The 230686-nt window shown below is 49.4% G+C and carries 217 protein-coding genes, 6 tRNA genes, 3 rRNA genes and 1 other RNA gene (2 of these 227 only partly in view); 147 read left to right on the top strand and 80 right to left on the bottom strand.

Translation table 11 applies throughout. The features are described from left to right. Positions 1–627: the 3' portion of a phosphoserine phosphatase gene (gene serB / locus ACXAD4_RS15555; RefSeq protein WP_475242547.1), read on the top strand. It extends 339 nt beyond the left edge of the window; the window shows 627 of its 966 coding nt (coding positions 340–966); its start codon lies beyond the left edge, outside the window; its stop codon occupies positions 625–627. A 94-nt stretch (positions 628–721) separates the two neighbouring features. On the opposite strand, the gene ACXAD4_RS15550 is transcribed toward serB, so the two are convergent. After that, positions 722–3079 carry a PilZ domain-containing protein gene (locus ACXAD4_RS15550; protein WP_475242545.1) on the bottom strand — a complete coding sequence of 786 codons (2358 nt, stop codon included), beginning with the start codon at positions 3077–3079 and terminating at the stop codon, positions 722–724. A gap of 137 nt (positions 3080–3216) precedes the next feature. Here ACXAD4_RS15550 and radA point away from each other — a divergent pair, with 137 nt between their 5' ends. Continuing rightward, positions 3217–4605 carry a DNA repair protein RadA gene (radA, locus tag ACXAD4_RS15545; RefSeq protein WP_317525105.1) on the top strand — a complete coding sequence of 463 codons (1389 nt, stop codon included), beginning with the start codon at positions 3217–3219 and terminating at the stop codon, positions 4603–4605. Between the two features lie 106 nt (positions 4606–4711). On the opposite strand, the gene ettA is transcribed toward radA, so the two are convergent. After that, positions 4712–6379, bottom strand: coding sequence for an energy-dependent translational throttle protein EttA (ettA, locus tag ACXAD4_RS15540; RefSeq protein WP_475242544.1), 1668 nt, complete (start codon positions 6377–6379; stop codon positions 4712–4714). 342 nt (positions 6380–6721) lie between these two features. Between ettA and sltY the strand changes: the two genes are divergently transcribed. Then, a complete protein-coding gene (gene sltY / locus ACXAD4_RS15535; RefSeq protein WP_475242543.1) occupies positions 6722–8677 on the top strand; it encodes a murein transglycosylase in 1956 nt (651 codons plus the stop codon). Between the two features lie 83 nt (positions 8678–8760). Further along, positions 8761–9078: a trp operon repressor gene (trpR, locus tag ACXAD4_RS15530; protein WP_107301296.1), complete on the top strand. Its 318-nt coding sequence runs from the start codon at positions 8761–8763 to the stop codon at positions 9076–9078. A gap of 118 nt (positions 9079–9196) precedes the next feature. On the opposite strand, the gene yjjX is transcribed toward trpR, so the two are convergent. The 4 genes from yjjX to ACXAD4_RS15510 all read right to left on the bottom strand — a co-directional run bounded on the left by yjjX (position 9197) and on the right by ACXAD4_RS15510 (position 12609). Continuing rightward, a complete protein-coding gene (yjjX, locus tag ACXAD4_RS15525; protein WP_475242542.1) occupies positions 9197–9718 on the bottom strand; it encodes an inosine/xanthosine triphosphatase in 522 nt (173 codons plus the stop codon). 111 nt (positions 9719–9829) lie between these two features. Further along, positions 9830–10468, bottom strand: coding sequence for a helix-turn-helix domain-containing protein (locus ACXAD4_RS15520; RefSeq protein ID WP_475242541.1), 639 nt, complete (start codon positions 10466–10468; stop codon positions 9830–9832). A gap of 525 nt (positions 10469–10993) precedes the next feature. Beyond that, complete coding sequence (locus ACXAD4_RS15515) at positions 10994–12100, bottom strand: M20/M25/M40 family metallo-hydrolase (RefSeq protein WP_475242539.1); 1107 nt, start codon at positions 12098–12100, stop codon at positions 10994–10996. Between the two features lie 227 nt (positions 12101–12327). Continuing rightward, positions 12328–12609, bottom strand: coding sequence for a hypothetical protein (locus tag ACXAD4_RS15510; protein ID WP_475242537.1), 282 nt, complete (start codon positions 12607–12609; stop codon positions 12328–12330). Between the two features lie 442 nt (positions 12610–13051). Between ACXAD4_RS15510 and ACXAD4_RS15505 the strand changes: the two genes are divergently transcribed. After that, positions 13052–14215, top strand: coding sequence for a threonine/serine exporter family protein (locus tag ACXAD4_RS15505; protein WP_475242536.1), 1164 nt, complete (start codon positions 13052–13054; stop codon positions 14213–14215). Between the two features lie 76 nt (positions 14216–14291). On the opposite strand, the gene ACXAD4_RS15500 is transcribed toward ACXAD4_RS15505, so the two are convergent. The 4 genes from ACXAD4_RS15500 to smpB form a co-directional block, all read right to left on the bottom strand. Continuing rightward, complete coding sequence (locus ACXAD4_RS15500) at positions 14292–16256, bottom strand: DUF2075 domain-containing protein (RefSeq protein WP_475242535.1); 1965 nt, start codon at positions 16254–16256, stop codon at positions 14292–14294. Beyond that, positions 16249–16476 (bottom strand): helix-turn-helix domain-containing protein, encoded by a 228-nt coding sequence (locus ACXAD4_RS15495; protein ID WP_475242534.1) that lies wholly within the window; start codon positions 16474–16476, stop codon positions 16249–16251. The genes ACXAD4_RS15500 and ACXAD4_RS15495 overlap by 8 nt, the downstream gene beginning before the upstream one ends. Positions 16477–16653: 177 nt before the next feature. Continuing rightward, positions 16654–17023: a transfer-messenger RNA gene (gene ssrA, locus ACXAD4_RS15490) on the bottom strand. A 106-nt stretch (positions 17024–17129) separates the two neighbouring features. Beyond that, a complete protein-coding gene (smpB, locus tag ACXAD4_RS15485) occupies positions 17130–17609 on the bottom strand; it encodes an SsrA-binding protein SmpB (RefSeq protein WP_475242532.1) in 480 nt (159 codons plus the stop codon). A 213-nt stretch (positions 17610–17822) separates the two neighbouring features. On the opposite strand from smpB, the gene ACXAD4_RS15480 reads away from it, so the two are divergent. After that, positions 17823–18257, top strand: coding sequence for an SRPBCC family protein (locus ACXAD4_RS15480; RefSeq protein WP_317525120.1), 435 nt, complete (start codon positions 17823–17825; stop codon positions 18255–18257). Beyond that, positions 18247–18573: an RnfH family protein gene (locus ACXAD4_RS15475; protein ID WP_475242808.1), complete on the top strand. Its 327-nt coding sequence runs from the start codon at positions 18247–18249 to the stop codon at positions 18571–18573. The genes ACXAD4_RS15480 and ACXAD4_RS15475 overlap by 11 nt, the downstream gene beginning before the upstream one ends. Before the next feature lie 113 nt (positions 18574–18686). Here the strand turns inward: ACXAD4_RS15475 and bamE are convergent, their stop codons facing one another. The 3 genes from bamE to nadK all read right to left on the bottom strand — a co-directional run bounded on the left by bamE (position 18687) and on the right by nadK (position 21924). Beyond that, entirely contained in the window at positions 18687–19043 is a 357-nt protein-coding gene (bamE, locus tag ACXAD4_RS15470) for an outer membrane protein assembly factor BamE (RefSeq protein ID WP_222552896.1), read from the bottom strand. A 139-nt stretch (positions 19044–19182) separates the two neighbouring features. Next, entirely contained in the window at positions 19183–20850 is a 1668-nt protein-coding gene (gene recN / locus ACXAD4_RS15465; protein ID WP_475242529.1) for a DNA repair protein RecN, read from the bottom strand. Positions 20851–21033: 183 nt separating this feature from the next. Beyond that, positions 21034–21924, bottom strand: a complete 891-nt coding sequence (gene nadK / locus ACXAD4_RS15460; RefSeq protein WP_475242807.1) for an NAD(+) kinase — start codon at positions 21922–21924, stop codon at positions 21034–21036. 181 nt (positions 21925–22105) lie between these two features. Here nadK and grpE point away from each other — a divergent pair, with 181 nt between their 5' ends. The 3 genes from grpE (at position 22106) to dnaJ (ending at position 26091) form a co-directional block, all read left to right on the top strand. Next, on the top strand, positions 22106–22729 hold the full coding sequence (gene grpE / locus ACXAD4_RS15455; protein WP_475242528.1) for a nucleotide exchange factor GrpE: 624 nt from the start codon (positions 22106–22108) through the stop codon (positions 22727–22729). Positions 22730–22938: 209 nt separating this feature from the next. Next, positions 22939–24861 carry a molecular chaperone DnaK gene (gene dnaK, locus ACXAD4_RS15450; RefSeq protein WP_475242806.1) on the top strand — a complete coding sequence of 641 codons (1923 nt, stop codon included), beginning with the start codon at positions 22939–22941 and terminating at the stop codon, positions 24859–24861. Positions 24862–24948: 87 nt separating this feature from the next. Beyond that, a complete protein-coding gene (gene dnaJ / locus ACXAD4_RS15445) occupies positions 24949–26091 on the top strand; it encodes a molecular chaperone DnaJ (protein ID WP_039469484.1) in 1143 nt (380 codons plus the stop codon). Between the two features lie 77 nt (positions 26092–26168). Here dnaJ and ACXAD4_RS15440 read toward each other — a convergent pair whose 3' ends face one another. Next, entirely contained in the window at positions 26169–26585 is a 417-nt protein-coding gene (locus ACXAD4_RS15440; RefSeq protein ID WP_475242527.1) for a type IV pilin protein, read from the bottom strand. Between the two features lie 149 nt (positions 26586–26734). Here ACXAD4_RS15440 and ACXAD4_RS15435 point away from each other — a divergent pair, with 149 nt between their 5' ends. The 13 genes from ACXAD4_RS15435 to mepA all read left to right on the top strand — a co-directional run bounded on the left by ACXAD4_RS15435 (position 26735) and on the right by mepA (position 37825). Beyond that, positions 26735–27280, top strand: coding sequence for a GspH/FimT family pseudopilin (locus tag ACXAD4_RS15435; protein WP_475242526.1), 546 nt, complete (start codon positions 26735–26737; stop codon positions 27278–27280). Next, a complete protein-coding gene (locus ACXAD4_RS15430) occupies positions 27258–27857 on the top strand; it encodes a PilW family protein (protein WP_475242525.1) in 600 nt (199 codons plus the stop codon). Before ACXAD4_RS15435 ends, ACXAD4_RS15430 begins: the two co-directional genes overlap by 23 nt. Next, on the top strand, positions 27857–29182 hold the full coding sequence (locus ACXAD4_RS15425; RefSeq protein ID WP_475242524.1) for a hypothetical protein: 1326 nt from the start codon (positions 27857–27859) through the stop codon (positions 29180–29182). The genes ACXAD4_RS15430 and ACXAD4_RS15425 overlap by 1 nt, the downstream gene beginning before the upstream one ends. Beyond that, the gene (locus ACXAD4_RS15420) at positions 29172–29582 is read left to right on the top strand and encodes a type IV pilus modification PilV family protein (protein ID WP_475242523.1); all 411 of its coding nucleotides are present in this window, start codon (positions 29172–29174) and stop codon (positions 29580–29582) included. Before ACXAD4_RS15425 ends, ACXAD4_RS15420 begins: the two co-directional genes overlap by 11 nt. A 369-nt stretch (positions 29583–29951) precedes the next feature. Beyond that, positions 29952–31504, top strand: a 16S ribosomal RNA gene (locus tag ACXAD4_RS15415). Positions 31505–31620: 116 nt separating this feature from the next. Continuing rightward, a tRNA-Glu gene (locus tag ACXAD4_RS15410) sits at positions 31621–31696 on the top strand. A gap of 1 nt (position 31697) precedes the next feature. Next, a tRNA-Lys gene (locus ACXAD4_RS15405) sits at positions 31698–31773 on the top strand. A gap of 31 nt (positions 31774–31804) precedes the next feature. Beyond that, positions 31805–31880, top strand: a tRNA-Val gene (locus tag ACXAD4_RS15400). Between the two features lie 327 nt (positions 31881–32207). Beyond that, positions 32208–35095, top strand: a 23S ribosomal RNA gene (locus ACXAD4_RS15395). Between the two features lie 85 nt (positions 35096–35180). Next, a 5S ribosomal RNA gene (gene rrf / locus ACXAD4_RS15390) occupies positions 35181–35296 on the top strand. The 16S, 23S and 5S rRNA genes sit together here with 4 tRNA genes alongside, the layout of an rRNA operon. Before the next feature lie 42 nt (positions 35297–35338). Further along, positions 35339–35415, top strand: a tRNA-Asp gene (locus tag ACXAD4_RS15385). A 473-nt stretch (positions 35416–35888) separates the two neighbouring features. Then, on the top strand, positions 35889–36869 hold the full coding sequence (locus tag ACXAD4_RS15380) for a sugar-binding transcriptional regulator (protein WP_317524192.1): 981 nt from the start codon (positions 35889–35891) through the stop codon (positions 36867–36869). A 116-nt stretch (positions 36870–36985) separates the two neighbouring features. Next, entirely contained in the window at positions 36986–37825 is an 840-nt protein-coding gene (gene mepA / locus ACXAD4_RS15375; protein ID WP_475242522.1) for a penicillin-insensitive murein endopeptidase, read from the top strand. A gap of 57 nt (positions 37826–37882) precedes the next feature. Here the strand turns inward: mepA and ACXAD4_RS15370 are convergent, their stop codons facing one another. From ACXAD4_RS15370 to rdgC, 3 genes are all read right to left on the bottom strand, one after another. Then, on the bottom strand, positions 37883–38137 hold the full coding sequence (locus tag ACXAD4_RS15370) for a YfhL family 4Fe-4S dicluster ferredoxin (RefSeq protein WP_475242520.1): 255 nt from the start codon (positions 38135–38137) through the stop codon (positions 37883–37885). Between the two features lie 5 nt (positions 38138–38142). Further along, on the bottom strand, positions 38143–39540 hold the full coding sequence (gene trhP / locus ACXAD4_RS15365; RefSeq protein ID WP_475242519.1) for a prephenate-dependent tRNA uridine(34) hydroxylase TrhP: 1398 nt from the start codon (positions 39538–39540) through the stop codon (positions 38143–38145). 265 nt (positions 39541–39805) lie between these two features. Next, complete coding sequence (rdgC, locus tag ACXAD4_RS15360) at positions 39806–40717, bottom strand: recombination-associated protein RdgC (protein ID WP_187461530.1); 912 nt, start codon at positions 40715–40717, stop codon at positions 39806–39808. Between the two features lie 153 nt (positions 40718–40870). Between rdgC and ACXAD4_RS15355 the strand changes: the two genes are divergently transcribed. The 5 genes from ACXAD4_RS15355 to ACXAD4_RS15335 all read left to right on the top strand — a co-directional run bounded on the left by ACXAD4_RS15355 (position 40871) and on the right by ACXAD4_RS15335 (position 49279). Further along, a complete protein-coding gene (locus tag ACXAD4_RS15355; RefSeq protein WP_475242518.1) occupies positions 40871–42115 on the top strand; it encodes an exonuclease SbcCD subunit D C-terminal domain-containing protein in 1245 nt (414 codons plus the stop codon). Between the two features lie 24 nt (positions 42116–42139). Then, entirely contained in the window at positions 42140–45925 is a 3786-nt protein-coding gene (locus ACXAD4_RS15350) for an AAA family ATPase (protein ID WP_475242517.1), read from the top strand. Positions 45926–46124: 199 nt separating this feature from the next. After that, positions 46125–46814 (top strand): phosphate regulon transcriptional regulator PhoB, encoded by a 690-nt coding sequence (gene phoB, locus ACXAD4_RS15345; RefSeq protein WP_317524199.1) that lies wholly within the window; start codon positions 46125–46127, stop codon positions 46812–46814. A gap of 51 nt (positions 46815–46865) precedes the next feature. Beyond that, positions 46866–48170, top strand: a complete 1305-nt coding sequence (gene phoR, locus ACXAD4_RS15340; RefSeq protein WP_475242516.1) for a phosphate regulon sensor histidine kinase PhoR — start codon at positions 46866–46868, stop codon at positions 48168–48170. A 134-nt stretch (positions 48171–48304) separates the two neighbouring features. Continuing rightward, a complete protein-coding gene (locus ACXAD4_RS15335; RefSeq protein ID WP_475242804.1) occupies positions 48305–49279 on the top strand; it encodes a PstS family phosphate ABC transporter substrate-binding protein in 975 nt (324 codons plus the stop codon). A gap of 54 nt (positions 49280–49333) precedes the next feature. Here the strand turns inward: ACXAD4_RS15335 and ppx are convergent, their stop codons facing one another. Genes ppx through ACXAD4_RS15320 form a run of 3 tightly spaced genes read right to left on the bottom strand, consistent with a single transcriptional unit; the run spans position 49334 to position 53467 of the window. Continuing rightward, the gene (gene ppx, locus ACXAD4_RS15330; protein ID WP_475242514.1) at positions 49334–50842 is read right to left on the bottom strand and encodes an exopolyphosphatase; all 1509 of its coding nucleotides are present in this window, start codon (positions 50840–50842) and stop codon (positions 49334–49336) included. Then, positions 50839–52929 (bottom strand): polyphosphate kinase 1, encoded by a 2091-nt coding sequence (ppk1, locus tag ACXAD4_RS15325; RefSeq protein WP_475242513.1) that lies wholly within the window; start codon positions 52927–52929, stop codon positions 50839–50841. Before ppk1 ends, ppx begins: the two co-directional genes overlap by 4 nt. A gap of 34 nt (positions 52930–52963) precedes the next feature. After that, positions 52964–53467: a glycine cleavage system transcriptional repressor gene (locus tag ACXAD4_RS15320; RefSeq protein ID WP_475242511.1), complete on the bottom strand. Its 504-nt coding sequence runs from the start codon at positions 53465–53467 to the stop codon at positions 52964–52966. Positions 53468–53777: 310 nt separating this feature from the next. Between ACXAD4_RS15320 and ACXAD4_RS15315 the strand changes: the two genes are divergently transcribed. The 4 genes from ACXAD4_RS15315 to phoU all read left to right on the top strand — a co-directional run bounded on the left by ACXAD4_RS15315 (position 53778) and on the right by phoU (position 59251). Next, positions 53778–55997: an ABC transporter permease subunit gene (locus tag ACXAD4_RS15315; protein ID WP_475242510.1), complete on the top strand. Its 2220-nt coding sequence runs from the start codon at positions 53778–53780 to the stop codon at positions 55995–55997. Between the two features lie 82 nt (positions 55998–56079). Further along, positions 56080–57693: a phosphate ABC transporter permease PstA gene (gene pstA / locus ACXAD4_RS15310; protein WP_475242508.1), complete on the top strand. Its 1614-nt coding sequence runs from the start codon at positions 56080–56082 to the stop codon at positions 57691–57693. An 18-nt stretch (positions 57694–57711) separates the two neighbouring features. Then, positions 57712–58530: a phosphate ABC transporter ATP-binding protein PstB gene (gene pstB / locus ACXAD4_RS15305; RefSeq protein WP_475242507.1), complete on the top strand. Its 819-nt coding sequence runs from the start codon at positions 57712–57714 to the stop codon at positions 58528–58530. Between the two features lie 10 nt (positions 58531–58540). Beyond that, the gene (gene phoU, locus ACXAD4_RS15300; protein ID WP_039469132.1) at positions 58541–59251 is read left to right on the top strand and encodes a phosphate signaling complex protein PhoU; all 711 of its coding nucleotides are present in this window, start codon (positions 58541–58543) and stop codon (positions 59249–59251) included. A 62-nt stretch (positions 59252–59313) separates the two neighbouring features. Here the strand turns inward: phoU and ACXAD4_RS15295 are convergent, their stop codons facing one another. The 10 genes from ACXAD4_RS15295 to ACXAD4_RS15250 form a co-directional block, all read right to left on the bottom strand. Continuing rightward, positions 59314–59874, bottom strand: a complete 561-nt coding sequence (locus ACXAD4_RS15295) for an outer membrane beta-barrel protein (protein ID WP_475242506.1) — start codon at positions 59872–59874, stop codon at positions 59314–59316. 90 nt (positions 59875–59964) lie between these two features. After that, positions 59965–60504 (bottom strand): outer membrane protein, encoded by a 540-nt coding sequence (locus tag ACXAD4_RS15290; protein WP_475242505.1) that lies wholly within the window; start codon positions 60502–60504, stop codon positions 59965–59967. A 175-nt stretch (positions 60505–60679) separates the two neighbouring features. Next, positions 60680–61240, bottom strand: coding sequence for an outer membrane protein (locus tag ACXAD4_RS15285; RefSeq protein WP_475242504.1), 561 nt, complete (start codon positions 61238–61240; stop codon positions 60680–60682). Between the two features lie 141 nt (positions 61241–61381). Beyond that, complete coding sequence (locus ACXAD4_RS15280) at positions 61382–62305, bottom strand: LysR family transcriptional regulator (protein WP_475242503.1); 924 nt, start codon at positions 62303–62305, stop codon at positions 61382–61384. Positions 62306–62455: 150 nt separating this feature from the next. Next, a complete protein-coding gene (locus ACXAD4_RS15275; RefSeq protein WP_475242502.1) occupies positions 62456–63127 on the bottom strand; it encodes a hypothetical protein in 672 nt (223 codons plus the stop codon). Between the two features lie 64 nt (positions 63128–63191). Beyond that, positions 63192–64028 (bottom strand): hypothetical protein, encoded by an 837-nt coding sequence (locus tag ACXAD4_RS15270; protein ID WP_475242501.1) that lies wholly within the window; start codon positions 64026–64028, stop codon positions 63192–63194. Between the two features lie 319 nt (positions 64029–64347). Further along, the gene (locus ACXAD4_RS15265; RefSeq protein WP_475242500.1) at positions 64348–65277 is read right to left on the bottom strand and encodes a LysR family transcriptional regulator; all 930 of its coding nucleotides are present in this window, start codon (positions 65275–65277) and stop codon (positions 64348–64350) included. A gap of 52 nt (positions 65278–65329) precedes the next feature. Beyond that, positions 65330–66133, bottom strand: a complete 804-nt coding sequence (gene ppk2, locus ACXAD4_RS15260; RefSeq protein WP_475242498.1) for a polyphosphate kinase 2 — start codon at positions 66131–66133, stop codon at positions 65330–65332. 131 nt (positions 66134–66264) lie between these two features. After that, complete coding sequence (locus ACXAD4_RS15255; RefSeq protein WP_475242496.1) at positions 66265–67011, bottom strand: copper homeostasis protein CutC; 747 nt, start codon at positions 67009–67011, stop codon at positions 66265–66267. A 225-nt stretch (positions 67012–67236) separates the two neighbouring features. Next, positions 67237–67845 (bottom strand): peroxiredoxin C, encoded by a 609-nt coding sequence (locus ACXAD4_RS15250; RefSeq protein ID WP_036817749.1) that lies wholly within the window; start codon positions 67843–67845, stop codon positions 67237–67239. 131 nt (positions 67846–67976) lie between these two features. Between ACXAD4_RS15250 and ACXAD4_RS15245 the strand changes: the two genes are divergently transcribed. The 3 genes from ACXAD4_RS15245 (at position 67977) to aceA (ending at position 72617) form a co-directional block, all read left to right on the top strand. Continuing rightward, a complete protein-coding gene (locus tag ACXAD4_RS15245) occupies positions 67977–68873 on the top strand; it encodes a hydrogen peroxide-inducible genes activator (RefSeq protein ID WP_475242495.1) in 897 nt (298 codons plus the stop codon). 679 nt (positions 68874–69552) lie between these two features. Further along, the gene (gene aceB / locus ACXAD4_RS15240; protein ID WP_475242494.1) at positions 69553–71151 is read left to right on the top strand and encodes a malate synthase A; all 1599 of its coding nucleotides are present in this window, start codon (positions 69553–69555) and stop codon (positions 71149–71151) included. 158 nt (positions 71152–71309) lie between these two features. Continuing rightward, complete coding sequence (gene aceA / locus ACXAD4_RS15235; RefSeq protein ID WP_475242493.1) at positions 71310–72617, top strand: isocitrate lyase; 1308 nt, start codon at positions 71310–71312, stop codon at positions 72615–72617. A 56-nt stretch (positions 72618–72673) separates the two neighbouring features. Here aceA and ACXAD4_RS15230 read toward each other — a convergent pair whose 3' ends face one another. Next, on the bottom strand, positions 72674–73270 hold the full coding sequence (locus ACXAD4_RS15230) for an acyl carrier protein phosphodiesterase (RefSeq protein WP_475242492.1): 597 nt from the start codon (positions 73268–73270) through the stop codon (positions 72674–72676). A 48-nt stretch (positions 73271–73318) separates the two neighbouring features. Beyond that, entirely contained in the window at positions 73319–73777 is a 459-nt protein-coding gene (locus ACXAD4_RS15225; RefSeq protein ID WP_475242490.1) for a CBS domain-containing protein, read from the bottom strand. A gap of 229 nt (positions 73778–74006) precedes the next feature. Here ACXAD4_RS15225 and ACXAD4_RS15220 point away from each other — a divergent pair, with 229 nt between their 5' ends. The 6 genes from ACXAD4_RS15220 (at position 74007) to secF (ending at position 80798) form a co-directional block, all read left to right on the top strand. Beyond that, positions 74007–75095, top strand: coding sequence for a S1 family peptidase (locus ACXAD4_RS15220; protein ID WP_475242489.1), 1089 nt, complete (start codon positions 74007–74009; stop codon positions 75093–75095). A 72-nt stretch (positions 75096–75167) separates the two neighbouring features. Next, positions 75168–76220 carry a tRNA preQ1(34) S-adenosylmethionine ribosyltransferase-isomerase QueA gene (gene queA, locus ACXAD4_RS15215; RefSeq protein ID WP_317524263.1) on the top strand — a complete coding sequence of 351 codons (1053 nt, stop codon included), beginning with the start codon at positions 75168–75170 and terminating at the stop codon, positions 76218–76220. A 267-nt stretch (positions 76221–76487) separates the two neighbouring features. Further along, entirely contained in the window at positions 76488–77618 is a 1131-nt protein-coding gene (tgt, locus tag ACXAD4_RS15210) for a tRNA guanosine(34) transglycosylase Tgt (RefSeq protein ID WP_039469158.1), read from the top strand. Positions 77619–77634: 16 nt separating this feature from the next. Next, positions 77635–77967, top strand: a complete 333-nt coding sequence (gene yajC / locus ACXAD4_RS15205; protein WP_039469161.1) for a preprotein translocase subunit YajC — start codon at positions 77635–77637, stop codon at positions 77965–77967. A 23-nt stretch (positions 77968–77990) separates the two neighbouring features. Continuing rightward, positions 77991–79838, top strand: a complete 1848-nt coding sequence (gene secD / locus ACXAD4_RS15200) for a protein translocase subunit SecD (RefSeq protein WP_475242488.1) — start codon at positions 77991–77993, stop codon at positions 79836–79838. 12 nt (positions 79839–79850) lie between these two features. Continuing rightward, on the top strand, positions 79851–80798 hold the full coding sequence (gene secF, locus ACXAD4_RS15195; protein ID WP_317524223.1) for a protein translocase subunit SecF: 948 nt from the start codon (positions 79851–79853) through the stop codon (positions 80796–80798). Between the two features lie 73 nt (positions 80799–80871). Here the strand turns inward: secF and ACXAD4_RS15190 are convergent, their stop codons facing one another. Beyond that, a complete protein-coding gene (locus ACXAD4_RS15190) occupies positions 80872–81156 on the bottom strand; it encodes a hypothetical protein (RefSeq protein WP_475242487.1) in 285 nt (94 codons plus the stop codon). Positions 81157–81273: 117 nt separating this feature from the next. After that, positions 81274–82074: an inositol-1-monophosphatase gene (suhB, locus tag ACXAD4_RS15185; RefSeq protein WP_475242486.1), complete on the bottom strand. Its 801-nt coding sequence runs from the start codon at positions 82072–82074 to the stop codon at positions 81274–81276. A gap of 241 nt (positions 82075–82315) precedes the next feature. Between suhB and trmJ the strand changes: the two genes are divergently transcribed. The 22 genes from trmJ (at position 82316) to ACXAD4_RS15075 (ending at position 103053) form a co-directional block, all read left to right on the top strand. Continuing rightward, the gene (gene trmJ, locus ACXAD4_RS15180; RefSeq protein ID WP_475242485.1) at positions 82316–83047 is read left to right on the top strand and encodes a tRNA (cytosine(32)/uridine(32)-2'-O)-methyltransferase TrmJ; all 732 of its coding nucleotides are present in this window, start codon (positions 82316–82318) and stop codon (positions 83045–83047) included. Between the two features lie 112 nt (positions 83048–83159). After that, positions 83160–83666: a Fe-S cluster assembly transcriptional regulator IscR gene (gene iscR / locus ACXAD4_RS15175; protein WP_281025556.1), complete on the top strand. Its 507-nt coding sequence runs from the start codon at positions 83160–83162 to the stop codon at positions 83664–83666. Between the two features lie 31 nt (positions 83667–83697). Continuing rightward, complete coding sequence (locus tag ACXAD4_RS15170) at positions 83698–84912, top strand: IscS subfamily cysteine desulfurase (protein WP_475242484.1); 1215 nt, start codon at positions 83698–83700, stop codon at positions 84910–84912. Between the two features lie 33 nt (positions 84913–84945). After that, on the top strand, positions 84946–85329 hold the full coding sequence (gene iscU / locus ACXAD4_RS15165) for a Fe-S cluster assembly scaffold IscU (protein WP_107301179.1): 384 nt from the start codon (positions 84946–84948) through the stop codon (positions 85327–85329). 18 nt (positions 85330–85347) lie between these two features. Beyond that, positions 85348–85671, top strand: a complete 324-nt coding sequence (gene iscA, locus ACXAD4_RS15160; protein WP_107301180.1) for an iron-sulfur cluster assembly protein IscA — start codon at positions 85348–85350, stop codon at positions 85669–85671. 94 nt (positions 85672–85765) lie between these two features. Then, positions 85766–86281, top strand: a complete 516-nt coding sequence (gene hscB, locus ACXAD4_RS15155; protein ID WP_475242482.1) for a co-chaperone HscB — start codon at positions 85766–85768, stop codon at positions 86279–86281. A gap of 38 nt (positions 86282–86319) precedes the next feature. Then, positions 86320–88170 (top strand): Fe-S protein assembly chaperone HscA, encoded by a 1851-nt coding sequence (gene hscA, locus ACXAD4_RS15150; protein WP_475242481.1) that lies wholly within the window; start codon positions 86320–86322, stop codon positions 88168–88170. A 2-nt stretch (positions 88171–88172) separates the two neighbouring features. Beyond that, a complete protein-coding gene (gene fdx / locus ACXAD4_RS15145) occupies positions 88173–88511 on the top strand; it encodes an ISC system 2Fe-2S type ferredoxin (RefSeq protein WP_036816639.1) in 339 nt (112 codons plus the stop codon). 115 nt (positions 88512–88626) lie between these two features. Then, the gene (gene iscX, locus ACXAD4_RS15140; protein WP_475242480.1) at positions 88627–88827 is read left to right on the top strand and encodes a Fe-S cluster assembly protein IscX; all 201 of its coding nucleotides are present in this window, start codon (positions 88627–88629) and stop codon (positions 88825–88827) included. A 378-nt stretch (positions 88828–89205) separates the two neighbouring features. Beyond that, positions 89206–90501, top strand: a complete 1296-nt coding sequence (gene pepB / locus ACXAD4_RS15135; protein ID WP_475242479.1) for an aminopeptidase PepB — start codon at positions 89206–89208, stop codon at positions 90499–90501. A gap of 57 nt (positions 90502–90558) precedes the next feature. After that, positions 90559–91836, top strand: a complete 1278-nt coding sequence (pepB, locus tag ACXAD4_RS15130; RefSeq protein WP_475242477.1) for an aminopeptidase PepB — start codon at positions 90559–90561, stop codon at positions 91834–91836. A 29-nt stretch (positions 91837–91865) separates the two neighbouring features. After that, positions 91866–92294 (top strand): nucleoside-diphosphate kinase, encoded by a 429-nt coding sequence (gene ndk, locus ACXAD4_RS15125; RefSeq protein WP_475242476.1) that lies wholly within the window; start codon positions 91866–91868, stop codon positions 92292–92294. A 269-nt stretch (positions 92295–92563) separates the two neighbouring features. Next, positions 92564–93685: a dual-specificity RNA methyltransferase RlmN gene (gene rlmN / locus ACXAD4_RS15120; RefSeq protein ID WP_317524236.1), complete on the top strand. Its 1122-nt coding sequence runs from the start codon at positions 92564–92566 to the stop codon at positions 93683–93685. 77 nt (positions 93686–93762) lie between these two features. After that, positions 93763–94521, top strand: a complete 759-nt coding sequence (gene pilW, locus ACXAD4_RS15115; protein ID WP_475242475.1) for a type IV pilus biogenesis/stability protein PilW — start codon at positions 93763–93765, stop codon at positions 94519–94521. Then, entirely contained in the window at positions 94511–95485 is a 975-nt protein-coding gene (gene rodZ / locus ACXAD4_RS15110; protein ID WP_475242474.1) for a cytoskeleton protein RodZ, read from the top strand. The genes pilW and rodZ overlap by 11 nt, the downstream gene beginning before the upstream one ends. A 12-nt stretch (positions 95486–95497) precedes the next feature. Continuing rightward, positions 95498–96613 (top strand): flavodoxin-dependent (E)-4-hydroxy-3-methylbut-2-enyl-diphosphate synthase, encoded by a 1116-nt coding sequence (ispG, locus tag ACXAD4_RS15105; RefSeq protein WP_222552289.1) that lies wholly within the window; start codon positions 95498–95500, stop codon positions 96611–96613. A gap of 102 nt (positions 96614–96715) precedes the next feature. After that, a complete protein-coding gene (gene hisS, locus ACXAD4_RS15100; RefSeq protein ID WP_475242472.1) occupies positions 96716–97984 on the top strand; it encodes a histidine--tRNA ligase in 1269 nt (422 codons plus the stop codon). Positions 97985–97997: 13 nt separating this feature from the next. Next, positions 97998–98609, top strand: a complete 612-nt coding sequence (locus ACXAD4_RS15095) for a YfgM family protein (protein ID WP_317524241.1) — start codon at positions 97998–98000, stop codon at positions 98607–98609. Between the two features lie 10 nt (positions 98610–98619). Continuing rightward, on the top strand, positions 98620–99777 hold the full coding sequence (gene bamB, locus ACXAD4_RS15090) for an outer membrane protein assembly factor BamB (RefSeq protein ID WP_475242471.1): 1158 nt from the start codon (positions 98620–98622) through the stop codon (positions 99775–99777). A gap of 180 nt (positions 99778–99957) precedes the next feature. Next, positions 99958–101460 carry a ribosome biogenesis GTPase Der gene (gene der / locus ACXAD4_RS15085; protein ID WP_222552288.1) on the top strand — a complete coding sequence of 501 codons (1503 nt, stop codon included), beginning with the start codon at positions 99958–99960 and terminating at the stop codon, positions 101458–101460. A 90-nt stretch (positions 101461–101550) separates the two neighbouring features. After that, complete coding sequence (locus tag ACXAD4_RS15080; RefSeq protein WP_475242470.1) at positions 101551–102423, top strand: alanyl-tRNA editing protein; 873 nt, start codon at positions 101551–101553, stop codon at positions 102421–102423. A 405-nt stretch (positions 102424–102828) separates the two neighbouring features. After that, positions 102829–103053, top strand: coding sequence for a zinc ribbon domain-containing protein (locus tag ACXAD4_RS15075; protein WP_475242469.1), 225 nt, complete (start codon positions 102829–102831; stop codon positions 103051–103053). A gap of 138 nt (positions 103054–103191) precedes the next feature. On the opposite strand, the gene xseA is transcribed toward ACXAD4_RS15075, so the two are convergent. Then, complete coding sequence (gene xseA / locus ACXAD4_RS15070) at positions 103192–104583, bottom strand: exodeoxyribonuclease VII large subunit (protein ID WP_475242467.1); 1392 nt, start codon at positions 104581–104583, stop codon at positions 103192–103194. Between the two features lie 269 nt (positions 104584–104852). Here xseA and guaB point away from each other — a divergent pair, with 269 nt between their 5' ends. The 5 genes from guaB (at position 104853) to ACXAD4_RS15045 (ending at position 112040) form a co-directional block, all read left to right on the top strand. Continuing rightward, positions 104853–106316, top strand: coding sequence for an IMP dehydrogenase (gene guaB / locus ACXAD4_RS15065; RefSeq protein WP_317524246.1), 1464 nt, complete (start codon positions 104853–104855; stop codon positions 106314–106316). 114 nt (positions 106317–106430) lie between these two features. Beyond that, positions 106431–108014, top strand: a complete 1584-nt coding sequence (guaA, locus tag ACXAD4_RS15060) for a glutamine-hydrolyzing GMP synthase (RefSeq protein WP_222552286.1) — start codon at positions 106431–106433, stop codon at positions 108012–108014. Positions 108015–108162: 148 nt separating this feature from the next. Next, the gene (locus ACXAD4_RS15055) at positions 108163–108480 is read left to right on the top strand and encodes a hypothetical protein (protein ID WP_475242465.1); all 318 of its coding nucleotides are present in this window, start codon (positions 108163–108165) and stop codon (positions 108478–108480) included. 41 nt (positions 108481–108521) lie between these two features. Continuing rightward, the gene (locus ACXAD4_RS15050; protein ID WP_475242464.1) at positions 108522–110081 is read left to right on the top strand and encodes an AbgT family transporter; all 1560 of its coding nucleotides are present in this window, start codon (positions 108522–108524) and stop codon (positions 110079–110081) included. A gap of 402 nt (positions 110082–110483) precedes the next feature. Beyond that, entirely contained in the window at positions 110484–112040 is a 1557-nt protein-coding gene (locus ACXAD4_RS15045) for an AbgT family transporter (protein ID WP_475242463.1), read from the top strand. A gap of 129 nt (positions 112041–112169) precedes the next feature. Here ACXAD4_RS15045 and fghA read toward each other — a convergent pair whose 3' ends face one another. Together fghA and ACXAD4_RS15035 are read right to left on the bottom strand one after the other, a co-directional pair. Further along, positions 112170–113012, bottom strand: coding sequence for an S-formylglutathione hydrolase (gene fghA / locus ACXAD4_RS15040; protein WP_475242462.1), 843 nt, complete (start codon positions 113010–113012; stop codon positions 112170–112172). A 57-nt stretch (positions 113013–113069) separates the two neighbouring features. After that, complete coding sequence (locus tag ACXAD4_RS15035; RefSeq protein ID WP_107301202.1) at positions 113070–114200, bottom strand: S-(hydroxymethyl)glutathione dehydrogenase/class III alcohol dehydrogenase; 1131 nt, start codon at positions 114198–114200, stop codon at positions 113070–113072. Between the two features lie 202 nt (positions 114201–114402). On the opposite strand from ACXAD4_RS15035, the gene ACXAD4_RS15030 reads away from it, so the two are divergent. Together ACXAD4_RS15030 and tadA are read left to right on the top strand one after the other, a co-directional pair. Continuing rightward, the gene (locus ACXAD4_RS15030) at positions 114403–115272 is read left to right on the top strand and encodes a LysR substrate-binding domain-containing protein (protein ID WP_475242460.1); all 870 of its coding nucleotides are present in this window, start codon (positions 114403–114405) and stop codon (positions 115270–115272) included. 65 nt (positions 115273–115337) lie between these two features. Next, a complete protein-coding gene (tadA, locus tag ACXAD4_RS15025; RefSeq protein ID WP_475242458.1) occupies positions 115338–115874 on the top strand; it encodes a tRNA adenosine(34) deaminase TadA in 537 nt (178 codons plus the stop codon). Between the two features lie 29 nt (positions 115875–115903). On the opposite strand, the gene ACXAD4_RS15020 is transcribed toward tadA, so the two are convergent. Further along, complete coding sequence (locus ACXAD4_RS15020) at positions 115904–116053, bottom strand: hypothetical protein (RefSeq protein WP_187461657.1); 150 nt, start codon at positions 116051–116053, stop codon at positions 115904–115906. A 172-nt stretch (positions 116054–116225) separates the two neighbouring features. Then, positions 116226–117755: a membrane-bound lytic murein transglycosylase MltF gene (mltF, locus tag ACXAD4_RS15015; RefSeq protein WP_475242802.1), complete on the bottom strand. Its 1530-nt coding sequence runs from the start codon at positions 117753–117755 to the stop codon at positions 116226–116228. A gap of 387 nt (positions 117756–118142) precedes the next feature. Between mltF and purL the strand changes: the two genes are divergently transcribed. From purL to glnB, 4 genes are all read left to right on the top strand, one after another. Next, on the top strand, positions 118143–122039 hold the full coding sequence (purL, locus tag ACXAD4_RS15010) for a phosphoribosylformylglycinamidine synthase (protein ID WP_475242456.1): 3897 nt from the start codon (positions 118143–118145) through the stop codon (positions 122037–122039). 140 nt (positions 122040–122179) lie between these two features. Then, the gene (locus ACXAD4_RS15005; RefSeq protein ID WP_475242455.1) at positions 122180–122893 is read left to right on the top strand and encodes an HAD family hydrolase; all 714 of its coding nucleotides are present in this window, start codon (positions 122180–122182) and stop codon (positions 122891–122893) included. A gap of 161 nt (positions 122894–123054) precedes the next feature. Then, entirely contained in the window at positions 123055–123459 is a 405-nt protein-coding gene (locus ACXAD4_RS15000) for a hypothetical protein (RefSeq protein WP_475242454.1), read from the top strand. A 117-nt stretch (positions 123460–123576) separates the two neighbouring features. Further along, on the top strand, positions 123577–123915 hold the full coding sequence (gene glnB, locus ACXAD4_RS14995) for a nitrogen regulatory protein P-II (protein WP_107301208.1): 339 nt from the start codon (positions 123577–123579) through the stop codon (positions 123913–123915). 251 nt (positions 123916–124166) lie between these two features. Here the strand turns inward: glnB and ACXAD4_RS14990 are convergent, their stop codons facing one another. Beyond that, positions 124167–124304: a hypothetical protein gene (locus ACXAD4_RS14990; protein WP_475242452.1), complete on the bottom strand. Its 138-nt coding sequence runs from the start codon at positions 124302–124304 to the stop codon at positions 124167–124169. 125 nt (positions 124305–124429) lie between these two features. Between ACXAD4_RS14990 and ACXAD4_RS14985 the strand changes: the two genes are divergently transcribed. Then, entirely contained in the window at positions 124430–124903 is a 474-nt protein-coding gene (locus tag ACXAD4_RS14985) for a Dps family protein (RefSeq protein WP_475242450.1), read from the top strand. A gap of 108 nt (positions 124904–125011) precedes the next feature. Here ACXAD4_RS14985 and ACXAD4_RS14980 read toward each other — a convergent pair whose 3' ends face one another. Then, positions 125012–125659 (bottom strand): YitT family protein, encoded by a 648-nt coding sequence (locus ACXAD4_RS14980; RefSeq protein WP_475242448.1) that lies wholly within the window; start codon positions 125657–125659, stop codon positions 125012–125014. A 414-nt stretch (positions 125660–126073) separates the two neighbouring features. Between ACXAD4_RS14980 and glyA the strand changes: the two genes are divergently transcribed. From glyA to ACXAD4_RS14930, 10 genes are all read left to right on the top strand, one after another. Then, positions 126074–127324, top strand: a complete 1251-nt coding sequence (gene glyA / locus ACXAD4_RS14975) for a serine hydroxymethyltransferase (protein WP_475242446.1) — start codon at positions 126074–126076, stop codon at positions 127322–127324. Positions 127325–127489: 165 nt separating this feature from the next. Further along, positions 127490–127939, top strand: a complete 450-nt coding sequence (nrdR, locus tag ACXAD4_RS14970) for a transcriptional regulator NrdR (protein WP_039460556.1) — start codon at positions 127490–127492, stop codon at positions 127937–127939. 48 nt (positions 127940–127987) lie between these two features. After that, positions 127988–129136: a bifunctional diaminohydroxyphosphoribosylaminopyrimidine deaminase/5-amino-6-(5-phosphoribosylamino)uracil reductase RibD gene (ribD, locus tag ACXAD4_RS14965; RefSeq protein ID WP_475242444.1), complete on the top strand. Its 1149-nt coding sequence runs from the start codon at positions 127988–127990 to the stop codon at positions 129134–129136. Between the two features lie 8 nt (positions 129137–129144). Then, positions 129145–129801, top strand: a complete 657-nt coding sequence (locus ACXAD4_RS14960) for a riboflavin synthase (protein WP_107301462.1) — start codon at positions 129145–129147, stop codon at positions 129799–129801. Between the two features lie 35 nt (positions 129802–129836). After that, complete coding sequence (ribBA, locus tag ACXAD4_RS14955) at positions 129837–130940, top strand: bifunctional 3,4-dihydroxy-2-butanone-4-phosphate synthase/GTP cyclohydrolase II (protein ID WP_475242442.1); 1104 nt, start codon at positions 129837–129839, stop codon at positions 130938–130940. A gap of 174 nt (positions 130941–131114) precedes the next feature. Next, entirely contained in the window at positions 131115–131585 is a 471-nt protein-coding gene (gene ribH / locus ACXAD4_RS14950; RefSeq protein ID WP_107301464.1) for a 6,7-dimethyl-8-ribityllumazine synthase, read from the top strand. After that, on the top strand, positions 131585–132052 hold the full coding sequence (gene nusB / locus ACXAD4_RS14945; RefSeq protein ID WP_107301465.1) for a transcription antitermination factor NusB: 468 nt from the start codon (positions 131585–131587) through the stop codon (positions 132050–132052). The genes ribH and nusB overlap by 1 nt, the downstream gene beginning before the upstream one ends. Before the next feature lie 62 nt (positions 132053–132114). Next, positions 132115–133086: a thiamine-phosphate kinase gene (thiL, locus tag ACXAD4_RS14940; RefSeq protein ID WP_475242439.1), complete on the top strand. Its 972-nt coding sequence runs from the start codon at positions 132115–132117 to the stop codon at positions 133084–133086. Between the two features lie 3 nt (positions 133087–133089). Further along, positions 133090–133575, top strand: coding sequence for a phosphatidylglycerophosphatase A (gene pgpA / locus ACXAD4_RS14935; protein ID WP_475242437.1), 486 nt, complete (start codon positions 133090–133092; stop codon positions 133573–133575). Positions 133576–133697: 122 nt separating this feature from the next. Then, a complete protein-coding gene (locus ACXAD4_RS14930; protein WP_475242436.1) occupies positions 133698–135794 on the top strand; it encodes a hypothetical protein in 2097 nt (698 codons plus the stop codon). 81 nt (positions 135795–135875) lie between these two features. On the opposite strand, the gene dxs is transcribed toward ACXAD4_RS14930, so the two are convergent. The 3 genes from dxs to xseB are packed head-to-tail and all read right to left on the bottom strand — an operon-like array spanning position 135876 to position 138897. Then, positions 135876–137735 carry a 1-deoxy-D-xylulose-5-phosphate synthase gene (dxs, locus tag ACXAD4_RS14925; protein WP_475242434.1) on the bottom strand — a complete coding sequence of 620 codons (1860 nt, stop codon included), beginning with the start codon at positions 137733–137735 and terminating at the stop codon, positions 135876–135878. A 24-nt stretch (positions 137736–137759) separates the two neighbouring features. Beyond that, complete coding sequence (gene ispA / locus ACXAD4_RS14920; RefSeq protein ID WP_475242433.1) at positions 137760–138662, bottom strand: (2E,6E)-farnesyl diphosphate synthase; 903 nt, start codon at positions 138660–138662, stop codon at positions 137760–137762. Beyond that, complete coding sequence (gene xseB, locus ACXAD4_RS14915; RefSeq protein ID WP_039460575.1) at positions 138655–138897, bottom strand: exodeoxyribonuclease VII small subunit; 243 nt, start codon at positions 138895–138897, stop codon at positions 138655–138657. Before xseB ends, ispA begins: the two co-directional genes overlap by 8 nt. A 318-nt stretch (positions 138898–139215) precedes the next feature. Here xseB and pomA point away from each other — a divergent pair, with 318 nt between their 5' ends. The 3 genes from pomA (at position 139216) to thiI (ending at position 142572) form a co-directional block, all read left to right on the top strand. Next, a complete protein-coding gene (gene pomA, locus ACXAD4_RS14910) occupies positions 139216–139977 on the top strand; it encodes a flagellar motor protein PomA (RefSeq protein WP_107301471.1) in 762 nt (253 codons plus the stop codon). A 9-nt stretch (positions 139978–139986) separates the two neighbouring features. Next, the gene (locus ACXAD4_RS14905; RefSeq protein WP_475242432.1) at positions 139987–140907 is read left to right on the top strand and encodes a flagellar motor protein MotB; all 921 of its coding nucleotides are present in this window, start codon (positions 139987–139989) and stop codon (positions 140905–140907) included. A 216-nt stretch (positions 140908–141123) separates the two neighbouring features. Further along, a complete protein-coding gene (gene thiI, locus ACXAD4_RS14900) occupies positions 141124–142572 on the top strand; it encodes a tRNA uracil 4-sulfurtransferase ThiI (protein WP_475242430.1) in 1449 nt (482 codons plus the stop codon). A gap of 150 nt (positions 142573–142722) precedes the next feature. On the opposite strand, the gene yajL is transcribed toward thiI, so the two are convergent. The 3 genes from yajL to ACXAD4_RS14885 form a co-directional block, all read right to left on the bottom strand. Next, positions 142723–143346 (bottom strand): protein deglycase YajL, encoded by a 624-nt coding sequence (gene yajL / locus ACXAD4_RS14895; protein ID WP_475242429.1) that lies wholly within the window; start codon positions 143344–143346, stop codon positions 142723–142725. Continuing rightward, positions 143336–144280 (bottom strand): ketopantoate reductase family protein, encoded by a 945-nt coding sequence (locus ACXAD4_RS14890; RefSeq protein WP_475242428.1) that lies wholly within the window; start codon positions 144278–144280, stop codon positions 143336–143338. Before ACXAD4_RS14890 ends, yajL begins: the two co-directional genes overlap by 11 nt. A 102-nt stretch (positions 144281–144382) precedes the next feature. Continuing rightward, positions 144383–145222 (bottom strand): nucleoside-specific channel-forming Tsx family protein, encoded by an 840-nt coding sequence (locus tag ACXAD4_RS14885; RefSeq protein WP_475242427.1) that lies wholly within the window; start codon positions 145220–145222, stop codon positions 144383–144385. Between the two features lie 142 nt (positions 145223–145364). Here ACXAD4_RS14885 and ACXAD4_RS14880 point away from each other — a divergent pair, with 142 nt between their 5' ends. Then, the gene (locus ACXAD4_RS14880; RefSeq protein ID WP_475242426.1) at positions 145365–145526 is read left to right on the top strand and encodes a hypothetical protein; all 162 of its coding nucleotides are present in this window, start codon (positions 145365–145367) and stop codon (positions 145524–145526) included. 1 nt (position 145527) lies between these two features. On the opposite strand, the gene ACXAD4_RS14875 is transcribed toward ACXAD4_RS14880, so the two are convergent. The 6 genes from ACXAD4_RS14875 to ACXAD4_RS14850 form a co-directional block, all read right to left on the bottom strand. Then, positions 145528–146337, bottom strand: a complete 810-nt coding sequence (locus ACXAD4_RS14875; RefSeq protein ID WP_475242425.1) for a nucleoside-specific channel-forming Tsx family protein — start codon at positions 146335–146337, stop codon at positions 145528–145530. Positions 146338–146696: 359 nt separating this feature from the next. Continuing rightward, positions 146697–148070, bottom strand: a complete 1374-nt coding sequence (locus tag ACXAD4_RS14870) for an AmpG family muropeptide MFS transporter (protein WP_475242424.1) — start codon at positions 148068–148070, stop codon at positions 146697–146699. A 187-nt stretch (positions 148071–148257) separates the two neighbouring features. Beyond that, positions 148258–148620, bottom strand: a complete 363-nt coding sequence (locus ACXAD4_RS14865) for a hypothetical protein (RefSeq protein ID WP_317524031.1) — start codon at positions 148618–148620, stop codon at positions 148258–148260. A 48-nt stretch (positions 148621–148668) separates the two neighbouring features. Next, positions 148669–149223: a peptidylprolyl isomerase gene (locus ACXAD4_RS14860; protein ID WP_475242423.1), complete on the bottom strand. Its 555-nt coding sequence runs from the start codon at positions 149221–149223 to the stop codon at positions 148669–148671. Next, positions 149223–149792 (bottom strand): YajG family lipoprotein, encoded by a 570-nt coding sequence (locus ACXAD4_RS14855; RefSeq protein WP_475242422.1) that lies wholly within the window; start codon positions 149790–149792, stop codon positions 149223–149225. The genes ACXAD4_RS14860 and ACXAD4_RS14855 overlap by 1 nt, the downstream gene beginning before the upstream one ends. Before the next feature lie 65 nt (positions 149793–149857). Next, complete coding sequence (locus tag ACXAD4_RS14850; RefSeq protein WP_475242421.1) at positions 149858–150988, bottom strand: methyltransferase; 1131 nt, start codon at positions 150986–150988, stop codon at positions 149858–149860. A 160-nt stretch (positions 150989–151148) separates the two neighbouring features. Between ACXAD4_RS14850 and bolA the strand changes: the two genes are divergently transcribed. From bolA to dinB, 10 genes are all read left to right on the top strand, one after another. After that, on the top strand, positions 151149–151463 hold the full coding sequence (gene bolA / locus ACXAD4_RS14845) for a transcriptional regulator BolA (RefSeq protein WP_475242420.1): 315 nt from the start codon (positions 151149–151151) through the stop codon (positions 151461–151463). 796 nt (positions 151464–152259) lie between these two features. Then, on the top strand, positions 152260–153600 hold the full coding sequence (locus tag ACXAD4_RS14840) for a Na(+)-translocating NADH-quinone reductase subunit A (RefSeq protein WP_475242419.1): 1341 nt from the start codon (positions 152260–152262) through the stop codon (positions 153598–153600). 3 nt (positions 153601–153603) lie between these two features. Then, positions 153604–154848, top strand: coding sequence for an NADH:ubiquinone reductase (Na(+)-transporting) subunit B (locus ACXAD4_RS14835; protein ID WP_475242418.1), 1245 nt, complete (start codon positions 153604–153606; stop codon positions 154846–154848). Then, positions 154838–155632 carry a Na(+)-translocating NADH-quinone reductase subunit C gene (locus ACXAD4_RS14830; RefSeq protein WP_317524026.1) on the top strand — a complete coding sequence of 265 codons (795 nt, stop codon included), beginning with the start codon at positions 154838–154840 and terminating at the stop codon, positions 155630–155632. Before ACXAD4_RS14835 ends, ACXAD4_RS14830 begins: the two co-directional genes overlap by 11 nt. Further along, positions 155625–156257 (top strand): NADH:ubiquinone reductase (Na(+)-transporting) subunit D, encoded by a 633-nt coding sequence (locus ACXAD4_RS14825; RefSeq protein WP_187462226.1) that lies wholly within the window; start codon positions 155625–155627, stop codon positions 156255–156257. Before ACXAD4_RS14830 ends, ACXAD4_RS14825 begins: the two co-directional genes overlap by 8 nt. A 7-nt stretch (positions 156258–156264) precedes the next feature. Then, complete coding sequence (gene nqrE, locus ACXAD4_RS14820; RefSeq protein ID WP_039460611.1) at positions 156265–156861, top strand: NADH:ubiquinone reductase (Na(+)-transporting) subunit E; 597 nt, start codon at positions 156265–156267, stop codon at positions 156859–156861. Between the two features lie 21 nt (positions 156862–156882). Next, complete coding sequence (gene nqrF / locus ACXAD4_RS14815; RefSeq protein ID WP_107299248.1) at positions 156883–158106, top strand: NADH:ubiquinone reductase (Na(+)-transporting) subunit F; 1224 nt, start codon at positions 156883–156885, stop codon at positions 158104–158106. A gap of 166 nt (positions 158107–158272) precedes the next feature. Next, entirely contained in the window at positions 158273–159283 is a 1011-nt protein-coding gene (locus ACXAD4_RS14810; protein ID WP_475242801.1) for an FAD:protein FMN transferase, read from the top strand. A gap of 10 nt (positions 159284–159293) precedes the next feature. Then, positions 159294–159515: a (Na+)-NQR maturation NqrM gene (gene nqrM / locus ACXAD4_RS14805; RefSeq protein WP_107299250.1), complete on the top strand. Its 222-nt coding sequence runs from the start codon at positions 159294–159296 to the stop codon at positions 159513–159515. A 133-nt stretch (positions 159516–159648) separates the two neighbouring features. Further along, positions 159649–160734, top strand: coding sequence for a DNA polymerase IV (dinB, locus tag ACXAD4_RS14800; protein WP_475242416.1), 1086 nt, complete (start codon positions 159649–159651; stop codon positions 160732–160734). Positions 160735–160959: 225 nt separating this feature from the next. On the opposite strand, the gene ACXAD4_RS14795 is transcribed toward dinB, so the two are convergent. Together ACXAD4_RS14795 and ACXAD4_RS14790 are read right to left on the bottom strand one after the other, a co-directional pair. Beyond that, entirely contained in the window at positions 160960–162420 is a 1461-nt protein-coding gene (locus tag ACXAD4_RS14795) for an aminoacyl-histidine dipeptidase (protein WP_475242415.1), read from the bottom strand. A gap of 132 nt (positions 162421–162552) precedes the next feature. Continuing rightward, entirely contained in the window at positions 162553–164196 is a 1644-nt protein-coding gene (locus tag ACXAD4_RS14790) for a methyl-accepting chemotaxis protein (protein ID WP_475242414.1), read from the bottom strand. 1076 nt (positions 164197–165272) lie between these two features. Between ACXAD4_RS14790 and ACXAD4_RS14785 the strand changes: the two genes are divergently transcribed. Together ACXAD4_RS14785 and gpt are read left to right on the top strand one after the other, a co-directional pair. Further along, the gene (locus ACXAD4_RS14785; RefSeq protein ID WP_317524021.1) at positions 165273–166562 is read left to right on the top strand and encodes an NCS2 family permease; all 1290 of its coding nucleotides are present in this window, start codon (positions 165273–165275) and stop codon (positions 166560–166562) included. Positions 166563–166615: 53 nt separating this feature from the next. Next, positions 166616–167074 (top strand): xanthine phosphoribosyltransferase, encoded by a 459-nt coding sequence (gene gpt, locus ACXAD4_RS14780; protein WP_107299254.1) that lies wholly within the window; start codon positions 166616–166618, stop codon positions 167072–167074. A 65-nt stretch (positions 167075–167139) separates the two neighbouring features. Here gpt and ACXAD4_RS14775 read toward each other — a convergent pair whose 3' ends face one another. Beyond that, the gene (locus ACXAD4_RS14775) at positions 167140–167436 is read right to left on the bottom strand and encodes a hypothetical protein (RefSeq protein ID WP_475242413.1); all 297 of its coding nucleotides are present in this window, start codon (positions 167434–167436) and stop codon (positions 167140–167142) included. A gap of 253 nt (positions 167437–167689) precedes the next feature. Between ACXAD4_RS14775 and frsA the strand changes: the two genes are divergently transcribed. The 4 genes from frsA to ACXAD4_RS14755 all read left to right on the top strand — a co-directional run bounded on the left by frsA (position 167690) and on the right by ACXAD4_RS14755 (position 172046). Beyond that, a complete protein-coding gene (frsA, locus tag ACXAD4_RS14770) occupies positions 167690–168952 on the top strand; it encodes an esterase FrsA (protein ID WP_475242412.1) in 1263 nt (420 codons plus the stop codon). 101 nt (positions 168953–169053) lie between these two features. Continuing rightward, positions 169054–169458: a sigma factor-binding protein Crl gene (crl, locus tag ACXAD4_RS14765; RefSeq protein ID WP_475242411.1), complete on the top strand. Its 405-nt coding sequence runs from the start codon at positions 169054–169056 to the stop codon at positions 169456–169458. A 112-nt stretch (positions 169459–169570) separates the two neighbouring features. Continuing rightward, a complete protein-coding gene (proB, locus tag ACXAD4_RS14760) occupies positions 169571–170761 on the top strand; it encodes a glutamate 5-kinase (RefSeq protein WP_475242410.1) in 1191 nt (396 codons plus the stop codon). Between the two features lie 28 nt (positions 170762–170789). Then, positions 170790–172046 (top strand): glutamate-5-semialdehyde dehydrogenase, encoded by a 1257-nt coding sequence (locus tag ACXAD4_RS14755; RefSeq protein WP_475242409.1) that lies wholly within the window; start codon positions 170790–170792, stop codon positions 172044–172046. Between the two features lie 145 nt (positions 172047–172191). Here the strand turns inward: ACXAD4_RS14755 and ACXAD4_RS14750 are convergent, their stop codons facing one another. The 5 genes from ACXAD4_RS14750 to ACXAD4_RS14730 form a co-directional block, all read right to left on the bottom strand. Further along, positions 172192–172419 carry a DUF2897 family protein gene (locus ACXAD4_RS14750; RefSeq protein WP_475242408.1) on the bottom strand — a complete coding sequence of 76 codons (228 nt, stop codon included), beginning with the start codon at positions 172417–172419 and terminating at the stop codon, positions 172192–172194. Then, positions 172420–173130: a M15 family metallopeptidase gene (locus ACXAD4_RS14745; RefSeq protein ID WP_475242407.1), complete on the bottom strand. Its 711-nt coding sequence runs from the start codon at positions 173128–173130 to the stop codon at positions 172420–172422. After that, positions 173130–174260, bottom strand: coding sequence for a succinyl-diaminopimelate desuccinylase (dapE, locus tag ACXAD4_RS14740; RefSeq protein ID WP_475242405.1), 1131 nt, complete (start codon positions 174258–174260; stop codon positions 173130–173132). The genes ACXAD4_RS14745 and dapE overlap by 1 nt, the downstream gene beginning before the upstream one ends. 14 nt (positions 174261–174274) lie before the next feature. Beyond that, the gene (locus tag ACXAD4_RS14735; protein ID WP_039460641.1) at positions 174275–174628 is read right to left on the bottom strand and encodes an ArsC family reductase; all 354 of its coding nucleotides are present in this window, start codon (positions 174626–174628) and stop codon (positions 174275–174277) included. 73 nt (positions 174629–174701) lie between these two features. After that, the gene (locus ACXAD4_RS14730; protein WP_107299262.1) at positions 174702–175100 is read right to left on the bottom strand and encodes an MAPEG family protein; all 399 of its coding nucleotides are present in this window, start codon (positions 175098–175100) and stop codon (positions 174702–174704) included. Between the two features lie 387 nt (positions 175101–175487). Here ACXAD4_RS14730 and ompW point away from each other — a divergent pair, with 387 nt between their 5' ends. Together ompW and ACXAD4_RS14720 are read left to right on the top strand one after the other, a co-directional pair. Next, positions 175488–176126 (top strand): outer membrane protein OmpW, encoded by a 639-nt coding sequence (gene ompW / locus ACXAD4_RS14725; protein WP_475242404.1) that lies wholly within the window; start codon positions 175488–175490, stop codon positions 176124–176126. 255 nt (positions 176127–176381) lie between these two features. After that, positions 176382–176663: a winged helix-turn-helix domain-containing protein gene (locus ACXAD4_RS14720; RefSeq protein WP_475242402.1), complete on the top strand. Its 282-nt coding sequence runs from the start codon at positions 176382–176384 to the stop codon at positions 176661–176663. Between the two features lie 38 nt (positions 176664–176701). On the opposite strand, the gene ACXAD4_RS14715 is transcribed toward ACXAD4_RS14720, so the two are convergent. The 3 genes from ACXAD4_RS14715 to narQ are packed head-to-tail and all read right to left on the bottom strand — an operon-like array spanning position 176702 to position 179362. Then, positions 176702–177034, bottom strand: a complete 333-nt coding sequence (locus ACXAD4_RS14715) for a DUF4156 domain-containing protein (protein ID WP_475242401.1) — start codon at positions 177032–177034, stop codon at positions 176702–176704. Continuing rightward, positions 177034–177660 (bottom strand): response regulator, encoded by a 627-nt coding sequence (locus ACXAD4_RS14710; RefSeq protein WP_475242400.1) that lies wholly within the window; start codon positions 177658–177660, stop codon positions 177034–177036. Before ACXAD4_RS14710 ends, ACXAD4_RS14715 begins: the two co-directional genes overlap by 1 nt. 4 nt (positions 177661–177664) lie before the next feature. Further along, the gene (narQ, locus tag ACXAD4_RS14705; protein ID WP_475242399.1) at positions 177665–179362 is read right to left on the bottom strand and encodes a nitrate/nitrite two-component system sensor histidine kinase NarQ; all 1698 of its coding nucleotides are present in this window, start codon (positions 179360–179362) and stop codon (positions 177665–177667) included. A 384-nt stretch (positions 179363–179746) separates the two neighbouring features. Here narQ and napF point away from each other — a divergent pair, with 384 nt between their 5' ends. From napF to ACXAD4_RS14675, 6 genes are all read left to right on the top strand, one after another. Beyond that, complete coding sequence (gene napF / locus ACXAD4_RS14700) at positions 179747–180238, top strand: ferredoxin-type protein NapF (protein WP_475242398.1); 492 nt, start codon at positions 179747–179749, stop codon at positions 180236–180238. Positions 180239–180240: 2 nt separating this feature from the next. Beyond that, complete coding sequence (locus tag ACXAD4_RS14695; RefSeq protein WP_317524005.1) at positions 180241–180513, top strand: chaperone NapD; 273 nt, start codon at positions 180241–180243, stop codon at positions 180511–180513. Next, positions 180510–182996 carry a periplasmic nitrate reductase subunit alpha gene (napA, locus tag ACXAD4_RS14690; RefSeq protein ID WP_475242397.1) on the top strand — a complete coding sequence of 829 codons (2487 nt, stop codon included), beginning with the start codon at positions 180510–180512 and terminating at the stop codon, positions 182994–182996. The genes ACXAD4_RS14695 and napA overlap by 4 nt, the downstream gene beginning before the upstream one ends. Before the next feature lie 112 nt (positions 182997–183108). After that, positions 183109–183552: a nitrate reductase cytochrome c-type subunit gene (locus ACXAD4_RS14685; protein WP_475242800.1), complete on the top strand. Its 444-nt coding sequence runs from the start codon at positions 183109–183111 to the stop codon at positions 183550–183552. A 31-nt stretch (positions 183553–183583) separates the two neighbouring features. Continuing rightward, positions 183584–184159 (top strand): NapC/NirT family cytochrome c, encoded by a 576-nt coding sequence (locus ACXAD4_RS14680; RefSeq protein WP_475242396.1) that lies wholly within the window; start codon positions 183584–183586, stop codon positions 184157–184159. A gap of 20 nt (positions 184160–184179) precedes the next feature. Further along, the gene (locus ACXAD4_RS14675) at positions 184180–184314 is read left to right on the top strand and encodes a TIGR02808 family protein (RefSeq protein WP_107299272.1); all 135 of its coding nucleotides are present in this window, start codon (positions 184180–184182) and stop codon (positions 184312–184314) included. A 71-nt stretch (positions 184315–184385) separates the two neighbouring features. Here ACXAD4_RS14675 and ACXAD4_RS14670 read toward each other — a convergent pair whose 3' ends face one another. The 3 genes from ACXAD4_RS14670 to ACXAD4_RS14660 all read right to left on the bottom strand — a co-directional run bounded on the left by ACXAD4_RS14670 (position 184386) and on the right by ACXAD4_RS14660 (position 185476). Beyond that, positions 184386–184568, bottom strand: a complete 183-nt coding sequence (locus ACXAD4_RS14670) for a hypothetical protein (RefSeq protein ID WP_475242395.1) — start codon at positions 184566–184568, stop codon at positions 184386–184388. An 82-nt stretch (positions 184569–184650) separates the two neighbouring features. After that, positions 184651–185109 carry a DUF1499 domain-containing protein gene (locus ACXAD4_RS14665; RefSeq protein ID WP_475242394.1) on the bottom strand — a complete coding sequence of 153 codons (459 nt, stop codon included), beginning with the start codon at positions 185107–185109 and terminating at the stop codon, positions 184651–184653. Between the two features lie 19 nt (positions 185110–185128). After that, positions 185129–185476, bottom strand: a complete 348-nt coding sequence (locus tag ACXAD4_RS14660; RefSeq protein ID WP_475242393.1) for a DUF2956 domain-containing protein — start codon at positions 185474–185476, stop codon at positions 185129–185131. Between the two features lie 498 nt (positions 185477–185974). On the opposite strand from ACXAD4_RS14660, the gene ACXAD4_RS14655 reads away from it, so the two are divergent. Both ACXAD4_RS14655 and ACXAD4_RS14650 read left to right on the top strand, forming a co-directional pair. Beyond that, positions 185975–186436 (top strand): DUF2919 domain-containing protein, encoded by a 462-nt coding sequence (locus ACXAD4_RS14655; RefSeq protein WP_475242392.1) that lies wholly within the window; start codon positions 185975–185977, stop codon positions 186434–186436. Positions 186437–186441: 5 nt separating this feature from the next. Then, positions 186442–186852 (top strand): hypothetical protein, encoded by a 411-nt coding sequence (locus ACXAD4_RS14650; protein ID WP_317523996.1) that lies wholly within the window; start codon positions 186442–186444, stop codon positions 186850–186852. Between the two features lie 76 nt (positions 186853–186928). On the opposite strand, the gene ACXAD4_RS14645 is transcribed toward ACXAD4_RS14650, so the two are convergent. Continuing rightward, positions 186929–187240 carry a hypothetical protein gene (locus tag ACXAD4_RS14645; RefSeq protein WP_475242390.1) on the bottom strand — a complete coding sequence of 104 codons (312 nt, stop codon included), beginning with the start codon at positions 187238–187240 and terminating at the stop codon, positions 186929–186931. Positions 187241–187556: 316 nt separating this feature from the next. Between ACXAD4_RS14645 and ACXAD4_RS14640 the strand changes: the two genes are divergently transcribed. Further along, positions 187557–188453, top strand: a complete 897-nt coding sequence (locus ACXAD4_RS14640; protein WP_475242389.1) for a Dyp-type peroxidase — start codon at positions 187557–187559, stop codon at positions 188451–188453. 404 nt (positions 188454–188857) lie between these two features. Here ACXAD4_RS14640 and crr read toward each other — a convergent pair whose 3' ends face one another. The 5 genes from crr to cysZ all read right to left on the bottom strand — a co-directional run bounded on the left by crr (position 188858) and on the right by cysZ (position 193965). Next, the gene (gene crr, locus ACXAD4_RS14635) at positions 188858–189367 is read right to left on the bottom strand and encodes a PTS glucose transporter subunit IIA (protein ID WP_039460662.1); all 510 of its coding nucleotides are present in this window, start codon (positions 189365–189367) and stop codon (positions 188858–188860) included. 40 nt (positions 189368–189407) lie between these two features. Continuing rightward, on the bottom strand, positions 189408–191135 hold the full coding sequence (gene ptsI, locus ACXAD4_RS14630) for a phosphoenolpyruvate-protein phosphotransferase PtsI (RefSeq protein ID WP_475242388.1): 1728 nt from the start codon (positions 191133–191135) through the stop codon (positions 189408–189410). Positions 191136–191188: 53 nt separating this feature from the next. Then, entirely contained in the window at positions 191189–191446 is a 258-nt protein-coding gene (gene ptsH / locus ACXAD4_RS14625; protein WP_007466533.1) for a phosphocarrier protein Hpr, read from the bottom strand. A gap of 314 nt (positions 191447–191760) precedes the next feature. Further along, positions 191761–192729 carry a cysteine synthase A gene (gene cysK, locus ACXAD4_RS14620; protein ID WP_475242387.1) on the bottom strand — a complete coding sequence of 323 codons (969 nt, stop codon included), beginning with the start codon at positions 192727–192729 and terminating at the stop codon, positions 191761–191763. Positions 192730–193191: 462 nt separating this feature from the next. After that, positions 193192–193965: a sulfate transporter CysZ gene (cysZ, locus tag ACXAD4_RS14615; RefSeq protein WP_475242386.1), complete on the bottom strand. Its 774-nt coding sequence runs from the start codon at positions 193963–193965 to the stop codon at positions 193192–193194. Positions 193966–194392: 427 nt separating this feature from the next. Between cysZ and zipA the strand changes: the two genes are divergently transcribed. The 7 genes from zipA (at position 194393) to gltX (ending at position 204365) form a co-directional block, all read left to right on the top strand. Then, entirely contained in the window at positions 194393–195622 is a 1230-nt protein-coding gene (zipA, locus tag ACXAD4_RS14610) for a cell division protein ZipA (protein ID WP_475242385.1), read from the top strand. Between the two features lie 126 nt (positions 195623–195748). Next, complete coding sequence (gene ligA, locus ACXAD4_RS14605) at positions 195749–197764, top strand: NAD-dependent DNA ligase LigA (protein WP_475242384.1); 2016 nt, start codon at positions 195749–195751, stop codon at positions 197762–197764. Positions 197765–198318: 554 nt separating this feature from the next. Continuing rightward, positions 198319–199743, top strand: a complete 1425-nt coding sequence (locus tag ACXAD4_RS14600; RefSeq protein ID WP_475242383.1) for an OprD family porin — start codon at positions 198319–198321, stop codon at positions 199741–199743. 172 nt (positions 199744–199915) lie between these two features. Next, positions 199916–200128, top strand: a complete 213-nt coding sequence (locus ACXAD4_RS14595) for a hypothetical protein (RefSeq protein WP_475242382.1) — start codon at positions 199916–199918, stop codon at positions 200126–200128. Positions 200129–200942: 814 nt separating this feature from the next. Continuing rightward, positions 200943–202007 (top strand): porin, encoded by a 1065-nt coding sequence (locus ACXAD4_RS14590; protein WP_475242799.1) that lies wholly within the window; start codon positions 200943–200945, stop codon positions 202005–202007. An 85-nt stretch (positions 202008–202092) separates the two neighbouring features. Next, positions 202093–202767 (top strand): YccT family protein, encoded by a 675-nt coding sequence (locus ACXAD4_RS14585; protein ID WP_475242381.1) that lies wholly within the window; start codon positions 202093–202095, stop codon positions 202765–202767. A gap of 173 nt (positions 202768–202940) precedes the next feature. Further along, positions 202941–204365, top strand: a complete 1425-nt coding sequence (gene gltX, locus ACXAD4_RS14580; RefSeq protein ID WP_475242380.1) for a glutamate--tRNA ligase — start codon at positions 202941–202943, stop codon at positions 204363–204365. 56 nt (positions 204366–204421) lie between these two features. Here gltX and ACXAD4_RS14575 read toward each other — a convergent pair whose 3' ends face one another. Further along, a complete protein-coding gene (locus ACXAD4_RS14575) occupies positions 204422–204598 on the bottom strand; it encodes a hypothetical protein (RefSeq protein ID WP_475242379.1) in 177 nt (58 codons plus the stop codon). A 261-nt stretch (positions 204599–204859) separates the two neighbouring features. On the opposite strand from ACXAD4_RS14575, the gene ACXAD4_RS14570 reads away from it, so the two are divergent. Both ACXAD4_RS14570 and ACXAD4_RS14565 read left to right on the top strand, forming a co-directional pair. Continuing rightward, positions 204860–204935 (top strand) — tRNA-Ala (locus ACXAD4_RS14570). A gap of 180 nt (positions 204936–205115) precedes the next feature. Next, positions 205116–205619, top strand: coding sequence for a hypothetical protein (locus ACXAD4_RS14565; RefSeq protein ID WP_475242377.1), 504 nt, complete (start codon positions 205116–205118; stop codon positions 205617–205619). Positions 205620–205676: 57 nt separating this feature from the next. On the opposite strand, the gene ACXAD4_RS14560 is transcribed toward ACXAD4_RS14565, so the two are convergent. Together ACXAD4_RS14560 and ACXAD4_RS14555 are read right to left on the bottom strand one after the other, a co-directional pair. Beyond that, a tRNA-Arg gene (locus ACXAD4_RS14560) sits at positions 205677–205753 on the bottom strand. A gap of 61 nt (positions 205754–205814) precedes the next feature. Next, a complete protein-coding gene (locus ACXAD4_RS14555; RefSeq protein ID WP_475242375.1) occupies positions 205815–206951 on the bottom strand; it encodes a flagellar assembly protein FlgT in 1137 nt (378 codons plus the stop codon). Between the two features lie 228 nt (positions 206952–207179). Between ACXAD4_RS14555 and ACXAD4_RS14550 the strand changes: the two genes are divergently transcribed. Next, a complete protein-coding gene (locus tag ACXAD4_RS14550) occupies positions 207180–207815 on the top strand; it encodes a FlgO family outer membrane protein (protein ID WP_475242374.1) in 636 nt (211 codons plus the stop codon). Positions 207816–207823: 8 nt separating this feature from the next. After that, positions 207824–208249: an LPP20 family lipoprotein gene (locus tag ACXAD4_RS14545; RefSeq protein WP_475242373.1), complete on the top strand. Its 426-nt coding sequence runs from the start codon at positions 207824–207826 to the stop codon at positions 208247–208249. Between the two features lie 27 nt (positions 208250–208276). On the opposite strand, the gene ACXAD4_RS14540 is transcribed toward ACXAD4_RS14545, so the two are convergent. From ACXAD4_RS14540 to flgA, 3 genes are all read right to left on the bottom strand, one after another. Then, the gene (locus ACXAD4_RS14540; RefSeq protein WP_475242372.1) at positions 208277–208705 is read right to left on the bottom strand and encodes a flagella synthesis protein FlgN; all 429 of its coding nucleotides are present in this window, start codon (positions 208703–208705) and stop codon (positions 208277–208279) included. Positions 208706–208722: 17 nt separating this feature from the next. Next, a complete protein-coding gene (gene flgM, locus ACXAD4_RS14535) occupies positions 208723–209034 on the bottom strand; it encodes a flagellar biosynthesis anti-sigma factor FlgM (protein ID WP_475242371.1) in 312 nt (103 codons plus the stop codon). 102 nt (positions 209035–209136) lie between these two features. Next, entirely contained in the window at positions 209137–209883 is a 747-nt protein-coding gene (gene flgA / locus ACXAD4_RS14530; protein ID WP_475242369.1) for a flagellar basal body P-ring formation chaperone FlgA, read from the bottom strand. Positions 209884–210046: 163 nt separating this feature from the next. On the opposite strand from flgA, the gene ACXAD4_RS14525 reads away from it, so the two are divergent. The 11 genes from ACXAD4_RS14525 to flgJ all read left to right on the top strand — a co-directional run bounded on the left by ACXAD4_RS14525 (position 210047) and on the right by flgJ (position 219716). Then, entirely contained in the window at positions 210047–210964 is a 918-nt protein-coding gene (locus ACXAD4_RS14525; protein ID WP_475242368.1) for a chemotaxis protein CheV, read from the top strand. Positions 210965–211031: 67 nt separating this feature from the next. Beyond that, positions 211032–211862: a CheR family methyltransferase gene (locus ACXAD4_RS14520; RefSeq protein ID WP_317523972.1), complete on the top strand. Its 831-nt coding sequence runs from the start codon at positions 211032–211034 to the stop codon at positions 211860–211862. Positions 211863–212027: 165 nt separating this feature from the next. Next, positions 212028–212423 carry a flagellar basal body rod protein FlgB gene (gene flgB / locus ACXAD4_RS14515; RefSeq protein WP_317523971.1) on the top strand — a complete coding sequence of 132 codons (396 nt, stop codon included), beginning with the start codon at positions 212028–212030 and terminating at the stop codon, positions 212421–212423. A gap of 3 nt (positions 212424–212426) precedes the next feature. Then, on the top strand, positions 212427–212843 hold the full coding sequence (gene flgC, locus ACXAD4_RS14510; RefSeq protein ID WP_317523970.1) for a flagellar basal body rod protein FlgC: 417 nt from the start codon (positions 212427–212429) through the stop codon (positions 212841–212843). Positions 212844–212860: 17 nt separating this feature from the next. After that, positions 212861–213586, top strand: a complete 726-nt coding sequence (locus tag ACXAD4_RS14505) for a flagellar hook assembly protein FlgD (protein ID WP_475242366.1) — start codon at positions 212861–212863, stop codon at positions 213584–213586. A gap of 6 nt (positions 213587–213592) precedes the next feature. Beyond that, positions 213593–214903 carry a flagellar hook protein FlgE gene (flgE, locus tag ACXAD4_RS14500; protein WP_475242365.1) on the top strand — a complete coding sequence of 437 codons (1311 nt, stop codon included), beginning with the start codon at positions 213593–213595 and terminating at the stop codon, positions 214901–214903. 268 nt (positions 214904–215171) lie between these two features. After that, on the top strand, positions 215172–215924 hold the full coding sequence (gene flgF / locus ACXAD4_RS14495) for a flagellar basal-body rod protein FlgF (protein ID WP_475242364.1): 753 nt from the start codon (positions 215172–215174) through the stop codon (positions 215922–215924). 17 nt (positions 215925–215941) lie between these two features. Next, positions 215942–216730 carry a flagellar basal-body rod protein FlgG gene (gene flgG / locus ACXAD4_RS14490; protein ID WP_044624008.1) on the top strand — a complete coding sequence of 263 codons (789 nt, stop codon included), beginning with the start codon at positions 215942–215944 and terminating at the stop codon, positions 216728–216730. 13 nt (positions 216731–216743) lie between these two features. Then, a complete protein-coding gene (locus tag ACXAD4_RS14485; RefSeq protein ID WP_475242362.1) occupies positions 216744–217523 on the top strand; it encodes a flagellar basal body L-ring protein FlgH in 780 nt (259 codons plus the stop codon). A gap of 42 nt (positions 217524–217565) precedes the next feature. After that, positions 217566–218645 carry a flagellar basal body P-ring protein FlgI gene (locus ACXAD4_RS14480; protein ID WP_475242798.1) on the top strand — a complete coding sequence of 360 codons (1080 nt, stop codon included), beginning with the start codon at positions 217566–217568 and terminating at the stop codon, positions 218643–218645. A gap of 12 nt (positions 218646–218657) precedes the next feature. Beyond that, positions 218658–219716 carry a flagellar assembly peptidoglycan hydrolase FlgJ gene (flgJ, locus tag ACXAD4_RS14475; RefSeq protein ID WP_475242361.1) on the top strand — a complete coding sequence of 353 codons (1059 nt, stop codon included), beginning with the start codon at positions 218658–218660 and terminating at the stop codon, positions 219714–219716. A gap of 24 nt (positions 219717–219740) precedes the next feature. Here the strand turns inward: flgJ and ACXAD4_RS14470 are convergent, their stop codons facing one another. Further along, positions 219741–219923, bottom strand: a complete 183-nt coding sequence (locus tag ACXAD4_RS14470; protein ID WP_107299305.1) for a hypothetical protein — start codon at positions 219921–219923, stop codon at positions 219741–219743. Positions 219924–220576: 653 nt separating this feature from the next. Here ACXAD4_RS14470 and flgK point away from each other — a divergent pair. The 9 genes from flgK to ACXAD4_RS14425 all read left to right on the top strand — a co-directional run. After that, positions 220577–222553, top strand: a complete 1977-nt coding sequence (flgK, locus tag ACXAD4_RS14465) for a flagellar hook-associated protein FlgK (RefSeq protein ID WP_475242358.1) — start codon at positions 220577–220579, stop codon at positions 222551–222553. A 14-nt stretch (positions 222554–222567) separates the two neighbouring features. Next, positions 222568–223788, top strand: coding sequence for a flagellar hook-associated protein FlgL (flgL, locus tag ACXAD4_RS14460; protein ID WP_475242357.1), 1221 nt, complete (start codon positions 222568–222570; stop codon positions 223786–223788). Positions 223789–224252: 464 nt separating this feature from the next. Then, positions 224253–225665, top strand: coding sequence for a flagellin (locus ACXAD4_RS14455; protein ID WP_475242355.1), 1413 nt, complete (start codon positions 224253–224255; stop codon positions 225663–225665). Positions 225666–225744: 79 nt separating this feature from the next. Continuing rightward, a complete protein-coding gene (locus ACXAD4_RS14450) occupies positions 225745–226164 on the top strand; it encodes a flagellar protein FlaG (RefSeq protein ID WP_475242354.1) in 420 nt (139 codons plus the stop codon). Positions 226165–226242: 78 nt separating this feature from the next. Continuing rightward, on the top strand, positions 226243–227649 hold the full coding sequence (gene fliD, locus ACXAD4_RS14445) for a flagellar filament capping protein FliD (protein ID WP_475242353.1): 1407 nt from the start codon (positions 226243–226245) through the stop codon (positions 227647–227649). 9 nt (positions 227650–227658) lie between these two features. Beyond that, a complete protein-coding gene (locus ACXAD4_RS14440; protein ID WP_475242351.1) occupies positions 227659–227952 on the top strand; it encodes a flagellar biosynthesis protein FliS in 294 nt (97 codons plus the stop codon). A gap of 13 nt (positions 227953–227965) precedes the next feature. Further along, complete coding sequence (fliS, locus tag ACXAD4_RS14435) at positions 227966–228367, top strand: flagellar export chaperone FliS (RefSeq protein ID WP_475242350.1); 402 nt, start codon at positions 227966–227968, stop codon at positions 228365–228367. A gap of 268 nt (positions 228368–228635) precedes the next feature. Next, the gene (locus ACXAD4_RS14430) at positions 228636–230075 is read left to right on the top strand and encodes a sigma-54 dependent transcriptional regulator (RefSeq protein WP_475242349.1); all 1440 of its coding nucleotides are present in this window, start codon (positions 228636–228638) and stop codon (positions 230073–230075) included. 197 nt (positions 230076–230272) lie between these two features. Further along, a protein-coding gene (locus tag ACXAD4_RS14425; protein WP_475242347.1) for a sensor histidine kinase crosses the window boundary here: on the top strand, positions 230273–230686 show its start. Its footprint extends 750 nt past the window's final position; the window shows 414 of its 1164 coding nt (coding positions 1–414); it begins with the start codon at positions 230273–230275; its stop codon lies off the right edge, out of view.

Below are 230686 nucleotides of genomic sequence, written 5' to 3'. Positions count from 1 at the left end.
TCGACGGCGATTGAGATCGAGTGTATCGATGAGATTGCAGTCTTGGCCGGTGTCGGCGAGCAGGTCGCTGAAGTGACCGAGCGGGCGATGCAGGGCGAACTCGACTTCGAGCAAAGCCTGCGCCAGCGTGTTGCGACTTTGGCGGGCAGTGATGAGGCTATCCTTGAGCAGGTTAAAAGCCAGCTGCCGTTTATGCCTGAGCTCCGAGAGCTAGTGGCGACCTTGCATCACTATGGCTGGAAGGCAGCGATTGCCTCTGGCGGATTTACCTACTTTTCAGATCACCTTAAGAAGGAGTTGGATCTTGCTCATGCCCAGTCGAACACACTGGAGATTGTCGAGGGTAAATTAACCGGTAAGGTATTGGGTGATGTGGTGGACGCGCAAGCGAAAGCGTCGATACTGCGTAGTTTGGCCGAACAGTATGATATTGCTCCGCATAATACCGTAGCTATCGGTGACGGTGCCAACGATCTGGTGATGATCAATGCTGCAGGCCTTGGGGTTGCCTACCATGCCAAGCCGAAAGTGGAAGACGAGGCGCCTGTCGCTATTCGCTATGCCGACCTTGGTGGGTTGATCTGTGTCCTCTCGGTGTCTTTGGTGCCGCAGCAACTCGGCTGGTAGTGGTTCTAGGTTGGTAGCTGTCCGAGGTTAGTAGCTTTCAAAGGTAAAATAGCTCTGGGCTGTCAGTTCAGAGCTATTTTTATGGGTTAGCCGATCACTTGATCTCCAGTCTGATCAGAACCTCATCGGTGATATCTTGGATTTCACCGCTGCCAATCACTGAGTTGAGCTCCTGCTCCAAGGCTCTTGCCCGGTGTAATACCAGACGGGCAAGATCCCCTAATTCTTTACCTATCAGTGCCGTCATCGGGCTCAGCACCGGTGCCGCTGTCAATCTCAGAGCCATAAAGCTGCCCGTAGATTTCGCCTGCTTGATATAGGCGATTCGCTCTTCGATAGTCCTGAACTCATCCAGAAGTTTGGCTTCTACTTTGGGTGTTTGGCCACTTGTTTGCGCTATCGCGAGATAGAGTTCATGGATATAGGGCTGGTTGATCTCGACCGGGCGCATGGTTTCGGCCAGCATCCGTTTGATCCGGTTACGGAACAGCGGCTCGAGAGAACAGTTATAGCCATCGGCAAGCTGGCTGAATAATTTGACGTGAGGTGGCGGCGGAAAATTACAGCCAACTGCTTTCAACCTGATCTTATGGTCGACCTTCTCGGCAAAGTAAGGAACCGTTTTGAGCCTTGTCAGCAGCATCTGGTGCATGGCCAGCAACAACTCACCTTGTGGCAGTTTCTCCTCGGCCATCACTAACTTATTTTCATTGTGCAGGATAAGCTTGCGCAGGAAGTGCTCACTTTGCGCGGCAAGGCTCCCCGAGCCTGTGGTTAGCTGGATATTACAGTAGTCAGGGCTGATCCGGACGACGCTATAAGGTACCTGGTTCAAAGGCGCATTCTTATTGCTTTTCTGCAGCCCAGGGAATGATACCAGCACCTGATCGCCTCGACACAGAGCTACTGGCGCTGAAAGTTTGATATTCAGGCCACGGGTTGAGAAGTCGATACTTTGCCCGGTAACAGGTGCACTTTTATCGGTGTTGAGGACAATTGAAGTATCAAACAGGTATCTGTCTTCTTTTCGTTGCGGCCTTGGGTCAAAGTATACCGCTTTGGCCGTTGCCACCGGGTTACGGGGATGACGGAAAGCCTGCAGGGTTTTGCTGGGTAGCTGTGGTTTGACACTGAGGCGGTAGTCCTGTTGCGCTTCTGTGTTGGTCAGATCCTGCAATACGCCGACATGGGTCAGCGAGCTAAGTTTGTCGACCATATCCGGCGCGATGCTTTTCAAGCTTTCGATATCTTCCTGATCGATAGGCTGCAGGCTCAGGCGCATGACCCGCCAGCTGTCACGCTGTGCCCCGATATGCCAGAATAGCCGGCGCTGCTCGGCATTCATTTCCGGAAGGGCTGCGGAGTAGAAGAAGGTTTTGCCGTCGTGTTCATGGCAGAAGCTATAGAGCAGGGTGCTGGATTGTTTAAGCCCTGCCTTGCCCAAGCTGGCCAGACGATCGGCTGAGATCAAATGATTAAGTACCGGCTGGTTTCTTTCGTCGTGCCAGTGCGACCAGATATGGCGGTTGTATTGGGTTAGCAGGCAATAGGTCAGCTCGGTGCCTGACAGGAAGATCGGCAGGCTGGTGCTGTGCTTGAGGAAACAGTGCTCGTAACCACGGGTTCTGATCTGGATGATCTTGTCCTCATGATTATGCCTCGTGCGGTTCTGTGACTGGCTGAGGCCATAGTCGATCACCGACTTGATGAGGGCATTATCGCTCAGCAGCTTTAAGCGTAGCCACTTGTAGCTGTCGTTATCCGGATTCTCATCAATACCCAAGATACGGTAGCTCATTCCTTTGACCAAGCGGGGATCACCCAACTGATCAGCCAGCTTGGGAAAACGGACAACAATCGTCATGCCGAGCTTGTAGTTGAATGCGGCAGGCACTTTGAACTTGGCGCCGGAGTATGATAAATCGGCACTGATCCCGTTGACGACTTGGCTCAGGGGAAGTTCCAAGCTAACCGGTGTGGCGATTTGCCAGCGGTTTTCGTTACGGGTCAGGTAGTGGCCAAACCGGATCAGCGGGGCGACCAGCGGGGTGTCTGGTTGCTCTTCGACTTTAGGCGCCGACTTGGGTTGCAGTTTGCCTTGCTGATGCATAACCCGGAAGTTGTTGCGGGTGTTCATCAGTGCCTCGTACAGGCCGACCCGGAACTGGTTACCGAAGGTTTTTATCCGCTTGTGGTAAGTATTGATGGCAACATCATCGAGCCAGTGCTCGCGGCCATTGAGTTGGTAGGGGCGGCATTCGCCCTGTACGCGCCCGCGAAGATCGACAGCCTTCATGCATGGCGTCATGATGCGGTGCAATTCCATCTTTAGCTGCAGCCGGGTAGGGCCGTCCTCGCCTTCGGTCATCATCTGGAAGACGTCGTCAAAATCCTCGCTATCGTAAACAGGGATCAGCCTTTCAATCAGTCCTTTGTAATCGTCTAGCACCATAGTTATTTTTGATTATCTCATTCTTCGTTTATTATCGGCATATTTCCTAAAGAGTTGAGCTTTTCTTCAACCAGCAGGCAAGCTCTATTCTACATCTGTTTTCAGGATGTGTTTAACCAAATATATCAAGGTGAGTCATGGCAAAAACCAAGCGGGCCTATGTGTGTAGTGATTGTGGCGCAGACTTTCCCCGCTGGCAGGGCCAGTGTAGCGCGTGTGCGGCCTGGAATACGATAACCGAGTTCACAGTTCCCAAAACCCGTGCGGCGGTGGGGGCGGTATCGGGTGGTGGTGCGAGCAGTTATGCCGGTGCCGCGACCAAGGTGCAGAAGCTGTCGGAAGTCGAGAGCAAAGATCTACCGCGCTACAGTTCGGGCATATCCGAGCTGGACCGGGTATTTGGCGGCGGTATAGTGCCGGGCTCGGTGCTGCTACTGTGTGGTGATCCGGGGGCTGGTAAGTCGACCTTGCTACTGCAGAGTATCGGTTCGGTCGCTGCGACCAAATCGTCGCTGTATGTGTCGGGTGAGGAATCGATCCACCAGATCTCCCAGCGCGCCAAGCGCTTGGGCACCCAGAACCTCGATAACATTAATGTGGTCGCCGAAACCTCGGTAGAGGCGATTATCGAGCACATTCGCGCCCAGAAAGCCGAGTTTGTGATCATCGATTCCATCCAGACCATGACGGTTGCCCATAACGATTCGGCAGCAGGTAGCCCGAGCCAGGTCAAGGAGTCGGCGGCGGCACTGACCCGGTTTGCCAAAACCGAAGGGGTCACCTTCATGATTGTCGGCCACATCAACAAAGATTCGAACGTGGCCGGCCCGATGCAGCTGATCCACATTGTTGATGGCCTGTTTGCCCTATCATCGACCGCGGATGAGAAGTTCCGGGTATTGCGTACCTCGAAGAACCGTTTCGGTGCGGATTCCGAGTCATGCTTCTTCGCCATGACCGAAACCGGCATGAAGCAGGTCAAGAACCCATCGGCGATTTTCCTCAGCCGGTCAGACAAGAACCATGCTGGTTCGGTGTGTACCACATTGTGGGAAGGGACCCGGCCGTTGCTGGTGGAAATCCAGGCCCTGTGCAACAACTCGGTGACCGAGAACCCACGCCGATTGACGGTAGGTTACGACAACAACCGTTTGGCAATGTCGATAGCAGTACTGGCCCGTCACGGTGGGGTGATGCTGTCGGACATGGATATCTTCGTTAACTGTGTCGGCGGGATCAAAATCGAAGAGACCTCGGCGGACTTGTCCGTACTGCTGGCGATTTTCTCCAGCTTCAAAAATGCCCCGGTGCCGCAGGATGTGTTGGTGTTCGGTGAGATTGGCCTGAATGCTGATATCCGCCCGGCCGCCAATGGGGTGGAGCGTATCCGCGAAGCGGTCAAGCAGGGCTTTACCCGTGCTATCGTTCCCAAGGCCAATGCCAGCCGTCAGGTACCGGGTATCGAAATCATTGCGGTGGAAGATCTGCAGGAAGCACTTACGGCGTTCGAACGTGTGGCGCTCTAGCTTAGAGCTTGAGGCGCTTTAGCGGCTTGTTGTCGGGCAACAAAGAGAAGATAAAAAGGAAGGGCTGCATGATGCAGCCCTTTGTGTATCTAGAGATACGCGCGAATTACTTAGCAATACGCTTGTACTTGATACGGTGTGGCTCAGCCGCTTGCGCGCCCAGTGTTTTCTTCAGCCAATCCGTGTACTCGGTGTAGTTACCTTCGTAGAAGTTAACCTGACCTTCGTCACGGTAGTCAAGAATGTGGGTCGCGATACGGTCTAGGAACCAACGGTCGTGCGAAATAACCATGGCACAGCCAGGGAACTCTAGAAGCGCTTCTTCTAGTGCACGTAGCGTTTCAACGTCAAGGTCGTTGGTTGGCTCATCGAGTAGCAGTACGTTGCCGCCGGCTTTAAGCAGTTTGGCAAGGTGGACACGGTTACGCTCACCACCAGACAGATCGCCGATGCGTTTTTGCTGATCGCTGCCTTTGAAGTTGAAGCGTGAGCAGTAAGCACGCGCCTGGATTTCAAAGTTGTTGATCTTGATGATATCCGCGCCTTCGGAGATCTCTTGGTAAACCGTGTTGTTGTCGTTCATGCTATCGCGGAACTGATCAACAGACGCCAGGCTTACAGTCTCACCAAGCTCGATAGAACCAGAGTCTGGCTGCTCTGTGCCGCTAAGCATCTTGAACAGCGTTGACTTACCGGCACCGTTGGCACCGATGATACCGACGATCGCACCCTTAGGCATGCTGAAAGAAAGGTCGTCGATAAGAACACGGTCACCAAATGACTTGGTCAGATTGTTCACCTCGATAACCTTGTCACCTAGGCGCTCACCTGGCGGGATGAACAGCTCGTTGGTTTCGTTACGTTTTTGGTGATCACTTGTATTCAGCTCTTCAAAGCGTGCCATACGGGCCTTCGATTTTGCCTGGCGACCTTTAGGGTTCTGGCGAACCCACTCAAGCTCTTTCTCGATGGTCTTCTGGCGGGCTTTCTCTTGCGAGGCTTCTTGCTTTAGACGGGCATCTTTCTGCTCAAGCCAAGAGGTATAGTTACCTTCCCATGGAATACCTTCACCACGGTCAAGCTCTAGGATCCAACCTGCAGCGTTGTCTAGGAAGTAACGGTCGTGGGTGATCGCCACAACAGTACCGCTGTAGTCAACAAGGAAGTGCTCAAGCCAAGCCACTGATTCGGCATCAAGGTGGTTAGTTGGCTCATCAAGCAGCAGCATGTCTGGCTTGTCTAGCAGTAGGCGACAGATAGCCACACGGCGACGCTCACCACCTGATAGGTGTTTGATTTGTGCATCCCACTCAGGCAGGCGAAGGGCGTCAGCGGCACGCTCTAGTTGCATCTCTAGGTTGTGGCCGTCTTTGGTTTCGATCAGAGCTTCTAGTTCACCCTGCTCTTTAGCCAGTTTGTCGAAGTCTGCATCTTCTTCGGCGTATGCTGCGTAAACAGCATCAAGACGCGTCAGGGCATCTTTCACGTCAGCCACTGACTCTTCAACCACTTCACGTACGGTCTTTTCTTCATCCAGTACCGGCTCCTGAGGTAGGTAACCTACCTTTAGGCCAGCCTGTGGGCGTGCTTCACCTTCGATATCGGTATCGATACCTGCCATGATGCGTAGCAGGGTTGATTTACCGGCACCATTCAGACCCAAAACACCGATTTTGGCGCCTGGGAAGAAGCTCAATGAAATATCTTTTAGGATTTGACGCTTAGGTGGGACGATTTTGCCCACGCGCGACATGGTATAGACGTATTCAGCCATATCCGTTTGCGATCTCTAAACTAAATGAAAGGGGGTATTTTACCTGTTCTGGACATAAGTTTAACAGCAATGTTCATAATTAGTGCCCCAAGTGAGCGTTAAGGTAGCACTCTGCTCCCATCTTTGCGTAGCGGGTGCCTTTTACCGTGCGATTTCCTGCAACATTGCGATGTTAATTTTCTGTTACCCATCGGCGATCTTGATTATTAAATTCGACAATTTGGTATTACGCTCAATATTGGGCCGCCTGAAGGTTATTGGCGCCAGCCCTGCATCACGCAGAGGCTTGTAGTAATGGAATTTATATGCAATAAAACACACAGGTTTTTGACCTGAATGAACATGGACAACGAATGGAAGGGTGCTGTGTATAGCAATAAAAACCTTAAAGTAATTTCAGGTCTTGTGCTGTCGGTTGGCTTGCTGCTATCGCCTTTGATGCAGGCATCAACCCTTGAACAGCAGCGCGAACGCTACGAGCAGGCGCAAGTCGCCTTGGAAGAAAAGGATGAGGCGGCGTACGAAAAGCTTCGCGGCAGTCTGGATGACTACCCGTTGACGCCTTATCTCGATTACCGCGAGTTTATCCAAACCCTGTATGCCAAAACGCCCGGCGAAGTTGAGGCATTCATTGAACAATATTCTGCTTTGCCGTTCAGTACGACGGTGAAAGATCGATACCTCAACCACCTAGCAAAAACCGAGCGTTGGGAGAATTTCATTGAGGTTCAGCCTCTGCCGCCGCGCAGCCAGGTATTGCGCTGCCATTACTATTACGCCCAGAGCAAGCTTGGCAATAAAGACGTTGCCTGGCAGGGAGCACAGACCTTGTGGCTAACGGGGAAATCCACCCATGATGCCTGTGATCCACTGCTGAACACTTGGCAGAAAGCGGGCAAGCGGACCGATGTCCTGATTTTGGATCGCATGTTATTGGTTTATGAAGAAGGTAACCGTGGCCGGCTCAAATACCTCAACAAACAGTTGGGGGCCAAGAGCAAGCAGTCGGGTAAAGCGGTGATGGATCTCTACGATAAACCCCAAGGGGTGGCGGCATTCTCCAAGCGCAGCAAAGTGACCCCCTTCAACCAGAATCTCACTGTACTGGCATACAAAAAGCTGGTGCGCAGTGACGTCAAGGAAGCGGTAAAGCAGTATCACAACACCGTACAGGGGCAGCACTTTGAGGAAGCCAAGCGTCAGTCGCTGGCAGACTATACCGCCAGCCGCTTGATGGCGACCGATGATGAGAAACTGCAGAAATGGTGCGATAACGCGTTGGCGAAAAGTACTAACATCAGCTTGGTCGAGCGTCGTATCCGCCAGGCGATGCGCGAAGACAAGTGGCAAGAGGTCGAGCTTTGGGTGAATCGCTTGCCTGATAAGGCCAAGCAGACGACCCGCTGGACGTTTTGGCAGGCCCGGTTGGCCGAGCGTGACGGTGACAAGGCGTTGGCAGAAGAGAAGTATAACCAGCTCTTGGGCCAGCGCGATTTCTACAGCGCCGCGGCTGCGACTGTACTTGGTAAACCGATCACCTATCCGGTGAAAACCGCGGGTGATTACCGTACCGATGTGAAGGAGTACGAGCAGACCTTGGCACGGGTCAAAGAGCTTATCGCCACCGATAAGCTGCTAGCGGCAAACCGCGAATGGCACTATTTGCTGCGCGGGCTGGATAACGATCAGATTGTAGCCTTGGCTTCTTATGCCTCTATCAATAAGTGGCATCATCTCGCGGTACAGGCGACTATTTCCGGCCAGTTGTGGGAATACGTCGAGTTGCGCTTCCCGATTGCCCATAAGTGGTGGTTTGATTTCTTTAGCAAGAAACGTGATTTGCCGGTAACCACCATGATGGCACTTGCCCGCCAGGAAAGTGCGCTCAATATCGAGGCGGTCTCGCCGGTTGGTGCTCGTGGCCTGATGCAGCTGATGCCTGCTACTGCGAAGGAAACGGCTAAGAAGCTAGGGCGCAACTACGAAGGGAAAAACAGCCTGTTTGATCCCGGCGTCAATATTCGCCTTGGCAGTGGTTACCTTAAAATGATGCTCGAGCAATATGACAACAACCGGATCTTTGCCTTCGCTGCTTACAACGCAGGCCCGAGCCGGGTGACCCGTTGGCGCAAAGGCACAGATGGCCGACTGGATGTCTATGCCTTTATCGAGGCGATTCCGTTCAATGAAACCCGGGGATATGTCCAGAATCTGTTGATGTTCGAGATCTACTATGGTGATTTGACTAAAAGCCCGGTGCCATTGCTGACGGAGAATGAGCTCAGCACCAAGTATTAGCTTTTTTTTGCCAAGGGCTAGGTTGTCGCTGGTTAAAGGGATAGAATCAGTACTCGAGAACGAGTACATCAAATGAGGATGACATGTCGAATATTCAAGAAACCCCGGAATTTACCGAGTGGCAGCAGGTGATTGATATCTTGCGTCAGGCAACGACCGAGCACAAGGACGATACCTTGCTGAGGCTGCTATTGACGCCCGACGAAAGGTCGGTGCTATTGTCCCGAGTGAATATTCTGCATGAGTTGCTCAACGGTGAGCGTAGCCAGCGTAAAATCAGTGAACTGCTTGGCGTGGGTGTCGCAACCATTACCCGCGGCTCCAATGAACTCAAGCACCATGATGAAGACACTAAGGCATGGTTGTCTGCCTTGCTGAAAGAGCAAAGCCCGAACGCGTGATCTCCATCTAAACGGTTTTGATAAACAAAGGCCCCCAGAGACTTGATGTACTCTGGGGGCCTTTCTGTTTTTGGGAGATATCCCCACTTGCTTTGAAAGCATAGTGGTATCACTTAATTTATTTTGCGAACAATGTTGGGTGAATGAAGGGGATAAGTGCCAAAATCAGCGCCTGCTGGTACACCGAGCTGCGGCTTAGCAGATGGTTGGTCAGCATCGCAATGGCACCGCCTTTCTGCTTGATATTGGTTTGATTGAACATTTCATCCATGACATCGCCCAGCTCTTCGCCTTGGTGGAGCTTTTCCAGCGCTTGGGGAGGCAAAGGGAGTGAGGCCGAGCGGGCTTCTCCCCGGTTGTCACCGCTTTCGATAACCATCCAGGCAAACGTGAACTGACCATCAATACCCGCTTCAAGGCCCACGTAATAGTCTGCGCCAGGCGTGGCTTGGCGAGCATTACTGACGCGGTTTCTTGCGCCCTGCAAGGTTTCGTCGGCACACATTGGCTGGTCACGGACACCGCTGTCGACACTGATCCCTTCGATAGAAAACTGGCTATCTGGGAAGGTGTGCTTGAATGCGTCTTCGACGGCAGAAATTTTGGCGGGATTGGTTGAGGCGACAATTATCTTGGGCATAGCAAACATCCATTATCTGAGTGCTTACTATTCTAATACTTGGCGGCGCTATGTCACGCCGCCACATCGTTTAATCAGCGGTTTTTCATCAACGGCTAGGAGGTGCGCCGATTAACGGTCGTAAGCCCAGTCTGACTGGATGATGTAACCGTGGATCTGGAACTCATCGTTGTTGACGAACAAGTTAGGGAAATCCGGCTGAGAGGTCGAGAACACCACGCCGTCAGCAAGTTGCGTCATGTGGTAGAAGTCCGGCTCACTGCCACGAACGGAAGCAAATACCGGCTGCTTCGGACGGTAAATTGCCGTCTTGGTCGCAAGGGCGTAGCTGCCAACTGGTGCACACTGTGAGATATTCTCGTTATCGACCAGCAGGCCCAAACAATCTTCGCGCAGTAGATGTTGCGGGATAGCACGCTTGCTGATCACATCCACGGATGCCCCACTGCGAAAGGAGATAAAGTCTTTGCGGTGGATGATAGGGATGTAAGTGCTGGTGGTGCCTTGGTCCATACTGCTGTTGATGGTTGTGGTCGCTTGGGTGCCAGTATCAACCTGACCGGTCAGTAGGTAGCTGATTGACGTGCTCAGAGCCTCGGCAATTTTTTCCAACTCACGGACTTCGATACCGTACTTGCCAGATAGCTTACGGCTCATTGTCCCTTGCTGGAGATCAAGGGCTTCACCGAGTTGCTTTTGGCTGATCCCTTGGATTTTCGCTAAACGCTTAATTCTTTCTAAATATTCCATACTCACTAGCTTCCTGCTTAAATTTTTTACTGATGCAAACACGCATTCTTAAATGTCATATTGATTGTACTGCTAACAGCAAGCTGGGGATCTGGCGGGTATAAAAAATGCGATTGGTTTCGTTGTGGGAATATCAGTTTTTTTCCAGATGTGCAAAAAAGGGAACAATTTTCGCAAATTGAAATAAGAATTCGGCAGAATATTTGTTGGATGAAGATCACTCTTTGTAACCTTTACCGCTAAGGTATTATTGACCCAAAATGCTAGGTTTTGCTTTGTGGTTTTGATTTATATTACTGAAAGTAAAGGGTTTACATTGAGTTTTTCTTTGCTGACTGCCTGGTCAATAACCACAATGAATCTGCGGGTGATGTTTTATTTGTGGCAGTTATGTGTTGGTGTGTATCTAGTCGTTATTTTTATGTGTATCAGCAAAAAATAGCCATTACAGATAAAGCGGGAGGGGATGTTAGGTTATGCTTTCGGGGGATAAAGAGGAAGGCGAACCTTCCTCTTTGGTAGGGTTTAGCGAGTCAGGTAGGTGTACAGGAACTTGGTGATCTCTACCATGTCATCAATCTTGATGAACTCTTCCGTGGTGTGTACCTTCGCCATACCGGTAGACAGGTTTACTGTCTTCAGGCCTTTGCTGTTGAAGATGTTCGCGTCGCTACCGCCACCAGTTGGCTTACACATTGGCTCAACACCGTTGGCTTCGAATGCTGCTTTGATCTTCTCGACGTGCGGGTCGTTGTCGGCAATGCGGTAAGCGTTGTAGGCACGCTTAGACGCAATGTTGATTTCTGCGCCGTGCTTCTCAGCTGCAGCTTCAAACGTGCTCACCATGTGATCAACCTGCGCCTGCAGTTTGTCGTCATCTAGTGAACGTGCTTCAGCTTCGATGAACAGCTCAGGCATCACGATGTTAGTCGCTTGACCACCTTTAACCACACCGATGTTGGCTGTGGTTTCTTCGTCGATGCGAGATAGCTTCATGTTGGTGATGGCATCAGCCGCAACCGTCAGGGCATTGATCCCTTCTTCCGGTGCTAGACCTGCGTGGGCTGGCTTACCTGTGATGTTCACTTTCAGGTTCTGCTGGCCAGGTGCGGTAGTAATGATGGTACCGATAGGGCCGCCAGAATCGAATACGATACCGGTTAGCGACTCAACCTTGCTCATGTCGAAGTTCTGCGAGCCGTGCAGGCCGCCTTCTTCATAAACGGTGAATGCTAGTTCGATAGTCTGGTGCTCTTCGCCGTCAGCCTTGATGCAGCGAACCGCTTCCATAATAGCTGCGATACCAGATTTGTCGTCACCGCCTAGAATAGTGTCGCCTTTCGAGCGGATGATACCGTCTTCGATGATTGGCTCGATGCCGTTACCCGGAGTAACGGTATCCATGTGGCAGCTTAGTAGGATAGTACCTTCCAGCTTGCCTTCTAGTTTGGCGTAGATGTTGAAGCCGTTGGAGATCTCAGCAGGAACAGGAAGCTTCTGAACGTCAAAGCCCATTTCACCTAGCTGCTCGGCCAGCGCCTCGGCAATCGCTTTCTCGTTGCGCGATTCGCTGTCGATTTTAACCAGTTCAATAAAGTGTTGGACCAGACGGTCCTGATTGATATTTGCCATTTAAAGCACCTCCGTAATGGTCGCTATATTACGTGAACTGGCTGAACTAACCTTGATCTGTCCACCAATATCGTGGGGGTAATCACTATAAAACTTGAAATGTTAAGGTGATTATTCTGGCTTGTTGGGGAAATGTACGGCTGGGGTTGGGGAGGTGTGGGGGAGTCGTTAAGGGGAGGGCTTCAATCCATATGCCAATGAATTGAAGCCTAGAGCCAGTGTCGACACTACATCAGTGTCTCGTAAAACTCATCCATTAGGTTCTCGAGTAGAAAAAGTTGCTCGGTATCTTCTTCACTGAGCTCGTCCTTGTTGTAGAGCAGCTCCATTTGGGCCTGAATTGTCGCGATCTCTTTCATCACCTCCACGTTATGCTGCTCCAAGATCTCTTCCAGATCTTGCGCGTGTAATGGCGGAATAGAGAACGAAAGGGCGAAAGCAGCTATTACCGTAAACAGCAGCGGCTTGATGGCGAGTAGTGCCTTGATTCTGGTTGTAGGGGATTTCATTGACCGGTTCCATTGGTTTTATTGTGGTTAGGGGTAAAGCCTATGGAAGTGGTTGTCGGATCACTATGATATTGCGCAATGATTGAAAGTCAGAAATGAATGATTACAAATTTAGAACCTGTATATTTACCGCAGGTCAAGATATGTAAGACGCACGAGGTAATGAGAAAAAGCCCAATCCATCATTGTTTTATTTATAACAGATATTTACGCTGTTATTTTGATTGTTTAACGATGGTAATAAAGTGTCTCTTTAAGACCCTTATATAATCATTGGGAAACAATTAGCATATTAATTTCAATGATTTAGTAGCGCTAAAGTGCTAAAAATTATCGTGTGTGAAATAGCAGAGCTAAAATCTTAATTCTGAGATCTTACTCACTCGTTTCTGTGGCACTTATTTGTTACCTTACGCCGTTTTTGGCTCACTCTGATCTGGCTATGCCTTCACAATATATAATCAATAAAGTTGTAGAAATTGGGGATACCTTGCACCGCTGTGGGTGCCCACCTTATAAGGTGGAAAAGTATACCCAGCACTATGCCAAAAAGTATGATGCGGACGTTATGGTCCAGGCCATGCCAACCTCGATTAACTATCAGTTTCTTGGCAAGAGAGACACCGTCGTTCTAAAGCGCCACAAACCCGCCTCTATTAACCTTGCCTTGCTGGCCAATACCATTGACCGCATTAACCAACCACGCAAAGAAAAACCAGCGAAAGATTTTCACTACCCTAAATGGGTCGTGGCATTGGCTAATATGGGAATCCCCCCTGCTTACTTGATGTTGGTTGGGAGTACGCTGGAAGCAGTAGGGTGCGCGACCTTGCTTGGGCTAATGGTTTGGTTAGTCCAGTTAATATGCCATGGCCGCCGTGCGATTGCCGCTGAGTTTATAGCGGCATTGCTCACCGGCCTGTTTGTCGCCTTTATTGTGAGTTTGGGGATCAATGTGCCCGTCTGGGCGCTGTGTATTGCGTCGATAGTCTTGTTTGTTCCTGGATTATCGATTGCTAACTCATTGGAATGCCTAGCGTTCAATGACTTAGTCTCTGGTACCGCCCTGCTTGGGCAAAGTATGTTGACCCTACTCAAATTGTTCATCGGCATGATGATCGGCTTGAGCGTCGGTGAGGCTTGGTGGGGGCCTGTGGATACTCTCCCGTATACCAATGAAATTCCTCTGTGGCTGCATATCTTTGGCTTGGTGTTGATCTCGTCGTCGATCGGGGTGATCTTTAATGCCCGCCCGCAAGATATTTTGCTTGGGCTGCCGGTTGCGGTGTTGGGCATGTGGGGGCCGATGTACCTGGGCTTTGGTGGCGACTGGGTAGTGGGCACTTGGGTGACAACCGTATTGATCACCTTGTATGGCACTAAAATTGCCAAACTGCTTAACCTAACCGGTTCTATTTATATCGTGCAGGGGATCATCATTCTGGTTCCCGGTAGTCGCGTGCTGATCAGTGCAAGCCAATCCGTGTTCGAGCAATCTATCTTGCCGATCCCTAATATCGGCCTATCAGCCATCTTCATGTTTTCAGCCATTGTAGCCGGGCAGATCACCGCTTATTCGCTGTACTCGCCAAAGATAGATCGTTAATCACTTCTCACATAAATGGCCACTAGTTCCATGAACTAGTGGTCTTTCCAAGCGTTTGAGCTGCTGCTTTTAGCTATTACTCTACAGGTAAGGTTTGGAACCCGCACTGTAGAAGGTATTGGTAAGTGTGTTGGTAATAATTGCATGGGCGGGTTGGGTCGCCATCGTTTCCTTCAGGCACAAAGATCACCATGCCTTGTCGTGCACGCGTTAGCAGCACCCGGTATGCATTCTCTAGATAGCGTTTGTCTTGCTCTTTGTTACGCTTTTGCCACTTAGTGCCTTTGAAGCGCCAATGCTCAAATTGCTGATCAATATAACGATAGTCTGCATCCCATCCAACCAAGCACCAGTCTAGTTCAAGCCCTTGGACATCAAACTCAGTAGCAACATCTTCTAGGAAGTGGCATGAGCGGATATCGTCGTGGGGATGGAGGAACCAGCTAACCGGATCAAACTTGTTTTTGACAAAGATCCCTTCAGCTTTGAGGCGAATGCCATTGGAAGATGCCAACATGCCAATGCTTTCTAATCCGCGTGATTGCTGTTTTAGCCATTGTTTGGCTGTAGCGAGATCACGGGTCAGGTAGAGCGGATATTGGGCTTGTAATTCATCAGCCAACTCTGCGGCTTTTGTGCATTCTCCTGCGATGACATGGTGGACAAAGCTAGACAGCTTTTCGGCCCTGAACGATCGCATCGAAGTCGCCAAATGCAGGCTTGGCAGTTTGTGTGCGTTTTGCAGATTTTCTAGTGATAAACCATCTGAGACATATTCGCCCTTGAGTAACTCTGTCGAGCAGTAGACCTGCCAATGAGAGTAATCATGCTCTAAGGCCGATAGCCATCCCGCAAGCCCGGCTTCGCCAGTATTGATCTCTTGCCCGCCGCCTATCAGGGCAATGATCACCGCCCAGTCTTCGTGCCTGTCCATCACTTCAATCAAGAATTCAGGCTCAGATTGATTAAAGTCGGGCTGATTACGTTTGGTTTGCATGAACTTTGATGTCTGCTCTGCGTTCCATGCCCGTTGTGCCTCGTCAAATATCGCGACATTTTCTGGCGGGATAGAGCCATCCAAAGCCTCATCACGGAAGCGGTGAATATTCTGGATAAACTGTGACGTTTCTCGGCGTGCAGCCGCTTTGCTCATATCGGTACGTGAAGACTTATCAATGGCGAGTGCTTCTTGCAATACACTTACTAATGGCCCGTTACCACTTAGAAAAACTGAGTACTCGTTATCTTTAGGGTTAGAGTGGGTGTTGGCAATATTAAGCCCGACTAACGTTTTACCTGCGCCAGGGACACCTGTGACGAAACAAATAATTTTTTGCGTATTGACTCGGGCTTGGTGGATAAGTTCGAGTAACTCGTCGCTGGTTACGCCTAGGTTTTGATTATCCGCTTCATTACGCGCAATATCTTCAACAGCATGATTGGCATACAGTGCCTGCGCAGCCTCCACGATAGTAGGGGTAGGGAGGTAACCGCTATTAGACCACTCAATGGCATCAACCTGATTAGCTTGCAGCTTAGCTGCGCACTGCTTGATGATGTCGGCTATCTGCTGGCCATTATCGACAATTGGTTTAGCGACGCCATCTTTATCGAGGGTTAACTCCCACGCACTTTTTTCCGCTTTGGTTGCCAGGAGAATTGGCACTATAGGGAGTGAATGACTGCCTCGATGGAAGTTTTTCAGGTCTAGCGCATATCCGACGGTTTGGCGCAGATCAGCAGAATGGTAGTTGCTTGAGCCGACTTTAAACTCGATAACAAAGATAATACCTTGATAGATAAGTACCACATCAGCGCGCCGTCCCATTCGCGGGATAAGGAACTCAAAGAACAGGTGCCCATCATGAGGTGATAAACCAGATAATGTTTGCTGCAGGATTTGAACTTGTGCTGCCCACGCCCCTGTCTGTTCATGCTGTAATTGCTGGGTATGGCTACTGGCAAGCTTACCGATAATGTTATCTGAGGAAGATTGAAGAAAATCTGACAGGGTTGCGTCGTAAAAAGCTCGGTTACTCATTGTCGACCTCAAACGCCAAAAGCTTTTCCGGTGCAACATCAAGTGCCTTCGCCAACTTAAACAAGTTGATGAGGCTGACATTTCTAAGGCCCCGCTCAATGCCACTGATATAGGTACGGTCAAGTCCACAACGCGCAGCCAATTCTTCTTGGCTTAACGCAGTATCCTTTCTTAATTGTCTAATGTGTAACCCAAAGGGTTTGAGTACTGAGTCGTTCACGGCAGTCTACTTTTTGCTTGCTTATGAACGACATGGTCTTCGCCTGTAGACTTTTGGTCCACGGACTATGAGTCACATTTGCTCTTGTAGATGAGGAGCTGTGAGGTATTGAGTGTTGGTAGTATCAAACAAACAAAAAGGGCGGTAATCTTTCGATTACCGCCCTTTCCAAACGTTTGGTGGAGCTGGCGGGAGTTGAACCCGCGTCCAAAATCAGTCTAACAGATGGCGCTACATGCTTAGTCTTTCTATATTCTCGTAAGAGCACTGCGGAAAGACACGCCATGCCAATACATACCAGAATTCTATTTCGCGGTTCACCTCTCTGGTCGAAGGTTCCCTCGCTATCTTGTTTGGGTTTGAACCCCTGTTGGTCCCCGTCTTACAAGCGGAAGCTAGGGCAGGAGCGCTCTTAGCAGGTTATTAAGCTGCTAGTGCGTAGTTTTCGTCGTTTGCGACTATTTTTTTGCGGCTTTTTTACGAGGCCAACCGCACCTCGGCATGCTCCACAAGCCTTCGTGATCCTGTCGAATCCTAAATCAGCCCCAGAGTTAAGGCGATGGTAACAGAATTTCACCTAGCGTCAATACAATTCCCTACCAGCGCGTTTCTTATGGAGAAAAATCCATCAAATTACTGGTAGGAAAGGAGTATTAGCGTAGGCTGCTCTTCATGATACGCGCCTTGTCGCGTGCCCAATCTTTGTCTTTCTTGTCGGCACGCTTGTCGTGTAATTTCTTACCTTTTGCCGTACCTACTTTAAGTTTAACCCATGAACCCTTCCAGTACATGGAAAGCGCAACAATGGTTTCACCATCGCGGTTAACGGCACCCATCAGCTTGTCGATTTCACGGCGGTTCAACAGCAGCTTGCGGGTACGGGTAGGATCGGCCACTACGTGAGTTGACGCGGCGTTCAGCGGGGTGATCTGCACACCCGAGATGAAGGCTTCGCCGTTGCGCAGGAATACGTAGCTTTCCGAGATGTTTACCTTGCCAGAGCGGATCGCTTTAACTTCCCAGCCCTGGAGCTCCATGCCAGCTTCGTACTCGTCGCTGATCGCGAACTCGAAACGGGCGCTTTTGTTCTTGGCAATAGTATTGCTACTTTGCTTTGGTTTTTTCTTTGCCATAAATACTCTTGAATGTTGCTGTCCCAACCGCAGATAACTGGGCTGGTCGAAAAAGTGTCTATTTATAAATCAATGAGATGAACTCAATAAACACGCTTATTTTGGCTGTTAGCTCAGTAATGGTATCATTGGGCTTGTCCTTGTCATAGGTTTTCACCAGCAATGCGCACAAATCCTAGGGCAGGCGGCACGTTTTAACCGTAAGGAGAAGCTATGCCTCAGATCAGCCGTTCTGCATTAGTACCATTTAGTGCAAAACAAATGTTTGAACTTGTTAACGATGTTGAATCATACCCTGCATTCTTGCCGGGCTGCTCGGGTACCAAAATTCTGGAAAGCTCCGAACAGCATATGATGGCCTCGGTGGATGTGTCCAAGGCCGGGATTAAGAAAACATTCGTGACACGTAATGATCTGACCGACGGTAGTGTGATCGCCATGCAATTGGTCGATGGTCCATTCAGCCGCTTGGTCGGTGGTTGGCACTTCACCGAGCTCGATGCCGAAGCGTGTAAGGTTGAACTTAAGCTGGATTTTGAATTTACCAATGGCTTGGTGGAAGCGGCGTTCGGCAAGGTATTCCGCGACTTGACCAACAACATGGTGTCTGCTTTCACCCAGCGTGCGCGAGAGATTTATGACTTCTGAAGAAAAGTTGATCCACGTAGAAGTGGTGTATGCCCTGCCTGATGTGCAGAAGGTGATCCGCGTGACAGTGACGCCGGATATGCAGGTGCAGCAGATCATCGAGCAATCCGGAGTATTGGCAATGTATCCGGAGATCGACCTGAAGAAAAACAAGGTGGGGATCTACAGCCGCAACGTGAAGCTTGATGCCACGGTGCATGATGGCGACCGCATTGAAATTTACCGCCCGCTGCTGGCCGATCCGAAAGAGATCCGCCGTAAACGTGCGGAGCAAGCCAAGCAAGAGGCTTTGGCTGCCAAAGAAGAGAAAGCCTAATTTAGTGCTTCAATAGAGGCAAAAATGAAAAAGCTCGCCGATGGCGAGCTTTTTGTTTTCTGATAACCAGCAATTTGTTATCGAACAATCTTAGTACTTAGATGAATGAGTACTTAGTTAAATTGCTCCATGAACTGAGGGCTTTTTTCATAGTCCCCTTCAAGGCTGGTTAGCTGATTCTGGGCATTGAACTTCAGGATCAGGTTTTTCTGTTGCGGCTCTTCGTGACCCGGCTTGTGGTAGTAAACGTAGTACCAAGTATCTGGGTACTCAGGTTCAACCAGCATTGGCGAGCCAAGTACGAATTGCACCTGCTCTTTGTTCATTCCGTATCGAAGGGTGTCGATATCTTTCTGCTCCAGGTAGTTACCCTGGTTAATATCAATTCGGTAAACCAGTCGTTCAACGACTGAACAGCCACCCAATAAACTGACCGCCAAAGTCACGGCAGCAAGGTTCTTCCAACTCATAGCATCCCGGCAAGTTCGCTTTATTCTGCAGCGATGATAAACAACACCCGAGCAGAAGTAAAAAAGCAGTAAAGAAAAAAACTGTAATTGAGACTACAGTACAACCATTTAGTTGCACTGCCCATTAAGTTTATTCTATTTATGCCGCAACAAGCAGTTCTTTTGCGTTTGCCAGTGTTCGTTCGGTAATTTCACTACCGCCCAGCAGGCGGGCAAGCTCGTTGACACGGGCTTCCTGTGTCAGCGGGAACATGTTGGTTTCAGTCTGGCCTTTGCTGGACTTCTTCGCCACAAACATCTGCTGGTGGCCGCAACCGGCGACCTGCGGTAAGTGAGTCACACACATTACCTGGGTTGATTCGCCTAGGGTGCGCAGCATCTTGCCGACAATCGCTGCTGTTGGTCCACTGATACCCACATCGACTTCATCGAAAATCAGGCTAGGGGTTTCGACTTTCTGTGCCGTGATCACTTGGATAGCCAGCGAGATACGTGACAGCTCACCACCAGAGGCCACTTTGCCCAACGGCTGCAATGGTTGACCCGGGTTGGTGGAGACCAGGAAGGTGATGGTGTCGAAACCCAGCGGGCTGAGCATGCCTTCAGCATCGCTCTGGACATCAATCTTAAACACGCCGTTTTCCATGCTTAGCTGGTGCATGCTGTCGGAGATCTTCTTGTCGAGCTCCTTCGCATAGCGTTGGCGGCTCTTGCTGAGCTTCTCTGCGCTGGCCAAGAACTTCTGGCGCAGGCATTCGACATTCTCGGCGATTTCTTCCAAACGCTCATCGCTGCAATCAAGGTTTTCCAACTCTTTGAGCAGCTCCTGATGCTTGCTGTATAGCTCTTCCGGCATCACGTAGTGTTTGCGGGCAAGCGACATGATCTTGGCCAAGCGCTCTTCGAGGTACATCAAACGCTGTGGGTCCATATCCATGTTATCGAGGTAGCTGCGTAGCTCCTGGCTCGCTTCTTGTACTTGGATGATGGCTTCTTCGAGCATTTGCGGAATAGCACTTAGGTTGCTGTCGATTTCCCCGAGGTTGGCAACTTCCTGGCATGCTGACTGCAGCATGTTGAGGGCGTTGCAATCTTCGTTGTCGTAAAGCATCGCCAAGGCGTTTTGGCTAGATACTGCCAGCTCGCCACTGTTGGAGAGGCGCTTGTGCTCTTCCTCGATCTCGGCGTACTCGTCTTCGGCCAAAGCTAGCTCGTTGAGCTCTTTAACTTGGTATTGGATCAGCTGCTTTTGCGCTTCGTTCTCTTCGCGGTTCTGAACCAAACGCTTGTATTCGTTGTTAGCCTGACGCCAGCGCTGATAGTGGTTGCGGGTCTTTTCCATCAATTGATGGTGACCGGCGTACTGATCCAGCATCTGCTGCTGGTAATCAGGGCGCATCAGCTGCTGGTGGGCATGCTGGCCATGGATGTTGATCAGCAGCTGGCCCAGCGCTTTTTGCTGTGATGCAGGCACTGGGCTGCCGTTGATGAATCCACGCGAACGGCCTTCCTTGGTGATGACACGGCGCAGGATACACTCGTCACCATCAATCAGCTCGTTGTCTTCCAGCCAGCGGCGGGCGGCTTGGTTGTTGAGCAATGAAAAGGCGGCAGAGATTTCTGCTTTGTCTTCGTTCGGGCGAACCATGCAGGCTTCGGCGCGATCACCCAAACACAAGCCAAGTGCATCGATGGCAATAGACTTACCTGCACCCGTTTCACCGGTGATGGTGGTCATTCCCGGTTTAAGTTCAAATTCAAGGTTTTTGACAATAGCAAAGTTTGAGATCGTCATATGAGCCAGCATGTGTTCACCTGTTTAAATCAACACCTGTTTTTTCATACAGTATATACTGTATCTACATACAGTAAAGTACTGTTGGTGAAATTTTTCCAACAAAGCTTGATTTAGGTTAACGTTCTGAAAATTGGCAATAAAAAAGCCAACCGCAGGGTTGGCTTCAGAATTCGTTAACTGAGGTGTTTTTTGCTAGAACAGGCGGCTCGACCAGCCCAACTTGCCCCGGAGTACTTCATAGTAGCTGTAATTCTTCGGGTGGATCAGCCGAAGGGTTTCCGGGCTCTGGTAGATATGGATCTCATCGCCTGGGCTGACAGGCAGGGACACCTGGCCGTCACAGCTGACTTCCAGCGTACTGCCATTGGTCGGTGAAACCAGCAGTTTGATCCGGCTGTTGCCATCGACCACCAAAGGGCGGCATGACAGTGTGTGCGGGAACATAGGTACCAGCGAAATTGCATTGAGCTCGGATGACAGGATAGGGCCGCCACCGGATAGGGAATAAGCCGTTGAACCTGTTGGGGTCGAGATGATCAGGCCATCGGAGCGCTGTGAGAACGCGAAGGTATCATCAATGTAGACCTCGAATTCAATCATGTGAGCGATTTTATCCGGGTGCAACACGGCTTCGTTGAGCGCGGCATTGCGGCTTTTGATCATGCCATGGCGATGGACTTCGGCCTCAAGCAGGAAGCGTTTCTCGACTACATATTCGCCATTGAGTACCTGCTCGAGTTCTTCCTCGAAGGCATCGGGGTCGAGATCGGTCAAAAAGCCAAGGCTTCCTCGATTGACACCGATAACCGCAATATCGAAGCGGGACAGTACCCGGGCGGCGCCCAGCATATTGCCGTCACCACCAACCACGATCGCCAAGTTGGCTTTGTCACCAATGGTCAATAAGTCGCAGAACACGGCTTTGGGCAATGACAAGTCGTTGGACAGTCGGTGGTCAACAAGTACGTCATAACCTTTTTCGACCAACCATTTGTAGAGACTCATATGGGTCTGCAGGGCTTCGGGGTTGCGGGGTTTGCCAATTATCGCGATAGTCTGGAAAACGCGTGTCATGTCCATGATCCGACAAATAAAGAGAGAACCAGTATAGCGTCAGGATTAGACACTTGTCGCGCATTGTGAGCGATATCGGCTTGAATCATTGAAGTTCATCCCCATAATATGCGCATATACAAGTTTTTTGGATAGAGCTGATTATTCTATCCTCCATTGAACACCATGATCTTGGCGGAGAAGCGAAAGCATGAGCAACGAAGAGAAAAAAGTACAGGACGAACAGCTACAGCAAGAGCAAACTGTTGAAGCGGTTGAAACTGAATCTGCTGAGGAAGAAGTGGTTGAAATGACCCTTGAAGAACAGCAGGCAGCCCGTATCGCTGAGCTTGAAGCCGCTTTGCTAACCAGCGAAGCTAAAGTACGCGAGCAGCAAGACAGCGTTTTGCGCGCCCGTGCTGACGTAGAAAACATGCGTCGTCGCAGCGAGCAGGAAATCGACAAAGCACGTAAGTTTGCTCTGAATAAGTTTGCTGAAGAGCTACTGCCGGTTATCGATAACATGGAACGTGCTATCGAGATGGCAGACAAGAATGATGAAGCCATCAAGCCAATGGTTGAGGGTGTTGACCTAACCCTGAAGACCATGATGGGTACGGTTGAGAAATTCGGCCTGAAGCAGCTTAACCCTATTGGTGAAGCCTTCAACCCTGAATTCCACCAGGCAATGTCTATCCAGGAAAGTGCCGAGCACGAGCCAAACACTGTTATGTTGGTGATGCAAAAAGGCTACGAGCTGAACGGCCGCGTGGTTCGCCCTGCAATGGTAATGGTGTCTAAGGCTGCGGCTGGCAACATCGATACCCAAGCATAAGCGGGATAGCGATTGAGCAAAGCCCGCTTCGAGCGGGCTTTTTAATTTTTTTTGATTTTTTTTCGTTGTCGCCCTTGAAAACAATTTGGCTGCCCTTATCTAGTAGTCATACGACATCGTAAATCAATTTCAGCGGGTGAAACCGCGTTGTCAGTGGCGTTATGGTAACGGGCTGGCAAGTAAGCTAAATGAATTTCGGAGAAAGCCTGATGGGTAAAATCATTGGTATTGACTTGGGTACAACTAACTCTTGTGTAGCAGTACTTGATGGTGACAAGCCACGTGTAATTGAAAATGCTGAGGGTGAGCGCACAACGGCATCTGTGATCGCTTACACCCAAGACGGTGAAACTCTAGTTGGTCAGCCAGCTAAGCGTCAGGCGGTAACAAACCCTGAAAACACGCTATTCGCAATCAAGCGTCTTATCGGTCGTCGCTTTGAAGACGAAGAAGTACAGCGCGACATCGAAATCATGCCTTTCAAAATCGTTAAGGCTGACAACGGTGATGCTTGGGTAGAAGCAAAAGGCCAGAAAATGGCTGCTCCTCAGGTTTCTGCTGAAGTACTTAAGAAAATGAAGAAAACTGCTGAAGACTTCCTAGGTGAGGAAGTAACTGGCGCGGTTATCACAGTTCCAGCATACTTCAACGATGCACAGCGTCAGGCAACGAAAGATGCCGGCCGTATCGCAGGTCTTGAAGTTAAGCGTATCATCAACGAACCAACAGCTGCTGCTCTGGCTTATGGCCTAGACAAGCAGGGCGGTGACCGTACTATCGCGGTTTACGACCTTGGTGGTGGTACTTTCGATATCTCTATCATCGAAATCGACGAAGTTGAAGGCGAAAAGACGTTTGAAGTTCTTTCTACCAACGGTGACACGCACCTAGGTGGTGAAGACTTCGATAACCGCATGATCAACTACTTGGTTGACGAGTTCAAGAAAGAGCAAGGTATCGACCTTAAGAACGATCCGCTAGCGATGCAGCGTGTTAAAGAAGCTGCTGAAAAAGCGAAAATCGAACTATCTTCTGCACAGCAGACTGACGTAAACCTACCTTACGTAACTGCTGATGCGACTGGTCCTAAGCACATGAACATCAAAGTGACGCGTGCGAAACTAGAATCTCTAGTTGAAGACCTAGTACAGCGCTCTCTTGAGCCACTAAAAGTTGCTCTAGCTGACGCAGACCTATCTGTAGGCGACATCACTGACGTAATCCTAGTTGGTGGTCAGACTCGTATGCCTATGGTTCAGGCAAAAGTTTCTGAGTTCTTCGGCAAAGAGCCACGTAAAGACGTGAACCCAGACGAAGCTGTAGCAGTTGGTGCTTGTGTTCAGGGCGGTGTTCTTGCTGGTGACGTTAAAGACGTTCTACTACTAGACGTTACTCCACTATCTCTTGGTATCGAAACCATGGGTGGCGTAATGACTAAGCTTATCGAGAAAAACACCACTATCCCTACTAAGGCGAACCAGGTGTTCTCAACAGCTGAAGACAACCAGAGCGCGGTAACTATCCACGTTCTACAGGGTGAGCGTAAGCAAGCGGGCTACAACAAGTCTCTTGGTCAGTTCAACCTAGAAGGTATCAACGCTGCACCTCGCGGTATGCCTCAGATCGAAGTAACTTTCGACCTAGATGCCGACGGTATCCTGCACGTATCTGCGAAAGATAAGAGCACAGGTAAAGAGCAGAAGATCACTATCCAGGCATCTGGCGGTCTGAGCGACGAAGATATCGAGAAAATGGTACAAGAAGCAGAAGCTAACAAAGAAGCGGACAAGAAGTTCGAAGAGTTGGTAACTGCACGTAACCAAGCTGACCAGCTAGTTCACGGTACTCGCAAGCAGATCGAAGAAGCAGGCGAAGCTCTTCCAGCGGAAGACAAAGCAACTATCGAAGCGGCTGTAAACGAGCTTGAAGAAGCACGTAAAGGCGAAGACAAAGAAGCGATCGACGCGAAAGTTCAGGCGCTAATCGCAGCTTCTCAGAAGCTAATGGAAATCGCTCAGCAGCAGGCTCAAGCACAGCAGGCACAAGCTGGCGGCGAGCAGCCACAGCAAGAGCAGCAAGACGACAACGTAGTTGACGCTGAGTTCGAAGAAGTTAAAGACGACAAGAAATAAGATAGTTAATTCTTATTCTTAGTTGAGCGCGGGCGTTGGAGTTTACTCTTGCGCCCGTAGCTGTATTAAGGCAGGTGACAGATAAGTATGTCAAAACGAGATTTTTACGAAGTTCTGGGCGTAAGTCGTGATGCGTCAGAGCGTGATATCAAAAAGGCTTACAAGCGCCTTGCAATGAAGTTCCACCCTGACCGTAACCAGGGTGACGAGCAGGCGGCTGAGAAATTCAAAGAAGTTAAGACTGCATACGAAATCCTAACGGATCCTCAGAAGAAAGCAGCTTACGACCAGTACGGCCATGCAGCCTTTGAGCAAGGTGGTATGGGCGGTGGCGGCGGCTTCGGCGGCGGTGCTGACTTCGGTGATATTTTCGGTGATGTGTTTGGCGATATCTTCGGTGGCGGTGGCCGTCGTGGTGGTCAGCAGCGCGCGCAGCGTGGTGCCGACTTGCGCTACAACATGGAACTGACACTGGAAGAAGCCGTTCGCGGTTGTAGCAAAGAGATCCGTGTTCCTACCTTGGTTCACTGTGATACCTGTGATGGTTCTGGTGCTAAGAAAGGCACTTCAGCCACCACATGTGGTACCTGTCATGGTAGTGGCCAGGTGCAGATGCGCCAGGGCTTCTTCGCCGTACAGCAGACCTGTCCGCACTGTCACGGTCGCGGCAAGATCATCAAAGAACCTTGTGGCACGTGTCACGGCCAGGGCCGCAAAGAAGAAACCAAGACTCTGTCTGTTAAAATTCCTGCCGGTGTGGATACAGGCGATCGCATTCGTCTATCTGGTGAAGGTGAAGCAGGGGAGTTCGGTGCACCAGCAGGCGATCTGTACGTACAGGTCCATGTTGCCCAGCACCACATCTTCGAGCGTGACGGTAACAACCTATACTGCGAAGTCCCAGTAAGCTTCACTATGGCAGCTTTGGGTGGCGAGGTTGAAGTACCTACCCTTGATGGTCGCGTGAATCTGAAAGTACCTTCTGAAACGCAAACGGGCCGTATGTTCCGCATGCGCGGTAAGGGCGTGAAGTCAGTACGCGGTGGCGCAATGGGTGATCTTATCTGTAAGCTGGTGGTAGAAACCCCGGTTAATTTGAGCGCCCGCCAGAAAGAGCTGCTGCAAGAGCTTGAAGAAACCCTAGGCGGCAAAGCGGCAAAGAAGCACAAGCCGAAGGCTGAAGGTTTCTTTGACGGTGTGAAGAAGTTCTTCGATGATCTGACTGGCTAATTAGCCTGTTGGATTGAATATATGAAAAGCCAGCGCAAGCTGGCTTTTTTGCGTCTAAAGGTTGGATGCTATCTAATTTACCAACAGCCAGAAATCGTTGTTCCATTATCTAAAGCCTTGCCTATTCCTGCTGCATTTAAAGATAAAGTCTTGCAGCTATCTTTATCTTGCCCTGAAGTGGCTTGCGGTGTCGCTGCAATAATATAGCGATTTTCTCCTGTGCCACTCGAGTCAATGGATAGTTTGTAGCGCGCCGGATTTGATTCACAGAATGAGCATGTGCCACCACTTACTAAGCCAAAAGAGTAGCTACTATTTTTAGTGAATTGCTCTTCTAGGGTAAGCTGAATTTTAATGAGATCAGCCATTGCCTGTGAACGATAACCTTTAAGTGAATGCTCTTGATAGGAGGGATAGGCGATTGCAGCAAGAATACCAATGATTGCGACGGTAATTAATAGCTCGATCAGCGTCACGCCTTTATGTCTTTTCATTAACCAAATACCTCTGAATTTTCGAACTCGCTCGATAACTCCTTTTAACCCTCTGATAGATATTGTGGCTGGGTGCTAACATATGAATCAAGTTGAAATGATTCTATCTGTGACAATTTAGGTAGAAATGGGGAATAGGTCGCGAAATATTGAATGGGGTACATTCACACTTCCCAAAGACTGGGCGAACTAAAGGTTTCAGCTTGCTTGAGCTACTTATTACTCTTGCTGTTGTTGTCGTATTGATAAGTGCGGCGGCACCATCATTTGACAGCATAGTAGAAACTAACAAAGTGAAGCGTTTGGCCACTGAGATTGAATGGTTGATGGTACAAGCCAAGTCTGAAGCTGTGATGAGGGGCGAGAATGTCACGGTTGATATCGTCGGTGTTGCTATTAGCTCTGCAACAGGTACTGACCCGGATTGGCGAATACAGGCTAAAACCTCGGTAGGAAATGAGGTTATTGCGGAGGTGAGTGGGGAGCAATTTCCGAAAACTTCTCTCTATATGACCTTTACTGTAAATAATGTCTTGTTTGATTCCATTACAGGAAGACCAAATCGTAACGGTAGTTTCGTTTTATCTACTGGAGAAAAAGAAAGTGTAAAAGTTAAAGCCAGTAATATGACTGGCAGGCTATATGTATGCAGCGAAAGTGGAGGCTATGGATATGGCATCTGCCCCAAAAGTTAACCGAGGTTTTAGTCTTATTGAGTTACTCGTTGCAACCACTATTTCGCTGATGGTGCTAGCAGCAGTCACGTCAGTTTTTATTTCAGGTTTTAGTAGTGCGTCACAACGTTCTCTACAGCTGATGTTGGCACAAGATACCAATGATGCCTTGCGAATGATTAAGGATGACATTTTACGAGCTGGGTTTGCTTCGGGGGCTTCATCCACATTTGTGCTGAGCGGAGCGACGAAAACAGTGTATTTAGATGCTCCTATTTCTGGCTCCTCAACATGTATTGCGTATGGCTATAACGATGGAAGTAAGAAACACTATCGCTCCTATTACCTTAAAGATAATAGGCTCAATGTATTTATGACCAAGAGCTCAGTAATTAGCACTTCTGAGGCATGCAATAATGGTCATTCAGTCTTGGATTATAACCAGATGAAAGTGACGAAGTTTGAGGTGTCAGAGAAGTTATTAAACGCAGGTTCAGCATCGAGCCAGTTTCTAACTATTCAGTTGGATGTGTCTACGCTGGGAGATGAATATAGCGTGTCAAAAAACATCAAGGTCAAAACAAGGAATTGGTACTGATGAAAAGGCAGAGGGGGTTAACAACTTTATTAGTGACAACCATGTTATTGGTTGTATCTTTGATCTTCTCTTTAGCATCGTATAAGAACCTTTTTTATCAGATAAAGCGAACTCAGAATGAAGTGATGGCCAGAAAGGCTCACTGGCTGGCTGAGGGAGGGCTGGAATGTGCATTTACAGAGTTAAAAGTGTCAGGCCTGTTGCCGAGTGACCCAGCTTATTTAAATAACTGTGATAGTGAAATAGATAATACGTCATTAGATATTACTGTTCATGGAAGTCAGATTAATATTAAAGCTTTAACACAGACATCTGTAGGCGCAAAAGCTAATGTGCGTAAAGTTGCACAGTATGCTGGCGGAGTTAATTCAACTATTAAGATGAATGCTTCTATTTTGGAGCTAACAGGGTCTCAGCATTTTATACCTAATCCAACAAATAAGTTATCAGGTAGTAACGATTATGCCTGCCAGTCAGTAGTTAGCAGTGGAGAGGTCAAGTACATTAGTAGTGGAGGTACTGATGATCATTTTATAACAATTGATAGCACGCGAAGTAGCCATGGTGGAGGCCCTCATGGCGCTGTAGGCTTTACTTGTGATAGTAACTACTTATCTAACATATTTGACTTAAGCAATGTTCCTACAGGCTTTACTGCAAGCGATTACGCCAAAGGTTCGGATATTCTAGAGGGTGTAAATGTAAATGTTTTTAGAGATATTTTTGGTGTTGAATATTCTGATTGGAAGTCGGTACGTGAGTCCATTGCAAATGAAGTAAAAGGTGATGTGATTGGGCCTGAAGTTGTTAATGGCAAGGGAGGAGATGATATTACAACTCAAGGGTGGGTGAAAAATTGTTCTGATCTGGTTAAGTCTTCATATGATAAAGGTAATAAAAAAATCTGGGTTGATGGTTCCTGTGTTTTAGGATCCAATATCTTTGGTGGTGTTGTTTCAGATAACTCTATCCTTCTCGTTATTAATAATGGGTTTCTTGAGTTTAATGCTGCAGGAGCGTTTAATGGTTTGTTATATCAATATACCTCACCCACTTTAGATGCCAAAAAGATTTGGGAAGATCGAATTGATAATATACCGACTCCAGCAAAGGCATTTAATAAGGTAGATATTGATCCTAATTATTTGAATGTCAGCTTTTATATTTTTGGTTCAACATATTTTGATGGTGCTATTGGAGTTGATTCCCCTGGACGAACGGTAAGGATCAATGGCTCTATTATTCCTTCGTACAATGCAGATAAATCATCAAAATATATAAGTGGCCATTTACAGTGGCAAGAAGGCTCATGGCATGACTTCTAACCAAAGAGGCTTCAGCCTTATAGAAGTATTCATTGCTCTTACTATTATGGCTGTGGGCGTGATGGGTTTGATAAAAGTGCAGTCTTTTATGGAAGTAAAGGCTGAGAATGCATTGAAAACCTTGGACGCACTCTATTTAGCAGAAGAAAAGCTAGAAGAGTTCCGTACGCGTGCGCAAAGTGCTGCTGGAGGGACCATTGCTTATAGCTCTATAGTGAGCCAAACAGAATCAGTTTCTATGGCCGCATCAACAGTGACTCGCGAAGTGACTGTCATAGACGACTCTCCAGTATCCGGCGCAAAAAAAATCACTGTATCCGTCAGCTGGAAAGACCGTATGGATCAACCCCAAGTAGTTAGCCTTGAGACGGTTATCTCAAAGTACAGTGAATTTGATTGATTTTCTGTATAAGTAAAGTCACAAAATAGTCGAAAATAAGCGCTTCGTTTAAACTTTGACCGCTTGGTCGTTTTTCTCAAAAAAACTATTGCCCTCTCGAATTCTCTCCCTATAATGCCACCTCACTGACACGGAGCACGGCAACTTAAGCCGCTAACCAATCAGTATTGTTCTTTAACAATTTGACCATGCAATCTGTGTGGGCACTCGTGAAATGATAGTCAACAAAAGAATTATCAATGAAACTGAGTGACCAATACGAAATAGCTTCGGCTATATCGGCACAGTCAATTCTTACTTACTTTTTGTCTTCACTTTTTAAAGTGAAATAAATTGGAAGTAATAACAGTATTCATTGAGCCAAAACTTTAATTGAAGAGTTTGATCATGGCTCAGATTGAACGCTGGCGGCAGGCCTAACACATGCAAGTCGAGCGGCAGCGACATAAACAATCCTTCGGGTGCGCTTATGGGCGGCGAGCGGCGGACGGGTGAGTAATGCCTGGGAATATGCCCTGATGTGGGGGATAACCATTGGAAACGATGGCTAATACCGCATAATCTCTTCGGAGCAAAGAGGGGGACCTTCGGGCCTCTCGCGTCAGGATTAGCCCAGGTGAGATTAGCTAGTTGGTGAGGTAAGAGCTCACCAAGGCGACGATCTCTAGCTGGTCTGAGAGGATGATCAGCCACACTGGAACTGAGACACGGTCCAGACTCCTACGGGAGGCAGCAGTGGGGAATATTGCACAATGGGGGAAACCCTGATGCAGCCATGCCGCGTGTGTGAAGAAGGCCTTCGGGTTGTAAAGCACTTTCAGTCGTGAGGAAGGCATATGCGTTAATAGCGCATGTGTTTGACGTTAGCGACAGAAGAAGCACCGGCTAACTCCGTGCCAGCAGCCGCGGTAATACGGAGGGTGCGAGCGTTAATCGGAATTACTGGGCGTAAAGCGCATGCAGGCGGCTTGTTAAGCCAGATGTGAAAGCCCGGGGCTCAACCTCGGAATAGCATTTGGAACTGGCAGGCTAGAGTCTTGTAGAGGGGGGTAGAATTTCAGGTGTAGCGGTGAAATGCGTAGAGATCTGAAGGAATACCGGTGGCGAAGGCGGCCCCCTGGACAAAGACTGACGCTCAGATGCGAAAGCGTGGGGAGCAAACAGGATTAGATACCCTGGTAGTCCACGCCGTAAACGATGTCTACTTGGAGGTTGGTGTCTTGAACACTGGCTTTCGGAGCTAACGCGTTAAGTAGACCGCCTGGGGAGTACGGTCGCAAGATTAAAACTCAAATGAATTGACGGGGGCCCGCACAAGCGGTGGAGCATGTGGTTTAATTCGATGCAACGCGAAGAACCTTACCTACTCTTGACATCCAGAGAACTTTCCAGAGATGGATTGGTGCCTTCGGGAACTCTGAGACAGGTGCTGCATGGCTGTCGTCAGCTCGTGTTGTGAAATGTTGGGTTAAGTCCCGCAACGAGCGCAACCCCTATCCTTGTTTGCCAGCACGTAATGGTGGGAACTCCAGGGAGACTGCCGGTGATAAACCGGAGGAAGGTGGGGACGACGTCAAGTCATCATGGCCCTTACGAGTAGGGCTACACACGTGCTACAATGGCGTATACAGAGGGCGGCCAACTTGCGAGAGTGAGCGAATCCCAGAAAGTACGTCGTAGTCCGGATTGGAGTCTGCAACTCGACTCCATGAAGTCGGAATCGCTAGTAATCGTGGATCAGAATGCCACGGTGAATACGTTCCCGGGCCTTGTACACACCGCCCGTCACACCATGGGAGTGGGCTGCACCAGAAGTAGATAGCTTAACCTTCGGGAGGGCGTTTACCACGGTGTGGTTCATGACTGGGGTGAAGTCGTAACAAGGTAGCCCTAGGGGAACCTGGGGCTGGATCACCTCCTTAACGATATGACTGCGTTTTGCGCAGTGTCCACACAGATTGCTTGGTTGAAATGTAAGAGAGCAAGGGTAGCGTTGGCTATCCTCGTTAGTGTGCCCAACACATTAACCAAACACTTAGTCCCATTCGTCTAGAGGCCTAGGACACCGCCCTTTCACGGCGGTAACAGGGGTTCGACTCCCCTATGGGACGCCACGGGTCGTTAGCTCAGTTGGTAGAGCAGTTGACTTTTAATCAATTGGTCGCAGGTTCGAATCCTGCACGACCCACCATTCTTTCTCACGAAGGAATTAAAACTATCGTGGGCGATTAGCTCAGTTGGGAGAGCACCTCCCTTACAAGGAGGGGGTCACTGGTTCGAGCCCGGTATCGCCCACCACTCTCTAAGTATTTTCTGCACGGATACGCAGATTCAATGAAGGTTAACTTTGTTGAGTCCGCTTTTTTGCCGCCTGCGCGGCCCGGCCGAAATTAATTAGAAAGTGGTTATCTCACGATAAACACATGCTCTTTAACAATCTGGAAAGCTGACTAGTAAATTGAATTTTCGAATTCAATACTAATAGTTCTATCGAAAGATAGAACGAGTTCTCAAGCAACACACATTCAAGTGTCTTGTGTAAGAGTCCGGCGAAACACAGTTCATCAATACTCAGATGAACAACCTTGGTTGTTGAGCCATACGAAAGACCTCTTGGGGTTGTATGGTTAAGTGACTAAGCGTACACGGTGGATGCCTGGGCAGTCAGAGGCGATGAAGGACGTGCTAACCTGCGATAAGCCAAGAGAAGATGGTAAGAATCACAATACTCTTGGATTTCCGAATGGGGAAACCCAGCTGCATAAGCAGTTATCAATGCGTGAATACATAGCGTATTGAGGCGAACCGGGGGAACTGAAACATCTAAGTACCCCGAGGAAGAGAAATCAACCGAGATTCCGGCAGTAGCGGCGAGCGAACCCGGATTAGCCCTTAAGCTAGTTTTGCGACAGGTGAATGTGCTGGAAAGCACAGCGATACAGGGTGATAGCCCCGTAACCGGTAGCGCATTGCGAGTGAAATCGAGTAGGACGGGACACGTGATATCCTGTCTGAACATGGGGGGACCATCCTCCAAGGCTAAATACTCCTGACTGACCGATAGTGAACCAGTACCGTGAGGGAAAGGCGAAAAGAACCCCTGTGAGGGGAGTGAAATAGAACCTGAAACCGTGTACGTACAAGCAGTAGGAGCCCTTCGGGGTGACTGCGTACCTTTTGTATAATGGGTCAGCGACTTAATTTTAGTAGCAAGGTTAACCGATTAGGGGAGCCGTAGGGAAACCGAGTCTTAACTGGGCGTTCAGTTGCTAGGATTAGACCCGAAACCAGGTGATCTAGCCATGGGCAGGTTGAAGGTGAGGTAACACTTACTGGAGGACCGAACCGACTAATGTTGAAAAATTAGCGGATGACTTGTGGCTAGGGGTGAAAGGCCAATCAAACCTGGAGATAGCTGGTTCTCCCCGAAAGCTATTTAGGTAGCGCCTCGGACGAATACTACTGGGGGTAGAGCACTGTTAAGGCTAGGGGGTCATCCCGACTTACCAACCCTTTGCAAACTCCGAATACCAGTAAGTACTATCCGGGAGACACACGGCGGGTGCTAACGTCCGTCGTGGAGAGGGAAACAACCCAGACCGCCAGCTAAGGTCCCAAAGTTATAGCTAAGTGGGAAACGATGTGGGAAGGCTCAGACAGCCAGGATGTTGGCTTAGAAGCAGCCATCATTTAAAGAAAGCGTAATAGCTCACTGGTCGAGTCGGCCTGCGCGGAAGATTTAACGGGGCTAAGCTATACACCGAAGCTGCGGCAATGCATTTATATGTATTGGGTAGGGGAGCGTTCTGTAAGCGGTTGAAGGTGCATCGTAAGGTGTGCTGGACGTATCAGAAGTGCGAATGCTGACATGAGTAACGATAAAGGGAGTGAAAAACTCCCTCGCCGGAAGACCAAGGGTTCCTGTCCAACGTTAATCGGGGCAGGGTGAGTCGACCCCTAAGGCGAGGCCGAAAGGCGTAGTCGATGGGAAACGGGTTAATATTCCCGTACTTCTTACTATTGCGATGGGGGGACGGAGAAGGCTAGGTGGGCCTGGCGACGGTTGTCCAGGTTCAAGGGTGTAGGCTGTAATCTTAGGCAAATCCGGGATTACACTAGGCTGAGACCCGATGTCGAGGCACTACGGTGCTGAAGTCATTGATGCCATGCTTCCGGGAAAAGCCTCTAAGCTTCAGATAGTAAGGAATCGTACCCCAAACCGACACAGGTGGTCGGGTAGAGAATACCAAGGCGCTTGAGAGAACTCGGGTGAAGGAACTAGGCAAAATGGTACCGTAACTTCGGGAGAAGGTACGCTGCCGGCGGTGAAGAGACTTGCTCTTGGAGCTGCTGGCAGTCGCAGATACCAGGTGGCTGCAACTGTTTATTAAAAACACAGCACTGTGCAAAATCGAAAGATGACGTATACGGTGTGACGCCTGCCCGGTGCCGGAAGGTTAATTGATGGGGTTAGACTTCGGTCGAAGCTCTTGATCGAAGCCCCGGTAAACGGCGGCCGTAACTATAACGGTCCTAAGGTAGCGAAATTCCTTGTCGGGTAAGTTCCGACCTGCACGAATGGCGTAATGATGGCCACGCTGTCTCCACCCGAGACTCAGTGAAATTGAAATCGCAGTGAAGATGCTGCGTACCCGCGGCTAGACGGAAAGACCCCGTGAACCTTTACTACAGCTTGGCACTGAACATTGACCCTACATGTGTAGGATAGGTGGGAGGCTTTGAAACCGAGTCGCTAGATTCGGTGGAGCCGTCCTTGAAATACCACCCTTGTAGTGTTGATGTTCTAACGTCGCCCCGTTATCCGGGGTGCGGACAGTGCCTGGTGGGTAGTTTGACTGGGGCGGTCTCCTCCCAAAGCGTAACGGAGGAGCACGAAGGTGGGCTAATCACGGTCGGACATCGTGAGGTTAGTGCAATGGCATAAGCCCGCTTGACTGCGAGACTGACAAGTCGAGCAGGTGCGAAAGCAGGTCATAGTGATCCGGTGGTTCTGTATGGAAGGGCCATCGCTCAACGGATAAAAGGTACTCCGGGGATAACAGGCTGATACCGCCCAAGAGTTCATATCGACGGCGGTGTTTGGCACCTCGATGTCGGCTCATCACATCCTGGGGCTGAAGTCGGTCCCAAGGGTATGGCTGTTCGCCATTTAAAGTGGTACGCGAGCTGGGTTTAGAACGTCGTGAGACAGTTCGGTCCCTATCTGCCGTGGGCGTTGGATGATTGAGAGGGGCTGCTCCTAGTACGAGAGGACCGGAGTGGACGAACCTCTGGTGTTCGGGTTGTGTCGCCAGACGCATTGCCCGGTAGCTAAGTTCGGAATCGATAACCGCTGAAAGCATCTAAGCGGGAAGCGAGCCTCAAGATGAGTCATCCCTGAACCTATAAGGTTCCTGAAGGGTTGTTGGAGACTACGACGTAGATAGGCAGGGTGTGTAAGCGTTGTGAGGCGTTGAGCTAACCTGTACTAATTGCCCGTGAGGCTTAACCATACAACACCCAAGGGGTTTTTACGGACTCCGCAAACACTTGGATGAGTGTTGAGAACATCAGCTTTCTAAGATTGTAAGAATTTTGCTTGGCGACCATAGCATTATGGACCCACCTGATCCCATGCCGAACTCAGTAGTGAAACGTAATAGCGCCGATGGTAGTGTGGGGCCTCCCCATGTGAGAGTAGGACATCGCCAGGCTTCCAATTTAGATTATCGCAGTGAACGTGCGGTGATTTGAGTGGAGCGGTAGTTCAGTTGGTTAGAATACCGGCCTGTCACGCCGGGGGTCGCGGGTTCGAGTCCCGTCCGCTCCGCCACTTATTAAGAAGCCTCGTCGAAAGACGGGGCTTTTTTACGTTTACAGGTTTTAGATTGGACTCTCACGAGCCTTTGGCTTGAGTCCCGCTTGTGCGCAAGCCCGGCCCTCCGCCAATCATTAAGTCCCTAGCAGCGATGCTGGGGATTTTTTGTATGTGCAGTACACGAGCGGTAGTTCAGTTGGTTAGCCTATTTACCTTAAAAGCAGCGGCCTGTCACGCCGGGGGCGCGGGTTCGAGTTCCGGTCGTGCGCGACCCCGGCCCTCCGCCACTTATACTAAGCCCGAGTCGAAGTACTCGGGCTTTTTTACGTTTCAGGCCAGAGGCCATTGGCTTGGGGCTAGAGGAAGAGCAAGGTTGCATCGCCCATCGCCCATCGCCCATCGCCCATCGCCTTCTATCCCAATAACCGTTAAAATGTTTCTTCAGATTAAATCCTATTCGTAACCCGATTTATATCAAAGGTATGGCTATGACAGCGCCCCAGAATGACACCTCCCATGTAGACAGCGATCAGCTGACAGAAATAGCCATTGCCTACTACCAGGATGGGGCAACCCAGGAAGAAATCTCCAAGATGTTCGGGATGTCGCGGGCCAAAGTAGGCCGCTTGCTGCGCCGTGCCCGGGATGAAGGGGTAGTGGAAATCACGGTGAAATACCACCCGGTGTTCAGTGAGAAGCTGGAGCAGCAATTGGTCGAGCGCTTTAATTTGAAACGCGCCTTGATTGCCCTTGATCAGCCTGATGACGAAAGCCAGCGCCAGCAGGTCGCTAGCCTGGTATCGAGTTACCTGTCATCCATTCTGACCGATGACATGGTAGTCACCGTTGGCCAGGGGCGTAATATTGCTTCAATCGCCAGTCATGTCGGAGTGGTTCCCCATCGCAAATGCCGCTTTGTCTCGGGTATAGGTGGTACTCATCGCTCCGGTAACGCCATCAATGCCGATCATATCTGCCGCCTACTAGCAAAGAAATATGACGGCATCAGTGAAACCCTGTATGCCCCGGCTTATGTCGAGGACATCAAGGTAAAAGAAGCCTTTATGAAAAACGGTACAGTAAAGGAGACGCTTGATCGTGCCAGACGTGCAGACGTTGCATTGGTGGGGGTTGGTGATATGAATGAAAACAGCCATATGGTCAAGCTGGGCTGGTTTACGCCCCAGGAGATTGTCGAAGCGCGGATCCGCAAAGGGGTAGTGGGGGACATTGCCGGCTATGACTTTTTTGATAGCCAGGGACGCCGTGCTGATACCATGATGAGCGACCGGGTGATTGGCTTGAGTATGGAAGAGCTCAGACATATTCCAACAGTGGTTGTCACAGCTGCCGAGAACAGCAAAGCCTTGGCCTTGCTGGGCGCATTGCGATCCGGTGTGGTCGATGTGCTGGCGACCAGTGTCAGCAACGCCTTGACCATTTTGAATCTTGATCAACAGATGAAGTAATGATCGGAAAATGAATATTCGATCCCAAATGATCAAGCTGCCTACGGGCAGCTTTTTTGTTGCTTGCTATGCTCAAAAGTATGCGGATAAAAAAGTAACAAAAGGATCAGACAGGCATGAGGTATATTTTTGCCCTTCTTTTAGGGATTACGATAGTTTTGCCCGTTGCGGCAAGCCCATGGGAAAAGGTGAAAGCGCCATCGCAAGGTCAATCGGAGTCGATTGGTACTTACAATAACGGCTGTCTGGCCGGCGCCGAGCCTTTGCCGTTGGAGGGGGAAGGTTATCAGGTGATGCGATCACAGCGGGGCCGGTATTACGGCCACGAATCGATGATCCGCTTCCTCCATGATTTATCAAAACAGGTCTACAAACTTGAGCTGGGCCAATTGCTAGTCGGTGATATTGCGATGCCTCGGGGCGGACGTTTTTCGTCGGGCCATAACAGTCACCAGACTGGACTCGATGCGGATATCTGGCTCAAGCTAAGCGATGGCCCACTTAGTGAGGAAGAGCTGATTGATGTCCAGCCCTTGCCAATGGTGCACATCAAGCAGTACAAGATAAACAAGAAAAACTGGGGGGATAAACAAGCCTTGATGGTCCAGCTTGCTGCGGCTGATGAGCGTGTCGCCAGAGTTTTTGTTCATCCGGTGATTAAAGAGCAGCTGTGCCAGCGCGAATGGACGGATAGGGATTGGCTGCAGAAAGTCAGGCCATGGTGGGGACATTATTACCACTTCCATGTCAGGCTCCATTGCCCAGACGGTGACAGCAGTTGCAAAGCGCAGACTCCACCTCCTCCGGGGGATGGTTGTGGTGCCGAGCTTGCTTCTTGGAAGCCTAAGCCAAAAGCGAAGAAAGAAAAGGTCGCCAAGGTGAAGAAAAAGCCCAAGCCAAAACCGGTACCGCCAGCACAGTGCTTGGCGTTACTGCGGACACCAACAACGGGATGATTGGAAGTTAACGCCTTGCTTTAGAGACAAAAAAAGCGCCTTTCGGCGCTTTTTCTTTTATGCCAATCCCTGCAGGGTGACAAACTTTTCGAACAGCGCTTCGTCTGTTTCGACGTTGTCGGGATCGGTAATAATACAGTTGGTGATCGGACACACCGACTGGCACGTCGGCTTGTCGTAGTGTCCTTTACACTCGGTGCATTTGTCAGGGTCAATCTCGTAGATTTCGTCCCCCATGGTGATCGCCTCGTTTGGACACTCGGGATCACACATGTCGCAGTTAATGCACTTACTGGTAATAAGCAGTGCCATGGTGATTACTTACCGTCTTTTGGTGCGTGTGGGTTTCGGGTGCTCTCACCTGAGTTTAGGTTACGCATCAGCAGGCCGTATTCCAGATCCATATCTTCCGGTACAGGGATAAATACGAAGTGGCCGTTACCCTTGGCGTCAGTGACCGCTTCAGACTTGCGGTTTTCCATCGCTTCAAGAGTGAAGATCACATTACCCTGCGGTGTCATTAGCTCAAGGCTGTCACCTACTACAAACTTGTTCTTCACTTCTACTTCAGCCAGATCGCCGCGGCGCTTACCGGTAAACTCACCCACGAACTGCTGGCTGTCAGAGATTGAGTAGCCGTAGTCATAGTTTTGGTAAGCATCGTGAGTGTGACGGCGCAGGAAGCCTTCGGTGTAACCACGGTGGGCTAGGCTTTCCAGCGTACCCATCAAGCTTTCGTCGAATGGCTTGCCAGCAACTGCGTCATCAATTGCTTTACGGTAAACCTGTGCGGTACGGGCACAGTAGTAGAATGACTTGGTACGACCTTCGATTTTCAGCGAGTGAACGCCCATCTTGGTCAGGCGGTCAACGTGCTGGATAGCACGAAGATCTTTCGAGTTCATGATGTAGGTGCCGTGTTCGTCTTCGAACGCCGCCATCTTCTCGTCTGGGCGGTGCGCTTCGCTTAGCAGTACCACTTCTTCGGTTGGCTTGCCGCGGCCGATAGTGGTTTCAGGACGCTCGTCCTGTACTTCGATCGCTTGGGCATCGCTTGGGTTGAACTCTTCAACGATCTGGCCAGCGTCGTTTTCCGCGCCTTTTTCCACTTTGTATTCCCAGCGGCAGGCATTGGTGCAGGTACCCTGGTTAGGGTCACGCTTGTTGATGTAGCCAGATAGCAGGCAACGGCCAGAGTAAGCCATGCAAAGTGCACCGTGGACGAAAACTTCCAGCTCGGTTTCAGGGCAGTGCTCGCGGATCTCTTCGATTTCTTCCAGAGACAGTTCGCGAGAGACGATTACGCGCTCAACGCCATTGGCTGCCCAGAACTTCACCGTTGCCCAGTTTACGGCGTTCGCCTGAACTGATAGGTGGATTGGCATCTCAGGGAAGTTCTCGCGCACCATCATGATAAGACCTGGGTCAGACATGATCAGTGCATCAGGGCCCATTTCCACAACCGGCTTCAGATCGCGAATGAAGGTTTTCAGTTTAGAGTTATGTGGCTGAATGTTACATACCACGTAAAGCTTCTTGCCTTGGGCATGAGCTTCGTCGATACCGATTTTTAGGTTCTCGTGGTTGAACTCGTTGTTACGTACACGAAGGCTGTAACGTGGCTGGCCGGCGTAAACAGCATCTGCACCGTAGGCAAATGCGTAGCGCATGTTCTTCAGGCTGCCCGCAGGCGATAACAATTCAGGTTTAAACATAGCTCTTATATTCCAGTGTCTGATTGCAAATCAGGCCGTATCGCAGGGGGATACGGAGTTGAGGCGGGATTTTACTGTGATCTACCCCCCAATAGCAATGCTAATGCCGAATTAGGCAAAGTTTAGTCGTTGGTGACTGTAAACAGTTGATTAGAAGGTTTCACCGTAGGGGGCAACTGGTGGTTTGATTGTATTGCGAGGGGGTAACGAGATAGACGGAGAAAGTGGCACCGAGGAACTCAGTGCCACAAATAGTAAATGCTGATTAAGCTTTGGCTTCCAAGCCGCCAAGCACTTCGAACAGGTTTGGCAAGAATGCGGAGAATTCGCCAGCCATCAGCGATAGATCGGCATCGATACGCTGGGCCATTTCATCGCGGTCGATATCGTCATTCTGCTCTTTCAGCTCATCAGAGAATTTCAGGCGCTTGATAGACAGGTCGTCTGCCAAAACGAAGTCGATGCGGTCCTGCCAGTTGATAGACAGCTTGGTCACCAGCTTGTCAGCTTCGATGTGGGCCATGATCTCATCGCTTGATAGATCCTGCTGCTTACAGCGGATCACACCACCGTCTTCCAGAATGGCTTTCAGCTCGGCTTCTTCGCCGATGGTAAAGCCGTTTGGCGAGGTGTTTGAACGTACCCACTCAGTCATGGTTAGCTCGGCCGGTTTTTCCGGTGTGACCGGGATAACTGGCAGGCTACCGATAGATTTACGCAGCAGCGCCAGCAGATCTTCGGCTTTCTTGAAGCTACCAGCATCAACCAGTACATAGCCTTCTTTAGGCATGATCAGCGCGTAAGTCTGGCTCTTGCGGCTGAAGGCGCGCGGCAGCAGATCCATCACGATTTCATCTTTGATGGTGTCTTTTTCGCTTTTCTTCAGTTTGCGGCCTTGCTCGGCTTCCTGAGCTTCTACTTTCTCGTTCAGTGTCTCTTTGATCACTGACGCTGGCAGCATCTTTTCTTCTTTGCGTGCACAAATCAGGATGTTGTCACCAATTACATGGGTGAACATGTCGCCGTGCTTACCCAGTGCGTGGACCCAACCAAATTTTTGCTGATCTTGGCTGCCACACGGGGTAAAGCGGAACTCTTCAAGTTGCTTCTCAAGTTGATCAGGATTGAGGTCGATCTCGCGGCTGAAGCGATAAGTAAGTACGTTTTTAAACCACATCATGGCTGTTACAAATCCTTGGTTGTGCATTTGGCTGTCAATCTTATTGCATTGGTTGGCTTTTGTCTTAAGTTTTCGTGCTCAGTAGCTTGGGCATAACGCAAAGTGCGGTACAATCCAAATCAGTGTTTCCATAACGGCATATCGACCGCAATGAAGATCCTCCATACCTCCGACTGGCACCTAGGCCACCAACTGCATGGCTATAGCCGCGATTTCGAGCACCAGGCGTTTCTTGACTGGCTGGCGCAGACCCTTGAGCAAGAGCAGGTCGATGCCCTGCTGGTGGCTGGTGATATTTTTGATACCGCCAACCCGCCGGCCAGTGCCTGGCGGATGCTATACCGCTTTCTGGCACGGATGGCGAAAAGCATGCCGGATTTAAATGTCGTAATGATTGGTGGTAACCATGATTCGCCAAGCAAGCTTGATGCTCCGCACGAGCTGCTAAGAGCATTCGATTTGCACATAGTCGGTGGGATTCACCGCCAGGCCGATGGCGAGCTCGATACCGAGCGGATGTTGGTTCCGCTGACCAATAAAGCCGGTGAGCAAGCGGCATGGGTATTGGCGGTGCCTTTCCTGCGCAGTGCTGATCTGCGTACCGAAGATCTGGATGAAGAAGACGATCGCCTGATCAAAGGGGTGGAAACCCTCTATGGCGAAGTGACCGAGGCAGCGCGCCAGATCCAGACACCGCAGCAGGCGCTGATCGGCATGGGGCACGCCTACATGGCATCGGGTAAATTGTCGGAAATGTCAGAGCGCCGGGTGCTCGGTGGTAACCAGCATGCGTTGCCTGCTTCTATTTTTGCCGATGATATGGCCTATGTGGCGCTAGGCCACTTGCATTTGGCCCAGCGCGTGGCGAAGAAAGAGCAGGTTCGCTACAGCGGCTCGCCATTGCCGCTTTCGATGTCCGAGCGAGGCTACAACCACCAAGTGGTTATGGTCGAGCTTGATGGTGCAGCGGTTGCCGGCATTGAGTCTGTCTCTGTGCCACGGGCCGTTGATATGCTCAAGGTGCCTTCGTCACCAGCCCCGTTGGAGCAGGTGCTTGAAGAGCTCAAGGCGCTGGACGTCGATGAGCGTCCGCGTGAGCAGCAACCGTTTTTGGAAGTGCATATCCAGCTGGATAAACCACAGGCCCTGCTGCGCGAAAAAGTGCTTGAAGCCCTGGAGGGCAAGGCCGTGAGGCTGGCCAAGATCACCCCGCACTACCAGCAGCAACAGGCACAAAATGGCCTTGGCCATCGTCGCCTGTCCGATGTGACGCCGCAGCAGGTGTTTAGTTTGAGCTGGAGTCAGAAATACCAAGGTGAGCCGGATGAGGCAATGGCCGCTGCTTTCGAAAGCCTGTTGATTGCCGTGGAAGACAGCGACGCTGTCGAGTCGTAAGCCAGAACAAGAAAGAGAACAACAATGAAAATCTTAGCGCTACGTGGTGAAAACCTGGCGAGCCTACAGCAGCCATTCGAGATTGATTTTGCTGGCGGCCGCTTGGGCGATGCGGGTTTGTTTGCCATTACCGGAAAAACTGGTGCCGGTAAGTCGACCTTGCTTGATGCGATTTGCCTTGCGTTGTACGACCGCATTCCCCGCCTCCAGTCCAACAAGAAAAACGATGCGGAGATTGGCCGCGACGGTGACAACGGCCGGATCAAAGCCAACGATGTCCGCAGTATTTTGTCGCGCGGCAAGGCCGAAGGGTTTGCCGAAGTCGATTTTGTTGCCAACGACGGCAGCCACTGGCGGGCGCACTGGCATGTCCGCCGTGCCCGGGGGCGTGCCGATGGCCGTATCCAAGCCTCGGAGCAATGGCTGGAATGCCTGGAAACTGGCCAGCGTTTTGCTGGCAAGAAAGCGGAACTACAAGCGGAAGTCGAGCGCTTAGTCGGGCTGTCATTCGAGCAGTTCCGCCGGGCGGTCATGCTGCCGCAGGGCGAATTTGCCGCCTTCCTAAAAGCCGGGGCCGATGAACGTGCGGCATTGCTCGAGCGAATGACCGGCGGTGAGATATACGGCCGCCTATCCATGGCCGCTTATGAACGGGCTCGTGAGGAAAAGCAAAAGCTCGAGGCTTTGCAGGCCCAGCTTGGCGATATTGAGCTGCTTGATGATGAGCAAAAAGCGCAACTCACCAGCCAGCTTGAAGCCCTCAAAGTACAGTTAGGCCAGTGGGAAACCTCTCTGGCGGCGTTGACCCAGCACCAGCAGGCGCTGCAGACCCAAACCCGGTTGCAGCAACAGCAACAGGAAGCCGAGCAGGCATTGGTTCATGCCGAAGAGCAGCTTAAAGAGGCGGCACCGCGTCAGGAGCAGCTAAAACAGATAGCCAAAGTCCAACCTGCCCGCAGCGATTTTACCTTGTTGCAGCAAACCCAGCTGCAGCTAAGCAAGCTGCAGGTATCGCTCGGCAAAGCTCGTGATGAACTGGCGCAGCACAAACAGGGGCTGTTGGACGCGGATAACCGGGTACAAGGTACCAAGCAGGCATTGGCAAAAGCCAAGCTACATTGGGATGAGCTTGAACCAAAACTCAAGCAAGTGGCTTTACTCGACGAGCAATTGGCTGCCGGGCAGCGCCAGCTGGCCGAGCTAGATGCCGATCACCAGCAGCAGCTCAAAACATTCAATGAACAGCAGCAGGCGGCTGAGCAGAAAAAACACCAGCGCCAGCAGCTGCAGCAACGCCATCACCAGTTGGCGATGGTGCTAGAGCAAAACCGGGAGCTGGCCGGTGTTGCCGAGCAGTACCAGCCAGTATTGGACAACCTAGATCAGTATCTATCAGCCCACCGGACATTGGCGACCCTGTCGCGCGAAAAGCAGCAACTGCAGTTCGAGCAGCAGTCCCACGACCGCAATGCCACGATGCTGGAGGCCCAGCAAAAAGAGGTTAGCGGCCAGCTTGATGCGGTGACCAAGGTTCTCAATGAGCTCAAGGTTGAGCAGCAAGAGCAGGCGATTGCCGATAGTCAGAAACAGTTTGCCAGCAAGCAAGCCGAGCTCGATACCCTGCGCCAGGCAATGTCGGGCACCAAGGAATGGTCTACCTTGCTTGAGCAGATGGAGAAACTCAAAGCCGAGCATCAAGAGCTGAGCCAGCTCAAGCAGCAGGCAGAAGCTAGGCTGGAGGCCTTGTCGCCAGAAATGGAGCAGCTCATGGCCCGTTACCAGGAGGCCGAACAGCAGCTGCAGCAAAGCATGGCAGTGGTTAACCTCAGCGAGTACCGCAGCCATTTGCAGCCGGATTCGCCGTGCCCTTTGTGTGGTTCGCTCGAGCATCCATATGCCGAGCAGCACCCGGTTGTCGAAGGCTTGCTCCATAGCCAGCAGCAGCGCTTGCGTGAATTGCAGCAGTTGTTGCAAAACGGCGAGGGCGAACGTCGCCATCTGCAGCAGCAACTGCCACAGTGCCAGCAGCGCCTGGCGGTGATCGACAATGAGCTGGCGCGTTACCGTGCCTACAGCGATCAAATTGTCAGCCAGCTTTTGGCCATGCTTGAGCAGGTTGAACTCTCTACTCCGTTGACCGCAGAGGCTGAAAGCGGCCACCTTAACGACCAGTTGGTGCAGTGGCAGCAACAAGCCGAGCAGGCATATAACGAGATCAGGGCGTTACAGCAGGGTATGGAAGCCGCTCAGCAGCAGCTGCAACAAAGCCGTCAGTTGCAATACCAGCGCCAGCAGCTGCAGCAGGCAGAAGCCGAAATCAAAGAGCATATCCACCAACAAACGCAGGCCAATACCCAGCGTACCGAGCGATTGCAGTCGATTGAGCAGCAGAGCCAGACCCAACAGGATATCCTGACCTCCCGTGGTGAAGCCTTAAACGACCAATACGGTAACAACCAATGGTTGGATATGCTGCGCCAGCAAGGTGCCGAGCAATATATCCAGCAGCTCAAACAGCAAGTTGAGCACTACCTGTCGAGCCATAAGGCCATGCAGGAAGTGGAGCGAGAGCTTAATGAGTTGGCCCCGCAGTTGGCCGAGCTGGAAGCGAATATGGCAGCCAGCTATAAGCAGGCGATCGAAAAGCAGCAAAAAGCTGAGCAGTTGCAGCAGCAGGTTCAGTCACTGTGGCAGCAGCGGGTCAGCGTGTTTGGTGAGCACGCGGCTGATGCCATAGAACAACAGGCCAAAACTGCGGTGTCGGAAGCCCAGCAACAGCATGAGCAAGCCGAGCTTGACCAGCGTCAAGCGGGTGAAGCCATGGCTGCCGCGACGGCGGCCTTGGCCGGCCTTGAGCAGCAAGATAAAGAACTCTCGGCGGAGCATCGTCAGGTTGTCCATAGCTGGTTGGGGTGGCAGGAAAAACTGTCGCTTAACGAGCACCAGCTGATGCAACTTCTTAGCAAGGACGAGGCGTGGTTGGAGCAAGAGCAGGCGGCGCTCAAAGCGCTCGATGATACCCGTACTGAAGTGGCAACACGGGTCCATGAGCGTGCGAATGCGATTGAACAGCACAAGGCTTTGGCGGAGCAGGCCGAGCAGTGGTTTGTCGGTCATGATATCAACAGCGAGGTACTGACCGAAGATGATATCGCTGTGCGTCAGTTGCGTGAGCAGTGGAACAGTGAAAAGCTCTCTTGTGATGAGCAAATCTTCCAGCTGCGCCAGCGCTTGACCATGGCTGAGCAGGCTCTGCAGCAAGCAGGGGAGCTCACCGAGAAAATGGCTGCTCAGCAGAAACAAACCGAATTGTGGCTGCAGATGAGCGAGCTGATCGGCTCGGCAACCGGTAATAAGTTCCGCACTCTGGCCCAGGGCCTCACCCTGCAGCAACTGGTAATGCTAGCCAATGAGCACCTGTATGACTTGGCCCCGCGCTATGCCTTGCAGCCGGTGCCGAACAGCCCATTGGCCTTGCAGGTGGTCGACCATGATATGGGAGATGAAGTCCGTAGCGTGGAGTCATTATCTGGTGGCGAAAGCTTCCTGGTATCGCTGGCCTTGGCGCTAGCACTGGCCTCGCTGGCCGCTGATACCCGCCAGCTCGGATCGCTATTTATTGATGAGGGCTTTGGTACGCTGGACCCAGACAGCCTGGAGATGGCTTTAGCTTGCCTTGATGCATTGCAGGCAGACGGCCGCCAGATCGGGGTGATTTCACATGTCGGTACGCTGGTTGAGCGTATCGGTGTACAGGTCGCGGTTGAAGCCCAAGGGGGCGGCCGGAGCCAGATCCGGGTGAGGGGATAAGGTTGGGCAGCCTGCTGCTATACAGCAGGCTGACTCTAATTATCTTTTTTATCAATACGTTGCACTTGAGTGCAACATAGTGCTATATGACAGTATGATATACGTTCAGTTACGTATTTCTCCGCGAAAGTCACAAAAGTGTCATACTTAACACACATAATGGCGCTCGAAAGACAGCAATTAATAGGTATTGAAAACGATGGTAAGACGGATTCTTGTTGTAGAGGATGAAGCTCCAATCCGCGAGATGCTTTGCTTCGTTCTTGAGCAGAAGGGATATCAGGCGATTGAAGCCGAAGATTATGACATGGCACTAGAGAAACTGTGCGAACCCTACCCAGAGCTGATTTTGCTCGACTGGATGTTGCCTGGTGGCTCAGGAATTAATCTTATCAAGCACTTGAAGCGTGATGAAGTAACCCGTCAGATCCCGGTAGTGATGTTGACTGCCCGTGGTGAGGAAGAGGACAAGGTACGTGGCTTGGAAGTGGGTGCGGATGATTACATCACCAAACCGTTTTCGCCAAAAGAACTGATGGCACGCCTGAAGGCGGTAATGCGCCGGGTATCACCGACTTCTCTGGATGATGTGATTGACGTACAGGGTCTTAAGCTTGATCCGGTTTCACACCGCGTGACATCCAACGAGCAGCCGCTGGACATGGGGCCAACCGAGTTCAAGATGCTTCACTTCTTTATGACCCACCAAGAGCGTGTATACAGCCGCGAGCAGCTGCTGAACAACGTGTGGGGCACCAATGTGTATGTTGAAGACCGAACTGTCGATGTTCATATCCGTCGTCTGCGCAAAGCGCTGGAGACTGGCGGTCACGATAAACTGGTTCAGACGGTGCGCGGAGCGGGTTACCGTTTCTCGACCCGAGTATAGTAGTAACAATCAAGTAGGCGCACGGCGGGCAACGCGGTGACGGAGTAATAAATGGTAGAACGGCTGTCGTGGAAGAAGTTAGTCTGGGAACTACTCTTTTTCTACTTGCCTTGGATCGCACTAGGGTGGGTATTTGGTTACATGCCCTGGTTCTTGCTGGTCGCAACTTGGATCCAGTTAATCTGGCATTTTCATAATTTATTGAAGATGTCCAACTGGTTATGGAAAGAGCGAAGTCTGACGCCGCCTTCGGGCTCGGGTAGTTGGGAGCCTCTTTTCAATGGGATTTACCGTTTACAGCAACGTAACCGACGCCGTCGCAAAGAGCTGGCAACCTTGATCCGCCGTTTCAGAAACGGTGCGGAGTCCCTTCCTGATGCTGTTGTTGTCTTTCGCAGCGAAGGGAACATCGTGTGGTGTAACAAGCTTGCCCAGCATCTGCTTGGTTTCCGTTGGCCGGATGATGCCGGCCAGCCGATTAGCAACTTGCTTCGCAGCCCGGACTTTGTCCGCTACCTGAGCAAGCAGTCATTTGAGACCCCGCTTGAAATCACTTCTCCGCTTAATTACGACCGCACCCTAGAATTGCGGATCATGCACTACACCGAGGGTGAGTATCTGATGGTGGTGCGTGATGTGTCCCAGGTTAAGCAGCTAGAAGGGATGCGTCGCAATTTCTTTGCCAACGTTTCCCATGAACTTCGTACACCTATGACGGTGCTGCAGGGTTACCTGGAGATGTCGAAAGATCCTGAGATGCTGGTGGGGCCGATGTGGGATAAAGCCCACGGGGTAATGACCGAGCAGCTGACCCGGATGAACTCATTAGTCGAACAGTTGCTGACCCTGTCGAAAATCGAAGCGGCACCGAATATCGAGTTGGAAGAAACCATCGATGTGCCGGCTATGCTGGATGTACTTGAAAAAGAAGCGATTTCACTCAGCGGCGGCGAGGAGCAGCTGTTTACCTTTGAGGTGGACAAATCGCTCAAGGTGTTGGGCGATGAAGATCAGCTGCGCAGTGCGATTTCCAACTTGGTGTATAACGCAGTTAAGCATACCCCGGTAGATGCCGAGGTGAAGGTGCGCTGGTATCTGACCTCAGCCGGTCCAAGGTTGGAAGTGACCGACCAAGGGCAGGGCATCGAGCCGCAGCATATTCATCGACTGACTGAACGTTTCTACCGGGTCGACAAAGCCCGCTCGCGTGAAACCGGGGGTAGTGGATTGGGTCTGGCGATTGTTAAGCATGCACTTAGCCATCATGACTCACATCTAGAAATAGAGAGTGAAGTGGGTGTTGGCAGTACGTTTGCCTTTACCCTGCCTCAGCGATTGATTGCTAACGCAGCATAAAGCTTACGCAGCACAAAGTTAGCTCAGCAAAAAATATGCTAAAGTATTGAGCGGCCTAAAGGGCCGCTTTTGTTTTTTTGAGTATTGTTTTGAGGAGTCACACTAATCGAATGATAAACCGGATCAGGCAGGCCATGGCCCGATGGCAGAAAATCACCTTCTTTGTATTGCCAGCCGCTATCTTGGCCACAACAGGCCCGGCGCAGGCGGATCACAGCCCATTGCCCCATTACACCAAGGTAAAAGGGATCTCCGGTAATTTATCGTCGGTGGGTTCCGACACCTTTGCTAATCTGATGACCTACTGGTCAGAAGAATTCAAGCGTACCTATCCAAGTGTGAATATCCAGGTTCAGGCCGCTGGATCGTCCACTGCACCGACGGCATTGATAGAAGCCACTGCCCAGTTTGGACCGATGAGCCGGCGGATGAAGGCCAGAGAAATTGCGGCGTTCGAGCAAGAATACGGTTACAAGCCGACGGAGATCCGGGTCGCAATCGACGCGTTGGCGGTGTTCGTTAACGAGGACAACCCGCTGCAGGGGCTCGATTTCACCCAGCTTGACGCTATTTTCTCACAGACGCTGCGTTGTGGCGGTAACCAAGCGATCACTCGGTGGGGGCAATTAGGACTGAAAGGCAGTTGGGAAAAGCGGAGTATTCAACTGTTCGGTCGTAATTCTGTCTCTGGTACTTATGGTTATTTTAAGCAAAAGGCCCTGTGTCAGGGGGACTTCCGTAATAATGTCAATGAACAGCCGGGCTCGGCTTCTGTTGTGCAGTCGGTCTCGACATCGCTTAACTCCATTGGTTACTCCGGGGTAGGTTACCAGACCACGGGGATCAGGGCGCTGCCTATTGCACGCAAGGGCAGTGACTATGTCGCGCCGACTATCGATAATGCTGCCAGCGGCCGCTATCCATTGGCCCGTTACCTGTATATCTATGTCAACAAGCACCCAGACCGGCCATTACCGCCGCTCGAGAGTGAATTCATCCGCTTTATCCTATCGGATCAAGGGCAGGATTTGGTGAAGAAGGATGGTTATGTTCCGCTTCCTGCCGAAGCCGTGAATCAAACCTTGCTGGAGTTGGGGTTAGATAAATAACTCGCATAGAAAAAGCCGGAGTGACTGAAATCACTCCGGCTTTTTTGATAGGGGCTAGCCATTATCCGGTGAGAGCTCTAACTCCCAGCCGGCTTTGCGCCAGTATGCCTGCTCTTGGCGTAAATCGGCTGCCAGTAAGCGGTTACTCCCTTCCCAGTCTTCGGGCAGCGTCAGCTGCCACTTTTCCTTGTCAGCATCGACCGCTATCGTCGGTAGCGGATCATCACTGCGTTGGCCATTGAGGGCAACAGCTAGCCTCAAAGTGCGGATTAACGGGTAGAGATGCTTGCGCTTGTAGATGCTCAGCTCTGGCATTTCTTCGAGTTTCAGGCTCTTGCGCTGGAAACGCACCAAGGTCGCCAACACGGTCTGCTGTTCGAGGTTAAAACCCGGCATGGTGCTGTGGCGCAGCAGGTAGGCTGAATGGCGGTGGAAGCCTGGGTAGCTGATACTCAAGCCGACTTCGTGGAGCAATGCTCCCCAGCTAAGCAGGGTTGCCAGCTCGATTTTTGTCAGGCCCGGTTGCGGCTCGATTTGGTTGTAGAGCTGCTCGGCGGTTGCCTTGACTCGGTTGGCCTGGCCAATATCGACATTGTACTGTTTGGCCATGGAGCTGGCGGTTCTGACCCGGATATCGCTATGGCGGAAACGCTCTTCCATTTCGTACAGCAAACCTTCTCGAAGGGCACCGTCTGAGAAGATCATCTCTTTTATATCCAAAGACTTGAATACGGCACTGAGGATGGCGACACCGGCGGCAAAGACAGGTTTACGATCATCACTCAGGCCGACAAAGTCGAGGTCATCCGAGTGTTTGACCTTGAGGATAGCATCATAGAGTTGCTGCAGACGTTTGGCGGTGATCACCCCGTCGTTATGGCCTTGTCCGATCAAAACTTCACGGATTGCCTTGATGGTGCCGGATGAGCCAATTGCAGTCTGCCAGCCCTTGCGGGTGTATTTACTGGCAATACTCTCGAGCTTTTGCTGGGCAGCCAGCTGGGCCGTAGCCATGTTTTTGCTACTGATTTTACCTTTGGCAAAGTAGTTCTTGTTGTAGCTGACACACCCCATGTGCTTGCTGTAAGCCAGCTGCGGGGTGAAGCCATCACCAATCACCAGTTCGGTACTACCACCCCCGATATCGACAATCAGCTTTTGGCCGTTGTCTGGCTGGGTATGGGCGACGCCAAGATAAATAAGGCGGGCTTCTTCGGTGCCGGGGATGATTTCAATCGGATAGGGGATCAGGGCTTCCGCGCGTTTGAGGAAGACATGGGCATTGTTTGCCTGCCGTAACGTGTAAGTTGCTGCAATGCGGACATTTTCCGGCTCAAATCCTTGCAGGCGTTCAGCAAACATCGCCAAGCAGTTCAGGCCACGCTGGATGGCGGCCTGATCGAGGTTATGGTGGTCATCGAGCCCAGAGGCCAGATGAACACGTTGCTTATGACGGCTGATGATTTGCAGGCTTTGCCCGACTATGCGGGCAACCACCATGTGGAAACTGTTCGAGCCAATATCTATCGCAGCGACTTCTCTTGGGCGTACAGGTTCTGTCATGTATTGGAATCGCTCTTTAGTTTTTTCTTCAGCTGTTTTTCTGACTGTTTGAGGTAGTCGTAAATCGCAATCTGCGAGCGGATCTTACGTCTGTTGCCTCTAGGGACGTACTTATTGGACATTTCTTTATCAATAATACGTGCCTTCACGGTATCAGACAGCTGGATATTGAGTATGTCGATAATCTTGGTTTTCAGCTCCGGATCAAAAATCGGGCAGCCGACTTCGATACGGTTGTCGATATTACGGGTCATCCAGTCGGCGGATGAAATGTACACATCAGGCTCACCGTTGTTTTCAAACACCACGACACGAGGGTGCTCGAGGAAACGGTCGATGATACTGATGGCCGTGATGTTTTCGCTGATCCCTTTGATACCCGGGATCAATGCGCACATGCCACGGATAATCAGTTTGATTTTCACACCGGCACTGCTCGCTTGGTAAAGCAGATTAATCAGACCCTTATCGACTAGGTTGTTCACCTTTAGTGTAATACCGGATGGTAAGTTTTGCTTGGCGTGTGCAATCTCCCGGTCAATCAGGTCATACAGGCGCGAGCGGGAGTTACGCGGCGATACAATCAGGTGCTTGAATTTCACCGGGCGGTAAGGGTTTTGGATGTAGTTGAACACCATCCTTACCTCGTCGGTGATTTCGGTGCGGCAGGTCATTAGCGAAAAGTCAGTGTAGATACGCGCTGTTTTCTCGTGGAAGTTGCCGGTCCCAAGGTGGGCATAACGTACCAACTCATCTCCTTCCTTGCGGGTAATCAGGCAAAGTTTGGAGTGAATCTTTAGACCAGGCACACCAAACAGAACCTGTACCCCAGCTTCGGTTAGGCGACGGGCCCATTCGATATTGGCTTCCTCGTCGAAGCGGGCTTGCAGTTCAACCACCACCGTGACTTGTTTACCGTTGTTGGCGGCATCGATCATCGACTCGATGATCTGTGAGTTTTTGGCGACTCGATAGATATTGATCTTGATGCTGCGTACTTTCGGATCATAGGCAGCCTGGCGAACCAACTCCGTCATGTGGCCAAAGGTATGGTACGGGTAGTACAGCAGGATATCCTGTTTCTTAATGGCATCGAACGCATTGCGGCCATTAACAAACTGGGCGCTCTCGAGTGGCGGCAGTGGTTTATTTTCCAGATAATCACGGCCAACATTCGGGAAGCCGATGAAGTCCTTGAAATTATGGTAGCGGCCACCCGGAATGATACTGTCGTAGCTTGAGACTTTCAGCAGGCCACACAGGACATCAACCATATCACCAGGCATATCACGCTGGTAGACGAACCGGACCGGCATGGCGGTCAGGCGCTGGTCCAAACCCTCTGACATCTGCTCGAGCAGGCTATGCTCTACTTCCTGGCTCAAGTCGTATTCGGCATCACGGGTCATCTTCATCGCATAGGCAGACAACTCATCGTATTCGAACAAGCCACTGAAGATGTCATCAAGACAGAAGCGGATGATGTTATCAAGGAAGATAAGGGTCTTGCGGCGCTTCCCCTTGGCTTCAGGAAGCTGGATAAAACGGGGTAACTGGTCGGTTGGAATTTCGATCAGGGCGTAACGCTTGTTAACGCCTTGGCGCATCTCCACGGCAAGGTAGGAATATTCATCCTTGAGGAACTGCAGCAGATCGATATCGTCAGTCAGTAAGATAGGCGTGACATGAGGCAGAATGCGGTTGCGGAAGTGCTTTCTCAGCCAGGCTTGCTGGTGGTCATCGAGCTGCTGCTCATTGACCAGGAAGATATGGCGCCGGGCCATTTCCAGCAGGATTTCATTGTATAGGGTATCGAAGTCCTGGTTGAGCTTGAGCACCCGGCTCTGGATCTTGCTCAGCAGCTCCTTGGCCCGGTCATTGCCGCCTTGCTCTTCGTTGATCAGGATTCGGCGTTTGACATCGGCAAACCGGACTTTATAGAACTCATCGGTATTGCTCGAGTAGATACCGAGAAAGCGGACCCGTTCAATCAGCGGAACTGATTTGTCAGCCGCCTCCTGCAATACGCGCTCGTTAAAAGATAGCCAACTCAGTTCTTTGTCGGTGTAAAGGGGTTCTGCGCTCATTGTCATCCTACTTACTATTGGTGCATGAGAGGGATCAGTTATCGTCGATGTCGATGGTGAGATCGTCGGCAATCTTCTCCAGCTCTTCTTGGACATACTCAATACTCAAATCACCTGGCAGCTCCAACTGGAAACGGGCTGAGAAAATCGGGTAGCCCCAGTTAGGCGCACTGTCGGAATGCGTTTTGAGTTTGTGAATATTTATCCCAAGCTGATTGAGCTTGGTGGTGACGTCTTTGACAATACCTGAGCGGTCATTACCTGTGACTAGCAGGTGGTGAACAACAGAAGTTGGCAGGGTCTTACTTTCTTCTTCGACGATCTGGACTTGAAGGTTATCAAGCTGTGTGAGCGCCTTGCTGAGTACCGCGACATATTGGTCGGCGACTTCCACTTGCAGGATACCGGTAAACTGGCCGGCTAACTTGCTGAGGCTACTGGAGAGCCAGTTGCCATGGTTCTGGTAAACCGTGTCGGACAGGGTTTCTACTAGGCCAGGGCGATCTTGGCCGATGACAGTGATGATCAGATGCTTCATAACGATGTCCTTATTACCGAGAGGCGTCATTGCCCGTTCTGTATAGGTTATTATGTGAGCATCAACACGGCCTGTCTAGGCTTATAGACCGATCAAGGTATTGAATTTTTTACGAAATCACATAACAGAATAATAATTAAATTTCATTTCACTTTTATGTCATTTATGACTAAGGCGAAATAAATCCACCATCATGATCTTCTTCAGGATCCAGCCATGTGTGTCCGACATGACTGGGAAGCTCTCTTGTCATATAATTGTCATATTAGGGAAATACTATTAGTAAACGTGTAAATTTATTGAGGTAATGATGGCAAAGGCCGGTGCGATTTTGATGGGAGAGAGTCCTGGCCGTAAGGTAAAAGATAAGCTGGTTCGTGTGGGAGTGACGTCCGGCGGGATCTTTGTCCTTGTTACCCTCATTTTGATCTTTTTCTACCTCCTGTATGTGATCCTGCCGATCTTCTCATCGGTTAAGGTGACTCCCCAGCAACAATTTTCTACCTCGTTTAACAATCAAACAGCTGAAATTCGTGTCAGTGACAATAATAACCACCTATTCCGATTAGCTGATGATGGCTCGCTAAGCGCAATTAGCCTGTTTCGCTCTAGTGCTGGTGAGGTTTATGATACGGCGGACTTGCTGGGTGATGTGGCCAGTGTGGGGCGTACCTTACCTGCAGACAGGCTATACGCCTTGGGCGGCAAGCAAGGTGAGGTCGTGATTACCAAGCCTTCACTATCTACGCTTCGGGGAGAGAGCACACTCTCGCTGGATTTCCCTCTGGGCAACGAGCAACTTCAGCTTGATCCCAAGGCTCAGCCAATTGTGAATTTAGCTGCTTCTGTTCGTGGCCAGCAAGCGATCATCATGGGTTTGACTGCTGATGGCAGGGCTAGAGCGATGCTGTTTACCGAGAACAGCAATGTGCTGGGGGGCAATAACCATGACTGGCAATCGTCTTCCTTCGCTATTAGCGGGTTGCCGGAGGCGGCCGATGATATCGTGGTGACCCCTGACGCGCGCACCGCCTATGTCCTCGCCGCAGATAAGCTGTATGTCGTGGCATTTGGCAGCCGTTCGGGCTGGGTACGGGAAGTGGTTGAGGTTGAAGAGCCGGGCAGTCATGCCCAGCAATTGGCGCTATTATCAGGCGCAAACTCCTTGCTTATCAGCCACAGCGATCAATCACTTTCCCAGTGGTTTGAGATCCGTAAGGATGGCAAACGAACCATGGTGCGGACCCGTGACTTTGAGGTAGGTAACAGTCCGGTCACCAAGCTGATCCCTGAGCATACCCGCAAAGGCTTTTTTGCTCTCCAACAAGATGGGAAGTTATCGGCTTTCTATACCACGGTAAAAGGGGCTATTTACCGCGAGCCTGTTTTTGACAATGGCTTGCCGCAGCAGATAGTGATCTCACCGCATGCCGATCGCCTAGTTACGCAAAATGGCAATGACTGGCAAGTTTATAATGTTAAAAACCCTCACCCGGAGATAGGCTTTGCCTCGCTGTGGCAAAAAATTTGGTACGAGGGCTACCCGGAGCCAGATTATGTCTGGCAGTCGACGTCAGCCAGTGATGAATTCGAACCCAAGCTGAGTTTGGTCCCGCTGGTTTTCGGTACCCTGAAGGCTGCCCTGTATGGCTTGATGTTCGCAGTGCCGGTGGCATTGGCGGGGGCTATCTATACCGCTTACTTCATGTCTTCACGAATGCGCGGCATCGTGAAACCGACGATTGAACTGATGGAAGCGCTGCCTACCGTTATCCTCGGCTTTCTTGCCGGTATTTGGCTGGCGCCGATCGTTGAATCACACCTGGTTGGTATGGTGGCCCTGGTGCTGATGTTCCCGCTGGGGATGTTAGTGGCCGGTATTGGCTGGTCCCTGCTGCCAGACAACTGGCGCAGCCGTATCCCAAGCGGTTTCCATGTTCTATTGCTGATCCCAGCCATTGTCCTGATTGCCTATGCCTGTTTTAGCTGGAGCCCCTGGCTGGAGCAAACTTGGTTTGCCGGCGATGTCAGGACATACCTGAGTGATGAGTGGGGCATTGGTTACGATCAGCGCAATGCCTTGGTGGTAGGGATCGCGATGGGGATCGCCGTTGTCCCGACCATTTTCTCCATCGCGGAAGATGCGATTTTCTCGGTGCCAGGCCACTTGACGAGCGGTTCACTGGCTCTGGGGGCAACCCATTGGCAGACATTGACGCGGGTCGTGCTGCTGACTGCCAGCCCGGGTATTTTCTCGGCCATCATGATGGGTCTCGGCCGCGCTGTGGGTGAAACCATGATAGTACTGATGGCAACGGGCAACACGCCGATCATGGACTGGAATATCCTTGAGGGGATGCGGACATTGGCAGCCACCATTGCTATTGAAATGCCGGAAAGCGAAGTGGGGAGCTCCCATTACCGGGTAATGTTCCTGGCCGCTTTTGTCCTGTTTGTCTTTACTTTTTTGTTCAATACCGTCGCAGAGCTCGTCCGCCAGCGATTGCGGGAAAAGTACAGCTCGCTCTAATGGCTATTGAGCGGCTTTGGAAGTAATCAACGTAATGAAAAGCGAAATTAATGAGCAACGGTTTTAATGAGTAATGCTGTAAATGAATAGGTGGCTGAAATCTGGCGCACCTTGGGTGTGGCTGACCGCAGGTGCAGTTAGCCTGAGCCTGATCGTGGTACTTGGCTTGTTGCTACTAATAGGCTGGAAGGGGCTGGGTTACTTCTGGCCGGCTCCTGTGTACCAGTTTGAGGTTGAGCAAAACGGTTATCAAAGCACTATCATCGGCGAGTTATACGAGCGCAAAGCCGTGCCAGTAAAACAACTGGCCGAGGCCGGCATTGATACCTCTGGTTTTGAAGGCGACAAGACTTTCCGTTACGTGATCAAAACCGGTAACCGCGATGTGCTTGGCAGTGATTTCGTCACGGTCCTTGAGCCGCATATCATCAGCCAAGAGCCAGCAAAAGGCGTGGCGGTCATCGAGCGGTTGAAGAATGGCAGGTTTTATGGATTCCCTGTCGGTTTAATGGATGATGGTGTTGAGATCCCGCTGCAAGAGCTTGAGGCGAGTTTGGAGCAGGCTGAGATTGTTCGTGATTTAATTAGCCAAATAGAACAGTCGGATCTAGCGAAGCTCAATTTGCAGTTTGAGCAACTGAACGCTAAATCTCGCCAGCAAGGTGATGAAGGAACGTTCATTGGCGAGCGGCAATTGCTGGAGCAGCGTTTTGCCCAAATCGAACAACAGCTGCTGACCCTCCATCAGCAACTGAATCGAGACAGTGTGATTGTCCGGGAGATGACTGGGCAAGAAATCGTACTGCCAATCGAGCAGATACTGGATATCTGGTATCCCAACGATTTATCTACGGCAGGAAAGTTAGGTCACTGGGCCAGTCAGCTGGGCAACTTTGTCAGTGATGATCCCCGTGAAGCCAACACCGAGGGGGGGGTATTTCCTGCGATCTTCGGTACTGTGTTCATGGTACTGCTGATGAGTGTGATAGTGACCCCTCTGGGGGTATTGGCAGCCGTCTACCTTCATGAGTATGCGGGTAAGAGCACTTTTACCAAATTGATCCGGGTCGCGGTCATTAACTTGGCTGGTGTGCCGTCGATTGTGTACGGCGTGTTCGGGCTGGGCTTCTTTGTCTATATTGTCGGTGCCCAGATTGATGACTTGTTTTTTTCCGACCAGCTTCCGGCGCCGACCTTCGGCACGCCCGGGATTTTATGGTCGGCATTGACTTTGGCTATCTTGACCCTGCCGGTAGTGATTGTCTCGACCGAAGAGGGCTTGGCGAGAATCCCCAATTCGATCCGCCATGGCTCTTTAGCACTGGGGGCTACGCAGGCTGAAACGTTGTGGCGGACAGTATTGCCTATGGCAAGTCCTGCGATCATGACTGGACTTATCTTGGCGGTTGCGCGTGCAGCCGGTGAGGTTGCCCCATTAATGTTGGTCGGGGTTGTGAAAATGGCACCGTCATTGCCGATAGACGGGCAATTTCCATATCTGCATTTGGATCGAAAATTCATGCATCTCGGTTATCATATATATGATGTTGGTTTTCAAAGTCCGAATGTGGAGGCGGCCAGACCGCTTGTTTACGCCACGTCATTTTTGCTGGTAACCGTGATTGTCGGTTTGAACCTGACAGCTATCGGTATCCGTAACCATTTGCGTGAGAAATTCCGCTCTTTAGAGCAATAGTGAGATTCAGGAAAAAGTATGTTTTCAACTAATTCCCCAATTGGCCTGTTTGAGCCTGTTGATTTGTCAGCGTTGCCGGAAGAGCAGACGGCGCTGTCTATCGAGGGGCTGGATCTGCACTATGGTTCTCACCAGGCCCTCTATGACATCAATATGCGAATTGCCAAAGGGCAGGTGACGGCATTTATCGGCCCGTCGGGGTGCGGTAAGTCAACCTTGCTACGCTGCATCAACCGGATGAATGAGCTGGTGGAAGGCTGTAAGGTTGATGGCAAGGTGATGCTGCATGGGCAGAATATCTACGATAAAAAAGTCGATGTCGCTTCGCTTCGTCGGCGTGTCGGTATGGTGTTCCAGCGCCCGAACCCTTTCCCTAAGTCAATTTACGAGAATGTGGTCTACGGCCTGAGGCTGCAGAATATCAAAGATCGCCGTGTACTCGATGACGCCGTAGAAAGCTCGCTGCGAGGGGCGGCCTTGTGGGACGAAGTCAAAGACCGTTTGCATGAGAATGCCTTTGGCCTGTCCGGTGGCCAGCAGCAGCGTTTGGTCATTGCCAGGGCTATTGCGATAGAGCCGGAAGTGCTATTGCTCGATGAGCCGACCTCGGCGTTGGATCCGATATCGACCCTCACCATCGAAGAGTTGATTAACGATCTGAAAACCAAATATACGGTGATTATTGTTACCCACAATATGCAGCAGGCGGCCCGCGTGTCCGACAATACCGCCTTTATGCACATGGGCGAGCTGGTGGAATACACCAGCACCAACGATATCTTCACCACCCCGAAAGAGAAACGCACCGAAGATTACATTACCGGTCGTTACGGTTAAGGAGAAAGTAATGTTAGATAATTTGAGCCTTGGCCGTCATATCTCCGGCCAGTTTAATGCCGAATTGGAAAGTATCCGTACCCATGTACTGGCGATGGGCGGTTTGGTCGAGCAGCAACTGGCCGATGCCCTCAAGGCGATGCACAAGCAGGATATCGAGTTGGCTCGCCGCGTTATTAAGGATGACCACAAAGTCAACGCCATGGAAGTGGCCATCGACGAAGCCTGTACCCGCATTATTGCCAAACGCCAGCCGACGGCCAGTGACTTGCGCTTGGTGATTGCTATCATCAAAACCATTACTGATTTGGAGCGAATCGGTGATGTAGCAGAAAGTATTGCCAAGGTTGCGTTGGAGAACTTCACCAACAAGCAATACAACCTGTTGGTATCGCTCGAAGCTCTCGGCCAAAGTGCAGTCCGTATGCTGCATGAGGTGTTGGATGCGTTTGCCCGGATGGATGTGAAGGCGGCGATAGAGGTGTATCAGGAAGACGATCGCATCGACCGTGAATATGAAGCGATTATCCGTCAGTTGATGACCTACATGATGGAAGATCCACGTTCGATTCCCAATGTGTTGCAGGTGATGTGGTCGGCACGCTCGATTGAGCGGGTTGGGGATCGTTGCCAGAATATCTGCGAATACATTATCTACTTCGTGAAAGGTAAGGATATCCGCCACACTAGCCAGGAAGAGCTAGAAAATATCTTGAAGTAGCGAATATTCAAGATTGAGTAACGAATGTTCGTCCTGATCATGTCGGGGCGTTTTTTTGCGACTTAGAACTGGTAATTAACGCCTACCCCATAACTGACATAGTAGTTACTTTCGCCAAACATATTGGCTTTTTGGAAATGGTAGTAACCGACAATATCGAGATCCAGTGTAATTTCTCGACCGACCTCAAATCCATAGATCCCCGTTATGTCGTGGTCTCGCTCTTTTTGATATTCACCTCCCCCAACATAAGACCTTCGGCTTTCTTCAATCCGGCTGACCCCGAGTACGGCAGACACATAGGCGGGTTGATAATCTAGCGCCAGAAAATGGTACTTGGGTTTGAGTACGGCACTATAGCTGTGGGTTTTATAGTTGGTACTTTTGAAGCCTTTGAAGAAAATACTATCGCCCAATTCAGTTGCACTGAGTTCCGCACTCAATGAAACCCTTGGGGTGATGGCAGATGTATAGCCCACAGCCAATCCATATTGACCCGCCAGAGTTGCCTTTCTGTAGTCGGTAAAGCCAAGTTTTAGCCCAACATATGGGCCTTCTACTGAGCTAGCTATAGCACTCGTTGAGAGGAGTGTCGCTAGGAGCAATCCTATAGATGGTTTCATTGTGTGGGAATTCTGTTTTGAAAAGTAGCAAATGAAACCTGACGGCGGTAATGCCGTCAGGTATTTTTCGTCTTTTGAATAAAGGCGAGATTAGAAGTTGTAGTTAGCACCGATGTAGAAGGTGTCTAAATCGAGGTCAACCCCTACCACTTCTCCGGCATAAGCTTTGTAGCCACCTTTGATGGTCACATTGTTGGTTACTTCATAGCCGGCTTCCAACCCATATGACAGGCTGGTGTTGCTTTCTTTAAGTCGAACATCAAAGAAATCATCACTAAGATCAACAGTGACATTATGAAGACCTAGTTCAACACCGGCGTAAAATTTATCGTTGAAAAAATATTTTGGTTTAACATTCACACCAAAGCTGTGTGCCTTGTCTTTGTAATCAAATCCGAAGTAATCACCACTATCTTCGCCAAAATTGCGGTATTCACCTTCGACACCGATGACGACACTTGGCGCAACTTGGAAGTTATAACCAGCAGTCAGACCGATACCTGCACCTAATGATTCACCTTCAAGTTTGTTGGTGCTCAGATCAGCACCTACATAGAAACCTTCTTTTGAAGCCAAAGCTGGAGCTGAAAGTAGTGAAGCAATAGTTAGAGCAAAAATGGTCTTTTTCATAATAGTGATCTCTAAATTCTCTAATAAATGTTGGTTCGCACAGGTTGAACGTTATCTCTTCCGATGCGAGAAATATTAAATTGAACACCGTACACAATCTAATTAGTTCGATTGATATGAGTGATAAGCAAAGCTTATTGCACGGTGTTTTTATTGGGTTGTGAGTGTATTAGGCTCAGTTGAACTTGTAGTTCACCCCGGCGTAGATGGTGCCAAACTCGGTATCGTAGCCAAGAAGGTCTGCTGTCGCTGCCTTGATACCACCACGAAAGCTGACATTGCGGTTTAGCTCATAGCCACCTTCGATGCCAAAAGCAAAGCCATTGGCAGTGTCTTTGCCACCCAGTGTGTCGTTGCCGATAGTGAGCTTCTCTTCGTAAGTGATACGCTGCATGCCTACCATGACTGCACCGTAAAAACTGTCGGTGAAGTAATACTTCGGTTTGATATTGATACCATAGGAAGAGGCGCTGACATCGGCACCTACGTTGATACCGGATGTGCCATCAAAGGCACTGTCGCTGCCCATATTGCGGTATTCGCCCTCGACGCCAACGACTATCTTAGGGGACAGTTGGAAGTCATAGCCTGCGACCAACCCAATGTTGCTGTCTAGGTAATAGGAGCCGACATAGTTGGCACCAATGTCTGCACCGATGTAAGCGCCTTGCTTGCTAGCAAATGCTGACGATGAAAATAGGGCAACGATCGATAGAGTGAGTAGTGTTTTTTTCATTATTTACCTGCTGCAAAGAATCTGACTTTGTGATGCCGGGCTTTCCCTGCCAGCGAGGTAAATACTAAATTTTGCTTTGTTATTTATCTAATTACTAAATCTGAACAGTGTTATTCATGCTGTTTATTGCTATGGTTTTGGCTATTGAAGCTCAAGGTGTAATTGCTTAATAAGCCCAAACAGCCACTGGGTCAGCGGGTCTTTATGTTTTGATTGGTGATAGAAGCATACTGAAGAAAACCCCACTATTGGCCCATTGACGATGGCTTCGATTTTTCGAAAATCCGGGTCATCATCGGGCACCATGATATCAATCGTCGGAAACAGGTGATCGCTCTGTTTGACTACCTGAAGGACTGCTTCTGGGGACGTTGAACGAAAGCAGATATTTGGGATTAAGTCGTAGTGGGCAAAGTACTGCTCTATATCAGCCACTTGCTCATTGCGCTCCGGTACGATTAAGCAGGCAAATTTTGCCTCTTTGGCTTCGGGAATAGTTATTGAAGAGTTAGTAAAGGGGTGATCCCTGCGAACTATCACTACTCCCTTATCACCTGGAATAGTCTGGCGATACAGCTCCTTGCTAGTGTTGGCAATATCATAGTTCAGGGCAATTTGGGTACTGCCATTAAGCAATTCTGGAAAGGTTGTTGCACTCCAGTTAATCACTTCTACCTGACAGTTCGGTGCTTGCTCCTGAATCGATAAATATAATTTGCTGCCAAAGGCATAGATATATTGCGGTGCCAAGGCAATTCGCAATTTGCCCGTTATCTCTGCAGGGTTGAATTCCTGGTTAGTATTGACCGCAGTGAACAGGTTATCGAGAGCAGGAGCCAACTTTAGGCACAGTTGATCGGCATAGGGCGTCGGGGTTAAACCGGTACGGGTTTTGGTGAATAAGTCATCACCGAAATGAAGGCGGAGCTTTTGCAGCGCATGGCTGACCGCCGGTTGGGTGACGAACAAACGCTCCGAGGCCTTACGCAAGTTCTGCTCCTGATAAATCACCAGCAGGGTTTTGAGCAGGTTTAGGTCGAGATTTGCCGATAAATCTTTGGCCATTACAGCATTCCTTACTTGTTCACTCAAGTATCAAGATACCACAGCTTTTGGGCTGTAAGTATTGGCTTTGAAGTAAGTAGCGCAAAAAGACCCCTGAAAAATCAATTATCAGGGGCGCGAGTACCAAATGGACAAGGTGCTTTATAGGCGTTATTTGAATTGAAAATTGAAGCCGGCTTCTATTGTGCTGTCTGATGTCACGGGTTCTCCAGGGCGGGCACGGTGCTCCCCGTAGATATATTTGATATAGGGCTCAATCCATTTGGGTTTGAAGCTGAGGGTAATATCGTGGCTGTTTATATTGTCATTAATAACATCTTGCGAGAAACGATCACCTGAGAGTAGCCTGTCATGGTTAAAGCTATAGCTTGCGCTTAACCACGGCTTAGGGCTATAGCTGACGCCTAGCGTACTTTTCCACTCACGTTGATCAAACCAGTCGACATCAAGCAAAGTTTTGGTTTTTCTCCACTCATGTGACGTACTGGCATAGATCATTACTGCTTCCGTTAGGGCTGTACCGGAAAATATGCCAACATCATAAATATCGATACTGTCAGCACGTCCATAGCTAGCGTAAGCCTCGGTATAAAACTGTCCCAGCATGACTCCATAACCCGTACCTATCTCGAGATAACCGGTTGAATCGAGTTCAGCATTGATATTGACCTCTTCAGTCGCTTGCAAGCTGCCTGTTATTGTTCCTATCCAGTCATCCCCGGTTTTTGAAACCTGGAAGCCAAGCAGCGGTTCACTCGCTTTTGTCATATAGCTGACTGAAATTGATAGCAAAATGCACAAGGTATAAGTTAAGCGTGTCATAGGCGCATACCATAAGAAAAGAAAGCCGCCATAAAGGGGCGGCTTAAGTCCAGTGAAAGCGAATTTATGAGCGCTCTACCTTGGCTTTGATCGCTTCACGCAGCTCTCGTGACTTAGCGCGTAGCTGAGATTTTTGATCAGCAGATAATTTTTGGTGTTGGAAGAGTTGAGGTGCAGGGCCATTTCTGTCTCGGTCAACGGCAACAATTCCATCTTTGTTAACGGTGAAATTAAATGTATGACCTGTGCTATGATGGGTATACGCAAATGACCCATCGGTATTTTTATCGACGGAACCTGCTAACTCACCATCATTGTTCCAAACCATACCATTAGAGAAATCAACGGTACCGGCTTCTTCGCCATTCAGATTGATAGTTCCATCATCGCTAAGGCTTATATGGTTTATGCCCATTTCAGGAGCATCATCAGTTGGTGGTAATTCAGGTGCTGGCTTTTGAACGTCCCAGCCATTGTCGATAGTGGAGTTCTCCCAATCGATAGTCACTACGCCATTTTTATTAATTGTGAAAGTATATTGATTTTGGCTTTGGTATTCTTTGAAAGTAAAAGATCCTGTGTCTTTATCAAAAGTAACATTTCCCACCAGGACACCATCCTTCCAGACTAAACCATTTGTTGGATCTACCTTTCCAACCTTCTCCCCATTAAGAAGAACATCACCATCATTCGATATAGCAATATGATTTTTTCCCATCTCAGGAGCATCATCGGTGGGTAATCCCCATTCTGGTGAGTCATCTTTCTCTATCGGGTTTTCAATCCCTGCACGAGGATCATCAAACTCAGGATCAACCGTATCGTTTTTTGAACCAGAAGATGATGAACAGCCAGTTAAAATGGTTGCAGCCACTAATGAAGCAAGTGATTGAATTTTCATTGGATACTCTTAATTATAAATGTGTTTATCATCGCCCATTAGCCAAAAATACAACTATTAGCGACTGGAACGATATTTTTAATAAGTAGATATGTCTGGGAAGCTTGGTAAATCATGCCGCCGTGTTGACGGAGTGAATATTAAACAATTAACTTAGCTTGCTCTAATTAGTGGTTATGATTTAGTCATTAAGTGAAGGTTATTAATTACGGCAATTTAACGAGGTGATAAGCATAGCTTATGAGGGGGGGGGGCTGAAAAGTGTGAGTGGTTAATATGTTAGTTGTGTTGAACATTGTACTCTATTTATTGGTGGTTTTCAGTTTTCTCCGTGCTCTTTTAATAGTTCTTCAATCAAGCTTAATAGCCACAATGTTAAAGGGTTACGGCGATCTCTTTGGTGCATAAATGCCATGAGAGGGACTTTAAAGTCTTGATCATTGACTTTGAGTTTTAATCCTCGAAGTTGTTTTCTTTCTTCTCTGGGAAGAAATGATGATGACGGATAGATCATATCTGTATGTTTGATAATATCTAATACCGCCATCGGTAGTTCTGAGCGAAAGGCTGTTCTTACATAGAAGCCATGTGATTTCATAATTTTCTCTACGATAGGTATATTGGAATTCCAGTCGGAAATAATAATACTGGCTACTTCCAATCCGTCGAGATCTTTGGGAGTTAGTGTTTTTTTACTGATCGGATGGTCTTTGCGAACATACAGTGTGAATTTATCGTCACAAATTTTCTTCTGAATAAGCTCTTTTGTTGCATGGTGGATTTCAAAGTTGACCCCAAGGGTGACTTCACCTTTATTGATCTTTTCCAGTGATGTAGGGGACCAGTTATGGAGGTGGAGATTTACGTTTGGCGCGACTTGGCGAATTTTCAAATAAAGCGGGGTTGATAGGTAAGTTAAGATAGTGGGAGTTAAGGCAAGCTTGATGGTGCCTTCGAGCTTTGATGGTGTAAATGCATTGCCTGCATTTAGGGTGTGCGATAACTCATCGAGTAAAGGGCTGATATTTTCGGCCAGCTCAACACCGAAAGCTGTGGGTTTTAGGCCATGGCGGGTTTTGACAAACAGATCATCGTTGAAATGGTTACGCAATTTCTGCAGTGCTTGGCTGACTGCGGGTTGGCTGACAAACAGCCGCTCTGAAGCTTTCCTCATATTGAGCTCTTGCGAGAGGATCACAAAAGTGCGGAGTAGATTAAGGTCGAGACTCGCATAGAGATCTTTAGCCATGTATAGCCCTTTGTAGAGTGGTTAAATAAAACGTCATTTTATTTAACCAAGCTTAATCGCCGCCAAACAAGTCTGGTACAAAGGTCTGGTTTTCTTCTGGTGCGCGGATGTACCCCTCTTTGTTGACGTCCGGGAGTTTGATTTCGGGGTAAGCAATATCTTGATAAGGGATTTGGCTGAGCAGGTGGGAGATACAGTTAATCCGTGCTTTTTTCTTGGTGTCTGCATCAACCACCCACCATGGGCATTGTTTGGTATCGGTGTAGGCAAACATTCGGTCTTTTGCAGCGGAATAGGCAGCCCAGCGGCTACGGGACTCCAGATCCATCGGGCTGAATTTCCAGCGCTTTATTGGCGTGTTGATCCGTTCCATAAAGCGTTTTTCCTGCTCTTCGTCAGACACCGAAAACCAATACTTGAGCAAGATGATACCGGAACGCTTGAGCATCCGCTCGAATTCGGGACAGGAACGAAGGAACTCCTCATATTCATCATCATTGCAGAAACCCATCACATGCTCGACCCCGGCCCGGTTGTACCAGCTGCGATCGAATAGCACCATTTCACCGGCTGCTGGCAGGTGGGAGACATAGCGCTGGAAGTACCATTGTGACCGTTCACGATCTGTAGGAGTCGCCAGGGCGACGATGCGGCAAACACGTGGATTGAGCTTTTCGGTGATGCGTTTAATGACGCCGCCTTTACCGGCAGCATCGCGGCCTTCGAACACCACCACGACCTTTAGTCCCTCTTGCTTTATCCACTCCTGCAGCTTCACCAGCTCTATTTGCAGGCGTTCCAGCTCGGTTTCGTAATCGCTTTTTTTGAGTTTCTTCTTTGGGGGAACAAAAGGCATAAAGCGTCTCTATTTCGTTTCAGGGTGATAACAAAATAGTAACTCGGAATAGGGGCTTTGACGAATAGGAGTGCTAATTGCTTGAGATAGTTAGCAGTTTTAGGGGCAACAGCCCCTAAAGATCGAAAGGGCTAAAGCGTTTTCAAGGCGCTGAGCACGGCAGCAATTTTCTCGGGTGCCGTGACTGGAATCGCGAAGTCATCGACTTCAGCATTACCCATGTGGGCCGAACTGGCATAGCTTTGCATTAGCGAAGGGCGTGTCGATTTGCCTGACAAGTGCACTTCCCTGACGCCGGTTTGCTTAACAATTTGTGCTACGTTGCCAGCGTTAACGCCGGCTCCGGCCATGATGGCGAGGTGCTCGCCGCAGAGCTTCACCATCTGTTTCAGCATAGGAATGCCGTCAAGGGCATTGGCCTCAAGCCCAGAGGTGAGCACACGCTCACAGCCGTGCTGCATGATGAGATCCAATGCGGCCATCGGCTCTAGGCACTGGTCGATAGCCCGGTGGAAAGTCAGGCCCATACCATTGGCAGCTTGGCTGATCTCGGCCATAAAGTCGCTGTCGATGGTGCTATCGTCGTTAAGGGCACCGATCACCAATCCATCCAATCCGGCCTGCTTTGCTGCATAAGCATCTGCCAGCATGATTTCTTTATCTTGGCTCGAGAACAGGAAATCACCCTGACGAGGGCGGATCATGGCATATACCGGTACTGTGGCATGTTTGGCTGCCAACTGCATTAAGCCGGCATTGGGCGTTAGGCCACCAAGTGCAAGGGATGAACAAAGCTCGATCCGTGTTGCGCCGCCTTGTTGGGCAAGGTGCAGCGATTCGATGTTGTCGATACAAACTTCAATATGATCAATGGTCATAGCAACAGCTAGGGATAGGGTTGAGGTGGTAAGCAGTGTAGACGATATCGCGCAGGGAGACGATTGGTTGGATCAAAGTTCTAGCGGGAGATAGCGATGGGAATAAAGCCCAGATACAAAAAGGGCCCGGTGTGTCCGGGCCTCATTATTTTGTCGTTGGCTGACAATTGGCTTTACGCTTTTGCGTTTTTACCTTCACACCGTGAGCATGGTGTGATTGCTAAATTACTTAGCTAGGTCTGCAGTGTGCTCAGATAGGTAGTCAGCAACACCTTTTGGAGATGCGTCCATACCTGCTTTACCTTCTTCCCACTGTGCTGGGCAAACTTCACCATTCTTCTGGTGGAAGTTTAGAGCGTCAACCATGCGTAGCATTTCGTCGATGTTACGGCCTAGTGGTAGGTCGTTAACTACTTGGTGACGTACAAGACCGTCTTCGTCGATTAGGAAAGAACCACGGAAAGCAACGCCTGCTTCTGGGTGCTCAACGTCGTAAGCTTTACAGATTTCGTGCTTAACGTCAGCAATTAGAGGGTACTTAACCTGACCGATACCGCCGTTCTCAACAGCAGTGTTACGCCATGCGTTGTGAGAGAACTGAGAGTCGATAGAAACACCGATTACTTCTACGCCTTTCGCTTGGAAGTCTTCAAAACGCTTGTCGAAAGCGATTAGCTCTGAAGGACATACGAAAGTGAAGTCAAGTGGGTAGAAGAATACTACTGCTTTCTTACCTTTAGTGAATTCTGCAAAGTTGAAGTTATCAACGATTTCGCCGTTACCTAGAACAGCTGCAGCAGTAAAATCTGGTGCTTGACGACCTACTAGTACCATGTTGGTGCTCCTAAATATTGTGTTTGTCGCCTACCTTTCCGGTCGGCTCTCTGTTTGGACGAGACAAACTATAGCGAAACTGGTAAATTCAAAAAAGCGGAATAAATAGATTGATGTAATCGAAATTTACGATGAACAAGTTTCCTTCTCTTAAACAGCTTCATTACCTAGTGACTTTGTTTGAAACCCGCCATTTTGGCGAGGCGGCAAAAAAGTGTTTTGTCAGCCAGTCTACCTTGAGCTCCGGCGTACAGAATCTTGAAGAACTCATTGGCTGTCAGCTTATTGAGCGTGACAACAAGTCTTTGGTCTTTACCTCGACGGGTGAAGATGTGGTTGCACGTAGCCGGGAGTTACTGGCGAGAAGCCAAGACCTGATGGAGTTGTCTAATTGTACCGGGGATGGCATGGAAGGTCAGTTACGGGTCGGGTGCATCCCAACCATAGCCCCTTTCCTACTGTGTGACTTGGTGCAGGAAGTAAACCGTCTGCATCCTAATCTCAACTTGCTGTTGCGTGAAGACACGACCACCAACCTGCTGGCCGCATTACGCAATGGCGAGATGGATGTCCTGATCTTGGCACTGCCGGTAGAGATTAATGGTATGCATAGCCAGGTAGTGGGCCGTGACGAATTCAAGATGGTGATCAGCCGTAATCAGGCTGAGCAGGTGACGACACCATTGCGCTACGCCGATCTGCCGGATGAGTCGGTGTTCTTATTGGAAAAAGAGCACTGCCTTACCGATCATGCGGTTTCTGCGTGTAAACTGACGACCAAAGAGAAGATTAACCCATTCACAGCCACCAGTCTTCACACCCTTGTACAGATGGTAGCTAATGGCCTAGGTACGACCTTTATTCCGCAAATGGCGATTGATCATGGCCTGCTGCACAACCAGAATCTGGTGGTGGTTGATCCCCCTGGCCAGGAGGCATACCGTGAAATTGGCTTGGTCTGGCGTCCGACATCGAGCCGTACCCGTACTTTCCACCGTCTTGCCGATATTGTCGAAGAGTTACTGTAAGCACTTCATTCTCGCAATTTTTCTTTTGTAGCCGCTCATTTAGCGGCTACTTTGCTTTATTTCCTTTCCGTAAATTAAGTGCTGAGCAAAAACCGCTTATCTCAGCATAAAATTCTGAATGCTCACACCTTTCTGGTATATCGCATTTACCCTGTTTGAAGAAACTGGCTGCTATTTGTAGGTTTATTATGTTTCGCATTAAAAATAAATGAAACCGGTTGATTAAGGGTCTATGCTTTCTGTGTATAAAAAATGACCGTTTCAGCTTTTTTAATGGTTGTTTTTTAAGCGTATTAATGCTTCTACAAAATACTCCTCCTGTTTGAAACGCAGATCAGGACAACCGTTTGAATTTGAATTTTCTGTAATTTAATTACGTAAGTGGTTACGAAATGGCGGGAAAAAAGTTATTGGCAATAAAACCGAGTTTTTACCTGAATTTTGTTTCAATTTAGTGTTTTGAGTTATTGCTCTACTTTTCATAAGTTGTTGTTTTTTATTGATTTGGTTGTGCTGTTGCCTTCTGGGTTAAATTGGCAGTCCTTGCAATTGGGCGTATGTTGCGGCAACGTAAATAGGGCGTTAAGGTCAAGTTTGTTTTGCGTGAAGACGAAAACGTACTTGGTTGGGGTGGTGATTAAGTTACATTCGTAAGGGAGCGTTAAAAATGGAAAACGGCATGTCTACTAACCATGAAGTGAAGCTTTCACTACAAACGCCGCTGACGGCAGAACAAGCAGATATCCTCAATGATGAGGCTCTGGCTTTCTTAGAGCGCTTGGTACAACGTTTTGCCGGACGAGTCCCCGAACTTCTTGCCACTCGGGAACATCGTCAACTTGCTATTGATGCCGGCAGCCTACCTGACTTTTTACCTGAAACTGCCGAAATCCGAAACAGCGAGTGGAAGGTTCAGAACATTCCGCAAGACTTGCAAGATCGCCGGGTGGAAATCACCGGTCCGGTAGAGCGTAAGATGGTGATCAATGCGCTTAATGCCGATGTAAAAGTCTTTATGGCAGATTTTGAAGACTCCTTTGCCCCTGCGTGGAGTGAAGTATTGGCTGGCCAGCAAAACCTGAAAGATGCTGTTAACGGCACGATTTCCTATACCAATCCTGAATCAGGCAAGCACTACCAGCTCAATGAGGATCCCGCGGTCTTGATTTGTCGGGTGCGTGGTCTGCACTTACCGGAAAAGCATCTGCTTTGGCAGGGTGAGCCTATCCCTGGCTGCCTGCTCGACTTTGCTCTCTACTTCTATCACAACTACAAGGCATTGCTGGAAAAAGGCAGTGGCCCTTATTTCTACATTCCCAAGCTGCAGGCTTATCAGGAAGCGGCATGGTGGAGTGAGGTCTTTAGTTTTACCGAAGATACGTTTGAGCTGCCGAGAGGCACCATCAAGGCTACGGTGCTGATTGAAACCTTGCCAGCAGTATTTGAGATGGAAGAGATCCTCTATAGCCTCAAAGAGCATATCGTTGGCCTTAACTGTGGCCGATGGGATTACATCTTCAGCTATATCAAGACATTGCGAAACCACCCCGATCGCATCCTGCCGGATCGCCAAGTGGTGACGATGGAGAAGCCTTTCCTCAATGCCTACTCGCGCTTGCTGGTGAAAACTTGTCACCGCCGTGGTGCCTTTGCGATGGGCGGGATGGCAGCGTTTATTCCGTCGAAAGATCCTGAGCGTAACGAATGGGTGCTCAACAAAATTCAAACCGATAAGTCATTGGAAGCCAACAACGGTCATGACGGCACATGGGTGGCCCACCCAGGCCTTGCCAGTACGGCCAAGGCGGTATTTAACGAAGCGCTTGGTGAGAGAAATAACCAGCTGGATATTTCGCGTAGCGACGATGCGCCAATTACTGCAGACATGCTGCTTGAGCCTTGTGAAGGTGAACGAACCGAAGAGGGTATGCGACATAACATTCGCGTTGCGGTGCAATATATCGAAGCATGGATCTCCGGCAATGGCTGTGTGCCTATCTACGGCTTGATGGAAGATGCGGCCACGGCAGAGATTTCCCGTGCATCTATCTGGCAGTGGATCAAACACGGAAAGACGCTGAGTAATGGCAGTGTGGTAACCAAAGCCTTGTTCGAGCAGATGCTCAAAGAGGAAATGGAGGTGCTAGAGCAAGAGCTTGGCAGTGATCATTTCCAGCAGGGTAGATATAACGAGGCTGCAGTACTGATGTCACAGCTGACCACTAGCGATGAGTTGGTCAACTTCCTGACATTGCCGGGCTACGAGTATCTGCCTTAAGCACTCAGTCGGGATATCAATAGAATTAGCAACACCAACAAAGCCAATAACGAGAAAGGGCTCGAATGCTTGAAGCTTATCGGGCCGATATAAAAAGTCAGTTTACCAATAACAATATGTGATGCGGATTATCGCCAAATGAAACGAGGGACATCATTATGACATTGACTCGCCAGCAACAAATCGAAGCATTGGAAAAGGACTGGGCGGAAAACCCACGTTGGAAGCATGTAAAGCGTACCTATACCGCAGAAGAGGTTATTAACCTACGCGGCTCGTTTGCCCCTGCAAATACTATCGCCCAGCGTGGCGCGGATAAGCTGTGGGATTTGGTCAACGGCAGTTCCAAGAAAGGCTACGTCAACTGTTTGGGCGCCCTAACTGGTGGCCAAGCGGTACAGCAGGCCAAGGCGGGCATTGAAGCCATTTATCTATCAGGTTGGCAGGTTGCTGCCGATAACAATACAGCATCGAGCATGTATCCGGATCAGTCACTTTACCCGGTAGACTCGGTACCCGCTGTGGTCAAGCGTATCAACAACTCGTTCCGCCGTGCAGACCAAATCCAGTGGTCGAATGGCAGTTCTCCTGAAGAAGGTATCGACTACTTCCTGCCAATCGTTGCCGATGCGGAAGCAGGCTTCGGCGGGGTGCTCAATGCTTACGAGCTAATGCGCAATATGATTGATGCCGGTGCGGCAGGTGTGCACTTTGAAGATCAGCTGGCGTCGGTCAAGAAGTGTGGCCACATGGGCGGTAAGGTGCTGGTGCCTACCCAAGAAGCAGTGCAGAAGCTGGTAGCGGCGCGTTTGGCTGCAGATGTGGCGGGCACGACGACCTTGGTTATTGCCCGTACCGATGCCAATGCGGCAGATCTGCTGACTTCTGACTGCGACCCATATGATAAAGACTTTATTGTTGGTGAGCGTTCTCAAGAAGGGTTCTACCGCGTACGTGCCGGTATCGATCAGGCGATTGCCCGTGGCCTTGCTTATGCACCTTATGCTGATTTGATTTGGTGTGAAACGGCGACACCGTGCCTGGAAGAGGCACGTAAGTTCGCAGAAGCTATCCATGCCCAGTACCCTGATCAGCTGTTGGCCTATAACTGCTCGCCGTCTTTCAACTGGGAGAAGAACCTGGATGCCGAAACCATTGCCAAGTTCCAGCAAGAACTATCGGACATGGGCTACAAGTACCAGTTCATTACCCTAGCAGGTATCCATAACATGTGGTTCAACATGTTCGAGCTAGCCCACTCTTATGCCCAGGGTGAAGGTATGCGTCATTATGTCGAGAAAGTTCAGCGCCCAGAGTTCGAAGCTGCCGAGAAGGGTTATACCTTCGTGGCTCACCAGCAGGAAGTGGGTACTGGTTACTTCGATAAGATGACCAACACTATCCAAGGTGGTAATTCGTCGGTCACCGCACTGACAGGTTCGACCGAGGAAGAGCAGTTCAAATAACCCATAAACCAAAGCCTCCTAGTAATTGTTACAACCTATTTTGTTGTAGAGCGCCTTTATGGCGCTCTTTTTTTGCTAGGTTGATAACACTTAGCAGCCTGCTCGACCTGCGGGTAGATCAAAAAGAATTGTTGTTCTAGTTGGTTGTAGTTAGCCATCAATACGGCTGGTGTAAGGGCTAGCTGGTGGAGCCTAGGGCGACGGCTGGCCATCCGAACCAGCGCGGTTTCTAATGTTTCGGGGTACTGGTATTGTAACAGCCAGTTTTGCTGCCACATCCGGTCCATCATCAGCAAGTAGGCTTCTGGCATATTGTGTTGGTATGGCTCAACCTCGTTACGGGCTGTGTTGACAAAGTCACTCAGTGGATGGGGATGAAACTGCTGCCAATGGCGGGCGAGGAAGTGATCCCAGACCATATCGAGGGCAATTCCGCTGACTCTGCGGGTATCTGGCCCAAACAATTGTCTGCACTGTTTAACCTCCGGCATGGCATCAATATAACTGTCGACAAACCGGTGAAGTTTGATCCCATCTGCGATGTCTTTGCTAAATTGTCGGTAGGGATCCCCCCTGACAAAATCGGCAACCAAGTTGCCTGCGAGATGACTGTTGCATTGCTGGGCGAGGTGGAGGTGGGCCAGAAAGTTCATACGTAAGGTAGCGTCGCCGGGCTTTCTGGCGCCATGTTTGGCTGAGGGTTAGTAGGTTGATGCGGAGTCGTTTTCAAGTGGTTCGACCTCTTCCTGCAGCTCCAGTAGGTTGATGGCGATAGAAACAAAATCGGTGTCAGTGATGATACCCACTAGTTTATTGTGGTCGACAATAGGCAAACAGCCAATTTGGTGTTTTTGCATATAGAGTGCCGCTTCTTTTAGCCCTGCAGTCGGGTCAACACTCATCAAGTTACGGTGCATGGTTTGCTCTAGAGGAATATCCAAGGCAGAGATGAAAGTGCTCTTGGAGATTTGTTCAAGGCTAGACTCTTGGGCGGAGAGGATATCCCGCTGGCTTACAAGGCCAACCAGATGGTTGTCTTTGTCGGTGATAGGTACATGGTGAATATGATGCTTGGCCATGAGTCGCTTGGCATCAGCCAAGGTATGCGATGCGGTCAAGGTATGGGGGTGGGGCGTCATCATATCGGCAACGGTAAACATAAAGCCTCCTCAATAACGGTGCGTTATTTGTTGTTATTGCCCACTATTGCGGGCTTCTCAGTATCCTTTTTCTGCTTCTTCTATGAATGTAGCCAATCTTACCGTCACGACCTATGACGCCAGTCAAAGAACTTGCAAGTTATTTAACTGTGTCTCAGATGTTTCTCATAAGTTAAATTTAAGAATGTGTCGTATACTCATTGAAATGATGCCGTAGAGGAATGAGTCAATGCGTAAGCTGCTGTTTATTTTGCTGTCTTGGGCGATGTGGTTACCATTCTATGCACACAGTGATGATCCTGTGCCCCAGGCCAAAATTATTGGTGGAATTGAATCTGGGACCAATGAAATACCTTGGCAGGCTTACCTGAATATGACCTTTGGTGAGGGCTCGCAGGAAAGGACTTTTATTTGTGGTGGTGTGGTGATCAGTGAAGATGTGGTTCTGACCGCAGCTCATTGCATGCGTAATGGCTCCGAAACCGCTAGGCCCGAAAATGTCAAAGTATGGGCTGGCATTACCAGTATCTTCAGTGCGGGGTCACTCAACTCGGTGGCAGTTAGTGAAATTATTCTCCATCCCAACTACAACTCATCACGTTTTGCCAATGACATTGCCATTCTCAAGTTATCCAGCACCCTGCCTGAAGATGCTCTGCCAATTCGTCTTGCCTCAGAGAGTGAGCAGCAACGAGCCGACCAAGCTTTCGCTAATGGCTGGGTAACTGACGGTGAGCGCCAGCCTAACTTGTTGGTATCCGGCTGGGGCAGTACCGATGCCAATGACTCAAGTTCAGGGGCGACACGGTTGCAGCAAACCTTGTTGTCGGGGGTGCCGGACAATATCTGTGATTCCATGTGGGGCAGTAATATCAATAGCAGCGAATACGGTATTTACTTGTGTGCCGGCTCGGTGTCGCCAACATTAGGACGAGACAGTTGCTTTGGCGATTCAGGTGGTCCGTTGGTATGGCAGGATCCTCTGCGGGCAGCTGACAGCGACTTTGGTTTACGTTTGGTTGGGTTGGTCAGTTTTGGTGAAGGTTGTGCGGGGCGCCTACCAGGTGTTTATTCGGAAGTTGCCAGCCAGACCGACTGGCTAGCAGGTGAAATCGGGTCGGCATTTTTGACGCAGGCGACATCGGAGTTTTCGGTTGATCCCTTCCTCGCCAATTATGATGGGGTTGGTGCTGACGTTGATAGTGGCCAGTCTGTTGCTGCGGGAGGCAACAGTGGCAGCAGTGGGGGTAGCATCGGAATGACGGGGGGACTTCTGCTGACCCTAGTGATGTGGCTTCGTCGCCGGGGCGTGGCCTAGCGGGTGATCTTTGCTTGATATTGCAGTGTGGCAGCCTATACTAGCTGCCTGCTGTAATTTAGGGCCCTAATGATGCAAGTTTCTGATTTTGACTTTGACCTACCTGATGAGCTGATCGCTCGATACCCGCAACCTCAGCGTACTGCTAGCCGCTTGCTGCAGCTGACCGGTAATACTGGTGAGCTAGCGCACAAGGGCTTCAAAGATGTATTGGATCTGGTAGAGCCGGGTGACTTGTTGGTATTCAACAATACCCGAGTGATCCCTGCGCGCCTGTTTGGACGCAAAGCGTCAGGCGGCAAGATGGAAGTGTTGGTTGAGCGTATGCTGGATGACAAGAGCATTCTTGCCCACGTGCGTGCGTCAAAATCACCGAAACCGGGCAATGAGCTGTTCCTTGGCGAAAACGACGAGTACCAGGCCGAAATGGTAGCCCGCCACGATGCATTGTTCGAAATCCGCTTTAACAGCGATAAAACGGTATTGGAGATCCTTGAAGAAGTGGGCCACATGCCGCTTCCGCCATATATCGACCGCCCAGATGAGGATTCCGATAAAGAGCGTTACCAAACGGTATATAACGCCAAGCCGGGTGCGGTGGCTGCGCCGACGGCGGGTTTGCACTTTGACGATGAGCTGATGGCTGACCTGAAAGCAAAAGGTGTCAATTTTGCTTTCGTTACCCTGCATGTTGGTGCTGGTACCTTCCAGCCGGTTCGTGTGGATAACATCAACGATCACCACATGCATGCCGAGTATGTCGAAGTACCAGAGGAAGTGGTTACAGCGATCAACGAAACCAAAGCCAACGGTAAGCGTGTGATTGCAGTGGGGACGACGTCAGTGCGTTCGCTGGAAAGTGCCGCTCAGGATGCCAAGCAGAAAGGTACCGAGCTGAAGCCATTTTTCGGTGATACCGAAATCTTTATCTACCCGGGTTATGAATACCAGTTGATTGACGTGTTGATCACCAATTTCCATTTGCCGGAATCAACCCTGATCATGCTGGTGAGTGCGTTTGCTGGTTACGAGCATACCATGAACGCATATAAGCAAGCCGTTGAAAATAAATACCGTTTCTTCAGTTACGGGGATTCGATGTTTATTACCCGTAAAACCGCGTAATCACACGTTTCATTGACGAAGTCAGTGTCACTTAAGGCTGCATTTGCTAAAATGCGGCCTTTCTGTTTTTCATCTCTGTCTAATTAAGATCAGACGATGACAAATTCTTCCACTAGGCTTTAGGGCGGAGTGGAAAGCCTGCTGACACGTTGGCAGGTGATATTGGGCATCACGGGCGTATTGTCTGTTGGTGCCATCGTTGTGCCCCTGACCTTAGCAGGATGGGGGTGTTGATGTCAGATTGTTTCTCTGGCTGTTGGAGGCTTTGTGAAATTTGAATTAGATAAAACCCAGGGACGTGCACGTCGTGGCCGTCTGCAGTTTGAGCGTGGCACGGTAGAAACCCCTGCCTTCATGCCAGTTGGTACTTACGGTACCGTTAAAGGCATGACTCCGGAAGAAGTGAAAGAAACCGGTGCGCAAATTCTGCTGGGTAATACCTTCCACCTGTGGCTTCGCCCTGGCCAAGAAGTAATGAAAATGCATGGTGATCTGCACGACTTCATGCAGTGGCAAGGCCCGATCCTGACTGATTCAGGCGGTTTCCAGGTATTCAGCTTGGGTGATATCCGTAAGATCACTGAAGAAGGTGTTCACTTCCGTAACCCTGTGAACGGTGACAAGATTTTCATGGACGCAGAGAAGTCGATGGAAATCCAGAAAGACCTGGGTTCAGATGTCGTGATGATCTTCGATGAGTGTACGCCATACCCAGCGACGCACGACGAAGCGAAGAAGTCGATGGAGATGTCACTGCGCTGGGCACAGCGTAGCCGTAATCACTTTGACAAACTTGGTAACAAAAATGCGCTGTTTGGTATCGTCCAAGGTAGTGTATATGAAGACTTGCGTGATGTTTCTGTTGAAGGCCTGACCAAAATCGGCTTTGACGGTTATGCGGTAGGTGGTCTGGCAGTCGGTGAACCGAAAGAAGATATGCACCGCGTACTTGAGCACACTTGTCCTCAGCTGCCTGAAGACAAGCCACGTTACCTGATGGGTGTGGGTAAACCAGAAGACCTGGTTGAAGGCGTACGTCGCGGTATCGACATGTTCGACTGCGTAATGCCGACTCGAAATGCCCGAAATGGCCACCTGTTTGTGACCGGAGGTGTGATCAAGATCCGTAATGCGAAACATAAAACGGATACAACCCCTCTCGATCCGCACTGTGACTGTTACACTTGTCGCAACTACTCGAAGGCGTATCTGTACCACCTGGATAAATGTAATGAAATCCTGGGTGCACGTCTTAACACAATCCACAACTTGCGTTACTACCAGCGTTTGATGGAAAGTATCCGCAAGGCGATTGAAGAAGATCGTTTCGATGTGTTCGTAGAGGAATTCTATGCACGTCGTAACCGTGAAGTTCCACCATTAAATGACAACAAATAATCGAGGACGTTAGTAAATGAGTCTGATTTCTCAAGCACACGCAGCAGCTGAAGGTGCACCACAGGGCGGCGGTATGCAGCTATTCATCATGCTTGGCCTTTTTGCCGTAATCTTCTACTTCATGATTTACCGCCCACAGGCAAAACGTGTGAAAGAGCACAAGAACCTTATGTCTTCGATGGGCAAAGGTGACGAAGTGCTTACCAACGGTGGCCTTGTAGGTAAAATCTCTAAGGTTTCTGAAGAAAACGACTACATTGTTATCGCGCTGAACGACACAACTGAAGTGACTATCAAGAAAGACTTCGTTACTGCCGTTCTGCCTAAAGGCACAATGAAGTCTCTATAAAATTTGCTTAAAGGATCGTAGCAGTGCTAAACCGTTATCCCTTGTGGAAGAACCTGATGGTAGTGTTCGCACTACTGATCGGTTTGCTTTATGCGCTTCCCAATGTTTACGGCGAAGATCCAGCAATTCAAATCTCCGGGGCGCGTGGCGCCTCGGCAGATATGTCCACGCTGGATGCCGTCACCGAAGATTTAGAACAAAATCAAATCTCATATAAATCAGTCGCTTTCGAAAACGGTACTGTCCTGGTCCGCTTTAACGACACTAATACTCAAATTAGTGCTCGCGATATTCTCAACGAACAGCTTGGCGACGATTTCATCGTAGCCCTTAACCTTGCTCCTTCTACTCCTGCCTGGCTTGAGTCCATCGGCGCGAACCCAATGAAACTGGGTCTTGACCTGCGCGGCGGTGTGCATTTCTTGATGGAAGTAGACATGGACGCAGCCATGGATAAATTGCTGGGTCAGCAGGAAGAAACGTTCCGTACTGAGTTGCGTGAAGCGAAGATTCGTTACCGCGCGATCAGCAAAACTGATGAAGCGGTTGAAGTTCGTCTGCGTAACGCAGAGCAGCTTGATGAAGCTAAGCGTGAACTGCAACGTCTTCACCCTGATATGCAGTTTATCGATACCACTAGCGGCTTCCTGCTAACAGCGACATTTACCGATGCCCGCCTTCAGGAAATCCGCAACTATGCGGTTGACCAAAACATCACTATCCTGCGTAACCGTGTTAACGAACTGGGTGTTGCCGAGCCATTGGTTCAGCGCCAGGGTGCTAACCGTATCGTTGTTCAGTTACCGGGTGTGCAAGATACAGCCCGTGCCAAGGAAATCCTGGGTGCAACAGCAACCCTTGAGTTCCGTGAAGTGGATAACTCGGCTGACCTAGCGGCAGCGGCATCTGGCCGTGTACCACCGGGCAGCGAAGTGAAATTCACCCGTGATAATCGTCCTGTCGTACTGAAGAAACGTGTGATCCTTTCTGGTTCTCATATTACTGATGCAAGTTCGAGTGCCGATGAATACGGTCGTCCTCAGGTCAACATCTCGCTCGACAGCGAAGGCGGCAGCAAGATGACAGCCTTCTCACGTAACAACGTGGGCAAGCTGATGGCAACCGTCTTTACCGAGTACAAAGATAGCGGTGATCGTGATGAGACCGGTAAGGTTATCCTGGAAAAACACGAAGAAGTGATTAACCAGGCGACTATCCAGACTGCTCTTGGCCGTAACTTCCGTATTACCGGTATTGACTCGCAGGCAGAAGCTCACAACCTAGCGCTACTATTGCGTGCCGGTGCTCTGATTGCACCTATCTCAATTGTGGAAGAGCGTACCATTGGTCCATCAATGGGTCAGCAGAACATCGACATGGGTATCCAAGCGATGATTTGGGGTATGGTTGCCGTAATGCTGTTTACGCTGGTTTACTACCGCCGTTTCGGTTTGTTTGCCAACATGGCATTGTTAATGAACCTAGTATTGATTATCGGTGTGATGTCGATGATCCCGGGTGCAACAATGACCTTGCCGGGTATCGCCGGTATCGTTCTGACGGTAGGTATGGCGGTTGATGCCAACGTGCTGATCTTCGAGCGTATCCGTGAAGAGCTTCGCGAAGGCCGGAGCCCGCAGCATGCGATTCAGCAGGGCTACGCCAATGCATTTAGCACCATTGCCGATGCCAACATCACGACCCTTATCACCGCAATCATCCTGTTTGCAGTGGGTACGGGCGCAATCAAAGGCTTCGCTGTTACGCTATCAATTGGTATTTTGACTTCCATGTTCACGGCTATCATCGGTACCCGTGCACTGGTTAACTTGGTTTACGGCGGTAAGCGCGTCGATAAACTGTCGATCTAAGGAGACGCTGACATGTTTCAGATAATGAAAGCGGATAAGGCGATCGACTTTATGCGCTGGTCGAAAGGCGCATTTGTCCTTTCGATTATTATGATTATCGCTGCAATCGGTACTGTGACCACCCAGAAACTGAACTGGGGCTTGGATTTCACCGGTGGTACCCTGATTGAGGTGGGCTTTGAACAGCCTGCTGATCTAGTGCTGATCCGTGAGTCGTTGGAAGGTGCGGGCTTTGGTGATGCTATCGTGCAGAACTTTGGTACGGCACGTGACGTAATGGTTCGCCTCCAGCCGCGCGAAGATGCACAGGGTGAGAAGCTGGGTAACCAGATCATCGATGCATTGCGAGCGGGTACTGGCCAGGATGTTGAAATGCGTCGTATCGAGTTCGTTGGCCCGAATGTGGGTGACGAACTGGCCGAAGCGGGTGGCTTGGCTATCTTGGTCTCGCTGATCTGTATCTTGCTGTACGTTTCAATGCGATTCGAATGGCGTTTGGCGGCAGGTGCGGTACTGGCACTAGCCCACGACGTTATCATCACTATCGGTATTTTCTCGTTTACTCAGATTGAGATTGACCTGACTATCGTGGCAGCCCTGCTGACCGTTGTCGGTTACTCGCTCAACGATACCATCGTGGTCTTCGACCGTATCCGTGAGAACTTCCGCAAGATGCGTAAGGGCGATGCAGTCGAGGTAATGAACAACTCTATTACCCAGACGCTAAGCCGTACCCTGATCACCTCGGCAACGACATTGTTCGTGGTTATTGCCCTGTTCTTGAAGGGCGGCAGTATGATCCACGGTTTTGCCGCAGCCTTGCTGATTGGTATCACTGTCGGTACGTACTCGTCTATCTACGTGGCTTCGGCGCTGGCGCTAAAACTGGGCATTGCCCGTGAGCACCTAATGCCGCCGCAAGTAGACAAAGAAGGTGAAGAGTTTGATGCCATGCCATAAGGCGGTGTTGACTCACTGAATGAAAAACGGAGCCGATTGGCTCCGTTTTTTTATGGATGAAACTGGCTATTGGCTATTGGCTATTGGAGTTGGGACCTTTCTTATCGGCTGAAGATCCTGGGATGGCTGCATCTACGGCTTTGCCAGCCACTCCCTCATCGGGGAGGGCATTGCTTACTGCGCCACTAGCAGTATCTTTGGCTGCTTCTTTAGGCGAGCAACGACCGCTGACTCCCACGGTCATTTTGGCGGCGGTACTTTTGGCGGCTTTCTCTGCGGTGCAGTCGGGATCCTTGATACTAGCCTGTAAGGGCAGAGCCAACGCAATACCTATCAAGAAGGGATAAACTACTTTCATGGTCTTTTCCTTTGGGGCACAGAAGAAGTGTAGTCGTTGGTCCATAATGCTAGCGCATAAAAAACGCCCCGGTGATTTTCATCACCGGGGCGTTTGATGTTTTTATTTTTGCGAAGATTATTTCGCTAGTGCTTCGCTACCGTGTTCACGGATTTTGCTTAGCAGTGGCTTAACTACGCGTGCGTTACCAGCAACGATGTTGCCAGTTACAAGGTGGTTAGTGTTGCCAGTGAAGTCAGCACAGATAGCACCTGCTTCGCGAGCGATTAGCTCACCAGCTGCAATTTCCCAAGGCTTCAGGCCTAGGCGGAAAACACCGTCAACACGGCCAGCCGCTAGGTAACATAGGTCTAGGGCTGCACAGCCAGACATACGCATATCATCACACTCTACAAATAGAGCGCTCTGGATTTTCATGAAGCTTTCAGAGTGCTGCTTGGCAGCAAACGGTAGGCCTGTAGCCAGAGTTGTGCCAGTTAGGTCACGAGGCTGAGATGAACGGATACGCTGGCTGTTTAGCTGCGCACCTGCGCCACGGGTAGCTGTGAATAGCTCGTTGCGTGCTGGGTCGTATACCGCTGCCACTTCAGTGCGGCCGCGCATACGTAGTGCAACAGAGATTGCGTAGTGAGGGTAACCACGAACGAAGTTCTTGGTGCCATCCACTGGGTCGATGATCCACTGGCATTCTTTGTCCTTGCCTTCAATCGTACCGCTCTCCGCTGCAATGATGCAGTGGTCAGGGTAAGATTTGCGGATAGTGTCGATAATGATAGCTTCAGCTTCGTTATCGATGTTAGTAACAACATCATTACCTTTGTTAGCTACTTCAATAGCTTGCGATTTTTCTAGAGATTTAATGACATGGTCACCAGCCTTTCGTGCAGCACGAATGGCAATATTCAGCATAGGATGCATAGGATCTTCCCAACGGATGTTAAAGAACTAAAAAGCGGCGGCGAGTATATCAGAGCTAGGACAAAAGGGAAGTGGTTATTTTTTATTCGTGCAGCTGTAGCACGTCGAGTTGGTGGGGATTTATCCACTTAGCCGTTGCAATGTGTGATTGGTATAAAGTTTTTACATGTTTTCACCATTTTTAAAATGCCTGTGTTAAAATCTTTCGGTTCGATTGATAGAGTTGAAAGTTGCACCTCCTATGTTAGATAAAGTCAGTGTCGTTCTCGTGGGTACCTCACATCCCGGCAATATTGGTTCTGCTGCCCGGGCGATGAAAGTAATGGGTTTGACCAACCTGGTCTTGGTAGACCCGGCCTGTGAGATTGATGAAACAACCCATGCGCTGGCGGCGGGTGCATCCGATATCGTTGAGCAAGCAAAAATTGTGTCTAGCCTTGATGAGGCTATTGCCGATTGTGGCTTGGTGGTTGGCTCAAGTGCCCGCTCTCGTACGCTGGAGTGGCCGCAGTTGGATCCCCGTGAGTGCGGGATCAAAACCATTGCCGAAGCACCTTCCCATAATGTCGCTATTCTGTTCGGCCGTGAACGCACCGGCCTGACCAATGAAGAATTACAGCGCTGTCATTGCCATGTCTATATTCCGGCTAACCCTGAATATAGCTCGCTGAATTTGGCGATGGCGGTACAGACGGTGAGCTATGAAATTCGCATGGCTTACTTGGAGTCTGAGAAATTCCAATCGCAACAGCCGGTTGAGGAATATCCGCGAATGAAGGAGCTGGAAATGTTCTACCAGCACCTTGAAAATGTGGCGACCAAGACCAACTTTATCAGTAAAGACAAGCCATCGATGGTAATGACCAAGATGCGCCGCCTGTTTTCCCGGGCAAGACCGGAGTCACAGGAGCTGAATATCTTGCGTGGTATCCTTTCTTCGATAGAAAAGTCACTCTCTCGCCCAGAGAAATAGACACAAACTCTGAATGGTTAAAAGCCTGACTAAATTAGTCAGGTAAATACTTGACCGTTTTAGTCAGGTATGCGACACTCCCCCCATAAACAAACGTGGGTAGCGGTGTGTTATGAGATTGACATCAAAAGGAAGATACGCAGTCACGGCCATGTTAGACGTGGCCTTGCACTCTCAGGATGGTCCGGTTCCTCTGGCTGATATTTCAGAGCGTCAGGGGATCTCATTATCCTATCTAGAACAGTTGTTCTCTCGCCTGCGCAAGGCTGGTTTGGTCGCCAGTGTTCGTGGACCGGGCGGGGGATATCGCCTCGGCGAAGATGCCAACCATATTGCTGTTGGCATGGTGATCGCAGCCGTCGATGAATCCGTAGATGCGACTAAGTGTCACGGAAAAGGGGATTGCCAAGGTGGCGTTCGTTGCCTGACACACACGCTCTGGCGTGACTTGAGCTCCCGTATCAGCGGCTTTTTGAACAACATCACTCTTGGTGAGTTGATGCAAGACAATGACGTACAAGAAATTTCTGATCGTCAGGATCAGATTCTAACCAAGTCGTCATTTGGACATAAAAATACACACGACAACACCTCAATCGGTGTAGATGTTCGCTCCTAGAGACCAGACGTCCGTGTTTTCGGAGATGAAGATGAAACTGCCAATATATTTTGATTATTCCGCCACTTGCCCTGTAGATCCTCGCGTTGCCGAAAAGATGGTGCAATGCATGACCATGGATGGAAACTTCGGTAACCCGGCTTCTCGTTCTCACCGCTTCGGTTGGCAGGCTGAAGAAGCGGTTGATACCGCTCGCGAGCAGATTGCTGAGCTGGTAAACGCAGACCCGCGTGAAATCGTATTTACCTCAGGTGCCACTGAGTCAGACAACCTGGCTATCAAAGGTGCGGCCCACTTCTACGGTAAGAAGGGCAAGCACGTGATCACCTGTAAAACAGAACACAAAGCTGTACTTGATCCATGCCGCCAACTAGAGCGTGAAGGCTACGAGGTGACTTATCTTGAGCCGGAAGCAAACGGCTTGATCGATATGGCTAAACTGCGTGACGCGATGCGTGAAGACACAGTACTGGTGTCAATCATGCACGTGAACAACGAAATCGGTGTAATCCAGGATATCACCGCGATTGGTGAGCTATGCCGTGAGAAGAAAGTGATCTTCCACGTCGATGCTGCACAGTCAGCAGGTAAATTACCTATCGATGTCCAGGAAATGAAAATCGACCTGATTTCTTTCTCTGCGCACAAAATTTACGGTCCTAAAGGTATCGGTGCTCTTTACGTTCGTCGTAAGCCGCGTATCCGCCTAGAAGCTCAGATGCACGGTGGTGGTCACGAGCGTGGTTTCCGCTCTGGTACCCTAGCAACACACCAGATTGTGGGTATGGGTGAAGCATTCCGTATCGCCAAAGAAGAGATGGACAAAGATTACCAGCACGCCCTTGCCCTGCGCGAGCGTATGCTGAAAGGCCTTGAAGGTATCGAGGCAATGACCATCAACGGTGATTTGGAGCAGCGCGTACCAAACAACCTGAACATCAGCTTTGCCTTCGTTGAAGGTGAATCGCTACTGATGGCTCTGAAAGATCTTGCAGTATCATCTGGTTCGGCATGTACTTCTGCCAGCCTGGAGCCATCTTACGTTCTTCGTGCCCTTGGTTTGGACGATGAACTGGCACACAGCTCAATTCGCTTCTCTTTCGGTCGCTTCACGACGGAAGAAGAAGTAGACTACGCAGTTTCACAGATCCGCGGTGCGGTAGAGAAACTACGTGACATGTCTCCGCTTTGGGATATGTATAAAGAAGGTATTGACCTGAACACGGTCGAGTGGGCACACCACTAATCTTGCGGTCATCACGTATTCGAGGAAACTGTCATGGCATATAGTGAAAAAGTTATCGATCATTATGAGAACCCGCGTAACGTAGGCTCATTTGATAAAAGCGACAAAAATGTAGGTAGCGGCATGGTGGGTGCACCTGCCTGTGGTGACGTAATGAAACTTCAGATCAAAGTGACTGAAGAAGGTATCATCGAAGATGCCAAGTTCAAGACGTACGGCTGTGGTTCTGCGATTGCATCAAGCTCATTGATCACTGAGTGGGTGAAGGGCAAGACGCTGGACGAAGCTGCTAGCATCAAGAACTCAGCAATTGCTGAAGAACTTGAGCTTCCACCTGTAAAAGTTCACTGCTCAATCCTTGCGGAAGACGCAATCAAGGCAGCAGTTAGCGATTACAAGAAGAAACACGAAGATTAATTCTCAAAGGGTTGTTGTATGGCCATAACGATTACTGAAGCGGCAGCAAGTCGCGTAGCTACTTTCCTAGAAAACCGAGGAAAAGGCATCGGCCTTAGGCTGGGTGTTCGAACTTCAGGTTGTTCGGGAATGGCCTATGTACTGGAATTTGTTGACCAGCTGGATGAAGGCGATCAGATCTTTGAAGAAAAAGGAGTGAAGATCATCATCGATGCCAAGAGCATGGTATATCTCGATGGTACTGAGTTGGACTTTGCCAAAGAAGGTCTTAACGAAGGCTTCCAGTTCAACAACCCTAACGTGTCCAGCGAATGCGGCTGTGGTGAAAGCTTCAACGTATAATCGCTGAGCCAATTGAACCTGATTGCTGCCTTTATTAAAGGGAGGGTCAGGTTCAGTTATTTTTAGACTCAGTCTTTACAGAAACTCACGCGATATGAATCATTTCGAACTCTTTGGGCTACCATTTCAGTTTCAGCTGGACGGTAGCCTTCTTGCAACCCAGTTCCGTGAACTGCAGCGCCATTTCCATCCTGATAACTTTGCTACGGCTTCCGAGCGAGATCGCTTGCTTGCGGTTCAGAAAGCTGCCCAAATCAACGATGCCTTCCAGACGTTGAAAAATCCTATTTCCCGTGCAGAGTACATGCTGTCAGTTAACGGCGTTGAAATTAGAGGTGAAAGCAAAACGCTGCAGGATCCTGTTTTCTTGATGCAACAGATGGAGCTGCGCGAAGAGCTGGAGGAGATCCCAGAGTCGAGTGATCCAGAAAGTGCGTTGTTTGATTTTGAACAGCACGCCTCAACCCTGTACAAGGCACAGCTGGTTGAGCTTGAGCAATTACTTGTTGATGAAAACTGGGAAGTGGCGGCTGACGCCGTGCGCAAGCTGAAATTTATTGTTAAGCTGCGTGAAGAAGTCGAGCGCTTGGAAGATAGCTTGCTTGATTGATTTTACCCTAGCCCGGTATAAACACCACAGGAACGAAAATGGCACTGTTACAGATTGCTGAACCCGGTCAAAGCGCTGCGCCGCACCAACACAAATTGGCGGTGGGTATTGATCTGGGCACTACAAATTCTCTCGTGGCTGCAGTACGCAGCGGCGTTCCGGAAACCCTGAAAGATGAGCAAGGTCGCGCGATAATGCCGTCGGCGGTTCACTACAGTGAAGACTCAGTGGTCGTTGGCCATGAAGCCCGCGATATCGCCCAGCAGGATCCGGCCAATAGCATTATTTCTGTTAAGCGTATGATGGGCCGCTCACTGGCGGATATCCAAGCTCGCTATCCGCAGATGCCATATCAGTTCAGTGCGACAGATAATGGTTTGCCTCAGCTGATCACCCGTGGCGGTGAAGTTAACCCGGTTCAGGTATCGGCTGAAATTCTCAAGACCCTTAATCAGCGCGCACAAGACACCCTTGGTGGTGAGCTGGAAGGTGTGGTGATCACCGTACCTGCCTACTTTGACGATGCTCAGCGTGCGGGTACCAAAGACGCGGCGAAATTGGCAAACCTCAATGTTCTGCGCCTGCTTAATGAGCCAACGGCGGCAGCGATTGCTTATGGCTTAGACTCAGGTCAGGAAGGCGTGATCGCTGTTTATGACCTTGGCGGCGGTACATTCGATATCTCTATCCTTCGCCTGTCGAAAGGTGTGTTTGAAGTGATGGCAACCGGTGGCGACTCTGCACTGGGCGGTGATGACTTTGACCACCTGCTGGCGGATTGGATTGCCGAGCAAGCCGGTATCACCGAGCGTGATGCGATTGCCCAGCGTAAGCTGCAAGATGCTGCGCAGGCAGCCAAAGAAGCGCTGTCAGATGCCGATGAAGTCTCGGTAGATGTGCTGGGCTGGCAGGGTACTGTTTCTCGTGAGCAGTTCGACGCCTTAATCCAACCTTTGGTGAAAAAGACGCTGATGGCTTGCCGTCGTGCATTGAAAGATGCAGACGTTACTGCCGAGGACGTTATCGAAACTGTCATGGTAGGTGGTTCGACCCGCGTACCTCTGGTGCGTGAAATGGTTGGAAACTACTTCGGCAAAGAGCCGTTGACGTCTATCGACCCGGATCAGGTGGTGGCAATTGGTGCGGCTATTCAAGCGGATATCCTTGCCGGCAACAAACCTGATGCTGACATGCTGCTGTTGGATGTGATCCCGTTGTCGCTGGGTATCGAGACCATGGGTGGCATGATCGAGAAAATCATCCCGCGTAACACCACTATTCCTGTCGCCCGCGCCCAGGAGTTCACCACATTCAAAGATGGTCAGACGGCTATGTCAGTCCATGTGGTTCAGGGCGAGCGCGAAATGGTGAGTGATTGCCGTTCACTGGCACGCTTTACCTTGCGTGGTATTCCTGCGATGGCCGCAGGTGCAGCGCATATTCGTGTTACCTACCAAGTGGATGCAGACGGTTTGTTGTCTGTAACTGCGATGGAAAAGAGTAGCGGTGTGCAATCTTCTATTCAGGTGAAGCCATCTTACGGCCTGACCGATGATGAAATTGCAACGATGATCCGCGATTCAATGACCTTTGCCCAGGACGACAAAGACGCCCGCGCCCTTGCCGAGCAACAAGTGGAAGCGGATCGCGTACTGGAAGGGTTGATTGCAGCGCTGGCTCAGGATGGTGAGACCCTGCTGAGCAAAGAAGAGCGCGACGAGCTGGAAGCCGTTATGATGGAACTGGTTCAATTGCGTCAGGGCACAGATCCGCACGCAATTGAGGCTGGAATTAAGAAAACAGATAAGGCGAGTCAGGAATTTGCATCGCGCCGGATGGATCAGTCTATCCGTCGTGCCCTGGCTGGTCAGTCGATTGATGAGGTTTAGGCATGCCTAAAATTGTTGTATTACCCCATGATGAGCTTTGCCCGGAAGGGGCAGTGCTAGAAGCGCAAGAAGGCGAAACCATTCTTGACGTGGCACTGCGCAACGGTATTGGCATTGAACATGCGTGTGAAAAATCCTGTGCGTGTACCACGTGCCACTGTATCGTACGTGAAGGCTTTGATTCACTTGAAGAGAGTGATGAGCTGGAAGATGACATGCTGGATAAGGCATGGGGACTGGAGCCTGAATCACGTTTAGGTTGCCAGGCCAAGGTTGCTGATGAAGATTTGGTGGTGGAAATTCCGAAGTACACCCTGAACCTGGCATCGGAAAACCACTAAGATGTCCAAAGCCCCGATGGTGCAAACCATCGGGGCTTTTTTATACCCGGTGATTTACGGTCGTTGGCTACACTAATAAGGCTAGAGCTAGAGGCATAAACAAGAGGAGAGTGTTATGGGCTTGAAATGGATAGATTCACGGGATTTGGCTATCGAGCTGTCAGAGCTGCACCCGGATGTTGATCCGGAGAAGATCCGCTTTACCGATCTAAGAGAGTGGATTTTGGAACTGGATGATTTTGATGATGATCCGAAACATTGTAGTGAGCGGGTGCTGGAAGCGGTGCAGATGTACTGGATAGAAGAAGCGGACTGATCATCTGGGCTGTTTTTTCCCTTTCTATTAAATCCCCGCCTTATGATCTTGCTCTTAGTCTCGTTGTAAACAGCTTGTTTCTTGGCTGCAACCAAGGCAGAGTAAGATAAATTCTGAAAACTGGCAAATAGGCCATATTTTCAACTACTTTGTCCTTCCTCTTTTGGGAGAACAGCTCGGAACGTGCTGAAATCGTTGTGAAACCCCTTGTAATGCTAAAATGAGCCCCAATAACAACTGTTATAGCGGGTAACGCCATTGTCATTCATTTGTTATCCAAATGCATGCAAGATAAGGTATTCAGGCGTTAGGCACGCCCCATCTCATCTCGTTACTACGCCTTCGCTGGCGGGGTAACAACAATCCAAGGAGTATTTCATGTCTGCCAAAATGAGTGTGCTACTGTCTGCGGAAGCAGCTGATGAAAAGTGGGGCAAAAATGCCCTGGTAACCTTCGAAGCTGATGGTGCGGTAGTACACCTGACAGAAGAAAATGTATTGCCGGCTATCCAACGTGCGGGTCGTAAGTTGGACTCTCAGGGTATCAAGCAGGTTGAGCTGGTTGGTGAAGGCTGGGAGCTAGAAACGATTTGGGCATTTGTTCAGGGTCACCGCAATGCCAAGCCGGGTAACGAAGTTAGCTGGAGCGGCCTGTCAGATGAGGATGAAGCAGAGCTTCAGGCACGTCTGATGGCAACCAACTGGGTTCGTGAGATCATCAACCAGTCGGCAGAAGTGGTACGCCCATCGCAGCTAGCTTCTCGTGCAGGGGAATTTATCAAGTCTCTAGCCCCAGAGCACGTCACTTACAAAATCATCAAGGGTAACGATCTGCTGGATGAAGGCTGGAACGGTATCCATACTGTCGGTCGTGGCTCAGAGCGTTCACCTGCGATGCTACGTCTGGACTACAACCCGACGGGCAATGCCGAAGCGCCAGTCCATACTTGCGTGGTGGGTAAGGGTATTACATTCGATTCAGGCGGTTACAGCATGAAGCCATCGGCGGGCATGACGGCAATGAAAGCGGATATGGGGGGCTCTGCGTTGGCAACCGGTGCATTGGCACTGGCAATTGCCCGTGGTACCAACAAGCGTATCAAGCTGATCCTGTGCTGTGCGGAAAACATGGTCTCTGGCCGCGCCTTCAAGCTGGGCGATATCATTACCTACAAGAACGGTAAAACCGTTGAGGTGCTAAACACCGATGCGGAAGGTCGCCTGGTACTGGCAGATGGCCTGATCTACGCCAGCAGCCAAAATCCAGAGTTGATCATCGACTGTGCGACTCTAACCGGTGCGGCGAAGAATGCGCTGGGCAACGATTACCATGCGCTATTCAGCTTTGATCATGGTCTGGCCCAGAAAGCCCTAATGGCGGCGAGTGATGAAAACGAAGGTCTGTGGCCGCTGCCATTGGCTGATCACCACCGTGCCATGATGCCATCGAACTTTGCCGATCTGAGCAATATCTCCCAGGGTGATTTCATGCCTGGTGCAAGTACGGCTGCAGCCTTCCTGTCTTACTTTGTTGAAGATTACCAAAACGGCTGGATGCATATCGATGCCAGCGGTACCTACCGCAAGTCAGCCAATGACAAGTGGGCAGCCGGCGCAACGGGTATGGGGGTACGTACCCTGGCCAACATCCTGTGTGACCACGAACAAGACTAAAACTAAAAAGACTCATTGCTGCCGCCCAAGGGCGGCAGCTTTTTTCAGGAAGAAAGTATGTTAAAAATTTCATTATCGTCAGCCCAATATGAAGGTGTATGGGGTGACAAGGCGCTGGTTGCCTATGAAGCCGACGGTGCGGTTATTCATTTTTCTGGTGATTTCCCATTGCGCCGTATTCAGCAGGCTGCCCGCCAGTTGCAGTCTCAGGGGATCACGGCTGCCAGCCTAGAAGGTGAAGGCTGGAGCTATGAGCGGCAATGGGCGTTTTACTGTGGCTTTGCCACACCAAAAGCAGACGTTGAACTGCGCTGGGCCTCGATTGACGAGGATGAGCTTGAACTGCTCAATGCCCGCCGCCGCAGTGCTGACTGGGTGCGTAAGGTGGTCAACGCGACACCGGAAGATATGTACCCTGAAAAACTCGCCGATGAAGCGGTATCTTTCCTCTCTGCGATTGCGGGTGATGCTCTTTCCCATGAGATTGTGGTGGGTGATGCATTGGCTGAACAAGGCTGGATTGGTACCCACAGTGTTGGCCGTGCCAGCAGCCGACCACCTGTGATGCTGACTGTGGACTTCAACCCGACGGGTGATGCCGATGCGCCGGTCTCTGCGTGTCTGGTGGGTAAAGGGATCACCTTTGACTCGGGCGGTTACAGCATCAAACCAAGTGCCGGCATGGTCACCATGAAGTGCGATATGGGTGGTGCGGCCACTGTAACGGCGGCCTTGGGGTATGCTATCGAGCAAGGTTTGCGCCAACGTGTGAAGTTGATCCTGTGTTGTGCCGAAAACCTGATTGCTGGAAACGCATATAAGCTTGGTGATGTGTTAACGTACAAGAATGGTCAGACAGTAGAAATCGTTAATACCGATGCCGAAGGCCGTTTGGTATTGGCTGATGGTTTGATTGCCGCCAGTGAAACCAAAGCGCCACTCATCATTGATGCTGCGACATTGACCGGCGCTGCGATGATGGCAGTCGGTACTGACTACAATGCGTTGTTTGGGCTAGACAAGGAATTGGTGTTCAAGGCACAGCAGCTGTCTGATTTGGTTAACGAGCCTGCTTGGCCGTTGCCGCTGGAAATCTGGCACCAGTCGTACTGCCCGTCATACTACGCAGATACCGCCAACAGCCGAGTGCAGAAAGGTGGCGGTATGGGCGGTGCATCCAATGCGGCTGCCTTCCTGTCGCGCTTTGTCGATACTGACAATTGCGGCTGGGTCCATTTTGACTTGGCGGCTTGCTTCCGTGACAGTGCCGATGCCCGCTGGGCGGCAGGTGCTACCGGAGTAGGTGTTGCCAATATAGCAGCGATGCTGCTTTAGAAGATTTAAGCCTGAGGGGAAATATAATAATGACAATTGAAAGAACATTCTCAATCGTAAAGCCAGATGCCGTTAAACGTAATTTGATTGGTGCTATCTACAACCGTATCGAAAAAGCGGGCCTTCGTGTGGTCGCCGCCAAGATGATCCACATGGATGCCGATAAAGCCAAGGGCTTTTATGCCGAGCATGAGGGCAAGCCGTTCTTTGATGATCTGGTCGCGTTTATGACGTCTGGTCCTGTAATGGTACAGGTACTGGAAGGTGAAAATGCCGTGGTGCGTTACCGCGAACTGATGGGCAAGACTAATCCGGAAGAAGCAGCTTGCGGCACTCTGCGTGCTGACTATGCCCTGAGCCTGCGCCATAACTCGGTACATGGTGCTGATAGCCCAGTATCCGCAGCACGTGAGATCGCTTATTTCTTTGCAGACGATGAGATCTGCCCTCGCGACTGAGCCAGGCTAGTTAATCAATAAGTGAAAATGAAACGGGAAGCGAAGGCTTCCCGTTTTTCATTTTTACGCCCGTTTAAACCCCTACGGGGAACAAGTGGAATCTCACTGCCAAAGCCTGTACAATTTCGCGCCTTAAAACCAAACTGATAAACAAGCTGGTGTAAGAAAGCCGCTCTTGATCGTTTGGTACTCAAAGGTCCTGTCGTATACCGCTCAATGGTATGCCCAAGGCACAGATAACGTCACGTAATTTAAAGAGGCAACAACCGATGACAACTGTTAAAACGAATCTGCTGGATTTTGATCGCAAGGGGCTGCGAAAGTATTTTGCCGAGGAGTTGGGCGAAAAAGCCTTCCGTGCTGATCAGATTATGAAGTGGATTTATCATTTCGGTTGTGATGATTTCGATCAGATGACGAACATCAACAAGAAATTGCGTGAAAAGCTCAAGCAAGTTGCTGAAATCCGCGCGCCGTATGTATCGGAAGCGCAGCACTCAAGTGATGGTACCATCAAGTGGGCGATGAAGGTGGGCGATCAGGATGTTGAGACGGTTTATATCCCTGAAGATGATCGTGCGACTTTGTGTGTTTCTTCTCAGGTGGGTTGTGCGCTGGAGTGTAAATTCTGCTCGACAGCCCAGCAGGGCTTCAACCGTAACCTGCGCGTGTCGGAAATCATTGGTCAGGTTTGGCGTGCAGCCAAAGAGATCGGTGTCGAGAAAGAAACCGGCCGTCGTCCAATTACCAATGTGGTGATGATGGGCATGGGCGAGCCACTGCTTAACATGAAGAACCTGATCCCGGCACTTGAAATTATGCTCGATGATCTTGGTTTTGGTCTATCAAAGCGCCGTGTAACAGTATCAACATCTGGTGTTGTCTCTGGCCTTGATCAGATGACGGGCAATATCGATGTGGCATTGGCGATTTCTCTGCACGCACCGACTGATGAACTGCGCTCTGAAATCATGCCAATCAACGACCGCTGGAACATTGATGACTTCCTTGCCTCGGTGCGTCGCTACATTGCGTCATCGAACGCCAACCGCGGTCGAGTGACTGTCGAGTACATCCTGCTGGATCACGTCAACGACGGTATGGAGCATGCCCGCCAGTTGGCAGAAACATTGAAAGATACTCCGGCTAAAGTCAACTTGATCCCATTCAACCCTTACCCGGGCTCGCCGTACAACAAGCCAAGTAACTCGCGCATCGATCGCTTCATGAAAACCCTGATGGAGTACGACTTTACCGTAACGGTACGTAAGACCCGTGGTGATGATATCGATGCAGCCTGCGGACAATTGGTGGGCGATGTGATTGACCGCACGAAACGCACACAAGCTAAGGCTCAAAACGGTGAACAAATCCCGGTAAAATCAGTCTAATAGACGATTACCAAGTCAGGGCAGGCGATAAGCTTGCCCTGACTGCACATTAATATGGATATTAAGGTGGGATTGGGATGGTGCAATGGAAGAAGTGCCTATTATTGTGTAGTTTTTTGGCCGGTTGTGTTACCGTCGATGAGACTGGCAAAGCCCCCCAGAGCGTCAACAAGGTAGAGGCTGCAGAAGCCAGAGTGACCCTTGGGCTGGGGTATTTGGAAAAAGGGCAATGGCAGCGGGCACGTGAGAATTTTGAACTTGCCCTGCAGTATGCTCCCCGTTATTACCGGGCGCAAAATGCCATGGCTTATTACTACCAGCGGGTGGATGAACCAGAGTCGGCGGAAAAAATTTACCGTCAAGCACTGAAATATTCACCAAAAAATGGCGATGTAAGAAACAACTATGGTGTATTCTTGTGTAGTCAGGGGCGCTATGATGAGGCGATCGACCAGTTTGAGAGCGCCATCAAGCAACCATATTATTACCTGACTTCGGCCAGTTATGAAAATGCGGCGTTGTGTAGCCTAGAGCAGGGTAACCAACCTCAAGCTCGGGGTTATTTCGATAAAGCCTTGGCTTATGACCCTTATCGGGCCAAGTCTATGCTGCAGCTGTCGAAGTTGGATGTTGAGGCGCAGAACTTCAAGGAAGCCCGCGTCAGGCTGTTTAAATTTAACAAGAGATACGGGTACAAAGCAGACAGCCTATGGCTGTTGATCCAGCTTGAACAGCAGGCTGGCCAAGATAGCCAAGCGGATAAATATGCTGGCATTCTCAAAGCTCAGTTCCCGGATTCTCAGCAATATCAAAACTATCTAGCCAATGAATACTGAACAGAACGAAGAACGATCAACAGAAGAAATCATTCTTCCAGGGGATATGCTGCGTCAGGCTCGAGAGAAGCTAGGCTATTCACAGAAGGATGTTGCAAGCCGATTGAGGCTCCGCCTCTCGGTTGTCAGTGATATCGAAAACAACCATTTCGAAGAAGCACAGCTAGCCACATTTACCCGTGGTTATGTGCGCTCCTATGCCAAATTTGTCGGTCTGGATGAGACCGAGATTCTGGCCAAACTTGACCAGCAGGGTCATGCTCAACCCCAAGAGCAGGAAATGCAGAGCTTTTCGCGCCGCACCAAGCGTGAAGCGCACGATAACCGTATCATGCGTTTGACCTGGGTACTGGGTGCCTTGTTTATTGGCCTTACCGGTATTTGGTGGTGGCAGAGCCTGCAGATGACCCCTGAAGCCGAATTTACAGCGGCTCCGGCTGAAGTCCAGGCGCTGGACGAGTCAATTGCCAATGCCGGTAACGGTTCGACTTCCACGATTTTAACAACAGTGTCTGAGCCGGGCGCCGAGGACACAGCAAGTGTTGTGACCACGGTTGAAGCCGAACCTGTCCAGCTGCCAGAGATTGAACCTGAGCCACAGGCGAGCTTTGAAGATAGCTTTACCGAGCCGCAAGAGCTGGCCGATACAGATGTAGACAGCGCCGACAGTTTGGCCGCCGAGCAATTGAGCGACGTGGTATCGGAAGACGAAACTGTGGTCGCAAGCTCGGATCTTGAACTGAGCTTTACCGGTGATTGCTGGATCGATATCCGCGATGCCAATGGCCGCCGTTTGGATACCGGTATCAAGAAAGCCGGTGATGTCCTTAAACTGGATGGCAATGAACCTTTCCGCGTGGTGCTGGGTGCACCGAGCGTTGTAACCATGAGCTATAAAGGTGAACCTGTTGATTTGAGCGGGTACCCTGCAGGTAAAGTGGCGCGATTGAAACTGCCGCAGTAAAGAGTAGATGTAATGCATAACGAGTCTCCAATTAAACGCCGTCAGTCCACCCGAATCTATGTCGGTGATGTGCCAATCGGTGACGGTGCACCTATTGCGGTGCAGTCCATGACCAACACCCGTACCACCGATGTGGCGGCAACTGTTGCCCAGATCAAATCGTTGGAAAATGTCGGTGCTGATATCGTCCGTGTTTCTGTGCCTACCATGGATGCGGCCGAGGCGTTTAAGCAAATCAAGCAGCAGGTGAATATCCCGCTGGTGGCTGATATCCACTTCGACTACCGTATCGCTCTGAAAGTGGCAGAATACGGCGTAGACTGTCTGCGTATCAACCCGGGTAATATCGGTCGTGAAGATCGTATCCGTGCGGTAGTGGACTGTGCTCGTGACAAGAACATCCCAATCCGTATCGGTGTAAACGGTGGCTCGCTGGAAAAAGATATCCAGCAGAAATACGGAGAGCCGACACCGGATGCCTTGGTGGAATCGGCAATGCGCCATGTGGACATTCTAGATCGCCTCAACTTCGACCAGTTCAAGGTCAGTGTTAAGGCATCTGATGTGTTTTTGGCGGTAGACTCGTACCGCAAGCTGGCCCAGCAGATCAAGCAGCCGTTGCATTTGGGTATCACCGAAGCCGGTGGTGCACGTGCCGGTGCAGTGAAATCAGCAGTAGGCCTGGGTATGCTGTTGTCAGAAGGCATTGGTGATACCTTGCGTGTATCGCTAGCGGCCGATCCGGTTGAAGAAATCAAAGTCGGGTTTGATATTCTGAAATCACTGCGTATCCGCTCTCGCGGCATCAATTTTATTGCCTGCCCAACATGTTCACGCCAGGAATTCGATGTCATTGGCACCGTGAACGAGCTTGAGCAGCGACTGGAAGACATCACAGTACCTATGGATGTTTCCGTGATTGGTTGTGTGGTTAATGGTCCGGGTGAAGCGGAAGTTTCCCACTTGGGCATTGCCGGCGGCAACCGTAAGAGCGCGTTTTATGAAGATGGCTTGCGCCAGAAAGAGCGTTTCGACAACGACAATGTTATCGAGCAGCTGGAAGCTAAAATCCGCGCTAAAGCATCAATGCTGGATACAGCAAACCGCATTGATGTGACAGAAAAATAACGAAATTGACGAGAATCGCCCCGACTCGCGTTGGGGCGGTTCACTATTTGCGTTATAACCTATATATTCAACTCCATTCCCCATCGGTTAACGAGAATAAACGTGGCGAAACAAATTCAAGCAATTCGAGGCATGAACGACTGCCTTCCAACCCAGTCTCCACTTTGGCAGAAAGTGGAATCGACCATTAAACAAGTAGTGAGCGCTTACGGTTACAGTGAAGTCCGTATGCCAATCGTTGAATCGACGCATTTGTTTAGTCGGGCAATCGGTGAAGTAACGGATGTTGTTGAAAAGGAAATGTACACATTTGATGACCGTAACGGCGACAGCCTGACTCTGCGTCCTGAAGGGACTGCTGGCTGTGTCCGTTCTGGTATCCAGAATGGTCTGCTGTACAACCAAGAACAGCGTCTGTGGTACACAGGTCCTATGTTCCGCCACGAGCGTCCACAGAAAGGTCGCTACCGCCAGTTCCACCAGTTCGGTGTGGAAGTTTTCGGCCTGAATGGTCCGGATGTTGACGCGGAACTGATCATGATGACAGCCCGTATGTGGCGTGAACTGGGTATCGACAAGCACGTTCGCCTTGAGCTGAACTCTATCGGCTCTCTAGACGATCGTGCCAACTACCGCCAGGCTCTGGTGGCGTTCCTTGAGCAGCACATCGAGATTTTGGATGAAGACTGCAAGCGCCGTATGCACACTAACCCACTTCGTGTATTGGATACCAAGAATGCGGCTATCCAGGAAGTATTGGCCGATGCACCTAAGCTATCTGACTACTTGGGTGAAGAGTCAAAACAACATTTTACCGGTTTGTGTGAACTATTGGACGCTGCAGGCATCGAATACCAAGTAAATGAACGTCTTGTTCGTGGTTTGGATTACTACAACCGCACAGTATTTGAGTGGATCACTGAAAGCCTTGGTGCGCAGGGTACCGTATGTGGCGGTGGCCGCTACGATGGCCTCGTTGAGCAGCTAGGTGGCAAAGCGACACCGGCAGTAGGTTTTGCGATGGGTCTTGAGCGTCTTGTGCTGATGATGGAAACCCTAGAGCTGACTGATGTACGTCGTCCGGTTGACGTCTACATGGTGACTGCTGGTGAAGGCACTATGATGGCAGGCATGAAGCTGGCTGAGAAGCTGCGTGAAGAAGTGTCTGGCCTACGTGTGATGAGCCACTTCGGTGGTGGTAACTTCAAGAAACAATTCAAGCGTGCTGACAATGTCGGCGCGGCAGTTGCACTGGTACTGGGCGAAAACGAAATCGCTGAGAATACCGTGGTAGTTAAAGATCTTCGCGGCGGTGAGCAAACCACTATGGCGCAAGACGAAGTGGCAGCAAAGCTGGCCGAATTGATTTAAGAGAGGACAGGAAGTGGACGGCAATATCACAGAAGAACAACAAGTTGAACAGATAAAGGCTTGGTGGAAAGAAAACGGTAAAGCCGTTGTTCTCGGTACTGTGATTGGTTTGGGTGGTCTGTTTGGCTGGCGTTATTACCAGTCGGAAGTTCAATCAGCCAAGGAACAGGCATCTGATGCATACACCCAGGTGGTTAACCGCCTGGAAAGTGGCAGCGAATCTGCCATTGCTGATGTTCAGGCGTTTATCGCAGCCCATGAAAGCAGCCAGTATTCTGTACTTGCGTCACTGCAACTGGCAAAAGCCCAGGTTGATAATGGTGACTTGGATGCAGCCGCTGAGCAGTTGAGCTGGGCTATCGCCAATACTCAAGATGTGGCGATTCTGCCTATTGCACAAACCCGCTTGGCGCGTATCTATGCTGAGCAGGATGCCTTTGATCAGGCGCTGTCTGAGCTGGATAAAGTGACGGCTGAGAGCTGGGCGGCCAAGGTTGCTGAGCTACGTGGTGATGTTCTGCTGCAAAAAGGTGAGACTGAAGCGGCGCGTGAAGCATATGTTAGCGCACAGCAGCTAGGTGCCTCTCCTGCCTTGCAAATCAAGCTAGACGACTTGGCACAATAAGGTACAGCGTATGCAGAAGGTGTTGAAGCAAGCTATCTCGGTTGCCTTGGCTGTTGGTCTCCTTGCTGGTTGTGCCAGCGAGGAAGACACTATCCAGATGGCACCATTGCCTGTGGTTGAAAACTCGTTTACCCCAGTGCAGGGATGGAGCAGTAAGGTAGGGGATGGTGTCGGCCATTTCTTCTCCAAGCTCAGCCCGGCGGTAGGTTACGGTAAGATCTTTGTCGCTGACCGTACCGGTCTCGTTAAAGCACTGGATCCGGATACAGGTTCGGAAATCTGGCAGCAGGATCTTGAAGGGGATATCTCAGCAAGATTAGCGGGCGGTATTTCCCTGTCTTACGGCAAGGTGTTTATCGGCTCTGAAAATGCCGAGGTGATTGCCCTTGATGAGGAAACCGGTGAAGTCGTTTGGCGTCAGACGGTAGAAGGCGAAGTCCTGTCCAAACCATTGGTTGATGAAGGTTTGGTCGTTGTGAATACCAGCCGTGGTATTTTGCAGGCGCTGGATGCCGATACCGGTGAAAGTCGCTGGCAGCTAGGTAGTGAACTACCAACGCTGACTCTTAGAGGTGACAGCTCGCCAGTTTCTATCTCTGGTGGTGTATTCTGGGGGCAGGCCAACGGTCGTTTGGCGGGTGCTTTGATGGGCAATGGCCAGATGCTGTGGCAGCAACCTATCGGTTCACCGAAAGGCGGTACTGAAATCGACCGTTTGGTTGATGTCGATGCATCGCCGGTTATCGACGGTGAGCGCTTGTTTGCCCTGGGCTTCAACGGTAGCTTGGTCTCGATCGATCTGCGTACCGGTCAGCCGGCGTGGAAACGTAACTATTCCTCGGCCACTGACTTTGCCATTGACGGTAGTCAGCTATATTTGATCACAGATAAAGACCATGTTGTTGCGGTTGATACCCGAAGCGGCACGGAGCTGTGGTCTAACAGTCAGCTGGAACACCGTTTGCTCAGCGCACCTGCTGTGATCAACGGTTACCTTGTTGTTGGTGATAGCGAAGGTTACCTGCATTGGATTGATCCATACAGTGGTGACTTTGTTGCCCAGCAGGAAACAGACGGCAGTGGTATTGCGGTACCGCCAGTCCGGATGAGCGATGGCTACTTGGTGATCACTCGAGATGGGCGTATTAACAAAATGCAAATGCCTTAATTTGCCGCTATAATACGCGCCATTATTATTCTCGGCTCCTGCTGTGGACACAGTCAGGGGCCGTTGTTGTTATATCCGTTCGCGATATTATTGTCGGATGAAGGTGAGGCTGGTAGCCTGGCTGGAGGCAAGAATGAATGGAAAATATGTCATTAAGACTATGAAAAGTAAGAGGTACTTATGATTCCTGTTGTTGCCCTTGTCGGGCGCCCAAACGTGGGTAAATCGACGTTATTCAACCGTCTTACCCGTACAAGGGATGCGCTGGTAGCTGACTTTCCTGGCCTAACAAGGGATCGTAAATACGGTAAGGCTGAGCTCGAAGAGCACGAATTTATTGTGATTGATACCGGCGGTATCGACGGTACTGAAGAAGGCGTCGAAACCAAAATGGCCGAGCAATCACTGGCCGCTATCGAAGAAGCCGATGTTGTTCTGTTCCTGGTTGATGGTCGTGCGGGTCTAACTTCATCAGACGAGGCAATTGCCAAGCATTTGCGTAGCCGCGAAAAGCCAACCTTCCTGGTGGTGAACAAGATCGACGGCATCGATGCAGACAGTGCCTGTGCCGAGTTCTGGAAGCTGGGTATGGACGGTATGTACCAGATCGCTGCGGCACAGAACCGTGGTGTGACTGCGCTGATGGAGCGTGCGTTGGCGCCATTTGCTGACGACCTCAAGGCAAAAGCCGAGGAAGACAGCGATGAAGTCTTCATCGAAGATCTGACATCTGTAGAAGATATCGAGAAAGCCAACCTGTCTGAGGCGGATGCTGAGGCGGCTTACAAGCGCCTGCAGGAGCAACCAATTAAGATGGCGATCATCGGTCGCCCGAATGTGGGTAAGTCGACGCTGACTAACCGTATTCTGGGTGAAGAGCGTGTGGTTGTTTACGATATGCCGGGCACCACCCGTGACTCTATCTACATCCCGATGGAGCGCGAAGGCCAGGAGTATGTGCTGATTGATACGGCGGGTATCCGCCGTCGTAAAAACATGCACGAAGCGGTCGAGAAGTTCTCGGTGATCCAGACACTTAAAGCGGTAGAAGATGCCAACGTTGTTCTGCTGGTTATCGATGCCCGCGAAAACATTTCCGATCAGGATCTGAGCCTGCTTGGCTTTGCCCTGAATGCGGGGCGTTCACTGGTGATTGCCGTGAACAAATGGGATGGTCTGGATAACGAAGTCAAAGAGCGTGTGAAGTCTGAGCTAGACCGCCGTCTGGGCTTTGTTGATTTCGCCCGTATCCACTTTATCTCGGCGCTACACGGCACCGGTGTTGGCCACTTGTACGAGTCAGTACAGGAAGCGTACCAGTCGGCTACCAAGCGTATCAGCACTTCAATGCTGACTCGCATTATGCAGATGGCACAGGACGATCACCAGCCACCTATGATCCGTGGCCGCCGTGTGAAACTGAAGTATGCGCACGCAGGTGGTTACAACCCGCCGATTATCGTTATCCACGGTAACTTGGTGAACGAACTACCGGGCTCATACAAGCGCTACTTGATGAACTACTACCGTAAGTCATTGGAAATGATGGGTACTCCAATTCGTATCCAGTTCCAGAGCAGTGATAACCCGTTCGAAGCTAAGAAGCAGAAGCTGACCGTTTCTCAGGAGCGCCAGCGTAAGCGTCTGGCTACGGCGCTGAAAAACCGTGACCGTGACAGCTAATTAACCTGTCAAACCGTATAGACAACCCGGCCCACTGGCCGGGTTTTTGTTATTATCGATTTTCTATCGAGCAGTAAGGATATCCCCACAGTGATCAGCGCGACCCAGGTTCTGTTCCCAGAACGTATTTACCAATGCGAAGCCAACATTCAATTGATTGCCGCCCATCCGGAACAAGGGTGTTATGTTGTTACCGACCGTACGCCTTTCCACCCGGTAAGTCATATCTGGCCAGATCATCCCGCAGATCGCGGAACAGTGGTTCTAGAGAGCCAAGTGCATGAGGTAGTTGATTGCCTGATCGGTGCAGTAGAGCAGGAAAGCGGACAGCTTTATGTTGGGGCTGATATCCCGGTTAAGCGTGATGAGCCGGGATGGATCTTTGTGGTTGTACACCATTTGGCAGAGAGTATCGAAAGCTCGGTTGGCACTAAGGCAACCCTAAACGTGGACGAACAATACCAGCTTGCCCTGAGCCGGGGACACAGTGGTGGCCACCTGTCATCGTTGGCCCTGAACAAGGTGTTGCACCATGACTTCTGGCGCAAAGATGCCTCACGCAAGGATGAGCTTGGCCATTATGACTTCCATAGTTATGCCCAGACAGAAAGCCGGGTAACGGAAGACTGCAGCACAGACACTTACCGTATCGGTAAAACCCTGCGTAAGCGCGGGCTCAATGCCGCCGATATGATTGCAGCCTTGCCGGCGATAGCCGAGCAAATCAACCAGCAGCTTGCTGCATGGTGTGAGGCGGGCTTCCCTGTAGACATGCGCAGGGAAGGGGAAGAGCTCACCGACTCCCGTTATTGGCGCTGTGATTTGCAAGAAGGGGAAGTGGTAGAAATACCTTGTGGTGGTACCCATGTCCGTTCACTAGCAGAATATTCGGCGCTGCGGGTTGAATTCCAGCTAATCAATGAACAGGAACTTGTGATGCTTACCCACAGCCAACCTGTATGATCGGCTGTCGATAAGGACTTAAGTGTTACTTGGCTGATGAAATGTATTTAATATCAATGCTTTAACTTTTTTTGATGTTTTAATGGCAGATTTCTGATCCGTTAGTGCTGGTTTTATTATTTGCTGGATCATGTGGATAGAAGCCGAAAGTGATAGATATTAATATCGTTTAAAATTGAAAAACAGAACATGTAACTTATGCTTTCGGGATGTGTATTGATAAATGTTCTTTTGCTAGCTGATCGCTGATCACCATGGCTTTTGTCGTTGATCAACAGTTTGAAGTACGATCAGGATACGCAGTCTTGATGGAGGACATCCCACTTTAGCCATTGCTGAGCTGGATCAAGAGTGCAGGGTGCTCGGTTAAGTTATGATGGGGACAATTGGATTAAGGGAGAGTCTATGAGCCAGAATAATTGCCCGAACTGCAGCCAAGAGCTTGAGTGGCAAGACGGGAAGTACCATTGCGGGCAATGTAGCTTGACGTTTATCAAGAAGGCATTTTGCCCGGATTGCGATGCTGAGCTGGAAAAGCTCCAGGCATGCGGGGCTGCGAGTTATTTTTGCAATACATGCAATGAGTTGAAGTCCAAATCTCGAGTCAGGATCCAGTTCGATAAAGCTTGATTGGATATGACCGGAAACGCCGTAGACTGAATTTCATTTGGCTTCTGAGCTGAGCAGAGCAATCAAGCAGAGCAATAAAAATGCCGCCTAGCGTCACTCACTAGGCGGCATTTTTGATTATGAAGTGAGAGCCTGATGTTATTCGGGGGACTGTACCGATCCAGACGTTGATTTTGAAACTGACTCCAATACCGTGGAATGAATTTCCCCGTCGGCAAGTGTTGTCCTAAGGTTATCACCTTGCTTAACCTGCTCGGCACTACGGATGACCTGCCCCTTGTTGTTGCGGGTGATCGAGTAACCACGTCCCAAGGTTGCCAGTGGACTGACCGTTTCCAGCTTTTCTGCTGCCATTGCCAGTTTATGGCTGGCATTGAGCAGACGCCTATCCATGCCGTCCTGCAATCTTTGCTGTAGGCGTTCGAGCCGGTTCTGCTGGGCCTGAACAATGTTGGCCGGCGAGTTTAGTGCCAGCTTGTAATTGTTGCGGTCGATGTGCTGCTGGTGGCGGCTCAGACGCTGCTTCATTGCTAGCTCAAGCTTGCCAGCCAACTCATCCAATTGTTGTTGCTGCTGGTTGAGGCGTACCTGCGGGTGCTGGCGATCAAGGCGGTGCTGCAGCCTGATTGTCTGTGCCTGCTTACCCGACAGGTAGTGTCGCATAGCATGCTGAAGTTGCTGTACTTTCTGGCTGATCTTCTGAGTCTGGAAACCCATGTCACGGCTGATCAGCTCTGCGGCTGCCGAAGGGGTTGGGGCACGGACATCGGCGACGAAATCCGCAATAGTGATATCCACTTCGTGGCCGACAGCACTGACAATCGGGATCTGGCTGGCAGCAATAGTCCTTGCCACTATCTCTTCATTGAAAGCCCACAGATCTTCCAGCGAACCACCGCCACGGCCGACAATCAGCACATCACACTCACGGCGAGAATTAGCACGGCCGATAGCCTGGGCTATCGAAATCGCTGCGCCTTCACCTTGGACAATGGTCGGGTAGATGACAACGGGCAAGCTGGGATCACGGCGCTGCAGGACATTGAGGATATCGTGCAGGGCGGCACCGGTTTTCGAGGTCACGATCCCGACTCGCTGCGGTTGCTCCGGCAGTGGCTGCTTGAGCGACTGGGCAAACAGGCCTTCGGCCGCTAGGTTCATTTTCAGCTGTTCGAACTGCTGCTGCAGGCGGCCGTCGCCTTCCGGCTGCATGCTCTCGATGATCAGCTGGTAGTCACCGCGAGGCTCATAGAGCGACAGGCGGGCTTTGACCAATACCTGGGTGCCGTTAGTAGGCTTGAAGGTCACACGGCGGTTGCTGCCTTTGAACATGGCGCATTTGACCTGGGCGCGTGAGTCTTTGAGGGTGAAATACCAATGGCCGGAAACGGGCATGGAAAGATTTGACAGCTCACCGACCAGCCATAAGACACCCATCTCGTTTTCAAGGATCAAACGGACTTGGGCATTGAGGCTGGAAACAGTGTAGATACGGTCATTGGTCTGGTTCTGTTGAGCAAATAACGTCACGAGACAAGATACCTGTTTTGGAAGGCGAAAGTGTGCGGTTGACAGGGGCTAGGACGAGGTTAAAAGGGCCTAGGCAGATCTATGGACAGATCTTGGTCGTAATATGCTGACCGCAGCACCGGATACTTAACCGATATATACTACACATCAAGAGTTTTTTGTCAATTAAAAAAATTAAAAAAAGTCTAGCCAATCGATTGCATCCTCCGTATAATTCGTCCGCAATATTTTATCCTTCTTTAAACCTTTACTTGGTGTGAGATATTGCAATGTTACGAATCAAACAAGAAGCTTTGACTTTCGATGATGTCCTGCTGGTTCCAGCCCATTCAACTGTACTGCCTAACACTGCCGATCTGCGCACCCGCCTGACGAAAGACATTACGCTGAACATCCCTATGGTGTCTGCGTCAATGGATACCGTGACAGAAGGTCGCCTGGCGATTGCCCTTGCTCAGGAAGGCGGCATTGGTTTCATCCACAAGAACATGTCTATTGAGCAGCAAGCCAATGAAGTTCGCATGGTGAAAAAATTCGAAGCCGGTGTGGTTTCTGAGCCTGTAACCGTAAAACCTAACAATACGATTGAAGATGTGAAGCGCCTGACTATCGAGAACGGTTTTGCAGGTTACCCTGTTGTTTCTGATACCAATGAGCTTGTTGGTATTATCACAGGCCGCGATGTTCGTTTTGTTACTGACCTTTCTCTTAAGGTTGAAGAAGTGATGACGCCAAAAGATAAGTTGGCATCGGCCAAAGAGGGCGCATCACGCGAAGAAGTTGAAGCTATCATGCAGCAGCACCGCGTAGAGAAAGTACTGCTAGTCAACGATGACTTCCAGCTTCGCGGTATGATCACTGCGAAAGACTTCCAGAAAGCAGAGCGTAAGCCTAACGCTTGTAAAGATGAGCGTGGCCGTCTGCGTGTAGGTGCTGCAGTAGGTGCTGGTGCTGGTAACGAAGAGCGTGTTGCAGCCCTGGTTGAAGCGGGTGTTGACGTACTGCTTATCGACTCTTCACACGGCCACTCTGAAGGTGTTCTAGCGCGTATCCGCGAAACTCGCGAAGCTTTCCCTGACCTACCAATCGTTGGTGGTAACGTGGCAACCGCTGAAGGTGCCCGTGCCCTTATCGAAGCCGGTGTAAGTACTGTGAAAGTCGGTATCGGCCCAGGTTCAATCTGTACGACTCGTATCGTAACTGGTGTTGGTGTCCCTCAGGTTACCGCTATTGCTGATGCTGTGGCTGTTGCTGACCAGTACGGTATCCCAGTTATTGCTGACGGCGGTATCCGCTTCTCTGGTGATATGTGTAAAGCCATTGCTGCTGGTGCCTCTTGTGTGATGGTAGGTTCAATGTTCGCTGGTACTGAAGAAGCACCAGGTGAAGTTGAGCTGTACCAAGGCCGTGCCTACAAATCTTACCGTGGTATGGGCTCTCTGGGTGCCATGTCTAAAGGTTCTTCTGACCGTTACTTCCAGACTGACAACGCTGCTGACAAGCTGGTTCCTGAAGGTATCGAAGGCCGCGTTGCATACAAAGGCCACATGAAAGAGATCGTTCACCAGCAAATGGGCGGCCTGCGTTCAAGCATGGGTCTAACAGGTTCGGCGACAATCGAAGAACTTCGTACTAAAGCTGAATTTGTTCGCATTTCTGGTGCCGGCCTGAATGAGTCTCACGTACACGACGTGACGATCACCAAAGAAGCACCTAACTACCGCTTGGGTTAATTTTCATCAGCTGCACCAGCAACTGACGAAAACGTTTGCCTAAACGCGAAACTTGTATAAGATCGGGGGCGTTTTAATGCCCCCACCTTTCAATTATTTTTTGAGACAGCTCGAATGACCACGACCACAAATATTCATGACCAGCGTATCCTGATCCTGGACTTTGGTTCTCAGTACACCCAACTTATTGCACGTCGTATCCGTGAAATTGGTGTTTACTGTGAGCTATGGAGCTGGGACGTTGATGAAGCGGATATTCGCGATTTCAACCCTAACGGCATCATCCTTTCTGGTGGCCCTGAAAGTGTGACCGAAGAAGGTTCACCTCGCGCACCGCAATATGTGTTCGAAGCCGGTGTGCCTGTATTCGGTGTTTGCTACGGCATGCAGACAATGGCAGAGCAGCTAGGTGGTAAAGTTGCTGGCTCTACTGAGCGTGAGTTTGGTTATGCTCAGGTGAAAGTGGTTGAGCCAACTGCTTTCTTCAAGAATATCGAAGATGCGATTGCCGACGACGGCAAAGCACTGCTAGACGTATGGATGAGCCACGGTGACAAAGTGGTAGAGATCCCGTCTGATTTCGTTAAGGTTGCTGAAACCGAGACCTGTCCTTACGCGGCAATGGCGAACGAAGAGAAGCGCTTCTACGGCGTTCAGTTCCACCCAGAAGTGACGCACACCCGCCAAGGTATGCGTATTATCGAGAACTTCGTTCTTAACATCTGTGGTTGTGAGAAGCTATGGACGTCTGCCAACATCATCGACGATGCAGTTGCCCGTATCAAAGAGCAAGTGGGTGACGATGAGGTGATCCTTGGTCTATCTGGCGGTGTGGACTCGTCAGTTGTTGCCATGCTTATCCACCGTGCAATTGGCGACCGACTAACGTGTGTGTTCGTCGACAATGGTCTACTTCGCCTGAATGAAGGTGAGCAGGTAATGGAAATGTTCGGCGATCACTTCGGCCTGAACATCGTTCATGTTAAAGCAGAAGACCGTTTCCTTGATGCCCTAGCGGGTGAAGCTGAACCAGAAGCTAAGCGTAAGATCATCGGCCACGTATTTGTTGATGTATTCGATGAAGAGTCGAAGAAGCTATCAAATGCTAAGTGGCTGGCACAGGGTACTATCTACCCAGACGTGATCGAATCTGCAGCCTCTAAGACAGGTAAAGCGCACGTTATCAAGTCTCACCACAACGTAGGTGGCCTGCCGGATGACATGGAAATGGGCCTGGTTGAGCCGCTAAAAGAGCTGTTCAAAGACGAAGTGCGTAAGATTGGTCTTGAGCTTGGTCTGCCTTACAACATGCTTTACCGCCACCCGTTCCCAGGTCCTGGCCTAGGTGTACGTGTACTGGGTGAAGTGAAGAAAGAGTACTGTGATTTGCTGCGTCGTGCTGATGCTATCTTCATCGAAGAGCTGCACAAAGCGGATCTGTACCACAAGGTTTCTCAGGCATTCACTGTTTTCCTACCAGTTCGTTCTGTAGGTGTAATGGGTGACGGCCGTAAATACGACTGGGTTGTATCACTGCGTGCGGTAGAGACTATCGACTTTATGACTGCGCATTGGGCACACCTTCCATACGACTTCCTAGGTAAAGTTTCCAACCGCATCATCAACGAAGTAGACGGCATCTCTCGTGTTGTTTACGACGTATCTGGTAAGCCGCCAGCAACGATCGAGTGGGAATAATCCAGACATTAATGCCAAGCTCTGCTTAGCTGAAATGGACAATAAGAAGCACCCTCGGGTGCTTCTTTTTTTTGGCTACACTGTAGTCATGCCTGCAGAATGTTGCTTTGTGATGATAGGGCTCGGACATTGTGTCTTGAAGATATGAGTGCCTTTTATTTCTGGAGTGGCATTTACTTGCTTTCAACCAATGGCGGGGCGGGCATTGATAGCTTATGGGGCTGCTCAGGGATGGTTACTGGAGATAATTTATATAAATGAAAGTATTGTTGTGCTTAGGGTGCGGGCTTGTAACGTGCTTGTTAGTATGATGTTTTACATTAATATTTCATTACAATATGGTATTATGAATATTCTCGAATGCATGGTGGATCGTGCGTTTTTATTTGAACTTTTCATTACAATTCGCCACAAGCTTTTTCTGTCGCAGAAAAATCGGATTGACGGCGATACAACCACAATCTAGCGCCGCAAATTTACAACATCACTAATGACCATGGAGTTCCCATGAGCAATCAAGCTGTCAATAAGACGCCTAATGAATCGCCGAGTGCGATGAATAAGTTTCTTAATTTTATTGAGCGAACAGGTAACAAGATCCCGGATCCTGCTTTGCTTTTCTTCTGGGGACTGATCCTTGTATGGGTTCTGTCTGCAGTATTCTCTCAGTTCGAATTTGGTTTAATTCACCCGGTTTCTGGCCAAGCAGTAGAGGTTAACAACCTACTGACTGGTGAAGCCTTCGCAAACTTCCTTGCGACAATGGTGAAAAACTTCACTGGCTTTGCACCGCTAGGTATTGTTCTGGTAGCAATGTTGGGTGTAGGTGTTGCAGAAGCATCGGGCTTCATCAACACTGGTCTTAAGAAAATGCTGAATGTAACACCAGCTAAATTCATCACACCTGTGCTGATCCTAGTTGCTATCGTATCGCACACTGCTGCCGATGCGGGCTACGTACTGGTTATTCCACTAGGTGGTATCATCTTCCACGCCGCGGGCCGTCACCCACTAGCGGGTATTGCAGCTGCTTTCGCAGGTGTATCCGGTGGTTTCGCAGCAAACTTCATCCCTTCAGGTATCGACCCTCTATTGGCAGGCTTCACTCAGGAAGCAGCACAAATTCTTGACCCTGAATATGTTGTTAACCCACTTTCAAACCTATTCTTCACGGGCCTGTCTTCATTGCTAATTGTTAGCATCGGCTGGTACATCACTGACCGTATCATCGAACCACGTCTATCTCAGACGCCTATCGATGAAGATGCAGAAGAAGCACCTGACATGGGCTCGTTCACTGAGCTAGAAAGTAAAGCTTTCTCTCGCGCGGGTTGGGCTATGATGGCGGGTATCGCTGTGCTATTCCTGGCACTGATCCCTGAGTCTTCGCCATTGCGTTCGCCAGCAGGTGAAATCACCGCGTTTGACGCGCCGGTTATGCAGTCTATCGTACCGCTTATCTTCATTCTGTTCGTGATCCCTGGTGTGGTTTACGGCCGCGTTGCTGGTACGTTCAAGGCAAGTGATGACGTGATCAAGTCTATGTCAGCAACCATGAGCAGCATGGGTAGCTTCATGGTAATGGCGTTCTTCATTGCTCAGTTCCTGGTTGCATTCACCCAGTCGAACCTAGGTACACTGCTAGCGCTTTCTGGTGCTCAGTTCCTGCAAGCAATGAACCTACCGGGTCAGGTAACTATCGTCGGTATGATTCTGCTAACTGCTTTCGTTAACCTACTAGTAGGTTCTGCATCTGCGAAGTGGGCCCTGATCGGTCCAATCATGGTACCGATGCTAATGGCTGTTGGTATCTCTCCTGAATTGACTCAGGCGGCTTACCGCGTAGGTGACTCAGTATCTAACATCATTTCTCCAATGATGGTGTTCTTCCCGCTGGTTGTTGTATACATGCAGCGCTACGTGAAGAGCTCAGGTATCGGTTCTCTGGCTTCTATGATGATGCCTTACTCGATTGCGATGCTAATTGGCTGGACGCTGTTCCTACTGGTTTACTGGGCAATCGGTATCCCACTAGGTATTCAGGCGCCTTACACTTACAGCATGTAAGAGCTGAAGTCCCAAATGATATTGAAGCCCCGCACTGCGGGGCTTTTTTATGCTGGCAAAGCAAGCTTTTGTTATGCTTTGTCGGGATTTTATGTTGTTAAAAGGTAGGTTTATATTGGTGGTATCAATAATTAACTGTTGCCTGATTGTTAATTCTGATTTTATTGCATTAATTGAAATTTAATTTTGCAAAATTTTAATGCTGTACTAACTCGATAGTACGGAATTTGATTGTTGCTTAACTGTAGCTGAACGGGATTTATCTCTAGTTTGGTTGTGTTTTGTGGTTGTATGGTCTAATTGTTGTTGCGTTTAGTGGTTTTACTCAGTTGAAATGATTTGTTAGTTTTCTTTTAAAACACAACATCAAAAACTCAATCGGTGTATTAAGGAAGTACGATTATGAGTGAGACCATTTCTAGCCCGCCTTCGCAGAAAGGCATTATCGCGTTCATTGAGCGTGCCGGTAAAAAAATCCCTGATCCAGTGATCATCTTCATGTCACTGTTTGTGTTCTGTCTGGTGCTGACCGCAGCTATTGGTGGCCTGCAGTTCGATATCACAGGCGCAGACGGCGGCTCTGTCACCCATACGATCAAAAACATGATGGCGACAGAAAATGTTCGCTGGATGTTTGACAACGCACTGCTAACTAACTGGTTGTCGTTCGGCGGCGGTGTACTGGGCGTGATCCTGATTGTGATGCTGGGTGTCGGTATCGCGGAAAATTCAGGCTTGCTATCGGCTGTTATCAAGAAGGTTGGTCTGCGTATCAATGATCGCTACCTACCGTTACTGGTTGTCTTCCTTGGTATCATGAGCTCAATTGCGACGGATGCGGGCTACCTGATCCTTATCCCTCTAGCTGGTCTTCTTTATGCCGGTCTAGGTAAGAACCCACTGATCGGTATGGCGGCAGCATTCGCGGGTGTATCGGCGGGTTTCAGTGCCAACTTGATCCCTGCAACACCGGTTGACGTTATTCTGGGGGCCAACGCGCGTATCTTTGCCGAGTCGCAAGGTATTCCGTTTGAGACGGCCGCAGGTGAGCCAATCAACCCAGCGACCATGCACTACTTCTTTATTTTCACGTCAACCTTCCTGCTTGCTGGTCTTGGTGCGTGGGTAACGACTCGTTTTGTAGCACCTCGCCTTGAGAAAATGTCTTACCAGCTACCGGAAGATCTTAACCTGAATGACTTCCAGGTGACGGACGCTGAAAACAAAGGTCTTCGTGCGGCAGGCCTAGGCCTTATCATTGCACTGGCTGCTGTGGTTGGCTTGGCAATGGGCCCTCTGGCGACTTACACCAACGAAGCAGGCCGTGAAGTAACGCCTTACCTAGACAACGTGATCCTGCTGATTGCGATGGTGTTTGCGGTTGTTGGTATCTTCTTCGGTGTGGCGACAGGTAAGTTCAAATCACTACAGGATGTGGTGAAGGCGATGGTTACGCAGATGAACACCATGGGCTACATCTTGGTATTGACGTTCTTCTGTTACAACTTCTTGGCACTACTTGGCTTCTCGGGTCTGGGTACGTATGTAACTTACCTAGGTGCGACCTTCTTGAGTGCACTTGGTCTGCAGCAGTTCCCGATCCTACTGATCATCGGCTTTATCCTGACAACAGCGGTTATCAACCTGTTTGTGGGCGGTTTGACTTCTAAGTGGATGCTGCTTGGCCCTATCTTCGTACCAATGCTGTACCAGGTAAACCCGAACATGACCCCTGATCTTGTGACTGCGGCTTACCGTGTAGCGGATTCATCAACTAACATCATCACACCAATGATGAGCTACGCGGGTGTTATTCTGGCCTTCATGCGTAAGTACAAGCCTGAGCTGTCGTTCGGTGATGTAATTGCAATGATGGTACCTTACTCGGTTGCGTTCCTGACGGTATGGACTTCGGTATTAGTCGCATTCTTTGCCTTCAACATTCCACTGGGCTTCTAATAGAGCTTCTTCTTTAAGACTCAGGCTCCGTTGAAAACCTAAGAGCAAAGAAAGTGCAGATAAAACAAACCCCGCTTAGTGCGGGGTTTTTTATTGTCGGCCTCACGGCTTCTTATAGTAGGAACTGGCTCATAGTAGGTACTGGGCGTGGAAGCGCAGGTGATCATCGATAAAGCTGGCGATGAAGTAATAGCTGTGGTCGTAGCCTTCTTGCATGCGAAGCTCTAATGGGTAATCAACACTTTGGGCGGCTTCTGCCAGAGTTGTCGGCTTAAGCTGCTCTTCGAGGAAGCTGTCCTGATCGCCTTGGTCAACCAGCGCCGGAACTGGTTGCTGGTTTTGCTTGAGAAGTTCAGTGGTGTCGTATTGTAGCCAGCTTGTTCGGTCTTCACCGAGGTAACCACTCAGCGCTTTTTCACCCCAAGGGCAGTTGATCGGGTTGCTGATCGGGCTAAACGCCGAAACCGAGCTATAGCGTGACGGATTGCGCAGGGCAATCATCAAGGCACCGTGGCCGCCCATTGAGTGACCGCTGATCGCTCGTTTGTCACTGACCGGGAAGTGCTCCTCGATCAGAGCTGGCAATTCATTTACCACATAGTCGTACATCTGGTAATGGCGGTTCCAAGGCGCCTGGGTGGCATTGACGTAAAAGCCAGCGCCCAAGCCGAAGTCATAGGCTCCTTCTGGATCATCCGCTACCCCTTCACCACGCGGGCTGGTATCCGGTGCGACGATGGCGATGCCAAGCTCTGCGGCTAAGCGCTGCGCCCCGGCTTTTTGCATGAAATTTTCATCGGTGCAAGTCAGGCCAGATAACCAATACAACACAGGTACCTTGGTGCCCTGAGCGATTTGTGGCGGCAGGAAAATCGCGAATCGCATGTCGCAGTTCAACACAGCGGAGTGGTGGGTATACTGTTTGTGCCAGCCACCAAAGCTTTTGTTCCAGCTTACGTTTTCGATAGTCATTAGCGTCTCTTTCGTTGCCAAAGTCGCTAGGCTCCCGTAGGAGCCTAGCTAAGCGTTTTACTTGTCGTAGTGGATCACAGAGCGGATGCTCTTGCCTTCATGCATCAGGTCGAAGGCGTTGTTGATATCATCTAGACCCATGGTGTGGGTGATGAAGTCATCAAGCTTGAATTCACCCGCCATGTAACGTTCAACAATCTCTGGTAGCTCAGAGCGGCCTTTCACACCACCAAACGCAGAACCACGCCATACACGACCAGTTACCAACTGGAACGGACGGGTAGAGATTTCCTGACCAGCACCGGCAACACCGATGATCACTGACTCGCCCCAACCTTTGTGGCAGCACTCAAGTGCAGAGCGCATTACATTGACGTTACCGATACATTCGAATGAGAAGTCCACACCGCCGTCAGTCATTTCGACGATCACTTCCTGGATAGGCTTGTCGTAGTCATTCGGGTTGATGCAATCGGTCGCACCAAGCTCTTTGGCTAGGGCGTATTTACTCTCGTTGATATCAACACCGATAATGCGGCTAGCACCGGCCATGGTTGCGCCGATGATCGCTGATAGGCCGATACCCCCCAAGCCAAATACCGCAACGGTATCACCTTTTTGTACTTTGGCAGTTTTCAGTACTGCACCCATACCGGTGGTTACACCACAGCCTAGCAAGCAGACTTCTTCCAGAGGTGCTTCTTTGTTCACTTTTGCCAGTGAAATTTCTGGTAGTACCGTGTACTCAGAGAAAGTCGAGCAGCCCATGTAGTGGAAGATTGGCTGGCCATCTTTGTAGAAACGGGTCGTGCCGTCTGGCATCAGGCCTTTACCTTGGGTTTCGCGGATCTTCTGGCATAGGTTGGTTTTACCTGACTTACAGAATTTACACTCGCCACACTCTGGGGTGTAAAGCGGGATAACATGGTCACCCACTTCAACACTTGTCACGCCTTCGCCGACCATCTCGACAATACCGCCGCCTTCGTGGCCAAGAATTGCCGGGAAGATCCCTTCAGGATCATCACCTGACAGGGTGAAGGCATCGGTGTGGCAAACGCCGGTTGCGATGATGCGAACCAACACTTCGCCTTTTTTCGGCAGCATTACATCAACTTCTTCTACAGATAGTGGCTGGTTTGGACCCCATGCAATCGCCGCTTTGGATTTGATAAATTGCTCAGACATTTAATTTCTCTCTTATATTTGGTGGGCAAGGCCCTTTGCTGTTCCTACGGTTGCTTTAACAGTAGGAGAGATTTTTAACGAAGGCGGAGAGATTGGTGGCTCTGTTTCCTCGTTGTGATGGGCTTAGTATATTTATTTCTTTGGTGATGATAATTGCCCTATAATGCAAATAACTTTTTCTGTCAGGTAACAATGGTGAAATATGTTTTTGTGGGAAGGGGTCAGTGAATTTGTCGCAGTGGCGGAAGCGGAGAGTTTTACCGCCGCTGCCAAACAGCTTGGAATATCTACTGCTCAGGTGAGCCGTCAGATCAGTGCGTTGGAGAACAGGCTCAATACCAAGCTGTTCTACCGGACCACCCGCAAGGTATCGTTGACCGAGGAAGGTGCCATCTATTACCAGCATTGCCGCCGTCTGATGGATGGGCTTGAGGAGGCGGAGCGGGCAATCAGTGATCGGCGTGATACCCCACAGGGCAGCCTGAAGCTAACGGCACCGGTGACCTATGGCGAACAATACATCATGCCATTGGTGGTCGACTTTATGCAGCAGTATCCCGAAGTCGATGTGACAATGAACTTGACCAACCAGACAGTGGATTTGGTCGAAGGTGGCTATGACTTGGCGATCCGTCTCGGCAAGCTAAGTAGCTCGACCATGATGGCCAAGCGCCTTGCCAACCGCACCCAGTATGTATGCGCTTCATCGGTATATTTGGAAAAGTATGGTGTACCCCATTCGCTCTCCGAGCTTCGTCATCATAATTGTCTGGTGGGTAACTATGATCATTGGCGTTTCCAGGAGGCGGGCAAAGAGCGAAGTGTCAAAGTTGACGGCACGCTGCGTTGTGCAAGTGGCCATGCCCTGCGTGATGCCGCCCTGAAAGGATTGGGCTTGGTGCAACTGCCCGATTATTACATCAGTGATGATTTGGACAAGGGCGAGCTGGTTACGGTACTGGATACCTTCCGGGAGCCAGAGGAGGGCATTTGGGCCCTGTATCCCCATAACCGTCATCTATCACCTAAGGTCAGACTGCTGGTGGATTTCCTGGCTGATTCTTTGTCGTAGCGCCTCGCATCCTACAAGCATTTGGGTATAATCAGCGGCCTCAAGCCACAGAGAGTATTTGTTCCATGACCGAGCCATCCACAACACAAGCCCTTCATGATTACAGCGACGAAGATTTCATGCGCCGCGCCATGGAGCTCGCAGCCCGTGCTGAGGCTGATGGTGAGGTGCCGGTCGGTGCGGTTGTGGTTTATCAGGGGCAGGTAGTCGGTGAAGGTTGGAACCGCTCGATCACCCAGCATGATGCGACCGCCCACGCCGAGATCATGGCATTGCGCCAAGCCGGTAAGGTATTGCAGAACTATCGCCTGATAGATGCCACTATGTATGTCACTCTCGAGCCATGCCCTATGTGTGCTGGTGCCATGGTTCATAGCCGGATCGGCAAAGTGGTCTTTGGTGCCCACGATCTCAAAACCGGGGCGGCGGGCAGTATCATGAATCTGCTTAGCTACGAGCAGGTTAACCACCATGTGGCGATAGAGTCTGGGGTATTGGCCGAAGAGTGCCGTGCCCAGCTGCAGGCCTTTTTCAAGCGTCGCCGGGCCGAGAAAAAGGCGGAAAAGAAAGCTCGTCAGCTATCCGCTGGCAAACCTACCTGATTCTTCCCTCATTGCTATATATGGCGGGGTCAGATCCCCGCTGTACTATTGATAATATAGCTGCGCTGGCGCCACAGTATTTTCTTTCTGATGTTGGCATTTAGCCGCTTGCGGCGGGTCGCTGCAGATGCCATTCGCTGGCGCATTTTGCCGATGGCTTTTTTCTTTGAAAAGTGCATAGAGCCTCCTCCTTTAGAACTGCTCGGGATCATGAGGTTACAAAGTTAGTATCTCTGATCACCGTCCTTTCTCTAACGATGGCGGTCACGCTTTACGATCATTTCTTTCAGGCAATAACAACAAGATGTGAGTAAGATCCCCCTACCAGGGCAGGGGGAAGGATAAGGCGGGTTAATTGCTGGCGGTTTTGTTTGGTGCCGCCGATTCTGGCGTTACTTGCGCATCGGTAGCATCTGGAAGCTGCTGGGCAAGCGTGTCAGTTGTCGGTGTTGGCGTAATGGTATGCAAGCCGTCGATCAGCTCAATATCTTCAAGCTGTGGCTCCTGGCTGTGGGTTTGCTCATAGCCGATGATACTCTGGTAGTAGCGGCGGATATTTTCCACATAGTGCAGGGCTTCGTCACCGCGAGCATAGCCATAGCGGGTCTGTTTGTAGTATTTGCGCTGGCGCAGCAGTGGCAGGCGCTGCTTTACATCGCTCCATGCATCAGGGTTGCCGCCTTGTGATTGGGTCAGGCGGCGCGCATCCATCATATGGCCGAAACCGACATTATACGAAGCCAGGGCAAACCATACTTTCTCGTGCTCTTCGATACTGTCCGGAATACGGTTGATCATCTTGCGTAGATACTCGGTACCGCCGCGAATACTCTGCTCAGGATCGAGTCGGTTCTTCACGCCTACCGAGCGGGCGGTCGGTAGGGTCAGCATCATCATACCGCGTACACCGGTTGGTGACACCGCGCGTGGATTCCAGTGCGACTCCTGATAGGACAGGGCAGCAATCAGGCGCCAGTCAAACTCGTTGGCATATTGCTTGAACAAGTCTTTCCACTGTGGAAGTTTGCCTTCAACGGCACGTAGGAAGGCACGGGTGTCGACGTAATCAAACTTGTCGACGTGGCCCAGATACTTCTCTTCCAGCTTGGCAAGCTCACCACTTTGCTGGATTTCGCCAAAGAACTCGATCAGCAGCGCATAAAGGCTGTCATCATTGTTCTGGTTGACAAACCAGGCGATCGGCTCATCTTCAGTAAGTTCAAGAGCGGTAGTGACATCAGGCAGGATGCGCTGGTTGAGAGCGATATCCACCGAGTCGGCAAGGGTGTAGTCGAGCTCTCCTTCGGCAACTTGGCGCAACAGCTCATCACTGTCGATTTCTTCCACCGACTGCCACTCGAGAGTTGGGTGCTCTAGCTTGAGCGCTTGCAGGGTTTTCTCATGGCTGGAGCCGCTGACAACTGCCAGGGTGCCTTTGTTTTCAGCTAAGTCTTCAGTGCTGCGAGGTCGCCACTGGCCTTTCTTGTACACCACTTTTTGGCTGGCGTAATAATAAGCCGGAGCAGCACGGAAGTTGGCGAGGCGCTCATCGGTCATGGTCAGGCCGGCAGCAAGAATATCGACATCGCCACGCTCTAGGCCGGGGAACAGGCCTGAAAGGGTGAACATGGCTTTCATTTCCAGCTTCACGCCCAGCTTGTCGGCAAAGCGACGGGCTAGTTCGTAGTCCAAGCCGGTAGGGCCTTCATTACCGATATAGTAAGATAGCTGGTTGTTGAGCGTACCCACTCGCAGTACACCTTCCTCGCGGATCCGTTCAAGATCGGACTGGGGCTCTTCTTGCCACAGGCAGCCATTGAGAACCAAAACGCTCAATAGTAAGGCAATGAAATGTTTGATACTTGAATTCGGTCGAAGAATACTCAACGAGGTACGCCCTTGGTAAAAATAGGACGTCCTTTATACCAAAGCTTGACCGAACCGCAAAATAATCCCAGCGCTTTGGCGACGGGTTTGCGGTGGCAAGACGCATTTCTTAAGCCTGAAATCGTAAATAAGTGTGATTGGATAGGGCTGTGTGAGCAATATCTCACTGGTTTTTGGTGCTGATTGAAAAAAAAACACGCAAACGGTTGCGTCAGGTGTTACGTCACAAAAAAAATTCCCTTATACTACGCCCCATCATGAGCACTTCGCCTCACCTAGGGTCTGGTACGCGAGGTGACATTGACGTAATTAGCCCGGTAAAACGCCGGGGGTTAGGCCAATATCACCTTCATTAAACTGCTAATCGAGAGACGTAAGCACATGGAAATTTTGCGTGGTTCACCCGCACTGTCTGAGTTTCGCGTAAACAAGCTACTTGAGCGTTGTCGCGAATTGGATCTGCCTGTGTCAGGTATTTATGCTGAGTTCATGCACTTTGCAGACTTGTCTGCGCCATTGAGTGCCGAAGAGCAAGAAAAGCTGGCAAGCTTGCTAACTTACGGCCCTACGATTGCAGAGCATGAGCCATCAGGCCTACTGCTACTGGTTACCCCGCGTCCGGGTACAATCTCCCCATGGTCATCTAAGTCTACCGATATCGCCCACAACTGTGCCTTGGCCCAAGTTAAACGTCTTGAGCGCGGTACGGCTTACTACATCGAGACTTCTACTGAGCTGTCGGCTCAGCAAGTGGTTGAGCTGAAAGGTCTGATCCACGACCGTATGATGGAAGTCGTCTTTACTGATCTTGATTCAGCTGCTGCCCTGTTCCAAGTGGCAGAGCCTGCGCCTGTTGCGGATGTTGATCTACTGTCAGGCGGCCGTAAGGCGCTTGAAGAAGCAAACGTTACTCTAGGCCTTGCGCTGGCGGAAGATGAAATTGACTACCTAGTAGACAGCTTCGTTAACAAGCTAGAGCGTAACCCGACTGACATCGAGCTGATGATGTTTGCCCAGGCGAACTCAGAGCACTGCCGCCACAAGATTTTCAACGCAGATTGGACAATCGATGGCGTGAAACAGGAAAAATCCCTGTTCAAGATGATCAAGAACACCTTTGAAACCACGCCTGACCATGTGCTGTCTGCCTACAAAGATAACGCAGCGGTAATGACAGGTTCGAAGGTTGGCCGTTTCTTCCCAGATCCAGAAACTCGCCAGTACAACTATCACAACGAAGATGCGCACATCCTGATGAAGGTTGAGACGCACAACCACCCAACGGCAATTTCTCCTTGGCCGGGTGCTTCAACGGGTTCAGGCGGTGAAATCCGTGACGAAGGCGCAACAGGTATCGGCGGTAAGCCAAAAGCTGGCCTTGTTGGCTTCACAACGTCTAACCTGCGCATTCCTGGCTTCGAGCAGCCATGGGAAACTGATTTCGGCAAGCCAGGCCGTATTGTTAACGCCCTGGATATCATGCTAGAAGGCCCACTGGGTGGCGCGGCGTTCAACAACGAATTTGGTCGTCCGAACCTTCTTGGTTACTTCCGTACTTACGAAGAAAAAGTGACTTCACACGCTGGTGAAGAAGTACGTGGTTACCACAAGCCAATCATGATTGCGGGTGGTATGGGTAACATCCGTGATGAGCACGTGCAGAAGAAAGAGATCCCTGTTGGTGCGAAGCTTATCGTACTGGGTGGTCCTGCGATGAACATCGGCCTTGGTGGCGGTGCAGCTTCTTCTATGGCATCAGGCCAGTCGGCAGAAGATCTGGATTTTGCTTCTGTACAGCGTGAGAACCCAGAGATGGAGCGTCGCTGTCAGGAAGTGATCGACCGTTGCTGGCAGCTAGGTGATGCTAACCCAATTGCCTTTATCCACGATGTAGGTGCAGGCGGTATCTCTAATGCACTGCCAGAGCTTGTCGACGATGGTGAGCGTGGTGGTATCTTCCAGCTACGTGATGTGCCAAACGATGAGCCGGGCATGAGTCCACTTGAGATCTGGTGTAACGAATCCCAAGAGCGCTACGTGATGGCGGTTGCGCCTGAGAACATGGCGGCATTCGATGCGATCTGTAAGCGTGAGCGTGCACCGTACGCCGTTGTGGGTGAAGCAACAGAAAAGCGTGAGCTGAAACTGGAAGATTCACACTTCGACAATACGCCAATCGATATGCCAATGGATATTCTGCTTGGCAAAACACCTAAGATGCACCGTGATGCGAAGACGCTGAAAGTAGAAAGCCCGGCGATCATTCGTGACGGCATCGAAGTCAATGAAGCGGTTGATCGTGTTCTTCGCCTACCAACGGTTGCAGAGAAGACATTCCTGATCACTATCGGTGACCGTACCGTGACAGGTCTTGTGGCGCGCGATCAGATGGTTGGTCCATGGCAGGTGCCAGTGGCTAACTGTGCGGTAACCGCAGCAAGCTACGACTCTTACCATGGTGAAGCCATGTCTATGGGTGAGCGCACGCCAGTTGCTCTACTAGACTTTGGTGCATCAGCCCGTCTTGCGGTGGGTGAGTCCCTAACTAACATTGCCGGTACTGACATCGGTGATATCAAACGTATCAAGCTATCTGCTAACTGGATGTCTCCTGCGGGTCACCCAGGTGAAGATGCAGGTCTTTACGAAGCCGTTAAAGCAGTGGGTGAAGAGCTGTGTCCAGCACTTGGCCTGACTATCCCTGTTGGTAAAGACTCCATGTCGATGAAGACCAAGTGGGAAGAGAACGGCGAAAACAAAGAAGTCACTTCTCCGCTTTCATTGATCATCACTGCGTTCGGCCGTGTTGAAGACGTGCGTAAGACGGTAACTCCTCAGCTTCGTACCGACAAAGGCGATACCTCTCTGCTTCTTGTTGACCTAGGTAACGGTAAGAACCGTCTGGGTGCAACGGCACTGGCTCAGGTTTACAAGCAGCTAGGTGATAAGCCGGCTGATGTTGACAACGCGGAGCAGCTAAAAGGCTTCTTCGATGCGATGCAAACCCTGGTTCGTGATGACAAGCTGGTGGCTTACCACGATAAAGGTGACGGTGGTCTGTTCGTTACCCTAGCAGAGATGGCATTTGCCGGTCACTGTGGCGTGAAAGCAGACGTTGCTAGCCTAGGTGACGATGTTCTTGCTGCGCTATTTAACGAAGAGCTAGGTGCGGTTGTTCAGGTGAAGAACGACGATCTTGAAGCGGTTAAAGCGGTACTGGCAGCAAATGGCCTAGAAGCTTGCTCACACGTTATCGGTAGCGTAGAAGCTTCTGACAGCGTTGTTATCACTGCGGGCGATGCGGTTGTCCTTGAGCGCTCTCGTACTGAGCTTCGTACTATCTGGGCTGAAACCACGCATAAGATGCAAGGTCTACGTGACAACCCAGCGTGTGCCGACCAAGAGTTTGAAGCGAAGAAAGATAATACTGACCCAGGTCTTAACACCAAGCTAAGCTTCGACATCAACGAAGACGTAGCGGCACCATACATTGCTAAAGGTGCTAAGCCGAAAATGGCTATCCTGCGTGAGCAAGGCGTTAACTCACACGTTGAGATGGCGGCAGCTTTTGACCGCGCTGGTTTCGAAGCAACAGACATTCACATGAGCGACATCCTAACCGGTCAAGCGGTATTGGATGAGTACCATGGCCTAGTAGCTTGTGGTGGTTTCTCTTACGGTGACGTACTGGGTGCCGGTGAAGGTTGGGCGAAGTCTATCCTGTTCAATGGTCAGGCTCGAGAGCAGTTCCAAGCTTTCTTCAACCGTGACAATACCTTCTCGCTAGGTGTGTGTAACGGCTGTCAGATGCTATCTAACCTGAAAGAGCTGATCCCGGGTGCTGACCTATGGCCGCGCTTCGTTCGTAACGAATCTGAGCGCTTTGAAGCACGCTTCAGCCTAGTTGAAGTACAGAAGTCTGATTCTGTGTTCTTCAACGGTATGGAAGGCTCTCGCATGCCAATCGCAGTATCTCACGGTGAAGGTCGCGTCGAAGTACGTGATGCCGACCACCTAGCTGCGATTGAAGCATCTGGTACGGTTGCGGTACGTTACGTGGACAACCACGGTAACCCAACCCAGCAGTACCCGAACAACCCGAACGGTTCGCCAAACGCTATCACCGGTCTGACAACTCAAGATGGTCGTGTGACTATCATGATGCCTCACCCTGAGCGTGTGTTCCGTACCGTGGCTAACTCTTGGCACCCAGATGACTGGAGTGAGAACAGCCCATGGATGCGCATGTTCCGCAATGCCCGCGTGAATATCGGCTAATAAGCTAATTGCTTAATATTGATGAAAAAAACCGCTCCCAGTGAGCGGTTTTTTATTATCTGTATCATTTTTAGGAAATAAAAGTAGCAACAAGTGCAAGACTATGATTAAGCTGAAGTTATCCATCTGGTGAATAATCGATGGGGCACAAGCCCAAAGCCGGTACTGGAGGTGCGATGATTTTCTTCGATCTGGACAATACCCTGCTTGATCATGATGGTGCGGAGCAAGATGCCATTCGTGATTTCGCCAAGCGTTACCGTGATGAAATTATTGACTGCCCAGACGGTATCGAGGTGATGTGGCGGGCAATCACTGACGAAAAGCGTCAGCAGTGGCGGGCCGGAACGCTCAACTTCGAAGGGCTGCGCCGGGCCAGGATCAGTGCCTTATTCCGTCGTCCGCTCAGTGAAGATCTGGCGGACGAGCTGATTGCAGAGTACTACAGTAGTTACCGTCAATATTGGCGTTTGTTCCCGGATGTTCAACCGGCGCTGGAAAAGCTGCGTAATGTCGCTCCGCTTGCCATCATTACCAATGGCTTTACCTATCATCAAGAAGCGAAATTGAAAGCGACAGGGATCCGTGAGTTCTTCTCGTATCTGGTGATCTCGGAGCAAGTGGGGGCGGCAAAGCCAGATCCAAAAATTTTCCAGCATGCATTGAAGCAATCCGGCAAGTCGGCCGCTGAATGTTGGTATATCGGTAACCATCCGTTCAATGATGCCACTGCAGCCAGTGAGCTGGGGTTCAAAGCGGTATGGCTCAATCGGCACAAACTCGAAACCAAGGTATCGACTCGGGTGGTCCGAAGCCTCGAAGGGTTGGTTGATTTGGTTACCGTGCATTACTAGCTCAGAAGGGAACCTATTGCCAAACCAAGGTCTAAAGAAGAGGAGATAAATTAAACGCAGAATTGATTGAATAATTGTTGTACTGGTTAAAATACCCGCATAGAATATGCGCTTATTTTTGCGGGCTCTAAATGTCATTACCTCATGGAAGAGAGACAATAATGGATGTAACACGTCGTGGACTGCGTTTGGCCACCAAGGGCCTTGCAGTACTAGTAATGATTTGCCTGGTAAGATACGCCGACAGCTTTGCCCTGATTTTCAGTCTAAATCAGGTCGGCATCGTGCCAAGTTATATCGCTATCTTGGTCCTACTTTCCGGTATCGGTGCGATACTGGGTCTCAGCCGCGGAAACCGCTGGGGATTCATCCCGCTTTACTTTTTTATTCCCGCGATCACTATGTTTTTCAACTATAGCCTGATCCCATATCTCCCTCAGTTGGTCGCTCCCGAGTTTAGAGGCATGGCCGTTTTTTTCCTCAACAGTAGCGTACTGCTTTTTGCCGTCCTGTTACTGCTGAAAATGATGGACAGTGATGTCATATTCTCGGTAGAAAAATACTGAAACGCTGATCTTTCAGCGCCAGGCTTTTGATATACTTCAGCTTAAATTAAACAGGTTGTTGGCAGTTTCCCCAAAAGCGTTTGCCAGCACTACCTTGCTCAGCAAAGGATGATGAGAATGAAAAAAATTGAAGCTATCATCAAGCCGTTCAAGCTTGATGATGTTCGCGAAGCGCTAGCCGATGTCGGTATCACCGGTATGACAGTCTCAGAAGTCAAAGGCTTCGGTCGCCAGAAAGGTCACACCGAGCTATACCGTGGTGCCGAGTACATGGTCGACTTCCTGCCGAAAGTGAAACTGGAAATCGTCGTTGCCGATGAAGTAGCCGATCAGTGCGTCGACACCATCATCGAAACCGCCCAAACCGGTAAGATCGGTGACGGTAAGATCTTCATGTTCGATGTTGATCGTGTGGTGCGGATCAGGACTGGTGAGGAAGACGAAGACGCTATCTAAAATCGTCTCTGTCGTCGTTGTTTCATCCTCTGGTGTTATCGGAAGTGCTCATTTATGCCTATAAACTCCGCGCTTCCTCTTAGCCAGAGAATGAAACAGCTTAGCCAGAGCTGATTTACTGAGAAATACTCTGCGCTCCCTCTGCGTTCTTGAGCGAAATCCCTTTTGCCCTCATCTCAATTGGCCATTGGCAGGTGGCTATCGGCCATTGGAAGAGCAAAGGGCAGGAGCAAGAGCTTGACTGGGGAAAGTTATTCCACAATCCTGAGTCGCCCATCGCCCATCGCCCATCGCCCATCGCCCATCGCCCATCGCCCATCGCCCATCGCCCATCGCCCATCGCCCATCGCCCATCGCCCATCGCCCATCGCCCATCGCCCATCGCCCATCGCCCATCGCCCATCGCCCATCGCCTCTAATCAATAGTTTTTATCTATCGAATGTATAAATCGATACGAATGGAGCCCAGTCATTCCCGCCCGTATTATTGTTGCAAACCAAGGGGGAAATGATTATGTCGACACACAATATGATTGGTCTGGATAGCGTTAAATCTGAAGCGCTAGCCGTTGAGCTCAACAAGCTGCTGGCTAACTACCAAGTGCTTTACATGAATACGCGTGGTTACCACTGGAACATCAAGGGTAAAGAGTTCTTTGAGTTGCATGTGAAATTTGAAGAGATCTATACCGATCTGCAGGTGAAAATCGATGAGCTTGCTGAGCGTGTTCTGACGCTTGGGGCGACACCTTCACACAGCTTTAGCGAATATCTAGAGGTAAGCGAAATCAAAGAGCATCTCAACGCCCACAGCGGTGATGAGTGTGTCGGCGGCCTGCAGCAGGGTTTCCAAACCGTGCTGGGTATGCAGCGCAGTATTCTAGCTCTTGCTGGTCAAGCCGATGATGAGGGGACTGCCGCAATCATGGGCGATTATATCCGTGAGCAAGAAAAGTTGATGTGGATGCTTACCGCTTATAATCACTAAGCATTGCAATACCAACGGGAAATAGGCACGAAAAAAGAGGTCGCAGGATGCGACCTCTTTTTTATGCGTCAAAACCTAGGATCTAGGAACCAGGATCTAGAACTACTCTTATCCTGCCTGCGGCTTAAGTTCACCGCTGTAGCGGCCTGGCTTGTGGTTCATTGCGAGCACTAGGTTCAGCATAAAGGCGCCGATAACCGAGAATAGTAGGACCATCGGGCTAACAAGGAAGAAAGAAGCGAATAGGATGGTGATATCAATACCCATCTGCAGCTTGCCTGCCGACCAGCCCATTTTCTCCTGTAGGAATAGCACCAAAACATTGAAACCACCGAGGCTAGTTTTGTGGCGGAATAGGATTAGCATACCCAGTCCCATCAGCAGGCCACCGATCAGGGCGCAGTAAAGCGGTTCAAGGCGGCTGATCTCCAGCACATGGTGGAGGTTGTCGGTAATAATAGATACCAGGCCACCGGAAATCACACTGGTGATCGCAAAGCTCTTGCCCATACGGAACCAGGCCATCAGGTAAAACGGGCAGTTCATCATAAAGTACAGCTGGCCAAACGACAGATCGACAAATTGGCTGACAAGCAGGGCCAGACCAGTGGTACCGCCGGTGAGAAGATCAGCTTGCTGGAGAAAGAAAACCCCTTGGGCAACGATGAAAGTACCGGTAAGAATAGCAATGATATTTTCTTTCAGTGAATGATGATAACCGCTCAAGACAACACTCCTTATGTATAGAGGCGCCATGATATAGGGCATTGGAGACAAGCGTGATAGCAGGCATGAAATCTGTCTGATGGTCAGTGTACAAATTATATTACGCTGTCGTAAAAAATTAATTTCAATCATTACTTGTAATGTGGGTATTTTAGTTTTGGTTGCCCATGACGAGGGAGTGAACAACTTGAAAACAATTCACACCAAAAATGAAATAAATACCAATAAAAAGTCACATTAGGGGTATCTGATTTAGATCAAATTCTGTAAAATACTGCGTTATCTACAGGCGAGACGAAAACGTTTGCGTCCACGTGGCGCCTAGCTTTGCGGATTTTCCGTTTTTTGCCAATTTTGTGTGTTTACCGCCTCTTTGTCGGCACGGCCATTGACTGGTCTACCAGAGACAAAAAGGACTAAAACAATCTGAGTCAGGAGATACAGATGCTAAAGCGCGACATGAATATTGCCGATTACGATGCTGAACTATTTACAGCGATTCAGGAAGAAACGGCGCGTCAGGAAGAGCACATCGAGTTGATTGCTTCTGAGAACTACACCAGCCCTCGCGTGATGGAAGCTCAGGGCTCCCAGCTAACCAACAAGTATGCTGAAGGTTACCCGGGCAAGCGCTACTACGGCGGTTGTGAGTACGTGGATAAAGCCGAGCAGCTGGCTATCGACCGTGCTTGTGAGCTATTTGGTGCCGAGTACGCCAACGTTCAGCCTCACTCTGGCTCTCAAGCCAACAACGCAGTGTACATGGCACTTCTAAATGCAGGCGATACCGTTCTGGGTATGAGCTTGGCACACGGTGGCCACTTGACTCACGGCTCTCCAGTTAACTTCTCGGGCAAGCTATACAACATCATCCCTTACGGTATTGATGAAGCGGGTCAGATTGACTACGCCGAAGTTGAAGCGCTGGCGCTTGAGCACAAGCCAAAAATGATCATCGGCGGTTTCTCTGCCTACTCTCAGATCGTTGATTGGAAGCGCATGCGTGAAATCGCAGACAAAGTCGGTGCGTACTTCTTCGTTGATATGGCGCACGTTGCCGGTCTGATTGCAGCAGGCGTGTACCCGAACCCAGTTCCACATGCTCACGTGGTTACAACCACAACGCACAAGACGCTTGCGGGCCCTCGTGGCGGCCTAGTGCTGTCTAATGGTGGCGAAGATCTTTACAAGAAACTGAACTCAGCAGTATTCCCTGGTGGCCAGGGTGGTCCTCTGATGCACGTTATCGCAGCTAAAGCGGTTGCATTCAAAGAAGCGATGGAGCCTGAGTTCAAAGACTACCAGGCACGCGTGGTTGAGAATGCCAAAGCAATGGTCGGTGAGTTCCTTGAGCGCGGTTACAAGATCGTATCGGGCAGCACCGAAAACCACCTGTTCCTGGTTGATCTGATCGACAAAGGTATCACAGGTAAAGAAGCGGATGCGGCACTGGGTGCAGCGAACATTACGGTTAACAAGAACAGTGTGCCGAATGACCCGCGCAGCCCGTTTGTGACTTCAGGTATCCGTGTCGGTACACCTGCGATTACCCGTCGTGGCTTTACGGTTGAAGATGCCAAGCAGCTTGCAAACTGGATGTGTGATGTGATGGACAACATCGACAACCCAGAAGTGATTGAAGCGACCAAGGCAAAGGTGCTGGAAATCTGTAAGCGTCTACCGGTATACGCGTAAGCACTGACCCTTCAGGGTGACAGTTTTGGAACAAAAAAGGGCCTGCAGCTTGCAGGCCCTTTTTTTATGGCGGTTTCGCGCCATTTTCGGCAGAATTTTTATGGTAATAGTCTCCCCCCATTAATGAAATGAGTTACACTGGAGCGACGAAGTTGAGGAGGCAAGATGCATTGTCCTTTTTGTGGTGCCAATGACACCAAAGTAATAGATTCCCGTCTGGTGGCCGATGGCCATCAGGTTCGTCGCCGTCGCCAGTGTTTAGCCTGTAGCGAACGTTATACGACGTTTGAAACCGCTGAGTTGGTGATGCCACGGGTGATCAAAACTAATGGTAACCGTGACCCGTTCAATGAAGACAAACTGCGTGGTGGGATCCAGCGAGCGTTGGAAAAACGTCCTGTCAGTGCTGATGATATCGAACGTGCGATCAATACCATCAAGTCGCGCTTGCGTGCGACCGGTGAGCGAGAAGTGCCATCGGAAATGATTGGTAACTTGGTCATGGAAGCATTGAAAGAGCTGGATAAAGTTGCGTACATCCGCTTTGCTTCTGTTTACCGCAGTTTTGAAGACATTCGTGAGTTTGGTGAAGAAATCGCTAAACTGGAAAAATAATTGATGCCGGACGTGATGTGCCGGCTTTCTAACCGATACTGAAGTCTCATGTTCTCATCTATCGACCACGCCATGATGCTGCGCGCAATCAAGTTGGCGAAGAACGGTCAGTTCACGACTACTCCTAACCCCAATGTCGGCTGTGTGATCGCCCGCGACGATGAAATTGTCGGGGAAGGCTATCATTATCGTGCCGGAGAGCCCCATGCAGAGGTCTTTGCACTTCGTGCTGCTGGTGATAATGCGAAAGGTGCCACCGCGTATGTCACGCTGGAGCCTTGCTCTCATTACGGCCGAACGCCACCCTGTGCCGAAGCGTTGGTCAAAGCCGGTGTGAAGCGCGTGGTCTGCGCTATGGTTGATCCTAACCCGAAGGTAGCCGGACGTGGTATTGCTATGCTCGAGCAAGCCGGCATTGAAGTACAAACAGGCTTGTTGGAGCAAGATGCCGAGGCGTTGAACCCGGGCTTTATCAAAGTGATGAAGAGCGGCCTTCCGTATGTCCAGCTCAAGTTGGCAGCCAGCCTTGACGGTCGTACCGCGCTGGCCAATGGTGAAAGCAAGTGGATCACCGGCCCTGCAGCAAGGGCGGATGTCCAACGCTACCGCGCCAAAGCCGGCGCCATCTTGTCGACCAGTGCAACTGTGTTGGCTGATGATCCGTCGTTGAACGTCCGTTGGCAGGAGCTGGGCGATGAAGTGCAGCAAGGCTACCCGGAAACTGAACTTCGCCAGCCAGTTAGGGTAGTCATTGACAGTAAAAACCGAGTCACCCCGCAGCATCGTTTGGTCAGCCTGCCGGGCAAAACAATCCTGGCAAGAAAACAAGCTGACACGCTGGCATGGCCGCAGGATGTAGAGCAACTGGTTATGCCCGAAGGCGAGGGGATCGATCTCCAAGCGCTTATGGTTGAATTGGCAAAGCACAATATCAACCACATTTGGGTGGAAGCCGGCGCTGGCCTAGCAGGTGGTTTGCTGCAAGCTGGGCTGGTCGATGAGCTGATCCTCTATCAAGCGCCCAAGTTAATGGGCAGCGATAGCCGCGGACTGATGGATCTTAATGGACTGGTGTCGATGACACAGGTTCCCGAACTGAGCATCTTGGATGTACGAATGGTGGGGGGAGATATTCGTATCACCTCCCGTATCCAGAATCACATCCAAGCTGATTTACTCAATGCAGACAAAGAATAAGGTTTGACATGTTTACTGGCATTATTGAAGCCGTGGGTACAATTACTGCCCTGACACCAAAAGGCAAAGACATTTCTGTGACGGTGGACTCCGGCAAGCTGGACCTATCCGATGTAAAATTGGGTGACAGTATTGCAACCAACGGTGTGTGCTTGACTGTGGTAGAGCTGACAGGTTCAGGTTATGTGGCTGACTTGTCGCTGGAGACCCTTAAGCGTACCGCATTTGTCAATTACCGGGCGGGACAGAAGGTAAACCTTGAAAAAGCGATGCTGCCAACGACCCGTTTCGGTGGGCACATGGTCTCTGGCCATGTCGATGATGTGGCTGAGGTGATTGAGCGCTCCCATACTGGTCGTGCGATTGAGTTCTGGTTGAAAGCTCCGGCCCATTTGGCGAAGTATATTTCTGAAAAAGGCTCGGTGGCCGTTGATGGCATCAGCTTGACGGTCAATGCGATTCGCGGCGATGAGTTCAAACTGACCATCGTGCCTCACACTGCATCGGAAACGACGATGGAAGCATTTACCGCTGGCCGTAAGATTAACTTGGAAGTTGATGTGATTGCCCGCTATCTCGAGCGTTTGATGATGGGCGAGAAGGCGGCAGAGCCGAAGTCAGAAGTTTCTATGGATTTGCTGGCTCGCAGCGGGTTCCTTCGATAAACAGACAGAAGATTAACAAGAATTAAGGTATCGATATGGCTCTAAGCAGTGCAAAAGAAATCATCGAAGATATCCGCCTAGGTAAAATGGTTATCCTGATGGATGACGAAGACCGTGAAAATGAAGGCGATCTGATCATTGCATCGGAAAAAGTTACCCCAGAGGCAATTAACTTCATGGCCCGTCATGGCCGTGGTTTGATCTGCCTGACCCTGACAAAATCTCGCTGTCAGCAGCTTAAGCTGCCATTGATGGTGCAGGACAACACCGAGCAGTTCAGCACCAACTTCACCGTGTCGATTGAAGCGGCTGAAGGCGTAACGACGGGTATTTCTGCATCAGACCGCGCTGTGACGGTACAGGCGGCGGTAGCACCTGATGCTTCACCGGCTGATATCGTGATGCCAGGCCATATTTTCCCATTGATGGCGCAAGAGGGTGGAGTTCTGGCCCGTGCTGGTCACACTGAAGCCGGTTGTGATGTGGCTCGTCTGGCAGGCCTTGAGCCATCGAGTGTTATTGTCGAGATCCTTAACGAAGACGGCACTATGGCGCGTCGTCCGGATCTTGAAGTGTTCGCTGAGCAGCATGGCCTGAAACTGGGTACAGTTGCGGACTTGATTGAGTACCGCAACAACAACGAAACCACCATTGAGCGTGTCGCGCAGTGCACTTTGCCAACCGAGTTCGGTGATTTCGAGATGATCACTTACCGTGACACCATCGACAACCAGGTTCATTACGCACTGAAAAAAGGCGAGGTTGTTGACGGCGAGCCGACTTTGGTTCGTGTTCACCTGCAAGATACCTTTAAAGATATTCTCCACTCGGGTGCAACCCAGTGGACACTGCCGTCGGCGATGAAACGCATTGCCGATGAAGGCGGTGTGCTGGTAGTACTGAGTAAGGCAGAAAGCCAGGACTCTATCATCACCAAGGTTCAGAACATGGCAGCGCAGGAAGAAGGCAAGCCGGGTGTGAAACTGAACCCGAAAGATCAGTCGCGTCAGGTGGGTGTCGGCTCTCAGATCTTGTCAGATCTTGGTGTTTCCAAGATGCGTCTGCTGTCATCAAGCACTCAGCGCTACCATTCGCTATCGGGCTTTGGCCTCGAAGCGGTTGAATACATTTGCGAATAATCAAAGCGGGCCCGGTGCCCGCTTTTGCTCGAAACCTATTTCCATTTAATCAATCCCAAACATTGCCAGTATGAGGCGGGAAAGCGCTTGAATATGCCAATTGGTATAACGCATAAAGTGTGATAGACTCCCGCGGTTTCTCATACCGGAAAAGACATAGTCACAGGAAGGCCCATGAAGGTAATTGAAGGCGCCATCGCGGCACCAAACGCAAAAGTTGCTATCGTAATCGCACGCTTCAACAGCTTTATCAACGAAAGCCTACTAGAAGGCGCGCTAGACGCTCTGAAACGTCAGGGTCAAGTTAGTGATGACAACATCACTGTTGTTCGTTGCCCAGGTGCATACGAGCTACCACTTGTTGCTCAGCAGGTTGCTAAGAGCGATCGTTATGATGCTATTGTTGCGCTTGGCTCTGTGATCCGTGGCGGTACGCCACATTTTGATTATGTTGCCGGTGAGTGTAACAAAGGTCTGGCTCAGATTGCTCTAGAGTACAACACTCCAGTAGCATTCGGTGTTCTGACTGTAGATTCTATCGAACAAGCCATTGAGCGTGCCGGTACCAAGGCTGGTAATAAAGGGGCAGAGGCTGCACTAAGCGCGCTTGAAATGGTTAATGTCCTGTCCCAAATTGAATCCTAATGGGGGTTAGTGTGAAACCAGCCGCACGTCGTAACGCACGTCAGTTTGCTGTACAAGCAATCTATTCTTGGCAAATTACCAAAGGTAACGTTGCAGATATCGAGCAACATTTCCTTTCTGGCGACAACTTTGAAGAAGAAGAGCACCAGGCAGAAGCCCCGGCGCTAGCAGCACCACATACCGATGTCGCGTACTTCCGTGACCTACTAACAGGTGTTGTTCTGAACCATCAGGAGCTGGACAGCAAAATGCGTCCGTACCTGTCGCGTCCGCTTCAGGATCTAGACCAGATGGAACTGGCGCTACTTCGTCTTGCAATGTACGAGATGATGAAGCGTGATGACGTACCATTCAAAGTGGTGATCAACGAAGCTATCGAATTGGCGAAAGCTTTCGGTGCAGAAGACAGCCACAAGTTTGTGAATGGTGTGCTGGACAAGGCCGCGCCATCACTTCGCAAGAAGTAATCACAATACGATTGTTAAAGGCCAGCAATGCTGGCCTTTTTTCTGTCTATCAAAAGAAGAATATGGCAAACGAATTTGATCTGATAGCCCGGTACTTCGAGCGCCAGGCTGTGAAACGAAAAGATGTACCTTTGGCAATTGGTGACGATTGCGCCTTGCTGGAGGTACCGGAAGGGAGTCAGCTGGCCGTCAGTACCGATTCGCTGGTGGCAGGTACCCACTTCTTGGCCGAGGCTGATCCGGCATGGGTAGCTCACAAGGCATTGGCGTCGAATCTCAGCGACCTGGCTGCAATGGGAGCCACACCGGCTTGGGTATCACTGGCGTTGACGATGCCTGAGCCTGATGAAGCCTGGCTAGCAGGTTTCTGCGAGGGGTTCTTTGCTCTGGCCGAATACTACAATGTCCAGCTGGTGGGCGGTGATACCACCAAAGGCCCTCTGAGCATTACCCTGACAGTGCATGGCTTCGTGCCGCACGGCCAGGCCCTGACCCGTAGTGGGGCAAGCTCTGGTGATTGGATTTATGTCACTGGTAATTTGGGGGATAGCGCGGCCGGTCTGGCGTTGCTGCTCGGCCAGAAAAAGGTTGAGTCCCTTGAACTTGAAGCGACTTTGCTTGAGCGCCACCATAAGGCTGAACCCCGTATTCTGGCAGGGCAGGCATTGCGCGGAATTGCCTCGGCGGCATTGGATATCTCCGATGGCCTGATCAGCGATCTTGGACATATTCTGAAACGTTCTGGGGTGGCAGCAGAAATTGACGTTGATAAACTACCTCTTTCGCCAGAGCTGGAAGCTTTTGAGCCTGAGCGGGATAAAGCGTTGCAGCTAGCATTGGCCAGTGGTGAAGAATATGAACTGTGCTTTACGGTTCCGGAGCAGAATAGGGGCGCAGTGGATACCGCCTTGGCCCATAGTGGCGTAAAGGCAACCTGTGTCGGCCAATTGCGCCCGGGGCAGGGCATTACCTTGGTACGCAATAGCAAGCCGCTGAACTGGCAGCTGCACGGATATGATCATTTTGCGGAGTAAATTGTGGCAAACCCAAAAGATAAGATTAACCTGAAAAATCCATGGCATTTCTTGGCGACCGGTTTCGGTAGCGGCCTGTCACCTATCATACCGGGTACCATGGGCACTGTTGCCGCGATCCCGCTGTATTTGCTGATGGCGCAACTGCCATTTACGGTTTACTTGCTGATCACCGTGGTGGCTGCCCTGATTGGTATCACCATCTGTCAGAAAACCTCTGATGATATGGGCGTCCATGATCACGGCAGTATTGTCTGGGATGAGTTTGTCGGTTTCTGGATCACTATGGCGATTGCGCCTGTTGTGAGCTGGCAGTGGGTGTTGGCAGGTTTTGTGCTGTTCCGCTTTTTCGATATGGTCAAGCCATGGCCGATCAGCTGGTTGGACAAGCATGTCCATGGCGGGCTAGGCATTATGATCGATGATATCCTGGCGGGCTTCATGGCAATGATTGCTCTGTGGGGGCTCGGCCACTGGATGGGCTGGTAGTAACCTCTCTACCTATGAACAGATAGAAAAGCCGCGCGGTTGCGCGGCTTTTTTTATTTTTAATTCAATAGACTAAGCTTTAAGTGCTAGTGGATTGAGGCGAGAGATAGGGAGGTTGTCGGTTGAGTATACTGATGCGGGTTTATTACTTTGTTGGGTTTACGCTGTTATCACCGTTTTCTCTGGCACAGGTGTATCCATCGACTGGGACGGCGTGGGTATTGCCAGGCAGCTGGCAAGACACAGTAGTTGACGGTAGTCCTGTCACCGCCGCGCAATTGAAAGAATGGGAAAGCCAGCATGCCGACGTGGTGTTTGGCAGCATGCAAAACTGGGCGATGAACCAGAAGATGAATGCGATGGGCTATATGTATGCCCACAAGTTCGACTGCCGCCCGGGCAAGCAAGAAGCGTGGCTAAGCCAGCAGGCGTTCCAGTCGGGCGCAGATATAGAAGATGCTTACCTGCATTTTTCCGAAGATACTGAGCTGCTGGTAGATAAACCCAGTAGTGGGTTGGATTATTTGCTCAAGGGGCAGCCTTACCATCTGCTACTCATCCGTGACAGGCAGTATTCAACAGCACGCTTGCCCATTGAACTGCAGCCAAATGACCATATAGTGCTTATAGCCTCTTACCCTTTTGAAGGGGTATCTCTCAAAGCTGACAGGCTGCCTGAACTCTCCCGGCATGAGACCAATGACGAGGGGATTGTCAGTCGATGGCAGCCTGTTGGCGTTGAGTGGCATATACAAACTGACGATGACTGGAGCATAAAGTATACCGGGCACCTCGAGTGGAACGGTACTTGGCAAAGTGCTCAGCCAAAATATCAAGGCCGGGATCTCAACAGTGGTGAGCCCGGCTTGGCAGCAGGCTTAAGGGTATGGATGCTGTCGCTGTCGTGGCAGCAAGCCAGCCGGGTGGAAAGCCTGGCAATTACCCCTTGGCTTGAAATGACCCGAAGTGGGAAACAGCTGTCGCTTTCCATTCCCGGCTGGGATCCCGGTAATGACAAGAATAGCGACGGGTATGTTGATGGACGTGAGTTTGCCGCGCGTGCCAACCGTAAGGCATCGGCGCGTTTTCGTCATCAGGCAAGGCTTATTCCTGCCGGTTACCTGTGGCCGGGAACGTGCTGGTACCGGGTTAATTTCCTCGATAACGCGGTCAATAAATTCCATGCCCAGTGGTACCAACATGACTGGCAGCAGCAGGGGCTTGCCGGTGCCTACAATGATGACATGGCAAAACTGCTCGGGAGCAATCAGTTCAAGGTGCTGTCAGGCGGTAAAATACAAGAGCTACCCTATGTTGCGGGTAGCCAGCAGGCTGAATATGAATATGCCTTGCAGCTCGCAGGCTTTCTCGAGCAAGTCAAATCTCTAACAGGTACCCAGTGGCTGGCAGCAAATATTTCCGAGCTTAATGTATGGCACTATGCGCCGTGGCCTCCTGAATTGCGGGAGGTGATTGATGTCTGGTTGCGTGAACACTACCTCACACCAGCAATCGGACTGGGACGGCTTCAGCGTTATTGGGATAACTTCGCCTTGGCAGGCCAACAAGACAAGAGCCTGATCATGGCTTCGACCAAAGGGGGTAGGAGCCAGTTGTCACCATCCAGCCTTTCGGCATGGCAGTCGGATATCGAAACTGGCTTGGCACTCTATTACCTGTTCAATATTCCCGGCCAGACCTATTACCACAGCTGGAACCAGAGCTATCGCTATGGCAGTGGCCATACTGACTCAAATAACTGGGCGCAGCAGGGCATTGCCAAGAATATTGCCTACCAGCCGACAGCAATGTTGGGTGTCGACCTTGGTACTCCCGAGCCAGCACCGCAGGGGGAAGAGTTGGTAGTGTTTGATAACAAGGGAAAAAAGGCTGACTCTGCTGCTGCGGTTATTGGCGGGATCCCGCTAAAGCCCTCAGGCTGGTATTGGCTGCAGCACAGTGGCTGGTTTGGTGATTTTCCCGACCAAGGCGTTATTGCCCGTCGCTACAGTAAAGGCTTGGTTCTCTATCGCGGGATAAGGGAGCGCAACAATACCGCGTTTTTCTCGGTTGAGCCGTTGGAGGTTAGCCTTGATGGCGGCTATCAACGAGTGAGTTTTGATGGCAGTTTAGGGCCTGAGGTAGAGGCGGTGACATTGGCTGGGTATCAGGGTGTCGTATTGAGAAGAGTAGTGGTTGAGAACAGTAACGATAAATAGAAAACGCCCCAAGCAACGAAATTGCTTGGGGCGTTAATCTAGCAAAATGGCTTATCCGCTAAGAGCTCAGTAGATAATGGCTCAGTCGATATAAGCGCGGATCTGTTTTTCGAGTCCCGGCCCGTCGATCTCCAGCATGGCGTGAAGTTCGGCTTGGGTACCTTGCTCGATAAAGCGATCTGGCAGGCCGAGGTTCAGCACTGGCTTGAGTACCTTTTGTTTCATCAGGAACTCATTGATACCACTACCAGCACCACCTGCAATGGCATTTTCTTCCACCGTCACCAGTACATCATGGCTGGCAGCCAGCTCGAGGATCAATGCTTCATCAAGCGGTTTGACAAAGCGCATGTCAGCCACGGTGGCATTGAGGTTTTCGGCGGCTTCCAATGCATAGCTCAGCATTGTGCCAAAGCTCAAGATAGCCACTTTCTCACCTTCGCGGCGAACAACGCCTTTACCAATAGGCAAAGCAGTCATTTCCCTCTCTGGCGCAATACCTGTGCCGCTACCACGAGGGTAGCGTACCGCACTTGGGCCTTGGTGCATGTGACCGGTATAGAGCATCTGGCGACACTCGTTTTCGTCGCTTGGCGCCATGATCACCATATTCGGGATGCATCGCATGAAGCTCATGTCGAAAGCGCCTTGGTGAGTCTGGCCGTCTGCGCCTACGAGACCACCGCGGTCGATGGCAAACATAACCGGTAGATCCATAATGGCGATATCGTGGATCAGCTGGTCGTAGCCACGCTGTAGGAAGGTCGAGTAAATCGCTACAACCGGGTTGTAACCACCAATGGCCATACCGGTAGCCAATGTCACGGCATGCTGCTCAGCAATCGCAACATCAAAATACTGTGACGGGTACTCTTTGGAAAATCGCACCATACCAGAACCTTCGCGCATAGCAGGGGTGATTGCCATCAGCTTTTCATCCTGCTCGGCCATGTCACACAGCCAATCGCCAAAGACGTTGGAGAAAGTCGGCTGGCTTTTCGCTTTTGGAATTGGGTTCTGGGTCAGATCAAACTTGGGTACCGCGTGGTAGTTGATCGGATCGGCCTCGGCTGGGGCATAGCCCTTGCCTTTCTTGGTCATAATGTGCAGGAACTGCGGCCCTTTGAGGTTACGCATGTTCTTGAGGGTTTTGACCAGCTCTTCAACATCATGGCCGTCAATCGGGCCGATATAGTTGAAGCCAAGCTCTTCGAACATGGTGCCAGGGACAACCATGCCTTTAAGATGTTCTTCAGCACGCTTGACCAACTCTTTGATTGGTGGAGCGCCCGACAGGACCTTCTTGCCACCTTCGCGGATGGTGGTATACAGGTTACCTGAAAGCAAACGAGCCAGGTGGTTGTTTAGGGCACCGACATTTTCCGATATCGACATTTCGTTATCGTTGAGGATCACCAACATGTCCGAATGCACACCACCAGCGTGGTTCATTGCCTCGAAAGCCATACCCGCGGTGATAGCGCCGTCACCGATGACACTGACAACCTTGCGGCCCATGCCTTCTTTTTCCGCGGCAATTGCCATACCTAGCCCAGCACTGATCGAGGTCGATGAGTGGCCGACTGACAGCACGTCGTATTCGCTTTCTTCACGCCATGGGAAAGGGTGCACCCCGTCTTTCTGGCGGATTGTAGGCATCTGATCACGACGGCCTGTAAGGATTTTGTGCGGATAGGCCTGATGGCCAACATCCCAGATCAGGTGATCAAAAGGGGTGTTGTATACATAATGCAGAGCGACGGTTAACTCGACAGCACCCAGTCCAGAGGCAAAATGGCCGCTGCTCTGGCTGACAGAGTTCAATAAATAGGTACGTAGCTCGTCGCATACTGCCGGCAGACTTTCTGCAGGCAGCAGGCGTAATTCATCTGGTGTGTTGGCCAACGCCAGATGAGGGTATTTCGAAATATCCAGTGTCATAACATTCACGGCGCTTTGCTGTTTTTAGTTATTGCGCTCGATGACGTATCGGGCAAAAACTTCTAATTGTTCTGTATTGTAAGGTATTGCACTCAATGCGTGTAGTGCCTGTTGGTACAGTTGTTGAGCTTTTGCCTTGGCGCCATCCAACCCGAGAAGAGCAGGATAGGTACTTTTTTCCAGCTCGATATCTGAACCTTGCGGCTTGCCCAAGGTTTCAGTATCACTTATTACGTCAAGAATATCGTCTTGGACTTGAAACGCCAAACCAATTGCATCGGCATAGGCATTGAGTTGGGGTAAAACGGCTAGGCCTTTTTCACCCGCGGCCATAGCACCTAGGCGAACCGCACAGCGGATCAACGCACCAGTTTTGTGGCGATGGATGGTTTCCAGCTGCTCAAGACCGACTTGTTTGCCTTCGGCATCCAAATCAAGGGCTTGGCCCATGCACATGCCGCTGGCACCGGAGGCTTTAGCCAGCTCGCTGATCATTGCTACTCGGTTGGTTTCACCGTCAGCACTCAGCGGGCCTGAGGCTAGAATATCAAACGCCAGCGTCTGCAATGCATCGCCCGCAAGGATAGCTGTCGCTTCATCAAACGCAATATGGCAAGTTGGCTGGCCGCGGCGCAGGTCATCGTCATCCATGGCTGGCAGATCGTCGTGGATCAGCGAGTAGGCATGAATACACTCAACCGCTGCTGCAGGCGTATCGAGACTGGCCACATTGGCTCCGAGCATTTCACCGGTCACGTACGTTAAGAACGGACGGGCACGCTTACCACCGAGCAGGGTGCCGTGCTTCATCGCTTTGATGAGTGGCAAATCGGCAAAAGGCTGGGCGTCAATCCACTGACCGAGTTGCTGGTTGCTGCGTGTTTGATAAAACTGAAGTGATTGCGACAGAGATGGCGTGTTATTCATTATTTGCATCAAATTTGGTCAGAGGTGCTTCGTCATCTGCCTGCAGCAGAATTTCAACGCGTTGTTCGGCTTGAGTGAGCTTCTGCTGGCTGGTGCGGGCAAGCGCAATGCCGCGTTCAAATTTTTTCAGCGCGTCTTCTAGCGCAATGTCACCGGATTCCAATTCATTGACGATTGAGTCTAGTTCATCCAGTGCGGCTTCAAAGGCCATGTTTTCTGGTTTCTTGGCTGCCATAATGATGTCGTTTCTTATATAAGTGCTCGAAAAAATAGCGTAGAGCGTAATCTGGGTCAAATTATCTCACAGTAATCTGTGTCACAGACAGGAATTTTCATTTTTTATCAGCATAAGACTAAACCTGAGCAGCAAAGTGCCGATAACTAGTTGCAGTTAAGCATGTTGATGGTGATTGCTTCATATGGAAGTCACCTAGAGCACGAATAATGAACGAATGCAGCCCTTTTGGCATTGTGGCTTTGAAAGGTCGCTAGGGGCTAGATACAATGTTCGCTCGATATTGATTTACGAGTGCAACGAACTGGAGACTACCAAGTGGATTTGGCGACCCTTATAGGATTAATTGGGGCATTTGCTTTTGTCATCATGGCCATGGTGCTAGGTGGCAGCTTTGGCATGTTCGTTGACACCCAGTCAATTCTGATTGTTTTGTGTGGCTCCCTGTTTGTTGCCCTGATGCAGTACAGCGTCGGGCAGTTTCTGGGTGCGACCAAGATTGCCGTCAAGGCATTCATGTTCAAGAACGATAATCCGGAAGATTTGATTGCCAAGATCGTCGAGATGGCCGATGCGGCCCGTAAAGGCGGTTTCCTTGCCCTTGAAGAGATGGAAGTGGACAACACTTTCCTGCGTAAGGGCGTGGATTTGCTAGTGGATGGCCACGATGCCGATGTGGTGCGTGCCACCCTGCAAAAAGACATTGCGTTGACCAACGAGCGTCATGAGCAGGGGATCAGTATCTTCAAGGCGCTTGGTGACGTTGCTCCTGCCATGGGGATGATCGGTACCCTGATCGGCCTGGTCGCCATGCTATCGAATATGGATGACCCGAAATCTATCGGCCCAGCCATGGCCGTTGCCCTTCTTACCACTCTCTACGGTGCAATCTTGGCCAACATGGTCATGCTGCCGATTGCCGCCAAGCTGGGGCTGCGTAAAGACGAGGAAAAGCTCAACCGCCGCCTGATCCTTGATGGCGTACTGGCTATCCAGGATGGCCAGAACCCGAGGGTGATCGACAGCTACCTGAAGAACTACCTCAACGAGAAAAAACGTACTATCAACGTTGACGATTAAGGAGGGTAGATGGAAGAAGAACATAAATGTCCCCCTCCGGGCCTGCCGCAATGGATGGGTACCTTCGCCGACTTGATGTCGCTGCTGATGTGTTTCTTTGTTCTGCTGCTGTCATTCTCTGAAATGGATGTGCTCAAGTTCAAGCAGATCGCCGGCTCGATGAAGTTTGCTTTCGGTGTGCAGAATATGCTGGAAGTCAAAGACATCCCCAAGGGAACCAGTGTGATCGCCCAGGAATTCCGCCCAGGGCGCCCTGAACCGACACCGATTGAGGTGATCATGCAGCAAACCATCGACATGACCCAGCGTACCCTGGACTTTCACGAAGGGGATTCTGACCGTGCCGGAGGTACCAAGCGCGATGCAGGCAAGCTCACCGGGGGCCAGAGTGCTGAAATCGCCACCCAGCAGAACCAAAATAATGAATCGGAAATGTCGGAAGCCCAGGAGCAACTGTTGGAAGTGCTCAAGCAGGCCCTGAACCGGGAAATGGAAGAAGGGGCTATCGAGGTCGAGAACCTTGGCCAGCAGGTGGTTATCCGTATTAAGGAGAAAGGGGCCTTTCCTGAAGGGTCGGCATTCTTGCAGCCTAAGTTCCGTCCATTGGTCCGCCAGGTCGCTGACTTGGCGAAAGATGTTCCTGGGGTTATCAGGGTAAGTGGCCATACCGATAACCAGAAGCTGGACTCTGAGCTCTACCGTTCTAACTGGGATCTCTCAGCCCAACGGGCGGTATCCGTAGCTCAGGAGATGGAGCAGGTTGATGGCTTTGACCATCAGAGGCTTCGAGTTGTTGGCTTGGCAGATACCCAACCGTTGAACGGTAACCGCACTCCGGATGAGCGCAAGGCCAACCGACGGGTAGAGATTTCTATCATGCAAGGCGAGCCTCACTACAGCGAAGAAATTTCTAGCCGCAGTGCTCAGTAAGCTAAGTTCGGCGTTATTTACAGGCCGTCTCCCTATCAGGAGGCGGCCTTTGTTTTTGGGTTGATAAGCAACTGGCTAACGCTAAATGAAAATATGCCTACACTATATTTAAGTAGCTTGACTATATATCCTTGTTTCAGCAACAGCCTGCTTGCTGTATAATCCGCGCCTTTGATCCTTTTTGGTATTGTTTGGCCCAGTGTAGCGAAGCGTGTTATGAAATTTATCGTTAAACCCCATCCTGAGATTTTCGTAAAGAGTGAATCCGTACGTAAGCGTTTTACCAGAATCTTAGAATGTAACATTCGCATTATCCTTCAGCGTCTGTCTGATTCTATTGCGGTATACAACCGCCGCAGCCACATTGAAGTGGTGCCAAAAGACGAGAGCCTGCGCGACCAAGTGCTGGCAGTCTTGACCCAGACTCCGGGTATTCACCATACATTGGAAGTGAAGCAGACGGATTTTACCGATCTGCACGATATCTACGAGCAGACACTGGCCCATGTTGGTGACAGCCTAGATGGTAAGACGTTCTGTGTGCGCGCCAAACGTACCGGTAAGCATGACTTTACCTCGATTGAGCTTGAGCGCTATGTCGGTGGTGGCTTGAATCAGGCGATTGAGTCTGCGTCGGTGAAACTGAAGAACCCTGATGTGACTGTGCGTGTCGAAGTTCAGAACGACAAGCTAAACCAGATCCTTGCCCGCCATAAAGGTTTGGGTGGTTTCCCTCTGGGTACCCAGGAAGACGTATTGAGCCTGATCTCCGGTGGCTTTGACTCGGGTGTTTCTAGCTACCTGCATATCAAACGCGGTAGTAAGGTACATTACTGCTTCTTCAACCTAGGCGGCCCTGCGCACGAAATTGGCGTGAAGCAAGTTTCCCACTTCCTGTGGAAGAAATACGGCTCATCCGCTAAGGTGAAATTTATTGCCATCGACTTCGAACCGGTTGTTGGCGAAATCCTTGAAAACGTTGATGACGGCCAGATGGGCGTGGTGCTTAAGCGTATGTTCATGCGTGCCGCTGGCATGGTTGCCGAGCGTTTTGGTATCGAAGCGCTGGTAACGGGTGAAGCATTGGGTCAGGTATCGAGCCAGACGCTGACTAACCTTCGTCATATCGACAACGTGACTGACACGCTTATTTTGCGCCCGCTTATCAACTGGGACAAAGAAGACATCATTGATGTTGCGCGTGAGATCGGTACTGAAGATTTTGCCAAGACCATGCCTGAGTTCTGTGGTGTGATTTCCAAGAGCCCGACGGTGAAAGCGGTGAAAGAGAAGCTGGAAACCGAAGAAGCGAAGTTCGATTTCACTGTACTTGAGCGAGTGGTAACCGAGGCGCGTGTGATTGATATCCGTGATATCGAAAAAGAAAGCCAAGAGCAAGCACCGGAAATCGAGCTGGTCGATCAGATCGAAACCGATGCTGTGGTGCTGGATATCCGTAGTCCGGACGAAGAGGACGAGAACCCGCTTGAAATCGACAACGTCGATGTGAAGCATCTTCCGTTCTACAAGCTGGCGACCAAGTTTGGTGATCTGCCGCAGGATAAGACTTACCTGCTGTACTGTGACCGTGGCGTAATGAGCCGTCTTCAGGCGCTATACCTGAAAGAGAATGGCTTTGACAACGTGAAGGTTTATCGTCCGTAAGGGCAGGTTCTAGGAGAAGAAGATCCTAGATCTTAGAGCCATCCCACAAAGGGTATGCACCCTAGGAACGAGGATCTAGGAACTCGAACCTTAAACAAAAACGAGAACCATATGGTTCTCGTTTTTTTATGCCTATTACTGGGGAAAGCCCTATTTCCTTGGCAGAACGGTGTAATGCATATTGGGCCATACCACCATTGGTTCTGCGACCTCGGCGGCCTTTTCTTTGCCGGCGAGGTGGTTGATGATCTCGAGGGCAAACTCCATCGCGGTGCCCGGACCTTGGCTGGTCAGTAGACGGTTGTTGACATCGTAAACCACGCGTTTGGTGCGTAGGAACTCGGCTGGGATCTGGTCATGGAAGCTCGGGTGCGAGGTCATCAGCGCTTCAGGATAAAGCTGGTGGTGCTCAAGTACCAAGGCTGGGGCAGCACAGATCGCCGCAATCAGCTTGCCGTCGTATTTGTGCTGTTTGACGAACTCAACCAGCAACGGGCTGTCGCGGAAACATTCCGCACCGCCAATTCCGCCCGGCAGCACCACGCAGTCGAAAGGTTCATCGGCAATGTTGACCAGAGCAGTATCGGCCACCAGCTTGATGCCGCGCGAACCTTCCATGATCAAGGCACCGTCTGAGGCAACACTGGCTGTTGTAACAGAAAAGCCAGCGCGGATCAGCATATCAATTGCGGTGACCGCTTCCATCTCTTCGGTGCCAGGGGCGATGCACACGGCAACCTTGATCGGCTTCTGGTTGGTGGTGTCATTGGTCATGGTAATGTTTCTCCAAATCTTTTATTGCCTGCCACAAGCGTTGGTTGTAAATAACGCTGATATTATGCTCAGCCGCCCGGGCAATGAGATATCCGCTAATATAGTCGATTTCTGTCTGCCTTTGATGGCAAACATCTTGATTCATGGAAGAAAAGTTATCAGCCGTTGCATTTATCACCGTATCGACCTGTTGTCTTAGTTCAACAGCCGTAACAGGATACCCTTCTGCGGACATCACCTCGGCAACTTCCTGACAAACCCCATTGAGTTCACTATCAAATTCTTTTTGAGCCAGTTTACCGTTTTTGCAGTTGTGAAGGGCGGTCAACGGATTAATCGCACAGTTAATCGCCAGCTTACGCCATAGCGGTTGGTTGATATCGTCCTGCCACTGGCAAGGGGGGAGGGCATCATCGAATAGCTGCCCTAGTGATTGATAATCGACAGCGCGAGATGTGATTGCCTGTGTTGTGATAGTTTGGGGTGTGACTAGTCCGAGCAATGTAGGGCCAATGCCGGTATGGCAGATGTCTTGTTTATTAGGCCGGAATGCTGCCTGTGCGGTCGTGGCATAAATGATAGGGTTTTCCGGTAATAGCTCCAACACAGTTTGCTGGCTACCCATACCATTGTGCATGATAACGATAGTGGTATCTGGATTTAGGTGGGCTTTAATCGATTGAATAGCGGCTTCTACCTGAAAGGCTTTGACGGTGATTAACACCAGAGCACTATTAGCCAGTAAAGCGGATTGGTTAGCGTCAAACTGAAAGGTGGCTTCTGGTGTGATGGCACTTGTCGCTTCAGCACCGGATAGGTGAATCGTCAGTTGTTGGCTATCGTCACGGGTCCAGAAGTGGACTTTATGTTTGTCAGCAAGTTTGCAGCCCCAAAGCCTGCCAACGGCACCAGCCCCTATAATGGAAATGTTCACAACGTGCTTCCGTGTATTGGTTAACTATGAGGCGATGATAACATTGTTCGAACTAGTAAAGGGACTGGCTACCCCCATCCATGGGCGGTAGGCAAGATAAGGTTAGAATTTGTAGTTAGCAGAAAAGTAGTGACCAAAACCTGTTGTTTCGCCAGCAATACCGCCGTCTTCAAAGAGAGCCATGTTGTAGTAGTATTTTAAGCCATAACCAAATGCCCATTGTGGGGTATGGTAGTAAATACCGTTGAACCACTCTAATGAATCTGAGCTTCGGTCTGGGTCGCTTGAAATTTCTGTTGCACCGAATTTATAGTCCAGATAACCCTGATAGGTAACAAAGTGGCCACTGCTGAAGGTGTACCAAGGTTTAAACCAGTTGGTGGTGACCATATAGCCATCCCATTCACCTTCGTTATCAGCCCCAAAGTTCTCCCGCACATAACGGGCATGAAGGTTGAGTCCCATTTTGCCAAACCAAGGCACAATAACATCTGAGCCCAAACCTATGTAATGTTCAAACAAAGCGTTATCACCAACATTGGTGACCGTTGCAATATAAAGTTCTTGGACAGGACCGAAAGAAAGGTCTTTACGGGTCAAGCCGTCTAAAGAAAAGCGAGGAGCAAACTTAAAGAAGAAATTATCTGCAAAGTCATCGCTTCCTTGGGGTTTGTTCCTGTCTGACGTACTCGAATTGAAAATATCAAAGACATCCAAGTAACCGTAAAGGTCAAGCCAGCCCGAGCGGCCCCCAAACTCCATCTCAAAGTAGGTATCGTCTTGAAAACCAAATGGTATTTTGTTGTCGATACTCTGCATCAAGTTAAACGTCATCCATTTATAGTCATTTTTTCGAATGTCGTCGGAATAATCGATAGCAAAGCTGGTTGTCGGCAGTATTAATGCCGCCGTGATACTCAAAGCGGTTAGGGTTTTATACATGATATTGTCTCGCTAGCCATTTGCCATTGCCTGTTGAGCGCTGGGTTGCCATGTTCTCTGGCGTAGTCCAGTGCTAATTAAAGGCTAGCGGAATGCGTTATGGTTGGAGCACTGTCTTGCAACTACGGCAAGGATCTTGCGTATGAAATTCTTGATGCTGGAAAAATGTGCCAAAAATGAACAACAAAGACAGGGTGTCTCGAAAGTAATTTCTATCTTAGATTTGAGAGGTGCGGATGAGTGGAAGAAAATTGGCACAAAAAAAGCACCCGAAGGTGCTTTTTCTTTTCTAAATAAGCAGTAACTTAGAACTTGTAAGTTACGCTGAAGTAGTGGCCAACACCTGAAGAGTCAGCAACTGGAGCCCATGGAAGCGCTGCGCCGTCTTCGAAACCGTATACGTTGTTGTATAGTTTCAGGCCGTAACCAACTGCGTAACGGTCAGAGTGCCAGTAGATACCGTTAAACATTGCACCGCCGTGGCTTGACTGGAATGCAGCATCATCTTCCATACCGAACTGGTAATCGATGTAGCCCTGGTAAGAGATGAATGTACCGTTGTCTAGGAAGTAGAATGGTTTGAACCAGTTAGTTGAGATCTGGTAACCGTTCCAGTCTTTCTGGTTTGAATCGTAAGTAGCGTATAGGTTCAGGCCGATTTTGCCCAACCATGGAACCATTACGTCAGAACCTAGACCAACTTTCTGAGAGTTAACGCCAGAGTTACCACCCCATTCCATAAGTGTTGCAAGGTATAGCTCTTGAACAGGACCGAAAGATAGGTCTTTGCCTGTTACAGCATCAAGAGACATACGAGGTGCAAACTTCATGAAGATCTTTTCTGCGCCATCTTTGTCGCTGTCAGGATCACTTGTTAGGTTGAACACATCAACATAACCGTATAGATCGAAGATACCTGAACGGCCGCCGAATTCCATTTCTAGGTAATCGTGAGATGACTCTGGACCTGCACCTTTTTCGTCAACAGCATACATCAGGTTGAACTGAGACCAGCTGTAGTCGTTTTTGTGGATGTCGTCAGAGTAATCAGCCGCATTAACTGCTGGAACAGCAGATGCAGCTAGAACGCTTAGTGCTACTAGTGATTTACGCATGGGGTGAACTCTCGCTAATTGTGTTTTAAGACCGGACTTTTGTCTGTCCGTGTTCTGTTGGCGGTGAGTTTATTGTTTTATGTCACCTTTGTGAATGTAACGATTGCGCAATCCTTTGCTAAATGTGATCTCGATCGACTGTAATCGATTACAAATATTGGCAAAAGTGATCTTTAGCGTGTTTTTTGTGCATTTGATGGTAATTTTTCTGAACTAAGTGTGAAGGAGGTGCTCTAAGCGCACTTTTGCTATCGATTTACGGGATGGAAATATGGATAAATAAAAAAGGAAGTAATCTGACTCAACAGAATACTTCCTTTTAAAGTGGATTTGACTAGGGTGTGAGCGAATTATTGTTGTTAACTGCTCTCTGCGGTTAGTGCCTCAGAGTGTCTGTTGACGATATAAATCAGCCCAAGTACCGGCAGACCGATCAGAGCCGTGGTGAAGAAGAAGATATTATATCCAAACATGTCGACATAAAGGCCTGAGAAACCGGCAATGAATTTCGGGAACAACAACATGATTGAGCTAAATAGCGCATATTGAGTAGCTGAAAATGCGACATTGGTCAGGCTCGACATAAAGGTAATGAAAGCAGCCGTTGCGATGCCAGCACTGAGGTTATCCAAAGAGATCACCAGTGTGAGCATAGGAAGGCTATTACCGATGTAGCTAAAGACCATGAAGGCCATATTGGTGATAGCGGCTAATACAGCCCCCAGGGCAAGAATACGCATGGTGGAGTATTTACTAACCAAGATCCCGCCAAGGCCTGCACCCAGCAAGGTCATAATGACACCATAGATTTTCGATACCGAAGCGACTTCGGTTTTGGTGAAGCCCATATCAACGTAAAAGGCGTTCGCCATTACTCCCATCACTACATCTGAAATTCGATAACAACCAATCAGTGCCAAAATCAGCAGGGCCTGCTTGCCATAACGGTCGAAGAAATCCTTGAACGGCATGACCGCTGCAGTATAGAACCAAGCCATAAGCCTTGCGGTACGAGGGGATGTGCCTTTGTCGATGAGTTGTTGGCGGTACTCTTGCTCGACATTATCGATTTCTGAGCTGTCGATGGTTGGCTCATGGATACAAAGAGCCGTAATGAGACCAACCCCCATAAGGCTAGCCATGATGAAGTAGGCATATTTCCAGCCTTCAGGATCATAGCCGGTGTTGGAGCCAAACCATGCGGCAAAGGCCAGTGCGCCGGCACCCGCCATGATCATCGCTAAGCGATAACCTGTCATGTAAGCGGCTGCCAATGCTGCTTGCAATCGCTCTGAAGCCAGCTCAATCCGGTAGGCATCGATAACAATGTCTTGAGATGCTGATGAAAATGCCACGATGACGGCAAAAATGGCCAACTGAACTAAATCGCCCTGTGGGTTACTGACGGCCATGCCTATCAGGGAGGCGATGATCAGCAGTTGCGAGAACACCATCCAACCGCGGCGGCGGCCCAGCAACGAAGATAATACCGGAATAGGGAAACGGTCGATAAGCGGTGACCAGACCCATTTGAAACCGTAGGCAAGGGCGACCCAACTGAAGAAACCTATATCGGTGCGGCTGACATCGGCTTCGCGGAGCCAGAAAGACAAAGTACCAAAAACCAACAGCAAAGGCAGGCCAGACGAGAAGCCCAGTGCCAGCATGATTAGGACTTTTTTCTCTAGATAAACTCGCCAGCCAAGTTTTTCATTTTCAATCGATTGCTCCATGGATCCCTCAGGTCTTTCTGATTAAGCAGCCAGTAGTATAACCCCAAGCAGGTAGGGTGTACCCGCAAGCTACCGAGTAATTAGGTAAAAATACAGTAAAAGGTGGTGGCAAAGTATGAAACTTGTGTATTGCAGAAACAAAGCCGGTGGGAGGTAAAGCGCTCAACTGTTGGCATGCCTTGTTAGGCTATGGCCGGATCCCCTGCATTTTTTCCTGTCGCTCGCCGATACCAAGCAGGAACTGCGCAGCTGATGAGACTTTATATTGCATGAAATTATTGCCCAATAATTCATGCTCTTCCAAGGATTCCAACAGGTGAATAAGATACCAGTAAGTGGATTCGTAGTGGTCATCTGGAGAGCCAGAAGGGACCGACAGCTTCCACCATTCATGGAGGTGTTCGGTGACGGTGACTTTCATCGAGTCATAATTGACATTGCCGTTGATAGTACCCAGAGCACTGAGGGCAATGGCCGGAGCATGGTCGGCAATGTGTTGGCTGATCAGTTCAGCCGGAGCATCTGGTTGGGTTGAGACAAGTTTGAGCATGGTCGTCACCTGATCACAAGCTAATGATCAGGTGACATTAGCCTGTGTCTAATTTTTAATAATTTTGACACTTTCAATAACTATAGGTTGCTCCGGAACATCTTTCATACCCATAGAGCGGATAGTTGTAGTAGGAATTTCCGCCATTTTTTCAATAACTGGGAAGCCGCTCACAACTTTACCAAATACCGCATAGCCTGGGCGGCTGCCTTGGGCATCAAGGAACGTGTTGTTCTGGTAGTTGATGTAAAACTGGCGAGTTGCCGAGTCTGGTGCTTGGGTACGCGCCATCGCGACTGTGCCTTTGGCATTGCTCAAGCCATTGGTGGATTCGTTCTTGATAGGGTCGTAGCTAGAACGGCGCTTGAGATCTTTATCAAAACCACCGCCCTGGGCCATAAAGCCTGGGATCACCCGGTGGAAAATGGTGCCTTCATAACTGCCATCCTCGACATAGCGCAGGAAGTTCTCGCTTGAGACAGGGGCTTTGTCCTGCTCGAGTTCAATGACAAATTCACCCAGGTTGGTGGTAACAGATACCTGGGTTGCTGCACTTACTGGAAGCGCAAGACAAAATAGTAGGGTCGATAGCAAACGACGCATTATAGGTTCTCCTGCATATAAGCGTTCAACTCTGGATCAGCATAGATGTCTTTAAGCACGGCAGTGATCAAATTGTTCATTGCCAGTTCCATATCTTCAACCGAGGCACTCATTGCACCATTGCGTGAAGACTTACCGGAATAGCGTTTGACGAACTTACCCTTCGGTGTTTCCACAACAAGCTGTAACTGCAGTTTGCTGCTCAGATCGTGGCTTACCACACTGTGCTTGACGTTGACCATTGCCTCAAGGATATCAAGGCGCATGGTGCCTTCGCTGTCTTCGGAAATGGTATAACCCTGCGCGGTCAACTGACGTGAAAGAGCATCTTCCAATGTAGTTCGTAGGTTTTCGTTGCTGTGCAGTGGCTGGACATTCTCACGACCGCTATCGACAACCGCAATAAATTGGGCAGTACGAAGATCACGGCTGTCTAGGTTCATACTTTTGCCATGTACCATTGGCTGAGAGGCGATCACCGGTTCTGGGTGGATGGAGAGCTGAGGCTCTGACGGCGATGAGCATGCCGTCAAGGCCAGTACGGAGGCAGCAACAAGAAGCTTCTTCATAGTCATTCTATCCTTGGGTAAAGCGGGGGCTGCGCAAGCTCCCCGTAAATTGGTTATATTGTAATTTACTTATCTGATTGATAAACGACAAATTTATTATTTTGGGCAATTACCGTGACATTGCCAAACAGGCGCTTAAGTTTTCCGCCATATCCGAGGTGGCGGTTGCCAATCACAACCAGCTTGCCGCTTGGTCGCAGGACATGGTTGGCGTCGCAGAACATTTGCCATGCAATATGGTCGGTAATGGCGGCCTGCTGGTGGAACGGCGGGTTACACAATACCAGATCCGCACTCTGGGCAGGGAAGCCATCAAGGCAGTTGTTTACCTTGGCGTTAAGCTGTGACGGATTGTCTAGGTTTTGCTCGGCATTCATTGTGGCCGATGCCACTGCCATATAGCTTTCATCAACACACACTACATTGGCTTGCGGGTTGAGTCGGGCGGCTTTAATACCGATCACCCCGTTGCCACAGCCGAGATCGATAATATCTTGATATTGGTTGCCACTAGGGATGTGCTCCAGAAGCAGGCGGGCACCTATATCCAAGCTGTCACTGGAAAACACATTGGCATGGTTGTTCAAAGTGATGTTGTGTTCAGGCACATCCCATTGCTGCGGGGCCGGCAGAGGCTGTGCAAGTTCAGGATTGGCCTGGCAGAAAACCAGTCTTGCTTTTTTCACTGCCAGAGAGGTTTTGGTTTTGCCTAGATGCTTTTCGAAAAGCTTCAGGGTTGAGGTGTGGATATCGCGCGCTTTTGCGGCAGCAATCACCGTGCAATCGGCAGGAAGCAGCTGGCAAAGTTGCTGTAGTTGCCAAACCAGCAAGCGGTTGTTTTTTGGCAGCTTCATTATCACCAACTGTGGATTTTCCGGCAGATCAGCCAGACAGTCGACAATATTCACCTCTGGCAGCTGGTTATCAGCCAAGTTGGCAAGGCAAGCTTGCTTGGCGATAAATGAATCCGTAACCGTGGTGACCTTGCCGTCGTTGGCAAACCAGCAGCTCAGTGCCCCGAAACTGTCGTTAAGGATAAGGATAGGGCGTGCTGGGTCGAGGGTAATCTCGGTCTCTATGACGTGGTTGATCAGGTACTCGTCTGCCGCGTCCCATGCCTGCAGGGTTTCATTTTTCCTTACTGGGTAACGCTGTAGGGTCAGCGTTCGCTCATGAAGGGTTAGCTCTGGTTTCATTAACGGTTACTTTACGGTATGTTTACTCATTGGTTGGTATTTTCGCAAAACCAGCCACTACTTAAAACTAATTTTATGTCAGTCTTTATTGGGTATTTATCGCTACCGCCTATAAATTTGCTCACGGCAGGGGTGATTTTACCGTCGGAGAAGGTAAACCATGATCCAGGAACGTATAGAAGAGAAATTACAGCAAGCGTTCGCCCCCCTTCATCTAGAAGTGATCAATGAGAGCTACATGCACAATGTGCCGGAAGGTTCGGAAAGTCATTTCAAAGTTATTGTTGTCAGTGAGCAGTTCGAAGGAATGCGCCTGATTGGCCGTCACCGTGCCGTTAACAGTGCCTTGGCAGACGAACTGGCCAATCATATCCACGCATTGGCTATTCATACCTATACCGAAGCTGAGTGGCAGAATCAGCAAGAGGGTGCGCCTGCATCACCTGCTTGTCGTGGTGGCAGCAAACTGGGCTGACCGGTAGCTGAACCCGATTAACAAACCGCAATATTTGCGGTTTTTTTATCCGGATTTTTGAGACTTACGGCATTATTTATTATCTCGATTTCGTACTATTGCAGAGATACGGCCTATGATTGGGATGGCATCTTGTGGCTTATCTGTTGAGTACCTCAGGTTAGGCCTGTCATTTTGCCTCCGGTGTCTATACTTTGGGCTGGTGGTGTAAAGCGAAATGACGCTGCTATGAATGGCGCAAGTACCTAAAGGGGTATTGCTGCGGTGTACCGCAAGCGGTAAGGTCCCCAGCCAATGGTAGAAATTTACGATTTTTGAATGATTCAGTGGTGGAAAAGGCAATTCCACCAAGGAGTTGTTGGCGCCAAGTTGTTAATAGTGATTAACATGGCGACATAATTGAAACATATAATAATGGGGCTTTTTGCCCCATTGTTGTGACTGTATGGTAATTGTTGGTTTTTTATTAACTTATTGGTGGTGATGCGAAAAAAATGATAATTCCAGATGATTATCACTTTTGTGTGTCAGTTCAAAAATATTACCCAACAAAGATATTGCGTTTAAAGAGTTAGCCGATTTTCAGTCCGATTAGCGCGGTTTGCCATGGTAAAATCCAACCAAATAGTGCTAAAATTCCGGCCTCAAAATTACTCGTCGCCAAAAGTGTGACAGGTAAGTGAATAGGATGTTGCGTTGCTGGTAGCGGATCAAGCCGGCTTCGGACGAAGGAAAGTCGTGTCTAATATTGCGCAATAGAAAATAATTTTTTCCCGTTAATGTAGTGCAAGTGCGTATGATTACAATAAAGAAGGGTCTGGATATCCCAATTTCAGGGACTCCTGCCCAGGCGATAAATGATGGCAAGGCCATCACACGTGTCGCCTTGCTTGGCGAAGAATATGTTGGTATGCGTCCTACAATGCATATCCGCGTAGGGGATGTAGTGAAAAAAGGTCAGGTTCTTTTTGAAGACAAGAAGAACCCAGGCGTTAAGTTCACTGCTCCAGCCAGCGGCAAGGTTGCAGAAATCAATCGTGGTGCAAAGCGTGTTCTACAATCCGTTGTGATTGATGTAGAAGGCGACGAGCAAGTTACATTCAACAGCTATGATGCTGGTCAGATTGCTCAGCTTGAGCGTTCTGCACTGGTAGATCAGCTGGTTGAGTCTGGTATGTGGACAGCGCTTCGTACGCGTCCTTTCAGCAAGGTCCCTGCGATCGATGCTGAAACTCAGGCTATCTTTGTAACGGCTATCGACACTAACCCTCTAGCAGCTAACCCAGAAGTTGTTATCAACGAGCAAAACGATGCATTTACTGCAGGTCTGACAGTATTGTCACGCCTAACAAGCGGTAAAGTATTGGTTTGTAAGTCTGGTGCAAGTCTACCTCGCTGCAGTGAAGCCAATGTGGAAGAGCACGTATTCAACGGTCCGCACCCTGCGGGTCTGGTTGGTACTCACATCCACACGTTGTTCGGTGCGAGCATCGAAAACGTGGCGTGGCACATCAACTACCAGGACGTTATCGCATTCGGTAAATTGTTCCTGACTGGTGAGCTATACACTGACCGTGTGGTTTCTCTGGCTGGTCCTGTTGTTAACAACCCTCGTCTAGTTCGTACCCAAATCGGTGCGTCTATCGAGCAGATCACTGATTCTGAAATGATGCCGGGCGAACTGCGTATCCTTTCTGGCTCTGTGCTGAACGGTGTTAACGCTGCGGGTCCTCACGCATACCTAGGTCGCTACCATCTGCAGATTTCTGCCCTTCGCGAAGGCCGTGAAAAAGAATTCATGGGCTGGATCGCGCCAGGTAAAAATAAATTCTCAGTGACTCGCTCTTTCCTAAGTCAGTTCTTCCCAGGTCAGCTTTTCAACATGACCACGACGACGAACGGCTCTGAGCGTGCGATGGTGCCAATCGGTAACTACGAAAAAGTAATGCCGCTTGATATCGAGCCGACTCTGCTTCTTCGTGATCTGTGTGCAGGTGACGTTGACAGTGCTCAGCAGCTAGGTGCACTAGAGCTGGATGAAGAAGATCTAGCACTATGTACCTTCGTATGCCCAGGTAAGTATGAATTTGGTCCTATGCTACGTCAGTGCCTGGACACAATTGAGAAGGAAGGGTAATTCATGAGCCTCAAGAATTTACTCGAGCAGGTTGAACACCACTTTGAGCCAGGTGGTAAGCATGAAAGATGGTTTGCGCTTTACGAAGCGTTTGCAACTTTGATGTACACACCGGGCCAGGTAACCCGTACAAGCGCGCACGTACGTGACAGCGTTGACCTGAAGCGCATCATGATCATGGTGTGGTTTGCGGTCTTCCCAGCAATGTTCTGGGGTATGTACAACACCGGTCACCAAGCAATCACTGCGCTTAACCACATGTACGTGGGTGAGCAGCTAGCAACTATCATTGCAGGTGATTGGCACTACTGGCTAACAGAAATGCTAGGCGGCACCATGTCAGCAGACGCTGGCTGGGGTAGCAAAATGCTACTGGGTGCGACCTACTTCCTACCTATTTACGCAGTGGTATTCGCTGTAGGTGGTTTCTGGGAAGTCCTATTCTGTATGGTGCGTAAGCACGAAGTTAACGAAGGTTTCTTTGTAACTTCTATCCTTTTCGCATTGATCGTACCGCCAACACTACCACTATGGCAGGCAGCACTAGGTATTACCTTCGGTGTTGTTGTTGCTAAAGAAATCTTTGGTGGTACTGGCCGTAACTTCCTTAACCCTGCTTTGGCAGGTCGTGCGTTCCTATTCTTCGCATACCCAGCTCAGATCTCTGGCGATCTAGTATGGACAGCGGCAGATGGCTTCTCTGGTGCAACAGCACTGAGCCAGTGGGCAAACGGCGGTCAGGCTGCAGTGATGAATACTGTAACTGGTGATGCTGTTAGCTGGATGGACGCGTTCATCGGCCGTATCCCTGGTTCTATCGGTGAAGTTTCGACGCTAGCTATCATCCTTGGTGGCGCAATGATCGTGTTCATGGGCATCGCTTCATGGCGCATCATCGCGGGTACTATGATCGGTATGATCGCGACAGCGACGCTATTCAACATTATTGGTTCTGACACCAACGCAATGTTCAGCATGCCATGGCACTGGCACCTAGTTCTAGGTGGCTTCGCATTCGGTATGATGTTCATGGCAACCGACCCTGTGTCTGCAGCATTTACCAACAAAGGTAAGTGGTGGTACGGCGCACTAATCGGTGCAATGGCTGTTATGGTTCGTGTGGTTAACCCTGCGTACCCAGAAGGTATGATGCTAGCAATCCTATTTGCTAACCTATTCGCACCTCTATTTGACAACCTAGTAGTTCAGGGCAACATCAAGCGGAGACTAGCTCGTCATGTCAAGTAATAACGATAGCATTAAAAAGACGCTAATTGTTGTTATCGCACTGAGCCTAGTGTGCTCAATCGTGGTATCAGCAGCAGCGGTTGCTCTGCGTCCACTGCAGCAGAAGAATGCTGTACTTGACGTTCAGCGCAACATCCTTTCAGTTGCGGGCCTTCTGCAAGATGGCACCAACATCACTGAAGCGTATGAGCAGTTCATCGAGCCTAAGCTTGTTAACCTAGAAACAGGCGAGTTCGTAGAGCAGACTGAAGAAGGTGCAACTGCATCTGAGTACAGCCAGCGTGATGCAGCGAAAGATCCAGCACAGTCTATCCGCCTATCTGGTGACCAAGACCTAGCGAAGATCATCCGCCGTGCAAACGTTGCAACAGTTTACCTAGTGAAAGATGCGAACGATAACATCGACAAGCTGATCCTACCGGTACACGGTGGTGGTCTGTGGTCAATGATGTACGCATTCATCGCGGTTGAAACTGACGGCAACACGCTTGCAGGTATCACTTACTACGAGCAGGGTGAAACTCCTGGACTTGGTGGTGAGATTGAGAACCCGAACTGGCGTGCACAGTTCGTTGGTAAAGAACTGTTCGACAGCAACAACAAGCCAGCTATCCGCGTCGTTAAAGGCGGTGCACCTGAAGGTGACATCCACGGTGTAGATGGTCTGTCTGGTGCAACCCTAACTGCAAATGGTGTTCAGCACACCTTCGACTTCTGGTTGGGTGACATGGGCTTTGGTCCATTCCTAGCTAAAGTTCGTGAAGGAGGCCTAAACAATGGCTGATACTAAAGAAATGAAGAAGATTCTGTTTGCGCCGTTTATCGACAACAACCCGATCGCGCTTCAGATTCTTGGTGTTTGTTCTGCACTAGCAGTAACCACCAAACTAGAGACAGCATTCGTAATGACCCTAGCGGTAACATTCGTTTGTGCATTCTCTAACTTGTTCGTATCTCTGATCCGTAACCACATTCCAAACAGCGTACGTATCATCGTACAGATGGCGATCATCGCATCGTTGGTAATCGTGGTTGACCAGGTACTAAAAGCATTTGTTTACGATATTTCTAAGCAGCTTTCTGTATTCGTTGGTCTGATCATCACGAACTGTATCGTTATGGGTCGTGCTGAAGCATACGCAATGAAGTCTGAGCCTCTACCATCACTTGTTGACGGTATCGGTAACGGTCTTGGTTACGGCTTCGTACTTATCACTGTAGCTTTCTTCCGTGAACTATTCGGTTCAGGCAAACTATTCGGCGTGGAAATCCTGCCGCTAGTATCTGACGGTGGTTGGTACCAGCCAAACGGTATGATGATCCTAGCACCATCAGCGTTCTTCCTGATTGGTTTCATGATCTGGGCTATCCGTATTATCCGTCCAGAACAAGTCGAAGCGAAGGAGTAAGGGGAACATGGAACATTATCTAAGCCTTCTAGTTCGTTCGATCTTTATCGAGAACTTGGCACTGTCGTTCTTCCTAGGTATGTGTACATTCCTAGCCGTATCGAAAAAAGTTAAAACTTCTTTCGGTCTGGGTGTAGCGGTAATCGTTGTACTAACGATCGCTGTTCCTGTGAACAACCTGATCTACAACCTACTGCTAAAAGACGGCGCCATTGTTTCAGGCGTTGACCTTAGCTTCCTGAACTTTATTACGTTCATCGGTGTTATCGCGGCACTGGTACAGATCCTGGAAATGGTTCTGGACCGCTTCTTCCCGCCGCTATACAACGCGCTAGGTATTTTCCTACCATTGATCACAGTAAACTGTGCGATCTTCGGTGGTGTATCTTTCATGGTACAGCGTGATTATAACTTCGCTGAATCTGTAGTTTACGGTCTTGGTTCTGGTATCGGTTGGATGCTAGCAATCGTTGCTCTTGCGGGTATCCGCGAGAAGATGAAGTACTCAGACGTACCTCCAGGTCTACGTGGCCTAGGTATTACATTCATCACCGTTGGCCTTATGGCGTTGGGCTTCATGTCCTTCTCCGGCGTTCAGCTGTAATCAGGATAAAAGGAATAATCAATGGATATTATTCTTGGCGTAGTCATGTTCACCCTGATTATCCTGGCTCTAGTTCTAGTGATCCTATTCGCTAAATCTAAGCTGGTACCATCAGGTGACATTACTATCTCAGTAAATGGCGATCCGGAAAAAGCGATTACAACCGCTGCCGGTAGCAAACTGCTTAATGCACTTTCAGCAAGCGGCATCTTCGTTTCATCTGCTTGTGGTGGCGGTGGCTCTTGTGGCCAGTGTCGCGTTAAAGTTAAGTCTGGTGGTGGTGATATCCTACCGACTGAGCTTGACCACATTACTAAAGGTGAAGCACGTGAAGGCGAGCGTCTAGCGTGTCAGGTTAACGTGAAATCTGACATGGACATCGAGCTTCCAGAAGAAATCTTCGGTGTTAAGAAGTGGGAATGTACTGTTATCTCTAACGATAACGAAGCAACCTTCATCAAAGAGCTCGTGCTTAAGATCCCTGAAGGTGAAGAAGTTCCTTTCCGTGCGGGTGGTTACATCCAGATCGAAGCTGAACCTCATCACATTAAGTACTCTGACTTCGATATTCCTGAGGAATACCGTGAAGACTGGGACAAGTTCAACCTGTTCCGCTACGAGTCTATCGTAAAAGAGCACTCAATCCGTGCATACTCTATGGCTTCATACCCAGAAGAGAAAGGCTTGATCAAGCTGAACGTACGTATTGCAACGCCGCCGCCTAACAACCCAGATGTACCACCTGGCGTAATGTCATCTTACATCTGGTCTCTGAAGGCTGGTGACACTTGTACTATCTCTGGTCCATTCGGTGAGTTCTTCGCGAAAGAAACTGACAACGAAATGGTATTCATCGGTGGTGGTGCAGGTATGGCACCTATGCGTTCGCACATCTTCGACCAGCTTCTACGCCTGAAATCTAAGCGTAAGATGACTTACTGGTACGGTGCGCGTTCTAAGCGTGAAATGTTCTACATTGAAGATTTCGATACGCTAGCGGCTGACAACGAGAACTTCGAGTGGCACGTAGCCCTGTCTGATCCACTACCAGAAGATAACTGGGATGGTTACACAGGCTTCATCCACAACGTGATCTACGAGAACTACTTGAAAGATCACGAAGCGCCTGAAGATTGTGAGTACTACATGTGTGGTCCACCAATGATGAACGCAGCTGTTATCGGCATGCTGAAAGATCTTGGTGTTGAAGACGAAAACATCCTACTGGATGACTTCGGTGGCTAATTAGCTGCACACTGAAAAACTGGCTGATCCCAATCGGGGTCAGCCTTTTTTCGTAATAAGCGCAAAATAACGGTATGTAATATATGGTTTTTTCATACTAGGCGCTTACCCATAATAAATAACAATGACTGTCTTTCATTTGGGGAGTAGTTGGATGAAGACGTTACTGCACCGCGCATTGCTGATGCTTGCGATGGTTATAACCCTGTCGGCCTGTAGTGATCAGCGTGAGATGATCCACCTTAACGGTTCGACCATGGGAACCTACTATTCAATTAAGTTGATTAAGCAGGAAGGCTTACCGCCTGCCACGGATATCCAGGCAGAAATTGACCGTCGACTAGAGCTGGTTAACGACCAGATGTCGACATACCGTAAGCATTCCGAGCTCAGCCAATTTAACCAGTCGCGCTCGAGCGAACCGTTTGAAGTGTCGGCTGATACTGCCAAGGTTGTTACAGAGGCTATCCGCCTTGCCAAACTGACAGACGGTGCTCTGGATGTGACAGTGGGCCCTATTGTCAACTTGTGGAGCTTCGGCCCAGAAGCGCGCCCTGAGAAAACACCGACTGAGCAAGAGCTGGCCGAGCGTCGCAAGATAGTGGGTATTCACCACCTTAGCGTAGATGGCAACAGCCTGAGCAAGGATATCCCGGATCTGTATGTCGATCTGTCCTCGATTGCCAAGGGATTTGGGGTTGACGTAGTCGCCGATTACTTTGATGATCTAGGCGTGGCGGATTACCTAGTTGAAATCGGTGGCGAGCTCAGCCTGAAAGGCAATAACTTGGAGGGTGTGCCTTGGCGCATCGCGATTGAAAAGCCAACTGAAGACGGTAGCCGGGCGATTCAGGAAGTGATTGAACCGGGTGATATGGCCGTTGCAACATCGGGTGATTACCGCAATTACTTCGAAGAAGACGGCGTGCGTTACTCGCACCTGATCGACCCGAACAGTGGTATGCCGATTTCCAACCATGTAGTATCGGTAACAGTGCTGCATCCATCAAGTATGACGTCAGATGCCCTGGCGACGGCGTTCTCTGTGATGGGTGAGGAGAAGGCGCTGGCATTGGCTAACCAAGAGCAGATCCCATTGCTGTTGGTTGTGAAAACAGAGCAAGGCTTCAAGGAATATACCTCGGATGCTTTTGCCCCTTACATGAATCAAAAGTAGAGATTGAACAATGGTTATCTATTTAACTACCTTTGCTGTGTTTTTGCTGGTCATCACTGCGATGGCTGTTGGCTACATCTTCCAGCGCAAAAGCGTAAGCGGCAGCTGTGGCGGCCTTGACGGTATCGGTATTGCCAAAGAGTGTGACTGCCCAGAGCCATGTGATGCCCGCCTCAAGCGTGAAGCGCGTGAAGCCCGTGCTGCTGAATGGAAGAAAAACCAAATTATCTGATCAGCGAGCACTTGCTAACTGAATTCCAAGCCCGGCACTAACCATGCCGGGCTTTTTGTTAGGCTTCACAGTGCCTGCTGGAGCCTCTATAATGTTTACTGTATAAAAAAACAGTAACCAGGTAACCTCTCGCATGTCTTTGTTGTCACCCCCAAAGCCTGGCAAGGCGCAAAAAAAGATCATCCATGTTGATATGGATTGCTTCTTTGCGGCGGTAGAGATGCGTGATAACCCTGAGTTGCGTGATATTCCTATTGCCATTGGTGGGCGCTCCGAGCAGCGTGGGGTGATCAGTACCTGTAATTACCTAGCGCGAAAATACGGGGTTCGTTCGGCCATGCCAACAGGCAGGGCAATGCAGCTTTGTCCTCACCTGACTCTGGTTTCCGGCCGTATGAGCGTTTACAAAGAAGTCTCTGGTCAGATCCGTGAGATCTTCCAGCGCTATACCGATAAGATCGAACCGCTTTCCCTTGATGAAGCTTACCTTGATGTCACCGATTGCGAGCTGTGCCATGGCTCGGCCACATTGATTGCTGAAGACATCCGTCGGGCTATCCGCGAAGAGCTCAACCTCACAGCCTCTGCCGGTATTGCCCCGGTTAAGTTCATTGCCAAGATCGCCTCGGATCTCAACAAGCCCGATGGGCAATATGTCGTGACGCCTGATCAGATCCCCGCTTTCGTAGAAGACTTGAAACTCGAGAAGATCCCCGGTGTCGGCAAAGTCACCATCCAAAAGCTACATGATAAAGGTTTGTATGTCGGCAAAGATATACAGCAATACGACAGGCATTTGCTGTTGCAGCAGTTTGGTAAATTCGGCCAGTCATTATGGTCGCGTGCCCATGGTATTGATGAGCGGGAAGTGGTGGTCGAGCGGGAGCGCAAGTCAGTAGGGGTTGAACGTACTTTCTCGCAAAATATCAGTACCTACGAGCAATGTTGGGAGGTGATAGAGCGCTTATTCCCCGAGCTGGAAAAGCGTCTCAAGCGAGTCCGACCAGAGCTTAATATTGCCAAGCAGGGAGTAAAGGTGAAATTCGCCGACTTCCAGCAAACCACGGTGGAGCATACCCAGCCGAAACTGGACAAGGCCCAGTTTGAAGGTCTGCTTAAAGAAGCCCTGACCCGCCAGCAGGACAGGGAGATCCGGCTGATTGGTATCAGTGTAGGGTTGGAGCTTGGAACGCGGGCGCAGCAGCTGTCGTTGTTTTGAGAGTAAGGTTAGGAGCGGGTCCTGGTTCCTAGGAAGAGCTGGAAGAGCAAAAAAGAGAAGCTATGAAAAGCTGAAGCAGAACATTAATCATCACTATTTGTGACGGTGTTGAATTCTTGGATTGATAGTCGCTCTTTCTAGGAACTAGGAGCTAGAAACTTTCTATCAACAAAAAAGCGAGCTCATAAGAACTCGCTTTCTTTAAAGTTACTCAGTGCTTAGAGATTACGCCTTCACCGGAATATTCTTCAGGATAGCGACCATTTGCTCCCAGAACAGGGCAACAGTGTCGATCTGGACTTTCTCGTCTGGTGAGTGCGGGAATTTGATGGTCGGGCCGAAAGAAATCATATCCATGTTCGGGTATGGCTTCTTGAACAGGCCACACTCAAGACCGGCGTGGATCACCATGATATTCGGTACGCGGCCGTAGATGCTCTCGTACGTTTCGCGGAACAGGTGCATGACTTCAGAATCAGCGTCTGGTTTCCAGCCTGGGTAGGTACCAGAGAACTCACAGCTTGCGCCAGCGAGCGAAGCAACGGCTTTCAGCATGCCTTCTACATTGCTGCGTCCAGAGTCGATCAGTGAGCGGATCAGGCACAATACCGTGATTTTGTCAGCTTCTGTGGTGATCACACCCACGTTCAGTGAGGTTTCAACCACACCTTCGATATCATCGCTCATGCGGATCACACCGTTAGGTGTTGCGTTCAGCATGTTGATGAAGCGCTGCTGGTCAGCGGCTACTAGCACATCAGCAGGAAGCTCTGCAGTCTCAGTGAAAAGGTTGATGTCTGTTTCTACACGGCCAAGCTCAGCCACAAGCAGCTCTTGGTAGTAAGCAAATAGCTCGTTCAGCTTATCAACGTTTGCAGCAGGTAGAGTAACCACCGCGCTAGCCTCTCGTGGGATTGCGTTGCGCAGGCTACCACCGGTTAGAGAAGTTAGGCGCAGGCCAAGCTCTTCGGCGTGGCCAAACAGGAAGCGACCTAGGATCTTGTTGGCATTACCACGGCCAGTGTGGATATCACAGCCAGAGTGGCCGCCTTTCAGCCCTTTAACAACCAGTTTAACTGCTTGGAAATCAGCAGGGGTTGTTTCGCGTTGGATATCCAGAACCATTGAACCGTCAACACCGCCGGCACAGCCCATGTAGACTTCACCTTCCTGCTCAGAGTCGGTGTTAAGCAGGATATCACCTTCCAGCCAGCCTTCTTCAAGACCGAAAGCACCCGTCATACCGGCTTCTTCGTCGATAGTCAGCAGTACTTCCAGCGGACCGTGTTCAACGTCTTTTGAAGCCAATACAGCAAGACAAGCCGCCATACCCATGCCGTTGTCGGCACCCAGGGTCGTGCCTTTGGCCGTTACCCACTCGCCGTCGATGTATGGCTGGATTGGGTCGGTCAGGAAATCATGATCGGTATCTTCGTTCTTCTGAGGCACCATATCGATGTGGGCTTGCAGAACAACGCCCTTGCGATCTTCCATACCAGGCGTCGCAGGCTTTTTGATGAAGACGTTACCGACGGCATCACGACGCACTTCAAGACCTTCGCCTTGAGCGAACTGGATAATGTGCTGGGCTAGCGCTTCTTCATGCTTGGAAGGGTGAGGGATAGAGCAGATCTGATCGAAGAATTGCCACACTGGTTGAGGTGACAGTTGACTGATTTCTGACACAGCAGTCTCCTTTATAAACTTTTGGTTATTGGCGATGAGTTAGCGGAAAATTAACTATATTGCAAAGTTATTCAGAACAATTAACTATCGCGGTTAACCTCAAGGATACCACTGTGCCTGAAACGGTAACAGCTAAATCTTAAAGTGGCTGACATGGTTCTCCAGGCTCTGCCCGTTTGCGAGTAATTGAGTGCTGGCAGCTGCAATATGATCGCCATTTTCAACCGTTTGGTGGCTGTGCTCGGTCAACTGATGCAGGCTCTGGTTAATGGCCTCCGCAGCCTGTGACTGCTGGTCACTGGCTTCGGCAATATGCTGGTTGAGAGTCAGTATCGTGGTGATCTGCTCGCCAATCGCCCCTAGAGTCTGGGCGACTTCGTCCGCATGTTCGGCGGTGCTGGAAGATTGTTCGCGGGTTTTGACTAGCGCCCCACTGACACTGTTGGCCTTGCCCTGCAGGTTGGCAATGATCGCTTCTATTTCGTTGGTGCTTGCCTGAGTTCTCGTCGCAAGCGTCCTGACTTCATCAGCGACTACCGCAAAGCCTCGGCCTTGCTCGCCTGCCCGTGCAGCTTCGATTGCTGCATTGAGGGCGAGAAGATTGGTTTGCTCGGCGATACCACGGATCACATCCAATACTGAGCCGATAGTCTGTGAGTCTTTCTCCAATGCTTGGGCGCTATGGTTGGCTTCATCCAGCAAGGTCAGCAGTGCATGCATTTCTCGCGAGGAATTTGAAACCACGGCAATACTGTTGCTGCTGTATTGCTGGGCTTGATCGGCTGCCTCGGCAGCTTGTTGGGCTGACTGAGCAACATCCTGGTTATTGGCATGAAGCTGGTTCATGGCGGCAGCCACGCTGTCGATGCCCCGGTAGGCTTGGTTGGCGCTATTGGCTGTCTGAGTGGCGACACTGTTGAGTTGGCTGGCTGCTGCACTGATTTGGTCGCTGACAGGAGCGATATCTCGAAGCATATCGGATAGGTGACTGGCGAAGGTATTGAACGAGCGGGCCAGTTGGCTGAGTTCGTCATCGCCTTGGCTTGGCAGGCGCTGGGTTAAATCCCCGTCTCCCTTGGCGATATCACGCATGGCTTGCGCGGTTTCGTGGCAGGGGATGGTGATAGATCGTGAGATAATCCAAGCCAGTAAGCCACTCAATGCCAAAGCGCTGAGAAGGAAAACGCTAAATTGTTTAAGCTCGCTATAAAAAAGGGCGGTGACATCATCCACGTAGATACCCGAACCAAGAATCCACCCCCAAGGCGCAAAGCCTTTGACATACGATATTTTTTCAACCGGCATGCTGAAACCGGGTTTTTCCCAATAGTAATCGACAAAGCCCTGGCCTTGCTGGCGGACAATATTGGCCATTTCAACAAACAAGGCCGTCCCGTTGGGATCCTTGAAGTTGTCCAAGCGCTGGCCATTGAGAGAAGGTTTAAAAGGATGCATGACCATTGTCGGGGTCATGTCATTGACCCAGAAGTAGTCTTTGTCTTCGTAGCGTAATGTAGCAAGCGCTGTCACTGCTTGTTGTTGGGCTTCGGTTCGGGAAAGGGATCCTTGTTGCTCAAGGGAATGGTAATAGCTGATCAGGCTATGGGCACTTTCAACCAGGTGACGGGTCTTGAGCCTTTTTTCTTCCATAATATTGGTTTGGTAGTTGGCAATGAACAGTACTAGCGGTAAAAGCGTCAATACAGTCACAATAAAGCTCAATAAATAGAGTCGCTTACTGATAGTGACTTTTCTCAGTGATGAAAATGCCGCCATGATATACCCCTTACCTTGTTATTATTGATTTGCATGTTGTTGAATAAGGTATGTTGTAAGTGTGTAATTGTTCAAGAGGGTGGTAGTTACACTTTGGTCGCGAAATGGTGAAATTGTGAAGTGGCTCAGTGTAATTTAATTACAGTTTTTGTTGTTCAAATACTCAATAACGGCAAAAGTGTGACGGAGTTAAAGAAAATACTTGAAAGTTTATTACGGCGGGGTTATAGTTGCACCATCTTCAGAACGAAGACGAACGACACAAAATTTTGCTCTAGGATGAGCCCGAGATATCGCCTCCAAGGAACCGAGTTTAAGTCAGGCCAAGACGGCCAAACACGTAATTCGTGTAGTCATTGCTTAATAGTTAAGGTGATAAAAATGAAAGTATTTGAATCTGTAAACAAGTTTTGGAACAACCGCGCTGTATACACCGGTAACTTTAAATACCCAAGCTCGTTCGGTTACTAATTCTGTGGTTTGTCCGGTTCTACATTGCCGGACAGATCTGAGTGGTCAATTTTTTGTTCACCCCCTTTATTTAAGAATCTCTTAAAACCGCTTTTCGGTTTATAGTTACATTCTTGACGCCACTTCTATTTGGAGTGGCGTTTTTTTTTATCTTCTTGATTCATCAATCTCTCTCTTGTCATTCATACTTCCCGGCTTTATCGATAGCGTTATTTTATGCCTTTTTGGTGTATTCGATTACATCTGGCGTTAACTGTTAATTCATGCAATTTGATAGTTGATATTAACGTTTGCGCATAGGTGGAAAATATTAATTGAATAAAATGTAGCCACGCTGTTAAAAATGCAAGTTGTTGTTTTTATTTGTTTATATTTCCACTCTCTGTGGCTTGGCCGGTTTTTTATTCGGTTGTTCGTATTGGTTGATGATAATTGCGTTATTTACTGGAAATTGACAATTATCGAGCATATAATCGCCACCCAAAATAGAGACGCAATCGTTTTCTATTTCTTGAAAATTCGTGATGTGTGGAAACCGAGAACCGGCTTCGGCTCATCCCTTAAACCAATATCAATTGCTTAATATCTCCAAGGAATCGAGAGCAATGCTTGAGAAACTTTTTAAACTCAAAGAGAACGGTACCGATGTCCGTACCGAGCTGCTAGCGGGTCTGACTACCTTCTTGACGATGGCTTACATCATTTTTGTAAACCCATCTATGCTGTCGGCGACGGGTATGGACCAAGGCGCGGTATTTGTCGCGACCTGTCTGGCTGCGGTTGTGGGCTGTTTCATCATGGGCTTTGTGGCTAACTACCCAGTGGCGCAAGCGCCGGGTATGGGCCTGAATGCTTTCTTCACCTACGGTGTTGTTTTAGGCATGGGGCATACATGGCAGGTTGCGCTGGCGGCGGTATTCCTATCGGGTCTGTGCTTTATTGCCCTGAGTGTACTGCGAGTTCGCGAGTGGATTATCAACTCCATTCCTCATGCGCTGCGTATCGGGATCTCGGCGGGTATTGGTTTATTCTTGGCATTCATCGCCCTGCAGAGCTCTGGCATTGTGGTCGATAACCCGGCAACGCTGGTACAAGTGGGTGATTTCACCAGCTTCCCGGCTGCTATGGCATCTTTAGGCTTCTTCCTGACCATTGCCCTGGTACACCGTGGCTACAAAGCGGCAGTACTTATCGCGATTTTGGCTGTCACTGCAATCAGCGTGCTGGTGGGTGAAGTGGCGTACGGCGGTATTGTCTCGGCGCCACCAAGCATTGCGCCAACTTTCATGCAGATGGACTTCTCAGGTGCATTGGAAGTAGGTTTGATTTCGGTTGTGTTCGCGTTCTTGTTCGTTGACTTGTTTGACACTGCGGGCACTTTGGTCGGTGTGGCAACGAAAGCAGAACTTATCGACAAAGACGGTAAGCTACCACGCCTGAACCGTGCGTTACTGGCAGACAGTACTGCAACTTCTGTGGGTGCGGTATTGGGTACATCGAACACGACCTCTTATGTTGAGAGTGTTTCGGGTGTCGCTGTGGGCGGCCGTACCGGTCTTACCGCTGTAACGGTTGGCGTTTTGTTCCTGTTGGCATTGTTCTTTGCGCCGCTAGCAGGTATGGTGCCTGCCTATGCGACAGCAGGTGCTCTGTTCTACGTAGCCATCCTGATGATGTCTGGTTTGGTTAGCGTTGACTGGCGTGACTTAACAGAAGCAGCACCAGTAGTTGTAGTTTGCCTACTGATGCCGTTAACATACTCCATCGCTGAAGGTATTGGCCTTGGCTTTATCACCTACGCTGCCGTCAAGACGATGAGTGGCAAAGGTCGCGATGTAAATATTAGCGTTTGGGTTATTGCAGCCCTATTTGTTGCTAAAATTATTTTTCTATAACAGTAAATAAATACATACAGCAGTTTTTCTGCTGACTCAGAGGTTCATCGGATATGAGTAATAAGTTCATCATCACTTGGGACAACATGCAAATGTATACCCGCCAGCTAGCAGAGAAATTGCTTCCTGCAGATCAGTGGAAAGGTATCATTGCCGTTAGCCGTGGTGGCTTGGTTCCATCTGCAATTTTGGCGCGTGAACTTGGTATTCGTTATGTTGATACAGTATGTATCTCAAGCTACGACCACGATCACCAGCGTGAGATGAAAGTACTGAAGCAAGCAGAAGGTGATGGTGAAGGTTTCATCGTTATCGATGATCTGGTGGACACTGGCGGTACAGCGGAAATGATCCGTCACATGTACCCGAAAGCGAAATTCGTAACTGTATGTGCGAAGCCTGCAGGTAAGCACCTGGTTGATGACTACGTGGTAGACATCCCGCAGGAAACTTGGATCGAGCAGCCATGGGATATGGCCGTGACTTTCGTTGATCCTATCGCGAAAAAATAATACCGCTTTTAGCGACTAAAAAAGGAGCCATCGGCTCCTTTTTTTATGCCTGCTGTTCCGGGGTATTAGCTGGCTTTGGCTTTAATGTCCGACAGGGATTCGCCATTGGGTTTGTTGCGGTAATAGTTGTTGTAGTTGATGAGATCAACCATGGTATTACCGGTTATCTTGCATTGGCGTTGGTATTTGGTTTGGTAGCTGTCGGGAATTCGCTCGCCTGTTACATCAAGGCAAAGTGAGGTTTTGGCATTGACGCCACCTGATGCCTCTCCGGGGTTGCCACCCAGGGAGCCACCGCTACCAAAAGCGAGGACTGACGAAGAGAAAAAAAGTGAAGCACAGAGACATAGGACGTATCGCATACTTACCACCGTATGAAGTACTGATAGGTAAGTACAAGCATAGCTTACTCCTGAATTTCTTCAGTACTGCTTCTGCAACAAGTGGGAATTGTCTGCCGGCTCATACAGTAAGTATCTGTTGGGTGGTATACTTTAAAAATATAATCACAATAAGCACATCCCCAAGGCCGAACCGGAATAACGTGCTTTTGTTATAGACCGGAAGTGCTCGGGCCTGCATAGTAGGTATGTGTGAACCGATATGGAGCAGAACGTGTCTGAACCGTCCAAAACCAATCTTTCCGAAAAGCTCTTTGCCCCAAGGCAAACCTCCAAAGAAACATCGAGCCTGGTGAAATTGGCCCATGTTGTCGATGCCCCGATCCACAGTGCGCTGGATGGCGATACCGAGATCGGCTGGTATCGGGTGATGCGCCGTCCGCAGTGGATCTGGCAGGGCATCGATCCTATTGAACTTGAGGCTATTCTGGCAAGAATCGCCAACTCCGAAGCCCCGCGCACCCGAGATGACTTGCTCGATACTGTTATAGGCTACAAGCCGGGCAACTGGGTGTATGAGTGGTGCCAGTCGGGGGGAATGTATCATAAAGCGGCACGGGCTTTATTGGATCAGGGTGAAAAGGAAAAGGCGGCCGATCAGCTCATTACCGCCAGTATGTATTACAGTATTGCAGCTTATCCCCACCTGAAAGGGGATGATTTGGCAGCCCAGGCTGAACTGCAAGCTAATCAAGCCTACCGCGACGCCATGGACAATATGCCGCACCAGATGCGCACCATTGATGTCAAATACGAAAATAAAACCTTCCAGGCTTTCATCCACCTACCTTGTACCGACAAGTTATTGCCGACGGTAATCGTCAGTGGTGGTTTGGATACCCTTCAGTCTGATCTGCTTCGCCTGTACCAGAAGTACTTCGGGCCGGCTGGCTTTGCGATGATCACCCTAGATATGCCGTCTGTCGGTCACAGTAGCCATTGGTCACTGACCGAAGATACCAGCCGCTTGCACCAAGCGCTGTTGCAGCAGGTGAAAGATGTACCCTGGGTCGATCATACCCGGGTTGCGATGCTGGGCCTTCGTTTTGGTGGTAATGCTGCGATTAGGCTTGGTTTCCTCGAACCAACGCGCCTGAAAACCTGTGTCAGTGTCGGAGGTATTATTCACAGCGGTTTGGCCGATTCTAAGCGGCTGGATGCCATGCCGCGGATGTACCTTGATATGATTGCCTCACGCCTTGGCAAGCATGGTGTATCAAAGACAAGTTTGGTGTCCCATTTACCTGCATGGTCACTCAAGCATCAGGGATTGCTGGGTCGCCGTAAGATTGATGTACCGATGCTGGGGATTGGCCTGAAAAGTGATCCTGTTTGCTCGGAGTTTGATAACCAGCTTATTGCAATGTCCAGTCGAGGAGGCAAGGCCGTTACTTTGCCCGATAAGCCGCTGCATGACGGCTACCACCGGGCAATGACGACTGTGGTTGACTGGCTGAAAGAAAAGTTAGCCGAGTAAGAAAGTAATCAATACGCTAATGTTGTAAATAAATTGTTGCCAAATGAGCGGTTTACAGCTTAAATGGATTAGGTAATTTATTGCTAGGGATGGAGATGATTATGACGACAGAAAAAACTTTCCCGCCGCATGGGCGCTTGATGACTAAGCTGACGGCCTTGGGACCTTACTTGCGTCAGCCTCTGTCTTCCGAAGGGCATTTTTTCTTTGATTGCCTGTCGAGCTGTGTCAGCGCCAAAAAGGCACCCGAAGAGCGTGAATTCTGGGGCTGGTGGTTCATCATAGAAGCCAATGACGAAGGCTTCGAATACCATTATGGCTTTGGCCGCTATGACGATGCTGGCGAGTGGATCAAAGATCCGGTACCGGCAAAGCATGAGAAAGCAGTACAGCAAACCTTAGAAGATTTTTATCCGAAATTGGAAGGTTTGCTACAAGATGAGTTCGAGTTGACATTATCTCCTTCCAAAGTGCTCAAGGAGCCAGAGCTCGGTAGTGTAGCCTGATTTCAAGCCTTACTTTAAATGAAGAAAAATGCGCCTGATTGGCGCATTTTTCTTGTGATTTATAAAGGGTATTGATACAACATCATTCTACTTTTCTTTTTGTTTTATCCCCATGGCAGAGACAAATATCCTAAATGAGCAAAACAAGGACTTGGTAACCGCAGACTCCAAAGATGGGTCTCAAAACCAAGAGGTTAGGCACAGTTCACAGACTATCGTGGTCAAGCTGGGTACCAGCGTATTGACTGGCGGTACGCTAAAGCTGGATCGTGCCCATATGGTTGAGTTGGTTCGTCAGTGCGCACAACTGCGTCGGCAGGGCCACAAGGTCATTATTGTAACTTCAGGCGCCATTGCCGCCGGCCGCGAACATTTAGGATACCCCGAACTGCCCAAGAACATGGCGAGCAAGCAGCTTTTGGCTGCTGTTGGCCAGAGCCGCCTGATCCAAGAATGGGAAAGCCTGTTCGGTATCTATGGCCTACACGTGGGGCAGATGCTGCTCACCCGTGCTGATCTAGATGATCGTGAACGTTACCTTAACGCCCGCGATATGCTTGTTGCCCTGCTGGATAACGGCATTATTCCGGTTGTTAACGAAAACGATGCGGTAGCTACGACTGAAATCAAAGTCGGTGATAACGACAATTTGTCGGCATTGGTGGGTATTTTGGCTGGTGCCGATAAGCTACTTCTGCTGACCGATCAGCCGGGGCTGTTTACTGCCGATCCGCGTAATAACCCGGAGGCAGAGCTGATCCGCGAGGTCCATACCATCGACGAAACCCTGCGCAAGATCGCCGGTGGCAGTGTTGGTGGACTTGGTACTGGCGGTATGGCCACTAAGTTGCAGGCTGCGGATGTTGCCCGCCGTGCGGGTATCGAAGTGATTATCGCTGCAGGGAGTCGCCCGGATGTGGTGGCTGATCTGGTCCAAGGCATTTCGGTCGGTACACGCTTCTTGCCACTGGAATCACCGCTTGAAAGCCGTAAGCGTTGGATCTTGGCTGGTCCCCCACCAGCGGGTGATATTGTGATCGACCAAGGTGCAGCGGCAGCTGTACAACAGCGAGGCAGTAGTTTGCTATCGAAAGGGATCACCGAAGTAAAAGGTGAGTTCGAGCGTGGCGAAGTGGCTAGGATCTTTAATGCCCAAGGCGAACTGCTGGCAAGGGGTATTAGCCGTTACTCGAGTAAAGATTTGGCGAAAATTGCCGGCAAACACAGCCAGGATATTTATCAGGTGTTGGGTTATGAATATGGCCCTGTTGCTGTACACCGTGACGACTTGGTAGTCATCTAACACCTATTAAAACGTAAGGGAAAAGAACATGAATCTTGAACTGATGGGCCAAGCGGCGCAGCAGGCTGCTTTTGAACTGGCAACGGCAGCAACCGAACAGAAAAACCGTGCATTGGCTGTGATTGCCGATGAGCTGGAAGCCAACCAAGATGTTATTTTGGCTGCTAACGCCAAAGATATCGCAGCGGCAAAAGAAGCAGGTATGACCGATGCTTTGGTAGACCGTCTATTGCTCAATGCCGACCGTTTGGCGGGGATTGCTAACGACGTGCGCAATGTGATCAGCCTAAATGATCCAGTTGGTGCCGAGCTAGATAGCAAGGTACTGGAAAACGGTATGCGCCTGAGCCGACGTCGTGTCCCTCTTGGTGTTGTCGGTGTGATCTATGAAGCTCGCCCAAATGTTACCATTGATATTGCAGCGCTGTGCCTGAAAACGGGTAACGCCAGTATTCTGCGCGGTGGTCGCGAGACTTTCCACTCCAATATGGAACTGGTCAAAGTGATCCAGGTAGCACTTGAGAAAGCAGGGCTGCCAACGGCTTCGGTACAGTACATTGAAAAACCAGACCGTGAGCTGGTTTCCCAGTTGCTGAAGATGGATCAATACGTTGATATGATCATCCCGCGTGGTGGTGCTGGCTTGCACAAGATGTGTAAGGAAAACAGCACGATTCCGGTGATCATCGGCGGTTTTGGTATCAGCCATGTGTATGTAGATGCAACGGCAGATTTGTCTCGTACCCTTGATGTAGTGGAGAACGCCAAGGTACAGCGTCCATCGGCCTGTAATGCCCTTGATACTCTGTTGGTTAGCGAGCAGGTGGCAGAAGCTTTCTTGCCTCGTTTGGCGGAGCGCCTGAATGCCAGCAATGTGGATATGGTAGCTGACGAGAATGCCTACGAGCTACTTGAAGGTAAAGCGGCAAGCCTGCGACGTATTGCTGAAGGAGACTTCGACACTGAATGGTTGAGTTTCACGCTAGGGATCAAGATCGTTAAAGATGTGGAAGAGGCGATTGCCCACATGCGCAAACATAATGCCAGCCATTCTGATGCGATCATGACCAATGATTTGATGGCGGCAGAGCGTTTTGTTAATGCAGCAGGTTCTGCAGCCGTTTATGTGAATGCGTCAACGCGCTTTACCGATGGCGCGCAGTTTGGCCTAGGGGCAGAAGTGGCGGTATCGACCCAGAAACTGCATGCCCGTGGCCCGATGGGGCTGGAAGAGCTGACGAGCTATAAGTGGGTAGGCGTCGCAGACTACCTCCCTCGTTCGTAACAATGATTTCGTTGTCAGTTTATCTATTACTGCATCGCAAGTGCTCATTGTTCTAGATAAACTGACTTAGAACTCATTGCTCCGAATAGCTTTGAGTCAGACTGATTTAGATATAAAAAAACGAGAGCGTCACGCTCTCGTTTTTTTATGCCTGATCTTTGAGTTTTTTTAAGTCTTGGTTTTCGTCGTTAGCTGCTTGTTTCTCGATCAGCTCATCAAGTTCTTGTTCGCGCTTGCTCTTGTCGTACATGTATTTGACTTTGTCCTTGTAGCCAAATTTCATGTTAGCGGTGTATTTCAGCGCCGCAATATTACCTGCCACCACGCTGACGACGATGATGCTGATAACCCACGGGTTGAGTAGCCATTCCATTTACACCTCACAGATATTCTCTATGTACCTACTATAAAGACTATCAAGGTTTTCTAGGATGTGCGACTTTCCTTCAAGCTCAAATTGGCTAAGTGTGCGCTTGAGCAGGTCTGGCGTGAGCTGTGAAAGTAAATATTTGCTAACCGGGAAGTAGCTGATATGCCAGGGTTCGCAGGCGACGCCATGGCGATCTTCTGCATAGGGCAGGTAGAAGCCAAAGCGCTTCATATTGCCACTGAGCCATTGGCTGAACTCGGCTTGGTGGCCTCCGGTCTGGTACTCCCAAGGCTCAAGCTGTAGTTGTACACCCGCCGGTAGGCAGTTTGCCGCGTAGACATCAAGATCGGTGCCCCAATGGTGGCGGCTTGCGCCGGGTAGGGCAGACCAACGCATTATCGCGTGGATTTTTTCAAGCTCAGTAAGGGAGCTTGGGTCAAGCAGCTGGCTGTTGCTATCAAACAGCGGGCGCTTGCCGGAATATTTGTTGTTCCAAATTAGCAGCTGGCGCTCGAACGGACGAAAGGCACTAGCAATCTGGAGATCAAAACCAGCAATATTGGCTGCTTCTTTTAATGCCTCAAATGCGGGTAGCATTTGCTGGTGGACAAAAGGATGCCCGCCGTCTGGGTTAACAGAGACCAGGTGACTTGTCTCTTGCCCGGTCAGTTGCCCGGCAGTGTGCTGCCGGGCTTGGCTTGGGTGGCTAACCATTAAAGGACTTTTTCCATCACTTTCTGGTACATGTCGGTCAGCTTTTCCAGATCAGCGACTTTCACACACTCATTCACTTTGTGGATGGTTGCGTTGACAGGGCCGAGCTCGATAACCTGCGCGCCGGTACGGGCAATGAAACGGCCATCGGAGGTACCGCCGGTGGTCAGTAGTTCTGGTTTTTTGTGATTCACTTCCTCGATGGATTCCACAACGGCATCAAGCAAGCTTCCTTCGTCGGTTAAGAACGGATGACCGCTGAAAGTCCAGGCTAAGTCGTAATCAAGGCCGTGAGCATCGAGTACCGAGTGAACCTTGCGCTTGATGTCATCGGCGGTTAGCTCGGTGCTGAAGCGGAAGTTGAACTGCACATGGAACTCACCCGGGATAACGTTCGATGCGCCGGTGCCGGCAGACAGGTTGGCGATCTGGAAGCTGGTCGGTGGGAAGTAGGCATTACCGTTGTCCCACGTTGTCGCGGCCAGTTCGGCCAGTGCAGGCATAGCACGGTGAACCGGGTTATCGGCTAGATGCGGGTAGGCAACATGGCCCTGGGTACCTTTGATATTCACATCGCCAGTAATCGAACCACGGCGGCCGTTCTTCACTACATCGCCCACAGCATGGGTGCTTGATGGTTCACCGACAATACACATGTCGATTTTTTCATTACGGGCTTCCAGTGTATCAATCACACGGGTCGTACCATTGATGAACGGACCTTCTTCGTCCGAGGTGATCAACAAAGCGATAGAACCTTTGTGATCAGGGTTTTCGGCAAGGAATCGCTCAATCGCTACAATCATACAGGCCAGTGAACCTTTCATATCAGCAGCGCCGCGGCCATGCAGGTAGCCGTCGATGATGGTTGGCTCGAAAGGTGCGGTATGCCATTTATCAAGGTTACCGGCTGGTACCACATCGGTATGGCCGGCAAAGACAAATAGTGGAGCTTCCGTGCCGCGGCGGGCCCAGAGGTTGGTGGTATCTTCGAACACCATGGTTTCGATATTAAAACCGAGCTTTTCCAGGCGCTCGATCATCACGTCCTGGCAGCCAGCATCTTCAGGGGTTACTGACTGACGGCTGATAAAGTCTTTCGCCAGGGCGAGAACCGGGCTATCTGACATCCTTGTATCCTTTCTTAATTCGTTTGGAAGATTTCTTGGTACTGGGCTGGCTTGAAGCCCAAGTGGTAGCTGTTATTGTGAACCAACAGCGGGCGCTTGATCATTGCTGGGTGCTCCAGCATCAATTCGATCGCGCTTTGCTGATCAAGGCCGGCTTTTTGCTCATCGCTCAGCTGGCGGTAAGTTGTACCGCGCTTGTTGACCATGGCTTCCCAGCCCAGCTCGGCCTCAAACTGCTCTAGCATGCCACGGTCAAGGCCGTCGGCACGGTAGTCATGGAAGGTGTATTCGATGTTTTCGGCTTCTAACCACTTCTTCATTTTCTTGATGGTGTCGCAATTTTTGATGCCGTAAGCAATTGTACTCATAGTTATTCTGGCTGACTTATTTTGTGAACTTGGTCTCCCTTTATAGCGGGAATAGACATGGGGTGCAATGGCTTCAGCCGCCATAGTGGATAGCCAGTTTAATCAGCCACATATTCGCTAATATCCCCAGCACAAAAACGATGGTTCGCCATGGGCTTAGCTTGAAAGCATAGCAAATGAAGTAAAGCACCCGGCTGATGATAAACAGATACGCGGGGAGGGCTGATTCATGGGCGGGTACCCCTGCCAAATGGGCGATGAAAACGCAGCTTGAGAATACAGAGAGGATCTCCCAGCCATTGGCTTGTGCGGCTTTTACCCGCGAGGCAGCACCAGTGAGCTCTCGGTCTTGGATTCGTGGTTGGTTGATATCAAGCTTGCCGGTTTGGCGGACGGTTAACCAGCCGCCGACACCTGCCAGTAAATAGTTAATCAATATCATGGTGATAATGCACCAGAAAGCAGGGGTCATAGCAGCTCCAATGATTGATCGCGGGTTTGTCAAAAAGTATAGGAGAGAAGCGCTGGGGGAGAGTATTGATAAGTGTCTATGAGCATATTTATCGGTAACAAAAAAGTGCTGCCAGATAGTAAGACGACTACTGCTCGATGGCAATTTATGCGAGCCACTTAAATGTTTTTGGGTGGAGTTGGTTACATTTTTTGCTGCACACGTCTTTCGTGCAATGTATCTGTTGTAAGTAATTGATCTGTATCAAAAGTTATTTGTTATCACTAATTTTTATAAATTGATTTCAATCAATACGAGTGTGTTTCTAAATGGTTACATTTTGACCCGCTTAACGTGAAGCCCAATTTTTCCCCATGTCGGGATTCAAAAGGAATGGAGTCAATAATAATGAAAAAGAATCTATGTACCGTCGCTATCCTAGCCGCAATAATGGCAGCCCCTCAGGCTATGGCACACAAGCAAGGTGACATCTTGGTCCGTGCCGGTACGGCAACGGTGGTTCCGAACGAAAGCAGTGATGATGTACTTGGTCTCGGTGAGTTTGGTATCGATTCAAACACCCAGCTAGGTATCACTGTGGGTTACATGCTGACAGACAACATCAGTATTGAGCTGCTGGCGGCAACCCCGTTCAGGCACAGTGTTTCTCTAAACGGTGTCGGTAAAATTGCAGAAGTTGAACACTTGCCACCGACACTGATGCTTCAGTACTATTTTATGGACAGCAGTAGCAAATTCCGTCCATATATCGGTGCTGGCTTCAACTACACTACTTTCTTCAATGAAGATTTTAATGGCACCGGTGAAAGTGCTGAGTTGAGTGATCTTAAATTGGAAGATTCCTGGGGCCTTGCCGCCAATGTAGGTATCGATTACCAGGTGAAGGATAACTGGTTCTTTGGTGCTTCGGTATGGTATGCCGATATCGGTACTGATGTGAAGTTTAAGGCCGCTGGTGAGTCTCAGAAGATCAGCACCGATATCGACCCGTGGGTCTTTATGGTAACCGCCGGTTACACTTTCTAGTTTAGGGCCTGAGTTCACAGTGGGCGCATTAATTATTTGCGCCTACAATTTGGCCAGAGAGTTATTTTTGTGTGATATTTCAAGTTGTTGTTTAAACATGTCTTTTTTGTTTCTCAAATGGCACGTTCCTAAATTTTGCGACCGCGATCACCGAAAATGACGACCAAAACAGGGAAATCTTCCCTCATTTTGATCAAACTCAACACCCTGCAGGCAGAAGTCGGAATAATAAAACCTCAAATTATGGAGGTCTCAATGGAATTGAATCCGGTTTTTGCCCGTCGTCTTTATCTTGCTTTGCTTGTGGAGCAGCTTGATCGTCCCAATGTTCCTAAGCTGATTGAAATTACCGGTTGGCCACGTCGTACCATTCAGGATGTTCTTAAAGCCCTGCCAGGTTTTGGCATTGAATTGGCGTTTATCCAAGATGGTAAGCGCCACAATGATGGCTATTACCAGCTAAGCGACTGGGGACCCTTTGATGTTCAATGGGTTGAATCGAAAGAAAGGGATATTATCTCTTCCGTCTCGAGCTAATAAAAAAACCGCACTCGTGCGGTTTTTTTATATCTGGGTTATTCGCAATAGTAGGCATTGCCAATTAATGTCACAGACGTCGAAAAATCCGGTGGGCTGTACAATGAAACTGTATTGGCACCCAATCCCGCAGCCTGATTGCGCAGTTGGTTCAGAGCGCCTTGGGTCAAATCCCTGTCACTGATAAACCAATAATTATACCAACTCCCCTGTGAGCCGATAAGCGTCCCCCGTCTCTCACAGGTATTTTGTATATCATTGGCATCCCAAGTTAATACCACGCTGTTGGCATCAACAAGCAGAGGCGAGGTACTGCACCCCGCCAATAGCATAGTCGACAGTAAAGCAGTCAGAGCCCCGACTTTTCCCATTACTGACCTTGTGATTCCAAGTAAAGCACTGTGGCGGCAGTCCTTGATTTTACCTGCAGTTTTTTCAGCAAGCTTTTCATATGTACCTTAACCGTCGCCTCTGAAATGAATAGGTTATCGGCAATCTGCTTGTTGCGGTAACCCTTAGCCACTTCTTTTAGGATCTGCATTTCTCTGTCGGTTAGGGTATCGAGCAGGGAGTCTTGCTCGGCACTGTCGGCCAGATATTCACGTACCAGATCACTGAAAGCCTGCCCGCCGCACATAGCTTGTTTAAGCAGGGCAATAAGTTGATCCGGCTCGGTATCTTTCAATAGGTAGCCATCGGCGCCGGCGTTGACCAGGGCCTTAACGTCGGATCGGCTATCGGAAACAGTCAATACGACAATTCGAGCCTGAATTCCCTCGGCGCGCATCGCATTGAGGGTATCGAGACCAGACATGCCCTTCATGTTGAGGTCAAGCAGGATCAAATCGGGTTCTTTCTCCTGGGCGAGCAGTACGGCATCGGCACCGTTGCTGGCTTCGCCAACCATCTCGAAATCGTTTTCAAAGCTAAGAAGCTGGCTGATCCCCCTGCGCATTAACGGGTGATCATCAACAATCATAATTTTCCAACACGTCATATTGTTATCCTTGGGATTCGGGCTGAAATTGAAGGGTGACTTCGCAGCCAGTGCCCTTGGTTGTATTAATTTCCAGTGTACCGTGAAGGCGTGATGCCCGCTCGGTCATAATTGCAAGGCCATAATGATTGAGTTTTTCATTGGCCGGATTGAAACCTATTCCGTCATCACTGATAGTGATTGTGACTGTATCCAACTCTTGCAGGCAGGTAACAATGATTTCATCTGCCTGGGCATGTTTGATTGCGTTTAGTACTGCTTCCCTGATCAGTTGCAGTAGGTGCACCTGGTGGTGGGCATCTAAGCTCAGTGATGAAAGTTGGTTATCAATAATCAACAAAGCATTACTCTGCTCTTCCAATGGTTTTAGCATCTCTACCAATGCTTCACCAAAATTTGCTTCTTTGATTGTCAGGCGGAAAGTACTCAATAACTCTCTTAGCTGGGTGTAAGCCCCTGATAGCCCCTGATCAATATCACTGATGATCGCCATAGTCTGCTGCTGATCACCTTGGCCAAGTTGCCTTTTTAGCAGGGTAACTTGGATTTTGAGATAAGACAGTGATTGTGCCAAAGAATCGTGAAGTTCACGTGCAATCGTAGCACGCTCTTCCATCAATAATAATTGTTCCGATTGTTTCTGGGCTCGGTTGTAGTAAATCCCTCTGGCCAGTGTACGGGAAATGTTCTCTATCAAACTCTTATCTGGGCATGGCAGGGTGTCTTGCCACCACAGTTGGCCGAGTACCTGGCCATCAAGATCTAGGTCATGGTAATGCCAGTTATTGCCAGAGGGTTCGCCAGCGGTGATTTCGGTGTTGTTGCCGGTGTTTTCTTCAATGATTAGCTTGGCGGCGGTCAGCCCCTCTATATCGAGCAAGGTTTCGAGCATAACGGCGAAATTCTTGGTGCTTAGGCGGCTTTGCGAGAGCTCTTGCGAGCAGTCATAGAGCACCTGTAGTGAGTCATTGGCTTGGCGCAGGCGCCGAGTCTTCTCATCGACTTTCATTTCCAGATTTCGGTACAGCTTGCCGAGTTCTGTCGCCATAGTGGTAAAAGTACCAGCTAGGATGCCCAGTTCGTTGTCACTTTTGACATCGAGAGTGAGGTCGAATTTCCCTTCCTGGATTTGTTCGCTGGCGGTGACCATCTGGTTGAGTGGGGTGACGATTTTGCGCTGGGTAAAGTGAATGGTGAACAGCGCAGCGATGAGGATCAGGCTCAAACCCAGCCCTCCGACCACTGACAACACCTGAAGCTTGATGATCGAAAACTCTTGTAACTCGTAGACAAATTGGTCGATTCGGTCGACAAATTTGGCAACTTCGCTGAGAAATAGCCGCTCGTTGCCATCATGCAACAAGGGATGCAGATCTTCCCAACGGCCGATCAGGTTGTAGTAATGCATCTTGATATTGGTCGGTACCGTCCAGTGCTCCAATGCTGCCATTGATGGCGAGAACAAGGACTTTTCGAACATATCCAAATGGGCTTCCAGATGGGGAGATTGAGTCTGGATATCGTAGGCCAATCGGTAGCTTTGCATGCGCAATGAACCGGACACATTGACCGCCTCGGCATCGTTCAAGCTAGATGCAAGGGTGAGCAGGGCAAAGCTGGTGGTAACCACAGAAAGAAGCAAGATTGCGAGCATGGCTCTGGCAATCGTTGTAGTGACGGGCTTTAGAGGCCTATTTTTCACAGATTTTCCTTTTAAATCGTTATCTTAAAGATAAGGAGAAAACGTTTTTCTGTTTAAGTCTGGTCTATATTTAATAGACGGAATGGTGATTTTCAATGCAATTGAGATAAATGCTAGCCGCTTCAAAGAAAACTTGGCTTTTTTATACTGAGAGGGCGCGCATTTGAATTTATTGATCCAAGACAAATTTAGCCCCTAATTAGCCCTTACTAGGTATTTAAGCATTTATTACGGGATTTACACTTGTCGTGTAAAAAAATGACAGCTTGTGAATATTTGTTGTAATTCATTTAAGCGGTTTATTGGTACACCTTGCTTTATATAGCCAAGCTGCTGCCCGTAATCACTATTTTTATTAATAATATTTTACGAAGGACTGAGTCAATGTTTGATCGTTCCCGTCGTCGGTTGTTGACGCGGCGTCGCAAGCCTGACCTGCAGCGAATGCCCTGGGTGGTCGATGAAGAAATCTTCACCGACACCTGTACCCGGTGCAACAAGTGTATCAATGCATGTGAAACACAGATTATTGCCAAAGGCGACGGTGGTTTTCCTGCTGTCGACTTTCAGCTTGGTGAGTGCACATTCTGTTACCGCTGTGCAGAGGCTTGTCCCGAGCCGTTGTTTCAGCCGCAATCAGAGCAGCCATGGCCTTTGGTGGCACAGGTTAATGAGGGTTGCCTGGCCCACCAAAATATTGAGTGTCGAAGCTGCGGCGATGCCTGCGAGGTGATGGCGATTCGGTTCAAACTGCAATTGGGCGGCGTTGCCCGTCCTGAACTGGATACCTCAGTTTGCACAGGATGTGGTGGCTGTGTGTCGGTTTGCCCGGCATCGGCGATCACCATGGTGAATCACGATAACGAAGAGAATTAGCGATGGCATTACAAGAAGTACACATTTCCAGCTTGGTTGTTCATGTAAAGCCGGAGTATCTGGCCTCTGTCAAAGAGCAGATCGCAGCAATGCCGAATGCAGAAATTTACGGCGACAGTGAAGAAGGGAAGGTCGTTGTGGTTCTGGAAACCGAAAACCAGGGCTACGTGACCGACACCATAGATAAAATCAATAACTTAGAACACGTTTTAACCACGTTTTTAGTGTATCACCAAATCGAACACTTCGACTCGCAATCTGAGGAAGATTCATGAAAATGACAAGACGTGCGTTTGTGAAAGCAAACGCCGCTGCATCGGCAGCAGCCGTAGCGGGGATCTCGCTGCCAGCATCAGCAACTAACTTAATCGTTAGTTCTGACGAAACCAAAATTAAGTGGGATAAAGCGCCTTGTCGTTTTTGTGGTACAGGTTGTTCAGTACTGGTCGGTACGCAGAATGGCCGAGTGGTCGCTACTCAGGGTGACCCAGAAGCTGCTGTAAACAAAGGCCTGAACTGTATCAAGGGTTACTTCCTATCGAAGATCATGTACGGCAAGGATCGTCTACAGACGCCGATGCTGCGCATGAAAGACGGTAAGTACGACAAAGAAGGCGACTTCCAGCCAGTATCTTGGGATCAGGCGTTCGACGTGATGGCCGAGAAGTGGAAAGAAGCGCTGAAGAAGCACGGTCCTTCTGGCGTAGGTATGTTTGGCTCGGGCCAGTGGACAGTAATGGAAGGCTATGCTGCATCGAAAATGATGAAAGCAGGTTTCCGTTCTAACAACATCGACCCGAACGCCCGTCACTGTATGGCTTCTGCGGTTGTTGGCTTCATGCGTACCTTCGGTATCGATGAGCCGATGGGCTGTTACGATGACTTCGAAAATGCAGACTCGTTCGTGCTTTGGGGCTCGAACATGGCGGAGATGCACCCAGTATTGTGGACCCGTTTGACTGATCGCCGCCTGAGCAACCCACACGTTAAAGTGAACGTGCTGTCGACTTACTACCACCGCTCGTTCGAGTTGGCTGACAACGGCATGATCTTTGAGCCGCAGACCGACCTTGCGATTGGTAACTTTATTGCCAACTACATCATCCAGAATGATGCAGTTAACTGGGATTTCGTGAACAAGCACACTAACTTCAAGCGTGCTGACACTGACATCGGTTACGGCTTGCGTGACGAAGATCCTCGCCAGCAGAAAGCGAAGAACGCTAACTCTGGCAAGATGCACGCGATGACGTTCGAAGAGTATAAAGCCTCTGTTGCCGAGTACACGGTCGAGAAAGCCTCTGAAATGTCGGGTGTATCACAAGAGAAGCTGATCGAGCTAGCGAAGCAGTACGCTGATCCAAACACCAAGGTGATGTCACTGTGGACCATGGGTATGAACCAGCACACCCGTGGTGTGTGGATGAACAGCTTGGTTTACAACATCCACCTGCTAACCGGTAAGATCTCGCAGCCGGGTAACAGCCCATTCTCGCTAACGGGTCAGCCATCGGCTTGTGGTACAGCGCGTGAGGTGGGTACCTTTGCTCACCGTCTGCCAGCCGACATGGTTGTCGCGAATCCTAAGCACCGTGCAGTTGCAGAGAAAATTTGGAAACTGCCAGAAGGTACGATCCCGCCTAAGCCGGGTTACCACGCGGTACTGCACGACCGTATGCTGAAAGACGGCAAGATGAATGCCTACTGGGTAATGTGTAACAACAACATGCAGGCAGGCCCTAACATCAACGAAGAGCGTCTGCCGGGTTACCGTAACCCAGAGAACTTCATTGTGTGTTCAGACCCATACCCAACGGCAACAGCACAAGCGGCTGATCTTGTTCTACCAACCGCTATGTGGGTAGAAAAAGAAGGCGCCTACGGTAACGCCGAACGTCGTACTCAGGCATGGTACCAGCAGGTTGAAACCCAGGGCGAGTCTAAGTCTGACCTTTGGCAGATCATGGAATTTTCCAAGCGCTTTAAGGTTGAGGAAGTGTGGGGTGAAGAGCTACTGGCGAAAGCACCACAGTACCGTGGCAAGACCATGTACGACATCCTGTTCCGTAACGGTCAGGTCGATAAATTCCCAATGTCTGAAACCCAGCCATTGAACGATGATGCCAAAGCGCAAGGTTTCTACGTGCAGAAAGGTCTGTTCGAAGAATACGCGGCATTCGGTCGCGGTAAGGCGCACGACTTGGCACCTTACGATACATACCATCAGGTACGTGGCCTGCGTTGGCCGGTTGTTGACGGCAAAGAGACCCAGTGGCGTTTCTCTGAAGGTCATGATTCATACGTACCGGCAGGTGCAGGTTTCCGTTTCTACGGCCATAAAGACGGTAAGGCGAATATCATCTTTGCCCCGTTCGAGCCAGCACCGGAAGTGCCAGATGCAGAATATGACCTATGGATGTCAACCGGGCGTGTTCTAGAGCATTGGCACACAGGCACCATGACGCGTCGTGTTCCTGAGCTTTACAAAGCGGTGCCGGATGCGTTGTGTTACATCCACCCAGATGATGCTGAGTCTCGAGGCCTGCGTCGTGGTGATGAAGTGCTGGTTGCTTCTCGCCGTGGTGAAGTGCGCTGTCGTGTTGAGACCCGTGGCCGTAACCGTCCACCTGCGGGCTTGGTATTCATTCCATTCTTTGATGCCCGTATTTTGGTGAACAAGTTGATTCTTGATGCAACCGATCCGCTGTCCAAGCAGACCGACTTCAAGAAGTGCCCTGTGAAGATCACCAAAGTATAAAAAGCAACAAATTGAAGAGGTTGGTTGTCTGGCTTTTTGCCGGACAGCCCTACCTTGACCTGAATTTAGCCTGTAGGCGGAGAATACAATGAAACGATTAGTTCTAGCAGTAATGGCATTAGGCATGATGCTGGCTGGTGCTGTACACAGTGCAGAAGAGTTGCACAACCCAGGTGGTATCGGTGGTCTTGAGTCACTGCGTGGTGCCAGCGAGCTGGAAGCGACCCGTGCGGCGGATCCAATGAAGCGTTACCCGCGTGATCAGGGTACGATCGACAGCGATTATGTTTACCAGCCACCTTTGGTACCGCACACGATCCGTAACTACGAAGTATCGAAGAATGCCAATAAGTGTTTGGCTTGTCACAGCTGGAAAAATGCTAACGAAATGGGCGCGACCAAGATCAGTGTGACTCACTACCAGTCACCACGCGAAGGCCAGGTGTTGTCTGATGTGTCACCAGCACGCTACTTCTGTTTGCAGTGCCACGTACCGCAGGCAGATGCTAAGCCATTGGTTGAAAATGATTTCCAGCGTGTTGATGCGTTGCGCTAATTATAGCCGTCAGTGCTAAAGGGGCTATAAGATGAAACTATTGAAAACATTTTGGCGCAGGTTCTCCTCGCCAAGTAAAGTGGCTGTCGGTCTGGTCTTGTTCATGGGTTTTATGGGCGGCTTGCTGTTCTGGGGCGCATTTAACACCGGTATGGAAGCGACTAACACCGAAGAGTTCTGTGCTGGCTGCCATGCACCGATTGTCAAAGAGATCCGTGAAACGGTTCACTATGCCAACCGCTCCGGCGTTCGTGCTATCTGTTCTGACTGTCACGTACCACACAACTGGACGGACAAAATTGTGCGTAAGGTGCAGGCTTCGAAAGAGCTGGTGGCCCATGCGATGGGAACCATTGATACGCAAGAGAAGTTCGAGGCAAGGCGAAGCCACCTAGCTAACCGCGAATGGCACCGGATGAAAGAAAATGACTCGCAAGAGTGTCGTAACTGTCACGAATTCGAGTTCATGGACTTTTCCGAGCAGGGTAGCCGTAGTGCTAAGCAGCACTCTACGGCGCTGGCATCGGGCGACAAGACTTGTGTAGATTGCCACAAGGGTATTGCCCACAAATTGCCTGACATGTCGGGTATTGAAGGCTGGCAGTAAGCCTCAGATAAGGAGCAACAATGAGTACATTAGAATCAATCTTCTGGCATGTACTGGGCTATGCGGCCATGCCTGTGATCATCCTGTCTGGTTTTGCTGCGGTAGCTGTGATTTGCGTCTGGCTATTGTCATTGGGCAAGGACAAAAATATCTAGCGGCAGCGTTCAGTTCGCCGTAATAATCAAAGCCATGCATCTGTTGCATGGCTTTTTTAATGCTTGTGTGATTAGCCTTTACACCATTGGTATAGACCGATGGCAATCAAGGTTAACCAGATGCCATCGATCACTAACCATGAAGTGAGCCCTGAGGAAGCATCAGGAGCCAATACAATAGCTTCTATCCCCTGAATGACGAGCATGTTAAGGAGCCCCAAGATACTGAACAACAAATAACTGGCGATACTCATAACGATCTTCCATCAAGAACTGGCTTTATTTTAGATCTAAATGAGAATTATTTGCAATAATTTAAGGGTGTAATGTCAGGTGTTATTTTTTCAGGTAACCGGCCTCATTTAACAACTGTCGGAAAGCCTCGGCACGTTCGCGGTTTACCCCGAAATCAGAATACCCGGTACGGGACTCCGAGCGCACGGTAAGTTGGCCTGACTGACGCTGTACTTCAAAATCATCAACAAAACGAAACACTTTGCTGGTGCATTCTATATGAAGGTAATCCTCGGAACGTTTGGCAAGGGAGGCGCCGGGAAGGGAAAGGGCCAATTGCTCTATCTGCGCCCACTGCTCCAGCCCTGTATTACTGAGTTCAAAAGGTGTTAGGGCGTGTTCTTCACGGTTATCCAAGGTGCTGACGCAATTTGGCTTTTCGCCACAGGCTTGGTTGACTCTAACGGCGCTGCTATGGGCTGAATCTGGACTGCCACAACCGGTTAGTACGGTCATCAGTGCTACCAGAGGAATATAACGAAAAACTTGTTGTTGAATCATCCATGACTCCTTAGATGTGTTAGCCAAGTTGAAGGAAGCCAATAAACCCTATCCAAGAGGCGATAAGTAATAGCCAAGGCAGCCAGTTCTGCTTGCTAACAACCACTTGTTCTACCGCTGGCGTGTTTGGAGTGGTTTGCTCGACGTCTTGTGTTCTATCTCTCACCTGCTTCTTGCGTAGCTTGTCTCGCTCACGGGCTTTGGCCTTTTGTTGTTTCTTGTATTGCTCTATACCGTGCTGGATCCCCTGGGCGATCAGTTTGGTTTGTTCTTTGGTCTGTCCCGGCTTCTGCGTCGCGCGGGCAATCTTCATTGCTTCTGCTTGGGTTTCAGGGGAAGGTGTCCCTTGACTCTTCTTGGTGGCCATCGTTTGTCCTATACATTATTTTGCTAGCCTGAGTATACCGTGACATGAACAAATGGCACATCGCTGTAATTTACCTCCTTCAAAAGAGGTAGGAATCTTACATCAGCTGAATAAAATATGAACAGGGTGGGGTTTGTATTAATATTCATTAACATGATGAATTACAATGATTATTCCACTAAAGTATTGGCAGTTGAGCATAATTATTCCTGATGTGACTTTTGTAATAAAACTAGAAATTTCGTCAATCTCATCCCACAAAACGTGATCATTCCGACAAGACGAACACCCAAATAGTGCGTTGAACCACAGAATTTACCTCTTTGGGTGGTAGTTGTGACTAGATAGATTAAGGTGTGCCTAGTACTGAACAGTGTTGTTATATCGGCCCCTGTAAAAAAAAATCATGCCCATGACAGCCAAAAAACAAATTTGGCTATTGAAATACCAAGGGTAAAGCTCCATTGCACATTAAGCAGTGAGAAACGGGGAAAGTGAGTGTTATATCCGATAGACGCCTACGACAAGCATGGCTTGTTGAAACCATCCGCCATGCTATGGCTATGTTGGTTGTTCAGTGCCAAAGGCTGGGTCATTTTTGTTATGGCAGGTGCAAGCCGCCAGCAAGGAGCCCAAGTCTTAGAGATTTTGTATCCATTGCGAGAAAACCTTTATCTGGCAATGATGATAGGCCTTCCGGCACTTATCTATATGTGGATGGCCGGATACCGACACAAAAATAAAAAACTAATAAATTACGTATGGCTGCATGGGAAAGGGATCCTGATGCTGAGCTATGCCACAGATTGTGTTTTGCAAATGTATCAGCTGATGTTGACCCACGGGGCCTTCAGCTGGACCCGGGCAGTCAGCCTGCTGCTGACATTCTGGCTAGGAGGGTACCTGCTCAGAAGCTCAAGGGTCAGAAATACATTTGCGGACAAGCCCGTAGAGAGGTAAGTACGATGAATGATTGGGGTAAAGGGTTGGTGCTGTTTAGCGCACTGCTAAGCCCGTTAGCCATGGCTGATTGGCTACTAGATGTGAATTTTGAACTAACTGGCGCATCTGGCAGCACTCAATCGGTGAATACATCACTGTCACTGCTACCTGGAGAAGAGACTGTCTTCTTTGGTAGTAACATCGATAGTGAAGAAAGCAGCCGCGAGCTGGTCGGTAGCGCAGAATTACTGGAAGTCTCGGCAGAAGAAGTGAAAATTGCGTTCAAAGTTCAAGAGCGTTTAGATGATGGTGGCTGGCGTACACTGGTGTCTCCAACGTTATCAACAGGCCTGAATGCGCCAACCATGTTTGAAGGTTTGGATAACAACGGCGACCAGCAAGTGAAGCTTCAGGTGGAAGTAACATCGGTATAAAGCTGTTATTGCCTCTCAATGTTTAAAGCCCGCATAAAAATGCGGGCTTTTTTGCGTTTATAGTAAGGCCAAAACGTTACACCGAGGTATCAAGGACATTACCGCTAGCGGTCCCCGGATCGGGAGTGATGCTCTGGCTGTAGAAGTCCGGTTTTGGCCGATGGTCGTTAATCGCATCTGCCACTTTCTTTTTTATGATCAAGCGATCTTCTTGGGTTTGGGCCTTATTGTCGGCTGAGATCACCACTGTGTCGGGATCCTTTTTCGGATCATCTTCGAATTTATTCGTACTGTTTTGGTGTGTGTCTATCAGCTTTTGGGTTTGCTTGGCTTGGTAGAGGGTACCGGCCACATCTTTGGTTGGAAATGATGATGAACCTGTCTCCATGATCTTATCCTTGTTATTGGTATCAGCTAATGTGTTGTGTATGTATAAATTTTAATCCATCTTAGCAGGTCAAAATAGACACAAGTTGAACATTTCAGCATTTTTCAGCGTCTATTTCGTTCAGTAAAGACGGCAATTAGGCGGAAATGTGCTTGAGGTGGTAGCTAAAGTTATTGAAAATCACTATGAGACACACATTGATTCGAGTTATGTAACCCCACTCTGCTGACAATGATCAATTTTCCTTGCTGTATTATCGATATACTTTAGGCGGTATAACGCTGGTACAGCAATGATAATAAACTAGGAGAAAAATATGGCTACGGCACAACCTTTGATTTTGCCTGAAGCAGGACCATTTGCATTATATGTTGTCATGAAGGCAACAGGTGATAACAAGGCACTTGTAGAGCGCTGTCAGCAAGTCCATACATTGGTTGAAGAGATCAACAGTCAACAGCCAGGTGCCGAGCTACGTGCGAGTATCGCGTTTGGTAAGGCGTTTTGGGCATCGCTAGAAAAAGGTATGCCAGCAGAGTTTGATGATTTTACCCCGCTAGGTGAGGGCCAAGTGACGGCTCCTGCAACTGGTGGCGACGTGCTGCTTCACGTCAATTCGAGCCGCCACGACTTGAACTTTTACCTGCTGCGCCAGTTCGTCTCACCTATTGCCGAGCATGTTGAAATCATGGATGAAACGTACGGTTTCAAATACCTAGATTCACGTGATATGACCGATTTCATCGACGGTACCGAGAACCCGAAAACGCTGGAAGCCCGCCAGGATGTCGCCTTGATTAAAGAAGGTGATTTTACCGGTGGTAGCTTTGTGATGCTGCAGCGCTTTGTCCATAATCTGCCAGCTTGGAACCGCTTGAATATCCAGGCCCAGGAAAAAGTGGTTGGCCGCACCAAGCCTGACTCTGTTGAGTTGGAAGATGTACCGGCAGCTTCGCACGTTGGCCGTGTAGATATCAAAGAAGAAGGCAAAGGCCTTAAGATTGTCCGCCACAGCCTGCCATACGGCTCTGTAAGCGGCGACCACGGTTTGCTTTTCATTGCCTACTGCAATACCCAGCACAACTTCAAAGCCATGCTAGAGAGCATGTACGGCCACACAGACGGTAAAACTGACCAGCTTCTACGTTTCACTACCGCTGTAACTGGTGCTTACTTCTTCGCGCCATCGGTTGAGATGCTGAATTCGTTGTAAGAGCGGGTTGCTAGATCCTGGTTCCTAGCTCCTAGACAAAGGGCTTTAGGAATAGAAGGCCCTGGGCCCTTGGAAGAGCAATAGCTGTATTAGATTAAATGACAAATCCTCGATATCTATCGGGGATTTTTTTGTTTCTAGAAGATAGTTGGGAAGAGCACAGTTCCTAGATCCTAGTTCCTGGCAAGAGCATGAAGAGCATGAAGAGCATGAAGAGCATGAAGAGCGAAAAGCAGAAGCAATGCTTAATACTGGTGTTTTGAGCTAAGAGCTAACTCTAACCTCAAACTCTCAGCTCTTTTCTAGGTTCTAGGATCCAGGAACTAAGCCCTCGCCCTTAGGATCTTGATACAAACAAAAAGCGCCACCCGAGGGCAGCGCTTTTGGCAAAGATTGTGACAATCTTACTTCTTGATGCGAAGAACTGGAGTTTCACCCACAGTCGTTGCGCCAGAAAGTTTGTTCAGCTCTTTGATTTCGTCCATGTTAGAGATAACAACTGGAGTCAGAGTTGACTTCGCTTTCTCTTCTAGAAGTGCTAGATCGAATTCGATGATAGTGTCACCAACTTTAACTGTTTGGCCTTCTTCAGCGATGCGAGTGAAGCCTTCACCTTTCAGTTCAACAGTGTCGATACCGAAGTGAACGAATAGCTCGATGCCGTCGTCAGACTCGATAGAGAAAGCGTGGTTAGTTTCGAAGATCTTGCCGATAGTACCGTTTACTGGTGCAACCATTTTGTTGCCAGCAGGTTTGATAGCGATACCGTCACCAACGATTTTCTCTGCGAAAACAACATCTGGCACATCTTCGATGTTTACAATTTCACCAGAAAGTGGTGCGATGATTTCGATAGCACCAGCTTCAGTGTTGTCATCAGAAACCAGCTTCTTAAGTTTGTCAAACAGACCCATATCGTTGCTCCTAAGCGTTTTTATTCTATCTGCAGCTATATTAGCAGATGGTCTTTTCTGCGATGAATTTTTCTACGTGAGCTTCAATTTCAGCAGCAGTAGGCATAGCAAGCGCCTGCTCAGCCATTGCTTTAACATCAGCAAAGTTAGCGTTGCGGATAATCTTCTTAACGCGAGGAATCGAAATTCCACTCATGCTGAATTCGTCCAGACCCATACCTAGTAGTAGTAGGGTTGCACGCTCATCACCCGCTAGCTCGCCACACATACCTGTCCACTTGCCTTCTTTGTGAGAAGCATCGATAACTTGCTTGATCACAGTTAGGACTGCAGGTGATAGTGGGTTGTAAAGGTGAGAAATCAGCTCATTACCACGGTCAACAGCAAGAGTATACTGGGTTAAGTCGTTAGTACCAATACTAAAGAACTCAACTTCTTTTGCTAGGTGGTGAGCAATCGCTGCAGCAGCAGGGGTCTCAACCATTACACCGATTTCGATGTTTTCGTCGAACGCGTGGCCTTCAGCACGAAGCTCAGCTTTGTATTCTTCAATCGCAGCTTTCAGTTCGCGGATCTCTTCAACAGAGATAATCATCGGGAACATGATGCGGATCTTACCGTGTGCAGATGCACGTAGGATACCGCGTAGCTGGTCACGTAGGATCTCGCGACGGTCAAGGCTGATACGAACCGCACGCCAGCCTAGGAATGGGTTCATTTCTTGTGGCAGATCCATGTACGGTAGATCTTTGTCACCACCGATATCCATAGTACGGATAATCACTGGCTCGCCGTGCATTGCTTCCGCAACTTCTTTGTAAGCTGCGTACTGCTCTTCCTCGGTAGGAAGCGCGTCGCGGTCCATGAACAGGAATTCGGTACGGTAAAGGCCAACACCTTCACCACCGTTACGGTTAACGCCGTCACAGTCTTTAACTGTACCGATGTTACCGCAAACTTCCACTTGCTTGCCGTCAAGCGTGATAGCTGGTAGGTCTTTCAGCTTAGCCAGCTCTTCTTTTTCGGCAATGTGTGAGTCACGGATCGCTTTGAATTTGGTTAGTTCAGCTTCAGATGGGTTGATAACAATCGTGTTGTTGATTGCATCAAGAATCAGCATGTCGCCGTTCTTAACCTGAGCTGTAATGTCGTTAGTACCTACGATTGCAGGTAGCTCTAGAGAACGCGCCATGATAGAGGTGTGCGACGTACGGCCACCGATATCAGTAATGAAGCCAAGAACGTAATCTAGGTTGATTTGCGCCGTTTCAGAAGGTGTCAGGTCGTTAGCAACCAGGATAACTTCTTCGTTGATAGCGCTTAGGTTTACGATGCTGATACCTAGTGCGTTTTTCACAAAGCGGTTACCGATATCACGGATGTCCGTTGCGCGCTCTTTTAGGTATTCATCATCCAATGATTCTAGCGTAGATGCTTGCTCTTCGATGATAGAGTGAATCGCAAGATCTGCTGAAGCATTATTGTCTTTAATGAAGGCTATGATTTCTTCTTCAAGCTCTTCATCTTCCAGCAGCATGATGTGGCCTTCAAAGATGGCTTCCTTCTCTTCACCGAAGGTTGCACGTGCTTTTTCTTTGATAACTTCTAGTTGCTCAGAAGATTTTTTTCGAGCATCGAAGAAACGCTGAATTTCGTTCTCGATTTGGTCTGCAGCGACAGGAGCTTTGTTTAGAACAATCTCTTCTTCCTGCAGAAGTAGTGCTTTACCAAAAGCAATACCAGGAGATGCCAGGATACCTGAAATCATAGCCTTACCTTAAATTGACTTAAAACTAGGGGAAGTAATAAACGGACTGCGGATTAGTGCAGTTCATCCATTAGAGCAACTAGGTGGTCAACAGCTTGTTGAGCTTGAGCACCTTCAGCAGAGATAGTTACTACTGTGCCTTTTACTAGACCTAGAGTCTGAAGCTTGAATAGGCTCTTAGCGCTTGCGCTTTTGCCGTTTGAAGTCACTGTGATGTCAGCGTCGAAGCCTTTAGCTTCTTTAACGAACTGAGCAGCTGGACGAGTGTGTAGACCGTTTTCTGCAGTGATCTCAACTTGCTTCTGATACATTTTTCACCCCGATATAGATATTATTTATTTAATATTAACGTAACTGAAAGTAAGCTTAACCTGTTTATGCTAAGCTCGCTATCTGGGATTATAAACTACCCAACAGTTCGGTGTTTGAGCTTAATCCAAGTCAATTTTTTGTGACTTTTCTCTCTGTTCTAACCTCTTGCCGTCCGTTTTTTGACCGCTTTATTTTGAAGCTAGAAATAAAACACAACGGATTTATATTAAAGCTACGGTCAAAATGCAACAAAAAAGCCCCCCATAGGGAGGCTTTTGGGTAACATTCGTTACGTCAACATGTGAAAGTGTGATCACTGTTGGGTTTCTTTTTCTGTAAAGATACCGGCAAACAGTGCAGATGAGAGGTAACGCTCACCTGAACTCGGTAGCACAACAACGATATTTTTACCTGCAAATTCTGGACGTTCTGCAATGCGGTTTGCTGCTACTACTGCGGCGCCAGAAGAAATACCTGCCAGGATACCTTCTTCTTCCATCAGGCGACGTGCCATATCAATTGCATCTTCTGAGCTTACACGCTCAACTTCGTCAATCAATTCAAGATCTAGGTTGCCAGGGATAAAGCCGGCACCGATACCTTGGATTTTGTGCGGGGCAGGTTTGATTTCATCACCATTTAGCGCCTGGGTGATAACTGGTGACTCGGTTGGCTCTACAGCGACTGTGGTAATTGCCTTACCTTTTTGCTGTTTGATATAGCGGCTCACACCGGTCAGAGTACCACCGGTACCTACGCCTGAAACGAAGACGTCAATTTCACCTTCGGTGGCATCCCATAGTTCAGGGCCAGTGGTCTTTTCGTGGATTTCTGGGTTAGCTGGGTTGTTGAACTGCTGCAGCAGTAAGTACTTGTCTGGGTTAGATGCAACAATTTCTTCTGCTTTTTCGATAGCACCTTTCATGCCTTTTGGCGCTTCAGTTAGAACAAGGTTTGCACCCAATGCTTTGAGTAGCTTACGACGCTCAAGGCTCATGCTCTCAGGCATGGTAAGCGTTAGTTTGTAGCCACGAGCTGAAGCAACAAACGCAAGAGCAATACCTGTGTTACCACTTGTTGGCTCAACAAGTTCAACACCTTCTTTCAAAATACCTTTCTTCTCGGCATCCCAAATCATATTGGCACCGATACGACATTTAACGCTGAAGCTCGGGTTACGGGCTTCAACCTTAGCCAAGACGTTTCCTTTACTTACTCGGTTAAGGCGAACGAGCGGAGTATTACCAATTGTCAGGGAGTTATCTTCGTAGATCTTGCTCATTGTTGTCGTTCCTTCGTAACGCGTTTAAAAACATAAGACACGTTAAGCATAACCCTTAAACGAGGTTTGCAAAGTAATTTGTGGTTATATCTTATTGTTATATGGGAACATCAGTATGTAAGGCCAAGTGACTAAGGTGGGGACGGAAAATTTCGTGTAAATCGATAAGTCTTGGGAAGAGTGAAAGGCAGATCCTGGGAAGAACAGATCCTAGTTCCTGGGAAGAGCGAAAGGCAGAACCTAGGAAGAACAGGCCCTAGTTCCTGGGAAGAGCGAAAGGCAGAACCTAGTACCTAGGAAAAGTGAAAGGCAGAACCTAGGAAGAACAGATCCTAGTTCCTAGGAAAAGCTGAAGAGTAAAAAACTTGGTGCAATAAAACTATCACTCAACGCTTTAGCAGAACCCAGAACCCAGAACCCAGAACTCATCTAGGAACCAGGATCTAGCTTCTAGGATCTATTTTAATAATTCTTATGCTGCTCGCGGTAATGGTCAACCCACATTGCTGTTGCGCCGCATACCGCAACTGGCATCACGAAAAGGTTGAGGATTGGGGTCATGGTGCAAAGCATTACTAGGCTGCCGAAACTCAGTGAGGTGCCTCGCTTGGTTTTTAGCGCATCACGCATGGTTGGGAATGGCACTTTATGGTTGTCGAACGGGTAGTCGGCGTACTGGATACTCATCATCCAAGCACTGAATAAGAACCAAAGCACTGGGCCGACGGTCTGACCGATGGCAGGGATCCACAGTAGGATGAAAAGCCCAATCGCTTTTGGCAGGTAGTACTTAAGCTTGATCCACTCACGGTGCATGATCCGAGGAAGATCTTTCATCACTCCGGTGATCCCTGTATCTGGTGCCTTTTGCCCTGTCAGTTTAGCTTCTAGGTGTTCGGCGAGCAGGCCATTGAATGGCGCGGCAATCCAGTTGGCGATAGTACTGAATAAATAGGAGAAGGTAACCAAGGTTGCAATGGCTAAAAGTGGCCACAGTAAATAAGACAGCCAATCAAGCCAGCTTGGTAGCTGGTTCATCCAGCCGTCAATCCAAGTACCCAGCTGGCTAAGCACCAACCCGAAGGCTGTGCCAAACAGTACAATGTTGATTAATAGCGGAAACAGGACAAAGCGACGCGTTCCGGGTTGGGTCGCCAGTGAAATGCCACGAAAGAAATAACCGGCACCACTTAATGGGGCTGTTAGCTGGGGGCGGGGCTGCCGGGTAGATTGCATAAAGGCTCCTTGGCAAGTCGAAAAGGTTAAAGACATAATCATTCTTGGCTTGATAGTAACGGTGATTAATAGCTATAAGCAAATTAACGCCGTTTGGTAACGGTCGGATGACGGCAAAAATGGTCAAAGCTTGTTCATTTTTGTGCTCGGCAGCACTATCTTGCACGAATAACGACTTTCACCTTCTCATTCTGATTTGAGTTTTGATACATTAGAGTAAAGTTAAGTCCATAATGACTGATGTACACTACTTCAGTGAAGGGCTGTAGTTGGCTTTTTAATTTGCACTTTTTTGTCATTGTTAGATGAGTGGCTATGATAAAAAGTAACAAGCTAAGTAGTAGAGGTTACCCACTGGCTATCAGTGGCTGTAATCTAGATGTTGATTTACCCGGTAGTGGGTTACAAGTAAATTCAGAGTATTCGTATGCAGGAATTGCGTCTGGTTCTTATTATTGTCGGTGCGCTTGCCATTGCAGGATTATTGCTTCATGGATTATGGAGCAGTAGAAAGGAAAAGCCTGCAAAATTTGGTGAGAAGCCACTGGGTAAGTTGGACAAGTCTTCCCGAGATTCGGAAGGTTTTGATAAGGATGGTGTGGGCAGTGTCAGGGTAGTAGGCTCCGACACTGCACCGGTTGAAGCACCTCGTCATGAAAGGAAAGAACCCGAATTGCACTTTGGTGCAAAATTGGATGCTGATCCATTGCTGGACGGTCCTGCAATGAAAGACATTGCTCCTGCTCAAGGGCAAAGCGCCCCGAGCTCAGTGGCAATGACGGCTGTAGATGCGCCAGAGCCTGTATCAGTAGCCATCGAACCGCAGGAAGTTGCCAAGCAACCTGCAGCTGAGCCAAAACCAGCTCTAGAACCTGAGCGGGTATCAGAGCCGCAAGCACAAGCTCAAGAGCAGCCGGCACCTAAAGCCGTAGCCCCAGAGCCAACATTGAAGGTGACCGAGAAGGTTGAGCCTGTGCTAAATGTTGCCACTGCAGAGCAGGTCACACTTGAGGAACCAGTTCAAGCAGCTAAAGCCGAAACTGAAAGTGCCGAGCCAGTGGTTTCTGCTACCGAGTCTGTGATAACTGAATCTGCTAACAAGGTTGAGGCAGATGACAAGGTTAAGCCTGAAGAGTCTGAAAAAACTGAAGAGGTTGTTATTGCTCCAGCTGCAGAGCCTGTCATAGAGCAAACTTTGCAAGTTGAAGAGCCAGAGCAGCCCGCCGAGCAAGAAGTGCTACCACCAGATTACTTGGTACTGAATGTCCATGCCCGTAATGGTGAGATGTTCCGTGGCAGCCGACTGTTTAACGCTTTTGAGCAAAACCATCTGATCTTTGGTGAAAACTCGGTGTACCACCGCCATGTTGATGCGGCGGGCACAGGGCCGGCAATCTTTACGGTAACCAATATGGTTCACCCGGCCCACTTCCCTGAAGGTGGTAGTGAAAGCTTTGAAACACCGGGCGTGGCATTTTATCTGATGCTGCCTTGTGAATTAGGCCGTGCCGATCAGAACTTTAATTTAATGCTGCAAACTGTCCAGCGTATTGCAGACAGTTTAGGTGGTGATGTGCTCGATCATGAGCGCAACCTTATCACGCCGCACCGCATCAGCGGCTACCGCGACAAAGCGCAGCGCTATACTGTAAGCTAACTTTTGTAGCCTCTAACGAACACAAATTGGCCCTTTATACATATAGGTATAAGGGGCCTTGTTTTTTATACCCTCTCCAAGCATTGGCCTTTGAGCACATCGCTTGGTATCAGTACAGGTACACATATGAGCCACGACATTCAGCAGCAGCTCGATGAGTTGCGCGAACTACTTGCCTATCACGGTCACCGCTATTACGTAGAAGACAACCCGGAAATACCGGATGTGGAATATGACCGAATGATGCAGCAGCTGCTGGCGATTGAGGCGGAAAACCCAGAGCTAGTGACCGTTGACTCACCGAGCCAGCGAGTTGGTGGCAAGCCGTTGGACGGTTTTACCCAGATCACCCATGAAATTCCAATGCTGTCGCTGGACAATGCATTCAATGATGATGATCTTCATGCTTTCGAAAAGCGAATGTTGGATCGTCTGCTTTCTGAGTCATCTCTTGCATACTGCTGTGAGCCGAAGCTGGATGGTTTGGCAGTGAGCCTGATGTACGAAAATGGTGTACTGACTCAAGCCGCGACCCGAGGTGATGGTACCACGGGTGAAAATATCACTGAGAATGTGCGTACCATTCGCTCTATCCCGCTAAAGCTTCGTGGTGAAGGCTGGCCTTCCCGTCTAGAAGTGCGTGGTGAAGTCTTTATGCCGAAAAAAGGCTTTGAATCGCTGAATGAGAAAGCCTTAAAGAAAGGTGAAAAGACGTTTGCTAACCCACGTAATGCTGCGGCAGGAAGTTTGCGCCAGCTAGACTCTAAAATTACTGCGACTCGACCTTTGAGTTTTTACGCTTACTCGGTGGGTGTCGTTGAAGGGGTGGAACTTGCCCCTGGTCAATATGATCGCTTGGTTCAGTTAAAAGGGTGGGGGCTGCCAATGTGTCCGGAAATCCGCCGGCTAGCCAGTATGGATGAAGTGATCGCTTACCATCAGGAAATAGGTGAAAAGCGTGAGTCATTACCTTATGAAATTGATGGTGTGGTAATTAAAGTTGATGATATTGCCATCCAGCAGCAGCTAGGCTTTGTCGCGCGAGCTCCGCGCTGGGCGATTGCCTATAAGTTCCCAGCCCAGGAAGAGCTGACGACACTAAACAATGTCGAGTTCCAAGTTGGCCGTACCGGAGCGATTACCCCAGTTGCAAAACTGGAACCTGTCTTTGTTGGCGGTGTGACGGTTAGTAACGCCACACTGCACAATGCCGATGAAATTGCCCGTCTTGGTGTGATGGTAGGAGATACGGTGATTATCCGCCGTGCCGGTGATGTGATCCCGCAGATTGCTTCTGTGGTGGAGTCTCGCCGTCCAGCAGATGCCAAGCCAATTGTGTTTCCAGAAGCATGTCCGGTGTGTGAGTCCAAAGTTGAGCGTGTTGAGGGTGAAGCGGTGGCTCGTTGTTCTGGCGGTTTATTCTGTCAGGCGCAGCGTAAAGAAGCATTGAAGCATTTTGTATCTCGTAAAGCGTTGGATGTTGACGGCTGTGGTGAAAAAATCATTGAGCAACTTGTTGATCGTGAAATGGTGGCGACACCGGCAGATCTCTTCAAGTTATCAGCGGGTGTATTAACAGTCTTGGAAAGAATGGGACCAAAGTCAGCGCAAAAGCTGGTGGACTCACTGTCTTCATCAAAACTGACTACACTGCCTCGCTTCCTTTATTCCTTGGGTATCCGTGAGGTGGGTGAGGCGACTGCAGCAAACCTTGCTATGCATTTCGAGTCTTTGCCAGCAATTGAAGCAGCGAGCAAAGAACAGCTGGTGGAAGTACAGGACGTTGGCGAGATTGTAGCGGCACATGTCTACAACTTCTTCCGCGAGGAGCACAACCTGACGGTGATTAATGATCTTATTGAAGTGGGTATTCATTGGCCAGCGATTGAAAAGCGCGATGAGGCTGCTGAGCTGCCACTTGATGGTAAGACTGTCGTGCTAACAGGCAGCTTGTCACAATTAACTCGCTCGGATGCCAAAGCAGCACTGCAAAATCTGGGTGCGAAAGTGACAGGCAGTGTCTCTAAGAAGACCGATCTACTGGTTGCGGGTGAGGCGGCTGGGTCAAAACTTACTAAAGCTCAAGAGCTTGGCATTGAAATTTGGGACGAGCAACAGCTTGTTGACTTCATGGCTCGGTAAAAACGTCAAAAACGTCAAATTATAATTATTTGACGAAATTAACGATAAGCAGCTATAAAGCACTGTCTTTATGGCTGTTTTTTTTTACCCTGCTGATAAGTTGGCTTGTTATTTTTTAGAGCGAAATCAGTGTGGTTTTTTGTGTCTTTCTTGATGAAAAATACTCGTCGATTTCTGCTTGAAGGAACTGATTCCCGAAAAGATAGCATACGATACGCATGAGGAGTTGAATTTACCTTGTTGTTATAAAAGGTTTTTTTGCTTTGTTTATATCTATTTATAATCTGGTTTGATCCGGATCACTATTCGCCATAAACTTTGCACTGAGTCATATTTTTCAAAGAATAAATTAAGTTCTATTTGATGTTTTTTGATGTGAAAGTAGTCTTAAAGGGGAAGAAGGGCAGAGGTTGAAAAGAATAGTTCAATCGAAGTTTAAAAAATATAGCAGGTTGCTTTCTAGCAGCCTGCATATTGGGAGAGTTACTTGTTGCCCTCGGCGGCCAACCTTTTGGGCACAAGTAAACACAGCTAGTATTTTTAGGAGTTATTCCATGGAAAACAGTTCAAAGCTTTTTAAAGTTTCTGCACTTACAGCAGCGATGTTCGGAGTGGTGGCAATGCCAGTTCATGCTTCGACTGAAAGCGCTGGAGGAGATCAGTATGTAGAAGCTATCAATGAGTTTGTAGCTGATGCGGCACTGAGTGGTACACTGGTAGTTGATACGCGTTCTCGCACTCGTACTTCTGGTAAACCTGGTGGTGAAAATGGTGACCGCTGGAGTCGTCTAGATTATTCATCTTACAATGCTATTCTTGATTTCACTTCAGGCTACCATGACGGTTGGTTAGGTGCTGATGTTGGCGCTTACTTCTCTGGTGACCTATACAACAACAGTGCTGTAAATGGTGATACAGGTGAGTACCTATGTAATGAAATTTCAACCTGTAACAACCTTGACTGGGGTTCAGGTGAAGGCAACCCGCTAAAAGTTTACAAAGCGGCTTTGAAATTTAAAGCAGGTGAAAATTTTGACGGCCGATTCGGTATGCTACAAGCCGGTGGTAATGGCACTATCGGTAATGTATGGAGCTTCGTACCTGGTACTTACCGTGGGGCAGAACTGAATGCTAATTTAGGTAAGGTGAAGCTAAGTTACTTCATTGCAGATCAATATACAGCACCATGGCTTTTGAGCGAGGACGATTATGCTCCTGCGCTTTGGTCAGACACAAGCTGGGGTATTGTTCACTCTTTAGGTGCTCAGTTTAATGCTACTGATGATTTGTTCCTGCAGTTTGGTATTGGCCAAGCAACTGACGTGGTGTACACCGACGGTGTTGATTGGGCAGCAGGGGAAGTTACAGGCTACCAAGACGCCGTTGATACAACAGGTTACAAGGCTTATGCTCGTTATAACATCAACGATACGATGAACATCGCCTTTGACTTCTACGGTGTTGATGATGATCGTCAGTATGATGGCTTAGGCTACACCACAGGTCTTGCATTTAACGCAAGCTTTGGTCAGTGGTCTTGGATGTCTAACCTGCAGTATGCTAAATCTGACAACGACCGTGATGTTAACCCACGTATGATTTATACCTACGGTATGACCAATGGTAACTACTCTTTGTGGTGGGATGCCCTGTCTGACTGGAACAAGTCTGGTGAAGTATCATTCTACAACCGACTATCTTATAACCAAGGCAATGGTTGGAACTACTACCTAGGCTTCGGTTACGGTACTGGCGGTAAAAACTCTGATAAGGCGAATGTTGTTGGCGGTGATTGGAACTACGAGAGCGAGTATGCGATCAACGGTACTGTATCTTACTCACTACAGAGTGGCTCACTTAAAGGCACCACTGTGCGTCTACACGGTACAATCCTAGAACGTGACGAGTTTGCAGGCGCAGCTGATGCGGATGAGACTGACCTACGTTTCCAGGTTATCGTTCCTTATAACTTCTTATAACCTCTTCTAGAGCACTAGATAAGCAGGCCTATTGGTCTGCTTTTTTTTGTTTTTGAAAAAAGAACTTGCTAAGTACATAAATTTTTTAAAGAAAAATAATTCAATAAAATGGCGCACTATTTATAAGCTCCTATACTGAATGTGACCTAAATCATGTTTTATTGGGGGTTCTATGAAAAAAGCAATATCTTTAACGTTAACTGGATTGTTTTTAGCGGCATCAGTTTCATTACCTGTAAGTGCCGCGGGTAATAACAATGCCAACAGTGGTAATGGCGGCGGTTTCGGTCAGACATACTGTAAGCTTCCGTCTGGCGATGTTGTCTTTGTTCCTTGGTTCTACTGTAAAGCTAAGGATGGTCAGGGAGACCCTGCTGACTTTTAGGATAATTGTCGTTAATAGTTAAAGCTATTTACTGTGTTAATTGTTGACCAGCACGTTATGTGCTGGTCATAACGTTTAACTTATTGGTATTTTGTATAAGGCTTTTAAAGTTTAATTGCTTTTTCTCATCCTCTTTACTCAACTAGAGCATGAATATAATCGCCTATTATCCACATTGCCTAATTTGAAAGTTTTTTCCCTCCAACCTTGTTTATTCTTCTGTCAGCACTACCTGCTAGCTCTATGTTTTGCTTTGTAAATTACTTCCTAGTGGTTTATTTACGCGGCTTATATAAGAAGTAGAGGTTAGGAAGAAATAAATAAATCAACTAACCCTAATGTCAAAAACGTCAAAAAACTATTAAAAGTCAAAAAGCTCTCTTTGGGTATAAGAGAATGTAATGAGAGCATGATCACTCTTTTCTCATCAAGAAAAATAATAAAAAAACACAAGCTGTAAATCTTTCTAAGAAACGCAAAAAAATGTTGTCGATTTCATTACATTATGCGATCGGACGCACTCTTTATTTTTACTGTAAAATCAGTTCTGTATTTATGTATTTCCCTAACCTTTTGTATTTGATGGTTTTATGTTTGATTTAGATTTTCCTGTTTTGAACATGATCATGTTTTTTCGTGAGCTATCTTCACGATAAAAAAAAAGCCGATAGCCTTATTTGTGAACAACAGATGATAGAAATTCGAGCAAGCCTTCCTTCGGCGGCCAACTGAGGAGGCATTGCTTAAACAGCTATAATATTAGGAGTTTTTCATGGATAAGATCTTCAAGCGTACCCTTTTGAGTGCAGCAATTATGTCTGCTGCTGTTGCTGCGGTACCTGCACAGGCAAGTGATTCAGACGCGAAATATGAAGTTTACGGCATCATCGCGGTTCAGGCCGCATATCGTGATTACGATACGGGCAATTCCACTGATGACGATAACTTGGGCGGCATGCAGCTAAATAACGAATCACGCATCGGTTTCCGCGGCTCCAAGCAATTTAAAAACTTTGGCCCAAAATTCATTTGGCAAATTGAGGGTGGTTATGTAGATCCAAGCTTCGGCGGCGAAGGTGCCGGCCTTGGTGAGCGTGATACCTTTGTCGGTTTTGAAAGTGACAACCTTGGCCAAGTGCGTTTGGGGCGCGTGTTGACGCCACTATACGAGTTGGTTGACTGGCCAGCATCTAACCCTGGTCTGGGTGATGTGTGGGATTGGGGCGGTGCTATTGGCGGTGCGAAATATCAAGACCGCCAGTCAAATACTATCCGTTGGGATTCCCCACTTTATGCAGACTCACTGACATTTGATGTTGCTGTTGGTGCTGGTGATAAGGCTGGTTTGGGCGAAGGTGACGATTACTGGGGCGGTTTGGCTGCTCACTATAAAGTTGGCCCGGTTCAGTTCGATTTAGCGTATGAAGGCAACCGTAACATTGCTGCAGAAGGAACAACTTGGGAAAACGATACCTATTTAGCGGGTATTCAGGGCTGGTTTGAAAACGGTATCTCTTTCTTCGCACAATATAAGTATATGGAAGCCTCTCCTAAGGCCGGTCAGGACGAGAAGCAAGACGGTGTTTCTGCGGGCTTGATGTATAACATCAATGACTGGCAGTTCAAACTGGGTTATGCCGCGAACTTTGATCTTGAAGTCGGTGGCAAGACGGTGAAGAACACGTCTGATGATGTTATCTCTGCTCAGGCAATGTACTTTGTTGACCCGTCGGCAGTGATTTACTTCCGTGCTCGTACCCTTGATTTTGGTGATGCAGCAGAATATACAAATGGCTGGCGTGACGATGATAATGGTACAAGTCGTTGGAAGTCAGGCGATTACAACGAGTTTTCTGTTGGCGTCGAATACTACTTCTAATTGCTAGCTTATAAAGATAACGATTAATAAATAATAAGGGCGAATTGTTCGCCCTTTTGCTGATTGTGCGTATTGGAGCAGAACAATGAAACCACTATATACACTTGTTGCCACCAGCTTGTTGCTCGGGGCTGTAACTGTAAATGCCGATACTACGCTCTCATTTCAGAGCGAAATCCAACCACTGATTTTAAACTCGGTTGATGCCGAGGATGCTTTGGCTGAGTCCAGCAACAATCTATTGCTTATTGAGGAGGGATCAAATCAGCTGCTCTTCAAAGTAGGGCAATTGGTCTCTGAAGATGCTAAGCATCGAAAATATAACTCACCTGCTTTTATCATCCGTTTTGAGGCGTCTGATAGCCCGCTTAAGCTTAGCTATCCAAAATTAAGAACCATAGCCGATGCCAAAGCCTTTGAGCGCTCTCCATCCTTTAACTTAGTCAATGACGCAAACAGACCGGTTGAATTTTTTATCGACAAGCTCACTGCTGGTGGACTCCAGAACCTTAGGGACTATCAGAGTGAGTTGGCGGCATATAACCAGCGGGTTGACGCCATAGCTGCTGTTTCATCTGTACCAACGATTTCAACTGTCTCAACGTCAAAGGAAAATAAGGTTGTTTCTGATGAGTCTCAGCCACTGCCGGTTACCCACAGCAGCTCTCGAATGAACATATTACAAGGATCATTTTCACAGCTAACTGCACAAGAACAACAAGAGTTCATGTTGTGGGCGATGAAAAACCTGAAGGACTAACTGCTATCGATACCTTCAAACTTGTTAGCCAGGGCAGTCGGTAGCGTGGTTAATTCTTAAAGATTGACTGATTGTTGACGGGTCATTGTAGATTTACCAGACAGTGTTAAAATACCCGCCATCTGATCGCAGTGAATCCACTGCATACTCCTTCATTAATTAGGTAATGTTCAATGACGGTTAAAACTCGCTTTGCACCGAGCCCAACAGGCTTTTTGCACGTAGGTGGCGCTCGTACGGCTCTTTATTCTTGGTTGTTTGCTAAACACATGGGTGGCGAATTTGTTCTTCGTATCGAAGACACTGACCTTGAGCGCTCTACACAGGAAGCGATCGATGCCATTCTTGAAGGCATGGAATGGCTGGGTCTGAACTGGGATGAAGGCCCATACTACCAGACCAAGCGTTTTGATCGTTACAACCAGCTAATTGACCAGCTGCTTGCAGAAGACAAGGCTTACAAGTGCTACTGCCCGAAAGAGCTACTAGATGAAATTCGTGAAGAGCAAATGGCTGCTGGTGTAAAGCCTCGCTATGATGCTAACCACCCTAAAGTTGTTGCGGCAAATGCGGCTGCGACTGAAGATTCGCCGTTTGTTATCCGTTTCCGTAACCCGAAAGAAGGTACGGTTGTATTTGACGATCACGTACGTGGCCGTATCGAAATCGCCAACAGCGAGTTGGATGATCTGATCATCCGCCGTACTGATGGTAGCCCGACGTACAACTTCTGTGTGGTTGTTGACGACTGGGATATGGGTATTACTCAGGTTGTACGTGGTGAAGATCATATCAACAACACTCCTCGCCAGATCAACATCTACGAAGCACTAGGCGCGCCAGTCCCTGAGTTTGCTCACTGTGCAATGATCCTGGGTGACGACGGTGCAAAACTGTCTAAGCGTCATGGCGCGGTTAGCGTGATGCAGTACCGTGACGAAGGCTACTTGCCTCAGGCACTTCTAAACTACTTGGTTCGCTTGGGTTGGTCACACGGCGATCAGGAAATCTTCTCTCTAGAAGAGATGATCAAGCTGTTCAGCCTTGACTCAATCAGTAAGTCAGCGTCTGCATTCAACACTGATAAACTGCTGTGGTTGAACAACCATTACATCAAGACCGCTGAGCCTGAATACGTTGCAGAATACCTGCAATGGCACCTGGATCAGAAAGAAATTGCGATTACCGAAGGCCCTGCGATCACTGACGTGATCAAGCTGGTTGGTGAGCGTTGCAACACGCTTATCGAGCTTGCAGAGCAGTCGCGTTACTTCTACCAGGACTTCAGCGAGTTTGAAGCCGGTGCGGCGAAGAAACACCTGCGCCCAGTGGCTAAAGGTGCACTAGAGTTGGCGCTTGCTAAAGTTGAAGCTCTTGAAGAGTGGACGACTGAAAACCTTCACAACGTTATCAAAGAAACCTGTGAAGAGCTTGATCTAGGCATGGGTAAAGTGGGTATGCCACTACGTGTATCTGTTACCGGCCAAGGTCAGTCACCATCTGTAGATGCTGTGATGCAGTTGATTGGTAAAGAGCGCGTTGCTGCTCGAATCAAGATGGCACTGGCGTTTATCGCAGAGCGTGAAGCGAACAGCTAATTCAGGGTTCCTGAATGTAGAAAGAGAAACGGAAGAGTGAGAACTCTTCCGTTTTTTTATTTCTTATGCATTTGTTTGTAGTTATTAATACAGACATAAAAGCTTTTTGCCGTAGCACAATGTCTGACTGCATCTTCAGGGAGATCGGCTTCAGTACCTGAAAGGGTAAAAGCCCCAACATTGAAACTCGCGGCGACCATCATTGCAGCAAACAAAGTGATGATTTTCTTCATGGCGCTCTCCTTCTTAATGAAACGAATATGATAAAAGCCACAATATTTTATGTACGACATACATCTGTACCATTAGATAGTAGGCGAAGATCATTTTTTTCAAGAATTAATAACAGCTTGTTATGCCTATCCCACAGGGGGGATTGATTTAGCAAAAAGGATAAAGTGATATTTATCACGAAATCACCTTTTGGGTTTCATTGCCGGAACTACTTCTATTGACATGATTTAGCTAAGTTTTTATTATCCTGTTCACGATTTGGGGCTATAGCTCAGCTGGGAGAGCGCTTGCATGGCATGCAAGAGGTCGGCGGTTCGATCCCGCCTAGCTCCACCAAATTCAAAAACCTCGCCTAGGCGAGGTTTTTTCGTTTTTAGGCTTTTTCACCTTTTTCGATTCCTCAAGCAAGCGGCTTTCTGTGCCAGTTCGATCATTCATATGAATTAACCTCCCAGCGCCTTTCGATCAATAAAATCTTGGTGTACTTTTTACCAAATTAAGAACGGTGTTTTTTATATGGTTAAAAAGTTAATTCAGCAAACAACATTGGGCGCGTTATTGCTCGCTTGCCTATCAACTGCAGTTGCATCTGAGGTGAAAGAGGCCAAGTCATTCATTGGCGTTGGCGTGACTGATGGGACGAAATATGAATCGCCACTGGAGTTTGAGCCGATATTTCGTCTAGGGGCTATTTTTGATGACAAGCATCGTATTGCGGCCAATTACTCTCATGGTTTCACCTCAGGCGTTACCAGTATCCATTTTGCTTATGATTACTTATATCCGTTCACGGATAGCGGGAGCTGGCAGGTGTTTGGTGGGGGTAGCTTGGGTTACAAGTTTGGCTTGCATGATAAGAATGACTGGACCTTTGGTGGCCAAACGGGCATTCGTTACCAATATAGTCCTGCGACCAGTGTTGACTTCGGTTACCGTGTGTTCGATACGCTCGATGACTGGAAAGAGTATGAACTGGGTGAGCTAGGGAACTTGTATATCAGTATTGATTTTACTATGTAGGTGGTGAGCCCAAATTAAAAAGGCCCAGTTACCTGATGATAACTGGGCCTTAAAATATGGCGCTCCCTACAGGAGTCGAACCTGTGGCCTTCCCCTTAGGAGGGGGACGCTCTATCCAGCTGAGCTAAGGGAGCAGCAAGCACTGCTTTGTTTCGTCATTATACAAAAAAATACCAATAAATTAAGTGATTACTCTTAATCTTCAATCTGTTTGGTTAGCAAATCACCAGGTTGGATACTACTGGCAAGCTCCGGCTGTTCGATGCTGAGCTCGGCAGATTTTTCGTATACCCGGTCGACAACCAAGGTGATGTCGGTTTGAACCATACGATTTCTTGGGATCCCGTTTTGATCAATAAAGCCAGCACTGTGCCATAGCGCCAGTTGATCACCTTGTTTCACGCCATGCTTGCGGCCTTGGTTGATATGGATGGTATTGCCATAATGGCGAACCACTTCCGGTAAGTTGGTGCGGCAAGCCAGTGTGCTTTCCAGATCCAGCATCATGTTTTGGCTGACACGCTGAACAGCCTGGCCATAAGCTGACTGCCAGAACCGGGCACTGCCGGTGTCAACCTGGCTGGTGCGGGAAAATGGCCAGTTTGCCACTTCGCGGTATTGGTTTTGCATTAGTACTTCACCGGTTTTGCCGTCCATCAGTTGGATCTCGGCAGCAAATTGCCGATTTATCGTATCGCTGCGTAACAACTTTTGATCGAGGGTAGAGGTTAAATCGGTGATCTGACCGCTGATGATGTACTGGGCATCATGATCTTCCGCTAGCATAACCATTTGGCTAGGGTAACCCGGGTTGATTTGGACGCGGGTGGTACCGGAAACCACGAAGCTTTGCGAGCGGGTTTCCAATTGGCGCTTCAGCACGGACGTAAAATTGTCTCCTAGCTGGTAAATCCCACCCAGCGAGGCGTGTTGTGGGGAGCGGATATCAAACTCACCCAGCAGCAGGCCTTTTTTGTATTGTACCTTGTGGCAAGTTCTTGCCGACGGAAATACTTCGATTTGGGCTGTTAGATAAAGGCTGCCGCTTTTCTTTTTGGTTTTGGTGACAGTAATTTGACGTAATTCACTGCCACTGAACTGGTAATGATCCCGGCTGTTCTTCAGGTAGGGCTTGATGCGGTTGAATGAAGAAAGATCGGCTCCGGCATATCGGATAACCTGTAACACGGCATCTTCCAGAGCGGTCTGGCGGGCTTGTGATTCACTTTGCAACACAACAGCAGAGCCTGTGACTTCATACCATGCGGCACTTGCCGGTAAGGCAAGCAGTAGCCAGATGCTGCTGAGGGTAAGGAGGATCTTTTTTATCATTTCGTCCACTTTCGGTATAAAAATTGCTTTAAAACTCTACGTTGGATGCTTACGAATTGAAGCGAGTGTGCCACTATCGATTGTGAGATTGAATGGCGACTTTCATAGTATTCCAAGGATAATGCAAAGAGCATTCCTGAATTTTTGTGTTTACCAATAAAGTTTTTGTTTGAATCTACGATAACAAGCTATGGGTCTGAAGTCTCTCTTCAATTGGAGCTGTATATTATGAAAAAATGGGTAATTGTATTGATGGCAATGTTGGTAACATCTTGTGCCTATTCTCCCATTTATAACGGTAAAGAGCCTTATACCGGTAGCCGACATAGTTTGGATGAAATGCCACGCCATACCATGGACTTTTTCATCCAGGGGATGGCTGACAAGCTGATTGAATCTAATCAGTACTTGACTGCTCGTACGCCTATGGCCGTGACTTCATTTGTTGACCTTCAGGATATGGACGAGACGAACTGGTTGGGTAATACGGTCTCTGAAGGTTTGATTTACCAAATGCAGCAGCGTGGTTATACCGTGGTTGATTACAAAGTTACTGGTGGTATCAAAGTGACCCCGGATGGTGACTTTGCCCTTAGCCGCGACTGGCAACAATTATCATCAGAGCAGCCGGTCGATTATGTACTAGCAGGTACGATGCTTCGCCAATCGGCAGGTGTGCTGGTCAATGCCCGAATTATTGGTATCCGCTCTCGTGTGGTGATAGCCTCGGCGCAAGGGTTCCTACCTGCCGACAGGATTGGTCGTGATCTTGACAGTCTTAACAGAATGCGGATGGACAATGGCTGGATCATTCGTGATGAGACCCTGTCCCATGATAGAAATACAGTAGTAATTAAGCCTTAGGAGTAAAAATGCGTTACTGGTGCCTGTTGGTTATAGCTTTTCTTGTTGGCTGTCAGCCTTTGGTTGAAACGCGCAATACAGACATAATTACCGCTGTTGGCTATGCGTCCATTAGCGAGCAGCCAGGGAAAAGCATAGAAGAAAAACGTATGCGTGCCATGCGGGCGTCAAAGCTCGATGCTTACCGTGAGTTGACGGAGCAGATTTATGGTATCCGTATTACAGCCCGGGCCGAGATGGATGATCAGCAGTTGAATTATGAAACTAACGATAGCTCTGTTGATGGAAGTATCCGTGGTGCTGAAGTGATCCGCAGTTATCCGATTGGCGATAACTATGTGACTGAAATGCAACTTGACCTCAATCGGATGGAACGCTTGAGAGGGAATGTTGAAGTGTATTCGGTTCCCCAGAGCCAAGAAGTGATGTTCTAAGCAGGATAAATCGATAAGGCGGCTATTTTACGCTTTCAGATCAGTGCCCAGAGTACGAGTATTCTGGGTCATCCCCTCGCTGGTGTAGGTCATTTGATGCTTGCCGCGGCTTTGCTGCAATAAATTATTCAGTTTATGGAAGCTCAGCTGGGCGCGCATTAAGGCTTCGCCGTTCACTTCATTGGTGGATTGGCAGTCGTCAGCTAGTGTTCGTAAGGCTGAGACTTTTTCAGCCAGATCGCCGCCCTCAGCTAACCTAGTTTGCTCTGGATGAACAGATAGCTGGTGGTCGACAAGCTTGATACTGTCGATCAATGCTGATTTTTTCTGGGCACATTCAAGGATTTGTTCGGACTTGCGTTCGACAATCGCTTTTTGCTCTTGTGCGAGCAAAGAGGTGAGAGAGGTAAGGTTTACCTGTTGCTGTTCAAGAAGCTGTTCTATAGACGTAGACATACTCTCTCACTTGTTCCTTAAAGGCCTTTCAATTCGTCTTCTAGTTTGATCATATTAGCCGCTAGTTTATCGGCATCAATGACATAAGAGCCATTGGCAATCGCTTCTTTGATGGCGTTCACTTTTTCAGTGTCGAAAGCTTCCTGAGTCGCCAGCTGCTGATGGATCTGACCCACAGATTGACCTTGACTGCTCAAGGAGACGGAATCAGATTCGGTTGTATTGGTTTTAGCATCTGATGCCGGTTTGCTTTTGCCAGCATCGGCGTTGGATACATTCCCGCCAGTAGTCAATGGCTGGTTAGTGCGTATGTTATTGATAGTAGGCATTAGAAACTCCTTGAACATGCAGTTAGGCTCTATAGCTACTGTATTATCGACAACGATAGCAAAACCTTTAGGTATTGTACGTAAAATTTCGGTAATTTCGTATCAATAGCGAACCGTCACTTCACCGACAGCACTGACGACTCCGGTAATGACCTTTTTTGAGCGATTATTCTGCACTCTGATTTGCTCACCCAGCGAGCCATCAGACAAGGCTTTGCCTTCGGTAATAATAGACAAGCCGTCATTGCCGGCTTTGATAAGAACGGCATCATTTCTGCACACCAGGCAGATATCGCTGGCCAAGATGATTTCCCCGAGCCGGACGGGACGCTTTACTTTGGAGCCAATCAACTGCTCAGGGGTGGCAAAAGAGGCACCGCGTTGCCGCCTCAGTTCCACTTGCTCAACGCCAATATCGGCTGCGGAGATGACGGACCCTCTGGGAAGTGGCGCTTTGGCAATAACACGCTCAAGTACCTGTTGGACACGGATAGGTACGTAAATTTGCCAATTAAGTGATTCGCAACGAACTAAAACAGAGACCGTACCGCTCAATGAATTTTTGTTGGGAATGTCGGTAGACAGAGGTTCGGGGCACTGAGGTAGACGGAGCCGGTTATCGAGGTTTGGGGCCGTGATAGTGAAGGTGCCGTTTGCCTCGCGGGTTAGCTCGGTAACGTGATCTTGCGCGGCTTGGCTGATCGCTTCAGGTGCCATATTGGCAGGAGCTGGTTGGGTGAGTTGCTGGCTTGTATCTTGGCTAGCTGACGCGGGACTGATGCTGCTAAAGAAAAACAGCTGCAGGCCGATAAAACAAATTAGGTGGATGTTAAGCGAGTAGCTAAGCACGTAATTATCTCTTTAATGTCGCCAGTCACAATGGGATACTGTGTCTTACCGCAGGTATTTCAATAAAGCAGCTTTAACTTGCTATGATATGTGATTTAACCTTTGGTTTCTCTAGTAAACACGTATCAAATTATAAAAACAATCAACAAGGAGACGTCTTCATATGTCGGGGATATTAGATTCGGTGAATCAACGTACCCAGCTGGTCGGTCAAAACAGGCTAGAGTTGCTAACATTCAGGCTTAATCGACGTCAACGTTATGGCATCAATGTATTTAAGGTCAAGGAAGTGCTTCAGTGTCCGAAGCTGACAACCATGCCTAACTTGCACCCTTTGGTGAAGGGGATCGCACACATTCGTGGGCAAACTATTTCCGTGATTGATATGAGCCTGGCAACTGGTGGCCGTCCCATTGACGATCTCGACAATTGCTTTGTGATTATTTCTGAGTTTAACCGTTCGATTCAGGGGTTCTTGGTCTCCTCGGTAGAACGCATTATCAATATGAACTGGGAGTCAATCTTGCCGCCGCCAAAGGGAGCGGGTAAGGCGAACTATCTGACAGCAGTAACCGAAATTGATAATGAACTGGTTGAAATCCTGGATGTAGAGAAAATTCTCGATGAGATCTCACCGGTCAATACCAGTATCACCGGCACGGTGTTGGAAGAGCTGATTGAAGACATGCCAGATATCAAGCGCGTACTGGTTGCCGACGATTCCAGTGTGGCCCGTAAGCAGGTCCAGCGTGCGATTGAAGCTATTGGTTGCGAATGTGTGTTGGTTAAAGATGGCAAAGAAGCCATTATCAAGCTCAGAGAAATGGCCCAGGAAGGGGATATCTACAAACAACTGGCGCTGGTGATTTCGGATATCGAAATGCCGGAAATGGATGGTTATACGCTGACCGCAGAAATCCGTAACGATCCTAAACTGAAAGACTTGCATGTTATCCTGCATACCTCTCTCAGCGGGGTGTTTAACCAGGCCATGGTAGAGCGAGTTGGTGCCAATGCCTTCATTCCTAAATTTAATCCTGATGAGCTTGGCGCAGCAGTAAAAGCGGCTATGCCGAAATAGGCAATGTCAATATAAGCAATGCCAACATAAACAGACTCGAGCATAAAAAATCATACTAGAGCAGTAGATGACAGCTATAACAATAAACGATCAGGAATACCGCGAGTTTTGCCGTTTCCTGGAAGCCCAGTGCGGAATTGTATTGGGTGACAGTAAACAGTACTTGGTAAGAAGCCGGCTCAGTCCTTTAGTCAGTCAGTATTCATTATCTTCATTATCTGAATTGTTGCAGGTGGTGGTTGCGGGTCGGAACCGGGAATTGCGTGTCGCGGCGGTCGATGCCATGACAACCAATGAAACTTTGTGGTTCCGTGATACCTATCCTTACACGGTGTTGGCTGAGCGTATCCTGCCGGAGTTAGCTGCCAATAAACGGCCAATCAAAATTTGGTCCTCTGCCAGCTCTTCGGGGCAAGAACCATACTCCATAGCAATGACGGTACTGGAAACCCAGAGCCGCAGGCCGGGAATGCTGGCCAGCAGTGTACAGATCACGGCGACCGATATTTCACAGACTATGCTGGATACTTGCCGTTCAGGGGCCTACGATAACCTGGCTCTCAGCCGGGGCTTGTCGATGGAGCGTCGCCGGATGTTTTTCGAGGACAACGGTGATGGCCGCCTAAAAGTGAATGACAAGGTCAAGCGGATGGTCAACTTCCGCCCGCAGAACCTGAAAGACAGTTATGCGTTGCTTGGCAAGTTTGATGTGATCTTCTGCCGCAATGTGCTTATCTATTTCTCGCCGGAGATGAAAGCCAAGGTACTTAACCAAATGGCGGCCAGCCTGAATCCGGGCGGCTATCTTCTGCTTGGCGCATCAGAGTCACTCACTGGGCTGACCGATAAATTTGAGATGATCCGCTGCAACCCGGGGATTATCTACAAGCTTAAGTAAGGGGTTATTACCTTTGACTCATTGGGCCTAGGAAGAGCAAATACTAGGCCCAAGGTTCTCCCACCCCAGTCCTCAGTAACTCACCTCCAACCTCCTAATTTTCCTCGTTTATAACTTTTGGCACAGCCTTTGCTTTCTATTCGGTAACGATTTTGGGAGGCAGATATGTCCATTTCTTTTGATAAAGCATTAGGTGTTCACCAGCATACCGTTGGCGTACGAGCCAAACGCGCCGAAACGCTGGCAAGTAACCTCGCCAATGCCAATACGCCAGGGTACAAGGCGAAAGATATCGACTTCCAGCGGGCCCTCAATGCGGCAACCTCGGGGGCAAAAGTTGGCCTCAGCCGTACTGATGGTCGGCATATTTCTGCCTCCACGCAGGTAGCGGGTGAACAAAAGTACCGTGTTCCTACCCAGCCGGACACGGGTGATGGCAATACCGTTGATGCCCAGTTGGAGCAAAACCTGTTTATGCAGAACTCGCTGGAATATCAGGCATCGTTGGATTTTCTCGGGTCAAAATTCAAAAACCTGAGCAAGGCACTGAAAGGGGATTAATGAATGAGTTTGTTTAATATTTTCAACGTAACGGGATCGGCCATGAGTGCGGAATCGGTGCGATTGAATACCACCTCCAGTAACCTTGCCAATGCCAACAGTGTTAGTAGCTCTGCTGAAGAAACCTATAAGGCAAGGCATCCGGTGTTTGCCGCAGAGCTGCAAAGCGCGAGTTACAAGCGCAGTGAAAGTGTCCCGGTGCAGGTGAAAGCCATTGTTGAAAGCGAAAAACCATTGAGTGCCGAGTACAATCCGGATCACCCGCTGGCCAATGCTGAAGGTTATATCTACAAGCCGAATGTCAATGTTATGGAAGAAATGGCTAACATGATTTCGGCATCGCGTTCATACCAGAACAATGTCCAGGTGGCAGATGCCAGCAAGCAGATGCTGATGAAAACACTGCAGATGGGTAAGTAAGGTAGGGAGTAACGGCAATGAGCAGTATTAACGGTGCAGGTTCAAACAACCTTTCTTACCTCGACCAGCTAAAGTCGATGCAGGAAAAAAAGGTTCAAGAAGAGCAGAAAACCACTGGCCAGAACCAGCTGAAACAAGAAGATTTTCTATCCCTGCTGACCAAGCAGCTATCACAGCAGGATCCGTTCGAGCCAGTCGGCAATGACAAGATGATCGCGCAGATGGCCTCGTTTGCCACAGTAGACGGCATCAACCAGATGAATGAGCAGTTCGGTTTGCTGAACACCGCGATGACGTCGAACCAAGCGCTGCAGGCTTCGACCTTGGTCGGGCAGGATGTATTGGTGCCAAGTGCGACCGGGATGAAAGCGACTGAAGGTGGCTTAAGTGGTCGTGTCCGTCTGACTAACTCGCTTGATCAAGCCATGATGCGAGTGGAAACCCCTCAGGGCGAACTGGTTAAAACGATCAACCTCGGTGCCAAAGGTGCCGGCGATCACGATATTGAGTGGGACGGCAAGAACGAGCAAGGCAAGATGATGCCGGAGGGGCAATACACCATTCGAGTCTCTGGCCTTGTCGGCGGCGAAACACAAAACTATGACGTATTTACCCATGCCAATGTTAACAGTGTGGTAATGGGGCAGGGAGACGGCCAGGTACTACTTAACCTTGCTGGTCTCGACAAACAATTCAATTTGGCTGATGTACTTCAGGTCGGAAAAGCACAAGCGAAAGGATAATCAATTATGAGCATGAATATTGCCTTGAGTGGCCTGGGTGCGGCTCAAAAAGATCTCAACACAACCAGTAATAACATCGCCAATGCCAATACCTACGGCTTCAAGGAGTCTCGCGCCGAGTTTGCCGATGTGTATTCTAACTCTATCTTTTCGAACTCGAAGACAACCACTGGCGGCGGTGTACAGACGGCAACAGTCGCCCAGCAGTTCCACGAAGGGTCTAGTATTTATACCAACAACCCGCTGGACTTGCGTGTGTCAGGAACAGGTTTCTTTGCGGTTGCGCCAAATAAGACGGAACCAGCGAACAATAACCTGACGCGTAACGGTGCATTCCACCTGAACAACAATAACGAGATTGTAAACTCCGACAACAACTACCTGCTTGGCTATGAAGTCAACCAGGATACCAATACGGTTGCTTCTTACGAGCCAAAGCCAATGGCAATCGATGACACGTTTGGCCAGCCTAACATGTCGAAGAACATTAACATCGCGATGAACTTGCCAAGTGGTGAAGCAACGCCGAAGAGTACGCCGTTTGATTTCTCCAATCCGGATTCTTACAACAAGGCGACTTCTTCGACGATTTATGACTCATTGGGTAACCCGCTGAAAATGTCTGCTTATTATGTAAAGCAAGATGATACTCAGCCGGGTGTGGCTCCAAATACTTGGAGTGTGTACTACACAGTGAGTGATAGCGGCGGTGAAAAATCGCTTGATGTTCAAAATGGTATTAACTCTGGTAACGGTCATTTAGGTCATGAGCTACAGTTTGATGCGGGCGGTCAGCTGGTAACTAATCCACCAAACTTCCAAACAGTCGATTTCCAAACTGCGGGTATTCAGCTTGGCGGTGCAGACGGCTCCCAGAACCTTATTTTCAACTATGATGAGCCAACCCAGTACGCTTCACCGTTTGAAATCCGCAAACTAGAGGATGCAGATGGTGCGACGACAGGTTATCTGTCTAATGTTGATATCGATTCTGACGGTAACATTCTCGCCTCATACTCTAACGGTAAGGACAAAGTGATTGGCCGAGTAGCAATGGCACGTGTGGCTAACGAGCAAGGCCTAGCCCAGTTGGGTGGTACGCTATGGAACGTGACCCAGGATTCGGGCGCGGCAGTATGGGGTGATGCATCACAAGGTTCGTTCGGCTCTATCAAGAATGGTACTCTGGAGCAGTCGAATATCGATATGACTCAGGAGCTGGTGGATTTGATCACCGCGCAGCGTAACTTCCAGGCCAGTTCGCGTGCTCTGGATGTAAACAACCAGCTGCAGCAGAATATCTTGCAGATCCGTTAATTAATATACCTACCGTAATGAGCCCATAACGACTTCCGTTATGGGCTTTATTTTTTTAAGTCATTTTTTTGACGCCACGTTTCTCCTGTTCAGGATGCTTGTTCGTTCTTTGACCATAACCGTCAGCTAAGCGGCAACTCTTTTCCCCTTTCTCGTTATTACCCTCTCTTTTTTGCTTTGGTTTCTTTAAAATCAAAGATCTAGCGGTCAATTTTAGACTGGTATACTTTTTGCATTGTTAAAGCCTATCGATATAGGGGACGGTTAGATGGATCGCGCATTATTTCTCGCCATGAGTGGCGCTAAACAAGATATGTACGGCATGCAGGTTTCAGCCAATAACTTGGCGAACGTGAATACCACGGGTTTTCGCGCAGACCTGCAGCAGGCGAGAAGTATGCAGGCCTATGGTGAAGGGTTGCCGACCCGAGTGTTTTCAATGACAGAGCGTCCGGGCAACAACTTTGAGCAAGGTTCGGTAAAAATGACCGGGCGTGCTTTGGATGTGGCGGTGGAAGGCAATGGTTGGTTGGCAGTGCAGGATGCCTCTGGTCAAGAAGCCTATACCCGTGCAGGTCACTTGAAGATTGATGAAATGGGCATGCTGCAAAACAGCAATGGCCAGCTTATTTTGGGTGATGCTGATGCGCCAATTTTCGTCCCGCTTCCTATCAACAAGATTGAGATCCAGAAAGACGGCACAGTAAGTATCTTGCCGCAGGGCGCGCCACCGGAAGCCATGGTGGCCATTAACCGGATCAAGCTGGTTAACCCTGAAAACAATAGTTTGTATAAAGATGTTGATGGCTTGTTCAAAACAACAAACCCAACCCCGCAGGGACTAGATGCTGATGCAGGTGTGACCTTGCTAAGCGGTGCCCTGGAGGGCAGCAACGTCAATGCTGTCGGTGAAATGGTCAATATGATTGACCTTCAGCGCCACTTTGAAATGCAAGTCAAATTAATGAAAACCGCAGAAGACATGGATAAAGCGTCTTCATCTTTAATGCGTATCGGATAATAGCGAGGAGTTAACCAATGCATCCAGCTCTTTGGGTCAGTAAGACTGGTCTTGATGCCCAGCAAACCAATATCTCAACGGTTTCAAACAACCTAGCTAACGCCTCGACAGTGGGCTTTAAGAAAAGCCGTCCGGTTTTTGAAGACTTATTCTACCAGAATATTAATCAGCCTGGTGGCCAGGCGACACAGGATACCACTTTGCCGTCCGGCTTGATGTTGGGTGCCGGTTCTAAGGTTGTCGCGACCCAGAAAGTTTTTACTCAGGGTAATACCCAAACCACCGATAACGCCCTCGACATGATGGTTGAAGGCGACGGTTTCTTCCAGGTCATGCTGCCAGACGGCAATATCGGTTATACCCGAAACGGTCAGTTTACGGTGAGTAACGAAGGACAGATAGTGACTTCAGGTGCGGGGTATGTGCTTGAACCTGAAATTGTCGTGCCTGACAATGCTGTAGCGATCACCGTTGGTACTGATGGTGAAGTCTCTGCCCGTATTCGTGATCAGCAGGAAAACCAGGTGCTAGGCCAAATCAACCTGACTAACTTTATCAATCCAGGCGGTTTGGAGCCGATTGGCCAAAACCTTTACCTGCCAACGGGTGCTAGCGGCGACCCGCAAGAAGGGATCCCGGGGCTAGACGGTTTCGGTAGTGTACGCCAGTCGATGCTGGAAACCTCAAACGTGAATGTGACCGAAGAGCTGGTCAACATGATTGAGGCACAGCGAGTTTACGAGATGAACTCCAAGGTGATCTCGACTGTGGATCAGATGCTGAGCTACGTGAACCAGCAGCTATAACAGGGAGTAAGGTATGGGTAAGTATTGGCCGGTATTGTGGGTGGCACTGCTGGTGGCGTTGTTGTCGGGTTGTGCACAGAATTTTGATACCGGATCTGATCAGGATAGCGCTGTCAGCGATGTTGATGCGGTGGAAGGTACTACCGAGCAAAGCGATGGCATTATCGGTTTGGTCAGAACGCGTGAAGATGCCGTGCAGGGTGATCCTAACTGGTCTTCCGTACGCCCGCCTGAAAAGCCGGAGCACTACGCAACCTCTACCGGCTCACTGTTTAGCAATACCAACTCTATGGGGTTGTATAACGACTCCCGTCCAACAGGCCTTGGCGATATCGTCACTGTGCTGCTGGAAGAAAACACCCAGGCCAGAAAGAGCGCCAGTTCGGATTTGGGCAAATCGACTGACATGAACATGCAGCCGATCATGTTGGGTGGACGTCCGGTCAACATTGGCAATTATGACTTATCCTATGCCTTGACCAACGACAACTCATTCTCAGGTAGCCTGTCTTCGGATCAAAGCAACAGCTTCTCCGGCTCAATCTCAGTCGAGGTGATTGAAGTACTGCCAAACGGCAACTTGCTGGTGAGAGGAGAAAAGTGGCTGACCTTGAACAGTGGTGATGAATACATCCGGGTCAGCGGGACTATTCGTCCTGACGATATCGACTCGGAAAACTCGATTCCGTCAACGCGTATTTCCAATGCCCGTATCCAATACTCGGCAACCGGCGATCGCCAAGATACCCAAACCCCAAGCTGGTTTGCCCGATTCTTCAATGCGGCGATGTAAATCATGAAAAAGTTATTTCAGTCAGTGCTATTTAGCTTGTTGATGCTATCGGTATTGCCAGTCGTTTCACCGCAAGCATACGCTGCCCGCATTAAAGATGTTGCCGCTGTGGCTGGTGTCAGGGATAACCAACTGGTGGGTTATGGTTTGGTTGTTGGTTTGCCTGGCACTGGCGAATCGTCATCGGCTTACTATACCGAGCAAAGCTTCCGAGCGATGTTAAATAACTTTGGCATCAATATTCCTGAAGGCGAGCGTTTTCGTACGCGAAACGTTGCGGCTGTCGCTGTCCATGCAACCTTGCCGCCTTTCTCCAAGCAAGGCCAGCAAATTGATGTGACGGTTTCTTCGGTTGGATCGGCAAAAAGCCTGCGTGGTGGTACGCTTCTCCAAACCTTCCTCAAAGGTTTGGACGGTAACATTTACGCAGTCGCACAGGGCAGCTTAGTGGTCGGTGGCTTTACCGCTGATGGCGCTGATGGCTCGCGCATTGTTAGCAATACCCCAACTGTAGGTACGATCCCTTCTGGGGCGATTGTTGAGCAGGAAGTGCCAAACCCGTTTGGCCGAGGTGATTTCCTGACGTTTAACCTCTTTGAACCGGACTTTTCCACCGCGCAGAATATGGTCGATGCGATTAATAATTTCCTTGGCCCGGATGTCGCTTCGGCGATGGATGCTGCATCGGTTAGGGTTCGCGCGCCGCGTGATGTCAGCCAACGTGTTGCTTTCCTATCGACCATTGAAAATGTCGAGTTCGAGACTGCGGATTCCGGAGCACAGATTATCGTTAACTCGCGTACAGGCACCATAGTGATTGGTCAGCATGTTCGCTTGAAGCCGGCGGCGATCACCCATGGTGGGATGACGGTTTCGATTAAGGAAAATTTATCGGCTAGCCAACCGAATGCCTTTGGCGGTGGCCAAACGGTAGTGGTGCCGGATAGCGAAATTACCGTGACTGAAGAAGACTCGCGGATGTTCCTGTTCGAGCCGGGCGTGACGTTGGATGACTTAGTCCGTGCGGTGAATCAGGTCGGCGCAGCTCCGTCAGATTTAATGGCGATTTTGCAAGCCTTGAAGCAAGCCGGTGCCATTGAAGGCCAGCTGATCATCATCTAACGGGAGAGCAAGATGAAAAGTCCGACTGATACCAGCTTTGTTCTTGATATCTCAAGCCTCGATCGCCTTCGTGCCGGGGTCAAAACCGGTAAAGAGGGTGAACAGGCTAGTTTAAGAGCGGCAGCCGAGCAGTTCGAAGCCATCTTTACCCAGATGATGTTCAAGTCAATGCGTGAGGCCAATTCGGCCTTCGAGTCGGACTTGATGAGCAGCCGCAATGCCAAGTTCTTTGAGCAAATGCATGATGAACAGATGGCCAGCGAACTCAGTCGCAGCAATTCTTTAGGCTTGGCCGATATGATTGTTCAGCAGCTTGGTGCTCACCAAGAAGCTGATTCAGCCAAACAAAGTGATGGTACGCTGGTTAAAGAACAGCAATCTTTTGAGTTGGATAAGGGCGGCAAATACCTGCCTTTTGAGCGGCAAGACGTTAAAGCTAGTGATCACTTGGCTACCAATCAACCGAGTTACTCTTCTATTGCTGGACCCAAACCTGAAATCAATGAAGAGCAGATCACCGAGATAGCGAACAAAGCCATTGCCCAGCGTAATATGGCCAATGGAGTATCTTCAGACTTGGGAGCTGCCCAACGGCCTGACAGCTTTGACTCTCCACAAGCTTTTGTTACCCATATGGCTCCGTATGCCCGCCGTACTGCTAATGTGCTAGGGGTTGATCCTGCAGTGTTGATTGCTCAAGCTGCTCTTGAAACCGGGTGGGGCAAGAAAGTGATCAGCAATGCTGCGGGTAACAGCAATAACCTTTTCAATATTAAGGCAGATCCGAGTTGGAAAGGGGATAAGATGGCGACGCAAACCCTGGAGTACCATCAAGGTATTGCTGTTCAGGAGCGTGCAGCGTTTCGCTCTTATGATTCTTTTGATGAAAGCTTCAATGATTATGCACAGTTCTTGAAACAGAACCCAAGATATTCGGTAGCGCTAGAAAATACGCAGGATCCTAAAGCGTTTATTAACGAAATCCACAAAGCAGGCTATGCGACAGATCCAAGGTACAGCGAGAAAGTGATGCGGGTATTTGATCAGGTAAACGATTTAATGGAAAAATAGCGTTAGAACATCAATAGATAAAATCTAAACAAACACATCAACGATTGAAGAAATAATCTTCAACGTGTCTTCACTTTCAGACAAAGCAGACTGAATTTCATTGGTCTCTACTTTTTCTTGGTTTCCTTCCCGAATATTATCCATTACAACAGGTGCAATAATTTCCTTAATGGCATAGCCGAGCAATGTTGCAAGACCTATATTCATAATTACCGCCTATAAAGTGCTTGTTGGTATGTCTGTTAATTATATATACAAGCTGTACTGTTTATCTAGTGTAGTGTGAATTTATTTGTCAATGTTAGATCTGGTTGGCATTTAATGAAATAAATGTAGCAAAAATGTGTCTTTGTCGGTGATTAATATAAATTAGATAAAAAATAGATGAAAGATGATTAGTGGGGTAGATCTTAAGTGTTATGTTCGATTTAACTTTTACTTCTTAAAAATCAGTGGTATGCGTTGTATTCAGGGAGGTTTTAATAAGAGAGTGAAGCTAATGTTATGGTTTTCCTTCTGAAAAAACATAAAAACATCATTTAAACATTTGCTTTTTTGTTAGAACTTCAACTCTATTTCTTAGCTGGCTATTTCAGCTTTTAAATAAACGGTATGAAGTGCTGAATATCGCCTGATGATATACAATCAGGCTACTAATGTCTTAACTGTAGTTTGATGTATAGCGAACACACTTTATAACCATATATATTATTTTAAGTGTTCAGGCTCGAAGTGGTTATAGAAACACTGGTATCAAACAGTCAGCGTTCAAAGTTGTATTTTTACTTTTGGCTTAATATTTGCATTACCTGTCTTATGGGTGGTTATGATTGCCGCTGGAACTGGCTGGAGATAAGTGCATGGCGTTAGATTTGCTTAATATTGGTATGAGTGGGCTGAGAACCTCGCAGAAACAACTCAATGTTACCAGTCATAATATTAGTAACGTCAATACCCCAGGTTACAGCCGCCAGAGTGCAGAGCAAAAAGCGGATGATGCACACTGGATAGGTGGCAGCCAATACGGTACCGGTGCCTACATCGACAATGTGCGCCGTGCTTATGATCAGTTTGCTGCCCGTGAACTGACCCAGTCAACAACCAATCTCCACCAAGCCAATGAAAGCCATGCCCAGCTAGCCGTGATGGATGAATTCATTTCCAACAACGCCAGCAAAACAATCTCCAGCATGAACGATTACTACGACTCGGTGAAAAGCCTTGCAGATCATCCTAATGATCTTGGTTCACGCAAAGCGGTGCTGGAAAATGCCGCTCTGGTCAGCCAAACAGTCAATAGCACCTACGATACCCTTGCTGGTATGCAGCGTGATGTGAATGATCAGCTTGTTGCAACGGTTGATAGGGTGAATACCTTGGGGCAAGAGATTGCCACTTTGAATAAACGCATTCAAGAAAATCCGGCCGGGGAGAAAAATGATTTATTTGACCAGCAGCAGAGCTTGGTCAATGAATTGGCCCAGTACACCAAAGTGACTGTACTCAAGGGTAAAGATAACCTGGCGAATACGGTGATCATCGGTGATGGGCAAACTCTTGTGTCGGGCACAGAATCATCTCGCCTAACCGTGATACCGGGTGAGCCCGACCCGCTACAGACACAAATCGCGGTAGATGATGGCCACAATGCCACCCCACTGGATGCTGATAATATGGGCGGTATTCTTGGCGCCATGATTGGCTTTCGCCGTGATGTTGTCGAGCGCAGCATCGATGAAGTTGGCCGAATGGCAGTCGGCTTTGCTGGGCAGGTGAATACCATACAGCGCCAGGGCTTGGATTTGAAAGGCGAGCAGGGCAAGAACATGTTTGCTGATATCAATGATCCGATTGCGATGCAGCAGCGGGTGCTTAAACCGGTGGGCAGTAGTGCCGATATGACCGTAGCCATTGATGATGTCTCCAAACTTCAAGTGGGTGATTACCAGTTAAAAGCAAGCACTGATGGGATAACCAATAGCTACCAGATGTTTAATGCCAAAGGCGAAGAAGTATTGAACCAAACAATTGCAGCAACAGACCCGCAAGTGCTGCAAGCTGATGGTATGCAAATTAACGTTAGTAATTTATCAGCGGCCCCGTCTGATGAAACCTTTACCATTCGCCCTGTGCGGCTTGGCGGCGCACAGATGGCCATGAATGCAACAGAAGCATCGGATATTGCCGCCCAGCGGGTAGTTACGGCAGCAGAGGCAAACCAAGGAACTGCGCAACTAGAGCCGCTACCTACAGCGCAAGTTAGTGGAAGCTATCAGGTGTCGATCAGTAACACCGGTGATTCTTTATCGGTATTGGATGACCAAGGCAACCCGATCAACTTGATTGGTTATGACGCTCAGGGCAACGCTTTGCCTCCGAGTACGGCTATTGATTATCCTGTAACCAATGGTGTTATCCATTTTGCTGACGCCTTGAATAATCCTGTGCCGACGTTGGCGCTTAGCAGCGGCGCGGCAGCCAATGATAGCTTTACGGTGCAATTAGGCGCAACGCCTGCGGAAGGCGATAACAGTAACTTGCTGGAAATGCAGCACCTGCAAACCGAGAAGACCATGAACAATGGCCGCTCCAGCGTGATTGACTTGTTCCAGACCCTCACGACTGATGTCGGTATCCAGAAGATGAATGCCGAGAAGTTTGGCCAGATCAGCCAACTGGATTTTGATGCAGCCACTGAGCGGGTCGCCAGTGTGTCCGGTGTCAACTTGGATGAGGAGGCGGCAAACTTGATGAAGTTCCAACAGGCGTATATGGCTTCCTCCCGCATTATGAGCGTGGCCCGCGAAACCTTTGATACGCTGCTGCGTGCGGTTTAAGGATAGGAGGCATTATGATCAATCGTGTTTCAACCTTTTCCCAATATCAGAACTTGACGTCTAACCTTATGCGCAAGCAAGGGGCGGTAAACAACACCAATGAGCAACTGGCAACGGGTAAGCGTATCAAAACCGCCGGTGATGATCCTGTTGCATCAGTATCAACTCAAAATTACAAACAACAATTGGTTCAAATTGAACAGTTCCAGAAATCAATCACCTTGGCCAATAACCGTTTGGGCACCCTTGAGACCTCTCTCAAGAATGTGGAAAGCCACATTGATAGCTCCAAACAGAAGCTGATTGGCATGATCAATGGTGCGATGGCTGGCGATGATAAAACCGCATTTAAAAATGAGTTAGAAAGCTTATATGGCGGCTTGATGAATTTAGCGAATGTGCAAGATGAAGGTGGCAATTATGTTTTTGCAGGTCACCAATCAAGTACTCAGCCTTTTGTTGAAGATGCTAATGGCAAGGTGCAATACCTTGGTGACAGTGGTCATCGTGAAGCACGTATAGACACATCTGTTCACGTGCAAACAAGTCAGGCGGGTGATCATGTATTTATGGGAATAGAGAACCCATTCGGTGACTATCGCCCTGATTATGCCGGGCTGCAAGATGGCTCAGAACTATCGATGCTTTCAGCTACGAATGCGGAGTTGAATGATAACTCACTTTACCGTATTGAATTTCATGATAATGGTAATGATGGCTTTGATTATGAACTGTTCCGTGATGGTAACTCTCAAGGCCTCCAACCTTATGATCCTTCACAGGGGATTCAGTTTATTGATAACACGCCAGGTAATGAAGCGAATTTGGATATCAAGTTTGATGGTGAACTAAAGCCGGGGGATAGCGTCACCTTAGACAAGACATCGACCATTGATCTGTTCCAGACAATGAATGATGCGATCAACTTCTCTGAGTCACCGTCTTCATCTCCTGAAGCGAGAGCTAGCTTACAGCGTTCCATTGAAGAGTTAAATGCAGCATATGTCCATATGAACCAACGCCGGGCAGAAGTCGGAACTGGCTTGAAAACGCTCGAAACCTATGAGGCTCAGCATCAAGACTTCGAATTGAGCCTCAATAAGGCCAAGGGAAGCTTGGAAGATTTGGACTACAGCAAGGCAATCATTGAGCTAAACGAAGACATGCTGGCCCTTCAGGCCTCCCAGGCTGCCTTCAACCAAACCAAGCAACTTAGTTTGTTTAACTACCTGTAAACTCCAATCGTTCTTTCAGACTAAAGCGGCAGAGTCTTGCCGCTTTAAAAACATCGGTACTGTGGAGTTAAGAGCGGTGCTACGGCCCTATGGGAAAGTTAGCAGCGATACATGGCATTTAAAGTTAGAGTTTGACGAAGCAGCGTAGCTCGTAGAGTCTTCTTGCAGACCCACAGACCCACAGACCCACAGACCCACAGACCCACAGACCCACAGACCCACAGACCCACAGACCCACAGACCCACAGACCCACAGACCCACAGACCCACAGACCCACAGACCCACAGACCCACAGACCCACAGACCCACAGACCCACAGACCCACAGACCCACAGACCCGTTTTAATTTTTTTTAAAAAAATTCCTAAAGGTATTTTTGCTTGTGCCGTTAATAGAAGTACTTAAACAAAAAGAGATATTTACCCCCGCTTAGGCTGGGTTGTAACTCAACAAGGAGCGAAATATGTCTGTTACCGTAAATACTAACGTTTCAGCGATGACGGCCCAGCGTCACCTAGGTTCAGCAACTAACAACGTAAGCAGCAGCATGGAGCGTTTGTCTTCTGGTTTGCGTATCAACAGTGCTAAAGACGATGCGGCGGGTCTGCAAATCTCTAACCGTCTAACTAGCCAGACCAACGGCCTGAACGTGGCGATGCGTAATGCTAACGACGGTATCTCTATTGCACAGACTGCTGAAGGTGCAATGCAGGAATCGACCAACATCATGCAGCGTATGCGTGATCTATCTCTACAGGCAGCGAACGGTTCGAACTCAGATGATGACCGTGCGGCACTTCAGAAAGAAGTCGATGCACTTCAAACTGAAATGACACGTATTGCAGAAACGACTACCTTTGGTGGCCAGAACCTACTGGACGGTAGCTACGGCACACAAAGCTTCCAGGTGGGTTCAAATGCCAACGAGACTATCGAAGTAACCCTAGGTGATGTGTCAGCTAACGCGATTGGTAACCATACAACTGGCGGTGCAGGTTCTGTATTTGGTGTTGCCACACCTCAGACAAGTGCTGGTGAAGACTATGCTGTTGGCCTTACTGCGGGTGATATCAATATCCATGGTCCAAATGGTGATAAAACTGTTGCAGTTACAGCAACAGATAAGGTCACTGACGTGATGGCTAACATCAACGCATCTGGTAGCGGTGTAAAAGCAGAAACAACGGTTCAAACTAAAATCTCTAACCTGAGTGCAGCTGAAACTGGTACGTTAGAAATTGGTGATGATTCATTCAAGCTAGATAAGTACCAGGGTAAGATGGAAGACTTAGCCGCTGATCTTGGTAAAGCGGGCTATACAGCAACCATCGATGATGCCGGTGATTTGACAGTGTCTGCGAAAAATGTTGACGGTATCAAAGTGACTGATGCACTAGATGCTGCTGGTGGTGGTGTTACACTAGATGGTGTTGGTGCAGGTACTGCAAACGATGAAATCGTTAAGAACGCCGAGCTATCACTAAGCTCAACCAGCTCTTTCTCTCTATCAGATGATGGTACTACTGATCTGACTGAATTAATGGGCAGCTCAACTTCAAGTTTGAACTCTGTTGCCGATATCGATATCTCTACAGCTAGCGGTGCTCAAAGTGCAATTGACGTTATTGACTCAGCGATTGGTGCCATTGACTCGCAGCGTGCTGACTTGGGTGCGGTACAGAACCGTTTCAACCATACGCTGAACAACCTAGCGAACATCAATGAAAACGTAAATGCGTCAAACAGCCGTATTAAGGATGTTGACTTTGCTAAAGAAACCACAGACCTGACCAAGAACCAGATCCTACAGCAGGCATCTACTTCGATTCTTGCCCAGGCGAAAATGAACCCACAGGCGGCATTGAGCCTACTGTAATTCATTAAAAGAAAAGAGGCATGGCTGAGTAGCCATGCCTCTATTCGCTTTTTGTAAACATTAAGGAGAAGTGATTATCATGGATAAATTATCAGATAACCCCTCAGCTTCTTCTCTTAATTCAGCTCTCCCCGCAAAAGCTAAGCTGAATCTTTCCCTTAGTGAACTAGGTGGCTCAAAGCCTACTGATGCTGCCAAAACAGAGTTGCCATTGAAGTCCGCGGTTAATCAAACAGAAAAAGCAGATTCATCTCGACTGATGAGTGAGCCTTCAGCAGATGAACTCAATGAATTTCACCGTGAGCAAATTGAAGCCTTGTCGCAGCGGATCAACCGTGAACTCAAGTTTGAATTTGACGAGGAGAATGGTGAGCAGGTTGTATACATTTATGACAAGGCCAGTGGTGATCTGATCCGGCAGATTCCTGCACAGGAGCTATTGGAGCTTAATTCTAATTTGGCAAAATACTCCGTGAGTTCATTTCAAGAAAAAATATAGCTTGGCGTGCTTTTTGCATTAGAACTGTGTCTGCTGCAGGCGGCAAGTCATAAAGACTGAATTGGATAGAGGTTAAAAATGGCAGGTTTATCAGTTGGTGGTTTAGGCTCTGGTCTTGATGTTGCTGGAATGACTCAACAACTGGTTGCGGCTGAGCGCACGCCAAAAGAAATCCGTATTACCAATGAAAAGTCGAAAGTTGACGCCAGCCTGAGTGCCTACGGCTTGGTGAAGTCCTCTGCCAGTTCACTGCAAGACATGTTCGAATCGTTTGATGAAGATGAGGTTTTTTCCAGTAAAGGTGCTTCATCATCTGAAAGCAGCTATTTGGGTGTGACAGTTGAAAGTAATGCCCAAAACGGTCGTTACTCTGTCGAAGTTAAGCAACTGGCTGAGACCCATAAAGTGGCCAGTGACAGCTTAACTGCCGATCCTGATAGTAGTTTAGGCTCTGGTGATTTGGTTATTGGTGTTGGCTCTAATACTATGACAATCAGTATCGCAGCTAACAAGAGCAGCCTCAAAGATGTGGTTCAGGCGATTAACGATGCTGATGATAACCCTGGAATTACAGCGACTATCATCACTGATGACACGGGTGCCAAACTGATTTTTTCAAGCACCAAAACGGGTGAAGAAAACAAGATCAGTATTGATGCGTCAGGTGCTACTGGGGATTTGGGCGATTTGGATTTTGACCCTGATAACATCACCGGCAACCCAAATATGCAGGAAATGCAGGAAGCCAAAGATGCAGTGATTGTGATTGATGGCTTCTCGACGGTAACAAACAGCACGAATACCTTTACCGATGCGATTGAAGGTGTAACGCTGGATGCAAAGAAGATTACCGGCACCTATGGCACGGGTAATGACACCGATGATATTGAAGTTAAAAATGCCATCATCGAGATAGAAAATGATACTGATAAGCCTAAATCAGCGATTGATTCATTCGTCGAAGCGTACAATAGCTTGTTCGAGATGGTCGACTCTCAGTCAAAATACAATGTAGAAGAAGAGAGTGGTGGGCCGCTCGTCGGCGATAGTGTATCTCGCTCATTACTTAGCCAACTGCGTAACCTCCTGAATGAACCTGTTGAGGTTAACGGAAAAAGTTATTTGCTTTCAGAGTTTGGCGTGACCACTGACCGTTATGGCAAGCTCGAGGTTGATGATGACATTCTTGAAGAGCAACTTGACAATAACTTTGTTAATTTTGGCCGCTTTTTTAATGGCGATGAGGGTTTTCTGAAAAAAGCCGATGATTTGCTCGATAGCTTCGTCGGACGGGAAGGTACAATCACCAGTCGAGAAGACAGCCTAAAAGAACAACAGAGTCGGTTAGATGATGATCTGGCGACATTGGATGAGCGGATGAAGGCGTATGAAGAGCGGATGTACAAACAACTCTCCGCCATGGATGCGGCTATCTACAAAATGAACAACGAACTCAGCACTATGATGAGTATGCTGGTTTTCTAAAGGTGAAACATGCAAGAGTTAGCGAAACTAGAACAACATATCAAAGCCTTGCTCGAGCTTGAGGAATACCCAGACGATTTTTCCGAGCAGCTCGAACAGTTGGTCGCAGCAAGGCATGAGCAGGTCAAAATGATCCTGGCAGATCGCGACAACCTCAGCCGGGAAGCCTTTGAGGACGTCCAGCAACGTACCCGCGACTTGAAAGTGCTACTCGAACAGAACAAAGCCCGGATACGGCAGAAGCTACTGACCGCCAAGCAAGGCAAGAAGTCAGTGTCTGTCTATCAAATGTATCAAAAATAAATAGGAAATGATTATGCGTGGTTCGCTTCAGGCATATAAGCAAGTGTCCGTTAACTCCCAGTTGGCCAGTGCCTCTCCACACCGTGTGGTATTGATGCTGCTAGGGGGAGCCATTGAGCGCTTGATCCAAGCCAAGGCGGCAATGGATCAGGGCAATGTCGCAATGAAAGGTGAGCGGGTGTCTAAGGCACTGGCGATCATTGGCACCTTGAAAGATAGCCTGTCGATGGAAGACGGCGGTGAGGTGGCGACAAATTTGGATAACCTGTATGACTTTATGCTGCGTCATATTATTGACGGCAGCTCAAACAACAAGTCGGAAAACTTTAACGAAGTGGTCGACTTGCTGCGTGAAATCAAGTCTGCGTGGGAGCAAATCCCTGCCGAGTATCATCACTTGGCCGAGGAATCATAAAATTGCCACAGTAATGCTGTGACGTGTTGTGAGCCCCTCTCCAGTATAAAATCCATTCGAAAGCTATCCCAAGCTTGCTTTTCATTGGGATAGCTTCACAGCTTTTGCCCGCCGTCGGTTGCCTTATTCTGTACTTTAATTACAATGGTCAGATAAGATTTGAAGTGGTTTCTCGTCGCATTACGCAGATTTTTTCATAATTTTTGAATATGAATGTCGATAATGCCAGCACGAAATAACTCTTAAGTAGGCAGGCAAACTCTTTTCTATGCAAGTTCATACCCTCGTTATTGATGATGACCAACAGCATCGCCATGATTTAAGCGTGATCCTTACCTTTATCGGTGAGCAGTATGAGGCTTATTCGTCTCAAGAGGTTAACAGTTCGCACTGGGAAAAAGAGTGGGGCGCCTGTTTACTCGGCAAAGTTTCTTCTAGCCAGTCGCTAAGCAATTTACTGAATTTCTTGCGTACCCATCACCATATCCCGGTGATCTCGATGGGTGAGCATGAAGCAGAACTCGCCGCGCTGCCGAACTACGTGGGTAATCTCGATAAGCCTGTCCATTACGGTCAGTTGATGGACGCCTTCCGCCATTGCAAGGAGTTCCTGGGTAAACAAACCTTCCAATTGCCGACATTCGGTCGCAAGAATACTTTGTTCAGAAGCATGGTTGGCCGTAGTGAGGCTATTAGCGAGATCCGCCACTTGATGGAGCAGGTCGCGTCAACCGATGCCAGCGTATTGATCTTTGGTGAGTCGGGTACCGGCAAAGAAGTGGTCGCACGTAATATCCATTACCATTCTACCCGTGGTAAAGGGCCTTTTGTGCCGGTGAACTGTGGTGCTATCCCGCCGGATTTACTGGAAAGTGAGCTATTTGGCCATGAGAAAGGCGCATTTACAGGTGCCGTTTCAACCCGTAAAGGCCGCTTTGAGTTAGCTGAAGGCGGCACACTGTTCCTTGATGAAATTGGTGACATGCCAATGCCAATGCAGGTGAAACTGCTGCGTGTGCTTCAGGAACGTTGCTTCGAGCGTGTGGGTGGCAGTGAAACCATTAAGGCTGATGTACGTATTGTCGCAGCGACTCACCGCGATCTTGAATCTATGATTGCCGAAGAGAAGTTCCGCGAAGATCTCTACTACCGCTTGAACGTCTTCCCTATTGAAATGCCAGCGCTTCGTGAGCGCATGGAAGATATTCCGTTGTTGCTCCAAGAGCTACTGGCTCGTATGGAAGCCCAGGGCGCGAAGCCAATTCACTTTACCCCGCGTGCTGTTACCTCGCTGATGGAGCATGACTGGCCGGGGAACATCCGTGAGCTTGCCAACCTGGTTGAGCGTTTGATCATACTTTATCCGGGTGAAATGGTGGATATCAGCCACCTACCGATGAAGTACCGCTATAGCCAGTTCCCAGAATTCCAGCCGGAAGAAAACTTCATGTCTGTTGATGACCATGAAAGAATGGCGCTGGCTGACATGTTCAGCAGCCAAGCTTCAGATCTTGAAACAGCACAGAACCACAGTGATTTACCGCCGGAAGGGGTGAATTTGAAGGAAATGCTGGCTGAGCTGGAAATAGACATGATCAGCCAAGCATTGGAAGCACAGGGTGGGGTAGTCGCCCGCGCTGCTGATATGCTGGGTATGCGCCGAACCACATTGGTTGAGAAAATGCGCAAATATGGTCTGAGCCGCTAGTTGAGTTTCAAAAACTCTTCTCAAAACATTTTCCTCAAAGAAACGCTTCTCAAAAAACGCTTTTCAAAAACATGACGCCAAAAAAATGGCGTCATGTTATATTCCTTTCTGTAGATAAAGTGCTGATAATAAAGATGTAATTTTGGCACTATTCATGCATGGCTAAGTAGTTGACAGCATACAGATCAAGGTTTTCCATGGACGATAATCAGCCTGCACAGAGCATATCTCAAAGTTCCGATCCTGCTTTGGGCACATTGTCACAACAAGTCAGCCGGTATCAGCAGGTACTGGATGTGATGCCGTCTGGGGTGATTTTCTTGGATTCTGGCGGTATCGTCCGTGAAGCTAATCCTGAAGCAATCCGCTTGCTTGAGCAGCCACTTATTGATGAGCGTTGGGTGGATGTAATCCAACGTGCCTTTTCGCCTCGTGATGATGACGGCCATGAGATTTCTTTAAAAAATGGCCGCAGGGTTAAATTGGCGATTTCTGCTTCCAATAGTGGCCAGCTGATCTTTATCACCGATATGACAGAAACCCGTCTGCTTCAATCGCGGGTGAGTGAGATGCAACGTTTGTCATCGCTCGGCAAGATGGTTGCCTCGTTG

It is taken from the genome of Photobacterium sp. AWH4_225, from assembly GCF_056158405.1.
Note: the sequence above shows the minus strand (reverse complement) of the source record. Positions and strands in the feature narration are given on the sequence as shown.

Excerpts from the sequence above, each read along its gene's own strand:
- nqrE (WP_039460611.1), top strand. The coding sequence starts at position 156,265 with ATGGAACATTATCTAAGCCTTCTAGTTCGTTCGATCTTTATCGAGAAC.
- hscA (WP_475242481.1), top strand. The coding sequence starts at position 86,320 with ATGGCACTGTTACAGATTGCTGAACCCGGTCAAAGCGCTGCGCCGCAC.
- ACXAD4_RS14525 (WP_475242368.1), top strand. The coding sequence starts at position 210,047 with ATGTCGGGGATATTAGATTCGGTGAATCAACGTACCCAGCTGGTCGGT.
- nqrF (WP_107299248.1), top strand. The coding sequence starts at position 156,883 with ATGGATATTATTCTTGGCGTAGTCATGTTCACCCTGATTATCCTGGCT.
- bolA (WP_475242420.1), top strand. The coding sequence starts at position 151,149 with ATGATCCAGGAACGTATAGAAGAGAAATTACAGCAAGCGTTCGCCCCC.
- ACXAD4_RS14830 (WP_317524026.1), top strand. The coding sequence starts at position 154,838 with ATGTCAAGTAATAACGATAGCATTAAAAAGACGCTAATTGTTGTTATC.
- ACXAD4_RS15285 (WP_475242504.1), bottom strand. The coding sequence starts at position 61,240 with ATGAAAAAAACACTACTCACTCTATCGATCGTTGCCCTATTTTCATCG.
- iscU (WP_107301179.1), top strand. The coding sequence starts at position 84,946 with ATGGCATATAGTGAAAAAGTTATCGATCATTATGAGAACCCGCGTAAC.
- ACXAD4_RS14575 (WP_475242379.1), bottom strand. The coding sequence starts at position 204,598 with ATGAAGAAAATCATCACTTTGTTTGCTGCAATGATGGTCGCCGCGAGT.
- ACXAD4_RS14685 (WP_475242800.1), top strand. The coding sequence starts at position 183,109 with ATGGCATTAGGCATGATGCTGGCTGGTGCTGTACACAGTGCAGAAGAG.
- flgK (WP_475242358.1), top strand. The coding sequence starts at position 220,577 with ATGGCGTTAGATTTGCTTAATATTGGTATGAGTGGGCTGAGAACCTCG.
- ACXAD4_RS14545 (WP_475242373.1), top strand. The coding sequence starts at position 207,824 with ATGCGTTACTGGTGCCTGTTGGTTATAGCTTTTCTTGTTGGCTGTCAG.
- ppx (WP_475242514.1), bottom strand. The coding sequence starts at position 50,842 with ATGACAGAACCTGTACGCCCAAGAGAAGTCGCTGCGATAGATATTGGC.
- crl (WP_475242411.1), top strand. The coding sequence starts at position 169,054 with ATGACGACAGAAAAAACTTTCCCGCCGCATGGGCGCTTGATGACTAAG.
- pstA (WP_475242508.1), top strand. The coding sequence starts at position 56,080 with ATGAATAGGTGGCTGAAATCTGGCGCACCTTGGGTGTGGCTGACCGCA.
- nqrM (WP_107299250.1), top strand. The coding sequence starts at position 159,294 with ATGGTTATCTATTTAACTACCTTTGCTGTGTTTTTGCTGGTCATCACT.
- rodZ (WP_475242474.1), top strand. The coding sequence starts at position 94,511 with ATGAATACTGAACAGAACGAAGAACGATCAACAGAAGAAATCATTCTT.
- ACXAD4_RS14750 (WP_475242408.1), bottom strand. The coding sequence starts at position 172,419 with ATGGAATGGCTACTCAACCCGTGGGTTATCAGCATCATCGTCGTCAGC.
- flgB (WP_317523971.1), top strand. The coding sequence starts at position 212,028 with ATGTCCATTTCTTTTGATAAAGCATTAGGTGTTCACCAGCATACCGTT.
- ndk (WP_475242476.1), top strand. The coding sequence starts at position 91,866 with ATGACAATTGAAAGAACATTCTCAATCGTAAAGCCAGATGCCGTTAAA.
- ACXAD4_RS14670 (WP_475242395.1), bottom strand. The coding sequence starts at position 184,568 with ATGAGTATCGCCAGTTATTTGTTGTTCAGTATCTTGGGGCTCCTTAAC.
- ACXAD4_RS15265 (WP_475242500.1), bottom strand. The coding sequence starts at position 65,277 with ATGGCTAAAGATCTCTATGCGAGTCTCGACCTTAATCTACTCCGCACT.
- smpB (WP_475242532.1), bottom strand. The coding sequence starts at position 17,609 with ATGGCAAAGAAAAAACCAAAGCAAAGTAGCAATACTATTGCCAAGAAC.
- ettA (WP_475242544.1), bottom strand. The coding sequence starts at position 6,379 with ATGGCTGAATACGTCTATACCATGTCGCGCGTGGGCAAAATCGTCCCA.
- ACXAD4_RS15170 (WP_475242484.1), top strand. The coding sequence starts at position 83,698 with ATGAAACTGCCAATATATTTTGATTATTCCGCCACTTGCCCTGTAGAT.
- ACXAD4_RS14720 (WP_475242402.1), top strand. The coding sequence starts at position 176,382 with ATGGAATTGAATCCGGTTTTTGCCCGTCGTCTTTATCTTGCTTTGCTT.
- ACXAD4_RS15075 (WP_475242469.1), top strand. The coding sequence starts at position 102,829 with ATGAGCCAGAATAATTGCCCGAACTGCAGCCAAGAGCTTGAGTGGCAA.
- ACXAD4_RS15045 (WP_475242463.1), top strand. The coding sequence starts at position 110,484 with ATGAGTGAGACCATTTCTAGCCCGCCTTCGCAGAAAGGCATTATCGCG.
- ACXAD4_RS15350 (WP_475242517.1), top strand. The coding sequence starts at position 42,140 with ATGAAAATCTTAGCGCTACGTGGTGAAAACCTGGCGAGCCTACAGCAG.
- ACXAD4_RS15480 (WP_317525120.1), top strand. The coding sequence starts at position 17,823 with ATGCCTCAGATCAGCCGTTCTGCATTAGTACCATTTAGTGCAAAACAA.
- tadA (WP_475242458.1), top strand. The coding sequence starts at position 115,338 with ATGACCGAGCCATCCACAACACAAGCCCTTCATGATTACAGCGACGAA.
- ACXAD4_RS14555 (WP_475242375.1), bottom strand. The coding sequence starts at position 206,951 with ATGATAAAAAAGATCCTCCTTACCCTCAGCAGCATCTGGCTACTGCTT.
- cysZ (WP_475242386.1), bottom strand. The coding sequence starts at position 193,965 with ATGCAATCTACCCGGCAGCCCCGCCCCCAGCTAACAGCCCCATTAAGT.
- ACXAD4_RS14980 (WP_475242448.1), bottom strand. The coding sequence starts at position 125,659 with ATGGCGCCTCTATACATAAGGAGTGTTGTCTTGAGCGGTTATCATCAT.
- ACXAD4_RS15250 (WP_036817749.1), bottom strand. The coding sequence starts at position 67,845 with ATGGTACTAGTAGGTCGTCAAGCACCAGATTTTACTGCTGCAGCTGTT.
- ACXAD4_RS15230 (WP_475242492.1), bottom strand. The coding sequence starts at position 73,270 with ATGAACTTTCTGGCCCACCTCCACCTCGCCCAGCAATGCAACAGTCAT.
- dapE (WP_475242405.1), bottom strand. The coding sequence starts at position 174,260 with ATGTCAGATAGCCCGGTTCTCGCCCTGGCGAAAGACTTTATCAGCCGT.
- iscR (WP_281025556.1), top strand. The coding sequence starts at position 83,160 with ATGAGATTGACATCAAAAGGAAGATACGCAGTCACGGCCATGTTAGAC.
- guaA (WP_222552286.1), top strand. The coding sequence starts at position 106,431 with ATGACCACGACCACAAATATTCATGACCAGCGTATCCTGATCCTGGAC.
- ACXAD4_RS15275 (WP_475242502.1), bottom strand. The coding sequence starts at position 63,127 with ATGACACGCTTAACTTATACCTTGTGCATTTTGCTATCAATTTCAGTC.
- sltY (WP_475242543.1), top strand. The coding sequence starts at position 6,722 with ATGGACAACGAATGGAAGGGTGCTGTGTATAGCAATAAAAACCTTAAA.
- rlmN (WP_317524236.1), top strand. The coding sequence starts at position 92,564 with ATGACAACTGTTAAAACGAATCTGCTGGATTTTGATCGCAAGGGGCTG.
- ACXAD4_RS14905 (WP_475242432.1), top strand. The coding sequence starts at position 139,987 with ATGGAAGAAGAACATAAATGTCCCCCTCCGGGCCTGCCGCAATGGATG.
- ACXAD4_RS14675 (WP_107299272.1), top strand. The coding sequence starts at position 184,180 with ATGAGTACATTAGAATCAATCTTCTGGCATGTACTGGGCTATGCGGCC.
- ACXAD4_RS15220 (WP_475242489.1), top strand. The coding sequence starts at position 74,007 with ATGCGTAAGCTGCTGTTTATTTTGCTGTCTTGGGCGATGTGGTTACCA.
- dinB (WP_475242416.1), top strand. The coding sequence starts at position 159,649 with ATGTCTTTGTTGTCACCCCCAAAGCCTGGCAAGGCGCAAAAAAAGATC.
- trpR (WP_107301296.1), top strand. The coding sequence starts at position 8,761 with ATGTCGAATATTCAAGAAACCCCGGAATTTACCGAGTGGCAGCAGGTG.
- pstB (WP_475242507.1), top strand. The coding sequence starts at position 57,712 with ATGTTTTCAACTAATTCCCCAATTGGCCTGTTTGAGCCTGTTGATTTG.
- aceA (WP_475242493.1), top strand. The coding sequence starts at position 71,310 with ATGACATTGACTCGCCAGCAACAAATCGAAGCATTGGAAAAGGACTGG.
- ACXAD4_RS14430 (WP_475242349.1), top strand. The coding sequence starts at position 228,636 with ATGCAAGTTCATACCCTCGTTATTGATGATGACCAACAGCATCGCCAT.
- ACXAD4_RS14880 (WP_475242426.1), top strand. The coding sequence starts at position 145,365 with ATGAAATTCTTGATGCTGGAAAAATGTGCCAAAAATGAACAACAAAGA.
- napA (WP_475242397.1), top strand. The coding sequence starts at position 180,510 with ATGAAAATGACAAGACGTGCGTTTGTGAAAGCAAACGCCGCTGCATCG.
- ppk1 (WP_475242513.1), bottom strand. The coding sequence starts at position 52,929 with ATGAGCGCAGAACCCCTTTACACCGACAAAGAACTGAGTTGGCTATCT.
- ACXAD4_RS14550 (WP_475242374.1), top strand. The coding sequence starts at position 207,180 with ATGAAAAAATGGGTAATTGTATTGATGGCAATGTTGGTAACATCTTGT.
- ACXAD4_RS14680 (WP_475242396.1), top strand. The coding sequence starts at position 183,584 with ATGAAACTATTGAAAACATTTTGGCGCAGGTTCTCCTCGCCAAGTAAA.
- ACXAD4_RS15000 (WP_475242454.1), top strand. The coding sequence starts at position 123,055 with ATGGATGTAACACGTCGTGGACTGCGTTTGGCCACCAAGGGCCTTGCA.
- ACXAD4_RS14665 (WP_475242394.1), bottom strand. The coding sequence starts at position 185,109 with ATGATTCAACAACAAGTTTTTCGTTATATTCCTCTGGTAGCACTGATG.
- ACXAD4_RS15255 (WP_475242496.1), bottom strand. The coding sequence starts at position 67,011 with ATGACCATTGATCATATTGAAGTTTGTATCGACAACATCGAATCGCTG.
- aceB (WP_475242494.1), top strand. The coding sequence starts at position 69,553 with ATGTCTACTAACCATGAAGTGAAGCTTTCACTACAAACGCCGCTGACG.
- ACXAD4_RS14835 (WP_475242418.1), top strand. The coding sequence starts at position 153,604 with ATGAGCCTCAAGAATTTACTCGAGCAGGTTGAACACCACTTTGAGCCA.
- ACXAD4_RS15430 (WP_475242525.1), top strand. The coding sequence starts at position 27,258 with ATGGCATCTGCCCCAAAAGTTAACCGAGGTTTTAGTCTTATTGAGTTA.
- ACXAD4_RS14870 (WP_475242424.1), bottom strand. The coding sequence starts at position 148,070 with ATGGAGCAATCGATTGAAAATGAAAAACTTGGCTGGCGAGTTTATCTA.
- iscA (WP_107301180.1), top strand. The coding sequence starts at position 85,348 with ATGGCCATAACGATTACTGAAGCGGCAGCAAGTCGCGTAGCTACTTTC.
- yjjX (WP_475242542.1), bottom strand. The coding sequence starts at position 9,718 with ATGCCCAAGATAATTGTCGCCTCAACCAATCCCGCCAAAATTTCTGCC.
- ptsI (WP_475242388.1), bottom strand. The coding sequence starts at position 191,135 with ATGATTTCAGGTATCCTGGCATCTCCTGGTATTGCTTTTGGTAAAGCA.
- flgE (WP_475242365.1), top strand. The coding sequence starts at position 213,593 with ATGAGCATGAATATTGCCTTGAGTGGCCTGGGTGCGGCTCAAAAAGAT.
- phoU (WP_039469132.1), top strand. The coding sequence starts at position 58,541 with ATGTTAGATAATTTGAGCCTTGGCCGTCATATCTCCGGCCAGTTTAAT.
- zipA (WP_475242385.1), top strand. The coding sequence starts at position 194,393 with ATGCAGGAATTGCGTCTGGTTCTTATTATTGTCGGTGCGCTTGCCATT.
- flgJ (WP_475242361.1), top strand. The coding sequence starts at position 218,658 with ATGAAAAGTCCGACTGATACCAGCTTTGTTCTTGATATCTCAAGCCTC.
- ACXAD4_RS15425 (WP_475242524.1), top strand. The coding sequence starts at position 27,857 with ATGAAAAGGCAGAGGGGGTTAACAACTTTATTAGTGACAACCATGTTA.
- ACXAD4_RS14785 (WP_317524021.1), top strand. The coding sequence starts at position 165,273 with ATGCTTGAGAAACTTTTTAAACTCAAAGAGAACGGTACCGATGTCCGT.
- ACXAD4_RS15035 (WP_107301202.1), bottom strand. The coding sequence starts at position 114,200 with ATGTCTGAGCAATTTATCAAATCCAAAGCGGCGATTGCATGGGGTCCA.
- thiL (WP_475242439.1), top strand. The coding sequence starts at position 132,115 with ATGGCAAACGAATTTGATCTGATAGCCCGGTACTTCGAGCGCCAGGCT.
- ACXAD4_RS14865 (WP_317524031.1), bottom strand. The coding sequence starts at position 148,620 with ATGCTCAAACTTGTCTCAACCCAACCAGATGCTCCGGCTGAACTGATC.
- ACXAD4_RS14715 (WP_475242401.1), bottom strand. The coding sequence starts at position 177,034 with ATGGGAAAAGTCGGGGCTCTGACTGCTTTACTGTCGACTATGCTATTG.
- gpt (WP_107299254.1), top strand. The coding sequence starts at position 166,616 with ATGAGTAATAAGTTCATCATCACTTGGGACAACATGCAAATGTATACC.
- ribH (WP_107301464.1), top strand. The coding sequence starts at position 131,115 with ATGAAGGTAATTGAAGGCGCCATCGCGGCACCAAACGCAAAAGTTGCT.
- ACXAD4_RS15515 (WP_475242539.1), bottom strand. The coding sequence starts at position 12,100 with ATGGCAAATATCAATCAGGACCGTCTGGTCCAACACTTTATTGAACTG.
- ACXAD4_RS15370 (WP_475242520.1), bottom strand. The coding sequence starts at position 38,137 with ATGGCACTGCTTATTACCAGTAAGTGCATTAACTGCGACATGTGTGAT.
- glnB (WP_107301208.1), top strand. The coding sequence starts at position 123,577 with ATGAAAAAAATTGAAGCTATCATCAAGCCGTTCAAGCTTGATGATGTT.
- flgL (WP_475242357.1), top strand. The coding sequence starts at position 222,568 with ATGATCAATCGTGTTTCAACCTTTTCCCAATATCAGAACTTGACGTCT.
- der (WP_222552288.1), top strand. The coding sequence starts at position 99,958 with ATGATTCCTGTTGTTGCCCTTGTCGGGCGCCCAAACGTGGGTAAATCG.
- cysK (WP_475242387.1), bottom strand. The coding sequence starts at position 192,729 with ATGAGCAAGATCTACGAAGATAACTCCCTGACAATTGGTAATACTCCG.
- ACXAD4_RS14790 (WP_475242414.1), bottom strand. The coding sequence starts at position 164,196 with ATGGCGGCATTTTCATCACTGAGAAAAGTCACTATCAGTAAGCGACTC.
- phoR (WP_475242516.1), top strand. The coding sequence starts at position 46,866 with ATGGTAGAACGGCTGTCGTGGAAGAAGTTAGTCTGGGAACTACTCTTT.
- crr (WP_039460662.1), bottom strand. The coding sequence starts at position 189,367 with ATGGGTCTGTTTGACAAACTTAAGAAGCTGGTTTCTGATGACAACACT.
- ligA (WP_475242384.1), top strand. The coding sequence starts at position 195,749 with ATGAGCCACGACATTCAGCAGCAGCTCGATGAGTTGCGCGAACTACTT.
- ACXAD4_RS15295 (WP_475242506.1), bottom strand. The coding sequence starts at position 59,874 with ATGAAACCATCTATAGGATTGCTCCTAGCGACACTCCTCTCAACGAGT.
- rdgC (WP_187461530.1), bottom strand. The coding sequence starts at position 40,717 with ATGTGGTTTAAAAACGTACTTACTTATCGCTTCAGCCGCGAGATCGAC.
- ACXAD4_RS15315 (WP_475242510.1), top strand. The coding sequence starts at position 53,778 with ATGGCAAAGGCCGGTGCGATTTTGATGGGAGAGAGTCCTGGCCGTAAG.
- purL (WP_475242456.1), top strand. The coding sequence starts at position 118,143 with ATGGAAATTTTGCGTGGTTCACCCGCACTGTCTGAGTTTCGCGTAAAC.
- ACXAD4_RS15380 (WP_317524192.1), top strand. The coding sequence starts at position 35,889 with ATGACAGCGCCCCAGAATGACACCTCCCATGTAGACAGCGATCAGCTG.
- ACXAD4_RS14505 (WP_475242366.1), top strand. The coding sequence starts at position 212,861 with ATGAGCAGTATTAACGGTGCAGGTTCAAACAACCTTTCTTACCTCGAC.
- ACXAD4_RS15020 (WP_187461657.1), bottom strand. The coding sequence starts at position 116,053 with ATGCACTTTTCAAAGAAAAAAGCCATCGGCAAAATGCGCCAGCGAATG.
- ACXAD4_RS15335 (WP_475242804.1), top strand. The coding sequence starts at position 48,305 with ATGGCCCGATGGCAGAAAATCACCTTCTTTGTATTGCCAGCCGCTATC.
- ACXAD4_RS15520 (WP_475242541.1), bottom strand. The coding sequence starts at position 10,468 with ATGGAATATTTAGAAAGAATTAAGCGTTTAGCGAAAATCCAAGGGATC.
- thiI (WP_475242430.1), top strand. The coding sequence starts at position 141,124 with ATGAAATTTATCGTTAAACCCCATCCTGAGATTTTCGTAAAGAGTGAA.
- flgC (WP_317523970.1), top strand. The coding sequence starts at position 212,427 with ATGAGTTTGTTTAATATTTTCAACGTAACGGGATCGGCCATGAGTGCG.
- fdx (WP_036816639.1), top strand. The coding sequence starts at position 88,173 with ATGCCTAAAATTGTTGTATTACCCCATGATGAGCTTTGCCCGGAAGGG.
- dnaJ (WP_039469484.1), top strand. The coding sequence starts at position 24,949 with ATGTCAAAACGAGATTTTTACGAAGTTCTGGGCGTAAGTCGTGATGCG.
- fghA (WP_475242462.1), bottom strand. The coding sequence starts at position 113,012 with ATGACTATCGAAAACGTAAGCTGGAACAAAAGCTTTGGTGGCTGGCAC.
- ACXAD4_RS14990 (WP_475242452.1), bottom strand. The coding sequence starts at position 124,304 with ATGGGCGATGGGCGATGGGCGATGGGCGATGGGCGATGGGCGATGGGC.
- ACXAD4_RS15225 (WP_475242490.1), bottom strand. The coding sequence starts at position 73,777 with ATGTTTACCGTTGCCGATATGATGACGCCCCACCCCCATACCTTGACC.
- flgF (WP_475242364.1), top strand. The coding sequence starts at position 215,172 with ATGGATCGCGCATTATTTCTCGCCATGAGTGGCGCTAAACAAGATATG.
- mepA (WP_475242522.1), top strand. The coding sequence starts at position 36,986 with ATGAGGTATATTTTTGCCCTTCTTTTAGGGATTACGATAGTTTTGCCC.
- ACXAD4_RS15440 (WP_475242527.1), bottom strand. The coding sequence starts at position 26,585 with ATGAAAAGACATAAAGGCGTGACGCTGATCGAGCTATTAATTACCGTC.
- ACXAD4_RS14585 (WP_475242381.1), top strand. The coding sequence starts at position 202,093 with ATGAAACCACTATATACACTTGTTGCCACCAGCTTGTTGCTCGGGGCT.
- bamE (WP_222552896.1), bottom strand. The coding sequence starts at position 19,043 with ATGAGTTGGAAGAACCTTGCTGCCGTGACTTTGGCGGTCAGTTTATTG.
- yajC (WP_039469161.1), top strand. The coding sequence starts at position 77,635 with ATGAGTCTGATTTCTCAAGCACACGCAGCAGCTGAAGGTGCACCACAG.
- grpE (WP_475242528.1), top strand. The coding sequence starts at position 22,106 with ATGAGCAACGAAGAGAAAAAAGTACAGGACGAACAGCTACAGCAAGAG.
- ACXAD4_RS14520 (WP_317523972.1), top strand. The coding sequence starts at position 211,032 with ATGACAGCTATAACAATAAACGATCAGGAATACCGCGAGTTTTGCCGT.
- ACXAD4_RS15510 (WP_475242537.1), bottom strand. The coding sequence starts at position 12,609 with ATGAAATCCCCTACAACCAGAATCAAGGCACTACTCGCCATCAAGCCG.
- ACXAD4_RS14470 (WP_107299305.1), bottom strand. The coding sequence starts at position 219,923 with ATGAATATAGGTCTTGCAACATTGCTCGGCTATGCCATTAAGGAAATT.
- ompW (WP_475242404.1), top strand. The coding sequence starts at position 175,488 with ATGAAAAAGAATCTATGTACCGTCGCTATCCTAGCCGCAATAATGGCA.
- ACXAD4_RS15190 (WP_475242487.1), bottom strand. The coding sequence starts at position 81,156 with ATGAAAGTAGTTTATCCCTTCTTGATAGGTATTGCGTTGGCTCTGCCC.
- ACXAD4_RS14590 (WP_475242799.1), top strand. The coding sequence starts at position 200,943 with ATGTCTGCTGCTGTTGCTGCGGTACCTGCACAGGCAAGTGATTCAGAC.
- ppk2 (WP_475242498.1), bottom strand. The coding sequence starts at position 66,133 with ATGCCTTTTGTTCCCCCAAAGAAGAAACTCAAAAAAAGCGATTACGAA.
- ACXAD4_RS14960 (WP_107301462.1), top strand. The coding sequence starts at position 129,145 with ATGTTTACTGGCATTATTGAAGCCGTGGGTACAATTACTGCCCTGACA.
- hscB (WP_475242482.1), top strand. The coding sequence starts at position 85,766 with ATGAATCATTTCGAACTCTTTGGGCTACCATTTCAGTTTCAGCTGGAC.
- yajL (WP_475242429.1), bottom strand. The coding sequence starts at position 143,346 with ATGACCAATGACACCACCAACCAGAAGCCGATCAAGGTTGCCGTGTGC.
- secF (WP_317524223.1), top strand. The coding sequence starts at position 79,851 with ATGTTTCAGATAATGAAAGCGGATAAGGCGATCGACTTTATGCGCTGG.
- glyA (WP_475242446.1), top strand. The coding sequence starts at position 126,074 with ATGCTAAAGCGCGACATGAATATTGCCGATTACGATGCTGAACTATTT.
- ACXAD4_RS14875 (WP_475242425.1), bottom strand. The coding sequence starts at position 146,337 with ATGCGTAAATCACTAGTAGCACTAAGCGTTCTAGCTGCATCTGCTGTT.
- trmJ (WP_475242485.1), top strand. The coding sequence starts at position 82,316 with ATGTTAGATAAAGTCAGTGTCGTTCTCGTGGGTACCTCACATCCCGGC.
- pilW (WP_475242475.1), top strand. The coding sequence starts at position 93,763 with ATGGTGCAATGGAAGAAGTGCCTATTATTGTGTAGTTTTTTGGCCGGT.
- ACXAD4_RS14840 (WP_475242419.1), top strand. The coding sequence starts at position 152,260 with ATGATTACAATAAAGAAGGGTCTGGATATCCCAATTTCAGGGACTCCT.
- ACXAD4_RS14565 (WP_475242377.1), top strand. The coding sequence starts at position 205,116 with ATGGTTAAAAAGTTAATTCAGCAAACAACATTGGGCGCGTTATTGCTC.
- ACXAD4_RS15505 (WP_475242536.1), top strand. The coding sequence starts at position 13,052 with ATGCCTTCACAATATATAATCAATAAAGTTGTAGAAATTGGGGATACC.
- ribBA (WP_475242442.1), top strand. The coding sequence starts at position 129,837 with ATGGCTCTAAGCAGTGCAAAAGAAATCATCGAAGATATCCGCCTAGGT.
- dnaK (WP_475242806.1), top strand. The coding sequence starts at position 22,939 with ATGGGTAAAATCATTGGTATTGACTTGGGTACAACTAACTCTTGTGTA.
- proB (WP_475242410.1), top strand. The coding sequence starts at position 169,571 with ATGGCAGAGACAAATATCCTAAATGAGCAAAACAAGGACTTGGTAACC.
- ACXAD4_RS15355 (WP_475242518.1), top strand. The coding sequence starts at position 40,871 with ATGAAGATCCTCCATACCTCCGACTGGCACCTAGGCCACCAACTGCAT.
- ACXAD4_RS15420 (WP_475242523.1), top strand. The coding sequence starts at position 29,172 with ATGACTTCTAACCAAAGAGGCTTCAGCCTTATAGAAGTATTCATTGCT.
- iscX (WP_475242480.1), top strand. The coding sequence starts at position 88,627 with ATGGGCTTGAAATGGATAGATTCACGGGATTTGGCTATCGAGCTGTCA.
- ACXAD4_RS14695 (WP_317524005.1), top strand. The coding sequence starts at position 180,241 with ATGGCATTACAAGAAGTACACATTTCCAGCTTGGTTGTTCATGTAAAG.
- ACXAD4_RS15550 (WP_475242545.1), bottom strand. The coding sequence starts at position 3,079 with ATGGTGCTAGACGATTACAAAGGACTGATTGAAAGGCTGATCCCTGTT.
- recN (WP_475242529.1), bottom strand. The coding sequence starts at position 20,850 with ATGCTGGCTCATATGACGATCTCAAACTTTGCTATTGTCAAAAACCTT.
- ACXAD4_RS15290 (WP_475242505.1), bottom strand. The coding sequence starts at position 60,504 with ATGAAAAAGACCATTTTTGCTCTAACTATTGCTTCACTACTTTCAGCT.
- fliD (WP_475242353.1), top strand. The coding sequence starts at position 226,243 with ATGGCAGGTTTATCAGTTGGTGGTTTAGGCTCTGGTCTTGATGTTGCT.
- xseB (WP_039460575.1), bottom strand. The coding sequence starts at position 138,897 with ATGGCAGCCAAGAAACCAGAAAACATGGCCTTTGAAGCCGCACTGGAT.
- ACXAD4_RS14480 (WP_475242798.1), top strand. The coding sequence starts at position 217,566 with ATGCTATCGGTATTGCCAGTCGTTTCACCGCAAGCATACGCTGCCCGC.
- ACXAD4_RS14485 (WP_475242362.1), top strand. The coding sequence starts at position 216,744 with ATGGGTAAGTATTGGCCGGTATTGTGGGTGGCACTGCTGGTGGCGTTG.
- ACXAD4_RS15005 (WP_475242455.1), top strand. The coding sequence starts at position 122,180 with ATGGGGCACAAGCCCAAAGCCGGTACTGGAGGTGCGATGATTTTCTTC.
- trhP (WP_475242519.1), bottom strand. The coding sequence starts at position 39,540 with ATGTTTAAACCTGAATTGTTATCGCCTGCGGGCAGCCTGAAGAACATG.
- ACXAD4_RS15050 (WP_475242464.1), top strand. The coding sequence starts at position 108,522 with ATGAGCAATCAAGCTGTCAATAAGACGCCTAATGAATCGCCGAGTGCG.
- pepB (WP_475242477.1), top strand. The coding sequence starts at position 90,559 with ATGTTAAAAATTTCATTATCGTCAGCCCAATATGAAGGTGTATGGGGT.
- phoB (WP_317524199.1), top strand. The coding sequence starts at position 46,125 with ATGGTAAGACGGATTCTTGTTGTAGAGGATGAAGCTCCAATCCGCGAG.
- ACXAD4_RS15280 (WP_475242503.1), bottom strand. The coding sequence starts at position 62,305 with ATGGCCAAAGATTTATCGGCAAATCTCGACCTAAACCTGCTCAAAACC.
- gltX (WP_475242380.1), top strand. The coding sequence starts at position 202,941 with ATGACGGTTAAAACTCGCTTTGCACCGAGCCCAACAGGCTTTTTGCAC.
- ACXAD4_RS15475 (WP_475242808.1), top strand. The coding sequence starts at position 18,247 with ATGACTTCTGAAGAAAAGTTGATCCACGTAGAAGTGGTGTATGCCCTG.
- ACXAD4_RS14730 (WP_107299262.1), bottom strand. The coding sequence starts at position 175,100 with ATGACCCCTGCTTTCTGGTGCATTATCACCATGATATTGATTAACTAT.
- nrdR (WP_039460556.1), top strand. The coding sequence starts at position 127,490 with ATGCATTGTCCTTTTTGTGGTGCCAATGACACCAAAGTAATAGATTCC.
- fliS (WP_475242350.1), top strand. The coding sequence starts at position 227,966 with ATGCGTGGTTCGCTTCAGGCATATAAGCAAGTGTCCGTTAACTCCCAG.
- nusB (WP_107301465.1), top strand. The coding sequence starts at position 131,585 with ATGGGGGTTAGTGTGAAACCAGCCGCACGTCGTAACGCACGTCAGTTT.
- ribD (WP_475242444.1), top strand. The coding sequence starts at position 127,988 with ATGTTCTCATCTATCGACCACGCCATGATGCTGCGCGCAATCAAGTTG.
- ACXAD4_RS14640 (WP_475242389.1), top strand. The coding sequence starts at position 187,557 with ATGGCTACGGCACAACCTTTGATTTTGCCTGAAGCAGGACCATTTGCA.
- napF (WP_475242398.1), top strand. The coding sequence starts at position 179,747 with ATGTTTGATCGTTCCCGTCGTCGGTTGTTGACGCGGCGTCGCAAGCCT.
- ptsH (WP_007466533.1), bottom strand. The coding sequence starts at position 191,446 with ATGTATCAGAAGCAAGTTGAGATCACTGCAGAAAACGGTCTACACACT.
- ACXAD4_RS14600 (WP_475242383.1), top strand. The coding sequence starts at position 198,319 with ATGGAAAACAGTTCAAAGCTTTTTAAAGTTTCTGCACTTACAGCAGCG.
- ACXAD4_RS14710 (WP_475242400.1), bottom strand. The coding sequence starts at position 177,660 with ATGACGTGTTGGAAAATTATGATTGTTGATGATCACCCGTTAATGCGC.
- ACXAD4_RS15245 (WP_475242495.1), top strand. The coding sequence starts at position 67,977 with ATGAACAAGTTTCCTTCTCTTAAACAGCTTCATTACCTAGTGACTTTG.
- ACXAD4_RS14885 (WP_475242427.1), bottom strand. The coding sequence starts at position 145,222 with ATGTATAAAACCCTAACCGCTTTGAGTATCACGGCGGCATTAATACTG.
- guaB (WP_317524246.1), top strand. The coding sequence starts at position 104,853 with ATGTTACGAATCAAACAAGAAGCTTTGACTTTCGATGATGTCCTGCTG.
- flgG (WP_044624008.1), top strand. The coding sequence starts at position 215,942 with ATGCATCCAGCTCTTTGGGTCAGTAAGACTGGTCTTGATGCCCAGCAA.
- ispG (WP_222552289.1), top strand. The coding sequence starts at position 95,498 with ATGCATAACGAGTCTCCAATTAAACGCCGTCAGTCCACCCGAATCTAT.
- ispA (WP_475242433.1), bottom strand. The coding sequence starts at position 138,662 with ATGAATAACACGCCATCTCTGTCGCAATCACTTCAGTTTTATCAAACA.
- ACXAD4_RS14650 (WP_317523996.1), top strand. The coding sequence starts at position 186,442 with ATGAATGATTGGGGTAAAGGGTTGGTGCTGTTTAGCGCACTGCTAAGC.
- bamB (WP_475242471.1), top strand. The coding sequence starts at position 98,620 with ATGCAGAAGGTGTTGAAGCAAGCTATCTCGGTTGCCTTGGCTGTTGGT.
- pepB (WP_475242479.1), top strand. The coding sequence starts at position 89,206 with ATGTCTGCCAAAATGAGTGTGCTACTGTCTGCGGAAGCAGCTGATGAA.
- ACXAD4_RS14755 (WP_475242409.1), top strand. The coding sequence starts at position 170,790 with ATGAATCTTGAACTGATGGGCCAAGCGGCGCAGCAGGCTGCTTTTGAA.
- ACXAD4_RS15030 (WP_475242460.1), top strand. The coding sequence starts at position 114,403 with ATGTTTTTGTGGGAAGGGGTCAGTGAATTTGTCGCAGTGGCGGAAGCG.
- ACXAD4_RS14660 (WP_475242393.1), bottom strand. The coding sequence starts at position 185,476 with ATGGCCACCAAGAAGAGTCAAGGGACACCTTCCCCTGAAACCCAAGCA.
- ACXAD4_RS15320 (WP_475242511.1), bottom strand. The coding sequence starts at position 53,467 with ATGAAGCATCTGATCATCACTGTCATCGGCCAAGATCGCCCTGGCCTA.
- queA (WP_317524263.1), top strand. The coding sequence starts at position 75,168 with ATGCAAGTTTCTGATTTTGACTTTGACCTACCTGATGAGCTGATCGCT.
- ACXAD4_RS15270 (WP_475242501.1), bottom strand. The coding sequence starts at position 64,028 with ATGAAAATTCAATCACTTGCTTCATTAGTGGCTGCAACCATTTTAACT.
- ACXAD4_RS14860 (WP_475242423.1), bottom strand. The coding sequence starts at position 149,223 with ATGCGTCGTTTGCTATCGACCCTACTATTTTGTCTTGCGCTTCCAGTA.
- suhB (WP_475242486.1), bottom strand. The coding sequence starts at position 82,074 with ATGCATCCTATGCTGAATATTGCCATTCGTGCTGCACGAAAGGCTGGT.
- ACXAD4_RS14595 (WP_475242382.1), top strand. The coding sequence starts at position 199,916 with ATGAAAAAAGCAATATCTTTAACGTTAACTGGATTGTTTTTAGCGGCA.
- ACXAD4_RS14450 (WP_475242354.1), top strand. The coding sequence starts at position 225,745 with ATGGATAAATTATCAGATAACCCCTCAGCTTCTTCTCTTAATTCAGCT.
- radA (WP_317525105.1), top strand. The coding sequence starts at position 3,217 with ATGGCAAAAACCAAGCGGGCCTATGTGTGTAGTGATTGTGGCGCAGAC.
- ACXAD4_RS14855 (WP_475242422.1), bottom strand. The coding sequence starts at position 149,792 with ATGAAGAAGCTTCTTGTTGCTGCCTCCGTACTGGCCTTGACGGCATGC.
- ACXAD4_RS14825 (WP_187462226.1), top strand. The coding sequence starts at position 155,625 with ATGGCTGATACTAAAGAAATGAAGAAGATTCTGTTTGCGCCGTTTATC.
- dxs (WP_475242434.1), bottom strand. The coding sequence starts at position 137,735 with ATGACACTGGATATTTCGAAATACCCTCATCTGGCGTTGGCCAACACA.
- ACXAD4_RS14440 (WP_475242351.1), top strand. The coding sequence starts at position 227,659 with ATGCAAGAGTTAGCGAAACTAGAACAACATATCAAAGCCTTGCTCGAG.
- ACXAD4_RS14850 (WP_475242421.1), bottom strand. The coding sequence starts at position 150,988 with ATGAAACCAGAGCTAACCCTTCATGAGCGAACGCTGACCCTACAGCGT.
- ACXAD4_RS14735 (WP_039460641.1), bottom strand. The coding sequence starts at position 174,628 with ATGAGTACAATTGCTTACGGCATCAAAAATTGCGACACCATCAAGAAA.
- ACXAD4_RS14540 (WP_475242372.1), bottom strand. The coding sequence starts at position 208,705 with ATGTCTACGTCTATAGAACAGCTTCTTGAACAGCAACAGGTAAACCTT.
- ACXAD4_RS14985 (WP_475242450.1), top strand. The coding sequence starts at position 124,430 with ATGTCGACACACAATATGATTGGTCTGGATAGCGTTAAATCTGAAGCG.
- ACXAD4_RS14455 (WP_475242355.1), top strand. The coding sequence starts at position 224,253 with ATGTCTGTTACCGTAAATACTAACGTTTCAGCGATGACGGCCCAGCGT.
- ACXAD4_RS14745 (WP_475242407.1), bottom strand. The coding sequence starts at position 173,130 with ATGGTTAGCCACCCAAGCCAAGCCCGGCAGCACACTGCCGGGCAACTG.
- flgM (WP_475242371.1), bottom strand. The coding sequence starts at position 209,034 with ATGCCTACTATCAATAACATACGCACTAACCAGCCATTGACTACTGGC.
- ACXAD4_RS14645 (WP_475242390.1), bottom strand. The coding sequence starts at position 187,240 with ATGGAGACAGGTTCATCATCATTTCCAACCAAAGATGTGGCCGGTACC.
- ACXAD4_RS14775 (WP_475242413.1), bottom strand. The coding sequence starts at position 167,436 with ATGCGATACGTCCTATGTCTCTGTGCTTCACTTTTTTTCTCTTCGTCA.
- ACXAD4_RS15500 (WP_475242535.1), bottom strand. The coding sequence starts at position 16,256 with ATGAGTAACCGAGCTTTTTACGACGCAACCCTGTCAGATTTTCTTCAA.